This is a genomic window from Streptomyces sp. NPDC002004, assembly GCF_053593975.1.
The window spans coordinates 1-217146 of sequence record NZ_JBSFDP010000011.1 but is presented as its reverse complement, the minus strand read 5'-3'; the positions used below and the strand labels follow the sequence as shown (position 1 = coordinate 217146).

The 217146-nt window shown below is 69.0% G+C and carries 196 protein-coding genes and 20 pseudogenes; 97 read left to right on the top strand and 119 right to left on the bottom strand.

Features of this window, described 5'->3' with window-relative positions; translation table 11 throughout:
- Window positions 1-334: 334 nt before the first annotated feature.
- Together ACWCP6_RS19475 and ACWCP6_RS19470 are read left to right on the top strand one after the other, a co-directional pair.
- Window positions 335-1165, top strand: coding sequence for a helix-turn-helix domain-containing protein (locus tag ACWCP6_RS19475; RefSeq protein WP_450933687.1), 831 nt, complete (start codon window positions 335-337; stop codon window positions 1163-1165).
- A 538-nt stretch (window positions 1166-1703) separates the two neighbouring features.
- Window positions 1704-2288: a DUF6434 domain-containing protein gene (locus ACWCP6_RS19470; protein WP_450933686.1), complete on the top strand. Its 585-nt coding sequence runs from the start codon at window positions 1704-1706 to the stop codon at window positions 2286-2288.
- Window positions 2289-2722: 434 nt separating this feature from the next.
- On the opposite strand, the gene ACWCP6_RS19465 is transcribed toward ACWCP6_RS19470, so the two are convergent.
- The 6 genes and pseudogenes from ACWCP6_RS19465 to ACWCP6_RS19440 all read right to left on the bottom strand — a co-directional run bounded on the left by ACWCP6_RS19465 (window position 2723) and on the right by ACWCP6_RS19440 (window position 5975).
- Window positions 2723-3157 (bottom strand): hypothetical protein, encoded by a 435-nt coding sequence (locus ACWCP6_RS19465; protein ID WP_450933685.1) that lies wholly within the window; start codon window positions 3155-3157, stop codon window positions 2723-2725.
- Between the two features lie 96 nt (window positions 3158-3253).
- Window positions 3254-3499 carry a hypothetical protein gene (locus ACWCP6_RS19460; RefSeq protein ID WP_450933684.1) on the bottom strand — a complete coding sequence of 82 codons (246 nt, stop codon included), beginning with the start codon at window positions 3497-3499 and terminating at the stop codon, window positions 3254-3256.
- Between the two features lie 604 nt (window positions 3500-4103).
- The gene (locus tag ACWCP6_RS19455) at window positions 4104-4544 is read right to left on the bottom strand and encodes a VOC family protein (protein WP_450933683.1); all 441 of its coding nucleotides are present in this window, start codon (window positions 4542-4544) and stop codon (window positions 4104-4106) included.
- A 175-nt stretch (window positions 4545-4719) separates the two neighbouring features.
- Window positions 4720-4874 (bottom strand): annotated as a pseudogene (locus tag ACWCP6_RS19450) (IS630 family transposase); the annotation flags it as partial.
- A gap of 34 nt (window positions 4875-4908) precedes the next feature.
- A pseudogene (locus ACWCP6_RS19445) lies at window positions 4909-5085 on the bottom strand (GNAT family N-acetyltransferase); the annotation flags it as partial.
- Window positions 5086-5306: 221 nt separating this feature from the next.
- Window positions 5307-5975, bottom strand: coding sequence for a type III effector protein (locus ACWCP6_RS19440; RefSeq protein WP_450933682.1), 669 nt, complete (start codon window positions 5973-5975; stop codon window positions 5307-5309).
- Between the two features lie 142 nt (window positions 5976-6117).
- On the opposite strand from ACWCP6_RS19440, the gene ACWCP6_RS19435 reads away from it, so the two are divergent.
- The 3 genes from ACWCP6_RS19435 (at window position 6118) to ACWCP6_RS19425 (ending at window position 7597) form a co-directional block, all read left to right on the top strand.
- A complete protein-coding gene (locus ACWCP6_RS19435; protein ID WP_450933681.1) occupies window positions 6118-6552 on the top strand; it encodes an Hsp20/alpha crystallin family protein in 435 nt (144 codons plus the stop codon).
- A 109-nt stretch (window positions 6553-6661) separates the two neighbouring features.
- Window positions 6662-7057 (top strand): DUF2267 domain-containing protein, encoded by a 396-nt coding sequence (locus tag ACWCP6_RS19430; RefSeq protein ID WP_450933680.1) that lies wholly within the window; start codon window positions 6662-6664, stop codon window positions 7055-7057.
- A gap of 105 nt (window positions 7058-7162) precedes the next feature.
- Complete coding sequence (locus ACWCP6_RS19425) at window positions 7163-7597, top strand: DUF2267 domain-containing protein (RefSeq protein ID WP_450933679.1); 435 nt, start codon at window positions 7163-7165, stop codon at window positions 7595-7597.
- A 667-nt stretch (window positions 7598-8264) separates the two neighbouring features.
- Here ACWCP6_RS19425 and ACWCP6_RS19420 read toward each other — a convergent pair.
- Window positions 8265-8549 (bottom strand): annotated as a pseudogene (locus tag ACWCP6_RS19420) (hypothetical protein); the annotation flags it as partial.
- A 316-nt stretch (window positions 8550-8865) separates the two neighbouring features.
- On the opposite strand from ACWCP6_RS19420, the pseudogene ACWCP6_RS19415 reads away from it, so the two are divergent.
- Window positions 8866-9165, top strand: a pseudogene (locus tag ACWCP6_RS19415) (transposase); the annotation flags it as partial.
- A 32-nt stretch (window positions 9166-9197) separates the two neighbouring features.
- Here ACWCP6_RS19415 and ACWCP6_RS19410 read toward each other — a convergent pair.
- From ACWCP6_RS19410 to ACWCP6_RS19395, 4 genes are all read right to left on the bottom strand, one after another.
- Window positions 9198-9455, bottom strand: coding sequence for a hypothetical protein (locus ACWCP6_RS19410; protein ID WP_450933678.1), 258 nt, complete (start codon window positions 9453-9455; stop codon window positions 9198-9200).
- Between the two features lie 33 nt (window positions 9456-9488).
- Complete coding sequence (locus ACWCP6_RS19405) at window positions 9489-9785, bottom strand: DUF1707 SHOCT-like domain-containing protein (RefSeq protein WP_450933677.1); 297 nt, start codon at window positions 9783-9785, stop codon at window positions 9489-9491.
- 161 nt (window positions 9786-9946) lie between these two features.
- Window positions 9947-10402: a VOC family protein gene (locus ACWCP6_RS19400; protein WP_450933676.1), complete on the bottom strand. Its 456-nt coding sequence runs from the start codon at window positions 10400-10402 to the stop codon at window positions 9947-9949.
- 79 nt (window positions 10403-10481) lie between these two features.
- Window positions 10482-11600 (bottom strand): IS630 family transposase, encoded by a 1119-nt coding sequence (locus ACWCP6_RS19395; RefSeq protein ID WP_450933675.1) that lies wholly within the window; start codon window positions 11598-11600, stop codon window positions 10482-10484.
- Between the two features lie 963 nt (window positions 11601-12563).
- Between ACWCP6_RS19395 and ACWCP6_RS19390 the strand changes: the two genes are divergently transcribed.
- The gene (locus tag ACWCP6_RS19390) at window positions 12564-13025 is read left to right on the top strand and encodes a hypothetical protein (protein ID WP_450933674.1); all 462 of its coding nucleotides are present in this window, start codon (window positions 12564-12566) and stop codon (window positions 13023-13025) included.
- A gap of 68 nt (window positions 13026-13093) precedes the next feature.
- Here ACWCP6_RS19390 and ACWCP6_RS19385 read toward each other — a convergent pair whose 3' ends face one another.
- Entirely contained in the window at window positions 13094-13270 is a 177-nt protein-coding gene (locus tag ACWCP6_RS19385; protein WP_450933673.1) for a hypothetical protein, read from the bottom strand.
- A gap of 345 nt (window positions 13271-13615) precedes the next feature.
- On the opposite strand from ACWCP6_RS19385, the gene ACWCP6_RS19380 reads away from it, so the two are divergent.
- Window positions 13616-14068 carry a hypothetical protein gene (locus ACWCP6_RS19380; RefSeq protein WP_450933672.1) on the top strand — a complete coding sequence of 151 codons (453 nt, stop codon included), beginning with the start codon at window positions 13616-13618 and terminating at the stop codon, window positions 14066-14068.
- 137 nt (window positions 14069-14205) lie between these two features.
- On the opposite strand, the gene ACWCP6_RS19375 is transcribed toward ACWCP6_RS19380, so the two are convergent.
- A complete protein-coding gene (locus ACWCP6_RS19375; RefSeq protein ID WP_450933671.1) occupies window positions 14206-15297 on the bottom strand; it encodes a VWA domain-containing protein in 1092 nt (363 codons plus the stop codon).
- Between the two features lie 580 nt (window positions 15298-15877).
- On the bottom strand, window positions 15878-16096 hold the full coding sequence (locus tag ACWCP6_RS19370) for an aromatic-ring hydroxylase C-terminal domain-containing protein (protein WP_450933670.1): 219 nt from the start codon (window positions 16094-16096) through the stop codon (window positions 15878-15880).
- A 15-nt stretch (window positions 16097-16111) separates the two neighbouring features.
- On the opposite strand from ACWCP6_RS19370, the pseudogene ACWCP6_RS19365 reads away from it, so the two are divergent.
- A pseudogene (locus tag ACWCP6_RS19365) lies at window positions 16112-16442 on the top strand (hypothetical protein); the annotation flags it as partial.
- A 375-nt stretch (window positions 16443-16817) separates the two neighbouring features.
- Here ACWCP6_RS19365 and ACWCP6_RS19360 read toward each other — a convergent pair.
- Window positions 16818-17630: a class I SAM-dependent methyltransferase gene (locus ACWCP6_RS19360; protein WP_450933699.1), complete on the bottom strand. Its 813-nt coding sequence runs from the start codon at window positions 17628-17630 to the stop codon at window positions 16818-16820.
- A gap of 428 nt (window positions 17631-18058) precedes the next feature.
- Here ACWCP6_RS19360 and ACWCP6_RS19355 point away from each other — a divergent pair, with 428 nt between their 5' ends.
- Together ACWCP6_RS19355 and ACWCP6_RS19350 are read left to right on the top strand one after the other, a co-directional pair.
- The gene (locus tag ACWCP6_RS19355; protein ID WP_450933669.1) at window positions 18059-18247 is read left to right on the top strand and encodes a hypothetical protein; all 189 of its coding nucleotides are present in this window, start codon (window positions 18059-18061) and stop codon (window positions 18245-18247) included.
- 671 nt (window positions 18248-18918) lie between these two features.
- Window positions 18919-19098 (top strand): annotated as a pseudogene (locus ACWCP6_RS19350) (NF041680 family putative transposase); the annotation flags it as partial.
- A gap of 283 nt (window positions 19099-19381) precedes the next feature.
- On the opposite strand, the gene ACWCP6_RS19345 reads toward ACWCP6_RS19350, so the two are convergent.
- Entirely contained in the window at window positions 19382-20233 is an 852-nt protein-coding gene (locus ACWCP6_RS19345; RefSeq protein WP_450933668.1) for an oxidoreductase, read from the bottom strand.
- A gap of 204 nt (window positions 20234-20437) precedes the next feature.
- Between ACWCP6_RS19345 and ACWCP6_RS19340 the strand changes: the two genes are divergently transcribed.
- Window positions 20438-21310, top strand: a complete 873-nt coding sequence (locus ACWCP6_RS19340) for a helix-turn-helix transcriptional regulator (protein WP_450933667.1) — start codon at window positions 20438-20440, stop codon at window positions 21308-21310.
- A 245-nt stretch (window positions 21311-21555) separates the two neighbouring features.
- Here ACWCP6_RS19340 and ACWCP6_RS19335 read toward each other — a convergent pair whose 3' ends face one another.
- Both ACWCP6_RS19335 and ACWCP6_RS19330 read right to left on the bottom strand, forming a co-directional pair.
- Window positions 21556-21906, bottom strand: coding sequence for a DoxX family protein (locus tag ACWCP6_RS19335; RefSeq protein WP_450933666.1), 351 nt, complete (start codon window positions 21904-21906; stop codon window positions 21556-21558).
- A gap of 14 nt (window positions 21907-21920) precedes the next feature.
- Window positions 21921-22166 carry a hypothetical protein gene (locus ACWCP6_RS19330; protein WP_450933665.1) on the bottom strand — a complete coding sequence of 82 codons (246 nt, stop codon included), beginning with the start codon at window positions 22164-22166 and terminating at the stop codon, window positions 21921-21923.
- Between the two features lie 115 nt (window positions 22167-22281).
- Here ACWCP6_RS19330 and ACWCP6_RS19325 point away from each other — a divergent pair, with 115 nt between their 5' ends.
- The 13 genes and pseudogenes from ACWCP6_RS19325 (at window position 22282) to ACWCP6_RS19265 (ending at window position 34373) form a co-directional block, all read left to right on the top strand.
- Window positions 22282-23196, top strand: a complete 915-nt coding sequence (locus tag ACWCP6_RS19325) for a LysR family transcriptional regulator (protein ID WP_450933664.1) — start codon at window positions 22282-22284, stop codon at window positions 23194-23196.
- A gap of 444 nt (window positions 23197-23640) precedes the next feature.
- Complete coding sequence (locus ACWCP6_RS19320; protein WP_450933663.1) at window positions 23641-24651, top strand: L,D-transpeptidase; 1011 nt, start codon at window positions 23641-23643, stop codon at window positions 24649-24651.
- A 59-nt stretch (window positions 24652-24710) separates the two neighbouring features.
- A complete protein-coding gene (locus tag ACWCP6_RS19315; protein WP_450933698.1) occupies window positions 24711-25217 on the top strand; it encodes a SigE family RNA polymerase sigma factor in 507 nt (168 codons plus the stop codon).
- 289 nt (window positions 25218-25506) lie between these two features.
- Window positions 25507-25929, top strand: coding sequence for a hypothetical protein (locus ACWCP6_RS19310; RefSeq protein ID WP_450933662.1), 423 nt, complete (start codon window positions 25507-25509; stop codon window positions 25927-25929).
- A gap of 80 nt (window positions 25930-26009) precedes the next feature.
- Window positions 26010-26276 (top strand): annotated as a pseudogene (locus ACWCP6_RS19305) (MerR family DNA-binding protein); the annotation flags it as partial.
- A 580-nt stretch (window positions 26277-26856) separates the two neighbouring features.
- The gene (locus ACWCP6_RS19300) at window positions 26857-27441 is read left to right on the top strand and encodes a hypothetical protein (RefSeq protein WP_450933661.1); all 585 of its coding nucleotides are present in this window, start codon (window positions 26857-26859) and stop codon (window positions 27439-27441) included.
- Window positions 27442-27696: 255 nt separating this feature from the next.
- Window positions 27697-28017 (top strand): hypothetical protein, encoded by a 321-nt coding sequence (locus tag ACWCP6_RS19295; RefSeq protein ID WP_450933660.1) that lies wholly within the window; start codon window positions 27697-27699, stop codon window positions 28015-28017.
- 211 nt (window positions 28018-28228) lie between these two features.
- Window positions 28229-28582 carry a cupredoxin domain-containing protein gene (locus ACWCP6_RS19290; protein WP_450933659.1) on the top strand — a complete coding sequence of 118 codons (354 nt, stop codon included), beginning with the start codon at window positions 28229-28231 and terminating at the stop codon, window positions 28580-28582.
- A gap of 471 nt (window positions 28583-29053) precedes the next feature.
- Window positions 29054-29431: a DoxX family protein gene (locus ACWCP6_RS19285; protein WP_450933658.1), complete on the top strand. Its 378-nt coding sequence runs from the start codon at window positions 29054-29056 to the stop codon at window positions 29429-29431.
- A 264-nt stretch (window positions 29432-29695) separates the two neighbouring features.
- On the top strand, window positions 29696-30304 hold the full coding sequence (locus tag ACWCP6_RS19280) for an ester cyclase (protein WP_450933657.1): 609 nt from the start codon (window positions 29696-29698) through the stop codon (window positions 30302-30304).
- A gap of 469 nt (window positions 30305-30773) precedes the next feature.
- Window positions 30774-32126 carry an MFS transporter gene (locus ACWCP6_RS19275; RefSeq protein WP_450933656.1) on the top strand — a complete coding sequence of 451 codons (1353 nt, stop codon included), beginning with the start codon at window positions 30774-30776 and terminating at the stop codon, window positions 32124-32126.
- Window positions 32127-32244: 118 nt separating this feature from the next.
- Window positions 32245-32931, top strand: coding sequence for a response regulator transcription factor (locus ACWCP6_RS19270; RefSeq protein ID WP_450933655.1), 687 nt, complete (start codon window positions 32245-32247; stop codon window positions 32929-32931).
- Window positions 32928-34373, top strand: a complete 1446-nt coding sequence (locus ACWCP6_RS19265) for an ATP-binding protein (RefSeq protein ID WP_450933654.1) — start codon at window positions 32928-32930, stop codon at window positions 34371-34373. Before ACWCP6_RS19270 ends, ACWCP6_RS19265 begins: the two co-directional genes overlap by 4 nt.
- Here ACWCP6_RS19265 and ACWCP6_RS19260 read toward each other — a convergent pair.
- On the bottom strand, window positions 34352-35221 hold the full coding sequence (locus tag ACWCP6_RS19260) for a TAXI family TRAP transporter solute-binding subunit (protein ID WP_450933653.1): 870 nt from the start codon (window positions 35219-35221) through the stop codon (window positions 34352-34354). The genes ACWCP6_RS19265 and ACWCP6_RS19260 overlap by 22 nt on opposite strands.
- A gap of 382 nt (window positions 35222-35603) precedes the next feature.
- A complete protein-coding gene (locus ACWCP6_RS19255; protein WP_450933652.1) occupies window positions 35604-35969 on the bottom strand; it encodes a winged helix-turn-helix transcriptional regulator in 366 nt (121 codons plus the stop codon).
- Window positions 35970-36065: 96 nt separating this feature from the next.
- On the opposite strand from ACWCP6_RS19255, the gene ACWCP6_RS19250 reads away from it, so the two are divergent.
- Complete coding sequence (locus tag ACWCP6_RS19250) at window positions 36066-36947, top strand: NAD(P)-dependent oxidoreductase (RefSeq protein ID WP_450933651.1); 882 nt, start codon at window positions 36066-36068, stop codon at window positions 36945-36947.
- 340 nt (window positions 36948-37287) lie between these two features.
- Here the strand turns inward: ACWCP6_RS19250 and ACWCP6_RS19245 are convergent, their stop codons facing one another.
- A complete protein-coding gene (locus ACWCP6_RS19245; protein WP_450933650.1) occupies window positions 37288-37500 on the bottom strand; it encodes a DUF4287 domain-containing protein in 213 nt (70 codons plus the stop codon).
- 71 nt (window positions 37501-37571) lie between these two features.
- Window positions 37572-38243 (bottom strand): DUF998 domain-containing protein, encoded by a 672-nt coding sequence (locus ACWCP6_RS19240; RefSeq protein ID WP_450933649.1) that lies wholly within the window; start codon window positions 38241-38243, stop codon window positions 37572-37574.
- A gap of 117 nt (window positions 38244-38360) precedes the next feature.
- On the opposite strand from ACWCP6_RS19240, the gene ACWCP6_RS19235 reads away from it, so the two are divergent.
- The 4 genes from ACWCP6_RS19235 (at window position 38361) to ACWCP6_RS19220 (ending at window position 42498) form a co-directional block, all read left to right on the top strand.
- Complete coding sequence (locus ACWCP6_RS19235; protein ID WP_450933648.1) at window positions 38361-38984, top strand: TetR/AcrR family transcriptional regulator; 624 nt, start codon at window positions 38361-38363, stop codon at window positions 38982-38984.
- A 42-nt stretch (window positions 38985-39026) separates the two neighbouring features.
- Window positions 39027-39848, top strand: coding sequence for an alpha/beta fold hydrolase (locus tag ACWCP6_RS19230; protein ID WP_450933647.1), 822 nt, complete (start codon window positions 39027-39029; stop codon window positions 39846-39848).
- A gap of 245 nt (window positions 39849-40093) precedes the next feature.
- Window positions 40094-41716 (top strand): MFS transporter, encoded by a 1623-nt coding sequence (locus ACWCP6_RS19225; RefSeq protein WP_450933646.1) that lies wholly within the window; start codon window positions 40094-40096, stop codon window positions 41714-41716.
- A gap of 251 nt (window positions 41717-41967) precedes the next feature.
- Window positions 41968-42498: a TetR/AcrR family transcriptional regulator gene (locus ACWCP6_RS19220; protein WP_450933645.1), complete on the top strand. Its 531-nt coding sequence runs from the start codon at window positions 41968-41970 to the stop codon at window positions 42496-42498.
- A 41-nt stretch (window positions 42499-42539) separates the two neighbouring features.
- Here ACWCP6_RS19220 and ACWCP6_RS19215 read toward each other — a convergent pair whose 3' ends face one another.
- Window positions 42540-43457 carry a hypothetical protein gene (locus ACWCP6_RS19215; RefSeq protein WP_450933644.1) on the bottom strand — a complete coding sequence of 306 codons (918 nt, stop codon included), beginning with the start codon at window positions 43455-43457 and terminating at the stop codon, window positions 42540-42542.
- Between the two features lie 302 nt (window positions 43458-43759).
- Window positions 43760-44386, bottom strand: a complete 627-nt coding sequence (locus ACWCP6_RS19210) for an isochorismatase family protein (RefSeq protein ID WP_450933643.1) — start codon at window positions 44384-44386, stop codon at window positions 43760-43762.
- A 222-nt stretch (window positions 44387-44608) separates the two neighbouring features.
- On the opposite strand from ACWCP6_RS19210, the gene ACWCP6_RS19205 reads away from it, so the two are divergent.
- Window positions 44609-45091 carry a MarR family winged helix-turn-helix transcriptional regulator gene (locus ACWCP6_RS19205; protein WP_450933642.1) on the top strand — a complete coding sequence of 161 codons (483 nt, stop codon included), beginning with the start codon at window positions 44609-44611 and terminating at the stop codon, window positions 45089-45091.
- 441 nt (window positions 45092-45532) lie between these two features.
- Here ACWCP6_RS19205 and ACWCP6_RS19200 read toward each other — a convergent pair.
- Window positions 45533-46747 (bottom strand): annotated as a pseudogene (locus ACWCP6_RS19200) (MFS transporter).
- Window positions 46748-46847: 100 nt separating this feature from the next.
- Here ACWCP6_RS19200 and ACWCP6_RS19195 point away from each other — a divergent pair.
- Together ACWCP6_RS19195 and ACWCP6_RS19190 are read left to right on the top strand one after the other, a co-directional pair.
- Window positions 46848-47933 (top strand): DUF5937 family protein, encoded by a 1086-nt coding sequence (locus ACWCP6_RS19195; protein ID WP_450933641.1) that lies wholly within the window; start codon window positions 46848-46850, stop codon window positions 47931-47933.
- 55 nt (window positions 47934-47988) lie between these two features.
- Window positions 47989-48301 (top strand): annotated as a pseudogene (locus ACWCP6_RS19190) (IS5/IS1182 family transposase); the annotation flags it as partial.
- Here ACWCP6_RS19190 and ACWCP6_RS19185 read toward each other — a convergent pair.
- Window positions 48302-49165, bottom strand: coding sequence for an alpha/beta fold hydrolase (locus ACWCP6_RS19185; protein WP_450933640.1), 864 nt, complete (start codon window positions 49163-49165; stop codon window positions 48302-48304).
- A 472-nt stretch (window positions 49166-49637) separates the two neighbouring features.
- On the opposite strand from ACWCP6_RS19185, the pseudogene ACWCP6_RS19180 reads away from it, so the two are divergent.
- Window positions 49638-49942: pseudogene (locus tag ACWCP6_RS19180) on the top strand (transposase); the annotation flags it as partial.
- A gap of 133 nt (window positions 49943-50075) precedes the next feature.
- Here the strand turns inward: ACWCP6_RS19180 and ACWCP6_RS19175 are convergent.
- Window positions 50076-50375 (bottom strand): DUF6506 family protein, encoded by a 300-nt coding sequence (locus tag ACWCP6_RS19175; protein WP_450933639.1) that lies wholly within the window; start codon window positions 50373-50375, stop codon window positions 50076-50078.
- A 432-nt stretch (window positions 50376-50807) separates the two neighbouring features.
- Here ACWCP6_RS19175 and ACWCP6_RS19170 point away from each other — a divergent pair, with 432 nt between their 5' ends.
- Complete coding sequence (locus tag ACWCP6_RS19170) at window positions 50808-51368, top strand: GNAT family N-acetyltransferase (protein WP_450933638.1); 561 nt, start codon at window positions 50808-50810, stop codon at window positions 51366-51368.
- A gap of 215 nt (window positions 51369-51583) precedes the next feature.
- Complete coding sequence (locus ACWCP6_RS19165; RefSeq protein WP_450933637.1) at window positions 51584-52300, top strand: Clp protease N-terminal domain-containing protein; 717 nt, start codon at window positions 51584-51586, stop codon at window positions 52298-52300.
- Window positions 52301-52535: 235 nt separating this feature from the next.
- Here ACWCP6_RS19165 and ACWCP6_RS19160 read toward each other — a convergent pair whose 3' ends face one another.
- Window positions 52536-54557 carry a SpoIIE family protein phosphatase gene (locus ACWCP6_RS19160; protein ID WP_450933636.1) on the bottom strand — a complete coding sequence of 674 codons (2022 nt, stop codon included), beginning with the start codon at window positions 54555-54557 and terminating at the stop codon, window positions 52536-52538.
- Window positions 54558-55803: 1246 nt separating this feature from the next.
- On the opposite strand from ACWCP6_RS19160, the gene ACWCP6_RS19155 reads away from it, so the two are divergent.
- Window positions 55804-57492: a SpoIIE family protein phosphatase gene (locus tag ACWCP6_RS19155; protein WP_450933635.1), complete on the top strand. Its 1689-nt coding sequence runs from the start codon at window positions 55804-55806 to the stop codon at window positions 57490-57492.
- 67 nt (window positions 57493-57559) lie between these two features.
- On the opposite strand, the gene ACWCP6_RS19150 is transcribed toward ACWCP6_RS19155, so the two are convergent.
- From ACWCP6_RS19150 to ACWCP6_RS19070, 17 genes and pseudogenes are all read right to left on the bottom strand, one after another.
- Window positions 57560-58339 carry an Fpg/Nei family DNA glycosylase gene (locus ACWCP6_RS19150; protein WP_450933634.1) on the bottom strand — a complete coding sequence of 260 codons (780 nt, stop codon included), beginning with the start codon at window positions 58337-58339 and terminating at the stop codon, window positions 57560-57562.
- A gap of 25 nt (window positions 58340-58364) precedes the next feature.
- Window positions 58365-59060, bottom strand: a complete 696-nt coding sequence (locus ACWCP6_RS19145) for a UdgX family uracil-DNA binding protein (protein ID WP_450933697.1) — start codon at window positions 59058-59060, stop codon at window positions 58365-58367.
- A gap of 464 nt (window positions 59061-59524) precedes the next feature.
- Entirely contained in the window at window positions 59525-61339 is a 1815-nt protein-coding gene (locus ACWCP6_RS19140) for a complex I subunit 5 family protein (RefSeq protein ID WP_450933633.1), read from the bottom strand.
- 2 nt (window positions 61340-61341) lie between these two features.
- The gene (locus ACWCP6_RS19135; protein WP_450933632.1) at window positions 61342-61689 is read right to left on the bottom strand and encodes an NADH-quinone oxidoreductase subunit K; all 348 of its coding nucleotides are present in this window, start codon (window positions 61687-61689) and stop codon (window positions 61342-61344) included.
- On the bottom strand, window positions 61689-62441 hold the full coding sequence (locus tag ACWCP6_RS19130) for an MnhB domain-containing protein (RefSeq protein WP_450933631.1): 753 nt from the start codon (window positions 62439-62441) through the stop codon (window positions 61689-61691). Before ACWCP6_RS19130 ends, ACWCP6_RS19135 begins: the two co-directional genes overlap by 1 nt.
- A complete protein-coding gene (locus ACWCP6_RS19125) occupies window positions 62438-62701 on the bottom strand; it encodes a Na(+)/H(+) antiporter subunit B (RefSeq protein WP_450933630.1) in 264 nt (87 codons plus the stop codon). The genes ACWCP6_RS19130 and ACWCP6_RS19125 overlap by 4 nt, the downstream gene beginning before the upstream one ends.
- Complete coding sequence (locus tag ACWCP6_RS19120) at window positions 62698-62979, bottom strand: monovalent cation/H(+) antiporter subunit G (RefSeq protein WP_450933629.1); 282 nt, start codon at window positions 62977-62979, stop codon at window positions 62698-62700. Before ACWCP6_RS19120 ends, ACWCP6_RS19125 begins: the two co-directional genes overlap by 4 nt.
- Before the next feature lie 79 nt (window positions 62980-63058).
- The gene (locus ACWCP6_RS19115) at window positions 63059-63355 is read right to left on the bottom strand and encodes a monovalent cation/H+ antiporter complex subunit F (protein ID WP_450933628.1); all 297 of its coding nucleotides are present in this window, start codon (window positions 63353-63355) and stop codon (window positions 63059-63061) included.
- Complete coding sequence (locus ACWCP6_RS19110) at window positions 63352-63807, bottom strand: hypothetical protein (RefSeq protein WP_450933627.1); 456 nt, start codon at window positions 63805-63807, stop codon at window positions 63352-63354. The genes ACWCP6_RS19115 and ACWCP6_RS19110 overlap by 4 nt, the downstream gene beginning before the upstream one ends.
- A gap of 633 nt (window positions 63808-64440) precedes the next feature.
- On the bottom strand, window positions 64441-64653 hold the full coding sequence (locus ACWCP6_RS19105) for a ketopantoate reductase family protein (RefSeq protein ID WP_450933696.1): 213 nt from the start codon (window positions 64651-64653) through the stop codon (window positions 64441-64443).
- Between the two features lie 53 nt (window positions 64654-64706).
- Window positions 64707-64934, bottom strand: a pseudogene (locus ACWCP6_RS19100) (2-dehydropantoate 2-reductase N-terminal domain-containing protein); the annotation flags it as partial.
- Between the two features lie 320 nt (window positions 64935-65254).
- On the bottom strand, window positions 65255-65929 hold the full coding sequence (locus tag ACWCP6_RS19095) for a hypothetical protein (RefSeq protein WP_450933626.1): 675 nt from the start codon (window positions 65927-65929) through the stop codon (window positions 65255-65257).
- Between the two features lie 154 nt (window positions 65930-66083).
- Complete coding sequence (locus ACWCP6_RS19090) at window positions 66084-66296, bottom strand: hypothetical protein (protein WP_450933625.1); 213 nt, start codon at window positions 66294-66296, stop codon at window positions 66084-66086.
- Between the two features lie 322 nt (window positions 66297-66618).
- The gene (locus ACWCP6_RS19085) at window positions 66619-66789 is read right to left on the bottom strand and encodes a hydrophobic protein (RefSeq protein ID WP_450933624.1); all 171 of its coding nucleotides are present in this window, start codon (window positions 66787-66789) and stop codon (window positions 66619-66621) included.
- 344 nt (window positions 66790-67133) lie between these two features.
- Complete coding sequence (locus ACWCP6_RS19080; RefSeq protein ID WP_450933623.1) at window positions 67134-67472, bottom strand: STAS domain-containing protein; 339 nt, start codon at window positions 67470-67472, stop codon at window positions 67134-67136.
- Window positions 67469-68761, bottom strand: coding sequence for a PP2C family protein-serine/threonine phosphatase (locus ACWCP6_RS19075; RefSeq protein WP_450933695.1), 1293 nt, complete (start codon window positions 68759-68761; stop codon window positions 67469-67471). Before ACWCP6_RS19075 ends, ACWCP6_RS19080 begins: the two co-directional genes overlap by 4 nt.
- Before the next feature lie 2 nt (window positions 68762-68763).
- The gene (locus ACWCP6_RS19070) at window positions 68764-69564 is read right to left on the bottom strand and encodes an alpha/beta fold hydrolase (protein WP_450933622.1); all 801 of its coding nucleotides are present in this window, start codon (window positions 69562-69564) and stop codon (window positions 68764-68766) included.
- 541 nt (window positions 69565-70105) lie between these two features.
- Between ACWCP6_RS19070 and ACWCP6_RS19065 the strand changes: the two genes are divergently transcribed.
- Both ACWCP6_RS19065 and ACWCP6_RS19060 read left to right on the top strand, forming a co-directional pair.
- A complete protein-coding gene (locus ACWCP6_RS19065; protein WP_450933621.1) occupies window positions 70106-70690 on the top strand; it encodes a DUF6461 domain-containing protein in 585 nt (194 codons plus the stop codon).
- Window positions 70691-71438: 748 nt separating this feature from the next.
- Window positions 71439-72260, top strand: coding sequence for a glutamate racemase (locus ACWCP6_RS19060; RefSeq protein ID WP_450933620.1), 822 nt, complete (start codon window positions 71439-71441; stop codon window positions 72258-72260).
- Window positions 72261-72761: 501 nt separating this feature from the next.
- On the opposite strand, the gene ACWCP6_RS19055 is transcribed toward ACWCP6_RS19060, so the two are convergent.
- Window positions 72762-73661: an anti-sigma factor antagonist gene (locus tag ACWCP6_RS19055; RefSeq protein WP_450933619.1), complete on the bottom strand. Its 900-nt coding sequence runs from the start codon at window positions 73659-73661 to the stop codon at window positions 72762-72764.
- A 112-nt stretch (window positions 73662-73773) separates the two neighbouring features.
- On the opposite strand from ACWCP6_RS19055, the gene ACWCP6_RS19050 reads away from it, so the two are divergent.
- Window positions 73774-74118 carry a helix-turn-helix transcriptional regulator gene (locus tag ACWCP6_RS19050; RefSeq protein WP_450933618.1) on the top strand — a complete coding sequence of 115 codons (345 nt, stop codon included), beginning with the start codon at window positions 73774-73776 and terminating at the stop codon, window positions 74116-74118.
- A 318-nt stretch (window positions 74119-74436) separates the two neighbouring features.
- Here the strand turns inward: ACWCP6_RS19050 and ACWCP6_RS19045 are convergent, their stop codons facing one another.
- Window positions 74437-75000, bottom strand: coding sequence for a barstar family protein (locus ACWCP6_RS19045; RefSeq protein ID WP_450933617.1), 564 nt, complete (start codon window positions 74998-75000; stop codon window positions 74437-74439).
- A 386-nt stretch (window positions 75001-75386) separates the two neighbouring features.
- On the opposite strand from ACWCP6_RS19045, the pseudogene ACWCP6_RS19040 reads away from it, so the two are divergent.
- Both ACWCP6_RS19040 and ACWCP6_RS19035 read left to right on the top strand, forming a co-directional pair.
- Window positions 75387-75971, top strand: a pseudogene (locus tag ACWCP6_RS19040) (TauD/TfdA dioxygenase family protein); the annotation flags it as partial.
- Entirely contained in the window at window positions 75955-76737 is a 783-nt protein-coding gene (locus ACWCP6_RS19035; RefSeq protein ID WP_450933616.1) for an aldehyde dehydrogenase family protein, read from the top strand. The pseudogene ACWCP6_RS19040 and the gene ACWCP6_RS19035, both read left to right, overlap by 17 nt.
- 519 nt (window positions 76738-77256) lie before the next feature.
- Here the strand turns inward: ACWCP6_RS19035 and ACWCP6_RS19030 are convergent.
- Window positions 77257-78201: a Rieske 2Fe-2S domain-containing protein gene (locus tag ACWCP6_RS19030; protein ID WP_450933615.1), complete on the bottom strand. Its 945-nt coding sequence runs from the start codon at window positions 78199-78201 to the stop codon at window positions 77257-77259.
- An 839-nt stretch (window positions 78202-79040) separates the two neighbouring features.
- Complete coding sequence (locus ACWCP6_RS19025; protein WP_450933694.1) at window positions 79041-79916, bottom strand: SigB/SigF/SigG family RNA polymerase sigma factor; 876 nt, start codon at window positions 79914-79916, stop codon at window positions 79041-79043.
- A 75-nt stretch (window positions 79917-79991) separates the two neighbouring features.
- On the opposite strand from ACWCP6_RS19025, the gene ACWCP6_RS19020 reads away from it, so the two are divergent.
- Window positions 79992-80186, top strand: a complete 195-nt coding sequence (locus ACWCP6_RS19020) for a hypothetical protein (RefSeq protein ID WP_450933614.1) — start codon at window positions 79992-79994, stop codon at window positions 80184-80186.
- 197 nt (window positions 80187-80383) lie between these two features.
- Here ACWCP6_RS19020 and ACWCP6_RS19015 read toward each other — a convergent pair whose 3' ends face one another.
- Window positions 80384-81085 (bottom strand): ATP-binding protein, encoded by a 702-nt coding sequence (locus tag ACWCP6_RS19015; RefSeq protein WP_450933693.1) that lies wholly within the window; start codon window positions 81083-81085, stop codon window positions 80384-80386.
- Window positions 81086-81302: 217 nt separating this feature from the next.
- Between ACWCP6_RS19015 and ACWCP6_RS19010 the strand changes: the two genes are divergently transcribed.
- Window positions 81303-81902, top strand: coding sequence for a TetR/AcrR family transcriptional regulator (locus ACWCP6_RS19010; RefSeq protein WP_450933613.1), 600 nt, complete (start codon window positions 81303-81305; stop codon window positions 81900-81902).
- 505 nt (window positions 81903-82407) lie between these two features.
- Here ACWCP6_RS19010 and ACWCP6_RS19005 read toward each other — a convergent pair.
- Window positions 82408-83997: a phytoene desaturase family protein gene (locus tag ACWCP6_RS19005; RefSeq protein ID WP_450933612.1), complete on the bottom strand. Its 1590-nt coding sequence runs from the start codon at window positions 83995-83997 to the stop codon at window positions 82408-82410.
- A complete protein-coding gene (locus ACWCP6_RS19000; protein WP_450933611.1) occupies window positions 83990-84442 on the bottom strand; it encodes an SRPBCC family protein in 453 nt (150 codons plus the stop codon). Before ACWCP6_RS19000 ends, ACWCP6_RS19005 begins: the two co-directional genes overlap by 8 nt.
- A gap of 425 nt (window positions 84443-84867) precedes the next feature.
- Between ACWCP6_RS19000 and ACWCP6_RS18995 the strand changes: the two genes are divergently transcribed.
- Window positions 84868-85650, top strand: a complete 783-nt coding sequence (locus tag ACWCP6_RS18995; RefSeq protein ID WP_450933692.1) for a ribonuclease BN — start codon at window positions 84868-84870, stop codon at window positions 85648-85650.
- A gap of 216 nt (window positions 85651-85866) precedes the next feature.
- On the opposite strand, the gene ACWCP6_RS18990 is transcribed toward ACWCP6_RS18995, so the two are convergent.
- Window positions 85867-88299 (bottom strand): DUF5994 family protein, encoded by a 2433-nt coding sequence (locus tag ACWCP6_RS18990; RefSeq protein WP_450933610.1) that lies wholly within the window; start codon window positions 88297-88299, stop codon window positions 85867-85869.
- Between the two features lie 910 nt (window positions 88300-89209).
- Between ACWCP6_RS18990 and ACWCP6_RS18985 the strand changes: the two genes are divergently transcribed.
- Entirely contained in the window at window positions 89210-90211 is a 1002-nt protein-coding gene (locus tag ACWCP6_RS18985) for an acyl-CoA desaturase (protein ID WP_450933609.1), read from the top strand.
- Window positions 90212-90491: 280 nt separating this feature from the next.
- On the top strand, window positions 90492-91136 hold the full coding sequence (locus ACWCP6_RS18980) for a dihydrofolate reductase family protein (protein WP_450933608.1): 645 nt from the start codon (window positions 90492-90494) through the stop codon (window positions 91134-91136).
- 753 nt (window positions 91137-91889) lie between these two features.
- Here ACWCP6_RS18980 and ACWCP6_RS18975 read toward each other — a convergent pair.
- The 6 genes from ACWCP6_RS18975 to ACWCP6_RS18950 form a co-directional block, all read right to left on the bottom strand.
- On the bottom strand, window positions 91890-92084 hold the full coding sequence (locus tag ACWCP6_RS18975) for a CsbD family protein (protein WP_450933607.1): 195 nt from the start codon (window positions 92082-92084) through the stop codon (window positions 91890-91892).
- Window positions 92085-92192: 108 nt separating this feature from the next.
- Window positions 92193-92789, bottom strand: a complete 597-nt coding sequence (gene amaP / locus ACWCP6_RS18970; protein WP_450933606.1) for an alkaline shock response membrane anchor protein AmaP — start codon at window positions 92787-92789, stop codon at window positions 92193-92195.
- Window positions 92790-92795: 6 nt separating this feature from the next.
- Complete coding sequence (locus tag ACWCP6_RS18965) at window positions 92796-93317, bottom strand: DUF6286 domain-containing protein (protein ID WP_450933605.1); 522 nt, start codon at window positions 93315-93317, stop codon at window positions 92796-92798.
- A 157-nt stretch (window positions 93318-93474) separates the two neighbouring features.
- Entirely contained in the window at window positions 93475-93633 is a 159-nt protein-coding gene (locus ACWCP6_RS18960) for a hypothetical protein (protein WP_450933604.1), read from the bottom strand.
- Window positions 93634-93870: 237 nt separating this feature from the next.
- On the bottom strand, window positions 93871-94062 hold the full coding sequence (locus tag ACWCP6_RS18955; RefSeq protein ID WP_450933603.1) for a hypothetical protein: 192 nt from the start codon (window positions 94060-94062) through the stop codon (window positions 93871-93873).
- A gap of 30 nt (window positions 94063-94092) precedes the next feature.
- Entirely contained in the window at window positions 94093-94578 is a 486-nt protein-coding gene (locus ACWCP6_RS18950) for an Asp23/Gls24 family envelope stress response protein (protein ID WP_450933602.1), read from the bottom strand.
- Window positions 94579-94771: 193 nt separating this feature from the next.
- On the opposite strand from ACWCP6_RS18950, the gene ACWCP6_RS18945 reads away from it, so the two are divergent.
- Entirely contained in the window at window positions 94772-95617 is an 846-nt protein-coding gene (locus ACWCP6_RS18945; protein ID WP_450933601.1) for a hypothetical protein, read from the top strand.
- A gap of 152 nt (window positions 95618-95769) precedes the next feature.
- On the opposite strand, the gene ACWCP6_RS18940 is transcribed toward ACWCP6_RS18945, so the two are convergent.
- The 5 genes from ACWCP6_RS18940 to ACWCP6_RS18920 form a co-directional block, all read right to left on the bottom strand.
- Window positions 95770-96747: an SRPBCC family protein gene (locus ACWCP6_RS18940; protein WP_450933600.1), complete on the bottom strand. Its 978-nt coding sequence runs from the start codon at window positions 96745-96747 to the stop codon at window positions 95770-95772.
- A 3-nt stretch (window positions 96748-96750) separates the two neighbouring features.
- Window positions 96751-97506 (bottom strand): histone protein, encoded by a 756-nt coding sequence (locus tag ACWCP6_RS18935; protein ID WP_450933599.1) that lies wholly within the window; start codon window positions 97504-97506, stop codon window positions 96751-96753.
- Between the two features lie 349 nt (window positions 97507-97855).
- Complete coding sequence (locus tag ACWCP6_RS18930; RefSeq protein ID WP_450933598.1) at window positions 97856-98011, bottom strand: DUF6131 family protein; 156 nt, start codon at window positions 98009-98011, stop codon at window positions 97856-97858.
- Window positions 98012-98301: 290 nt separating this feature from the next.
- The gene (locus tag ACWCP6_RS18925) at window positions 98302-98853 is read right to left on the bottom strand and encodes a hemerythrin domain-containing protein (RefSeq protein ID WP_450933597.1); all 552 of its coding nucleotides are present in this window, start codon (window positions 98851-98853) and stop codon (window positions 98302-98304) included.
- Between the two features lie 306 nt (window positions 98854-99159).
- Complete coding sequence (locus ACWCP6_RS18920) at window positions 99160-99435, bottom strand: isoamylase early set domain-containing protein (protein ID WP_450933596.1); 276 nt, start codon at window positions 99433-99435, stop codon at window positions 99160-99162.
- Window positions 99436-99960: 525 nt separating this feature from the next.
- Here ACWCP6_RS18920 and ACWCP6_RS18915 point away from each other — a divergent pair.
- The 6 genes from ACWCP6_RS18915 (at window position 99961) to ACWCP6_RS18890 (ending at window position 104374) form a co-directional block, all read left to right on the top strand.
- Entirely contained in the window at window positions 99961-100524 is a 564-nt protein-coding gene (locus ACWCP6_RS18915) for a hypothetical protein (RefSeq protein WP_450933595.1), read from the top strand.
- 244 nt (window positions 100525-100768) lie between these two features.
- Complete coding sequence (locus ACWCP6_RS18910) at window positions 100769-101455, top strand: HemK2/MTQ2 family protein methyltransferase (protein ID WP_450933594.1); 687 nt, start codon at window positions 100769-100771, stop codon at window positions 101453-101455.
- Window positions 101439-101678: a CDGSH iron-sulfur domain-containing protein gene (locus ACWCP6_RS18905; RefSeq protein WP_450933593.1), complete on the top strand. Its 240-nt coding sequence runs from the start codon at window positions 101439-101441 to the stop codon at window positions 101676-101678. Before ACWCP6_RS18910 ends, ACWCP6_RS18905 begins: the two co-directional genes overlap by 17 nt.
- The gene (locus ACWCP6_RS18900; RefSeq protein ID WP_450933592.1) at window positions 101675-102724 is read left to right on the top strand and encodes an iron-containing redox enzyme family protein; all 1050 of its coding nucleotides are present in this window, start codon (window positions 101675-101677) and stop codon (window positions 102722-102724) included. Before ACWCP6_RS18905 ends, ACWCP6_RS18900 begins: the two co-directional genes overlap by 4 nt.
- A 9-nt stretch (window positions 102725-102733) precedes the next feature.
- Window positions 102734-104050 (top strand): preATP grasp domain-containing protein, encoded by a 1317-nt coding sequence (locus tag ACWCP6_RS18895; protein WP_450933591.1) that lies wholly within the window; start codon window positions 102734-102736, stop codon window positions 104048-104050.
- Window positions 104051-104161: 111 nt separating this feature from the next.
- Window positions 104162-104374, top strand: a complete 213-nt coding sequence (locus ACWCP6_RS18890; protein ID WP_450933590.1) for a hypothetical protein — start codon at window positions 104162-104164, stop codon at window positions 104372-104374.
- A gap of 22 nt (window positions 104375-104396) precedes the next feature.
- Here ACWCP6_RS18890 and ACWCP6_RS18885 read toward each other — a convergent pair whose 3' ends face one another.
- Window positions 104397-105059, bottom strand: coding sequence for an HAD family hydrolase (locus ACWCP6_RS18885; RefSeq protein WP_450933589.1), 663 nt, complete (start codon window positions 105057-105059; stop codon window positions 104397-104399).
- Between the two features lie 327 nt (window positions 105060-105386).
- Between ACWCP6_RS18885 and ACWCP6_RS18880 the strand changes: the two genes are divergently transcribed.
- On the top strand, window positions 105387-105704 hold the full coding sequence (locus tag ACWCP6_RS18880; RefSeq protein WP_450933588.1) for a PRC-barrel domain-containing protein: 318 nt from the start codon (window positions 105387-105389) through the stop codon (window positions 105702-105704).
- 29 nt (window positions 105705-105733) lie between these two features.
- A complete protein-coding gene (locus ACWCP6_RS18875) occupies window positions 105734-106702 on the top strand; it encodes an LLM class F420-dependent oxidoreductase (RefSeq protein ID WP_450933587.1) in 969 nt (322 codons plus the stop codon).
- A gap of 407 nt (window positions 106703-107109) precedes the next feature.
- On the opposite strand, the gene ACWCP6_RS18870 is transcribed toward ACWCP6_RS18875, so the two are convergent.
- Together ACWCP6_RS18870 and ACWCP6_RS18865 are read right to left on the bottom strand one after the other, a co-directional pair.
- The gene (locus ACWCP6_RS18870; RefSeq protein ID WP_450933586.1) at window positions 107110-107604 is read right to left on the bottom strand and encodes a DUF6463 family protein; all 495 of its coding nucleotides are present in this window, start codon (window positions 107602-107604) and stop codon (window positions 107110-107112) included.
- Between the two features lie 118 nt (window positions 107605-107722).
- Window positions 107723-108262 (bottom strand): TetR/AcrR family transcriptional regulator, encoded by a 540-nt coding sequence (locus tag ACWCP6_RS18865; protein ID WP_450933585.1) that lies wholly within the window; start codon window positions 108260-108262, stop codon window positions 107723-107725.
- Between the two features lie 309 nt (window positions 108263-108571).
- Here ACWCP6_RS18865 and ACWCP6_RS18860 point away from each other — a divergent pair, with 309 nt between their 5' ends.
- Both ACWCP6_RS18860 and ACWCP6_RS18855 read left to right on the top strand, forming a co-directional pair.
- Complete coding sequence (locus tag ACWCP6_RS18860) at window positions 108572-108733, top strand: hypothetical protein (RefSeq protein WP_450933584.1); 162 nt, start codon at window positions 108572-108574, stop codon at window positions 108731-108733.
- 38 nt (window positions 108734-108771) lie between these two features.
- Window positions 108772-109002, top strand: coding sequence for a hypothetical protein (locus ACWCP6_RS18855; RefSeq protein WP_450933583.1), 231 nt, complete (start codon window positions 108772-108774; stop codon window positions 109000-109002).
- A gap of 362 nt (window positions 109003-109364) precedes the next feature.
- Here ACWCP6_RS18855 and ACWCP6_RS18850 read toward each other — a convergent pair whose 3' ends face one another.
- The 3 genes from ACWCP6_RS18850 to ACWCP6_RS18840 form a co-directional block, all read right to left on the bottom strand.
- Window positions 109365-109991: a hypothetical protein gene (locus ACWCP6_RS18850; protein ID WP_450933582.1), complete on the bottom strand. Its 627-nt coding sequence runs from the start codon at window positions 109989-109991 to the stop codon at window positions 109365-109367.
- Between the two features lie 236 nt (window positions 109992-110227).
- Entirely contained in the window at window positions 110228-110620 is a 393-nt protein-coding gene (locus tag ACWCP6_RS18845) for a MerR family transcriptional regulator (protein ID WP_450933581.1), read from the bottom strand.
- 45 nt (window positions 110621-110665) lie between these two features.
- Window positions 110666-110923 (bottom strand): hypothetical protein, encoded by a 258-nt coding sequence (locus ACWCP6_RS18840; protein WP_450933580.1) that lies wholly within the window; start codon window positions 110921-110923, stop codon window positions 110666-110668.
- 91 nt (window positions 110924-111014) lie between these two features.
- Between ACWCP6_RS18840 and ACWCP6_RS18835 the strand changes: the two genes are divergently transcribed.
- Complete coding sequence (locus tag ACWCP6_RS18835; RefSeq protein ID WP_450933579.1) at window positions 111015-111740, top strand: uridine kinase; 726 nt, start codon at window positions 111015-111017, stop codon at window positions 111738-111740.
- Between the two features lie 656 nt (window positions 111741-112396).
- Here the strand turns inward: ACWCP6_RS18835 and ACWCP6_RS18830 are convergent.
- Together ACWCP6_RS18830 and ACWCP6_RS18825 are read right to left on the bottom strand one after the other, a co-directional pair.
- Window positions 112397-113131: an aggregation-promoting factor C-terminal-like domain-containing protein gene (locus tag ACWCP6_RS18830; RefSeq protein WP_450933578.1), complete on the bottom strand. Its 735-nt coding sequence runs from the start codon at window positions 113129-113131 to the stop codon at window positions 112397-112399.
- A gap of 531 nt (window positions 113132-113662) precedes the next feature.
- Entirely contained in the window at window positions 113663-114793 is a 1131-nt protein-coding gene (locus ACWCP6_RS18825; RefSeq protein ID WP_450933577.1) for an alpha/beta fold hydrolase, read from the bottom strand.
- A 78-nt stretch (window positions 114794-114871) separates the two neighbouring features.
- Here ACWCP6_RS18825 and ACWCP6_RS18820 point away from each other — a divergent pair, with 78 nt between their 5' ends.
- Window positions 114872-115855, top strand: a complete 984-nt coding sequence (locus tag ACWCP6_RS18820; RefSeq protein WP_450933576.1) for an ArsR family transcriptional regulator — start codon at window positions 114872-114874, stop codon at window positions 115853-115855.
- A gap of 407 nt (window positions 115856-116262) precedes the next feature.
- Here the strand turns inward: ACWCP6_RS18820 and ACWCP6_RS18815 are convergent, their stop codons facing one another.
- Complete coding sequence (locus ACWCP6_RS18815) at window positions 116263-116631, bottom strand: nuclear transport factor 2 family protein (protein WP_450933575.1); 369 nt, start codon at window positions 116629-116631, stop codon at window positions 116263-116265.
- Window positions 116632-117079: 448 nt separating this feature from the next.
- On the opposite strand from ACWCP6_RS18815, the gene ACWCP6_RS18810 reads away from it, so the two are divergent.
- From ACWCP6_RS18810 to ACWCP6_RS18795, 4 genes and pseudogenes are all read left to right on the top strand, one after another.
- Window positions 117080-117343, top strand: a complete 264-nt coding sequence (locus ACWCP6_RS18810) for a hypothetical protein (RefSeq protein WP_450933701.1) — start codon at window positions 117080-117082, stop codon at window positions 117341-117343.
- Window positions 117306-117533 (top strand): annotated as a pseudogene (locus ACWCP6_RS18805) (diaminopimelate decarboxylase); the annotation flags it as partial. The gene ACWCP6_RS18810 and the pseudogene ACWCP6_RS18805, both read left to right, overlap by 38 nt.
- A 437-nt stretch (window positions 117534-117970) precedes the next feature.
- On the top strand, window positions 117971-118279 hold the full coding sequence (locus tag ACWCP6_RS18800; RefSeq protein WP_450933574.1) for an aromatic-ring hydroxylase C-terminal domain-containing protein: 309 nt from the start codon (window positions 117971-117973) through the stop codon (window positions 118277-118279).
- A 108-nt stretch (window positions 118280-118387) separates the two neighbouring features.
- Window positions 118388-119890: an IPT/TIG domain-containing protein gene (locus ACWCP6_RS18795; protein WP_450933573.1), complete on the top strand. Its 1503-nt coding sequence runs from the start codon at window positions 118388-118390 to the stop codon at window positions 119888-119890.
- A 564-nt stretch (window positions 119891-120454) separates the two neighbouring features.
- On the opposite strand, the pseudogene ACWCP6_RS18790 reads toward ACWCP6_RS18795, so the two are convergent.
- From ACWCP6_RS18790 to ACWCP6_RS18780, 3 genes and pseudogenes are all read right to left on the bottom strand, one after another.
- Window positions 120455-120695: pseudogene (locus ACWCP6_RS18790) on the bottom strand (transposase); the annotation flags it as partial.
- A 102-nt stretch (window positions 120696-120797) separates the two neighbouring features.
- Window positions 120798-121148: pseudogene (locus ACWCP6_RS18785) on the bottom strand (TIGR02391 family protein); the annotation flags it as partial.
- Between the two features lie 39 nt (window positions 121149-121187).
- Entirely contained in the window at window positions 121188-121979 is a 792-nt protein-coding gene (locus tag ACWCP6_RS18780; protein ID WP_450933572.1) for an NAD(P)-dependent oxidoreductase, read from the bottom strand.
- A gap of 58 nt (window positions 121980-122037) precedes the next feature.
- Here ACWCP6_RS18780 and ACWCP6_RS18775 point away from each other — a divergent pair, with 58 nt between their 5' ends.
- The 4 genes and pseudogenes from ACWCP6_RS18775 to ACWCP6_RS18760 form a co-directional block, all read left to right on the top strand.
- Window positions 122038-123006: a LysR family transcriptional regulator gene (locus tag ACWCP6_RS18775; protein WP_450933571.1), complete on the top strand. Its 969-nt coding sequence runs from the start codon at window positions 122038-122040 to the stop codon at window positions 123004-123006.
- A gap of 345 nt (window positions 123007-123351) precedes the next feature.
- On the top strand, window positions 123352-123840 hold the full coding sequence (locus tag ACWCP6_RS18770; RefSeq protein ID WP_450933570.1) for a carboxymuconolactone decarboxylase family protein: 489 nt from the start codon (window positions 123352-123354) through the stop codon (window positions 123838-123840).
- A gap of 889 nt (window positions 123841-124729) precedes the next feature.
- Window positions 124730-125221: a MarR family winged helix-turn-helix transcriptional regulator gene (locus tag ACWCP6_RS18765; RefSeq protein ID WP_450933569.1), complete on the top strand. Its 492-nt coding sequence runs from the start codon at window positions 124730-124732 to the stop codon at window positions 125219-125221.
- Window positions 125222-125273: 52 nt separating this feature from the next.
- Window positions 125274-125539, top strand: a pseudogene (locus ACWCP6_RS18760) (barstar family protein); the annotation flags it as partial.
- A gap of 71 nt (window positions 125540-125610) precedes the next feature.
- Here ACWCP6_RS18760 and ACWCP6_RS18755 read toward each other — a convergent pair.
- Complete coding sequence (locus tag ACWCP6_RS18755; protein ID WP_450933568.1) at window positions 125611-126267, bottom strand: hypothetical protein; 657 nt, start codon at window positions 126265-126267, stop codon at window positions 125611-125613.
- Entirely contained in the window at window positions 126264-127085 is an 822-nt protein-coding gene (locus tag ACWCP6_RS18750) for an ATP-binding cassette domain-containing protein (RefSeq protein ID WP_450933567.1), read from the bottom strand. Before ACWCP6_RS18750 ends, ACWCP6_RS18755 begins: the two co-directional genes overlap by 4 nt.
- 361 nt (window positions 127086-127446) lie before the next feature.
- Here ACWCP6_RS18750 and ACWCP6_RS18745 point away from each other — a divergent pair, with 361 nt between their 5' ends.
- The 4 genes and pseudogenes from ACWCP6_RS18745 (at window position 127447) to ACWCP6_RS18730 (ending at window position 129368) form a co-directional block, all read left to right on the top strand.
- Window positions 127447-127587 (top strand): hypothetical protein, encoded by a 141-nt coding sequence (locus ACWCP6_RS18745; RefSeq protein WP_450933566.1) that lies wholly within the window; start codon window positions 127447-127449, stop codon window positions 127585-127587.
- An 18-nt stretch (window positions 127588-127605) separates the two neighbouring features.
- Window positions 127606-127764 (top strand): annotated as a pseudogene (locus tag ACWCP6_RS18740) (transposase); the annotation flags it as partial.
- Window positions 127765-127837: 73 nt separating this feature from the next.
- A complete protein-coding gene (locus ACWCP6_RS18735) occupies window positions 127838-128248 on the top strand; it encodes a DUF6234 family protein (protein ID WP_450933565.1) in 411 nt (136 codons plus the stop codon).
- A 319-nt stretch (window positions 128249-128567) separates the two neighbouring features.
- Window positions 128568-129368 (top strand): alpha/beta fold hydrolase, encoded by an 801-nt coding sequence (locus tag ACWCP6_RS18730; protein ID WP_450933564.1) that lies wholly within the window; start codon window positions 128568-128570, stop codon window positions 129366-129368.
- Between the two features lie 284 nt (window positions 129369-129652).
- On the opposite strand, the gene ACWCP6_RS18725 is transcribed toward ACWCP6_RS18730, so the two are convergent.
- Window positions 129653-130474: an NAD(P)H-binding protein gene (locus ACWCP6_RS18725; RefSeq protein WP_450933563.1), complete on the bottom strand. Its 822-nt coding sequence runs from the start codon at window positions 130472-130474 to the stop codon at window positions 129653-129655.
- 87 nt (window positions 130475-130561) lie between these two features.
- On the opposite strand from ACWCP6_RS18725, the gene ACWCP6_RS18720 reads away from it, so the two are divergent.
- On the top strand, window positions 130562-130984 hold the full coding sequence (locus ACWCP6_RS18720; protein WP_450933562.1) for a winged helix-turn-helix transcriptional regulator: 423 nt from the start codon (window positions 130562-130564) through the stop codon (window positions 130982-130984).
- Here the strand turns inward: ACWCP6_RS18720 and ACWCP6_RS18715 are convergent.
- Genes ACWCP6_RS18715 through ACWCP6_RS18700 form a run of 4 tightly spaced genes read right to left on the bottom strand, consistent with a single transcriptional unit; the run spans window position 130981 to window position 134461 of the window.
- Entirely contained in the window at window positions 130981-131256 is a 276-nt protein-coding gene (locus ACWCP6_RS18715; protein ID WP_450933561.1) for a hypothetical protein, read from the bottom strand. The genes ACWCP6_RS18720 and ACWCP6_RS18715 overlap by 4 nt on opposite strands.
- Window positions 131257-131310: 54 nt before the next feature.
- Complete coding sequence (locus tag ACWCP6_RS18710) at window positions 131311-131784, bottom strand: STAS domain-containing protein (protein WP_450933560.1); 474 nt, start codon at window positions 131782-131784, stop codon at window positions 131311-131313.
- Window positions 131781-132866 (bottom strand): cobalamin B12-binding domain-containing protein, encoded by a 1086-nt coding sequence (locus tag ACWCP6_RS18705; RefSeq protein ID WP_450933559.1) that lies wholly within the window; start codon window positions 132864-132866, stop codon window positions 131781-131783. Before ACWCP6_RS18705 ends, ACWCP6_RS18710 begins: the two co-directional genes overlap by 4 nt.
- Window positions 132863-134461 (bottom strand): PP2C family protein-serine/threonine phosphatase, encoded by a 1599-nt coding sequence (locus tag ACWCP6_RS18700; protein WP_450933558.1) that lies wholly within the window; start codon window positions 134459-134461, stop codon window positions 132863-132865. The genes ACWCP6_RS18705 and ACWCP6_RS18700 overlap by 4 nt, the downstream gene beginning before the upstream one ends.
- A gap of 504 nt (window positions 134462-134965) precedes the next feature.
- On the opposite strand from ACWCP6_RS18700, the pseudogene ACWCP6_RS18695 reads away from it, so the two are divergent.
- Window positions 134966-135392, top strand: a pseudogene (locus ACWCP6_RS18695) (transposase); the annotation flags it as partial.
- 13 nt (window positions 135393-135405) lie between these two features.
- Here ACWCP6_RS18695 and ACWCP6_RS18690 read toward each other — a convergent pair.
- Window positions 135406-135993 (bottom strand): histidine phosphatase family protein, encoded by a 588-nt coding sequence (locus tag ACWCP6_RS18690; RefSeq protein WP_450933557.1) that lies wholly within the window; start codon window positions 135991-135993, stop codon window positions 135406-135408.
- Window positions 135994-136157: 164 nt separating this feature from the next.
- Here ACWCP6_RS18690 and ACWCP6_RS18685 point away from each other — a divergent pair, with 164 nt between their 5' ends.
- Window positions 136158-138122 carry a hypothetical protein gene (locus ACWCP6_RS18685; protein ID WP_450933556.1) on the top strand — a complete coding sequence of 655 codons (1965 nt, stop codon included), beginning with the start codon at window positions 136158-136160 and terminating at the stop codon, window positions 138120-138122.
- 270 nt (window positions 138123-138392) lie between these two features.
- Here ACWCP6_RS18685 and ACWCP6_RS18680 read toward each other — a convergent pair whose 3' ends face one another.
- Window positions 138393-139886, bottom strand: a complete 1494-nt coding sequence (locus ACWCP6_RS18680) for an IMP dehydrogenase (protein ID WP_450933555.1) — start codon at window positions 139884-139886, stop codon at window positions 138393-138395.
- Window positions 139887-140527: 641 nt separating this feature from the next.
- Window positions 140528-141709: a CapA family protein gene (locus ACWCP6_RS18675; RefSeq protein ID WP_450933691.1), complete on the bottom strand. Its 1182-nt coding sequence runs from the start codon at window positions 141707-141709 to the stop codon at window positions 140528-140530.
- A 403-nt stretch (window positions 141710-142112) separates the two neighbouring features.
- On the opposite strand from ACWCP6_RS18675, the gene ACWCP6_RS18670 reads away from it, so the two are divergent.
- From ACWCP6_RS18670 to ACWCP6_RS18645, 6 genes are all read left to right on the top strand, one after another.
- Window positions 142113-142454 (top strand): CU044_2847 family protein, encoded by a 342-nt coding sequence (locus ACWCP6_RS18670; RefSeq protein ID WP_450933554.1) that lies wholly within the window; start codon window positions 142113-142115, stop codon window positions 142452-142454.
- A gap of 116 nt (window positions 142455-142570) precedes the next feature.
- A complete protein-coding gene (locus tag ACWCP6_RS18665; RefSeq protein WP_450933553.1) occupies window positions 142571-146773 on the top strand; it encodes an nSTAND1 domain-containing NTPase in 4203 nt (1400 codons plus the stop codon).
- 26 nt (window positions 146774-146799) lie between these two features.
- Complete coding sequence (locus ACWCP6_RS18660; protein ID WP_450933552.1) at window positions 146800-147573, top strand: class I SAM-dependent methyltransferase; 774 nt, start codon at window positions 146800-146802, stop codon at window positions 147571-147573.
- Between the two features lie 1554 nt (window positions 147574-149127).
- Window positions 149128-150570 (top strand): acyltransferase domain-containing protein, encoded by a 1443-nt coding sequence (locus tag ACWCP6_RS18655; protein ID WP_450933551.1) that lies wholly within the window; start codon window positions 149128-149130, stop codon window positions 150568-150570.
- Between the two features lie 244 nt (window positions 150571-150814).
- Window positions 150815-155749: an SDR family NAD(P)-dependent oxidoreductase gene (locus tag ACWCP6_RS18650; protein WP_450933550.1), complete on the top strand. Its 4935-nt coding sequence runs from the start codon at window positions 150815-150817 to the stop codon at window positions 155747-155749.
- Window positions 155746-156762, top strand: a complete 1017-nt coding sequence (locus ACWCP6_RS18645) for a ketoacyl-ACP synthase III family protein (protein ID WP_450933549.1) — start codon at window positions 155746-155748, stop codon at window positions 156760-156762. Before ACWCP6_RS18650 ends, ACWCP6_RS18645 begins: the two co-directional genes overlap by 4 nt.
- A 236-nt stretch (window positions 156763-156998) precedes the next feature.
- On the opposite strand, the gene ACWCP6_RS18640 is transcribed toward ACWCP6_RS18645, so the two are convergent.
- Window positions 156999-157616: a TOPRIM nucleotidyl transferase/hydrolase domain-containing protein gene (locus tag ACWCP6_RS18640; protein ID WP_450933548.1), complete on the bottom strand. Its 618-nt coding sequence runs from the start codon at window positions 157614-157616 to the stop codon at window positions 156999-157001.
- Window positions 157617-157821: 205 nt separating this feature from the next.
- Window positions 157822-158757: a LysR family transcriptional regulator gene (locus ACWCP6_RS18635; RefSeq protein ID WP_450933547.1), complete on the bottom strand. Its 936-nt coding sequence runs from the start codon at window positions 158755-158757 to the stop codon at window positions 157822-157824.
- Between the two features lie 133 nt (window positions 158758-158890).
- Between ACWCP6_RS18635 and ACWCP6_RS18630 the strand changes: the two genes are divergently transcribed.
- Complete coding sequence (locus tag ACWCP6_RS18630) at window positions 158891-160141, top strand: MFS transporter (protein ID WP_450933546.1); 1251 nt, start codon at window positions 158891-158893, stop codon at window positions 160139-160141.
- A 46-nt stretch (window positions 160142-160187) separates the two neighbouring features.
- Here the strand turns inward: ACWCP6_RS18630 and ACWCP6_RS18625 are convergent.
- Window positions 160188-160453: pseudogene (locus ACWCP6_RS18625) on the bottom strand (transposase); the annotation flags it as partial.
- A gap of 147 nt (window positions 160454-160600) precedes the next feature.
- On the opposite strand from ACWCP6_RS18625, the gene ACWCP6_RS18620 reads away from it, so the two are divergent.
- A complete protein-coding gene (locus tag ACWCP6_RS18620) occupies window positions 160601-161344 on the top strand; it encodes an SAM-dependent methyltransferase (RefSeq protein ID WP_450933545.1) in 744 nt (247 codons plus the stop codon).
- Between the two features lie 225 nt (window positions 161345-161569).
- Here ACWCP6_RS18620 and ACWCP6_RS18615 read toward each other — a convergent pair whose 3' ends face one another.
- Window positions 161570-163021, bottom strand: coding sequence for an alpha/beta hydrolase (locus ACWCP6_RS18615; protein WP_450933544.1), 1452 nt, complete (start codon window positions 163019-163021; stop codon window positions 161570-161572).
- Window positions 163022-163229: 208 nt separating this feature from the next.
- Here ACWCP6_RS18615 and ACWCP6_RS18610 point away from each other — a divergent pair, with 208 nt between their 5' ends.
- The 3 genes from ACWCP6_RS18610 to ACWCP6_RS18600 are packed head-to-tail and all read left to right on the top strand — an operon-like array spanning window position 163230 to window position 164633.
- Window positions 163230-163682 (top strand): DUF3995 domain-containing protein, encoded by a 453-nt coding sequence (locus ACWCP6_RS18610; protein ID WP_450933543.1) that lies wholly within the window; start codon window positions 163230-163232, stop codon window positions 163680-163682.
- Window positions 163663-164184 (top strand): RNA polymerase sigma factor, encoded by a 522-nt coding sequence (locus ACWCP6_RS18605; protein WP_450933542.1) that lies wholly within the window; start codon window positions 163663-163665, stop codon window positions 164182-164184. Before ACWCP6_RS18610 ends, ACWCP6_RS18605 begins: the two co-directional genes overlap by 20 nt.
- On the top strand, window positions 164181-164633 hold the full coding sequence (locus ACWCP6_RS18600; protein ID WP_450933541.1) for a hypothetical protein: 453 nt from the start codon (window positions 164181-164183) through the stop codon (window positions 164631-164633). Before ACWCP6_RS18605 ends, ACWCP6_RS18600 begins: the two co-directional genes overlap by 4 nt.
- 801 nt (window positions 164634-165434) lie before the next feature.
- Here ACWCP6_RS18600 and ACWCP6_RS18595 read toward each other — a convergent pair.
- The 17 genes from ACWCP6_RS18595 to ACWCP6_RS18515 all read right to left on the bottom strand — a co-directional run bounded on the left by ACWCP6_RS18595 (window position 165435) and on the right by ACWCP6_RS18515 (window position 185628).
- Window positions 165435-165650, bottom strand: coding sequence for a hypothetical protein (locus ACWCP6_RS18595; protein WP_450933540.1), 216 nt, complete (start codon window positions 165648-165650; stop codon window positions 165435-165437).
- A gap of 639 nt (window positions 165651-166289) precedes the next feature.
- Window positions 166290-167120 carry an ABC transporter ATP-binding protein gene (locus ACWCP6_RS18590; protein ID WP_450933539.1) on the bottom strand — a complete coding sequence of 277 codons (831 nt, stop codon included), beginning with the start codon at window positions 167118-167120 and terminating at the stop codon, window positions 166290-166292.
- Window positions 167121-167123: 3 nt separating this feature from the next.
- Complete coding sequence (locus tag ACWCP6_RS18585; protein WP_450933690.1) at window positions 167124-168089, bottom strand: FecCD family ABC transporter permease; 966 nt, start codon at window positions 168087-168089, stop codon at window positions 167124-167126.
- A gap of 56 nt (window positions 168090-168145) precedes the next feature.
- Window positions 168146-169180, bottom strand: coding sequence for an ABC transporter substrate-binding protein (locus tag ACWCP6_RS18580; protein ID WP_450933538.1), 1035 nt, complete (start codon window positions 169178-169180; stop codon window positions 168146-168148).
- A 92-nt stretch (window positions 169181-169272) separates the two neighbouring features.
- The gene (locus ACWCP6_RS18575; protein WP_450933537.1) at window positions 169273-173553 is read right to left on the bottom strand and encodes an amino acid adenylation domain-containing protein; all 4281 of its coding nucleotides are present in this window, start codon (window positions 173551-173553) and stop codon (window positions 169273-169275) included.
- Window positions 173540-173797, bottom strand: coding sequence for a phosphopantetheine-binding protein (locus ACWCP6_RS18570; RefSeq protein ID WP_450933536.1), 258 nt, complete (start codon window positions 173795-173797; stop codon window positions 173540-173542). Before ACWCP6_RS18570 ends, ACWCP6_RS18575 begins: the two co-directional genes overlap by 14 nt.
- An 85-nt stretch (window positions 173798-173882) precedes the next feature.
- On the bottom strand, window positions 173883-175466 hold the full coding sequence (locus ACWCP6_RS18565; protein WP_450933535.1) for a long-chain-fatty-acid--CoA ligase: 1584 nt from the start codon (window positions 175464-175466) through the stop codon (window positions 173883-173885).
- Between the two features lie 21 nt (window positions 175467-175487).
- Window positions 175488-176036, bottom strand: a complete 549-nt coding sequence (gene scoD / locus ACWCP6_RS18560) for a (2E)-enoyl-ACP glycyltransferase (protein WP_450933534.1) — start codon at window positions 176034-176036, stop codon at window positions 175488-175490.
- Window positions 176033-176923, bottom strand: coding sequence for a (3R)-3-[(carboxymethyl)amino]fatty acid oxygenase/decarboxylase (gene scoE, locus ACWCP6_RS18555; RefSeq protein WP_450933533.1), 891 nt, complete (start codon window positions 176921-176923; stop codon window positions 176033-176035). Before scoE ends, scoD begins: the two co-directional genes overlap by 4 nt.
- A 22-nt stretch (window positions 176924-176945) precedes the next feature.
- Window positions 176946-177185, bottom strand: a complete 240-nt coding sequence (locus ACWCP6_RS18550; RefSeq protein ID WP_450933532.1) for an acyl carrier protein — start codon at window positions 177183-177185, stop codon at window positions 176946-176948.
- Window positions 177182-178231, bottom strand: coding sequence for a beta-ketoacyl-ACP synthase III (locus ACWCP6_RS18545; RefSeq protein WP_450933531.1), 1050 nt, complete (start codon window positions 178229-178231; stop codon window positions 177182-177184). The genes ACWCP6_RS18550 and ACWCP6_RS18545 overlap by 4 nt, the downstream gene beginning before the upstream one ends.
- A gap of 45 nt (window positions 178232-178276) precedes the next feature.
- On the bottom strand, window positions 178277-179650 hold the full coding sequence (locus ACWCP6_RS18540) for an MFS transporter (protein ID WP_450933530.1): 1374 nt from the start codon (window positions 179648-179650) through the stop codon (window positions 178277-178279).
- Between the two features lie 219 nt (window positions 179651-179869).
- Window positions 179870-180625 (bottom strand): aspartyl/asparaginyl beta-hydroxylase domain-containing protein, encoded by a 756-nt coding sequence (locus ACWCP6_RS18535; RefSeq protein ID WP_450933529.1) that lies wholly within the window; start codon window positions 180623-180625, stop codon window positions 179870-179872.
- Between the two features lie 507 nt (window positions 180626-181132).
- Window positions 181133-181735 carry a sigma-70 family RNA polymerase sigma factor gene (locus ACWCP6_RS18530; RefSeq protein WP_450933528.1) on the bottom strand — a complete coding sequence of 201 codons (603 nt, stop codon included), beginning with the start codon at window positions 181733-181735 and terminating at the stop codon, window positions 181133-181135.
- 227 nt (window positions 181736-181962) lie between these two features.
- A complete protein-coding gene (locus tag ACWCP6_RS18525) occupies window positions 181963-182664 on the bottom strand; it encodes a hypothetical protein (protein ID WP_450933527.1) in 702 nt (233 codons plus the stop codon).
- 136 nt (window positions 182665-182800) lie between these two features.
- Entirely contained in the window at window positions 182801-183343 is a 543-nt protein-coding gene (locus ACWCP6_RS18520; RefSeq protein ID WP_450933526.1) for a copper chaperone PCu(A)C, read from the bottom strand.
- Window positions 183340-185628, bottom strand: coding sequence for a heavy metal translocating P-type ATPase (locus ACWCP6_RS18515; RefSeq protein WP_450933525.1), 2289 nt, complete (start codon window positions 185626-185628; stop codon window positions 183340-183342). Before ACWCP6_RS18515 ends, ACWCP6_RS18520 begins: the two co-directional genes overlap by 4 nt.
- A gap of 543 nt (window positions 185629-186171) precedes the next feature.
- Here ACWCP6_RS18515 and ACWCP6_RS18510 point away from each other — a divergent pair.
- Window positions 186172-186420 carry a hypothetical protein gene (locus ACWCP6_RS18510; protein WP_450933524.1) on the top strand — a complete coding sequence of 83 codons (249 nt, stop codon included), beginning with the start codon at window positions 186172-186174 and terminating at the stop codon, window positions 186418-186420.
- A 17-nt stretch (window positions 186421-186437) separates the two neighbouring features.
- Here the strand turns inward: ACWCP6_RS18510 and ACWCP6_RS18505 are convergent, their stop codons facing one another.
- Together ACWCP6_RS18505 and ACWCP6_RS18500 are read right to left on the bottom strand one after the other, a co-directional pair.
- Window positions 186438-187337, bottom strand: a complete 900-nt coding sequence (locus tag ACWCP6_RS18505; protein ID WP_450933523.1) for a ferritin-like domain-containing protein — start codon at window positions 187335-187337, stop codon at window positions 186438-186440.
- 665 nt (window positions 187338-188002) lie between these two features.
- Window positions 188003-188698, bottom strand: a complete 696-nt coding sequence (locus ACWCP6_RS18500; RefSeq protein ID WP_450933522.1) for an SDR family NAD(P)-dependent oxidoreductase — start codon at window positions 188696-188698, stop codon at window positions 188003-188005.
- Window positions 188699-189167: 469 nt separating this feature from the next.
- Between ACWCP6_RS18500 and ACWCP6_RS18495 the strand changes: the two genes are divergently transcribed.
- Entirely contained in the window at window positions 189168-190076 is a 909-nt protein-coding gene (locus ACWCP6_RS18495; RefSeq protein WP_450933521.1) for a LysR family transcriptional regulator, read from the top strand.
- A gap of 1144 nt (window positions 190077-191220) precedes the next feature.
- Here the strand turns inward: ACWCP6_RS18495 and ACWCP6_RS18490 are convergent.
- Both ACWCP6_RS18490 and ACWCP6_RS18485 read right to left on the bottom strand, forming a co-directional pair.
- On the bottom strand, window positions 191221-192171 hold the full coding sequence (locus ACWCP6_RS18490; protein WP_450933520.1) for a hypothetical protein: 951 nt from the start codon (window positions 192169-192171) through the stop codon (window positions 191221-191223).
- A 3-nt stretch (window positions 192172-192174) separates the two neighbouring features.
- The gene (locus ACWCP6_RS18485; RefSeq protein ID WP_450933519.1) at window positions 192175-192477 is read right to left on the bottom strand and encodes a hypothetical protein; all 303 of its coding nucleotides are present in this window, start codon (window positions 192475-192477) and stop codon (window positions 192175-192177) included.
- 255 nt (window positions 192478-192732) lie between these two features.
- Here ACWCP6_RS18485 and ACWCP6_RS18480 point away from each other — a divergent pair, with 255 nt between their 5' ends.
- The 5 genes from ACWCP6_RS18480 to ACWCP6_RS18460 all read left to right on the top strand — a co-directional run bounded on the left by ACWCP6_RS18480 (window position 192733) and on the right by ACWCP6_RS18460 (window position 199625).
- Entirely contained in the window at window positions 192733-196233 is a 3501-nt protein-coding gene (locus tag ACWCP6_RS18480) for a CHAT domain-containing protein (protein ID WP_450933518.1), read from the top strand.
- 313 nt (window positions 196234-196546) lie between these two features.
- Window positions 196547-197488, top strand: a complete 942-nt coding sequence (locus ACWCP6_RS18475; RefSeq protein WP_450933689.1) for a L,D-transpeptidase — start codon at window positions 196547-196549, stop codon at window positions 197486-197488.
- 389 nt (window positions 197489-197877) lie between these two features.
- Window positions 197878-198297 carry a hypothetical protein gene (locus ACWCP6_RS18470; protein ID WP_450933517.1) on the top strand — a complete coding sequence of 140 codons (420 nt, stop codon included), beginning with the start codon at window positions 197878-197880 and terminating at the stop codon, window positions 198295-198297.
- A gap of 117 nt (window positions 198298-198414) precedes the next feature.
- A complete protein-coding gene (locus tag ACWCP6_RS18465) occupies window positions 198415-199374 on the top strand; it encodes a hypothetical protein (protein ID WP_450933516.1) in 960 nt (319 codons plus the stop codon).
- 92 nt (window positions 199375-199466) lie between these two features.
- The gene (locus ACWCP6_RS18460) at window positions 199467-199625 is read left to right on the top strand and encodes a hypothetical protein (RefSeq protein ID WP_450933515.1); all 159 of its coding nucleotides are present in this window, start codon (window positions 199467-199469) and stop codon (window positions 199623-199625) included.
- Between the two features lie 277 nt (window positions 199626-199902).
- Here the strand turns inward: ACWCP6_RS18460 and ACWCP6_RS18455 are convergent, their stop codons facing one another.
- From ACWCP6_RS18455 to ACWCP6_RS18445, 3 genes are all read right to left on the bottom strand, one after another.
- Window positions 199903-202446: a DUF4118 domain-containing protein gene (locus ACWCP6_RS18455; protein WP_450933514.1), complete on the bottom strand. Its 2544-nt coding sequence runs from the start codon at window positions 202444-202446 to the stop codon at window positions 199903-199905.
- Window positions 202447-202448: 2 nt separating this feature from the next.
- Window positions 202449-203132: a response regulator gene (locus ACWCP6_RS18450; RefSeq protein WP_450933513.1), complete on the bottom strand. Its 684-nt coding sequence runs from the start codon at window positions 203130-203132 to the stop codon at window positions 202449-202451.
- 141 nt (window positions 203133-203273) lie between these two features.
- On the bottom strand, window positions 203274-205115 hold the full coding sequence (locus ACWCP6_RS18445; protein ID WP_450933512.1) for an APC family permease: 1842 nt from the start codon (window positions 205113-205115) through the stop codon (window positions 203274-203276).
- Between the two features lie 628 nt (window positions 205116-205743).
- On the opposite strand from ACWCP6_RS18445, the gene ACWCP6_RS18440 reads away from it, so the two are divergent.
- From ACWCP6_RS18440 to ACWCP6_RS18430, 3 genes are all read left to right on the top strand, one after another.
- Window positions 205744-207318: a Na+/H+ antiporter gene (locus tag ACWCP6_RS18440; protein ID WP_450933511.1), complete on the top strand. Its 1575-nt coding sequence runs from the start codon at window positions 205744-205746 to the stop codon at window positions 207316-207318.
- 318 nt (window positions 207319-207636) lie between these two features.
- A complete protein-coding gene (locus ACWCP6_RS18435; protein ID WP_450933510.1) occupies window positions 207637-209592 on the top strand; it encodes an amino acid transporter in 1956 nt (651 codons plus the stop codon).
- Window positions 209593-209696: 104 nt separating this feature from the next.
- A complete protein-coding gene (locus tag ACWCP6_RS18430) occupies window positions 209697-210215 on the top strand; it encodes a hypothetical protein (RefSeq protein ID WP_450933509.1) in 519 nt (172 codons plus the stop codon).
- Between the two features lie 187 nt (window positions 210216-210402).
- On the opposite strand, the gene ACWCP6_RS18425 is transcribed toward ACWCP6_RS18430, so the two are convergent.
- The 4 genes from ACWCP6_RS18425 to ACWCP6_RS18410 all read right to left on the bottom strand — a co-directional run bounded on the left by ACWCP6_RS18425 (window position 210403) and on the right by ACWCP6_RS18410 (window position 214356).
- Window positions 210403-212976: an ATP-binding protein gene (locus ACWCP6_RS18425; protein WP_450933688.1), complete on the bottom strand. Its 2574-nt coding sequence runs from the start codon at window positions 212974-212976 to the stop codon at window positions 210403-210405.
- Window positions 212977-212987: 11 nt separating this feature from the next.
- Window positions 212988-213077, bottom strand: coding sequence for a K(+)-transporting ATPase subunit F (locus ACWCP6_RS18420; RefSeq protein WP_450933508.1), 90 nt, complete (start codon window positions 213075-213077; stop codon window positions 212988-212990).
- 175 nt (window positions 213078-213252) lie between these two features.
- Entirely contained in the window at window positions 213253-213930 is a 678-nt protein-coding gene (locus ACWCP6_RS18415; RefSeq protein WP_450933507.1) for an NAD-binding protein, read from the bottom strand.
- 9 nt (window positions 213931-213939) lie between these two features.
- The gene (locus ACWCP6_RS18410; protein WP_450933700.1) at window positions 213940-214356 is read right to left on the bottom strand and encodes a hypothetical protein; all 417 of its coding nucleotides are present in this window, start codon (window positions 214354-214356) and stop codon (window positions 213940-213942) included.
- Here ACWCP6_RS18410 and ACWCP6_RS18405 point away from each other — a divergent pair.
- A pseudogene (locus ACWCP6_RS18405) lies at window positions 214303-214888 on the top strand (diaminopimelate decarboxylase family protein); the annotation flags it as partial. The gene ACWCP6_RS18410 and the pseudogene ACWCP6_RS18405 sit on opposite strands and share 54 nt — an antisense overlap.
- A 314-nt stretch (window positions 214889-215202) precedes the next feature.
- Here ACWCP6_RS18405 and ACWCP6_RS18400 read toward each other — a convergent pair.
- A complete protein-coding gene (locus ACWCP6_RS18400; protein WP_450933506.1) occupies window positions 215203-216696 on the bottom strand; it encodes a hypothetical protein in 1494 nt (497 codons plus the stop codon).
- Between the last annotated feature and the right edge of the window lie 450 nt (window positions 216697-217146).

Sequence of the window (217146 nt, the reverse complement as noted above, 5' to 3'; positions counted from 1 at the left end):
GGCGGCGATGAACTGGACGCGTCCGGCGGGGATGTCCAGGACGGCGGAGATCGGGGCGGTGGTCTCGAACTTCTGCATCATGCTCTCCCGTACTCGTGCGTTGTTTCTGACACCGGAAACGCTACGTTGCTTTCCACATTCATGCAACGCGATCTTTGCTTAGGAGCAGCATCTATGCAGGTCACAGTGTAAAAATCATTGCAACGCCCTCTCGTTTAACGCAACGACGGAACCGTAGTGCGTTGCAATGCATAGAAGGTGAACGCTAGGGTGGAGGCGTCAGGGAACACCGAGCCGCACCATGGAGCACCCGTGGGGCATGAAGGGGGGCGTCATGCCGGGAGGCAGGCTCACCCAGCAGGAACGCCAGCAGATCGCGCTGGGGCTGGCCGACGGCCTCGCCTACGCCGAGATCGCCCGACGCCTGGACCGTCCGACCTCCACGATCACACGCGAGGTGATGCGCAACGGCGGCCCCACCGCCTACCGCGCCGACCTGGCCCACCGCGCCACCCAGCAGCGCACCCAACGGCGCAGGCAGGCCGCGCCCCAGGGGGCCCAGGCACTCCCGCAACCCTACGGACGCGACGCCGAGGCCGTGCGCGGCTACCAGGAGACCCTCACCACCGTCTTCATGACCTCGGGCCTGCCCAAGATGATGGCCCGGGTGCTGGGCTGCCTCTACACCACTGACACCGGCAGCCTCACCGCCGCCGAACTCGCCCAGCGCCTGACGGTCAGCCCCGCCTCCATCTCCAAAGCGATCACCTTCCTCGAGAGCCTCGACCTCGTCCGCCGCGAACGCGACGAACGCCGCCGCGAGCGCTACGTCGTCGACGACGACCTCTGGTACCAGTCGATGATCCGCAGCGCCCGGGCCAACGACGAGTTCGTCGCAACCGCACGCCAGGGCGTCGGCATCCTCGGCCACGGCACCCCCGCCGCCACCCGCCTCGAAAACGCCGCCCGCTTCCTCGACTTCGTCAGCGAAGCACTCATCCGCGCCGCAGAACAGGGCCGCGAGGTCCTCTACAGCAGAACCGAAACCACCCCCGACCAAGACCCCGCCGCCAAACCGAGCAACGGCACCGCCAACCCGAGTCACGGCACCGCCCCACCGCGTTCCCACGACACACAGACAGCCGCCCCGACAACCACCACATGAGACGAAACCGGCCCAGCCGTCCTCCACCTGCGCCGGCCCAGCAGATCACCCTGCACCCTGCGCCCGCCCCGAAGCAGCCCACCGCCGCGGCCGGACAACCACACACAGCAACACGGCCCCACCCCAACACGACCGCAGAACACACACCAACGCCCCCTCAAACCCCCTCCCCCAGCCCGCTCACCACCACCAACAGAGGCCGGGCACGGGCCAGCCGGGTGAGCGCCCAGGCCTCGCCGCGTGCGTCCCGGGTCCGCCCGTAAAGTTCCAGCGCCCGCACCAGACCCCGGCCGGACAGGAACCCGGGACATACCCGCAGCGCCCGGCCCACCGGCCCCCAGCAACCCAGCCTCCGGCCCAGAGCACTCACCCCGGCAACGGTGCCCGCGACCGGCAGCCACGCCTGCGTCCGATGCCCAGCACCAGCGGCGACCACACCGGACTGACGACGGTCACACGCAAGCAACCAGAATCCGACCGCCGCCGCCCAACAAACCGCGGACGAACCCACAGGGCACAGCCCGGCACAATGACAGCCATGAACGACAACCGGACCACCAGCACGACAACCGCCCAGTCCAGGCCGCCCCTGACGGCCGACCTCACCGGTGCCGAGCTGCTGCGCTGGTACTGGACACTGGACGAACTCTCCGCCCTCGCCCGCACAATGGGCATCGCACGGCACGGCGGCAAGAAAGCGCTCACCGCCCGGCTCGCCGCGGCACTGGACGGCCTGCCCCTGCCGGCCGCCCCGGCCCGCCCCCGCCCGGCAACCGCACAGCTGGCCGAACCCCTCGACGGCGACACCGTCATCCCGGCCGGCCAGCGCTGCAGCCAGGCCCTGCGGAAGTACTTCCTCAAGACCATCGGCCCCGGCTTCCACTTCGACGCCTACATGCGCAGCTTCATCGCCCAGAATCCCGGCCGGACCCTGGCCGACGCAGTAACCCACTGGCACGCCACCCGCCCGGACGCGGCCCGGCCCGGCGAGATCGGGGAGCAGTTCGAATACAACCGCTTCACCAGGACCTGGCACCGCCAGAACCCGGCCGGCACCCGCGCCCAGGCCCTCCAAGCCTGGAACGCCCACCGCACACTGCCCAAACCCCCCAACAGCGACTGACGGCACACACCCGCCGGACGAGGACGGATCCGAACAGCCACAGCCGAAGAGGCCGCGGCGACGCCGCCGTTGGCCGTGTCCCAACTGTTCGCACACCTCAAAGCCCGCCCGCTGAAGCCAAACAGCGCAGTGCCACCAGCAGGACAACAACCCCACCCACAAACCGGACCGACACCCGCCCCACCACACCGAAGACGCCGCCCGCGAACCACTCGACTCCGCCAAGGTGCATACAGATTCCGCCGTAGACCTGATACCACCCGCATAGAGATCTGAGACTCCCGCCGCAGGCCGCCCTTCCGCCTGACCCTCCCCGGGGCCGCCTCCGTCCGTCCGTTCCACTCGCGCGCGTCTTCATCCCCCACGGACGGACGGGTTAATGAGTTCCTGAGGCGGGTTCTCGACAGGGGCGCTCACTGCGGCCCGGCACAACCCTACAGTCGCGTGGCGATCAGCGCCTCGATGTGGATGGCCTCCTCGCCATAGCCCAAGGAGTCCAACTCCACCAAGGCTTCACACAAGTCCCGCCCCAACGCCTCACACCAGGCGCCGAGCCGAGCCGACATGAAGTAGGAGTTGCTCAGTTGCAGCCCGATCGGCTCGTCCAGGCTGCGCACCACCAACTGGTCGAAGGGCACGATCCCGACGGCCGCCAACACTGATCGCTGATCGCTGAACGCTGAACGCTCCAGTGTGCTCCCGTATGTCTCCACCGGCTCCGGGTAGAGGCCGTGTCCGGCCCGGCGCCCCGCGCCCAGGCACGTGGCGCGGACTTCGGCGATGACCGAGGCCCAGCCAGGCAGGAATGTGGCACCCGGCAGCCCGGCCCACAGGATGACGACGCCAACCTGCGAGCCGCGGTCCCACAAAGGCGATCAACAGCCGCCTCGAACACCGTGGACCCGCACTCGAATTCCCCAACACGCCCAACTACATGGCACGATCACCGCCCGAGACCAGCGCATTCAAGCCCCGACTACACCCTCAAACGCCATGAACCACGCTGCCCACAGCCCGACCGGCTCGCACACGATCCGAAGACGGCCGCCATGCATGGCCAACCGCGAAACCTCCCAGACCCACCACTTCGAGCTGACCTGGCGGCTGACCGCCCGCATCACCTGCAGCCACCGCACGCCTTCGTCGACGACCAGGAAGCCGGGCCATTCCAGTACTGGCCACACGTTCACCAATTCGAGCCGCACGGCCAAGGCAGCACCCTGACGACCGACGTCATTGATTTCGCCTCACCACTGGGCCCCCAGCCGACTGGCCGAAGCCACCGTCCTCAACTGGTACATGCCCAGGATCATCCGGCTCGCGCAACGACCGCTGAAAGGCCGGCTGTCAGGGCCGGCGCCTCGTCGCCCGAGCCCGTACGACACGACGAGCGGTACCCCGCGGCTGCGGTGCTGGCCGGCGTCCTGGGCCCGGGCCGTGCGCCCGCTTTGTCGGGCGCCCTCGTCGACGCCGGGGCTGGGGCCACGCTTTGGAGAGCCGGATCGGCGGAAGGACGATGTGCCACCGACCGGGCCCCGGCGGGGAGGCCATCGACGGCCGGCGCCGCGGTGTGCAACGCAGTCGCTTGCCGCGCGAGCCGCTCGTCCAGCTCGCACGGCCGCCGCCGAACCCCCGAACGCCCACTTCCCTCTCCGCACGAGCGGCTGGGCGGCCGGGCGGGCCCGCGAAGTCCTCCCCGCGCCCGACACCGTCCGCCGACGGAATCCCTGGGCTCGTACGGCAGCTGCACCGCCCCTATCGCGGATGCGCCATAGCGGTGCTGACCGTCGACATGGTCCGCGCGGCAGGCCCGCGTCAGCCAATCTGCTCAGCTAGGGCGACGATGATGCCTGCGGGGCCGCGGAGGTAGCAGAGCCGGAAGATGTTCTCGTACTGTGCCACCTCGCCGAGGAGTTCAGCGCCGTGGGCGCGCAGGCGGGCAATGGTGTCATCGATGTCGTCGACGGCGAACATGACGCGATGCAGGCCCAGCGTGTTGGGCGGAGGGTTCCGCGGCTCGGCGTCGGACAGCGCGGGGGTGTGGTACTTGGTCAGCTCCAGCTTGCTGTGGCCGTCCGGGGTCCGCATCATCGCGATGTCGCTCCGGACGCCGTCGAGTCCGACGGTGCGGTCTGCATAAAGACCTTCGATCTGCGCCCTGCCTTCCAGCTCCATGCCGAGCTCGGTGAAGAAGGCGACAGCCGCGTCCAGATCGTCAACGACAATGGCGACGTTGTCCATCCGCTGAATAGTCATGTCTCTGAGCCTAACGACTCGATACGCGGTAGCGCGGGATCGGCCGTGACATGCGACGGCCACGCAGGTCGAGTGGATTGTGACGTCCTTCTCGGCCCGCGCGGCCTTGTCCCATCCTGCCTTCTGCAGCCTTGATCGTGCACATCTCGGCGATCCGGGCCAGCGGCCAGCACTAATCGCTCCAGCCGGAGGCGGCGGGCCAGCATCCAACACCGTCTCCAGAACGCGGAGTTGTCCCGCATCGAGCTTGCAGCGGGCACCGCCGGAGCCCTTGGAGGCCAGGGCCTGCCGGCCGCCCGACGCCAACGCTCGCCGCCAGCGGTTCGCCGAGGAGCATCTCTGCGGAAGATCCGGTACAGCACAAACCTCGCTCGCCGAACTCGGCCTGCATGAGTCCCACCGCAGCATCGCTTTGCTCCCGCGTCAGCAGTTCCCCCAGGTGCTCTCGGACCTCAGGGGCGGCGTTCACAGCCGCCCACGGTTGGAGGTCGGACTCCCGCCACCGGCGGAGCAGAAGACGATCGGTTCGCAGCTCTGGCATGCCACCCAGCCAACACGATCAAGATCAGGGTGTCGCTTGGTCATGTCGAACCCTACGGTACTCGTCCATGCCAGACCCGCTGCGCAGATCCTCACGGCCTACACCACCCGGCGGGACACAGTCCCGTCACGACCCGACGTAACTCGCACCGATAAAGATCTCCAGCAACTCCTGACGCCGCGCCGGGGACGGCTCAGCTCCCCAGGGCAGGGGCGGAGTGCTCAGGTGGCGCGGCGGCGGTCGTTGCTGTCCTGGCGGAGTCGGTCGGTGTGGCGGGTGATGGTGGCGATGCGGGCTGCGAGGTCGGGATGGCCTTCCTTCAGGTGGGTGTGGGTCCCGGCCAGCGGGTCGACCAGGTGGGCTGCGTCGTCGTCGGCGAGGGCGTCGGCGAGGCAGCTCAGCGGTATGTCCGCTTCTGCGGGCAGGTCGGAGAGGGCGGTGATCTGGCCGGCGAGTTGGCGCAGGTCGGCGGCGTTGCGGCGGGCCCAGTCGGTGACGGTGCGGTTGGCGGCGCGGTGGTCTCGGGTGGCTTGGATGCGTTGTTCGCCGGTGGTGCCGTGCGCGCCGGGGCGGATGCGGAGGTAGCGGCGTTCGGCGGCCTGGCGGCTGGCGACGCCCAGGGGGTGGGCGAGGTCGGCCCAGCTGGCGCCCGCGTCGCGGGCTGTTTCGATCAGTCCCGCTTCCCATCCTCCGAGCTGGTCGCGCAGCTGGCGCAACAGCAGAAGTGCCGACAGTGCCTGCTCGGAACTCGTCTGCCCGCGTCCGTCAGCCTGCCCGGGCGGAGAAGTCTCGGCGGCGCGGACGGCCTCGTCGATGGCGTGCAGTGCCGCAACGGCGGCGAGAAAAGACGTCGGGGCCAGGCCTGTGCTGGGCTGGTCGGCTGCGGTCATGACCCCTCCGATGTCACTCTTTCGATGACGTTGAGCATTGTCGCTCTTTCGATGACGACAATACTTGTCATCGTCTGGATGACATGCTACAAGAGAAGACAGCTGAAGCGCATTGGCACTGACTAACTGGAGGTGTTGAACGATGTTGATGCGCACCGATCCGTTCCGCGAGCTCGACAGGCTCACGCGCCAGCTCCTGGGCACCACGGGCACATGGTCCAGCCCCTCGGCGATGCCGATGGACGCCTACCGCGAGGGCGAGGAGTACGTGATCGCGTTCGACCTGCCCGGCGTCACACCGGATGCGATTGACATCGACGTCGAGCGCAACATGCTGACCGTGAAGGCCGAGCGCCGGCCCGTCACCAAGGCGGACGACGTGCAGATGGAGCTGTCCGAACGCCCGCTGGGGGTCTTCTCGCGCCAGCTGGTGCTGGCCGACACACTTGACGCCGAGCGCATCAAGGCCGACTACGAGTCGGGGGTTCTGACCCTGCGCATCCCGATCGCCGAGCGCGCCAAGCCCCGGAAGATCACCATTGGCGGGGAATCCACGCGCAAGCAGATCAGCGGCTGAGCCGGGGCCCCAACCTACCTGCGGCGGAGGACGGGGCACTGTCTCCCCCGCTCCCCCGCTCCCCCGCTCCCCCGTCCTCCGCGCCCACTCCCGGAAGGGAGGCAGAGCGGTGGCCATGCGATGGGAAGCGTTCCTCGACCAGGTGCAGGAACGCGGCGAATACGGCACCCGAGCCGAAGCCGAACGGGCAGCACGCACCGTTCTGGCACTGCTGGGTGCGCACATGGTCGGCGAAGAGCGGGCCGAGCTGGCCGGCCGGCTCCCCGAGACGTTCGCCCTGATCCTGCTCAACCCGCTGCGCGCCCCCGAGCCGCTGTCCGCGGAACGGTTCGTGCGGGCCACCGCGGCATGGATCGAGGGCGCCACGGAACGGACCGCGACCTGGGACGTCGGCGCCGTGCTGAGCGTGACCGCCGATGCGGCGGGGGAAGAACTCACCCGCCGCATCCTGCTCCAGCTCCCGCCCGGCTACGACCTTCTCTTCGGCCACCCCGAACGCACGTAGCCCCAGCAGAGCCGACACACCCCCCTGCATGCCCACTGGATCGGTGCCGCGTGGCCGCAGCAGATACGAAACGGCACCACCACGAGAAAGGTGATCACTGCACCCATGCATCCCGAGGCGGAACAGATCCCCGCTGCACCAGTCATGACGTTCGACCAGATACTGGAAAGGGTCCGTTACGAAGGCGCATACCCCACCCGCGAACGGGCCGACGAGGCTGTACGCGAGGTGCTCGGCGCGCTCGGCCGACAGCTCACCGGCGACGAGCGGGTGGAGCTCGCCGGCCGGCTCCCTCGGAAGGCGGCCGGCATCCTCGCGGCCCAAATCCCCGACACCGTTCGCCGTACCGGCTGGGGCTTCGTCAAGGACCTCGCCAGCCGCACCGGAAGCACCCCTGCAACGGCACGCTGGGACACCGGCGCCGTCCTCGGCGTCATCGCCCGCCTCGCCGGCCCCGGCCTCCTCGACCGCATCATCACCCAGCTCCCCTCTGGCTACGCCCTCCTTTTCGGCCGGGCCGAACTCACCCGGGCCGCATGACATCACCTCGCCGACCGACGGTCTGCCGAGCAGCGGGCACTGGTCCGGGCCGTCCGGCGGGATGCGGCTGAGCGAGGCGTCGACACCCAGCCGCAGGCGCGACCCGCCCACCCGGACGTACGCGTCGGAGGTAGGCACACCCGAATCTCCCAACATCCCAGGGGCGCCGCCTCGCTCTGGAACCCGCTGCGGAGAGGCGTAATCACGGCCGGGGTCACATGGCTCGCACAGGGGCAGAACCCACCGTGGCCGCCGAATTCGGGTAGTCCTCGATGGCCTTCCAGCGGCGGTCAGTGAAACGCCCTGCAGGACGGGCAGACCGGGCGGCGGGTCTCGTGTTCAGGCGCCTTCCGCTCACCGGCACGCCGCAGTTCCGCCCGGTAGGCCTGCTGGCGGGCCCTGGCCTCATCTTGCTCGCGGGCGTCGACAGCCTCACGTCGTGGCTTGCCGATCGCCTCCAGAGTGGGCTGCATGTGGTCGCCGCCGAACCGGAGGACCCACACTCTGCGTCGAGCAATGGGACGAGAGCCCGCCACAGCGCAGAACGCCAGGTCTACCGCGGGCGAATCAGATGGTGACAAATGGCCAAGGTCGGGGGCGGAGGTGCGGCGGGAAGCTGCGTGGGTTCCGTCATACATCGCCGTCCCCACCCCCGACGACGGCGCGCCTACCCCTGTATGCCTTCGGGACGCCTCCGTCGGTCCTCAGGCCTTTGCCACAGCATGCGCGTAGGGCCCGGCGTCATGATCTCGACGGTCTTGCCGCGCACGGCGTACTTGGTCTCGAGGGCGTCGAGGCCGGCGACAGAGGAGACGTCCCAGATGTGGGTGCCGGTGAGGTCGATGACAACCTTGTCGAGGTCGTCGGCGTAGGCGAACTGGGTGACCAGGCCGTTGGACAAGGCGAAGAGGAGCTGCCCGGTCACCCGCCGGACGACCAGGGTGCCGTCGGGGACTGCGGAGCCGGAGGCGCTGGCCGACCGCGGCGGGACGAGCAGGAGTGAGAGCGGCGGCCGTTCGACAACTCGGCTCGCTCCGTCGGCTGCACGTGCACGATCCCCGGGCCGGGCGGCAGCCCCGCATTCAAAGCCTCCGCCATGCCCGCCCTGCCCACCGCAATCGACTCCACCGTCGTCACCCGCGCGGCAGTCCCCGTCGAGGACCCAGCGGCGCGCCGAAAGCCTGCCCATTCAGACCACGGCCAGCGCACTGACACAAGAGCGATCCGAGCAACTCAAGGACACCAACCCGTCACAATCCCCCCATCCGGCCCGCGGCTACGACAACCGCAAGACCCGTGCGCTACTTGACGAGTTGGGTTTCACAGCCAAGATCGCCCACAAGGGCCTGCCCGCACCGGTCCAGGTCGGCAAGCGTTGGGCGGTAGAACGGACGCACTCCTGGATGAACAGCTACGGCAAGCTGCTGCGCTGCACCGAGAAGGACAGCAAGGCCGTGGACCTCTACCTCTATCTCGCCGCCGCTCTCGTCACGCTCCGCATACTGATTCGCCACTCCACCAGCCGTTACCGCTGGGATGGACGACCCACGACCCGCCGCTTGAGGTGATCCATTTGCTGTCGGTCTGCCCACGCCCGAAGTCATCCTCGACGAAGCTGTTTAATCCTGATGCGACCGGACCGTGGATGGCCGATGACGGTCATGGTAGGGGCAGTGGCGTCCGCCTGCTCGGTGGCCTTGTTGATGATGTGAGCGGTGTTGGTGCTTGATGCGTCGACCCGTACAGCCCAACCGCGCGGGACGATCAGCCGGATGTTTCCCGATCCGCATACCGCCTCGACGGTTACCTCCCGGTGCACACAGGTGGCCTCGGTGAAGTCGATCGTGATGTTCAACATCTTGCACTCGGCTACGATCCGCTGAGGAACGGTCTACCTACCGCCCTGCTCGATGTTACTCAGGCGGGTTTTGAGAACGAGGGCATCAGTTCCCGGACGTGCCCCGGAGGGCCGCTCCCCCAGGTCCGCCACCAGGACGTCGAGTTCACGGTACGTCTTCGCACCGTAGGCCCGGTCGAGCCTCTCCTCCAGCTCTGTGAGATCGATGCGGCCATTGCCTGCGGCAATCCGCAACCCCTCGGCCACCGCCTCCCGGTCGGCATCCCCCGCACGGGGTTCCACCACGTACTCCGGTGTCGTCCCCACAACTGACTGTTCCACGTTGGTCATGGAACGACTGTAGGACACGACGGCTTCCAGGCCCCGGGCCATGCGGCTAGTGCGTTGCCCACGAACGTTCACCGCGTGGGGTGACACTCTGTTATGCGTCGGGACGGCTTGTCTGCGGCTGGTTTCACACTCAATCTCGCAGGGTCGGTATTGCGTGGGGGTCAGGCGAACCAGCTGTCGTAGGCGGTGCTCAAGCTGTCCTGGGGCGGGTCCGGGAGCAGCTGATAAAACTTCCATGCGTAGTCGTACGGGTCGAGGCACTCGGCGTATCGCTCGCCCCATGGTGCGTCGAGCGGGCCGGTGGTGACCGTGGCTCCGGCTGAGCGGCAGTAGTCCGCGGTCGCGTCGACGTTGTCCACCTCGATACCGATGACAATACCGAGGCCTCGCGGACCGGTTCTGGTCATGTGTTCGCGGTCGCTGTCAGGAAACGGCATGCCGGTCAAGGCATCGACGAGCAGTTGAAGGTCACCACGTCTCAGGATCGCCATGATCGGCTGGCCGTCGGGACTTGATATCGATCCGGCCTGCTCGAACCCGAGTCCCGCGTAGAAGATGGCCGCTTCGGTCACGTCCTCGACACGAAGTCCTACCCGGAAGGGAGCTTCATCGGTCATTGCGTCTCCGTTCGGCGAACGATCTCGGATAAGCACGATGCATCAGCGCGGGGAGCCGTGGCCAGTGTGTTGGGGTTGGTCACGCGGCTTTGGGTCGGGGGCGGCCCCAGCGTTGCCGGCGTTCGCTGCGGATCTTGGCGCGTTCGCGGCGCTGGGCGGCCAGGACGTCGGGGTGGCGGGCGTTGGCGTTACGCCACCGCAGGTAGTCCTGGAGCTTCCGGGCGAGCACGGTGTGGTTGGGGTGATCGGAGCCGCCCATGACGAAGTTGCGCAACGGACCGAACTGGGCCTCGATCGGATTGGCCCACGACGCGCTCGTCGGCGTCAGGCACAACTCGACCTTGTTCTTCTTCGCCCAGGTCCGGATCGCCAGGGTCTTATTCGCCGATAAGTTGTCCATGATCACGTAAATGGGAGCGCCGTCGGGGCGGGCGGCCCGGATCGACTTCAGCGCCGCCAGGCTGTGGTCGCCGCCTTTGCGGCGGCGGGTCACACCCCACAGGTGGTCGTCGCCCAGGGAGTAGCAACCGTGGAAATACCGGATGCCGTGGGTGCGGTGATAGGTAGCCGGCAGCCGGTCCGGTTTCTTTTTCCCCGCCCAGCTGGAGCCGTGGCAGGGGCGGATCGACAGCGGGCCGAACTGGTCGAAGGCGAAACACCGGTCTGGAAAGTGGCTGGTCACGTACTCGATACGGTCGAGTTTGGCGTCCTTGTCGGGATCTTTGGACTCCTTCCAAGTGCGGGTGCGCTGGAAGGAGATCCCGTGCTCGTGCAGGATCTGCCGCAGCCGTTCCCGGCCGACGTTCACCGTCTGGACCCGGTTGTGTGTGAGGTAGTCGGCGAGTTTGCGGACGCTCCAGTGCCCGAAGGGGCGCCCCAGCTTGGTCGGGCGGGTGCTGGCCGTCGCGACGATGAACTTGCGCTCGTCATCGCTGATCAGGCGGGGACGGCCTCCCGCCCACCGAGGGTCCAGCGCGGTCAGGCCGTTCGCGTTGAACGCATGGATCACGTCCCGGACAGTGTCCTCGTGCGCGGCCACCAACCGGGCGATGGCTGTCACGGTGGCACCCGACGCCGACGCCATGATGATCAATGCCCGGCGGACCCGCACCAACTCATGTCGACCCCGCCGAACCAACTGCTGCAGCTTCTGCCCCTCTTCATCGGTCAACCGCCGCACCCTAACCGGCTCTGCCATCGACGACCTCACCCTCAACAGCAATCATGTTGCCATCGAGGATGAGGCCCAAATACCCAGCACCGCGAGCATCGACCGGCGTGTCACCCCACCCGGTGAACGTTCGTGGTCAACGCACTAGCTCGCCATTTGCCGGTCGGTCTCAGCAGCCGTACCGGGGCGGTTCAAGCGGTCGCGAAAAGGGATGTCCCCAGCGGACGCACGCACCCGATTCAAGCTTGCAGGCACGCAAATTCGCCGAAATTCGCGAGATCTCGCATCGGCAGGAACGGCGGTGCAATCTCCTCCGTGTCAGGGAGGCACCCCGGGCAAGGCGGGCTTGCGGAGCTGACACCGCTCCAGCCCACGGTTCGACCATCCATCACGCGTGGCTCCGTCACGCTCAAGGCAAGGAAGTGTCATGTCTCAAACCACTCAGTGCATCGCAGCAGCAGGAGCTCACGGCCTCGGCCCGCGTGGTCCGGTCGCTGCTGATCCTCCTGGTACTCGTGGTTCGCCTCGTCGGCGCTGGGCTCGCGTAGATAACGTGGCGGCACCCGTCCCTGGGAACCCCTCTGGGGGTGGCGGTCGCCGGTGTCACCCTTCTGGTGACAACCGTCCTCAGGCTGGCCCGTCGGTAGCAGCGGGGCCGGTGGCCTGTTGGGCCCGGTCGTCGTCCGCGCGGATGCCGGCGGCGAGAGAACGCCGCTGGCTCCGGGGCTCCCCGCAGCGGGTTCCAAGAACTCCACGGGCCCGCAACTCGCCGAAATCGGGGAGCCGAACGGAGGGCAGCGCCTCCAGCAGATCAGCCTGGGTGGCGCGGATGCGGTGGGCAGGGGCCTGGGGGCCGGGGCCAAGAGCGCGGCGGGCAGTCACGATGATCATCGTACGGGTCGCGCTCCGCGTCACGGCACCCTCACCGACCGGGCACGATACCGGGCACGGGCCACGATGCCGCGTCGGCCAGCGGGGATACTCGGAACCATGACGGAAGCAGGGCTTGATGCCGCAGCCAACTCCTTACGGTCCTGGCTCAACAGTGAGACGTTCACGGACCTGTCCACGACCGAGGTGACGAACTTCTTCACTGACTCGGCAGCCCGGTGGGCCAGCAGCCTCGGCTACAACGTCCAGCGGGAAGTCTGGCTCCCCGCCGGCATCTCCCGCGCCGACGGGACTCCCGGACGTCTCGATCTGCAGCTCAGACACCACACCGGCAAAGGACGACTCATCAGTATCGAGATAGACCGAGGCAGCAAGCTCTGGTCCCTCGACAAGCTCACCCAAGCCGCCGAACTCGGCGATCTCGCCCTGTGGCTCCGCTGGGGCCGCGAGCCCGTTCGCGTCCGGATCCCGCCGACCGTCCGACTCGTCCGTGCCCATGTGATGCGCCGTCGCAGCGGCAACCAACACCGGTACTCACTCCAAACTGACAACTGCGGGTAAGTGGGTACGCCCCCTTCTGTCCGGTCATCCCTGCCGCGTCAAGCGCACATCGGCTCAATGACGGAAGGTCAGGCGCTGCCGTGCTCGAGGGCACTGGCGACGTCGGCTCCGATGTCGTAGCCAGGGCTGCCGTCGAGTAGTTGCTTGCGCCGGTTGTAGCGCTGGGTGGTACGGGAGTCCTTGCGGTCGGCCCAGCGCTGAACCTTGTCCGGGCGTGCGTCCTTCTTCGCCAGGCCGTGGGTCATGGCGTCGCCTTTGGTGCCGCGCGGGGGTAGTCCGGCGCGTCTGGCCAGGGACTGCAGCAGCCGCCACTCGGCCGGTTCGTCGAGCTGGGCGCCACTGGCCGTGCAGAACAGCCAGCCGGTAGCGCGGCCGTCGAGGCAGTCGTGAAGTGCAGCATCCCACCTGGGAACCTGCAGCCCACCACCCTCCGCATCCGCACCAGGCAACAACGGCCCGGCAACGCCGAGGCATGCCAAAACGCCCTCCACCGCATCGCAGGCATCGCCTGCCGCGCCGGCTGAGGCCGGCGCGGCAGGCCATAGCAAAAGCAAGTGCCGGGTCGTGAGCCGTGCAGGCAGGATGCCCCCATGGCTACCGAAGTCAGCGGGATGATCGAATGCCGACCAGGTGCCCGCCTCTGGGGCCCCGACGACGAGGACTGCATGTGGCACGCCGCCATCGACCTCTTCCTGCTCAACCACGGCAACGCCTACGACGCCCTCGGCTGCCTCTTCGGTATCCGCAACTACGTCGGCTTCCGCCCCTTGGCCGAAGGCCGCGGGTTTCCGAGCGACGCGTCCGAGGGGCTGCGGACCGAATACGCCTCGCACGGCGGATCTCCTGACGTCCACGGCACGACGTGGATCACCTGGGCCGAGCTGGCCGCCGCCGACTGGTGGGAAACAGACAGCTCAGGGTCGCGGAACAGAGAATCGGTCGCCGGAGACGAAACCTGCTGGGGACCGGTCTGGAGCGTGATGCGGACACTCAGCGAACTCCACGGAGCTGACCATGTGCGACTTGTCGCCTGGTTCCACTGATCTGGATTCCGCGGCAAAGCACTACGTGCCCGAGGGGAGGACGACATGGCCGAACGCGACCTGCCGCGGCAACAACGAGAACTCACACGCGTGCACAGAGCGCCCCGTCACATCCGTGGCTGGATCGCAGTCTTCAGCTACAGGATGACGAGCAGCTTGGTGTCCGGCACCAACTTCCGGTTGACGGAGGTCGATTGGACGAACACGGTGTACGACGGGTTGTCGCCCGGCTTCACCGTGACCTCCGACTCCGGCAGGCCGAGGAGCTGGCGGGCCGCCGGGCCCGAGAACACCCTGCCTGTCATCTGGCCGGTGGCCGGGTCCTTCTCCGCCACGGCGAGCTGCTTGTTGCCCTGGATCTTCTCACGCTTGGACAGCTCGTAGAAGGCGCAGCCGGTCTTGTACGGGTGCCCGGCGCGGGTGACGAAGTCGCGGATCTGGATCTGCTGGTCGACCGGTATCAGGATGTACTTGCCGGTGTCCAGGGCGTCGAGATTGGCCTTCACCTCGGCAGTGCTCAAATCCTGGCCCATGGCGAACAGGTTCCTGGTACCGCGCACGCCCTGTTCGCGGCCCCTCAGGAAGCTCGTGGCAGCCGTCTTGACGGTGCCGATGGCTTCCTCGACACCCTTGCTGGAGTCCGCATCCCAGATCGCGATGTTGCCCGCTGGGAAGCCGTACTCCTGGGCGGTGCGCTTGGCCAGGGAGTTCGGGACCAGGATCGCCGAGGTCCAGTGGTCGGGGAGTTTGTCCATGGCGCTCTGGATGCGGCCCATCCACTTGCGCAGGACGGCGGTGCCCTGGCTGCCTTCCATGCGGATGTGCATCTGGCCGGTCTCCGAGCAGCCGGAGGCGTTCTCCTCGCCGTCGGTGACGACGACCTGGAGGAAGGAGTGTTCCCCGTACCCTTCCCAGATGTTCTTCAGGTCGTCGATGGACTTCACGGCCGCCTCGATCAGCGCCGTCGCACCGTTGTTGACCTGGTACAGGCCCCGCAGGGATGGCAGGTGCTTGACGTCCATGTCCCAGACCAGGTTCTTCACCTCGTGATCGAAGGCGTAGAGACTGATGCGGGTCTCGTGACCGAGCCGGTCGGACTCCTCCTGAAGGCCCTTCACGAACTCATCCACCACGCGTACGAGCTGCGCCTCATGCTTGCGCATCGAGCCGGACTTGTCGACGACGAGCGAGACGTGGTTGACCTTGTGCTTGATCCTGTTCGCAGACATGCTTCTACCCCGTTTCCAACGCTCTTCCGACGCCCTTCCGGCGCCCCCTCCAACGTTGATTCCACACTACGGGGAGGCACTGACAATGCATTCTGACCTGGGGTTTCACGGATACCGACCGCCCGTCAGGTGTGACTTGGGCAAGGGGTACTGACGGGTAGCCAGAAGGTGCCGATCAAAAGACCTGCATCAGATGAGACCCTGCTTCTTTCCGCGTTCCGTAGACCGTGAGCGACCCCGTGCGCGACAGCTCACACACCACTTCGGCCTGGTCTTCAGCGGATGACGGTTCGGGACCGCAGCTTTCAGGGGCCATCGGTCGATCTCCAGGGCCTCGCCCGGGTCACAGCGGACCGTCAGTGACACCACGCCCCCTGCCTTCGGAACGAGCCGCGGAGCCGAGACACACGCCGGCACACCCGATCCAACGAGCCAGCCCTGCACCAAGCACTCAAGGCACCGTCCTCGACCACGTGGACACAACCCGGATGGCATGGCCGACCTGCGGGGCGACGGCCGGGAACGCGGTGACTACCTGTTTCTGATCTCCACGCGATCAGGCTGGTGGAAGCTCAATCGGTCATGTTCGGATACGGAACCATCGGATAAGGGTGGTTTCGACTGGCGTGTCGCCTGTGTCGGACCATGCGATGTAGCCGTCGGGCCGGACCAGGACGGCGTCGATGTCCTCGTCGGTCCTGGCTGTGACATGGTCGACCCGGTCGGCCCAGCCCTCGATCGGTCTCTGCCGGCCGTCGAGGGACAACAGTAGGCCTCGGCCGGAGTGCTGCTCGAGCATGCGGTGGCCGTGGCCGCATGGATCATGCACGCCCGCCGTCACGCCCGCGGCCTACGAACGTCTCATCCAGCACTCGGAATCGCTGATCACCTGGGCCGCGATCGCCCTCATAACCCGGCGCATTACCCGCCGGACCTCCCGCCGCAGTGGCCGGCTCGCTTTCCGAGAAGCCGCGCGGGACTGATCCTCCTCACGGACAGCGTCATCTCCTCGCCCCGCACCGGCCGGCACCGCGATGCCGCATCCCGCGTCGTTGAGGACTTCCGAGGTCTCCAGGTCGAGTTCGACGATCAGCTCATCCAGATGCAATTTCTGCTCGATGCTCAGCGCCAGCACTTCGTCCTGAGCGAGAGTCTCCAAGGTCGCGGCGGCAGACGCCCGCGCAACGGCACCCAACGCGTGAGTCATCGCCTCCACGGGCGCGTCAGGGTCGTCGTCCGCATAGTGCAGAGAGATCCCGTATGCCTCTGCCGCCCGGGCGACCAGGTTCGTGAATGCCCTGGTGCGGTGCACGTCCCGGGCGTCATAGCCCAGGACAAGGCGTTCCTCAACTGAGGAGCCGTTCGAACCGGCGATTCGTCGTCAGCCTCTAGATGATCGATTCCAAGGGGTTTAGTGGTCGTAGGCGGTCAGTGCGCGCATGACCGGCAGGCCGCGCATGAACCTGGCTCCACTCATCAGGCCCCCTTGGAATCGATCATCTGGGGAACCAGGAGGCGCTCTACCGGCGGACCGCCGAGATCAGTCCGCCGGGCCGCTCCTCGCGCTGCGGCGGGGTGCTGATCGGGCGACCGTAGGCGGCAGCGCACTCGCGCAGGGTGTGGCTGCCGGCCTCCCAGCCGTGCCCGGCCAGCCAGCCCACCGGGTCGTCGGGCATCTCCGAGAACCACATGGACGCCGCCGATCCCGGCACGGCGTCCGCGCCGAAGCGCTCGATCACGCCGCGCGAGCCCAACGTCAGCCCCATCCGACTGCCTGCCGCCGACTGCGAGCTGATCCGGGCCAGCAGCAGCTCCACCGCGTCCTCGGGCAGATAGATCAGCAGTCCTTCGGCGATCCACACGGTCGGCATGGCCGGGTCGTGCCCTGCGGCGGCCAGCGCGCCTGGCCAGTCATCACGCAGATCCACCGCGACGGTGATCCGCTCGCAGCGTGCGACGGCCCGCTCCTGGCGCAGCACCGAAGCTTTGAAGTCCAGTGGCGCGGCGGTGTCGACCTCGAACAGCCGGGTGCCCTCGGGCCAGTCCATCCGGAAGGCCCGGCTGTCCATGCCGGCGCCGAGCAGCACGACCTGCCGGACCCCGGACGCGGAGGCCTGCTGCAACACGTCGTCGAGGAACTTCGTCCTGATGACGATGGAGAACGACACGGCCAGCCGGCGGCATCGCGCGGCCTCGTCGTCGGGCGGCGGCGAGGAGGGCCACAAGCCGCCGGCGGTGGCGAAGGCCTGTGCCAGTGGGTCGCGGAACAGCGCGTTCTCCCGCTCGGTCTCCAGCGCCCGCACCCTGGCCACCCCCACCGCCGTGGCCCACACTCCCGACGGCTGCACCCGCTCCTGCTCATCAGTCACCGCGCCAGCCTAGATGATCGATTCCAAGGGGCTTGATGAGGGAAGCCAGGTTCATGCGCGGCCGGCCGGTCATGCGCGCACTGACCGCCTACGACCACTAAACCCCTTGGAATCGATTATCCAGATCCGTCACACCATCGATCATGTCGGCTCAACGAGTCGTCCACCAGCTCGTCACCGGTCCCAGATCAGAAACCGGTACTGAGCTTGTTCTTTATCTTCGGGCCGGTCGGCATGCAAGATCATGTACTTGGCTGGGTGCAGGCGGCATGCGCAGAGGCTGCCGCCGCCCTGAAGGGTGGCCTTGCCGGGGCCAGTCAGCAGTCTTGTAGACCCCACACAGGGAACAGGCCATCCCACTTCTATGCGCGGCGTGTGCGACCTCCGTTGATGTGGTCGATCTGCTCAAGGAGAACGGCATTCAGCTGTGCTCGCGCGGCCCTGACCTGCTCCAGGGCATCCAGAACCTCGCGACGTACCGGGACTTCTTGCCGGGCAGGGCTCTGCAGGACTTCGGCACGGACTTCGCGGGTCGCCTCTCGCAACCGGCCCAGGAGCTGGGACAGGGCTGCGGAGGCTGAACCGTCTACATTGGCCGCTTCCGGACGGCCTGGGGGAGCCTGCACCAAAGGGATGCCGTGTGGTGGCGTGTCCTGCGACTCGAGCCAAAGACCACTGTGAGCGAGAGCGTGCCCAGCCTCGGTAGCCTCTGCACTGACTCGGTCGATGCTCTCATCGAATCGGTCGACGTCCACAGGACGGTGGGCCTCCAGATCTTGGACAGTGCGATCCAGCGCATCGACCCACGCTCGACCCGTGGTTCGCATCTTCAGCAGCCGAGTGACCTCTGCTTCCCTTCGACGATTCTGCTCCTCCCTCGTCCTCTGCTCTGACTGGCGCCGATGCAGAAGTGCCGGGCCGTAGACCGTCGCGAGGCCGGCGATTCCAGCTCCCCCCAGCGCCCCGAGCAGTCCATACAGCGCGCCATTGTCACTCATGCCCCGACTCCCTCGGAATCTCCGCCTGTACGCATGCCGTCTCGATCACCGTTGCCCCCTCGGCCAGACGGGGGAAACCTGAACCCTTGCATGAGCATGTGCCCAGCTCTGCAGATGAACCCGTGCCTTGACACGGGCTCGAATAAGTCTCGAACTTGAGGGCCTTTTGCCTGGTTCGTCGAGCACGTAGGGCGGCCTTCACGCGGTCGTGTGCCAAGTCGAGTAGGCATCTGGACCGTGCGAAGGCCGTGGCAATGAGTGTGCTCTTATCCGGGCTCAGGATGGAGGCGTTGGCGCAAGCGTCCCGCTTCCGGGGCGAGTTCTACGCGTGCTTGTCCGCCCCACGGGACGAGCTGTTCGAGCTCACCGACGCGGTGCTGTGCGTGGACGGCCCGGTGGTCTCGCCGGTCGACCTGAGGATGGTGCCCGAACACCATGTCTACGGCCGGGCGAAGTCCGTGCGCCTGCCACCCGCTACGACGTCGGCAAAACCGCCAAACGCCCCGAGACCCTCAAGCCCATCGGCAGACCCGGTAGATCCTCGTAGATAAAGAACAAGCTGAGCTTGAGTTCTAACCTCCACCCGGTTACCAGGAGACGCTGGGTGGCGTGAACGGCTACGAACAGGTCCGGCTGTGGTGGACCAAGAGAAGGCCAGCTTGGTGACGCGACGGCCGCCGTCGAGGCCCCGCGCTGGGGGCCCGACAGCGAGTGACGTTAGGCGGACCGGCTGACGTCGTCGAAGTCGGTGGAGGCCGACAGCTCGGCCCATGCCAGCATGTCGCGCTCGAAGGCGTCGCGTCCGGCCTGGACGAGCCGAAGCGCGTCGGTGCCGAGCAGCAGGCGCGTCGGCGGCTGGTCGGCCGCCACGATCCGCAGCACCGCGGCCGCGGCCTTGTCCGGGTCGCCCGGCTGGTGCCCGCTGCCGTGGATGCGCCGGGCGCGCAGCGGCTCGAACAGCTCGTCGTAGTCGGCGATCACACGGGGTGCGCGGATCATCGAGCGGCCGGACCAGTCGGTCCGGAAACTGCCCGGCTCGACCGCAGTGACACGGATGCCGAAATCGGCGACCTCCTTGCCGAGCGTTTCGAGGATGCCCTCCACGGCGAACTTGCTGCCGTGGTAGAAGCTGAGGCCCGGCATGGTGATCAGCCCGCCCATCGAGGTGACGGCGATGATGTGGCCCGAACGGCGCTCCCGCATGTGCGGCAGCACGGCCTTGATCACCGCCACGGTTCCGTAGACATTCACCTCGAACTGACGGCGAAGGTCATCCATCGACGACTCCTCGAAGAGGCCATCATGGCCGTACCCGGCGTTGGCGACGAGTACGTCGACCGGGCCCAGGTCGCGTTCGGTCTCGTCCACGACCGTGTCCACCGCCTCATGGTCGGTCACGTCCAGGATGCGGGCGTGCGCGTCGCCGGCGAGCGCCTCAAAGGCCCGTGCGTCGGCGGGCGTGCGCACCGTGCCCACCACCCGGTGACCCGCAGCCAACGCCGCGCGAGCGAGCGCGCGGCCCAGGCCGGTGCTGACGCCGGTGATCAGGAATGTCTTGGTGTCCGACACAGGAGTTCCCTTCGTGAGATGCGAACAGAGCCGACCGGGGCGGTGAGGCCCCGGTCGGTCTCGACACGTTCCACTTCAGCACCGGAATCGGCTGCTGATCGACTTCCGGGGGGTCCGCTTCACCCCGGGGACAGCCGGACCGGGGGACTGTCAGTCCCCCCTTCGCGGGCCGTCGGGGCGATCTTGGGCCCTATCGTGAACGGCATGGACCGCAACACAGCTCTCGGCGAGTTCCTCCGCTCTCGGCGGGCACGGATCACCCCGCGCCAGGCGGGCCTGTCCGACGACGGCGGCTCTCGGCGAGTGCCAGGACTGCGCCGCGAAGAGATCGCGCAACTGGCGGGCGTGAGCGTCGACTACTACGTACGCCTGGAACGCGGACGCCGACTGAACGTCTCCGAGACCGTGCTGGACGCCATCTCCCGCGCGCTACGCCTCGATCCCGTCGAACGCACCCATCTGTTCCAGCTCGCCAAGCCCGCCGCAGGCAGGCCCCGTCGCACGGCGACGCGTCCGCAGCCGGTCCGCCCGGGGCTGCGCGACCTGCTCCGGATCCTCGAGCACACCCCCGCCCTTGTGCTGGGGCGGCGACTGGACGTACTTGCGTCCAACCAGATGGCACGTGCGCTGCTCACCGACTTCGACGCGCTGCCGCACCGCGAGCGGAACCTGGTGCGGTTCATGTTCTGCGACGAGACCGCCCGCTCGCTGTATACCCACTGGGACACCCACGCCCAGGACATCGTCGCCTCGCTCCGGCGCGACGCCGGACGCCATCCCCACGATCCACTGCTGGCCGAACTCGTCGGCGAACTCTCGATCAGGGATGAGGACTTCCGCCGCTGGTGGGCCGACCAGAACGTGTATCGGCACACGCATGGCAGCAAACACTTCCACCACCCGATCGTCGGCCCGCTCACCCTCAATTACGAGTCCCTCACCCTGCCCGCCGACCCGGACCAGCGGTTGAGTGTCTACACCGCCGAGGCAGGCTCCAGCTCCGAAGAGGCGCTTCGGCTACTGGCCGCGTGGATGCGGCAGCCCGAGACCTCGCACGGGCCGCACGCAGATCATTAGACGCCCGCCGGTCCGCGAGGAGCGGTCGGCCACAGTGGCTGCGTCCCATGAGCCGGGACGGGCGTTAGGAACACTGGCAGACCTTGCACCCCACCTCCGGTGTCCCGAAACCCTCGTCGAGGGGGAAGAACCAGGATTGAGAGCAGTTCGACCTGCCCATTCGTGCCGCGCAGCAACTCTCAACATGTAGTCAGAGGTTGAATCTCAAGCTGCGTCCGGCCGGCCCGTCTGCGCAGTCCCGACGTTCATTGCGCAGTGGCGAGGACAAGGGATGCGATGGCCAGCGCGAGGAAAGTGCCGGGAAAGGCGATGTTGTAGAACACGCGGGCACGGATGTGGGCAGCCATGGCGCCGACGTAGAAGAGAACAAGCCCGATCGCGGCGGCGGCGCCGACGAGCCGAACGCCCAGGAGTCCGAGGAGGAGACCGGCTGCTCCGGCGGCCTTCAGGGTGCCGAGCAGGGGAAGCCAGGACGGCGGGACGCCCACTTCGGCTGAGTTGGCGAGGACGAACTTGGCCCTCGCCAAGTTTGCGACGGCCTCGAAGCTATTGGCCGCGATGGTGATGACGGTGACGACTGCGTATGCGATGAACATCGGTGTTTCCCCGCTCAGCCGAGCACGTGGTGGGCACCGCGGACTTCGAAGGCCGGCGACGTCGGGGCGTGCCCTACAGCCCACTTGGCCACGGTCGCTTGCGGACAGCGCGCTGCCTCGATGCCGGACGGAGAACTCTCCATGCTCCGGGTGCCGCGGGGCAACTGCGTCTTGCCCGCCGTGAAGGCTGTCCCGACCGCGTCGACGGCATCGCCGCCCCGTTCGTCGGCAACCTGTTGGCGAATCATCGGAACAGACATGGCCTGGCATCCCCTCGTCGATTGCGAATGTTGGCGAGTTGCCGCTCACTTGTTCCATCAACCCTCGCCGTACCTCCGCGTCGGCGTCCAATACCTGCGTCTATAACCTGACGGCATGGATGTCGACACCCGGCTGCTTCGCTACTTCATCGCCGTGGCGGAGGAGGGCAGCCTCACGCGCGCCGCGGAGCGGCTCTTCGTGTCCCAGCCAGCGCTGACCAAGCAGATCAAGCAACTGGAGACCCAGGTCGGAGTGCGGCTGTTCACGCGGTCCCGCGTCGGCATGACCCTCACCGAGCCGGGCGCGACCCTCGCCGAACGGGTCCCCACCCTCTTGGCCGACTGGGACCAAGTCCTTCGGGAGACCAAGGGATCGGCCAGGCAAGCGGCCCGTGTCCTGCGCATCGGTTTCCTGGCCAGCGCCGCCAACGAGGCAACCCAGAGCATCATCACGGAGTTCGCCCGCCGCCGGCCAGGCTGGAGAGCCGACATGCGACAAGCCGCCTGGTCCGACCCCACCGCAGGGCTCGCCAACGGTGACGTCGACGCTGCCCTGCTCCGGCTGCCCTTCCCCGGCCAGGACGCCCTGCGAGTGGAGGTACTGTTCACCGAGCCCCGCTGGATCGCACTGCCCACAGCCCACCCACTCGCCACACGCGAGCAGATCCCCTTCCGGGACCTGTGGGACGAGCCGTTCGTGGCAGCCCCTCCCGAAACAGGCTGGTGGCGTGACTACTGGCTGGCCACCGACGAGCGCGACGGCCACCCCGTCCGCGTCGGCGCCGTCACCGACCAACCAGACGAATGGCTCAGCGCAATCGCCAACGGCTACGGCATCGCCCTCACCCCCGAATCCTCCACCCGCTTCTACGCGCGCCCGGGCGTCACCTACCGGCCCGTCATCGGTGTCAGCGCCAGCCAGGTCGGCGTCGCCTGGGCAGCCTCCGACGACGCCAATCCCGTCATCCAGGACTTCGTACACTGCTGCCTGGACACCAGAACCTCCCGACAGGACGGCGCCGCCAGCTGACCGACACCACCCGATCAGGGCAGATTGCCGCGTACGCATCGGCCTGGGACTTCGCCAACACCTGAACCGTCCCGAAGCAAGCACCCGGGCCGGGACTGTTTTTGGGCGAGCTTGACCACCGTCGCACGGAGACCAACAGTCGGGAAATCGCCCCGTACCGGATCACGGCGACGTCGTCCTCGATCGAGGCGTGCACCACGGCGATGGCCCGCTCGTGCGCAGCCTCGCTCGCCTTCCGCGTCTCTTCCACAGGCGTGTCGTCGCGGGGGCCTTGGCGGTTCGCCGTCTGCGGGGGTCCTCGGCGGGACCGGATGGGTGGGAGAGCGCACACCGCGACGATCCGGTCTTCTTCGATCCCGAGAAAAAAGGGTTCTGATCCGATGCAACCTGCCTGCGAGCCCGTGCGTATAGGAGGCGACAACCGCACTTCACATGGGGGATTTCATGCACGTGGACCGTTCGGCCGGTCGGACCACCCGCAGTCTCGGCGCCGCTGTCGCGTCCTGCATCGCTCTGCTCTCGGCCGTCGGCTGCTCGATGGACTCGGGTACCGGCGTCCGTGTCGCCGACACACCTCAAGCCCGGGCCTCCGCCGCGGATGCGAAGCCCGCGGGCAAGAACGATGGCGGCACGGGCAAGGCGTCCGATGCGCGTCGGGTTCCAACGATGCCGGAGCCTGCGGTGCTCGCGCGGGCGCAGGTGAACATGGGCGACGGGGATACGGTCGGGGTGGGCATGCCGATATCGGTCACCTTCCGCCAGTCGGTGCCCGCGGCCGAGCGTAAGGCTGTGGAGAGCTGGCTGCGGGTGCAGACCTCGTCCGGCACGACCGGCGCGTGGAGCTGGGTGAAGGACGACAGGGTTCCGGGCGGGGAGCGTGTTGACTTCCGCCCCAGCACCACTTACTGGCAGCCCGGCACCAAGGTCACCCTCCGTCGCGGCTCGCACGGCGTCAGCCACTTCACCATCGGCCGGTCACTGGTCGCCACGGTCGACACGAAGACGGACATGATGACGGTCGACACCGGTGGGAAGACGAACCGCATCCCGATCACGGCCGGGAAACCGGGGCTGGACACCTGGAACGGAACGATGGTCGTCATGGACAAGCAGCACAAGGTGTTCATGGACTCCCGCACCGTGGGCATGGGCCCGAACGACACCTACCACGGGAACTACTTCTGGGCCCTGCACCTGACGAAGTCCGGGACGTACGTGCACCAGAACCCGCACGCGGACACAGCGGCCGGGCACAGTAACGTCACCCACGGCTGTGTCGGTCTCGCCACCACCACCGCCAAGGGCTTCTACGACCAGGTCATGGTCGGCGACGTCATCAAGGTCACCGGAGCGAACAAGGACACCGTCGCGGCGGGCAACGGCTACGGCGACTGGAACCTGACGTGGAAGAAGTGGCTCGAGCACAGCGCCGCCGGGCAGACCACCACCGTATGACCTCCGCCGCAGCAGCGGTACACCACGCGCCCCGCGCCGTACGCAGAAAGCACCATCAGGTGACCGAGGACGAGTTCGACCTCTTCTACACCGCTTCCTACCCGCGACTGGTCGGCCAGCTGTACGCCCTGACGGGCGACCACGCCGAAGCCCAGGACGCGGTTCAGGAGGCGTTCATACGCGCCTGGGACCGGCGTTCGTCCGTGCTGGCCGGGGACCGGGATCCGGAGGCGTGGATCCGCACGGTGGCGCACCGTCTGGCAGTGAGCCGCTGGCGGCGGGCGCGCCACTGGTGGGAGCTGGTCCGCGGCGCGCCCCCGCCACGGCCGGCGCCCGAACCGAGCCCGGACCATGTGGCATTGGTCAGCGCTCTGCGGCGCCTGCCCGAAGCCCAGAGGACCGCGATCGTGCTGCATCACCTGTGCGATCTGAGCGTGGAGCAGATAGCCGCCCAGACCGGCGCGGCCGTCGGCACGGTCAAGGCACGCCTGTCACGCGGCCGCACCGCACTCGCCGCTCACCTCGTTAGCGACACACCCCACCCGACGAAGGAAGCCTGTGTCTGACCAGCCGCCACCGCATCCCCTGACCGAGACGGAGCTCTCCGCCCGGCTCCACGGCTTGGCCACACACAGCGCAGCCCCGGCCCCGACCACGGGAGCACAGGTGAGGACCCGGGCGGTACGCCGCCGCCGGACCCGACACGCTGCGCTCTCCGTCACCACACTGGCGGCGGCAGCCCTCATCGCCGTCACCACCGGCGCCCTCGACTCCCCCACCAAGCCGACCACGCCCCCCGCGACATCCGTGCCCCACACCCCCACACCCACCCCGTCCCCGACATCCGTCCAGCAGGTGACCGTCGACCTGAACTCAGAATCACTGATCATCGAGGGCAAGGATTACGGCATGGTGGGGCCGAAGGACATCTGCCCGATCGGCGAGACGTCGGTCACGGTCACCGCCAAGTACCGCACCTTGACAATGCCTTCCAGCACGACTGGCAAGGGCGGGGATGCGAACGTCAGGCGGTGGGCAGTCACCTTCACCGACCGCAATCATCACGAGCGACTGCTGCTGTGGGCGATGGACGATGCTCTCTTCAGCCTGCACCACCACACCAACCCCGGCTCCATCGGCCTCGGACCCGAAACAGGCAAAGAGGTCTACGATGCCATAAGGCTCGGCGCGCGTGTGAAGATCAAGGGCTGGCAGGCCGCGAACGCGCAACCGGACTCCGTGTGCTCCGACCGCCGGCCGATCACCGGCGACCGCTGACGCCGGACCACCCGCGCACCGCACCCACAAGGCCGAACCGGTGACACCAAGTCACCGCCCCAAGGGCAGTCACCCGCGTCGCCGTCATTCTTCGTGCCAAAGGAGCGGGCCTGTCCCTGGACACCATCCGCTCCCTGGTCACCAACACCGAACCCGCTGGCCGGCGGAGCATCCTCGGCGAAGAGGCTGAAGCGTTGCAGCGCCGGATCGCTGCCGCGCAAACCTCCATCGAACTCATCGGGTGCGCTCTGGGCTGCGGCCATGAGGATTTCACCCTCTGCCCGCGCTACCGTCGATTCGTTGCGGAGCGCGTGGGCGTTGAGGCGCTGACCCACATCCCTGATTGATCCCGTGCCGACGAGAGGAAGGCCGACTCACCCGCATTAAAGGTCGGATCGACTTGCTGGAGCCGAAACGCTTGCGACAAAGGCTCGTCCCGCGCCGGCACTCCGGCCCTGGAGCCCGGCTGGTGGACGACGGCCGAAGCAGGGGCCCACCGTCCTGTCGGAGGGGCCGCCCGTTCCCTGCCACAAACCTCATGGGCAGGTGGAGTCTGGCTATGGACACTCGGTGAGCGGCCGGTAGCAGGCCAGATCCGCGAGCCCAGTCCTTCGCTTCGAGGAGGGTGGTACGACCATGGAATGAGCGGCTGGGGCTGGTTCGGCGCCTCCCTCGGAACGATCGTGTTCTGGGGACTGATCATCACCGTCTCTGTGCTCCTGCACCGCGCGTTCACCCGGTCCGACAAGGTCGGCTCCAGCTCGGCCGGGAGTTGGACGCGCCGCCGGCGCAAACCTCCTCGGAGTAGTCGCTCGCCGAGCGGTTCACCCCCAGCGAGATCGACGCGGAGGAGTACCAGCGGCGCCTGCGCGTGCTGCGTTCCCACGGCGCCGACCTCACCAAGCACTAACGCAGCAGGGGGCCGTCATGCGCAGACTTCCGGCCCTCAGGAGATGGCCCGGAGCGTGGACTTCGGCAGCCGCCGTCCTGATCCCCGTCGCCGCGCCCGGATCTGCCTGGGCGGGCCATGGGGAGGAGAGCAACGAGTCGGAGGTGCTCACCGAACAAGCCGTCGCACTGATCGCCAACGGAGCCGCCGAAGACCAGGTCGCCGAACGCATCGAGGATGCCTTGATGGCCCCGCACAAGGAGGGCGCAACCCTGTCCAAGGTGCGTGACGCGCAGGCACTGGTCGAGCGCGCGGGTTACAGCGAGGCCACCAGCCATCAGGTGAAGGTGCTGCTGGCCTCGCTCGGCGGCAAACTGCCCTCCGCTCCCGAAGCGGGGCGTACCGCGACTGCTGATGAGACCAGCACGAGTGTCTTGCTTGACAAGTTCCGGCCGGCCCACGGTGTCTCCGACGGTGGAGACGCCGTGGTCGTGGGCCTCGGAGTCGCGGCCCTCGGCGGCGGCCTGTGGCTCTCGCGCCGCCTGCGCCCGCCCACACCATCCACCGGCTCGAGCACCGCGACCGCGGGCACGGGGAGGCGCCATGACCACGCACCGGCCTGAGCCGACGGCGTCAGCCCTGCCACCACTCCCCAGGCGCTCTGCCCCGGCCGGCACCGACGTGCCGTCGATGCCGTCGACGAACGCATGGGCATGAAGGCTCTGGTCCATCCGGTGCCTGAGCACGCCAGCAACCTCACCTGGAGTCTGGGCTCGGCTGTGGCGCGAAAAGGGTGTCACGGCGGCTGCCGCGGTGTTGCTGCTGGGCCTCATCGCTGTCACGGTCGAGGTGTGGGTGAACAACCCGAAGGGGCACTGATGAACGCCTCCAGCCCTCCCCGTCGCCCGGACGGCCTCGACGTCCGCCGCGCACAGCGCTGGTTCTGGGCCCTGGCCGTCCTCGATGTGGTCGCCATGGGCACGCTCAGCCAGGGGCTGCGCTCGGCGCCCGGGCTCGACACCGGAGTTCTCGTTCTGGTCAGTGCACTGGTCCTGGCCGCCCCAGCCGTCCAGACGGCCCGCATCCTGACCGTGCTCGCGGGGCTCCCTCGACTGCCCCGGCACGTGAGGGTGCGCCCGCCCGGGCGCCGTAGGGACGCAGTTCACACCTCCGAAGCCCACGCACCGAGGGAGCAGTGACCGTGCACAACGACGCAGCGCACCAGGTGTGCTCTGGCCGCGGGGCACCGGTCCAAGACACCACCGCTGCGTCGGCCCTGGCGCCTCGCCCCGCCCTTGTCCCAACCGGCCGACCTCGACACCGGGGACGCCCGGCACACCGCCTGATTCCACGGCAAAGGAACCCACTGCCATGTCCTCCTCTGTTCACCGCCGACGCACCGCCTGCCTGATGCTCGCGGCAGCCGCGGCCCTGCTGCCGGTGACCGCCTGCTCCGGCGGAAACGGCAACTCCCCCTCAGTAACGTCCACGGCCCCCAGTGCCCCCTCGCCCGCAGCACAGATCACGATGAAGAACTTCGCCTTCGATCCGGCTACCGTCACAGTGAAGGCGGGCCAGAAGGTCGCCGTGGTCAACGAGGACTCCGTCACACACACCGTGACGGCGAAGGATGGCAAGGCATTCGACACCGGGAACATCAACGGCGGAAAGTCCGGAACCTTCACTGCCCCCTCCAAGAGCGGCAGCTACCCCTTTGTGTGCACCTACCATGCGAACATGAAAGGGACGCTGATCGTGCGTTGAGGAATCGCTGTCCCACCGGGGGACTGAGCAAGGGCGCGTCCATCCACGCCCCCACGGCCGCCGGCTTCACTACACCCACGAAGGGCCGCCGTCCCCGCCGCCGCGGACTCGAACAAAAGAGCGAACAGGCGTCACGTGCGCCAGTATCTCGTGGGTGCGTCCCGCCCGGCGCCTCGAACCGCGGCAAGAGTCACGTCCATGCAGTCCGTGTGCCGGCGCAGCAACTGAGGCCGCGCTCATCGGCGCCGACAGCAGCGACCGCGCCCTCCTGCGATTCGGACAAGCCGGGCGTTGAGCCGCTCCAGCCGGTTGCAGCCCCTCCAGCCCGCTCTCGCCAAGGAGCAGCGTCGACCCCACGCTCGCCCACATAGCTTCACTCGTGAAGTGATCAACTTGCCGGATGACTTGCATCTTGAAGTGAATTAGCTCTAGTCTTCACTTAATGATTTAAGTCATTGAAAGGAGTTGATCATGATGAACGTTCTGTTGTGGGTCCTCGCGGGCGGCCTCGCGGTGGCGTTCCTGGCGGCCGGGACGATGAAGCTGTCCCAGCCGAAGCAGAAGCTGGCAGCCTCGGGAATGGGCTGGACCGAGGGTGTGAGTGCCGGGACGGTGAAGCTGATCGGAATGCTGGAGGTGCTGGCTGCGATCGGCCTGATCCTGCCGCCCGCGCTCGGCATCGCACCGGTGCTGGCACCCTTGGCGTCCCTTGGTCTGACGCTGGTCATGCTCGGCGCCATGGTCGTTCATGCCCGTCGCAGTGAGGCACAGATGGTCACCGTGAATCTCGTGCTGTTCGCGCTCGCGGCCGTCGTGGCGTGGGGCCGGTTCGGCCCGCACCCCCTCTAGCGCTTCGACAGCGCGGCCTCCCGCCCGTCCAACCGCCACCCCGCGAAGCTAAGTGATCACAGCACCAGCGGTTACATCAGCGGGCCAATCCCATCGTCGCCGGGCTTGCCCGGCGCTCAATGAGGTCGTGATTGCGGTCCGCAATCCACCGCATCACCATGTCCCACCCCCGGCTGCGACACAGCGTCCATGGCTGCGGGCAGCGGCGGCGGGCGCCCACTCCCCAGTTCTCCCCCAGCGTGATCTTGCAGACAAGGAATCGACATGATCGACCGCCGCAACGTCCTCCGAGGCGGAGGCGCCGCTGCCTTGGGCGCTCTCGCGATCACCGCGGTAACCAGCGGAACCGACCTGGCAGCCGCGGCCACGGGCAACCGTGAACTGCTCGGCGACCCGGCTTCCACCCCGCAGACCGAGTCACTCTGGCCGACCAACCTGACTCAAACGGAGCGCAAGCACCTCAAGGTCTTCGACGAGCTGGACTTCGTCGTCTACTCCGGTCAGCAGTGGGACAGGATCGGTGAGAGCCACGCACAGAACATCCGCGTCCACTGGCCCGACGGCCACTACACGGACGGCATCGACCGTCACATCGCAGACATGAAGAGCCAGTTCGTCTGGGCGCCGGACACACGCATCACCGAGCACCCGATCCGCATTGCCAAGGACAACCTCACCTCGGTGACCGGCGTTATGCAGGGCACCTTCACACGTCCCATGCCGGACGGCAAGGGCGGCTTCATCCAGCCTACGAGCAAGAAGTTCTCCATCAACATGGCAACGGTCGGCATCTGGAACAAGCACGGAGTGATGGAGGAGGAGTTCCTCTTCTGGGACAACCTGACCTTCTACCAGCAGATCGGCCTCGCCTGACCCGTGTGTGGCGCGGCGGTACGGGAACCGCTGGGCCACACAGAGGCGCGTGAGGCATCGCCGCCACCGGGCGTGGCAAGCGACGAACTGCTCCCCAAGGTGTCCCAGCGCGCGGCCAGGTGAGGCCGCTTCGCCTCGTCGTCCGCATCGATCAGCAGCCGCTGCAGTTGCAGACGGGCGACCCGGTCCTGGCGGATGCGTCCGGCCGCGGCAAACCATGCCCTGTCCCTTGCGGCGCCGCGACGGTCCGGGACGGTTCCGGCGGCGCCAAGGATCCGAGCCGAGTGTCCAGCCGGACCGTATGCGGGCACGGATCGGGCAGCCGTCCGTGCCCCGTTTTCTTAGCGGCACGTTAGATCTGCGTGTCCGGTCTTGTCCGTACGGGGCAGCACTTCGCATCCTCTGGGCACATCCCCACCTTCCCACCAGGGATTTCTCTCAGGGAGCCGCCATGTCATCGTCAGCCGCCATGCCCAAGACACCCCCAGGAGGCGAACGTGCGAAGCGCCGCTTCGCTCTGATCGGCGGATCGCTCGGCAACCTCGTCGAGTGGTACGACTGGTTCGTCTACACCACGTTCGCCATCTACTTCGCCGACTCGTTCTTCCCCGGCGACAACGCGACGACGCAGCTGATGAACACCGCGGCGATCTTCGCCGTCGGCTTCCTGATGCGTCCGGTCGGCGGCTGGGTCCTCGGACGCGCCGCGGACCGGCACGGCCGCAAGAGCGCGCTCACGCTCACGGTCGCCATGATGTCGATGGCCGCCCTGCTGATCGCCGTCGCCCCCACGTACGGCCAGGCCGGATACGCCGGCGCCGTGGTCCTGGTGCTGGCGCGTCTGCTCCAGGGCATGAGCATCGGAGGCGAGTACGCGGCGAGCGCGACGTACCTGACCGAGGCCTCGGCCCCCGGCAGACGCGGATTCGGGTCGTCGATGCAGTACGTCTCGATGACCTGCGGCCAGCTGCTGGGGCTCGGCGTCCTCATCACCCTGCAGCACACTCTCAGCGGTTCCCAGCTGGAGAACTGGGGCTGGCGTATTCCGTTCGTTCTCGGGGCGCTGTTCGCCGTGGTGGTGTTCTGGCTGCGGCGTCGTCTGCAGGAAACCGACGTGTTCGCCGAGGAGTCCTCCGGCGCCGATCAGGACCGTCGGGCCCGCGGGACACTGAAGGCGCTGTGGGAGCACCGTCGTCAGGCCGGCCTGGTCATGGCACTCACCCTCGGCGGCACGGTGTCCTACTACACCTACACCACTTATCTGACGAAATACCTGATCGGCAGTGCCGGCATGGAGAAGACCACGGCCACGCTGGTCAGTTTCACCTCTCTGACGGTCTTTGCCGTACTGCAGCCCTTCGCCGGGGCGTTGTCGGACCGGATCGGCCGCCGTCCACTGCTGATCACTTTCGCGGTCGGCTGCACCGTGGGCACGTACCCTCTTATGACGGCGTTGCGGTCGGCATCCTCGTACTGGTCGGCACTGAGCCTGTCGCTGCTGGCCCTGGTCATCGTCACGGGCTACACGTCGATCAACGCTGCGGTCAAGGCCGAACTGTTCCCCACGCGGGTGCGGGCCCTCGGTGTCGCGCTGCCCTACGCGATCGCCAACGCGCTGTTCGGTGGCACGGCCGAGTACGTGGCGCTGTGGTTCAAGGACAGCGGCCACGAGACCAGGTTCTTCTGGTACGTGTCCGGGTGCGCGCTGATCTCGCTGGTCGCCTACATCCTCATGCCGGACACCCGTGATGCCGCTCTCAGCCGTGGCGAAGCCGACGAGCACGCGGACGCCCGCACCGCAGCGAAGCCCGTGCTGCGCTGATCCCGTCGGCCTGCGGCGCGGTACCGGCCGCGCCGTGGACCGCGGTCGCCTCTTCCGTCGAGGGCTGCCTGTGGGGTATTCCAGTAGGCACTGTCCCAGGTGACAGGGGAATGTCTCCATGCATGCACTTCTCGTCGAGGACGACGATCGTATGGCCCACGCCCTCGGCACAGCCCTCGCCCAGCGCGGGCACACAGTCCGCCGGGTCGGCCGCGCGCTGGATGCGTTGCAGCACGCGCGCGAGGCCCAGTTCGTCCTGCTGGACCTGGGCCTTCCGGACCTGGACGGACTCGAGCTGCTGCGGCGGCTGCGTGCCGTCTGCCGTGCACCTCTCATCGTGGTCACCGCCCGTTGCGAGGAGCGCGACATCGTGCAGGGCCTGCGCGCGGGCGCTGACGACTACGTGGTCAAGCCGTTCCGGATGACCGAACTGATGGCACGTATCGATGCGGTACGCCGCCGGACCGGGCCGCAGTCCGGCGAGAGGGCCGCCGGGGGTCGTGTGCGCACCGGTGACGTCGAGATCGACCCGGCGGGCCGCACGGTCACGGTGGCCGGAACAGAGGTGCTGCTGACCCGCCGGGAGTTCGATGTACTGGCACATCTGGCCGCACGACCCGGTGAAGTCCATTCCCGTGCGGAGATCCTGGACCGCATCTGGGGGGACGTGCTGCTGACCGCGTCCCGCTCGCTGGATGTTCACGTGGCCGGCATACGCGCCAAAACGGGCAGGCCCGGCCTGGTCCGGACTGTCCGCGGGTTCGGGTACCAGCTCGGTTCCGCGGAACCGGAGGAACCACGATGAGACGCCGCCTCCTGGCCGTGCTGATCGTGCTCATGGGGGCTGCGGTCTTCCTGCTGTCCGTTCCGCTGGCCGATGCCTTCGCCCGGGGCCGGACCGAGGATCTGCTGCTCCAGCGGAGGTCGGACGCAGAGCGGTTCGCCGATCTCGCCGACCGGGCTCGGACTCCGGCCGACCGGCAGGAGCTCTCCGCCGAGATCGGACGGTACGCCACGCTGTACGGAGCGGACGTCCTCGTCGTGGACACAGCGGGGCATACCCTCGCGCATGCCGGAGCAGGGGCAGCGTCGGTCGCCGCTGCCGCCGTGGTGGACGCCCGGAGCCAGGCCCTGACGGGACGCCCCACGGCGACGTTGCCGACGATCCGGCCGTGGGGACCCCCCGTGGTGGTGCTGGCCGAACCGGTGGGGCGGGACGAGAGGGTGAGCGGAGCGGTCCTGCTGGCTGTGCCGACCGCCGCCGCACGCCACGAGATCGTCGTTCGCTGGTCGTTCATAGCTGCTGGTGCACTGGCCGCATTCACCGCCGCCGCCCTGGTCGCCGTAGGGGTGACCCGGTGGCTGATGCAGCCGGTGCGCGACCTGGACCGGGCCGTGGGGAGGCTGGCCGCCGGCAGCCTGCAGGCGCGGGCCGTGTCCGGCGCCGGGCCGCCGGAGCTCCGCCGTCTGAGACTGCACTTCAACAGCATGGCGGAGGCGATGTCCGAGACCGTCAGCCGTCAGCGCGACTTCGTCGCCGATGCCTCCCATCAACTGCGCAACCCCCTCGCCACCCTGGTGCTCCAGCTGGAGAACATCGAGCCGCACCTCGGCCGGGGGCCGGGCCGGGACGAACACACCCGCGCCCTCGACGAGGCCGAACGGCTGGGAGAACTGCTCGACGGTCTGCTCGCGCTGGCCCGGGTCGAGTCCGACACAACCGCTCTGACCGACCAGGACGTGTCGCCGGCCGTTCGTGAGCGGGTGAGAGCCTGGGCCCCCGTCTTCCGCGACAGAGGCGTGGATCTGAAAGCCGTCGTCACCGACGATCTGCGTGCCCGGGCCCTGCCCGACGCGGCCGGACGGGTCCTGGACGCCCTGCTGGACAACGCTGCAAAGTTCGTCCCGTCGGGCGGCCGAGTGGAGGTCCACGCCGCCCGACGGGACGGCGGCGTGGAGGTACGTGTCGTCGACGACGGCCCCGGGGTGTCCGAAGACCAGATGCCCACCCTGCTCCGGCGCTTCTACCGCGGCGCCGAGCACCAGAACGTACCGGGCAGCGGACTGGGGCTCGCCATCGCCGACGAGATCGCACGCATCAGCGGTGGCCTGCTCACCGTCGGCCGCAACACGCCGCACGGACTCACGGTGGCACTGCTGCTGCCTGCCGTGCAGGCGGGCCCCTTGACCGCCGACTCCGGTCGACGGTCTCCGCCACGGTCCGGTCAGCCGTACACGGACCGGTAGTAGGCAACTGCGCCGGGATGCAGCGGCACTCCCCCGGTGAAGATCGCGAACCGGGGTTCCAGCCGCGCCCCGGCCGTGACGTCCCGCAGCAGATTGCGCCACCCGCCGAACACCACCTGCAGCAGCTCGCGCACAGCGCCTGCCGATACGTCCGGGCGTGTGGTCAGGTAGTTGCCGACGCCAATGGTGCCCACCGGCTCCCGCAGCCCGTATGCACCGGCAGGCAGTGTGACCGCCGTGTACACGGAACCGTACTGTTCGCGCAGCGCGCCCACGAAGCCGTCCAGCGGGAGGAAGCGCAAGGGCATCGTCCGGGCAAGCGCGGACAGCGCGGGGGTCGGCACGCCCCCCGACCACACCAGTGCGTCAGCCGTGCCGTCCCGTAGCGCCTTCACCGACCCGGCGAGGTCGAGCCGCAGCTCCCGCACCGCCCTGTCGCCGGTCAGCCCCGCCGCCCGGAACAGGCGCCGTGCCAGCACGTGCACTCCCGCTCCGTCCGCACCGGCCGCCACAGGCCGGCCGGCGAGCGCTCCGACCGACCGCACCGGGCCGCGCGCCGGAACGACGAGATGGGTGTAGTTCACATAGACCCGGGCCAATGCCGTCACCGGAACGGGCCGGGAGAACTCGTCCCGGCCGTGCACCGCATCTTCGGCCACGTCCGCCATGGCCAGCGCCAGCTGCGCCGAGTCCTGGTCGAGCCGATGCAGGTTGTCCACACTCGCCGAGGTCCTCACGGGGACGACTTCAACCCGGTCACCACTCCTGGTGACGGCCTCGGACAGTGCCCGGCCGAAGGCGTGGTACGGCCCACCCATCGGCCCGGTGGCGAGCCGCAGGCGAGGCACGGGCCCGGATTCCCGGGTGCACCCGGCCAGGGCAGCCGTGCACCCGCCGAGGCTCCATGCCAGCACATCCCGGCGATGAGGCCCCCGGGGCGGCTGCTGTCCGGCCGATGGCCGCGTCGCCCGCTCGCCACGGGCTGGGCCCGGCGGTGTCCCGCCTGCCTCAACGCCCTCCGGAACGGGCGCGTCCGCGCTGGTCACAGCCGGAGTGTAACGGCGTGCCGTGTGTCGAGGCCATCCTCGGCGAACCGCCTGTTCTCGCACAGCCGGAATACCACCGCCTTCGCCCGGCCCAAGACGGCCCCTCCCACCGCGGTGGGTGTCTGTGCCCCGCAGACCGCGCCGCACCGGCACTACACCCACCGCCGACTCCGGTGGACGTGGCCTAGTTGACCGCCTTCTCCTCCAGTCCTCGAGCGGTCGGCCGCTCACGTCCCCAGGCAGCCAGCGGCTGGAGTGCGTCGTTGAGACGCATGCCGTCCGCGGTCAGCGAGTACTCGACGCGGGGCGGCACCTCGTCGTAGGCGACGCGGTGCACGACACCGTCCCCTTCCATCTCACGTAGGTGAGAGGCCAGCACCTTCTCGGTGATCCCCGGAAGCAGTCGACGCAGCTCACCGAAGCGGCGGTAGGGATGCTCGTGGAGCGCCCAGAGGATGAGCACCTTCCACTTGCCGCCGATCACCTCCATCGCGGTGTCGATCCCACAAGCGTGTCCGTCTGGTGCGCCCGGCCGGTTCAGCGTCGTCATGCCCTGCCCTTCTGACGTGCTCGCTCACCCCGGGGTAACCACCCACTCCCAAGTGCGTACTTGATCACCTCCGGGCCTGTGACCAGCCTAATCGGCATGACACAGAACACTCTTGAAAAGACCTCCGTCACGATGCTGGGCCTCGGTGCAATGGGCACCGCGCTGGCCCGTACCTGGCTTGCCGCCGGCCACCCGCTCACCGTCTGGAACCGCACCCCGGCCCGCACCGCGGCGCTTGCCGCCGAGGGTGCAAAGGTCGCGGACAGCGTCGCTGAGGCGGTCGCAGCGAACACCCTGGTCATCGTTTGTCTGTTGGACGACACCTCGGTCGACGAGGTGCTGGCCGGCACCGACCTGGTCGGCAGGGACCTGGTCAACCTGACCACCAGCACCCCTGCCCAGGCCCGCACCCGTGCCCAGTGGGCCCGCGAACGCGGCGCCCGTTACCTGGACGGCGGGATCATGGCTGTCCCTCCGATGATCGGCGTCCCGGAAGCCGGCGGCTACGTCTTCTACAGCGGCTCGCGGGAGCTGTTCGAGCGGCACCAGGAGACCCTGGGCGTCCCGGTCGGCACTACCTACGTCGGCGAGGACGCGGGCTTCGCAGCCCTGCACGACGTGGCCCTGCTCAGCGCCATGTACGGGATGTTCGCCGGGGCCGCGCATGCCTTCGCCCTGATCCGCAAGGAGGACATCGACCCCGCGGCGCTCGCCCCGCTGCTCGCCGACTGGCTCGTCGCGATGGCCCCGGCGGTTCACCAGACCGCCGATCAGCTGCGGAGCGGCGACTACACCAAGGGTGTCGTCGCCAACCTCGCCATGCAGGTGGCCGGCACACCTACCTTCCTGAGCACCGCCGAGCAGCAGGGTGTCAGCCCGGAACTGCTCAGCCCATACTTCGAGCTGATGCGCCGCCGCCTGGCCCAGGGCAGCGGCGAGGAAGACCTGACAGGCGTGATCGACCTGCTGGTGCGCTGACCGGCCACTTGCCGGCCCCAGAGACGACCGAGCTGGTCACAGCCCTCAACGAGCAGCTGTGACCAGCACTTTCACAACACGCCCCAGCGGAGGCGGAGACCGGCTGCCCATCGACGTGCGCGAGATCTACCGCGAAGTCGGCGTTCATGGTGGCATGGCCAACAACCTGCAGTTGATCGCTGCGGACTACGTGCATGAGCACTGCCGCGCGTGGCCGCCCGCGCGGCAACGGGGCGGATGCCCAATCTGCTCACGGACGTCTGTGTTCACGAGAACCGGCAGCACCGGCCCGAGCATGGGTTCTGTGGAACACATCAGGTCGTGCAGAAACCGCACCGAGTCACTTGCTGCTGGGTTCGGCGAGGGTGTGGGCGACAAGGGCGTTGGCATGGCCGTGGCCGAGTCCGTGCTCGGCCTTGAGCCAGGTGACGAGTTCCATGTGCTTGGTCAAGGGCGAGGAACGAATCAGGTCCTTCCACTCCTGGATCGGGCGGCCGTACTTCTTCTCGATCGACGGGAAGTAGCTGGCGGGGCCTTTCACCGGTGAGGTCATGTCGTGGGCATCCTGTCTGTCTGAGTGTGGTCTTGTCGGGGTGTTGCTGTGCGGGGCGGGAGCGGGACGCGCTACCGCCGTGGGGTGGGCGACTGGCCGGGCAGTCGGGCGATGACCGCGGTGAGCACGAGCAGGCCGAGGCCCGCTCCGGCGGTGAAGGCTGCCACGGTGGTGGCGGAGCCGGCGAAGCCGGTGAGGATCCCCACCGGCATGATGCGGCAGGCCAGAGCCCAGCGGCGTCGAGCGTGGGCGGCGAAGTGCCGGGCCAGTACGAGGAACGCGGCGCACAGCGCGAGGTAGCCCGCCGTGCCGACGAGCATATGGACGGCTCCGTGCGCGCTCATCGGAGCCGGACCGTCGGGCGTGCCGGCCGGGAAACCCGAGCCGGGGTCTGCGGTGAACGCCCCGGCGAGCAGGAAGGATACGCCGAAGACGCCGATGAGTCGCGGTGCCCAGGTGCCGCCTGTGGTGTGGCCGATTGTCCGTCGGATCCCTACCGCGCCGGCTGTGACCAGCACGCCGGTGAGCAGGAAGTTGATGACCTGGATCCAGCCCATGGGGCCCAGGCTGAGCTGGCTGATGGCGTTTCGGGTGAAGTTGAAGCCGCCGCGGGTGAGGCCTTCGATTACCCCCACGCTCAGGAACAGCGGGCCCGCTGCGGCGCCGCAGGCCAGCAGGGCACGCGTGGTGAGCGAAGCGGAGGCAGAGCGACCCGTGAACGGAGCGCCGATCGTCTGAGTCATGAGAATCCCCTTGCTCGTCAAGTACTGGACCGTCCAGTACTTCGGAACTGGACGGTACGGTACTCATGACGGAACTGGACTGTCCAGTACTGTTAGGTCTCGAGCCAAGGAGGAGACGTGGAAGCGAACGAACCCGGCGTCCGGTCGGCGCACAAGCATCAGGCGATCATGGAGGCTGCGACGGCAGCGTTCTTGGCGAAGGGCTACGCCGGCACGAGCATGGACGACATCGCCAAGCAGGCCTCCGTGTCCAAGCAGACCGTGTACAAGCACTTCGCCGACAAAGAGAAACTCTTCGCCGAGATCGTCCTGGCCACCACCGACCGGATCGAGGCCATGATCGACCTGGTGTCCGACATTCCCGCCGACGCCGATTGCCTGGAGGAGAACCTGCTCCGGCTGGCCAGCCAGTTCCTGACCGCTCTCACCCAGCCTCAGGTCCTCCAGCTGCGGCGGCTCATCATCGCCAACGCCGACACCTTCCCCGACCTGGGCGCCGCCTGGTACGAGCAGGGGTTCGAGCGGGTCCTGGACACCCTGGCGGCCGCCTTCCAGCGCCTGACCGACGGCGGGCTGCTCCGCATGGAGGATCCGCTCCTGGCCGCGAACCACTTCGCCGGCCTGCTGCTGTGGATTCCCGTGAACAAGGCGATGTTCACCGGCTCGCCCCAGCACACCGAGGCCGACCTCGACCACTACGCCAACGCCGGCGTCCGGGCCTTCCTCTCCGCGTACCGCTGAGCATCACACCGAAGCACCCGACCCGCCTCCGAAAGGGACCACATGCCCTGGCTCGAACGCACCGTGCAACGCGACGGCGTCCGTCTCTCCTGCCGTGACTGGGGCGGAACGGGGTCGCCCGTCGTTCTGCTGCACGGGCTGGCCGGACACGCGGGCGAATGGGACGACCTCGCAGGCGCCTTGAGCCGTCACTACCGCGTCGTCGCCGTCGACCAGCGCGGTCACGGCTCCAGCGAACGCCACCCGCGCGACGCGAGCCGCGACGCCTACGTCGCCGATGTCGTGGCCGTAGTCGAACAACTCGACCTGCACCGGCCGACCCTGGTGGGCCAGTCGCTGGGCGGTCACACCGCCATGCTCACTGCCGCCGCGCACCCGGAACTTGTCGGCGCACTCGTCCTCGTCGAGGCAGGCCCCGGTGGCCCGAACCCCAGCGTTCAGGACGAGATCAGCGCACTGCTCGAGGCATGGCCGACACCGTTCCCCTCACGCCGGGCCGCCGCCGATTTCTTCGGCGGCGGCCCGGTCGGCGAGGGCTGGGCAGCCGGACTGGAACAACGCGACGACGGATGGTGGCCGCGCTTCGACCGCGAGGTGATGGTCGCTTCGCTGACCGAAAACGCTCGGCGTTCCTTCTGGGACGAATGGACGAGGATCAGCTGCCCGACCCTGGCCATCTGGGGCCAACGGGGCATCATCCCGCAGCAGGAAGTCGACGGCATGTTCCAGCAGCAACCCGAAATGGTGGCCCTCAGCATCCCCGGGGCAGGGCACGACGTCCACCTCGAACATCCCGACATCCTGCAACAGGCACTCCGGGACTTCCTCGAAGGAGCCACCAAGACCTTCACCCTCAGAGCGTAATGACCTCAATGTGATCAGCTCGATGACCACGCTGGTCCGGCTGCTCGCCACCGTAATGGGCCATGGAGCTCGGCCTGCCCGCCACCGTCCCGTGAGGCGGTGTCACCGGACCACACCCATGGCGGCTTCCCCACGCCCTTGGCTTGAAATGGCCCCGTTGACACTTCCGCAATAACGGCCGGTCTGAACACCAGTGGCCCAACTTTTCTATACGAGACGGTGTCGTACAGAAATACGCTGAGGTCATGTCCACACCGCCGGGCGCACCCCCCACCGCCCCACCTCGTGTTCCGGAAGCCGTTCACCGACGTCGTTGGCTCATTCTTGCCGTACTGATGTTCACCGTGCTCATCATGGTGCTGGACCACTCGGTCCTGAACGTCGCGGTCAAGACCATCGCCTCCCCCGCGCCTGTGGGCATCGGCGCCACGCAGGAGGAGCTGGAGTGGGCCATCAACGCCTACACCCTCGTCTTCGCCGCCCTGCTGTTCACGGCCGGTCTGATCGGTGACCGGGCAGGCCGCAGGAAGACTCTGCTGTTCGGCATGGCCGTCTTCGGCATCGGCTCGGCGCTGGCCGCGTTCTCCGGCTCGTCCGCCGAGCTCATCACGTACCGCGCAGCGATGGGCTTCGGCGCCGCTTTCGTCATGCCGGCGACCCTCGCCGTCCTGATGAACGTCTTCGAACGGGACGAGCAGCCCAAGGCCATCGGCATCTGGGCGGGCGGCGTGGGCATCGCCATCGCCCTCGGCCCACTCACTGGTGGACTCCTGCTCGAACACTTCTGGTGGGGCTCAATCTTCCTGGTCAACGTCCCCGTGGTGATCGTCGCCTTCGTCGCGATGGCTCTGCTGATTCCCGACTCCCGGGACCCCGGCCCCGGCCGGATCGACCCCGTCGGCGTACTGCTGTCCATCGTCGGGCTCGTCCTGTTCGTCTACGGGATCATCCACGGCGGCGAACTCGCCTCACTCTCCAACCGCTCCGTGCTGCTGCCCCTCGTCGGCGGACTGGCCGTGCTGGCGGTATTCGTCGTGTACGAGCGCCGCATCGACCACCCGGCGCTGGACTTCTCGTACTTCAGGAATCCCGCGTTCTCCGCCGCAATCACCGCGACCGCGCTGGCGTTCCTCTCGATGATGGGCGTCGCATTCTTCTCGGTGTTCTATCTCCAGAGCGTTCTCGGCTACAGCCCGCTGCAGGCCGGCCTCCTGGTGCTGCCCCTAGCGGTCGCTCAGTCGCTGTTCGCGCCCCGTGCCCGGCTGGCCGTCGCCCGTTTCGGTGCCAAGGCGACCTGCACGGCCGGGCTGGTGATGGTCACGTCCGGCCTCGCCTGCTTCGCCTTGTTCGACGCCTCCACCCCGGTATGGGCGCTGGAGCTCGCCTTCTTCGTGCAGGGTGCCGGGATGGGGCACGTCATGTCGCCCGTCACCGTCACCGTCATGCAAGCGCTGCCACGAGAGAAGGCCGGGGTGGCCTCCGCGATCAACAACACCTTCCGGCAGGTGGGCGGCGCGTTGGGCGTGGCTGTACTCGGCTCGTTGCTGTCCGCCGCGTACCGAGGAGGGATCAGGAGCACCCTGGATCAGACCCCTGGTGTGCCGGATGAGGCCAAACACACGGCCGGCGAGTCGCTGGAGGCAACGCTCGCCGTGGCCGAACGGCTCGGCCCCACCGGGCAGCGCCTGATCGCGCCCGCGCACGAGGCGTTTCTCGCCGCCATGCACCTCGCGGCGCTGTGCGCGGCAACGGTGACGTTCGTGGGTGCGGTGGTCGTCGCTGCGTACCTCCCGGGACGGCAGAAGCCCGGTACGGACGTATCGCCCGTGCCGGACGAGCGCCCGGCGGCAGGGGTGGCCGGGGGATGACCGCAAGCCCCGAGAATCGGACGATGCGTCAGGGCGCGGACCGAGAGGCTGACCGGAAGCCGAATCGATGCGCGCAACGGGGAGCGCGGGGCGGCGGCGAAGGCACGGTTGTAGTGAGCGGGACCGGAGTGACACGGAGTGCGGGAACGAACAGGCGCTCGGGTGCCGTGGTCGCTTCCCGGACTGCCGGTGGCTTCCCGCGCCGGGGTCGGCCCCGGAGCGAGGCCACCGAGCGGTCGATCCGCCAGGCGGTGGTAACCCTGCTGGAGGAGGGGTTGCCGCTCGGCGAAATCTCCATCGAGCGCATCGCCCGTACCGCCGGGGTCGGCAAGGCCACCGTTTACCGGCGCTGGGCCGGCAAGGAAGAACTGTTCGTCGACGTGCTGCGGGACATCGAACCGCCGGACCCCGCCCTGCCCGGTACCTCCGCCCGTGACGACCTCGTCGTCATGCTGGAGTCGCTGCGCCTCCGCGGTCTCGCCCAGCGCTCGTCCGCGCTGTTGCACAACGTCCGCGCGCAGATGAAGAGCCACCCCAAGCTCTGGGACGCGTACGTCGCGACCGTGCTCCACCCACGCCGGGCAACCGTGCTGGAGATCCTGCGCCGGGGTGTCGTGCGGGGCGATATCCGCGACGACCTGGACATCGACCTGCTCAATGACCTGATTCTCGGGCCGATGCTCGTGCGCGCCGTGATGCGGCCCGACGCCCCGCTGCCCGGTGACCTCGCGGAAAGCATGGTCACGGCGGTGCTGGAAGGACTCCGGCCCGCGGCGACCTAGGGGGTGGTGTACGTGGCGTCGCGGAGGACTTCAGACATGGCTCACTGGATCAGGTCGGTGTGCGGATGATCCGGGGACTCCGGGCAGACGTAGAGCTGCAGGCGGTTACCCCTGGAGATCTGGACCCCGGGCGGGTTCGACACGTCGCGGTCGCGGAGCGCGGCGAGGGCTTGGTCCTCGTACGGCACCCAACCGCGGTAGCTGTCGTCCCATTCGTTCGAGGCCATGGTCAGCAGCGGGCCCATCTCGGCGCCGCAGTCGGTGCAGAACCGGGCGACGGGATCGGTGAGGCCCCACCGGGGCCAGCCACCGACTTTCCAGCCCGGGGCGACGGACAGCTCGTCTAGGTAGAACTCCTCCGGGGCAATCTCATAGGAATCGTCCACCGCGACACCGGCCGCCTGCCACGTGCTCCAGTCCGCCAGCTGCTGCTGCAACTCCTTGCTCAGTGCCAGCAGATTGGGATACTCGGTGATCTGCTCCGGCGCGAGCACGCACGGCTCCGGCAGGTAGCTGTCGTCGTACTGCACCTCGTACGGCTCGGGCGGCGCAGTGAGGATGTCGGTGACCTCTGCGGCGGATCGCCAGAACAGCGCAGTCGGAGGCTTGTACTCCGGCGGGTGTTCGAAGGGACACCACAACACCTGGAGCAGATCGGTCTGTCCGGGCGGCCGAAGCAGGGGTACGTCGCGCACGTACAGCTGGGCGACGGGCAGCATGGCGTTCGGATGCTCGTGCCAGTCGTCGACCATGGCCTCATGCCATTCGTGCGGCGCGGCGCAGTACGGCCACGGCTCGTCGGCGGGCCACAGAAGCGGCCCTCCGACCGAACTGTCATGCGGTGACGGAGACCCGGGGCGGGGATGCAGCCGGATCGCCTTGCGTGCCAGCGGGGCCAGTTGAGGGAAGAGCGCGGTGACGTCGAACGGCCGTGGCGGGGTGGTGCGGATGACGTTCATAGCGGCGATGTTGCCAGCAGCCTCTGACAAAGGGCATACCGATCCACGTACCGCTGGCACCAGGCAGCTTCCCCGGGTCAGTAGGCGGACCAAAGGTGCGACCGCACAGCGGCATCATCCGCCGGCATGTCCACGCCGCAAGCTGATGCGGGGCCCGGTGCGGTCGCGGCTCCGGCCCCGGCCGGGCGCCCGAGCAGTCGTCCGGAGAACGGTCGTGGTCGCCCCTCGTCGGAGGGAGGTCCTCGTCGCGCAGGGCCTCACCGGCATCGCCCGGGCGGTGCTGCAGATCCCGCAATGCGGGTCTAGGCCTGGTAGGCCTCGGAGATCTGGCCCACCAGCACGGCGAACGGCATGTCGAGGGCGGCATAGAGGGCGCCGGACTCGGGAGCGGCGTTGTCGGCCAGTGCCTCGACCAGGAGGGTGGAGTAGTCGCTTACGATGACGCCCGCCTGCTGCATGCGCAGGAGTCCGGCTTCACGCTTGGTCTGGCTGAAGGTGCCGGAGGCGTCCACGGCGACGTATGCGTCGTACCCGGCGGCCGTCGCGGAGATCGCGGGCAGAGCCGCGCACACCTCGAGCGACACCCCTGCGAAGATCAGCTTCCGCCGGCCGGTGGCCTCGATGGCTTCACGGACCCGGTCGTCGTGCCAGGCGTTGACCGTGCTCCGGTCGAGGATCTTCTGGCCGGCCGGCAGCGCCTCGACGAGCTCGGGGGCGGTCGGCCCCCACATGCTGTCGGCCGCGGTGGTGGTGACGACCAGCGGGATGCCCAACACCGTCGCCGCCCGTGCCAGCGCCACCACGTTGTGCTTCAGCTCGCCGACCGGGATGTCCCGGACGCCGGACAGAAGGCCCACCTGGTGGTCGACCAGCACCACGGCAGCGTTCTCCCGGGTGATCATCTCAAGGAACCTGCTGCGCTCGCTCATCATCCGCTCCTTCGGGGTTGAGCCACAGCCTGTATTGGTCACTAAATTTGATAGTCACTTTTCATGACATTTCGAAGCTATATCCAGGCCCCTCGGAGTGCAAGCGTCGGCCCTGGTGGATCACCCTGCATCGCGGTGACGCCACCCGAGCCCGCACGGCGGGCGAATAGAATCGCTGATAACCCAGCACAGCGGCGGACAACCGCCGAGACGGGAGAGGCGTTGGCCGGGGACCGAACCGCGGAACCGGACCTCGGCGTGCTCGCCGCCCGGGTCCTCTTCGCGGTTCAGCGCGAACTGTTCACCGCACTCGCCGAGCAGGGTTTCGACGACATCCAGCCCCGCGCCGGCGCCGTCCTCGCCTACCTGCGCACCGACGGCATCCGGGCCAGCGAACTCGCCCGCGCCTCCGGACAGCACAAGCAGGTCATCGGCACCCTGATCGACGACCTCGAACGCTTGGGCTACGTCGAACGCAAGCCAGATCCCGCGGACCGCCGCGCCAAACTGATCTACCCCACCGGACGTGGCCTGCTCCAGATGGAAGCCGCCACCTCCATCATGCGTACGATCGAGGAACGCCACGCGAAGGCGCTGGGCGCACATGAGTACGCCACCTTCAAGGCGGCCCTCCATCGTGTGGCCGCGCTCCAGCGAAAGGCCGAGCGCGACAGCCAGGCACCAGGGAGCAGCCAGGGCAACTGATCGACCAGCGAGACCGGTTGATCCTCAGCGCTCCCCAACGAAGGCAGCCGCCGCGCACCCGGCGCAGAGCGCACCCCAAAAGCCCTGCAGGGTGGTCCACATACGTTCGAGCGAGCCGTTGCGGCCTTGACCAGCACAAGGCGCGTACGGGCTCCGTAGGGCCGATCAGCCGATCCCAGGTGGAAGTCCTGCCGGACGGAACCGAGGTCCGGCTGGGCGTACGGCGCAGCGATATGCACTGCCGGAGAGATTCGCTGCCGGATGCGCAGCGCCAGCAGCCGGCGGATCTCCGCCTGTTCGACTGATGGAGCCGGTCTTGGCGGACTGTGCCGCGTCCTGCTCACCTCGATGACGCGCCAGCCCTTTCGCCGGACCGGATTCGGCGAAAGGTGGCAGTACTCGTGCAGGTCCCGGCCGGGCCGGAGAACACCCGCCGCTACTTCAGACCGTCGCCAGAGGTGACTGCCGAGCATTCTCGGTGGCAACGGCGGAGGCGGAGAGGAGCGTCGCAGCGGCGAGGCTGCCCCAGAGTGCAGCCGAGCCGTGGGGTGCGAGAGCGGTGATGACCGCCGGGGAGACGGCGAGGCCGAAGCCCGTGGAGAGCTGGAAGCGGGCGAGGGCGCGTCCCAGAACATGGGCCGGGGCGAGGGCGGTGACGAGTGCGGTGGCGCTGCCGGCATAGATGATCTCGCCGATGGTGCAGACCACGGACACCGTGGCGACGGCCGGGGCGCCCCAGCCCTGTCCCAGTGAGGTGGCCGCGAGGAAGCCGAGGTAGGACGCGGCGAGTACCACGCCGGCGAGAGCCAGTACGGTCCGCCGGGAGAAGCGGGACATCAGGACGGTGACCGGAACCTGCAGGGTGACCACCAGCGCCGTGTTGGCGACGAAGATGCCGGCCGACCACACCGGGGACGCGTGCAACTGTGTCACCAGGACCAGAGGGAGCGCGATTTCGGGAACGTTGAGGCAGAAGACGTAGACCACGTTGGCGGCCAGCAGCGCGCGCATTCGGGGTGCGGGCCTGTCGTCCCTGTCCTTGGGCGCAGCACCGGCCGGATGCGCCTGCAGGTGAACCGACCACGCCAAGGCCGCCGCAGCGAGATAGGCGATCCCTGTGACGGCTGCCAGCGCCTGCAACGCGGTGGTTCCGCCCGCCAGGCAGGCGGTGGCGAGGAGTGCGCCCACGCCCAGGCCGGCGTTGCGCAGTGCGCGGCCTCCCGCGAGGGCGGCGTCCCGTTCCCAGCCGTGGGCGACCGTGGCCACGACAGCCGCGTGGGCGGCCGGCCATGCCTGGTTGCCGACGCCGAGGAAGAGCACCGCCGTCGCGAACGGCCAGACGTGCCCCGCCGGGGTGGCCAGCAGCAGTGCCACACCCAGCACCCTCACCAGCATCGACGCTGCCACGACCGTGCTGCGTGCACCCCGGTCCAGCCATCGGCCCACCGCGGGCATGCACACCAGACCCACGACGACGCCAGCCGTCAGGGCGATGCCGGTGGCCGGCGCGGACAACCTCAGCACGGTCACCCCGTAGAGCAGCAGAAAGGGCCGCAGCAGGCCGGTGCCGAGGGCGTCCACGGCCAGGGCGACGGCTTAGCGGGGGCCTCCGGAGGCACGGACGAGGGCGCGGGGCCGGATCTTTGGGGTGGTCATGAGGTCAAACGGTGCGTTCGGCCGCTCGGCCGGGCACGTCGGTTGACCGATACCGTCAACCGACGCCGTCGCCGGACATCCGGTCGGTGATGCTGAGGGGATGACGTTGAGGATCGGCATCAGCGGCCTGCCGTCCGAGCGACTGCGGTTCGCAGCCTCCCCGCTGGCCGAGCTCACCGCGATGCTGCACGTGTTGGCCGAACCCGGGCATCATCCGCAGTTCGCCGGCTGGGCCGGGAACGTATGGGCCGGGCTCCGGCCGGAGCTGGCCGAGCGGTTGCGGGAGGCGGAATTCCTCTGGCGTTCCTCACGAGCCGACTTTCTGCTCCCCTCACGGCCTCGGCCGACCCTCGCCGAGGAGTTGGACGACGTGGACCGGATCGACGACGAAACGTATGTGACCGCCGCGCTCGTCACCACGTGCGGCAGCAACCGGGTCCACTTCGGCGCGCCGTCGCCGCTCACCGACGCGACCGCGCGCGAGCGGGCCCTGGACCTGGCCCAGGCTCGCGGTACGCGGCAAGAGGCCTTCGCAGAACGGCTGCTCGCGGAGCCGGCCGCCGTGCGGGCTCGGGTGCGCCACACTCTCGAACAGTGCGCCGAGGCGTTCTTCGACGCCGCCTGGACGGACGTCGCCGTGCAACTGGCCACCGACCTGCGCCTGAAGAACGACCTGCTGAGGCACCAGGGCATCGGGGCGGCACTCGCGTCGGTCTCCGGCGCGGTCACCCTGGCGTCGGACGGCGACTGCATCATCGTGGACAAACTGCAGGACACAACCACCGCCGCCCACAGCACCGCGGTCACCTTCGTCCCCAGTGTCTTCGGCAGTCCTCACCTGGTCGCGGTCCACGCGCCCGGGTGGCAGCCGGTGGTGCAGTACCCCGTGGCCGAGCCGAGTCCATCAGAGCCGGTATCGCTGGAAACGGTCACACTACGGCTGGAGGCACTCGCCCATCCGGTACGGCTGCGGCTGCTGCGCACCCTGGCCCGCGGCGCGCACACCAACGGTGAGCTGGCCCACGCCTGGGAACTCTCACCCCCGGAAGTTTCCCGCCACCTCGCTGTCCTGCGCCGCGCGGGTCTGCTCACCGCCCAGCGTCACGGCCGATACGTCCGTTACGCCCTCAACCTGACCGATCTGACGGCGCTGGGCGACGACCTGCTGGCGGCCGTACTGCGCTGAGCGGCTTCGATCCGCCGAACCGCGGGCGACCGCTGCCTTCGCAGCATCGTCCGCGGGGCTCGGACGTCCCCGCCGCGCTCGGGACAGCGTGGGCGCCGACAAGGCGTACAGCAATCCGCAAGATCCGCACCTACCTCCGCAAGCGCGGCATCCGACACGTCATGCCGGAGAAGAAGGACCGCAGGGCCGCCCGCCTGCGCCGGGGTTCACGCGGCGGACGGCCTGCGGGCTTCGACAAGGACCGCAACACGGCGGAGAGAGTCATCGGCAAGCTCAAGCAGTTCAGAGCCATCGCCACCCGACATGACAAGCGAGGGCACGTCTACCTCGGCACTGTCACCGCCGCCGCTCTCCCCATCTGGCTCCGATCAGGATTCGGCAGGCAAGAGCGCGGCGATCTCACCCAGAACTCGGGCCGCCGGTGCCGGGTCGACCAGCCACTTCAGGTGGCTGCTGGTGAGCGTACGGACGTCGTAGGGGTTCTCCGGCGTCAGCGCGTCGCCCTCGCGGATCATCCGGTCCTGCATGGCGAGCGGCACGCTGGTGTCCTCAGTCAGCCGGACGTACGTCTTGGGGATCCGCCCCCAGCTTTCGGGCCGCGCCCGGTCATCGGGCGTGCCGACGTCGAGGTTCTCGTCGGGCTGGAAGGTGTTGAGGAAAACCATGAACTCCTCGTCCGTCCCGTCGGCGAGGAAAGCCGCCTTGAAGGCTGCGAGGACGCCAGGGTCGGCGGTGCGGAAGTTGGAGCGCAGCAGCCCGAGTTCGGCAGGGTTCCCGACCATCGCCGATGCCAGCCCCGTGGCGTCGACCGTGGCCATCTCGGGCTCGGCGTAGTAGGCGCTGACGTCGAGGTCGACGGGGCACCAGGCGGAGACGTAGACGATGCGGTCGATCAGGTCGGGCCGCTGGTTGGCTGCGACGGTGGCCGTCATGCCGCCGCGGCTGTGTGAGACGAGGATGACGGGCCCGTTCCGCCTGGCCCGCTCCAGTATCCCGATGAGGTGCGCGGCGTTGTCGGCGAGCGTGACGCCCTTGATGGCACCGGGCTCGGTGGCGAGACCTCCGAGATCCTGCGGCGCCTGATAGGCGCGCGGATACGTCGCGGCGAACCCGTGCCCCGGAAGATCGACGGCGACCGAACGGTGTCCGAGGAGGCCGAGTTCAGCCTGGAGTGGTGCGAAGGAGAAGGAGTTCGCGAAAGCTCCGTGAACCAGTACGAACGTCGGTTGCATCTGTCTACACTCACTTTCTGGTCCTCTGCGGCGTCGGCGGCACGCTCATCGCTCTTACCGACGCCGCGAACCACCTCGCGGCCGGGGAAAGACACGTCGTCCTGCTGCGCACCAAGGCCAGCCGCGGAGACGTCTTCATGCATGGCAAGCGTCAGCGGTCAAGCGCGGAGTCACGAGGGCAGCGCGCGAACGGCTGCCCACTGTCCGGTGATTCACATTACTCAGTGAAAGATCATCCGCACTACCCGGACGAGCCCTTCCACTTGTGCACTTCGCCACCCATCAGCGCACGGCCTCGGCTTCGACGGACGGGCCTTCTCATCACCGCTATTGCGGGGGACCCCTCCCACCCTGGCCAGGGTTGCAGGCAATCCGGCGTGAAACCGGTGGAACTCAGGCCACGGCGAACGGGAAGCCTTACCACAGCCTCTGGGGAGCCTCGCTGCCGAAGATCGAAGAGAACGCCCCCTAGTTGTGGGTACTGTTCCGTCGGGTGGGACCGCCAGTGGAGGTGAAGCGTCCGCAGGGCGGAGGCCGTCGACGCGCGCGGACCGCGAAGCCCTCGCCGCGTTCGTCTTGGTGGCCACCTCGGGCTGTACTGACGGCAGTTGCCGTCGGCGTTCGGGCCGGCTCGGCCCACGGCCTGCCGGCAATTTCCCCAGTGGAGCCGGGACCGGGTCTGGGCCAGGCTCCCCCGCGTCGTCCTGGACGAACTCGGCAGCCGGGGTGAGCTGCGCTGGGCCGCGGTGCGCGATCGACTCCGTTCCCACGGCAGCGGAAGCGCTTCCGCCACTCATCCGTGGTCACACTCGTGCTCCGCGGAAGCCCACCTTCCCCTGCGTGCATCAGACCTACACGGGTCGGGCCGCCGAAGGAATGTGCCCCAGCAAGATGGAGGGTGGCATTCGGGTCAGGAGAAGATCGCGTGCACCTGATCAATCGCTTCGGGACCGTAGCCAACCGTACCAACGGGGACCGCAGCGTCAATCGCCTCGATGACGCGACCGGCCCACACCGGTCCGAACCCCCCGCACAGCTCGATCAGTTGCACGCCTTCGCCCACCAGACGGCGTGCGACCTCGATCCCCTCCTCGGGCTTCTCAACTCCCACAAGGACGGTGCGGCAATTACCGGTGTCCACGACACTGACATCGCCGCCTGCGGCACTGCCGGCCGCCGTGTAGATGAATCCCCAGTGTGAGAGCGCCATGTGCATGGACCTCCTCTGATCGCCGAAGCCACCAGCCAAGCAGAACCAGGACGGGGTGTCTCCGGATCGGAGGTGACACCGTGAGTGATCCCCGCCTCACTCCGAAACGCCGGGCGTGGCACCAACACCCCCCTGAATCCGCCGGATGCGTGAAACGATCGCCCGCGTGGGGGGTGAGTCCGAATGCATCGTTTTCCTGGCGAGCCACTGTGGGTGCCCAGAACGCGCGGGTGACTCGAATTCACGATGGCCGGACAGCCAGTCAAATGGCTTACAAGGCCGTGAGCCGGGGCGGCGGGCAGCGCTTCACGTGCGATCTGCCGACACGGCCTCCGGCAGTGACGGCTACGCCATGCCGGCCTCATCAGGCATACCTGGGTCTCCCGAACTTACGAATGTCCCGGATCAACCACGAAGAAAGGTATAGACACCGTGCCGCTGCCCGCGTCACCCGTACTGCTCACCGGGGACGACCTGGTCCTGCGCGAATGGGAGGAGGCGGATCTGCCCACCATGGTGGAGCTGTTCGACGAGCCGGACATCGCGGACCGGGCTCCCCTGCGCTCCCCCATGCAGAGGTTCGGACCGGTCGAGGCGAGCGAACACCTGGAGATGATCCACCACGCGCGGGCTGCAGGGCAACGGCTGCATCTCGCCATCACGGCCGACGGCCACAGACCCCTGGGCGAGGTGTCGCTTCACATCACCCGCGCCACCATCGGTTACGCCATCGGCACCGCACACCGTGGACAGCGGCTGGCTCAGCGCGCCACACGTCTGCTGACCGGCTACGCACACCAGAGCCTGGAACTTCCACGGGTACTGCTGGAGATCGAGGCCGACAACGCCCCGAGCATCACCATCGCCCGCGGCCTGGGCTTCCGGCCGACGGGTGAGGAGCCGCGGCGGGTGGAGGGCGTATACCGGGCCTTCGTCCTGCACCTGTGGGCACATGACGCCCCCTCAGGTCCCGGACATCACGCCGCTTCCTAGCGGGTCGTCGGCCCCATACTCCGGCAGAAGCACTGACTCGGCGACGGACCCACCCAGGTCGATGAATCCTCGCCGCTGGCTGTCCTGTGTAACGACTGACGGCACCCAGCTGTCCGCCACCGCCGCATCCTCCGTGCCGGAAAGTGCGCACCCTGGCATCCGACGCGACGCAAGTACGCCTTGACAATTTGAAACTGTCAAGGCGTACTTGCATCATGCCCCTTCCGGACCTGGACGATCTCATCGCGGAAGTCGACCGGAGATGCGACACCGCACACCGCTCCGACGGACAAGAGCAGCCCGACTGGCTCGCCCTCCTCACGGTCGCAGCCCAACTCTCAGGCCAGCTACAGGCACTGGCAGACGACCTGGTCGAGGACTACGTCGAGCACTGCCGAATGCACGGCTCCTCATGGACAGACGTCGGCGCCGCCCTGGGCGTCACCCGACAAGCAGTCCAGCAACGCTTCCACGCCCCGCACAAGCGCTACAGCCCCGACACGATGACCGACGAGCTCCGCCAGGCCATGGTCCACGTCAAGCAAGCGGCGGTGCAGCACCGTAACAACTACATCGGCACTGAGCACCTGCTCTATGGACTGACTGCGGAGGACAACGGCGCCACCCGGCTCCTCCAGACCGCCGGTGTCCCGCCGGAGACGGTCCACCGGTCCGTCGGAGCCCGGCTGAGCATGGGCGCCTCCCAGGCAGCCGAGCGAATCGCTTGGACTCCCTACTCCCGCAAGGCCATCGCCATCGCGGAGGCACGATCCGAGCAGAACGGCTCCGACCGCATCGGCTGTGACGACCTGCTGATCGGCCTTGCCCAGGTCGGCCGCGGAGTAGCTGCCAACGTCCTGATCGAGGCCGGCATCGACCCGGCGGCCCTCGACACCACACCTGCCGGCGCCCACTCTTCCCAGCACGGGTGATCACAATTCATTGAACTGTTTTCCAGGGGCCCGCCGACCTCACCGTCGGCGGTGCCCCGCACCGCTCCCCACTCCCTCACTCTTCAACTGTGGGAAAGGTGCAGCTCCGGCCGAGTCCAGAGGGAAGACGCCGACGAGCTCCCTACGGCCGACTTTTTGTCCCGGGGGTTGACTCCAGCAGGGCGGACCTTGCCCCCGCCGTCATCCCTTGCGCAGGAGAAGAACTGCTTGAGTATCAGGTGGCGTTGACGCGGGCGATGAGCAACGCCACGTCGTCACAGCCTTCCGGCTCGCGTAGGGCTTTGACCAGGTGTCGGCACCGCTCTTCCGCTGATGCGCATGCCGTGATGAGCTCCTGAAGTAGCGCCTCGAGACGCTCGTCGACTGTGAGACGGCGACTTCCGATCAGCCCGTCGGTGTACATCAACAACTGGTCTCCGGGTGCCAGATGGATAAGGACAGCCTCTTCCGGCGTGCTGCCGAGACTGCCGGCTCCAAGTGGCACGCCCGTCGGAAACCCGAGCAGTTCGGGCGGTTGATCGCGCCGCATGAGGACGGGGGGTGGGTGGCCTGCGCTGGCAATCTCACAGATGCGATGTCTCGGGTCGTAGACGGCGTAGGCCACGGTGGCGATGTAGTGCTCCAACGCACTGGTCGTTCTGTCGAGATGGTGCAGGACTTCGACGGGGCTGAGGCCGAGGCCTGCCAGCGTTGATGTTGCGGTGCGCAGCTGGCCCATCGTGGCGGCCGCTTCAATGCCGTTGCCCATCACATCGCCCACCACGAGCGCCGTTTTGTCCCCGGCCAGCGCAATGACGTCGTACCAATCGCCTCCCACGTCGCCGGCAGCGCCGGCGGGAAAGTACTCCGCTGTGATGTCGAGCCCGGGACGCTGCTGGCTCGGCCGCCCTGGCAACAGGCCGCGTTGGAGGGTGGAGGCTATGGTGCGGGCGTTCTGGTACCAACGCGCGTTGTCGATGCCGATCGCGGCACGTGAAGCCAGTTCGTAGGCCAGCGCGCCGTCTTCCTCACTGAACGGCAGGGGATTGCGGGTTCGGACCAAGCTTGCGACGCCGAGGATTTCACTGCGGGCAATGAGCGGCACGGCCAGGTAGGAATGTGCTCTTCCATCGATGGGAGCCGCGTCCTCTGCTGCGTCGCCGGCAATGAGCCGGCTGTCTTGATCAGCGAGGCGCGGGACAAGCTGTCGTCGCCTGGTGCGCATGCACTGGGTGATCACATGCTGGGATTCATAGCCCGCGATGCGACAGGGACCAGTCGCCTCCGGGGCGCCTTCTGACGGAAACCTGGCCTTCACTGCCAGGACCCGGAGCGGCGCCGCGGCAAGGTCGCGGTCCGTGAGCGGCGTGTCATCCGTCATGATCGAGTCGAGAACAACCACGGCTATGACATCGGCGAGCTCGGGCACCGAAACCTCCGCCAGTTCCTGGGCTGTCTGCTCCATATTCAGGGCCGCCCCGATGCGCTCAGCCGCATCGGCGATCATGGCAAGGCGCTGCCGCGCACGGACAGTATCCGCGGCCGCCCGGTGACGATCGGTTACGTCTATGACGGAGCCAGCCACTCCCAGTACCCCGCCGCGCGCGTCCTCCAGTCGGTAGAACGACCACGACCATGCATGGTCCTCATCGGGATCGGCGGGTGTGCGAACCGTGACGTACTGGTCGACCAGCGGCATGCCGGATGCAAGCACCTCGCGCAGATTCGCTTCGATCAGAGCGAACGACGAGTCAGGGAGCACTTCGCCCAGCGTCCGGCCGAGATGATCTTTTGCCGAGACGCCGTCCATCCTTTCCAGGGCTGGATTGACGGTCAAGAAGCGCAGCCCGGTGTCCAAGATGTGCATGCCGACGGGGGACTGATCAGTCAAGATCGTGGACAGGGCCAAGTCTCGTTCCATGCGGTGCAGCTTTGCCTCGTCCGTTGCGAGCCCCAGCGCATACACGTCGCCGCAGTCGTCGGTGAGGCGCATGTTGCGAAACTCCACCACACGTCTACTTCCGTCTTTGCAGATGACGGGGACCAACCCCACCCACGTCTGGCCTGTCGCCATGACATCGCCGAACTGCCGGATCACCGCGTCAAGGTCCTGGCTGCTGGCCAGAAGCCTGGCCGCGTACCGTCCCACGGCCTCGTCGCCGCGGTATCCGAACAATTGCGTGGCCTGCGGGCTCCAGAGCACGATCCGCCCCTCCGCGTCCACGACGACAGCAGCGACGCCGAGCAGATCCAGCAATCTGCTCGCTCCCGAGATTCTCACGAGAGGCCCGTTATCCCCGATCCGGGACATGCCCCATTCCGTCATCCGGGACACCCCCTTTGGTTCGCGCCGATCGACTCGCGGTGCGACAGCGGCAATGCTCGGACGATGTCCGATATCCATGGTCCAGCTTCACGCCGGCATATGCCTACCTTGCGGAGGCCCCGTGACGGCGCCGACAGACTGGGTGACGTACCGAATGATCTGGCCCCCGACCGGACAACGACCCCGCACGGAACTGGCTGCGCGCCGCCCGCCGCACCGTGACAGCCGGCTCTTGCCGGCCGACCCGGTGGATGCCCACCCAGTGCAGTCGAACAGACAGTACTGCGCAGTAGCACGCGGCGGCCCGGGTCGGGAGCGCGAGGCATATTCCGGACTTCGTCCGGGCCGCTGCCGCTGCTGAGCAGAGGATCCGCAGTGGCCGACGGGTGGCCCTCACCGCCGTCAAGGACGTGGAGCCGGTCACCGGCCGGCGTCCCCGACACGGGCGTGGACGCTACATCGGGGGATCGATGTCCTCGCTCCCGGCACCGCCAGCCTTCTCGCTCTGTTCCTTCAGCTGCCGAGCCTCGTCCAGCAGCCTGCATCCGTCATGATCGCTCCTTCGATTTCGTTGAAAGCGGTGCCATCCCAGCGAAGCAGCCTCCCCCGTCCCGTCCCGCATCTCCGTGCGCCCCGGGCCGGAGACTGTGCTGGGGCCACGTGCGCGGCCCTGCCGGACGGACGCCCCACAGGCATGCCACCAGGCACCTCGGGTACCCGCGAAAGGGTGGCGCTCACGGCCGCACAGGTCCATCGGAAGGGAGCCAGGTATGAACAAGCACCGCCGCGAGACACACGGCGAACCCGTGCCGAGGGACACACCGGACCGGCAGGCGTCGGATGCCGAGGACCGTTGGGAGCCGCGGACGGCCGACCGCGGTCCGCGCCGCTCCGGGGATGTTCCCGATGTCGACGAAGCTGGAGCAGGACCGCGCGGTGGCCCGCCCCGGTCGGGCGGTGTGCGAGCGGATCAGCCCGTGCCGGACGAGCCGTCCGGCTGATCAGGAACGGCGCGTCTGCCCCGGTTCAGGGCGATGGGCTCGGCAGTCCGTTCTCTTCGGCGCTTCCGCGCCGCCACGAGCCGTGCGGCATGCGCCGGTCAGCTCCGTCCAGGAGGCGCGACTTCTGGGAGGTGAGGACGGCGGAAAGTTCAGCAGAGGGTGACCGCGGGGCGGCCATGCCGTTGGGGCCGCGCCTGGAAGCTGCGTTCGCCGGGCTTGAGGCCGGCATGGTGCTGACCGACCCCGGCGGCAGAATCACGATGGTCAATCCGGCGGCCGAGCGCATCCTCGCACGAGCGGCCCGTGCACTGGTCGGCACCGACGCGCACGACCTGCTGCACCGATCGGCAGAGGGGTCGCTGCTCCCCCGTGCGGAATGCGAGATCCTCGCCGTCATGAGCAGCGGCCGCCCCCGGCGCGGTGGATTCGGGATGTTCCTCGACGGCAACGGCCATCTCGTGCCGGTGGACTGGTCTGCCGCACCGGTCCTGCAGGACGGCAGTACCAGTGGTGCCGCCGTTCTCTTCACGGATGCCACGGAACGCCTCGCGGTCGAGCAGCGACAGGCTCACCATCTGGCCGCGCTGGAAGAGCTCACCGAACGGCTCACCCTGCTCACCGAGATCAGCACCGCCCTCACCCGCCCGATGGACGCGGAGGAAGCAGCAAGACAGCTCGGCGCCCTGCTGGTGCCGCACATCGCCGAGTGGGCCGCGGTGGACCTGCGGGGCCGTTACGACGCATTGCACCGCATCGTGGTCCTCGCTCCCGAGGGCATGGCCGCCGACGATACCTGGCAGGGGCCACTACCTCCTGTGCCCGAGGCCTCGCGGTCCCACCTTGCCCGGGTGCTGCGCCGGGGTGATTCCGCGCTGCTCGGGCCCGACGAGATCGGGGGGCCTACCGACTGTGCGTTGGCGTCCGTGCAGTCCACGATGTTCAGGTCGTTCGCGACCACGTCGGCGATCATCGCTCCTCTGCGGTCGCCGAGGGAAGTCCTCGGAGCGCTGACCGTGGGACGCTCGGATGTGGCACATCCCTTCGACACGGCGGAGCTGATGCTGATAACGGACATCGGCCGGCGCGCAGGGTTGATCATGGACAACGCCCGATTGTTCGGGCAACAGCGGGACATCGCAGCCACCTTGCAGCGTCACATGCTTTCCTCGCTGCCCCGGCTGGAGAACCTGCAGCTGGCGGCACGGTATCTCCCGGCTCCCGCCGGGGCACAGGTGGGCGGCGACTGGTACGACGCCTTCTCGCTCGCCGACGGGGTGACTGCACTGGTCATCGGAGATGTCTCCGGGCACGACCTGCCTGCCGCCGCGGGCATGGCCCAGCTGCGGAACATGCTGCGGTCACTCGCGTGGGACCGGGTGGAGCCTCCCAGCCTCATCGTCGATCGCCTCGACCGGGCACTCCCGGCGATCGCAGACGTGCCCATGGCCTCCCTGGTTCTCGCCCGTATCGAAGGGCCCGTGGACGGCGCGTGGCGACTGAGGTTCTGCAATGCCGGCCACCCGCCGCCTCTCCTGATCGGTCACGACGGCGACGCCCGGTACCTGAACAGCACCGAGAACCTGCTGCTCGGCACTCGACTGCCGGGCGTCCCTGCGCGCGCGGACAGCAGTTCGCCCCTTCCGTCCGGTTGTACGCTCCTGCTCTACACGGACGGACTCGTGGAATCCCCGGATGAGGACCTGGATACGGGACTGGAGCGGCTGAGGCGCCACGGCGCGGCCTTGGCACACCATCCGTTGGAAGACTTCTGCGACGAGGTCCTCAGCCGCATGGGCCATACCGGGCACGACGACACCGCCCTTCTTGCCCTGCGTCTGCCTCGAACGGGGGCGGACGCGGTATGAGGCAGTCCCGGTGACCCGGCACTGTGATGCCACGTCCACCACTGCCGAACCCGCGGTCTCCCCTCGTTCAGCGCTGGCACTCCGGGCACCAGACGGTCCGCCGTCCGGCAATCCGAGTCGAGCACAGGGACCGGCCGCAGCGGGGACACCGCGGCTCGCTGTCATCCCTGCGCCCGGTGAGCCATGAACGCCGCGGCGGCACGCAACCAGCACGCACGGATGCTTCGAGCACCCGCCCCATTGCAGCATGAACCTGCCGCAACTCCCTCTCGCTCAGGTCCCGCGCCGGCCTACGAGGGTCAGCACGAGCCCGCCAAAGAATCTCGTCGCACAGGAGATTCCCGAGACCCGCGATCACCGACTGGTCCATCAGCGCGCTCTTGACCCCGCCACGTCGCTCCCACAGCAGTTCTTGGAATTCCGCCCGGCCCACGGTCAGGGCATCGGGGCCCAACCCCTCCAGAACTCGGGCGACAGCGTTCTCGTCGGCCAACTGCACACCCTGGAGCTTGCGTTGATCGCGATAGCGTAGATCCCGGGTCCCGTCGAGCGTCAGCACGATGCGGTCGTGCGGTTCGATCGGCTCGACCGAAGAGCAGCACCGCAGTGACCCCGTCATGCCGAAGTGCCAAAGGAGCGTGGGGCCGTCAACCGTCGGCACGAACAACCACTTGCCGTGGCGCCACGCCTTCCCGAAGCGTCTTCCCTTCAATTCCCTCCCCAGCCGTCTCTCGGTGACACCATGCAGAACCCCGGTGTCCCGGACCTCGACACATGTGACACAGCGGCGGCGGCTGCAGGTCATCAACACCTGGCGAAACGCCTCGACATCCGGTAGTTCGGGCATGAATACACCCCGTCCTTCCGTGCGCTTACGCTGCGTCGAGCACGTTCGCAGCGATGCGGAGGTCCGAGACCAGGCCCGCGTACACGGCATCGCGGTCGTCGTCGGCGCGCAGCACTGCGGCCGGGTGAATCGTCGCCACCCACCCACGGATGCCCCCACCTCCGGCATCCTGCTCGTTGCCGAGGTGGTCAGGCCACGGCAGGAGCGCGCCGCGCTGCTCGGACACCCGGAACGACGATCCGAGCAGCGCCTTGCCCGCGGTCGAGCCGAGCGCAATCACCAGCTCGGGGGAAACGAGCCGCAGCTCCGCCTCCAGCCACGGCCGGCACGCCGTCATCTCCCGCAGGTTCGGCGCCTTGTGGATACGCCGCTTGCGACCCTCCGGGATCGTGAACTTGAAGTGCTTGACGGCGTTCGTGACATATGTGCCGTCCGGGTCGATGCCCGCGTCGGCGAGCGCTCGCTCCAGGACTCTCCCCGCGGGCCCGACGAACGGCTTGCCCAGCCGGTCCTCCTGGTCTCCCGGCTGTTCACCGAGCAGCAGGACGCGCGCCGAAGTGTCGCCCTCGCCGAAGACCGTTTGCGTCGCGTCCTGGTACAGCGGGCAGCCACGACACTCGGCCGCCGCCTTCCGCAGTCCGGGCAGACCCGCGCGGCGCCCGGGCAGAAAGGGTGTGGCGTCGTATTCCTGTGCCGCTCGTGTGTCGGAGGTGGGTGCCATGTCCATCACCGCCTTCCTTCCGGTCCGGCCGGGCGAACGGGGCTCCGTGAGGCGCCAAGGATCGAGGAAAAGGCTGATCACAGCCGAATCACTGCCGAGGTACCCACAATGACACCTCGGAAGCGCGAACCCCGTCGCCGAAGTGTCGCTCGGTCACCTGTCGACACCCCGGTGGGGGACCCGTGGGCGAGCCTTCGCGCTGCGATATCGCGTGTTCAGCGCACGCGCATCCCGTCCGGCATGCATTCCTCGTGGCACGGTGACCTTAAGTGGCAACGTGACCACGACTGCGCCCCGAACGCAGTGGCCGCGGCTCACGCCTCCACCGCCGAACCCGGGTGAAACCGGTCCGAGGAGGCTCGCGGTCATGCGCAACGAGGAACGTCTGAAACGGCACAAGAAGCAAGGCGGCACCACGCTCGACGGCACGGCACACCGTGATGGCACCGGGTACGTAGCGTTGGTCAGGCCTGGGCGGCCAGCGCGGCGCACAGCACCGCGACGCCGACTGCGAGCCAGGCGAGGTAGTCACCGAGGTGGCCGGAGTGCAAGCGGCGAAGTGCCCGGATGGCACGGGCGACCGGGTGCCGCTCGGCCAGCTGGGGCCTACGGCGGTGGACGGCTGCGGCGGCGAGTGCGCAGGCGATCCCCACCGAGAGCACACCGAGTGCAACGCCCGTGCCGGTCCAGGCTTCCGCCGTGTGGGCGGTGGGTGGGGCCGGCTTTCCTGCCAGCACCGCGGCCGCATAGCCGGCAGGGTCGGTAAAGGTGGCTGCGCCACCCGCGAGCGCCGTAGCTGCGGCGGGAACGCATCCGAGAGCGGCAGCGAGGGCCAGCAGTACTGCCGGTACGACGGTCATCGCGGGTGGCAGGCTGCGCTGCGGTGAACGGACTTCGGGCTCCTCGCCCTCCCCGCTGGTCTCCTCATCACCTGGACGGCTCTGCGGCACCGGCCCTGCGCCCCAGAAGATCCTGAGGGCGGCACGCAGTACGGCGCCGCCGGTGACGGCCGAGGCGGCGATGAACACCGCCACCAGCCAGGGCTGCCAATGGGCGGCCGCGTCCTCGGCCAGGGCCTTGCCCTGGCCGGTTCCCAGTGGGGGAAGGCCGGCAAGCGCCAGGGCGCCGACGACGAACAGGACTCCGACGAGCCGCAACGAGCGGGCTCTGCCGTGCAGACCGTGTTCGTCGACGGAGCCGAAGCGGTCGAGCAGAACGCCGGTGAGCCCGAAGAGGGCGGCCTTGGCCAGCCCATGGCTGACGACGTAGACAACGGTTCCGGCCACGCCGTCGGGGGTGAGCAGAGCAATGCCGATCAGGAACAGGCCGACATGGCTGACCGTGGAGAAGGCCAGCATTCTTTTGAGATGGCGCTGTTGCCAGCACATCACGGCGCCCAGCAGCGCGGTCAGGATCCCCAGGGCCGTGAAGGTGGCGCGGAACGCCCCGTGCGGGATGCCGCCGGGGCCGGCGAAGACGATCCAGTACAGGCGGCCCGTGCCGTAGACACCGAGTTCGACCATGACGCCGGACATCAGCATGCACACGGGGGTGGGCGCGACGGCGTGGGCGTCGGGCAGCCAGAAGTGGAAGGGGACGGCTGCGGCCTTGACCAGGAACGCGGTGACGACGAAGACGAACGCCACGACGGTCAGCAGGTCCGTCTGCCGGCCGGCAAGCTGCTCGCCGAGCCGGGCGAGGTTGAGCTCCCCGGTGCGGGCGTAGAGCAGTCCGATGCCGAGCAGAGAGCAGTAAGCGGCGAAGGAGGTGACGATGCCGAAGGTGATGGCGCCCTGGAGCGGGCGGGGATCCTCGATGCGGTAGCCGGTGAGGGCGTAGGCAGCAGCGCCCATGAGTTCGAAGAAGACGAAGGCGTTGAACAGGTCACCTGTAAGCGCGAAGCCGATCATGCCGGCCTCGAAGAGCAGCAGCAGGGCGGGGAAGATACCGGCGCGCTCGCCTTCGGGTTCGTCGAAGTAGCGCCAGGAGTAGACGACGACGGCGAGCACCAGAACGGCGACCAACAGGGCCAGCGTGGCACCGATCGGATCTGCGGCCATGACGATGCCCAGTCGGGCGGGCCAGCCGCCGAGGTGTGCGGTCGCGATGCGGTCGCTGTGTGTCCACAGCGCGGTCAGGCAGGCCAGTTCCACAGCGGCGGCCGTTGTGGCGACCACGTCGCAACCGAGGCGGTGCAGCCAACGGCCCGCGACGGCAAGGAGAGCGGAACCGAGCAGGGGGATGGCCACGGCGAGCGGGAGCAGTTCCTGGCTCGTCATGCTCAGCCCTTGAGGCCGGTGAGGGCCTGGGGGTCGACGGTGTGATGGCGTTTGCGCAGCTGGATGATCAGGGCGAGCAACAGCGCGGTGACCGTCGCGCCGACCACCACATCTGTCAGGGCCAGCGCCTGCACGACGGGGTCGACGACCGGCCTCGTGCCTGGAGTGAGGTCGGAGTAGACCGGGGCGGTCGCGCCACGTCGGTAGCCGACGGCCAAGAGCAGCAGATAGGTGGAGGACTGGGCGACGGCCAGACAGCCGGTGGCGTGGATCAGGTTGCGGCTGGTGACCAGGCCGTAGAGGGCGATGAGGAGGACCCAGCCGGCGGCGAGGTAGGGCCAGATTCCCACTAGCGGACCCCCTCTCTCTGTTCCTCGGGGTCGGTGAGTTCGACGGCCTGGTCGAGGAAGTGAGCCAGCAGGACGATCAGTCCGGAGGCGACTTCGATGCCGACCGCGGCGTTGAGGACGGGCACGGTGCCGCCTGAGGTGATCTGGTTGAACGTGCCCAGCGGCAGCACGTTTTGCAGAAACGCCGCGCCCGCCACCATGGCAGCCAGGCCGACGAGGGTGAAGGACGCGGCGGCCAGTGAGTCCGCGACGTCCAGGACGGTCAGCGGCCGGATGCGCTGCAGCACGCGATAGTCGGCGGCGACATAGGCCAGGTGCAGGGCGGTGGCCAGGACGACGCCGCCCTGGAAGCCGCCTCCGGGGCTGAGCTGGCCGTGCGCCACGATGTACACCCCCACGACCAGCGTGATCGGCAGCAGCAGCACTCCGAAGAGTCGCGTGGTGGGCAGTACTCGCCCCGCTTCCGCACGACGATGGCGTTCGCCACGGGCCCGGCGTAGCAGCAGCGTCGCCCCCAGCACGGTGCCGAACAGGATGGACTCCTCCCCCAGCGTGTCGTACGCGCGGATGTCGAAGTTGACGGAAGAGACGACGTTGGCCGTCCGGTGGGCCAGGGCGGCCGCCACGGCCCGCTCGCCGTACGGGTGGGCGGCTGAGCCGAAGGGCGGCAGTTGGAGGCAGGCAGCGGTGAAGCAACCCGCGATCACCGTGGCCGCGGCCAGGAACATGACCAGCCGGAAGCGGGCGCTCACTGTTGCTCCTCGCCGTCACCGCCGGCGCGGCGGGCGACCTTGCGGACCGTGAGGAGGATCAGCAGCGGGGTCAGAGCAGTGCCGACCGCCAGCTGGGACAGTGCGACGTCGGGGGCCTGCAGCACCGCGAACAGCACCGCCAGACCCAGGCCCAGGGCGGCGAGGACGACGGCCTGTCGCGCCGGATTGCGGGTGAGCACTGCCATGGTCGCCGCAATGACCACGAACGCGAGCGCTGCGCCGATCAGCCAGTCGTTCACGACCCACTCCCCTCCTCTGCCTGCCTCGAAGCTTGGGCGATGGCGATAGTGGTGACCGTTCCCCCGATTGCGAACAGCAGACCGATGAAGAGCGTTTTCATCGCAGCCCGCCCCGCTCCCTGGTCGGTGGCAACCGCCACGGCGATCAGCGGCATCCCGGCACAGGACGCCAGAGCGAGGGCGTGCAGCCGCATCACAGTCCCCCGCAGGCGAACCAGCGCGGCCGCGGAGAGGAAGAGGAATCCCACGCCCGTCCACACCAGCGCGAGCACGACCATGTGACCTACCGTCATATCGCCTCTCATACCCATATTTCCTGCCTGGCGTCCAGCCGACCGCGCCGCACGGAGCGGTCGGTCATCCGTCGCTGCGGACGTCGTGCCGGGCCGGCCCCTCCTCGTGGCCCTGCCCGGCGACGAAGCGGGTGAAGACCAACGTGCCGGCGGGGGCCAGCACAGCCAGCATCAGCGCGAGATCCTGATACGACGGCCGCTGGTATGCCCCGGGCAGCAGGAGGAACACGGCACCGACCACGGTGGACAGAAGGGATAGGCCCGCGAGGCGACGCACCGTGCTGCCGCGTGCCACCACCCAGAGGCACACCGGCACCGGACCGACCAGCAGGACCAGGACGGCAACCGACCAGATGTTCACTGCGACCGGTCCAGTCGTCGCACGGCCATTTCCACCGGACCCGCACCGGAGCTCAGGGCGTGCACCAGCACCTCGTCATCGCGAGGAATGTCGATGACGCATGTGTCCGGCGAGGCGGCCAGCATCACGCCGGCCCAGCCCGCGTCCACACCCCGGCGCAGGGCGATGCGTCGAAGCACGGCACCCTCAGGGTTTCGCACCATCATGGTCAGCAGCGCGGCACAGCCGCGCAGAACCGCGCCCGGCAGCAGGGCCGTGGCCCGTGCCGCGTGGCGGGCGCCCTGCCACCCGAGGCCGGTTGCCAGGCGCATCCGTCGTGCCGCAAACGCCGCGCCCAGTGCGGAGAGGCCTGCCACGATGAGCTCGACCGGCGAGAGCGAACTGATCGACACCACCACGATCGCCGTCAGCACCCCGCACCACACCGCGATCTCCACGAGTCCTGCGCGCACTGTCTCTCCCTGTCGGCCGTTGCCGGGGTCCGATCTGGTTCACGCAGCCGGCGCGCGGCCGGCTCCACCTGGTGCCGGCCACGCAGCAGCCGTCCGGAGCTCCATCCCTCTCGGCGGAGCGGCAGGCGACGGGCTGGGAACCGGCTTGGCAGGCACGTTCCTTTCGCCCTTCGTGTTCCGAGCAAGCACCCACTTCTCGATGTGCCCGTTTTGGCGTTCGCGCTGTGGGCTGGATCCGAGAGGCATGGTCACTGACTCCAGACTGGTGCCTGCGGGACGCGTGTACCCCGCATCCCAGATGCCAACCCGGGCCCGCCGGCAGGTAAACCGGGGATCACCCGCCCGGCCCTCGGCGGGCGCGGCGAGCACGCGCAATCCATCGCCGGCGGTGCCCGGGTGTTCCGTGGCTCCGGACGTGGCGAACGGGCCGGCTATCCGCTGATGTGTGTGCGAGTCGCCGGATCGCTCAGCTCGGCCGGCCGGCGCCCCGGGGAGGTCGTACTGCTCGGGCGGCCCATCGCCGAACTCTTGGTCGGTCCCAGGCACGACCTCGGCGAGCGAGGCACCGCTCCCTTCGCGGGCAGCCCGGCATCGGCTACCGCACCCATGCCCGGGAACGCCATGCAGCGGACGCTACATCACATCCCCCGACTCACTGATGGCTTCCAGCAGCGCGGTTGCGGTCTCATTGTGCGGGGTGGGGATGCCCAGTCGGGCACCCGCGCGCACCACCGCGCCGTTACGTGCATCGTATTCCAGTGGGCGGCCTGCCAGGCGGTCCCACAGCATGCTGCTGCCGGACTCGGCCGGCATCGTCCGCAGCCTGGCAATGACCTGGTCGGCCAGGTCGCGACGCGCTCACGGTGCTCGACACCGTTCAGCAGCACCGCGACACGGGTACCCGCATCGCACAGCCGCTCCAGCCAGGGCGCAGCCCCCGCCGTCTGATGCGCCTTGGTCGCCAGCACCAACCACTCGACCGTAGACATCTGAGCAGGGTCGAGAACTTCCGGAATCGATGTGCTCTCGACCGCCCCGTCGGACCGCACGATCCGCGGCCTGCCCAGCGGCGAGCGCACGCAGGCAGTCACCTCCATGCGCCCCGTCGAGGCCAGGCCCGCGGCCATCACGCCGCCCACCGCGCCCACACCCACCACCGCAACACGCGTCATGACCACCGACCCTACCCGCGAGTAGGGAGAAGCGTGATTGCTGGTTTCGAGAGGCCGTGCCGGCACAACATGCGCCCCTTGCCTATCGCCACCTGCCCGGCATCTCGAGCCTGGCCCGCGGACTTGTCTCCAGCCACTCGGCAGTACCTGCGGCGCTCTCCAGAGCCCTTGGTCCTCGCCAGCGACGGCCAGGCCCCGTGTCGCTCATCGATGAACTGCGCAACCGGCCCCCGCACTGGCGCGGCGGTCGCGGGCGTCGAAGTCAGTGGTGCGGATCAGCGGTGAATCCCGGCCGACTCGTAGTCGAGCTTTGCAAGGAGACGGAACCAGACTTCCGCGCGCACCCTGTCCAGCGGCGACCGGTCTGGGCGGAAACCGGCCCAGGGAGCCGGTGACGACGACGCGGAGTCAGAACTGTTGTTGCCATACAGGTGATTGAGTACCAGGTCTTCGATCATCTGCCGGTGCGTTCTGTCCGCACGGAGTCGCTGAGCCGGGAGCCCGTCCCCCCATTCGGTGAACACGCGCAATTCAGGAGTGAGCGATTCCGCATGGTGCCATGTGTCGTCGCTCCACTGACCGGCCCCGAGGGTGCTGTCGAGGACACCTCTCATCCATTGTCCGGATGCCGTGTTGATCGCCTGCGTGAAGGCGTTCCACTTCCTCGTCTTCTGCTTGCCCCGGCCTCGATGGGGATTACGGCCGATCGGAACGGAGAACCGGATGGTCGGTGCCTCGGTGAGGTAGAGGTCGAACTGTCGTCTTTCCCCTTCGCCGCCCAACCGGACGAACTCCGCACCCAGTATCCGACGCATCGCGTAGGTCGCAGGCGGGCGCCATTGAAGGCCCCTCATGAGCCTGCGCTGAACTGTGACACCCGTGCCGTCAAAGCTGACACGGGCACGGGAGGTTGCCACGTGCAGGACCGACGAGTCGAACTGTGCTGGCATGCTTTCTCCAGGGACGGTGGTGCAGGGAAGTCACTTCCGCGAGCGTGGGCGGCTGAACGTGGTGGTGAGTGGCACCGTCGAGCCAGCCCGCTGTTCCAAAGGCAGGAGCACTCGGGTCCAGTGGGTGCGACGGGGAATGCGGCGTCCGGCCCGGTCATGTCGTACGGGATGCACTCGGGCCGAGCAGTTCGTCGGCGATGGCTGCCGCTGCCGCCGAAGAGACCACGGCCGGCGCTTCGAGCCCCCACAGGCCGGCCAGCTCAGCCGCAAGCCGCAGTTCCGCCTGGCGCGCACTGGCCTCCTCTCGCTCGCGGGCGTTGACAGCCTCGCGTCGTGGGTTGCCGATCTTCTCCAGAAGGGACTGCATGTGGTCACGGCCGAAGCGGGGGAGCATCCGCCCTCAGCGTCGGGTGATGGGGCGTCAGGCCGCACGGTGCGGAACATCAGGTCTACCGTAGGCAGAACCAATGGTGCCAGATGACTGAGGCCGGGGGCGGAGATGCGGCAGGAGGCTGCGTGGGTTCCGTCACGCATCGCCGTCCCCGCCCCCGACGACGGCGCGCCTACCCCTGTTTCCCTTCGGGACGCCTCCGTCCTGTCCGTAGGTCGTTGCCACAGCATGCGCGTAGGGCCCGGCCATCGGGGGAGACGGCCGGGCCCTACGCAAGGGGTACATGTGCGGCGTCAGGTCACCATCGGTACCAGCGGCCGCGGCCACCGCCCGCACTGGTGGAACGCATGACAAAACCGAGCAGCCACAGCACGAGAACGACTAGAGCCACCCACCACAGAATCTTGACGGCGAAACCGGCACCGAAAAGAACCAGAGCGAGCAGCAGAACAAGAAGCAGGGGAACCATAGTTATCAACCTCCTGACCCGCCATGTGCCCTGTCAATTCAACTCTATTCACCGAGCGCAGCCTTGTTTGTGAAGGAAACGCCGGGGCAACAGTGGAGGGTTACCGCGACAGCGGCACCCTGGCAATGAGGAGGCACATTCCATGAGTACCAGCGAGTAGGCACAGTCGAAGACCTAGCAGGTCCAGGGCCAGGCCACAGACGCCGTACTCGTCGAGGACCTCCCCGGAATGGATCAGGGGAGGCCCTCGACTTGCATGCTCGGCGTCGCCCGGCTCGGCATCTGGCCGTACCTACGGCTTACGCCCCATACGGAACAGCCTCCAGGTCGGAGAATCACCGGAATCAGGGCCGAATGGCGGAGTGGCTGTCCGGATGGAGAGGGAAGATCTGGTCGAGGCCGACGATGCGCAGTACGCGCAGTGTGTGGGGAGGGACAGCTGCGAGCGCGATGTCCGCCTGGGCGGCCTGGGCATGGTTGCGGGCCGCGATCAGGGCGGTGATGCCGCTGGAGTCACAGAACCCTATGCCGGCCAGGTCCAGGATGAGGCGCTGGCCCGGCTTGAGGGTGATCGTAGTGAGCAGTTCGCGCAGCTCGGGTGCGTTGTCGTAGTCGAGTTCACCGGTGATCTCCAGCACGGGACCGGTGGGGGCGTCTCGGAGGGTGGTCTTCAGCGGGCTCATCGTGAATTCGTCGTCTGGGGGTCGGGGGCGGGAACGCCGAGGGCGAGCAGGGCGGTGTCGTCGTCGAGGCCGTCGCCGAAGCTGCGGAGCAGGCCGGTCAGGGCCTGGATGACGGCGTGCGGGGGTGTGCCGGCGTAGCCGGCGATGAAGGCGAGCAGGGCCTCGTCTCCGAACAAGGTGGTGCGGTCCTTGCCGGTGCGGGCTTCGGTGATGCCGTCGGTGTAGAGGAGCAGAGTGTCGCCGAGGGAAAGGATGGTGGTGGCGGTGGCGAAGTGCGCGGTGGGCAGGATGCCGACGAGGAGTCCGCCGGGGGTGGGCAGGAAGTCGGCTGTGCCGTCGGCGCGCAGGACGAGGGCCGGAGGGTGGCCGCCTGAGGCAAGGCGGACGGCGACGTTCCCGGTTGCGGCGTCCGGTTCGAGTGTGCCGAAGATGGTGGTGCAGTACCGCGGGTCGCCGCTGCCGGCGTAACGCTCGTGGAGCACCCTGTTGAGGGTCGACAGGGCGGAGACGGGATCGGGGTCGTGCAGGGCGGCGGCACGCAGGGTGTAGCGGGTCAGTGAGGTGACCGCGGCGGCCTGGGGGCCTTTGCCGCACACGTCGCCGAGGAAGAAGGCGAAGCGCTTGCCGTCGACGGGGAAGACGTCGTAGAAGTCGCCGCCGAGCCGGTCGGGATGGGCGGTGTGGTAGTAGGCGGCCGTCTCCACCCCTGGGACCGGCGGCAGGGTGTCGGGCAGCAGCGACTGCTGGAGCACGGCGAGGGCGTCCTGGAGCCGGGCCCGGTCGGCCTCCGCCTGCTTGCGTGCCTCTTCGGCCGCCTTTCGGCCGCGCAGGAGTTCCTCCTCGTACGCACGGCGGTCCCGGGCGTCGAAGACCGTGGTGCGGATGAGCAACGGCTCGCCGGTACTGCCCTGCTTGACCACGGAGGAGACCAATACCGGCATGCGTCCGCTGTCGGCCCGCTTGATCTCCAGGGCTATGCCGCTGATCTCTCCCTGCATCCGCAGCAGCGGCGCGAAGTGCGTCTCGTGGTACAGCTTGCCGCCCACGGTCAGCAGGTCGGTAAACCGCATCCGTCCCACCACCCTCTCCCGCTGCAGGCCAAGCCAGTCCAGCAGGGTGGTGTTGATCTTCGCGATGGTGCCGTCCATCAGGGTGGACAGGTATCCGCACGGCGCGTTCTCGTAGAGTTCCTCGGCGCTGTCCTCCAGCAGCGCCGCGAACGCCGCCGCCTGCGATGTCTCATCGCCGTCGGCGTCCTGCGGGTCGGGCTCCTGCCCGGTGCGGCACATCATCACAAGCCCGCCAGGAAGCTGCGGATCGCCTCATTGGTGGCTTCGGGCGCGGACAGGTGCGGGCAGTGCCCGGTCGCATCGAGAGTGACCAGGATCGACCCGGGGATCGCCTGGTGGACGAAGGCGCCGACTTCCCGGGGAGCGATGACATCCTCGGTGCATTCCAGCACCAGCGTCGGCACCTGCACGGTTTTCAAATCGTCCCTCGAGTCGGACAGGAACGTGGTGCGGGCGAAGACGCGCGCCATGCCCGGGTCGGTGGCGCAGAAGCTGTTCGTCAGTTCCTCACCGAGCTCGGGCCGCTCCGCGTTCCCCATGATCACCGGAGCCATTGCCGCCGACCAGCCCAGATAGTTCGACTCCAGGGACGCCAGCAGTTCGTCGATGTCGTCGGCGCTGAATCCGCCACGGTAGCCATCGTCGTCGATGTAACGGGGCGACGGAGCGACCATCGCCAGGGCCCCGATGCGCTCCGGAGCCATGCCGGCGGCCAGCACCCCGATCATCGCGCTGACGGAATGGCCCACGAACACCGCATCGTGCAGGTCATAGGTTTCGCACAGCTCCACCACGTCGCGGGCGTACCCGTCCAGCGAGGCGTAACGATCCTCCGAGAAGGCAGACGGGTCCGCGCGGCCCGAACCCACGTAGTCGAACAGCACCACCTGGTATTCCTCGACCAGAGCCGGCACCGTCAGCCGCCACATGTTCTGATCACAGCCGAAGCCGTGAGCCAGCACCACCGTGCGCCCCTGTGGGTTACCGATGACGTTGACGTTGTTCCTGCGGCCGGTATCCATGCGGCAAGTCTCGCAGGTCCCGCTCACCCTTTCGCCCCGGCCACGAACCCACCCCCCACCCCACACAAGGACCCCCGATGGCACTCCCCCGCTCCGATCGCAGAGCTCGACCCGTCCGCGCTGATTTGCGCCGGTGAAGGGTCGGCTTGTGTGCCCTGTGCCAGCGCATGACCCACACATGCGGCTCCGGCGGCTCGCCGCTGTGCCAGTAGTGCACAGCACCGGTCTTGGAGTGGTGGGGCTCGAGCGTGCGCTACGTCAGCACGCGAGCCTGACCAGACACCCCACGACGAGTAGCCGCTGCGCAGGTCCCCCCACGGGAGGTGGGACTAGGACCCCAGGGCTCGGGCCCCGAAGACCCGGCCTTGCGCAGGGCTCGCTGTCATCCGCCGGCGGGAGGCGTGTTCGATCCGAGACGCGCCGTGTCGGCGACGAGGTCCGCATAGGTCGCGCCTTGTGGTACTCCGGCAGTTCGGCGAAGCGCAATCGGGCGGCGGCGATCATACGCAGGTGACAAGGCAGCTGTGACACGATCCTGGGCATGAAGAACATCGGCAGAGCCCGTGGCCTGGACTTCTTCCGCGGAGATGTCCCCATCTACACGTTGACCTTCGCCAAGGGCATATCGGCAGTGGAGCTCCTCTCCCGCATGCGGGCAGATCACGACACGCTGGCGCTGCGCGATGCCGCTTCTCTGAACGACGAGTACGGCGACACCTTCTTCGACGAGGACGAGCCGGTGGTGACGACCGGAACCGACGGCGCGTGGACCTGGGCCTGGGAGCAAGGCGGAATGCACGGCCTTAACGAGCAGATCCTGTCAGCGGCCTCGCAGGGCACAGAGGCTGTTGCCCTGCACTACAACGACAAGCCGATGCACTGGTTCAAATACGCGGTCAACGGTGACATCCTCGTCGACTTCCACACGCTCGAGGCGATCAGGCCGACCGGTCTGGAGCCGCAGCGCCTCGACACCGTGATGCGCCCGCTCGGACTACTGCCCGGGCAGCCCGCCCCGCCCCACAGCGTGCTGGCGCTTGCCGAGAACGCATTCGACCTGCAGGCGACACCAGCCGAAGACGGCGAAGAACGCTGGACCGGCAACCTCCTCGCCCTCCCGGAGTGAGCCTCGCTGCCCATCTCGATTGCGAGCCCACAGCGCTCACGCGCGCCGCTGCGCTCGTCCCAGGCTGAGCGCATGAAGATCACGGTGCCGTCGGCAGTCGACGGACGTGCCAGCGCGGCTGGCCCGCTAGGGCGCATGGACCCGGCCGCTGCCCCATCTCCAACACCGTGCCTCGGCGAGGTCCTCGATCCGGGGTCGTCGGGGTCCCAGCCTCCGGCACTCCTGGTGAGCTTGATCATGGCGACGTGCCGGGATCGTCGCGGCCGTGCTCGATCTGGGAGAGGTAGTCGTCGAAACCCTCCGGCATCAGGGCCCTGACCAGGATCAGGCCCTCTCGTGCCGTCGTCACGTCGTCCCCGGTGAATCCGAGCCCGGGCATCCGGTCCAGCAACGCGAGGACACGGCCGGGCAGCAGGACCGGTCGCCGTGGGCGAGTTGGCGCAGCGTCTCTCCGCCGCGCGCGATCATCTCGTCGTGCAGGCGCCGTGTCCTCCACCGGCACCACCCCCGTCCAGGTCCAGGTCCAGTTCGGGGATCGCGTTCGTCATGCATCATGCGTTCAGCGCGAGGCCTGACGTTAGGTCAAGGTCAACTCCGAATATCCCGCGGTTAGCCATCCGAGCAGGTGCCTGTGGCGAGCCGACAGGTCACTCGCATTTCGCCACCACCTCTGGCTGTCCCACATGCCGTGCCGCCATGGCGCGTACCAGTCAAGCCAGGCGGCAAGACTGGCTGATAACTTGGCCCCATGATGGTGGCATTGATCGACTCAGGACTTGGCCTCCTTTCCACTACAGGCTGGCTTCGCCACCTTGCCCCGGAACTCGATCTGCTACTGCTTCTGGACCCCGACGGCGCCCCCTGGGGATCGAGAACTGCCTCCTTCGTCACAGACCGTCTGTTCAGCGCCGCTCAATTGGCCGTCCAGCAGGGCGCGGAGGCCATCGTGGTCCCCTGCAACACCGCCACCGTCACCGCGATCGACGCTCTGCGCGAGAGGTTCGAACCGCGAGTACCCGTGATCGGAACCGTGCCCGCGGTGAAATCGGCCGCAGCAACCGGAAAAGGCATGGCCGTGTGGGCAACGGTCCGGACCACGTCGAGTGACTACCAGGATCGCCTGATCGCGGACTACGCGAACGGCATGCCTGTCGCGCGTGTCGCATGCCCCGGTCTGGCCGAGGCGATCGACCACGGCGACACGGCCGCAGCAGCGGAAGCCATCGCCGACGCGGCCGAGCGAACCCCCCGTTGCGACTCCGTGGTGCTGGGTTGCACGCACTACCCCCTGGTGGCGCCAGAGATTCTGCAGAGCCTGCCCGCGGGAACCACCCTGTACGACAGCGCGGAGGCAGTCGCTCGCCAAACACTGCGGCGACTGGACCGAACCAGGGAATCGCACAGCACCATGGGCTCCATCGACGTGGTACTCAGCGGTCGCCGCGGAAACCTCCCGGCAGGCGCCCACGCCTACCCAGTGGGCCGCGCCCTTGCCGCAGCAGGGCGGGTACCCCGCGAAAATCTCATCTCCGCCGCAACTCGCTCCCCGATGGCTGCACCGGCGATCTGAGCAAGCCCCAGATCCTCTGCGGCCTCTCGGCCAGGCGTACGGCTGCTCCGTTCGAGGCGCCGCCCGGTGATCACAGAGCGTGGCAACTACGTGATTGCCCAGAGCCTGCGCCTGTCTCGTGACAGGGCTCCACGCGCGCCTATCTGCGCGACCTCGAACATGGCCCGGGCGCAGCCACGGCCTCGACACCCCATACTCAAGCGGCCAACATGAGCGCTCCCCGGCCAACCGATTCCTAGTGCCGTCTGCCCAGCGGCGAGACCGGTGGGCGTCGTGACTTCGGGCGCCGTCCGTCGCGCAGAAGAGCCCAGAGGACGTTGACGCGGCGGCGGGCGAGAGCGAGCGCGGCCTGAGTGGCCGCCATGTCACGGCCGGTGGCGGCCTTGCCCTCGCCGCGGTAGCCCTCGAGGCGCGGTGGATGGCTCGGCCGGAGAGGTAGAGCACCGACTGGTCGTGTTTGAGAGCGGCACCCTCTTCCTCCGCGCTGCCCGATGACTCCGGTCATGCTCGATTCTCCCGTATGACCGGAGCGGCGGCCTCAGGAGGCTTGGGTGTGCTGGCCTCTGCTGCGCGCGGGGTGACCTGTGCTTGTACCGCCGCGGCCACGTGGTCGGCGAGGGGTTCGGGCAGGGCCCGGCCGCCAACGGTCCGCAGGAGTGCGTCGGCGATCAGGTGGAGTTTGATGTTGCTGTGCTGGGAGGCGGTCACCAGCACCTGCCAGGACTGCTGGTCGGTCAGATGGAACGATGCCATGAGGATGCCGCGGGCCATGTCGATCGCCGGGCGGGTCTGCATTGCCCGACGCAACTGGGCGTTCTCGGCCGCTTGGTCGCCGCCGGACGGGGCTGCTGGCCGGGGCAGCCGTTCCGAGGACGGCGTATGACGTCCGGCCGTGGCGGCCTCGGCCGCTTTTCCGCCGCCGGAATCCGCCGACTCAGCCACCTCGGCGTACGCGAGATTGGACGGGGCGGCCAGATGCTTACGCGTCCCATCCAGTCCGGTGATGAACAGCGGAAGGGTGCGGGTCAGGCCGAGCAGCCGCTTCATGGCCGGGCTGGTGGCACCCAGGCTGAGACTCTTGGATGTCTGGAGGGCGCGGCGGCGCACTCGCAGCAGAACGTTGAGGGCGGAGCAGTCACAGAATTCGACCCCTGCGAGATCCAGTTCCAGGCCGCCCGCAGCGCGGTCCAATGCTTCGCTCAGCGCCCGCTGCAGTTCCTGGTCATTGCTCAGGTCGAGCTCACCGGACACTGTCACGACGAGCCGGTCGCCGACCGTGTCGACCCTCAATGTCACAGGCACCGGGGTCTGCGATTGCTTGAAAGCGGTGCCGCACTCGGTGCAGGGCTCTTCATCCCCGGGAAGAGGCGCGTGATGAGACATCGGGAGCTCCCAGCGCATACCAGCTTCTCTGCGCTCCCAGCATCACCCCCCGATGCCTTTCACGTCAACCGTTACACGAAATGCAGTTCATGCTTTTGAATGCGTGAACCGGACGCCCTATCGTGGAGGCATGGACCGAGTGCCGGAACCACATGCAGGCTGGACGTTCTTGACCAACCATGCCCGAGTGCTGGCCGCGATCTCCGAAGATCACACCACCCGGGTCCGTGACATCGCCGTCCGCTGCCAGCTCACCGAACGCGCCGTGCAGAAGATCATCGCCGACCTCGAAGAGGGCGGATACCTCACCCACGTCCGGCGCGGTCGGTCGAACGTCTACCGCATCCCACCCGGCACATTTCTCCGCCACCCGGCAGATGCCGGCGCCACTGTCGCAGAGCTGCTGACAGTCCTTGCCCGCCAGGAGGCCACGCACGCAACCGTCCCCGCCGCCGAGTCGCACGAGGAGCGCTGACCCGACATCCCCAGCCACGACGCTGACGGTGGGCCGCGCTGCCGGCTGATCTGTACGCTGGGGCCCAGTGGCTGCCCACACGAGAGGTTTCTTCGTCCACTGGGCTGATGCGCTGCCGCTGCCCACGGTCCGCGCTAGGTCGGCCCCTACGCCCTGCCCGAGTTCACCCTCAAGCACCTCAGGCTCTGGCCTGCGCACCTCCCGCCGGGGCACGCACGCGCAGCACCCTCCCTGGGGTGGGGTGGATCTTTCCGCGTCCGCCACAGCCGGGCACTGTGCGGGCTGGGGTGCGGTCATGTCGAGCAGGATAGACCTCTTCTACGGCTCACTGACCGGATCGGCGATGCCGGGCCAGTCAGCACCGGTCAGGGTGGCCGTCAGGCACCCATGTTCGAGGGCCACAGCCACGTCCACGCCGTTCGAAGCAGCTTCTTCGAAAGCGGCCGGCGGGGTGTGGGCCAGCAGGAATACGAAGTGCAGGGCGAACGGCGCCCGGTCTTCGTGCGGGATGCCGTCGGCGTCGAGCTGAAGGTTCGCTTTCCAGGCCGCTTGGCAGAGCACAGATACCAACAGTCCGAGGAACTCCGCGCCGAGCAGTTCATCAGCGTCATCGATGAAGATTGCGGCGCTCTGTTGGCCGTGCCAGTCGTGCAAACAGTCAACGAGTGCGTCCCAGTTGTGGCCGAAGTACTCAGGGAAGGCCAGCTCCCGCGCGAAGGCACGGAATAGTGAGACGGGTTCGAGCAAGTCTCGGCCGTCCAGCCGGAAAACGAGCCCACCTCGCTCGTGGAGCGCCGCTGTTTCGGCGGTCACCCAAGGGTCGTTTCGAGAGGTGAAGACGACCCAGGGAGATTCGAGCTGGGTAAGGCTTGGGGCGGTCACGCTTGAAATCCTCGCACGCACTCCCGATACCGGTTCATGGACGTCATCAGCCCATTGGTCTGGTGTGTCGGCGGCTGACGTGCAACCGTCCGCCTTCGGCAACAGGTACGCCGCCGGGCGTGAGGACGACCTCGACGGAGCCGGGGCGGGCCGCCCCGTTCACCGCCCGGCCACGACCTCGTACACCAGCTGGTGCAGGCGTTCGCCGGTCGAGTGCGGCCTGATGAACCTGTTCTGCCGTACGCGCCCCATGCAGACTGCGTCCTTGACCGACCCAGGGCAGTCGTGTGTCCGGCCGCCGAGCGCGGCGGGTGTGCTGCCGGGACTGCGGGGTGCGGTGCACCTCTGGCCGGGCGGGTTTGGTGGGGGCTCGTAGGCTCTGGTGTATGGCAGGTACACAGGCGCGTGCTCGAGCGCACCGCGCCGGGTGTGCCCCGTCGGACTACCGCCGACTGGACATCCACCCGCTCACCCCGCACATCGGTGCGGAGACCGGCGGCGTCGACCTCTCGGCCCCGGTCGACGAAGAACTCGCCGAGGAACTGAAGCGGGCCCTGCTGGAGTGGAAGGTGATCTTCTTCCGGGACCAGCACACGTTCGACGTCGAATCCCAGCTGGCGCGCGCCCGCGTGTGGGGTGAGCCGGAGCCGAACCCCTTCTTCCCGCAGACCGGGACCGTCGGTGTCTCCGGGCTGGCCAAGGACGCCAACGCCGCGGGCAACAGGAACATCTGGCACAGCGACCACTCCTTCATGGCCGCACCCGCCCTCGGTTCGTTGCTGCGCGCCGTCGACATCCCGCCCGCCGGCGGCGGCGACACCATGTGGGTCGACATGGCAGCCGGCTACGACAATCTGTCCGCCGAGGTGCGCGAGCGCATCGACGGACTCACCGCCGAACACGACTGGGTGCACAGCTGGGGCGCGAGTCGAGGGCGAGGTCGTCGTCGCCAAGATGAACCCCGTCAACGCCTACCTGCGCCCGCACTTCGAGCAAGTCTTCGCCGAGTTCGTCGCGCGCGACTGGGTCCGCTTCGTCGACGGCGGCGCGGCCGAAGGCGCTCACCTCACCCGTCACGAGGGCGTCGACAGCATTCACGTCACCGGCAGCGGCCGCACCCACGACGCCATCGTCTGGGACACCGGCGAGGACGCCGTCCGGCGGCGGAACGAGGACCGGCCCCTGGTCGGCAAACCCTTCAGCAGCGAACTGGGCGGCGTCAGCTCGTGCATCGTGACGCCCGGGCCGTGGAGCGACGCCGACTTCCGGTTCCAGGCCGAGCACATCGTCAGCAGCAAGATGAACAACTCCGGGCACAACTGCATCGCCAGTCAGGTCCTCGTCGTATCCCGCGACTGGGACGGCACGGTGCGGCTCCTGGACGAGATCCGGCGAGTGCTCCAGGCACTGCCGCCGCGCACCGAATACTACCCCGGCGCCGACCGGCGCCTCGCCGCCGTCCGCGCCGCACCCCCGGCGGCGGAGACCTACGGCGACGGCTGCCGTCTCCTCGTCCCCGACGTCACCGGCGACGTCCTGATCACAGATGAGGTCTTCGCCAGTGCCCTGGGCGTCGTCCGGCTCCCCGGGACGACCACTCCACCACGCCGTCGACTTCACCAGCGACGTCCTCGCCGACGGCATCGGCGCCACGCTGATCGTGCACCCCAGGACCGAGCGCACCGAACCGGCGACGCTCAAGACGGCAGATCGCCGCTCTGCGCTACGGCACTGTAGGCGTCAACTGCTGGTCATCAGTCGGCTTCCTGCTCGGCTACACCCCCTGGGGTGCCTTTCCGGGAACTCGCGCCAAGCCATCGGCAGCGGCATCGGTTTCGTACACAACGCGTTCATGCTCGAGCACGTCGAGAAGACCGTACTGCGCGCTCCCTTCGCCCCGGCGCCGCGCGGCCTGGTCACCGGGGAGCCGTCCCTGCCCCCCGTCCGACGTACTTCGTCACCAACCGCACGGCGCCGACCACCGTGGAACGCCTCATCCGCTTCACCGCCGCGCCGAGCCCGCTGAAACTGCCGGGCCTCTTCGCCTCCGCACTGCGCGGCTGACCACCGGAAGAGGACCGGGAGCGCCCCACCCCGACCGCGAGGGCCCTGACACGGTCGGCGAGATCGCCATCCGCGGGCTCAACGTGTCCTACCGCCGACCTGTCGCTACGACCATTCCAATGGGTGGGTCGACGACCAGGACCGACACAGCCACTCCACCTCGGCGGAGCGGCCTGGGGGGCTTGGATCGCGTCAAGGCCGAAGGGGCTCGTCCCCGGCGTCCGGCAGCCGCACATGGAGGATTCCGTCGTCGTCCAGGCGTGTCTCGAACCGGGGTTGAGGGGCGGTGGCCGGACCGTCCACGTTCCAGCCGTCGGACAGCCGGAAGACGCTGCCATGCCAGGGACAGGTGATGCAACCGTCGGTCACCGTGCCCTCGGAGAGCGGGCCGGAGAAGTGGCTGCACCGATCGGCGAGTACATGGAGTTCGTCCTCGGCGTCCCTGACGACCAGAACAGGCACCTCTCCGACCATGCGGCGTGCGGGCTCGCAAGTAGCGAACCGGTTGGCCGGGCCGAGCGAGCGCCAGGTCGGCCCGACCAGGCGCGGTACGGGTTCCGCCTTGTTCGTGCCGGCGGCCTGACGGTAGGCGATGTGGCCACCCAACGTCGCCCCGCAGCCGGCCACCATGAGTCCGGCAAAGCCCAGGGCACGTCCCAATGTGTGGCGGCCGCAGGCGCGAGCAGCCCACGACCCCCCGTACAGACCGACGGACATTGTCATGGACACGGCATGAATGAGACCCGTCCTCATCTGCTGTTCATGCTGTTCCGCCCAGTCAACCCAGCCCGAGAGGGCTGCCGGTGCCGCACAGACGACCCCCACCGCCACGAGGTTCCGGGCGGGCCGCTCGGCGCAGGATGTGAGGTCGAGAACCGCGGCGGACAGCCAGGTCCCGAGCGGGACCTGGACGAGGGCCGGGTGCAGCGGGTGACCCAAGGCGCGTCCGTGCAGCACACCGCGCAGGCGCCCCAGGGGCAAGCCCTGAATGAGGCCTTTCACCGACTCGACGACCGGGTCGAGCTCCGGGGCACCTGCCATTGCATCGACGGTCTTCAGCACACGGATCCCGGCAGTGTCGGCGTCGTCACCGTCCGCGAGAGCCGCATGCCGGAAACGCGAGAAAAGGCTCACCATGGACGACACGCTGCCCCACCCCGTCGTGGCGGGCATCCCGCACTGGGCCACATGGCCGGAGTCAAAGGACAGGCGGCCTCGGATCCCACGCTACGCGCCGCCACCCGAAGCGCGACAAGGGCCACGTGGAGACCGGTCTGCGGGAGGTCTGCTGTCACCGCTCGCGGCAGGGTGTCCAGCGGGTGCGACGGCAGCCGCCGGGCTCGCACCGCGACCACACAGCCCCTTTTGCCTGGGCGCGACCGCGCCCTCCGCCCGGCGGCGAGTCCGCGTCACCCGTCGAGCCGCACTTGCCGGAACCGGAGTTGCCCGGGCTTCCCCCCGGGTACGCCTCGCCTCGGCGTACTCGGCGAGGGCGCCCCCACTGACGCCTGCCTCGCAAGGGCGACGGTCCGACTGGGGTCCGGCACCGCCCCCGGGCCAATGCCGGCGTTGGTCCACCTCGCCGAGGTGCTCGTCCACGAGGCGGACCTGGACAGCCGTCGGCCTGACCGACCTCGTCGACCAGCGAGTGTGCGGGGATCTGCTCGCGCACATGCGGGATATGGGCATGGACGCGCTCCGCCGGCCCGGCATGCTCGGGCCGGAGAACCCGGCCCCGGAGGGCGTGACGGCACATGTGCGGCTGCTGGCGTTCCTCGGGCGGCAGGTCCGAGCCGGCGACGGGGGCGTCGTCACAGGCGGCGCGCCCGCATGTACGCGTGGTCTGCGTCTTCTTCCGCTCGCAGGGCTGATTCGCAGGTAAGTCGGCAGGACCAGCCGCCCGCGGACCGCTCCTACTGCGCCGCCAACCGAGCCGCCCGATACCGCGCGCCCCGGGCCGAATTCGGCAGTGAGCTTCAGGCCGCGAGCAGTCCGGCGCGGAGCTTCCCGAGGATGCGCGTGAGCAGGCGGGAGATGTGCATCTGGGACAGGTTCAGCTTCCGGCCGATGTCCGTCTGGGTCATCTCCTGTCCGAAGCGCATTTCGACTATGGTCCGTTCCCGGTCGTCAAGCTGCCGAAGCAGGGGGCCGAGTGTGTGCAGGTCTTCGAACAAGCCCATCTCGGGGTCGACGGCACCCATGATGTCCGAGTATTTCATGCCGCCGTCGCTGGAACCGCCTTCGCTGGCTCCGCCGTCGCTGACCGGAGTCTCGATTGAACCGGCGACATAGCCGTTGGCGGCCACGAGGCCCTCGGTGATCTCTTCTTCAGTCAGGTCCAGATGGGCAGCGAGCTCCTTCACCGTAGGTGGGTGCCCCAGAGCGGCGACGAGTGTTTCCTTGCTCTTGGCCAGGGCGACGCGCAGTTCCTGCAAGCGCCGCGGGACGTGCACGGCCCAAGTGGTGTCGCGGAAGAAGCGCTTGATCTCGCCGACTATGCAGGGCACCGCGAACGAAGTGAACTCGACCCCGCGTGACAAGTCGAACCTGTCGATGGCCTTGATCAGGCCGATGGCGCCCACCTGGATGACATCCTCCATGTCACCGTAGCCCCGATTGCGGAACCGGCGAGCAGCGAAGCGCACGAGGGAGAGGTTCATCTCGATCAGCGTGTTGCGGGCGTACTGGTACTCGTGGCCTCCCTCCTCAAGGAACTGCAGCCGTTCGAGGAAGAGCCTGGACAGCACACGCGCATCCTTGGGCGCGACCTTGCCCCCGTCTTCGATCCACGGCAGATCACCACTGATCCCGGATGCTCCGGTGGCACAGGTAGTCGCGTTGCAGGCGTTCACGGAATAATTCACGGTGCCGCCTTAGCTGGAAAGCAGGTCGAGTGTCACCTGCCCGCGTTGACTACAGACATGTCCATGCGGACCTACCAGTCCACCAGCCGCATAAAATGGCCTATTTGCCTGCCGTTCTGCGATGTACTCCCCGACAGCATCCTCGCTGGACGGTTTTCCGAACAACTGCGACTTCGACTACTGGACGGTGGCCGCCTCGCTCCGGCAGGGGCGGCGGCCGACATGATTCAGGGCGAGGGCGTCATGAGCGGGCTGTGAGGAGCGGAGGCACCAACAGCCCCTGTGCCGGGCAGCCGATCGCTTCCCGGTCTCGCAACCACAGCCCGACGTTGGGCCGACCGCTGCCGCGAACGTGCGGGTCCCCGGCCGCGGACCGCTGCATGCGGCTGGTGAACGGTCGGCCGGACCCCGGCGTGCGGCGACGCGCCGCCCCGCAGTGGCCGTGGGTCACTCCGTCAGGCTCTCGGAACACCCGCTGGTCCGAACGCAGGGGCATGAACGTCATGGCCGGATCGGCTCATCCCTTGCGCGCGAGCCGTACGAGTCGCGGGAACGGTCAGTTCGAACCATGTGGTCTTGCCGGCGCCCGTCCGGGAACTGTCCCAAGCCTCGGCCAGCAGGTCGAGGAGTTCGGTACCACGCCCGCCCTCCGCGTCGGGGTCTGCGGTGCGGCGTACCGGACAGGCGGGGCTGGTGTCCTCGACCTCGCACCGCAGACGCGCGCTGCTCATACGCATATTGAGCCGCAGCGGGCCGCGGGTGTGGCGCAGGGCGTTGGTGACCAACTCACTGGCCAGCAGCTCGACGGTATCGGCCACCTCGCTCATGTCCCAGTCACTCAGACGCGCAGTCACCAGTCTCCGGGCCCGGCGAACCGATATCGGATCGCGCCGCAGCGGCCAGGACGCGTCCCAGGCGGATGTGCGAGCCACAGGAACATCCAGCGGCCGCAGAGGTTCCATGATGCGCGACCACAAAGCCAGCTGCCGGGTCAACCACGACGTCCGGGCAATCTCCGAATTCGTCTCAGCCCCCGGCGTCCGGGCCGGTCCGGAGGGCTTCCTCAGCCATAGCCGCCCGAGGCGAGGGCAAAGCCCGGCGAACCACCGAAGGCCTTTGGGAGGGGTCTTGGTGAGGCCATTGGCCACGCAGGCCATGAGGATCAGTCCCTTCTGCACCGCAGACATCCCTGATCAGTCAGAGGGCGGGCGATGGCGAACGGTCCGACGACGACATCCGGACCCTCCCGTTCATGTAGCAGGCGCTACATGAACAATATACATGTAGCAGACGCTACAGTAAATAGCAGAACAAAAGGTAATAAAGGGACACTCAGGGATTCTTCTGCTCTGCAGACTGCAGCTAGGAGCCTTCATGCCGCGCCCGACCGACCCGTCCAAACGACAAGACCTCCTGGACCGTGTCCGCGAGTACGTGATCCACAACGGCCTCTCAGACCTCTCCCTGCGTCCGCTGGCCCGGGCGCTGGGCACCAGCGATCGCATGCTTCTCTACTACTTCGGCACCAAGGAACGTCTGGTCGCCGAGGCACTCGCCCTCGACGAGAGTCGACCGCTCCTGCACGTCCGTGGCTTGCTCGAAACTGTCGGCCCCCCGAAGGACTCAGCAGGACTGCGCCGTTTCATGGACGAGCTGTGGCAACAGGCCACCACCCCTGAGCGGCGCGCCGCGCTCCCCCTCTTCCTGGAGATCATGACTGCCAGCGTGCTCCACCCAGACAGATACGGTCCGGTCATGCACGACGTGCTCACCGAGTGGACGGACGTGCTCACATCCGTCTTCCTCGGCGTGGGGATGTCGGAAGCGCAAGCCCGGAACGAGGCCACCCTCTTGGTGGACGCCTCCTTCGGCCTGCTCTTCGCGCCACTGGCCGACGGCGACTGGGGCCGGGCCGACGCAGCCTGGCACTCCCTTCTCGGCCGCCTCGAACCCGGCTGGCGCGCCGCGCAGTGAGCCCCCCGGCGCGATCGCGACGACCCGAAGGGAAGCGTGCGGACGCTCCCCGTCAGCGCGGGTGACGCCGAGGGTCTCGCCATGCAGCCACCCGTCCGGGCGTCGGTCAAGGAAACCGTGAGGACTGTCAGCGCGGCCTCCACCACACGCTACGGATAGACCCGCACCCGTCGACCGCCGTCGGCAACTGTGGGTGGCGATCACGGGTGCGGGCATCTCCCATGCTCGCCCGGATTACTCAGGTGCACCCTCGGACGAGGTCCCTGGTGCGCCCGGATGGAGCAGACGTCCGCCCCGGGCACAGCGAGGTATCCCGTGCCACCAGCACAATCGGGTGCCGCCTCTCGCCCGACGAGGCGGGCGGCCTCGAGTCGAGCGCTGCGGCAGGTGACACCGGAGCGGTGGACTCCGGCGCCTGGAGCCGGGTGGGCCGGTGTGACGCCGGCGTCGGCTTGATCGACCGACAGAGGGTGGGCTCGGCCGGGAACACCTTGTGCGGCGCGGTTCAGATGCGTTGGGCGCGATGGAGGAGGGCGTGCAGTCCGTAGGGCCGTAGCGCGGCTCGGGCGGCGTTCGCCCCGGGCGCACCGTGGACTCCTCCGCCGGGGTGGGCGGCGGCGGAGGCGAGGTAGAGACCCTTGATGGGGGTCTCGGGCCGGCCTGTGCCGGGGGTGGGACGGAAGATCGCCTGTTGGTGCAGGGCGGTGGTGCCGTTGTTGATGGCGCCGTTGCGGAGGTTCTCGTTCATGGCCTGAAGGGTGGTGGGGGCCAGGATCCGGCGGGCGAGGATCCGTGCGCGGAAGCCGGGTGCGAACCGTTCCACTTGGGCCTCGATGCGGTCGGCCATGGCTTCTTGTTCCCGGGCGTTCCAGCGGCCGGTGATGCGGTCGGGGCCGGCGTCGGAGGTGATGTGCTGCGGGAGGTGGGTGTAGGCCCACGCGGATTCCGTGCCGGCGGGTGAGCGGCTGGGATCGGCCGTGGTCATCTGGCCGAACAGAGCGAAGGGCTCGTCGGGGACCTGTCCCATGGCAACCTGGGAAGCGAACCGGGTCAGGCCGTCGACGCCGTCGGCCACGTGGACCGTCCCCGCCCCGGCGGCTTGCTGCGCCGTCCACGGAACCGGGCCCGTCAGCGCCCAGTCGACCTTGAAGGTCGCGAAGTCCCACTGGAAGCGTTCCAGGTCCCGCCGGAGGCGGGGCGGAAGGTGCTCCTCGCCCACGAGCTCCCGGTACAGGCTCGTCGCCGACGTGTCGGCGAGCACGGCGCGCCGCGCGCCGACGACGTCACCGCCCGCCGTCTCGACGCCCACGGCCCTGCCGCCCCGCACTGCCACGGACACGACGCGCTCCCCGCAGCGCAGGACACCGCCGCGGCGCCGGAGGCGGCTCACAAGGGCCGCTGCCAGGGCGCCGGACCCGCCCACGGGGACCGGAAAGCCATGGCTCTGTCCGAGCATCGACATCAGCCAGCCGAAGCCGCCGCTGCCCGCCGCCTCGGGGGCCAGGTCGGCATGCAGGGCGTTGCCGGCCAGCAGGAGCCGGCCGGCTTCCCCGGCGAACTCCTCCTCGCCCAAGCGGCGCACGGGCAGAGCCAGGTTCCGGGCCAGTCGGAGACCGCCTGCAGCCCGGAGCTTCACAGCCAGGCGGAGCCCGGCCCGGACCGGCGGGAAGGGGGTGAAAAGGGCCTGGACCAGATCCGGTCCGACCCGGCTCCAGACGTCGTACATGTCCCGCCAGGCATCGCCGTCGGCCGACGCGAACTCGGCCAGCCCAGCTGCGGTCTCCTGCACACGGCGCTCCAGCACGGCGCACCTCCCGTCCCTCAGCGGGTGGGCCAGCACACGCGGGGCGTGGCTCCATCGCAGGCCCTCCGCGGCGAGATCCAGGCGGGCGAGCACCGGGGAGGCCGCGGCGAGAGGGTAGAAGGCGCTGAAGAGGTCCGAGACGTAGTCGGGGTGGACGCCGCGGTCGCTGCGCACGGCGCCTCCCGGCTCCTGCTGTGCCTCCAGGACTTCCACGCTCCACCCGACGTCCGCCAGCAGGTTCGCCGCCACCAGCCCGTTGGGACCGGATCCGATCACTACCGCGTCAGGCACGCGAGGCTCCGGCGGGCTCCTGTTCCACGACCCTGGCCAGGCGGGCCAACATGCCCCGGTGCCGGAGCTGGAGCACCACTTCACTCGCAGGGTTGTGGAGGGTGCCTCCCAGACCGCGGAGGGGGTGCTCGTCACAGATGACGAGAGTTTCCTCGCCCCACGGCCTGAGCTGGAGGAAGATCCTCGCTGTGCCGAGGGACTTGAACGAAGCTTCCAGTTCCAGCTCTCTTCCGGGTTCCCGGTGGCGTACGGTCGTCATCCCGTCGGCCGACCAGGGGCCCAGCCGCACGGTGTAGCGAAGCCGGGATCCGACCTCGGGCCAGGCCTGATCCAGTGGGGTGGACGTGGAGGGCCCCACTACCCACTCCCCGTACCGGGCCGGATCGGCGAGTACGGTCCACACCGCGTGCGGAGGACGACGGATCAGCTGATGACGGACAGCCACGGAAGAATTCCTCCTTCTGGCTGAACGGACGGTGCGTGGCCGGCCCCGTGTGCGCGGAGTCGGAGCCGTTACTCCCTCCGCTGCCGAGCCTGCGGGCCTGCCTGACGAGAGCCATCTCCTCGGTCATGGTGCGCGTACTCGCATGACCTCGCATCTCACCCGCGCCAGGCTGTCGGAGCGTCGCCGGCAAGATCCGGAAGCACGCCGGCCCGCGGCGCGCACCGGTGGAGTACCCCACCGGGAAGTCCTACCGTGGGAAAAACAGCAGCTGGAGCGGCCCATGCCTGTCACGTCACGTTCGGAGCCCGCGTTCCCATCGCCACATCCGTCAACGAGAGCGCTGCGGTCGGTACCGGGGCGACCGAGTGTGCCCCACCCCGATGCCCGAACCTGAGGGGACCGGACGACTGTCGCCCGTCGGCCGGATGCGCAGCGCGATCCGCCGTGCGCAGACCGGACGCTGCTGGGGGCGCGTTCGGGAAGTGGATCTGTGGCAACGCTCGTTGGGGTTCGCCGCGCTCGGGTTCCTGACACTGGTACCGCTGCTGATCGTCGTGTCCGCAGCGGACGCCGCGAGCGGGCAGGGATTCGCGCAGTGGCTCGGGGACGGGCTCGGCGTGTCGGCGACCGCCAGAGTGAAGATCGAACGGCTCTTCGCCCTGCCCGGCCAGGCGTGGCGGACCACGACGGCGTTCGGCTTGGCCCTCCTCGCCGTGTTCGGCGTGTCTTTCGCAACCATGCTGCAGAGTGGCTACGAAAGGATCTGGGACCTGCCCGCGGCGCGCTGGTGGGCACGGTGGCGGCAAGTGCTCTGGCTCGGCGTGCTGATCGGCGTCCTCTATCTGTCGGCATTCGCGCCGCCCTGGCGCGAATCGCCGTCCCGCGGCTTCGGGACGGTCGTGATCGGCACGCTGTTCTTCTGGTGGTCCCAGCGGTTGCTCCTCGGCGGCCGCGTCCACTGGATCGCCCTGCTCCCCGGGGCGGGGGCCACCATGCTCGGACTGCTGGGGCTCCGGTTCTTCTCCCGGTTCGTGTTCTCACCGCTCATCGCGTCGAACGCCGTCACATACGGGCCCTTCGGAACCGTCCTTGTCATCCAGTCCTGGCTCATAGGCATCGGCGTCGTCGTTTTCGGCGGCGCGCTCACCGGCCGACTGCTCCACGACGAACTGCTGCGTCGCGCGAACCTGACGAACCGGGGCCGCTGAGTTGTCCCGGTCGACCGTGCAGAGCCGCTCGCGGACGCCGATCCGAGTCCGGCACTGTCCCGACCAGACCGCACCTGGCCAGTGGCCGGGCGAGTCGTACCGAGGTCTACCGCACGGCAACGGCAAGGCCCGCGGGCTGGAACCGTTCCCGCCGCCCGGCCCCCTCAGCGTGTCGGCGCCGGCCCCGGTGGCCTGAGTGCAGCTGCCGTCGCCCGGTTACGGTACGGGCAGGCGCAGGGCGAGGAGGGCGATGTCGTCGGTGCTGCCTCGGGACATCCGGGCCGACAGCTGGTCGCACAGCGTTTCCAGTGGTTCGTGGGCGAGCGCGAGGGCGTGGCGGCGCAGCCGGCGGAGGCCGGTGTCGAGGTCACTGCCGGGGATCTCGATCAGGCCGTCGGTGTAGAGCAGGAGCGTGGACCCCGGCGGGAGCGCCTGGCTGGCGCTCGGCCGGTGGTGCCCGGCGCTCGGGTGGGCACCGAGGAGGATCCCCTGCCCGGCTTCCAGGTACTGCGCGTCCCCGTCGGGGGTCAGAAGCAGGGGCGGCGGGTGCCCGGCGCTGGTCCACCGCAGCGTCCAGGGGCCCGTGTCCGGGCCTTCCACCCGTGCCAGGACGAGGGTGGCCATCGGCACGGTGGTGATGGCGGGCATGGCGTCGTCGAGACGCTCCACGACGGCACCGGGAGGTCCCGTGTGGTCCCAGGCGAGGGAACGCAGGATGCCGTGCAGTTGCGCCATGCCGGCGGCGGCGGTCAGATCGTGGCCCATGACGTCCCCGATGACCAGCGCGAGCGTGCCGTCCTTCAGAGCGAACGCGTCGTACCAGTCGCCACCGACCTGGGAACCGGCCGGGGCCGGCTGGTAGCGGGCGGCCAGCCGCAGCCGTCCGGGCTGGGGCAGTGGGGGCAGGAGGTTGCGCTGCATGGCTTCGGCGACGGCACGCTGGCGACCGAACCTTCGGGCGTTTTCGATGACCAGGCCGACCCGGTGGCCGATGTCACCCACCACCTCCAGGTCGCCGGTGTCGAAGGGGTGCGCCGGATCGGTGCGTGCCAGCGTCAGGGCACCGGTGACCTCACGCGCGGCGCCCAGGGGCACCGTGATGGCGGATGTCGCGCCGGTTGCCCTGAGGAAGCCACTGTGGACGGCGGCCAGGGGGGAGTCGGGCGGTGCGGCTGTGTCCGCGGGCTCCTCCAGGACGGGATCGCCCCCGTTCAGAACCCGGACCAGTGGCGAGTGGGTCGCCTCCCCGGCGGGCGGGAGGTGACCGCGCCAGTCCTCCTGTCCGGCGTCACGGCCCCCGGGGCCGGTGACAGCCACCCGGTGGACCTGCCGGGAACCGACCCGCAGGTCCACCGCCGCCCAGTCGGCCAGGCGGGGAACCAGAAGACGGCTCAAACGGGCGAGGGCCTCGTCGACCTCCAGGGTCTGACCGAGCACGTCGGTGATCTCCGCGACGAGTGTCAGCCGCTCGGTGAGACTCTCCAGAGCACGCGTACGGGCCGCTCGTTCCGCACGTTCCGCACGCTCCGCACGTTCCCAAGGCGCATCGCGGTTCGCGGCGGTCTCGGTGAGCAGCACGACCATGCCCTGCAAGGCGCCGTCGTCCGCCAGTGGCGAAGCCGACCAGGAGACGGAGACCAGACGACCGTCACCCCGCAGACACCTGTCGTCCTCCCCACGCGCCGAACGCCCTCCGGCCAGTGCCCGGAGCAGCGGGCAAAGCTCCCGTGGGATCCTGGCGCCCCCCGGGTCACGGTGGAGCAGGTCGTGGACGTCCTGCCCGTGCATAGCCGCCGCTGCGCGCCCCAGCAGCCGCTCGGCGGCCGGATTGACCGCGACGATCTGCCCCGCCGGTGCCACCACGATCACGGCGGTGCCCAGTTGCTCGACGACCTGCTGCCACAGCCCCGGTCCCGCCGTCCACGGTCGCGCGTCATCCCCGCCGGGCGTCACACCCGCCACCACGCCGCCCTTCCCCGAACGGAACGCTCCCACCGCAACCGCGGTCTCCCCCTGCCACGGATACCGCTGCCCCGATGGTCTCGTGTGAGAACCCGGCCGCACGGCCGACATGACGGCCCGCTCCCTCCGTCTCCGGGGGACGGCGAAGGGTGAGATGTGCTCATGCGTTCGATCGCCGGCCGTAGGTTGGTGCAGGCTCCGCTGCCGGTGCTCAACGCGCAGGTGCGCGTGTCGTAGAGACGCATTGCCCGACGTTACACGGCCGGGCCGGTGGGGCGAGCCCGATCCGTACCGGTGTCGACCAGAATCTGGTCGGCCTGCGGGGTTGCCGGTGCGGACCGCGTCGGCCATCGCGACCCTCGCCCCGGGCAGCGGCGTGTCCGGTGGGACCACGAGCAGGGTGAAGTGGTCCTGGTCGCCGCGGGTCACGAGCGCGGTGTCGTCAGCCACGGCGAAAGCATCGATGTGCACCACTTGGTCGCCGATGGTCATCCGTGTTGGCAGGGCATCCCAGGCGCCGCAGTCCAGGCCGATCCGGGTGATGGGCCCGAGCCGTTCGATCAGCGCCGTGATCAGGTCGCGCAGCTCGGAGTCGGCGTCCCCGGAACGCGGCCACCATGCACCGTCGAGGATGCCCCGGCGGTCGTGGGTGGTCGTCAGCCGCAGGAGCGCGGTTCCAGGGCGCACGGATTCGTACACTCCGTCCGCCAGGAGTCCTGCCGGGGAGAGGGAATCGGAGACGGCCATGGGGCTCACCGGCCTGTCGGGTTCCGGCAGGCCGCCGGGCGCCGGTGGCGATGATGGAGCGGCTGTCGGCGAGAGCAACCTGATTCACCCGATTCGGCGTCGCCCTCTCCCTCAGGTCACTCTCCGCCCACCTGCCCGGTCGGCGACCGAGTGCGAGATCACCGGCCCGGTGCAGGGGACGTACTCCCGTTCATCGTCCGCGGCACGCAGTACGCGCGCGGCCGGCCCCTGCTCCCACGGATCGGTGCCGAGTCACACGATCGGCAGGAGCTCCCACGGTCCCGTCGTGATCCATCTTCCACGCGCCTTCCATGCGTCAAGGTCGCAGCAATGTGAGGCCATCGGGACTCACCGGCTTTTCTGCCCCGGATGCAGGGCCGCCCTGACAAGCCGCGCAAGGATGCCGCGTCGTCTCGGGACCCGCCGGAGTACGGTGGGGTAGCGAGGGTTCTTCGTACGCCGGTGATCAGGCCGGTCTCATCCTCGTGGTTCCACCTCACCGGGCGCTGCGCGCTCGAGGCAGGTTCCGCCCCATGGCCGCCGAAGCGGCTCGCTCCGAGCATTCCTCGGCTGTGCCCAAGATGTCGTCGGACCCGGTAGTCGCCCGGCAAGTCGCCGACGCGCTCCACTGGTTCTTCGCCTGTGAACGAACCGGCAGCTGCCGGCCGGGCACCCCCAGGCGGCGGCTCGCGTCGGCAGCTGAGGACCTCGGACTGCTCGTTTTTGACCGGGAGCAGCTCACGGCCGGCAGCCCCGCAGCACACCCGTTGCCCACGCCGGGGCGGCGCGTGACCTGGCCGCGCCCTCACCGGCGCGGTCCCCCACCGAGACCTGACCAAGGGATCCCTGCATGTCGCTCTCTTCCTCCACCACCCCGACGGGGCGCCCGTCGAACACTGCCTCCTCGCCCCAGGATTACGACGGGACGTCCCCCTTCCCGCCGGACGGTCCGGCTCCTGTACGCAATGGCGGCGAACGGCTGTACGTCACGGTGACGGCGGTGATAGTCGTGCTGCCGTTCGTGGCGATCGGCCTGGCCGGCTGGTTGCTGTGGGGCAGTTTCATCCACCCGGCCGACATCGTCCTCGCGGCCATCCTGTACACCGTCACGGGCCTCGGCGTGACGGTCGGCTTCCACCGGGGTCTCACCCACGGCAGCTACCAGGCCACACGTCCGGTGCGCATTGCACTCGCGGTGGCCGGGTCCATGAGCTTCCAGGGTGACGTCATCAGCTGGGTTGCCACCCACCGCCGTCACCACGCCTTCACCGACCGGCCCGGGGACCCGCACTCCCCGTACCGCTACGGCACCCACCTGCGCGGCCAGTTGCGCGGACTGCTGCACGCGCATGTCGGCTGGCTGTTCCGCAGCGACCGCACGCCCGCCGACCGGTATGCGCCCGACCTGCTGGCCGACCGCGACATCCGCACCATCGCCCGCGCCTTCCCCGGCCTGTCCGTCCTCACCCTCGCCCTGCCGTTCGCGGTGGGCTGGGCCATCGGCGGGACCTGGGTGTACGGCATCACCGCCCTGCTGTGGGCGGGACTTGTCCGTATCGCGCTGCTCCACCACGTCACCTGGAGTGTGAACTCCCTGTGCCACGTGATCGGCGACCGCCCGTTCCGTACGCGCCGCCACGACCGGGCCACCAACCTGTGGCCGCTGGCCCTGCTCTCGTTCGGCGAGAGCTGGCACAACCTCCACCACGCCGACCCCACCTGTGCCCGACATGGTGTCGACCGAGGCCAGATCGACCTCTCCGCCGCGGTCATCCGCTGCCTCGAACGCCTCGGCTGGGTGTACGACGTGCGCTGGCCTGCTCCGGCCCGCATCGCTGCCCGCCGCGTCTGACCGTACCCGAAACGCATCATGGCCTGGGTTGCCGACTGCATGACCTCCGTCTGGCCTTTGTCCAGCAGTAGGACGCCGCTACAGAACTTGACTGGGTGATGCAGGACGGGCGGGCTGTCGGGGACCGCGAGGAATGCGCTGGCCTGCCGCTGCCTGGCCCTGACCACCGCCCCCGGCGACGCCGGTCGACGGCCTGCTTTCTGACCGGTCATGGACACAGCGATGAGTTTTCGTAGCCCGGAGAGTCTCACCACCGTCACCGACAACACAGGAGGAAAACGTGGCTCGGCTACTGAGGGTCCAGAACTTCAATGTCTCGAGTGACGGCATCGGTGCCGGTGAGGACCAGAGCATGGAGAGTCCGTTCGGCCATGCCAATCCCGAGAGGCTGTTCGCCTGGGCCGGCGCCACGGCGAGCTGGCCCATGCGCACCGATCCCGGGGGGAGTCAGGGCCTTGACGACTATTTCACGCGGGATTACTCGCGCAACATCGGTGCCGAGATCATGGGCCGCAACAAGTTCGGGCCCTTTCGCGGGCCCTGGAACGACCATGAGTGGCACGGCTGGTGGGGGAACGAGCCCCCGTTCCGCACCCCGGTGTTCGTCATGACCCACCACAAGCGTCCTTCGTTCACGCTCGCCGACACCACGTTCCACTTCGTCGACGGCGACCCGGCGACAGTCCTCGAGCAGGCGCGCGAGGCAGCGCAGGGGAAGGACGTCAGACTCGGCGGTGGGGTGACCACCATCCGGCAGTTCCTCCACGCCGACCTCGTCGACACCATGCATGTGGCGGTCTCTCCGGTGAAACTCGGGTCCGGAGTACGACTCTGGGAGTCGCCCGATGAGCTGCGCGACCGGTTCCACCTGGAGGTCGTACCCAGCCCGAGCGGTGTGACGCACCACTTGTTCTGGCGCAAGTGACCGGGCCTCAGGCAGCCCCGGCTACCTGTTCTGCCTCCCGGGGCTGCCCTGATGGAAGCCGTCGAGTCGCGCTGCGGGTGGTCAACCGGCTGTCGTGCAACGACGTCACGGTCGCCGACGGCCCTCCCGGATCCGCCGTCAGCGAGGCAATGGCCGACCCGTGAGCGGGAACACCCGGCAGTCGAAATCTCCAACCCATCGGCGGATCAATCGAGCACGATGTACCCGCCAAACGAAGTCGCCGGACATGAACAGAGCGTCCGTCTTTCACACAAGGTCACTGCCGTCGCCCGAAGGTCGTCAGGGGCCTTCGGGAGGGCGGCTGTTGGGGGTCATCGGTCTGGGTTACCTGGACCCCGAGTTGATGTGGTCCCATCCGTCCCTCATCACGCGGCACCTCCCGCCGTTCCACAGGACGTTGCTCTTCCCGCACAGCCCCGGCGATGCCGCCGATGAAGGCCGCAGCCGTTGCGGCCGCCGGGGCCGCAACTGTCAGATCCATGGATTGAGGGGGTCATGCGGGCCCCGAGTACCCGCTGTCGAAGAGCCGACTCCCGGCTCATCCGAGGGAACGCTCGAGCAGGCCGGCTCGCAGACGGCTCTGCCCGGCCGCGCATTGCGTTGCAGGCTCCCCGGATCCCTCACTGGGGGTCCCGCATCCGCCGCCGATGATCAGCCCGGCCGCAAACGGAGAACCTGTGCATGCAGGAATGCACGTAGAGCGATCCTGTGGCTGCGGCGGATAATCGTCAATTACGGTTTGAAGGCGTCCTTCACCTTGCGTGCGCCACCCTTCACTTTCTCCTTGGCTTCGCGTAGGTCCCCCTTGGATTTCTCGGCGTGCCCCTTCGCCGTCATCTCCTCACTTCCGATTGCGCGCCCAGTGCTCTCCTTGACCTTCCCCTTGGCCTGCTCTGCCTTGGCCTTGATCCTCTTGTTCGTACTCATCCCAGATTCGCCTCATCCGCAGAATCACAGAGACCGGATGCTCTCTATTATCTCTCGCGGCTACGGAGCGGGTGACGCCGACGGACGTCGAGGGTGAGAAGGAATTCGTCATGTCACGCGGCGGGCCCGGTGGCGGACCGCGCGGAGTCGGACCGTGGCCGGAAGGCTGCTCAGTCCGGCGGACTCTCGGGCGTGGCGCAGCGCCTCCTGGTTCAGTTGCGCCAGGGCTTGAGTCGGTTCGGCATGCGCTTCGAGCTGGAGATCCACTCGCGCGACCGGCGCCGTGGGCGTGCCCGTCAGCCGTACGTGTGCATGCGCGACACCGCCCATGCCTTCCGCCTCGTCGGCCAGGACGGACTCCAGTGCACCTCCCAGCAGCCGCGCTCCGTGCCCGTCGCCGCTGTCGACGAGGGCCGCAGCCAGGCGGTGCCTGCGCAGTTGGGTGAGCAGCCACCAGAGCAGGAGGATCAGCAGCACGCTCAGTACGCCGATGACGACGGGCCACCACCACAGGTGGTCGCGGAAGCGAGTGCGCCCCGCGTCTCCCAGCACCACATCATGCGGCCCCCGGAAGGGCCACCAGGTGGGCACCACGAAATCCCACCGTCGCTGGAGGTCGAGCCCGCCGAGCAGCACCGCAGCGCCGAGCGCGAACAGACCGGCCCCGATCAGCCCCAGCAGCACCCGGTTGACCGTCCTGACCATGTCCGCTCACCCCTTCTTCGCGCGTCGGACGTAGAGGGACAGGGCCGGCGGACGGGCGAGCCCGAGTTGCCGTGCGCCGTTCGTCAAGGTCGATTCCAGGTCTGAGCGGACCTCTTCGAGATCGCGGAAATGGGACCGCACCCTTGCTCTGATCCTTCGGCGGCCCACGTCGATCCGGGCCGACTGCACGCCCGCCACCTCCATGGCCCGGTCGCGCAGCACGAGTGCCACAGCGGAACGGTCGAGCCCGGCGCGAAGGTCGGCGGCGTGCGCATCAGCGGGGGGCTGCATCGGCAGCAGCCGACGTAGCCCAGGGGTCAGGGCGAGGAGCAGCAGCCACAGGCCGATGGCCATCGCGAGCACGGCGCCGCCGATCATCCAGCCGTCGTCGAGGGGGCGGGTCGCCAGTTCCTCGGCGAGACTGCGCCGCCAGCTCATCGCGGACCGACCGGCCCGGACGGCGGCCACGTCGTACAGGAAGAGACCGGTGGCCGCGGCGGCGATCAGGGCCACGATCGCGGCGGGCACGCGACGCGTGGACCAGAACCGGCGCACTCGTCGCCCACCGGACGCGGGTGCGCCCGGTCCGGACCCGCCCGGCTCGGTGGAACGAGGCCGCTGGGTGTCATTGGTCGTCACGCCCCGACTCGCAGACTCCGGCTCCTGTTCGCTCACCTCGTCCTCCTCACGCCACGCGCCGCGCGGGTGCCGAATGCAGCTGATCGACCGTCACGGCGACTTCCTGCACCGTCATGCCTGCCAGGCGGCTCACTTTCTCCCTGACTTCGCGACGGACCGCGCCGCACTGGGCGCCGATGTCGGACGGGTAACCCAGTTCCAGCACGATGTGCACCCGTGCCCGGCCAAACGCGTCTCCCCGCTCGGATGCATGTTGCACCGTGACGGTCGCATGCGGCTTCGAACGGCCGGGAGGGACGGAAGGGGTGGACTCGCCTGATCGGTTCAACGCCTCACGCGCCGCCTGGGAGGCGATCTTCGCAACGACGCGGTCGGCGACTCGGGTCGCACCGCGAGCGCCTCTGGGCACCGCCGGGGAGGCGGTCTGTGACGGCGTCACCGTTCACCGTCGCCGGTCGACGCGATCACGGGTCCGGAAGAAGTGTCCGGGCTCCAGGTCCCCGTCCAGGAACCGTCCGGCGACGAATCCGACGGCGCCCAGCGCCGCCACCAGGAGAAAAGCCCCGAAGCCGCCGAAGTACCCGGCGAAGCCGAGTCCCATTCCGGCGACCAGGCCCACCACGGCCATGCTCATCGCGCCCTCCTTCATGCTGCACCAGGCCGACTACCGCAGCCTTGGTTGCTCTTCCTCTTCTTCCTCTTCGTCGGGAAGCTTCACGTCGCTGACCGCGATGTTGACTTCCACGACTTCCAGGCCCGTCATCCACTCGACGGCGGAGATCACGCTCTCCCGCACGCCGCCCGCCACGTCCGCGACGGACACGCCGTAGTCGATGACGATCTCCAGATCGATCGCCGTCTGCGTCTCGCCGACTTCGGCCTTGACGCCGCGAGAGACGGACTTGGTGGTGCCGGGCATGCGTTCCCGCGCGGCACCAAAGGCCCGGGAGATGCCGCTGCCCATCGCGTGCACACCCGCCACATCGCGGGCCGCTATTCCGGCAATCTTCTCGACAACGCCGTCGGCGATGGTGGTCCTGCCCCGCGTGCCAGCGTCGCCGCGCCCCGCCGCGGCGTTCTTCCTCGTGGTTGTCCCCGCGAAATCCGTGCCGAACGGCCCGGGCTGGTTCTGCTGTCCCGTCTCGGTCATAGCAGTCGCCCCTTCTCAGACGAAGCACCTTTTGTACGAGTTCCCACGTTATGCTCGGTTAGTCGGTAATGCTCGAACTCCAGGGGGCAGCGGCATCCTGCCCCTGCTCGACGAACGGCGTGAGGGATCCGGATCGCGACCCGGTTGGCGGCGGTCCGGGCACAGAGCGATACGGAATGGGGAGTGATCGCCGATGACGTCCGACGCGTGGGCGCCGACAATGCGACAGCAGATCGGCCTGGGCCGTCTCCTCCCGCTCGGCGGGCCCGAGGACGGAGCCTGGATCACCGAGGTCGCAGTGGGCGGGGTCCTGCGCCGCGCGGCCTCCGGAGTACTCGGGATCCGGCTGGGCGGGCTGCGCGTCCGTCTGGACGACCCGGAAGCAGCGCCTGAGCCCTCTGTGCCGGCGCCCCGGACCGCGCTGCCGCCGGGACCACTGCGCATCGAAACGGAGTTCTCGGCACCGGCCCGACAGCCTCTGACAGACTCCGCCGACCAATTGCGCCAAGCGCTCCTCACAGCAGCCCACGAGCGCCTCGGGCTGGTGACCGCCGGGATCGACCTGCACGTGACAGACCTGATGGAGGATCCGACGCCGATGGCCGTGGAGGATCCGGCGACGACAGCCGACGCTGCAGCGGAGCGCCCGACGCCCATCACAGGTGCCGGAACCGCCGAGTCCGAGGACACAGCTCTCGGACCCCTGCACCCCACTCCGGGCCAAGCGCCCGTGCGCAAGCCAACCGCGCTGCTGGCCAATACGGCGGCGGCCGTACCCGGTGTGACCCGCCTGGCCCCCGCTTCAGGACTGCCGCTGCCCCACACGCGCGGAAGGCCGGCTCATCCCGTCCGCATCAAGGACAGCGACGACCCGCCAGGCAGACACGTCCAGATCGAGTTGGCGACGGCCGAGGCTCATCGAGCACTCGATGTCGCCCTCGCCGTCCGAGCCGCCGTGGCCGCGGAGGCGATGGCCGACGCCCCTGGCCCAGTGACAGTCGCCGTCCTCGTCACGGCAGTGGATCCGGCCAACGGCTGAGCACCCGTCCCCCACAGAGACGGCGGCGTCGGACGCACCGCGGACCGTCACCCTTTTCTCTGACCTGCATCGGGATGGGGGAGCCGCCCGAGGTCGGCGCAAGGGGGCAGCTGCATTTCGTGCGCGCACGACCACTTCACACCAATTAGCCGTCAACGGCGCTTCCCTTGATCTTCCTCGTCTTCCCAGTCTTCGTCTTCCTCTTCGTCCTCCTCTTCGCCTTCCTCTTCCTCTTCGTCTTCGGGGTATTCGTCCTCTGCGTCTTCCTCATCGGCGTACTCGTCGTCTTCGGAGGATTCGTCGGCCTCTTCCTCCTCCACGACTTCCTCGTGGGTGCGGACCACTTCACCGTCGCGGACTTCGCCGCGCCAGCCTTCCGGTTCCTCGTCGGTCAGGGTGACATAGCGCTGGAAGTGCTTGAAGTCCAGCCGGAGGCGCCGCCCTTGAGCGCGCCAGATGTTGCCGGTCTTTTCGAAGAAGCCCGAGGGGTAGTACTCGACCACGAGTACGATGCGCGTCAGCGTCGGGGTCAGCTCGTGGAAGCTGACGCAGCCGCGCGTGGTGCCCTTGGCGCCCTCGGAGGTCCACGCGATGCGTTCGTCCGGCACCTGTTCCTGGACCGTGGCTTTCCAACCGCGGGTCGACGGACCAACCTTGACCTTCCAGTCGCTGTCGGTGTCCTTACCTCTTGACACGCTGCGGACGCCCTTGGTGAAGCTGCTGAACTTCTCGTACTGAGTCCAGTGGTCGTAGGCGAAACGAAGAGGCACGCCAACGTCGGCTACTTCGATGATGTTCATGACCTTGGAGGTGCCGGAGCCGCGGCCTTTCTTTCCCCCGCCGAACGCCTCCTTGACCTTGCCGAACACGTTGTCCTTGACGCTTTTCGCCTTCTCACCGATCAGAGCCTTGAACGGGGAGTCGCCTTGAAGCATCCTCAGACCTGCTTTGGGGAGCACGCCGCCGTTCTCCACGACACCCTTGAGCCCCTCGGTGACCTCACCCAGCTTGTCCCCCGCCTTTTCGGCCAGGTTCTCCACCTGGGCTCCCAGGAAGCTCGTGAAGGCTCCGCGCAGTTGGTCCAGCCCCGAGCCCTGGTCGCTTCCGGTGTCACGTTCCGTGCGGGTCATGGTCTACCTCCGCCGTCTGGTTGCCTTCCTCGGCGCCGTCTTCTTGGCAACGGTCTTTCGTGCGGAAGTCTTCTTCGCCGGGGCCGAAGACCGCTTCGCGGGGGCCGACTTTCTCGCTTCGGACCTACTCGCGGAAGTCTTCTTCGCCGGGGCCGAGGACCGCTTCGCGGGGGCCGACTTCCTCGCATCGGACTCACTCGCGGCAGCCTTCTTCGCCGGGGCCTTCCGGGGAGCGGCTTCAGCAGGACGGTGCCTGCGCGGCCTTCTAGCAGCACGGCGGTGCCGGGGCGCGGGCTCTTCCCGCTCTTCCTCCTCCGGCTCTTCTTCCTCCTCGGGCTCTTCTTCCTCGCCCTCTTCGTACTCGTCCTCAGGCTCGCCCTCCTCCTCCTCAGGCTCTTCCTCTTCCTCGCCCTCTTCGTACTCCTCCTCGGGCTCGCCCTCTTCCTCTCCGCCTATGCGTGCGGTGCGCTCGTGGAGCGAGTCAGCCAACTCGGCGAGTTTGCGGTCGGCCACCGCACTCATAGCCTTGCGTCCGACATCCAGGACCTCACCGCGCAACTGCTCGTTGAGCTCGGCGAACTGAGGAAGTTCACGCAGCCTCTTGACCCCCTCCGCCAGCAGTTGCTGTGGCTCCAGACCGAACCGCCGCCCGGCCACGTAGGTCGCCGCAGCGAAGGCGACCCGCGCCTTCTTCGTCCGGCCGAGGACATACCCCACGACAACCGCGGCGCCAAGAGCAAGCTTGGGTACATCGTTCATCAGCTTTCCCTTCACAGGGCTGCCGAACAGATGTTCCGCCTGGCGAGTGCCGGCCGTCCAAGGGCTCCGCACTGCGCGGGCGGAGGATCCGAATGAAGCAGCGGGCGTTGCCGCGCTGATCATTCCGCCCTTCCAGTCTGGGCTGCGATTCCAGCAGCCGCACGCGGAGAGCGGAACGTCACGGGACGGACCAGGCCCGCCGATGCGACGCTGAGGCGGACAGCCTGCCTGAAGCGCCGAAACGGCGGGCCATGGCCCGGCACCTTGTGGCCCCCGTCGGCATCGGGCGCAGGCAAAAGCACACGCATACCGCCCCACACAGCGCGCGGGCCAATGGGGCTGACCGCGGTTACCAGTAGTGACGTCGTCCCGCGACAGCGTGACCGGTTGCGCCCAGAATCCACAGGATGGCGCCGATGACCAGCAGGATGATTCCGATGGTCCACAGGATCGAAAGGCCGGTCAAGAACCCGACGACCAGCAAGATCACTCCAAGAACAATCATGACGTCCTCCTGGTTCTGCAGAGCACTATCTCAACTGTGGACCTCTGAAACCCGATGTGAAAGCGGGACGGTCATGGCACCGTGAGGGGCCGCATGTCACGACAGTGGCAGCGCCTGCCCACGTCTCATCAACGACGCCGTTCCGGCCAGCGGGAGTCGCCCAACTCAGCAGTGTCTACGAGGTCCTCGGTCTCAGGCAGCGACACATACTCTGCACGGCCCGTAACGCCCGAGGCGCTGCTGGCCTTCTCTCAGCCGCTGTTGTGAGACAACAGGTCCGGCAGCTGGGGTCAGTCGTGGTGACCGCGGCCGGAGATCATGTCACGGGCGCGATCGACGAGGCCGATGCCTCGGGTGAGGATTTTGCTGTCGGGCGCGGCAGGATGGGGGCGGGTGGGAGCAGTCTGCTTGGCCTGGCGCACCTTCTCCCCCAGGTCTTCGAGCATCTGCGGTGTGCATGCCTGCTCCATCATGGGGAACAGTCGGCCCTCTTCGTCGCGGACGTGGTCGGCCACTTCGAACTTGATTTTGGCTACGAAGTGATCGAATTCGGGGTTGTCGGCCTCGCGGCCTTCGAGCTGTTTCAGCAGCTCCTCCACTTTCTCGTGGTCGGCGACTTCCTTGTCGGCGAGTTCGTCGCCACCCTCCAGGTGCTCGCGCACTGCCGGGTAGAGGTACTGCTCTTCGGCAACGGAATGCCGCACGAGTTCCATCGTCAGCTCGTCCGCCAGTTCACGACGCCGCTCGTCACCGACGGGCAGCGCTTCGATCTTCGCAAACAGGGCTTCCACCTCCCGATGGTCGGTGGTCAGCTCGGCGATGACGTTCCCGCCATGTCCCATAGCGTGCTCCTCCTGTCAGGGTGATGCGCGCAATGGCCGATGAGCCACCACGCAGTGCACCTCCGGCCGGGGGAACGGGACGGTCCGCGGCAGGAGGCCATGCCCACGGCGCTGAGGCAAAATGACCGTCGGCACCGGGCACCGGCGTGTGGACGAGCCACCGGCACCGCGATCACAGGCCGGGGTGCTCCGAGGCAACAGTTCGATCTGTTCCTGTGCACGAAACTCTTTCGCCCGGGGCGTCACCGGGCAACGCAGCGGCCGGTGCCCCCACACCTCATCGTACGTACGTGCGATGGATGTGGCTCAGGTGCACAGCAAACTGTTGCGACCGTCGTGGCCGTCCGCGCCCTCTTCGTCGAACCAGTTGCCGCCCTCGCCAAGGTAGCGGAAGCCCATGTGGCGGTTGACGGGCAGCGAAACCGTCACCGCGCGCATGCCGTCGGAGCGTCGGGCGAGCGTGTGGACGCCGGGCTCCCAGTCATTGAAATCGCCGACCACACTCACCGTGCCGCTCGGCTGGTCGGCGGGCAGCACGAATGTCACGTCGAAGGACTTCTTCCTACGGGCGCGCTCCAGCATCGGAGATCAGCTCCTTGACAACGAGGCCGCGGGTCAATGAGGCGATCGTGACCCACGCGACCGCTCCCCCGCGACTTGGACTGAGCCGACCAGGCCGTACGGCCGTACCTGCTCCGCCCCTTTCCGGCCGGCGCGTCAGCGTCCTCGCCTGAACGGTTCACCCGTGCTCCCTGGCCCCTGGCGTCGTCACGGCCCGCGCACGTGGGCCGCATCCACACCCCACCGCGCCTCGTTCCGTGGAGGGCGCAGGCAAGGATCACGAGCCCCGCACACTGGGAGCGGGGACTTTCGAACAGGCCCGGCTGCCGCTGCCCGCGGAGTCGCCATGCCGTGTCGCACAGGGGCACAGCGCGCCCTCCTTCCGAGCCGCCGACAGACGGAGTGTCCCCAAGGCCGGGCCCGGCAACGTGGGCAACTTCGCCCGTCCAGGGTGATTTGCACCATATTCGCCGTGCGTATCGATAGGTAGCTTTGCCAGCGTTGCGCACACGCGTGATTTCGCCCTGGACTGTGGACGGCTCAGAAGTGCTCACGGATCTTTCACCGCTCATTGCGGCCACCACCGAGTGGCTGATGCGCGCCTATCCCTCCGGGGGCGGTGCACTGGACCGCGCATTGGCCGACACCCAGGCACGGCAGGCCGTCACCGTAGCCGCACAGCTTCGCTATCCGACGCCCGTGGATGCGGCGCTCGTCACCATGGCAGGGCCAGGCGGCTCCGGCACCCTCGACTGGATCACGGGCGCCGACGTCGGCGGGTGCAGTGGGCCACCGACGTCGCCCACAGAGACGGCCATGGACACCGAGGGCGATCACGACTGGCGGACGTGGGTGGACGAGGTGGTGGCCAGCTGGGCCGCTGCCCTGCTCTGCACCCCCGAGCTGGCCGAGAGCGCGGTGGCCGAGCTCACCACGAGTGAACACACGGTCCCCACCCTCGGAGCCTTCAGGCGCCTGCTCTCTCCCGGCGTGCGGGATCGACATGCCGCCGTGCTGCTGCGCCATCCGGACCTTGTCGCGCCCGTAGCGGAGCTGCACCGCGACCAACTCGTAGATCGCCTGCAAAACAGCCCGACACCGTACGGCTGAGATCCACCCCTCCGCCCGCAACCTCCATGATCAGTCCTGGGTGATCAGGCGAGGCACGCCCCACTCCCCGCAAGACCGCGAAGAGGCCACCGAGAACCCCCTCACCGATCACAGACCGTGTCGGGCAAGGCGCTCCAGGTGCACGGATTGCGCCTGCGCAGGGCGACGTCGCAGGGTGGAGATCTGAGCCTTGTGGGCGAACGCACGTGGTGCTGCCCCCGGGCCCGGGGACGGGAGGTCCTCGATGGTGGTAACCGTCGCGCCGCCGTGGCTGCCGTCGCTCGCGACTCCGCCAGGCGTGTACACGCCGCAAGCCGACACCTTCTTCCTGGCACGTGCCCTTCGCCGGGAGAGACCCGGTCCGGGGATGGACGTCCTCGACCTGGGAACCGGCAACGGAACACTGGCCGTCTACGCGGCCCAGCAGGGTGCTCGTGTCACCGCCACGGACATCGCCCGGCGCGCCGTGGTCACCGCGCGCCTGAACGCGCTGCGAGCTGGACAGAGCCTGCACGTGCGCCGTGGAGACCTGCTGTCACCGGTGCGGGGACAGACATTCGACCTGGTGGTGAGCAACCCGCCGTATGTCCCCAGTCCTCACGCTCCAGGTCATGGCCGTCGCGTCAAGGTTGGTGAGGCGTGGAACGCCGGTCACGACGGGCGCGCAATCCTGGACCGCATCTGTGAGGAAGTACCGCGAGCGTTGCGTCCCGGCGGCGTCCTGCTCATGGTGCAGTCCGCGCTGAGCGGCACCGACACGACCCTGATGAGGCTGTCCAGCTCAGGGCTGCGAGCCACCGTGGCCGACCGGATGCACATACCCTTCGGGCCGGTCCTGCGATCACGGCTTGCGTGGCTTCGCGACCATCAGCTGGTCCCGCCCCATGAAGAGCTTGAAGAGCTGGTGATCATTCGTGCCCAGCAAGCCTGATCGACCGTGTCGCGTTGCGCTGACCGGCGACGGCCCGCTGCTCGTGCCGGGCCCGGTGGAGGTGACGCTCCCTGATGGCACAGTGACCGTGTCCACTCGATTCGTCGTGGCCATATGTACATGTCGGCGCAGCGCCATCTACCCGTGGTGCGACACCAGCCACCGTCGCAGGACAGCCGGACCTCCCGGGACACGCATGAAGGAGGAGGGCGGAGCGTCATGACCGCACCCGTTCCCTCGCCCGCGAACGCGGGGCCGGCGCCCCCGTACCCCCGGGGTGCCTTGTCGTCCGCAGTCGTTGCGGCACTGACGGGAGGCAGCACGGCACGGCTGCCGGCATACGAGGACGTCGCCCGGACGGACCCGTACGGCGATGACCTACAGCTCGCTCTCTACAGTCTGTACGAGCTGCACTACTGGGGATTCCGCGGTGTCGACCCACGTTGCGAATGGGATCCCCGCCTGCTGGAACTGCGCGCCTCCCTGGAGGACCACTTCCTGGGTGCGCTACGCCGTGACGTCGGCGCGGAGAGCGGATCCGTGTACGAGGCGCTTGAGACACTCCTGGTGGAGCCCGCCCGGGACGACGGAACCAGCGTCAGCCACTACCTCCAACACCAAGGAGAGCTCTGGCAGTTGCGCGAGTACGCGGCCGTCCGGTCCCTCTACCACCTGAAGGAAGCCGACCCTCATGCATGGGTCATCCCAAGGCTGCGAGGCAAGGCGAAGGCCGGCATGGTGGCCGTGGAGTACGACGAGTTCGGGGCCGGCCGCGCCGAAGACATTCACGCGGTGCTCTTCGCGCATCTCATGGCCGATCTGGGGCTGAACAACGCCTACGGCCACTACCTGGACGCCGCACCCGCCGAGGCCTTGGCAACGGTCAACCTGATGTCGCTCTTCGGACTGCACCGGGTCTGGCGTGGTGCGCTGGTCGGGCATTTCGCCTCAGTCGAGGTGACCTCGTCTCCTGGTTCGAGACGCCTGGCCCAGGCGATGCGTCGGACCGGCGCGGGCTCCGCTGCCGAGCGCTTCTACACCGAACACGTGGAGGCCGACGCTGTGCACGAGCAGGTCGTCCGCCGTGAAGTCATCGGCGGACTGCTGGCCGACGAACCAGGCCTCGAGCCCGACCTCGTCTTCGGCATTGACGCGACCGGGGAACTGGACCGGCGACTGGCCACGGCCCTGCTCGCAGCATGGCGCCATGGCGAAAGCGCCCTGAGAACCCCTCCGGGGACGCCCCAGTACTCACGATCGCCGGTGTGAGAGTCGACCATGCCCACTCGAGAACAGCCCGCCGCAGGCGTGGCTGCACCGGTGATCCTGGAACACCGGGGCAGCCCGTCCCTGGTCATCTTCGTGAACTTCGCCTCTGATGTTGCCGTGGGTCTCCGGCAAGAGGAAGTGGTGCGCGGATGGTCAGCGCGAGCACCTCGGGAACTCTGGCTCGCCCGGCCGGGTGACATCCTGGTCACACCGGTTCCCTTGACGGATTCCTTCATTCGGTACGTCTGTTCGCTCCTGGTGGTGCCCCGCGGATCCGTCCACGTGCTCACCGTCCCTTTCGTTCCCGGAACATCCACGGCGGACGCGGTGCGCCGGACGGGGATGCTGGGCCGGCTGCGTGATCTCGTGGTGCGCCGTCCGGGAATCGGGCTGCTCCCTCTCGCTTTGGACTCCCCCACCGCACGCCTCGCCGCCGACCTGGGTATCCGCGTCGTGCCCTACGCGGCGAACACGGACCTGACGGCATCAGGTGCCGTCGGGACCGTCGCAGCTCTCAACACCAAGACGGGCTTCCGCGCCGTTGCCAAGCAGATCGGAATGCGTCTGCCCCGGGCAAGGGTCTGCACCGACGCGGCCTTGCAGCGAACTGTCTGCGACCTGCTCGATTCCCATCTCCGCGTCGTCGTCAAGCCGGATCGCTCGGCCGGCGGCGAGGGCCTGCGCTTTGTCTGCCGCGAGGATCCGCCGATGCTTCCCCCTCCTCATGGGGGCGGCCTGTGGGTCGTCGAGGAGTATGTGGGGCCCGGCGCGTCCATAAGCGCGCAGTTCGCAGTGGAGCCCCAAGGCACCCGGACGTTGTACGCCGGCACAATGCGCGTTCGGGATGGAGCCTTCACCGGCTATGTGTCACCGCCGCCCGGTGTCGGCGACGCCGTGCTGGCGGAATTGGAGGACTGGGGACTCGCCCTGGGACGCCGGCTCCGGGCGGCCGGGTACCTCGGTTCCTTTGCTGTGGACGCCGTCCTGGCACACGACGGAAGGCTGTACGCAACCGAATGCAATGTTCGGCGTACGGCAACCACCACTCCCCATGCCATGGTCACGCGCCTCGGGGGCCAGGCCTCGGACCGCTTCGTCGGGGCCTGGCTCATCGCCCATCGGCACTCCGTGAAGTACAGCGACTTCGACAGGGCCCTCCGACTGCTGAGGTCGACACATCTGGCCTACGACCCGAAACGAGGCGAGGGCATCGTGCTGTACTCCGATATGCCCAGCGGTGGAGCGCCCCTGTGCTACGCCGTGATCGCTCCGGAGCACGAACGCCTCTTCGCCCTGGAGGCCGACTTGGTGGATGCATTGGGCTGAAACGGGCCGCGGAGGAGGTACCGCAGTCCGTCTCCACGGCGACCCAACATCCGTGGCCACTCGGTGCCCGCTCCCCTGAATGGCCCGTCGGGCAAGGGGCACTCGGGAGACATGCCATACGTGCCGATAGTGGTCCACCAGCCGTCGCCATCGGGCGGTCGCCGGGTGACGGTCCGCGGGGAGATCCTCGGTCTTGCGCACTCCGATGACGACGTCCTCGACTTCCTGCGCCGCGCCGGTCTGCCGGATGCGCGGGCACTGCTCGACGACGCCGCATGGGTGACGTGGCGCGGAGGTCGTGCGCACCGCTACGAGGCCGCGTGACCGTTCAGGCACAGGTGGTGAGTCAGACGCTCCCGAACGGGCTCCCCGACAGTGAGTGCAGCAGATGGGAGGGATCACGGAAGACCGCCGCCGCACCCGCCCCTTCCAGATCAGCCTGCGGGATTCCCCCGCACAGGAGCCCCACACAGGTGACCCCGGCTCGTGTTCCCGCACGCATGTCCCACACCGTGTCGCCGACGAATACGGCCCGCTCCGCGGGGACGCCGGCGATTTCCAGAGCCCGTTCGACGGGCTCAGGCGCGGGCTTCCCGGCATCGACGTCGTCTGCACTCGCGGTGCCGCTGATCACATCGTCTGCGTCGATGGCGCGACGCAGCGCCGCGAGTTCCGCTCCATCGGCCGACGTGGCGAGAACAACCTTCCAGTCTCCCTCGGCCAATGCCCGAAGGAGGAGCCCTGCATCTTCGAATGAAGGCAAACGGTCGAAGTAGGTGGCGTAGAGCACCTTGTGTGCGGTCGCGAGGGTGTCGTCCTGACGCGGATCCCGATCTTCCCCGAGCAGGTGTGCGATCAGATCGTCGGATCCCAGACCGATGGCCCTGTGAATGGAATGCATGGAGACGTTGTGGCCCACCTGCCGGAACGCCTCCCACCAGGCCGTTACGTGCAAGTGGTTCGTGTCGACGAGAGTGCCGTCGACATCGAACACGGCCGCTCCGGGCATGCGTCTTCCTCTCTGATGCCGGGCAGAACCCGCCTCACACGGCGTTCCTCTACCCGGTCGTCGGTCTGCTGCACCTTCCATCGCACAGCTGGACCGATCTGATCGCATCTGCACTACGGCGTTCGCGAGCGGCACGGCCGGGCACCGACGGCTTGGTCATGGGCGGCAGGCCGGGGTGAAGACTCCGGCTTCCCGCGGTACCGATACGCCACCGGGGTGTCCCGAGCAGCTGAGCTGGGGCGACCGCGTCGATCACCAGGTGTTTCGGGTGCACGACGCTGGTCACCCGCACAGCAAACGCCACGACGATTCCGCTAGGAGCCTCACGTGATCACTCAGGAACAGGTCCCAGAAGTCCTCGGCCACGCTGTCTGCGACACCGAGAGCCACAAGATCGGCAACGCCAAGTGCATCTTCCTTGACGACGCCAGCGGGCGCCCGGAGTGGGTCAGTGTGAAGACGGGCCTGCTCAGCGTGCGGAAGACCTTCGTTCCCCTGCGCGATGCCACGATCAACGGGGATCACCTCGAAGTCCCGTACAGCAAGTCCCTGGTCAAGGACGCCCCGAAGGTCGATCTGGACGCGGGTGGCCACATGTCGTCCGCAGACGTGCACCGCCTGTACGCGTACTACGGCATCGAGTAGGCGAGGAAAGCCGAGAGGAGCCGCTGGCCATGGTGCAGATCGGCTACACGATGATGACCGAGCAGGCGGGCCCGCGCGAGCTGGTGGAACACGTCGTCCGGGCCGAAGACGTGGGCTTCGATTTCTCGGTGACGTCGGACCACTACTTCCCCTGGCTGCGCTCGCAAGGCCACTCCCCCTACGCATGGAGCGTCCTGGGGGCAGCCGCTCAGGCGACATCCCGCATCCCCCTCATGACGTATGTGACGTGCCCGACGTTCCGCTATCACCCCGCCGTCGTGGCGCAGAAGGCGTCGACCCTTCAACTGCTGTCGGAGGGGAGGTTCCGTCTCGGGCTCGGGTCCGGGGAGAACCTCAACGAGCATGTCATCGGCGGCGCTTGGCCGCCCATCAGCATCCGGCACGAGATGTTGGAGGAAGCGGTCACCATCATCCGAGCGTTGTTCGAACGGGACCACGTCACACACCACGGCACCCACTTCGACGTCGATTCCGCACGCCTGTGGGATCTACCCGACGAACTTCCATCCATAGGAATCGCGGTTTCGGGCGAGCAGTCCTGCGACATGGCCGGCCGTCTGGCCGACTTCCTGATCGCCGTGGAACCCGAACCGGAACTTCTGTCCGCCTTCGAGCGGCGCGGGGGTAAGGGCAAGCCCCGCGTCGGACAGCTTCCGGTGTGCTACGACACCAACCGGGACGCAGCAGTGCGGCGCGCCCACGACCAGTTCCGCTGGTTCGGCGGAGGCTGGAAGGTGAACGCGGAATTGCCGCACCCGGACTCCTTCGCCTCGGCGCCCCGGTTCGTGCGTCCCGAGGATGTCGCCCGGGCCATCCCCTGCGGTGACGATCCGGACGACTTCGTCGAAGCCGTCCGTCCCTTCACCGATGCCGGCTTCACCGACATCGCACTCGTGCAGATCGGCGGCGACAGCCAGCCTGAATTCCTGGACTGGTCCGCGAAAACGCTTCTGCCGGCTCTCAAGGGCGCCTTGTAGGGCATCGCCACGCAGGTGTCACCCTCCTGGGTAACCCCTGGCCTCGCCCTGCCGGCCGCTAGCTGGCGGAGGCTCGAGGCTCGTTGAGCTCGATCATTGTTCGCGCGGGCGCCAGCTGCGAGGGTGCACCGCTGGCCCCCAGAGGCTCGAGTCGCTCCTGGGGTCCGGTGCCACCCTGAGCTTGTGGCTCCCTCTGCAGCCTCGGAGATACCGCAGGCGGTCGCCGTGCCTCTCCTGCACGGTCGATCAGCCGGGATACTGCCCGCCGTGTCAGAGCCACTGCCACCGGTACGGCGAGGCGACGGCCCGGAGTTCACCGCCCTGCAGGTGCAAGTCCGGGCGGCCCTGAAGCCGGAGCCGCGCAAGGAACCCGACCTTGCACGCCGCGACCATTCCGGTACAGGAACTTATTCAGAAGGTGCGGTGTTTCGTGCTGAGTCTGACAGGCCGGGCTCTCCCGCTCGTCGAGCGGATGATCGGCCGAAGCCCGTCGCGCCACCGTCGCTCCGCGACGTGACCAGTGCCAGCACGCCAATAACGACCAGCGACCAGCCTCCCGAGACCGGCTCCAGCACTGCCACGGCGATTCCGAGTGCCAGCAGGATCCATCCGGTCTCCTTGGGCACCGTACCCGTGGCGATCACGGACCTCCTGGCCAGAAGCCCGAGACCGAAGAAGGCAACTCCGCTGATCATGAACCAAAGGGTCGTCATGCGGGCGTAGTCATCGTTGCGGACGGCATTCCACAGTCCGTCAGAGACCATGCCGCTCCAGTGCGCGTACGAGACGATTCCACCCACGGTCATGTGCACCACGGCGGCGGCGAGCATCAGGCGGGGGACCCAGAGGCGGAGACCCCTGGCATTGGGCTTACGGAATTTAGGGTATGCCATCGCGTTCATGACGCTGTGTTCCTTCCAGGAATGCCGAGTGTTGAGCGTGCGCCTGACGGTGGACCGGGAACTCGAGATCGCGCAGTGCAGGAGCCTGGCCACGAGCACCCCGTCGTCCGCGGAGTCATCAGGGCGACCTGTCCAGAAGCGGCATCAGCAGCTCGTACATGCCGCGCAGTTCTGATTTCGGGAGCGGGGGCATGAGGTGCTCCGCGCCGACCAACATCAGATAGAGCATCTTGGCCACTTGATCCGGTCTGTCGTGACCGGCCTGTTCGCACAGATCCCGCAGATATCCGATGCGGGTTGCGTCAACACGCTCCTGCACCTGCGCCGCTTCGGGATCCTGTTTTGCCCACGCCCGCATCGCGATCTCCAGCGGTGGGCCGGCGTCCCTGGTCACTTCCGTCAGGAGGCTGGCCAGCCTCTCCCGGGCCGGGAGCATGTCGGACGCCTCGACCCCATTGATGATCGCCGTGGTGCACTTGGCCTCGAAGTGGTCGAGCAATTGGGTTCGATACTTCGGCATCGATCCGAAGTGGTGGTAGAAGGCACCCTTCGACATGCCCATCTGCTCACACAGCCGATCCAGCGTCACCGCACGGGCCCCTTGCTCCGCCAGCAGAATCAAACCGTGGTCCAGCCATGCCGACCTCTCCGCGCCCACTCTACCCCTCCTCCATACCAAAAGGTTTGGTATGGAGGAGGTTAGCGAACGTGTCCGGGGAGGAGAATGAGCAGGGGCCCCGGATTCGACGGACAGTCAGGCGCCGCACACGCCGGTGGAATTGAGCCAGCCGCCACGGGTCCGGGGGGACAACCACCGGGGACCCGCCGTGTCTGTTGCGGTGAGCGTCGACCGCCTTGGCGTGTCCGTCAGCGATGTCCCGCCAGGGAGGCGGTTCCTCCAGAAGGTAACGGCGGACCGCGCGTCCACCGAAAACCCGACGGGTTCCCCACCGATGCCGAAGAGGCGGTGGCGCTCCTCGACGACCTGCTGCGCACCGAGGGACTGACCCCGGCGGGCGGCGCGGCGCGCCACCTCCTGAACGACGACACCGCGGACGAAGCGGGCGCCACCGCACGGCGGTTGCTGCGTCATCTGCTCGAGGATCCCGACACCGCCGTGATGACGTGAAAGGTAGTGCCAGGCCCCCCGAGGACACGCAGCTCAGTGTGGAAGCGGCCGCAGCGGGAGTCGTGGTAGTCGCCGTGCTCGTGACCTGGCTGCAGACCAAGGTGGACCTGCGCATCCGGCGCCGGAACGGCAGCACAGACTTCGACTTCCACCTCACGAAGCAGGCAGCCGAGACCGGCACCCTGCGCGAGATGGCCTCGATTCTCGCCGAGCGCTCACCGGTCCACCTCCGCCGCCGTAATCCCGCCGGCCGCACGGCACAGACGTAGATACGCGCCAGAACATGCTCGGTAGCGCCAGGCCTGGGCACCGACTGGCAGGACAGCCCGCCCCAACGAGGCCCCCACACCGCACCGGGCCCTCGACGGGGCGCATGTGCGGTTCAGGCACGAGGCCGTCGACGCTGTCACCGCCGGGCTGACCCCACCGGGGAATTCCGGAGTGATTCAAGGCCACGTAAGTAGGGTGAGAACACTCAAGCGAGTCATGTGCGGCCGTGCCTCGTTGGAACTTCTCCGAGCCCGTATCCTCACCCAGCGTGACCTTCACGGAACTGCAGCCAGGGTTTATTGACATGACCGTGCATCAGCACAGTGCATGTCGAGGTTGAGCGTTGGCGTCCGCCGGCAGATCAGTCGTGCGGCGATTCGCCGGCAGCCGAGCGACGACCCCCGATGGATTCGACCAATGCGTCTGCCACGAGCGCCGCATCTGCCTCTGCAACATCTGCTGGGTATTCCGGCAGCAGATCATCCCAGACGGGCATCCATGATCCGTACAGCTGGGCCTGTCCCTCGGGCCGGGCGAAGAACCAGATGTGCAGGTGTGCGCCTCCATCTCCGATGCGGTAGACGTGGGCTCGCGAAATGTGTGGCAGGGCCTGCACGTGGCGGACGATGTGAGTGGACAGGACCCCCAGCTCGGCTGCCAGCTCATCGGGCAGGTCGGCCATGTCATAGTGCTCACGCGGATGCAGCATGAGCACCAGCGGCACACCGACTCCCGTGATCCGGGTGAGCCGCCAACTGTCGTTGAACCAGATCCCTTCGTCTCGGGTACGGCACGCCTCGCAGTTCGACGGATCCTCGCCGTGTCGCGGAGGCTCGGGCAGAACCGGAGGGCGCAGCGGCGCGACGCGCAATCCGTCCGGTTCGAACGGGCTGATATCCCACCCTGTCATGCGCGCGAGCGGGAGCCGACGCTCACCATCCGCAGCGGCAAGCGCGTGGTCGTAGAACTCGTCAGGTCGCAAGGCCATGGTCCGAAGATTAGTTCGGCATCGACACCCAGTCAGGACCGGGGTGACCTGACTCCTCCCCGGTGGGGACAGACCGTGATCCTGCTTGTGGACGACCCGCCGATTCACGAAATCGCGGCCATTGCCTTGGATTTCCCACTCCTCGCTCAGCGGACGGACAGCCACGCTCACCTTGATTCCCCGAGTGCAGGGCGACCGCTCTGCTTCAGCTCGGGAGCGGTTACGGGATGTCGGAATCAAGCGGCCCGTTCCTGCGGGACATCGCTGGACGTCGCCAACCAGGGCATCCGATGGACGAGGATGTCGCGCAGCCGTGTCAGGGCTGCGATCTTCTCTTCCAGATCGGCCACCCGTCGTGCGCCGACGTCGTAGCCGTCGGCGCAGGTGGGCGAGTACTCGAAGACCTCGGGCAGATCGGTGTCCAGGTAGCGCACGAAGGACTTGACGTTCTCGACGGTGAAACCGGAAGCCAGCAGGTCGCGGACGTTGCTGACCCGGGTCACTGCATGCGGGCCGTAGACGCGATAGCCCGACGGCCTCCGGTCGGATTCCAACAGGCCCTGCTCCTCGTAGTAGCGCAGGGCTCGGGCCGTCGACCCGGTCTTTGCAGCCAGTTCACCGATCAGCACGCAGCCACCTCTCAGCTGTTCTCAGGATTGACGTATACATTGCGGTCAACTCCGCAGCCGCACCACGGTCTTCCCGGTGTACCGGCCGCGGACGAGGTCGAGGAGTGCCTGAGGCGCGTTCGCCAGCCCGTCGATCACCGTCTCGTCGTAGACGATGACTCCCTTGCGCAGCCAGTCGCGGAACTGCTCGCCGAACTCCGCAGCCCGGTCCAGGTGGTCCCACAGGGTGAAGCCGCGGATGGTCAGGCGTTTCCCCAGGACGCCGAGCAGGTCGCCGGGGCCGTCGTCGGGGCCGGCGGGCAAGCCTCAATGCCGACCCGAGATCGACCTTCTCCGTGGCCCGGTCGGGCAGGGCGAACTTTCTCGTCGTTTGGCGAGCCGATAGGTTCGCCTCATGGGAATGCGACGGGCGGGCGTGCATCATTCGGTTTCGACGTGGCAACAGCCGTATCCTGCGACGACCTCCCTCGAACGCACTGCGCTGGTCGAACGGATCGCGAAGCGGATCCTGACCCTCGGCCAAGGGCGTCTGATGGTAGGGATCGATGGTCTCACCGCTGCGGGCAAGACGAGTTTCGGGCACGAACTGGCTGAGCGGATCAGTACGGCGGGACGGCCCGTGCTCCGGGCGACCCTTGATGACTTCAAGAAGCCGTGGAAAGACCGGCATCTGTATGACCGGGAGTCAGGTGAAGGGTATTACCGCAACGCGTACGACTATGACGCGGTCAAGCGGCTGCTACTTGGGCCCTGCCGGTCGCCGGAGGCAACGTTGTGCGCGCTGTGCAGCATCGACCCGCTGACGCAGCAGGATCACTCCTCGGATGCGACGTCCCTTGCTTCGGATTCGGTGCTGATCGTGGATGGCGTCTTCGCCTTCCGGCCGGAGATCAACGAGTACTGGGACTTCCGTGTCTGGCTGCAGGTGGATGCGGAACTGTCCGTTCAACGAGGTGCTGACCGTGATCAGGACTGGGCCGGCAGCGAGGCGGAGTCGATCCATCGCAACCGGTATCTGGTGGCTGAGCGCATCTATCTTCAGGAAGTCGACCCGATCCCGATGATGGACGTCGTCATCGACAACTCGGCGTTCGCCAGCCCGCGGGTCGTGGAGTCGTGACCTCTTGAGGGATCTGCGGCTGCTGGTACCGAGCTCGGATCAAGGTGCCTGCCGGTCGCCTTTCTCCGCGGCGGGGTTGATGTGGCGACAGACCGTTCCGCGTAGATTCTGAGGGTTCGGGCGAGGTTTTGCTGTCGATGTCCTGTTCGACGGCGTGGAGCCGGATGCCGCGGTCGCGCAAGTCGGTGCCCAGGAGGATGAGGTTGTGGACGGAGTAGAAGAGCCGGTCGAGCCGTTGATCGTCAGGGTGTCGCCAGGATGGAAGCGGGACAGCAGCAGGTCGCGCTTTGGGCCAGGCGGATTTGCGGCCGTTCGCGCGGTCGATACAGGCAGGCGCCAAGGGCACTTGCGCTGGGTCGACGTCGACGCCGTAGCCGGTGGCTAAGCCTGCCAGGCCGAGGCGTCCCTGCCCGACAGCGTCGAGCCTTTCGCCCATGTGGGTCGATCCGGCGCCGAGCCGGGACAGCCGGCCTGGCACTTGCGACATGGTCCGTCCCCTTCCCCCGTGTCCCCGGATGCCCACACCACTCCCCCTTGGAGTCGTCGGTTCCGACCGTTCGTGGCAGGACCGCGGCCACGAAGCATCGGAGCCCCTCACCGAAAGGACTGTGCGGGGCTCCGAGAGGTAAGCGCTCACGCTCCAACAGACGTGCGGCTTAGTACGAGTGGTGGACCTGCCAGTACGACCAGGCCTGGCAGGGACTGCCGTACCTCTGGTTCATGTAGTTGAGGCCCCACTTGATCTGCGTGGCCGGATTGGTCCGCCAGTCGGCGCCCACACTCGACATCTTGGAGCCGGGGTATGCCTGGACGAGACCGTAGGCACCGGAGCCCGCGTTGACCGCCTGATAGTTCCAGGTGGACTCGTGGCCCACGATGTTGCTGAAGCACTGGAACCGGCCCGCGCCCACGATCTGACGCGCAATCATCTGGATCTGCGCGATCGTGTAGGAGCTCCGGACCGGGAAGATGGAGGCACCGCGTGTGCCGGAGCGGCTGGCCGTCACCTGGGCCGCCTTGCGCTCCTTGGCTTCCTTTTCGGCCTTCTGCGCGGCCTGCTGGTCGGCCTTCTGCTTGGCCTGCTGCGCCGCCTGCTGCTTGGCAACCGCATCCGCGGCGGCCTGCATGCGGGCAGACTGCTCGGCGACCTTCCTGGCACCCTCGTCGGCGGCGATGGCCTGTGCGTCGGCCTGCTGCGTCAAGGACGCGGTCTGCACCTGGGCCTGCTGACCCACCGGAATGTCAGCGAGAAGCGTCGTGTCGCTTGCCGTCGCCTCGGCGTCGCTTCCGGGCCGGCCGGTGCTGCTTGAGGCAACACCAGTAACGGCGCCTACAGCGGTGACCGCCGTGGCCGAAGCCACGGCGAATCCCCGGACCGAAATTCGGCTCACGCCGGCCTCCCAACTCCGAGGTCACGGGCGACACAGGCCGCGACAGCTACGCCGAGACGGTCAGCAGTGCGACCAACCGAACGGTCCACGTACATGAGATCCCCTGCCCATGTGAAGCGGGTTATCGCCTCCTATACGCAGGGGCCCGGCGCCAGGTTGCATCGGATCGGAACCTATGTTCGAGTTCGAAGGCGATCGGATCGTCGGGGTGTGCGGTCCCCCACCATCCTGCACCGCCGAGGCTCCGCAAACGGCGACCGCCAAGCTCCACGGCTCAGGGCGAGCGCCCGACCAACAGCACACCTACGGACGCCACAAAGGCATCGAAGCACGCCTTGGGTCCCTCCTTCGGCGAAGCCCGCGCCCGCTTTGTTCACCACAAACGACGGAGTGTGTCCACGGGTTCGGAAGACGGCCGCCGGTCGGCCGCACCGCGAATGTGCACGGAAAATGAGGTCACCGCGTGGGATGGTCCGGAACTGTCAAGGCGGCGGACCATCGGGATCCGAAACTGTCAGGGCGGAAGGGCACTCACCTCGACAGGTGCTGGGCGAAGAAGGCTCGGACCAGAGCACGAACGGCGGGCACGGTGACGCACGGGTCTGCCCGGCCGACCATGGCGGCGCGCCCGGCGGCAGTCGTCAGGCCGGCATGCTGGAGCTGGGGGACGAGGGTCGCGTAGTCGGTGAAGACCCAGTGCTGGGTGTCGTCGAGCTGCCGCCGGGTGACGGGGCCCCCGTGAGCGAGGAGCGCTGCCCAGGACCGGTCCAGCCGGACGTTGCGGAAGCCGTCGGTGCCGGCCAGGAGCATCGGACGGTCCGTCCCCTGGCGGGCCACTGGCAGGAGTTCGCCGTCCACCTGGTCGAGGTAGCCCTCCAGGTTCACGGCGGCGGCGATCCGCCGGTCTTCGTACAGCGCCTGTGCCACCGCCGTGCCGCCGGCGGAGTGCCCATAGACCCCGACGCGCTCCAGACCGAGTGCGTCGAGGACGAAGCGGAGGTCGGCGACCCGGGTGTCGATCATGGTGCGGAAGGTGGCCGCGTCGGGCGGGCCCAGCAGCTCGGTGGTCCGGACGCGTTTGCGGCCCGGTCGCTCGTGAGGGAATGCGACCTCGCTCGCGTCCCCGGGGTGGTCGACAGTGACTACCGTCCAGCCGTGTGACGCGAGGTCCACCGCGAGGGCGCTCCCCATCGTGCGGGCGTCGCCCCCACCGGGGCTGTACAGCAGCACGGGACGTCGGCCGGGCAGGGGTGGGGCGCCGACCCTGGCATGGGTGAGGGTGGCGGCCCAGTCGACTCCGGACACGGGGAGTTCCGGGTGGATCAGAGGACCGTAGTGGGTGAATTCCGTGGCGGCGCCCGGGGTCAGTTGGGGGGCGCGTGGGAAGCCGCGTCCGGGGACGGCCGGTTGCAGGACGGTGACCATGAGTTCGCGTACGCCGATTCGGGGCTCCCACGGATCGTTGCGGGAGGAGTCGACGAGGTAGCGCGGCTTGGCACTGACGGGGTAGGGCCCGCTGGGCGTTGGCAGATGCAGACGCAGGAGCGTCGCGGCGTCGCGGGTGGCGGCGGAGGCCGGGGCGGTGCCGAGCAGCAGGGCGGCTGCTCCAGCGAGGGCGCCCTTGGCCAGGGAACGGCGACCGGGTGAGAAGGAAGAGATCATGGAGGGCATCCTGGGGTCGGGTGCTGTACCGAGGCGAAGCCTTCGGCCAGATCCGAAAGGCTGGCGCGGAGCGGGGGGATGTGCGTGATCCGGATCCATTTCACGGCGGACGATTTCGCCCGGGTGCGGTTCGCTCCGCGGCCCTCGCCCGTGCCCGAGCTGCATGCAGCCCTGATGATGCTGGCTGCCCCGCACGAGGAGTTGCTGTTCGGGCGCTGGCGGCACCGACTGCTGCGCATACTCCCTGACGCGGTCGACCCGCTCGCGGACCTGATGCCGGACGGGGTGGCCCCCGCCTTCCTCGACGTTCTCGGGGACACACCGGATGAGGGGTTCGCCCTGATCAGGGGAACCGGCCCGGAGCTGGTACGGGCCGGGATCGAGCAGGTCTACGCGCGACGGCCGGCCCCGCCATGGATCCGAGCCCTGCACGGCGGGGACGCCGAGGCCTGGCGGATCCTCGGCAGGGCCCAGCGAGCGGCCCACGAGACGGTGCTCGCACCGGTGTGGCCCCGGGTGCAGGACCTGCATCGGGAGGAATTCACTCGCTATGCCTTGGCCGTCGCCGAACGGGGCCTGAGCGGGGCCCTGGCTCACCTGGTCCCCGGGGCACAGCTGCGCGACGGGGTCTGGGAGTGGCCCCGGCCGGGTGGGTCCGGGGTGCGGGAGGTTCGGCTCGGTGGGCGTGGGCTGATCCTGCGGCCGACCTTCCACTGGCGGTGCGGACCGCTCGTCCAGGACGTGCCCGACCGTCCGGTGGCGCTCGCCTACCACGTCGCCTCGGGGCTGCCGCTCGTCCCGGACGGGGGCGGTGTACGGGGCGAGGCCCTGGCGGGAGTTCTTGGGAGCACCCGGCTCGCCATCCTGTGTTCCTTGGACATGGCTCGGACGACCACGGAGCTGGCACGCCGTGTCGGCGTCAGCAGCGCGACTGCCTCCGCCCACGCCTCGGCCCTGCGCGCCGCTGGTCTCCTCACCACCACCCGCACGGGCCGCTCCGTGCACCACCTACGCACAGCCCTGGCCGAGCTGCTGCTGAACGGCGGTGCGGCTGATGGCTAGGAACTCCCAACAGAATTGGTCGCCCTCCGATCCGCGCGCGGTGAGGCAAGGCGAGCGCGCGGAAAGATCGCTGCTCTGCATGAGCGTTGTCCTACGACGACCGTCCCGGTCACCGGTTGAGGCCGCGCAGCACCGGGACGCCGGGACCGGCGGCGGTCAGGCCGGCGAGGACGGCTCCGGCGAAGCGGCGCCGCGCAGGCACGCACGTTCTCAGATGCGGCAGGCATGGCCGGGACCTCCTGGGCCTGCCCACCGCATCGGCCGGCTCCCCCACCGATGCGTTTGGTCTTCGCAGGCTCGGGCCGCCATGTGCGATCAGGCGGCGGCTCCCTACTCGCGGTGCAGCGGCCTGACGCCCCGCAGGGGATATCGGGCAGGGCCGTACCGGTCCTCCCCCGGGCCAAGACTCATGCCTCGGGGAGCCGGTCGAGGAAGCCGAGGACGGAGGTGATCCGGCCGTCCTCGCCCAGAGTGACCACGTCCGAGCCGGCGACCGGCGCCGAGCCGTCAGCGGTCGACACCAGCTCCCAGCTGAAGCGGGCGATGTGATGGTTACCGTCCACGCCACCGACCAACCTGAACTCAAAGCCGGGGAACTGCTCGTGCGCGGCCCCGATCACCGCGGCGATCTGCCCGTGGCCGCGCACGTCTGCCAGCGGATCGGTGTACGTGCCGTCCTGCGACCACGCCGCGGCAACCGCCTTGGCGATCGCCTCGGCGCCAGTGGCGTTCCACGCCTCGAAGTAACGGGCAACGGCGGCAGCATAGTTCGACATGACAGGACTCCCGATTTCGGTGAAGTGACCTGGCCATCAGGTCGGTTGGCTTGGGCTTCGAGCTGGAGTGCGCCGGCCCGGAACCCGATGGCTCCACCCTGCCGCGCCCCGCCCGCCCACGCGATTACCGCTCAGGTAATGAGGTCCGGGCTCGCTGAAGCAGCTGCCAGCCTCACGTCCTGATCCAGGGCATCCGTCCCCCAACTGGCCGACGCCCGCGCACTGGCACCCCACCTCTCAGTCACAGCTCGCGCCGCGGGGGCGGCTCCTGGGCCGGTGTTGCTCCCGGCAGTCGGCCCAGCCGGCCGTTTGACTGTCGTTGGCGGATCGGCCAACCTCGCGGGCGTCGGACGGGTGGCTTCCCCGTTGTTCCGGCTGCCATGCGCCCGCATACTCCCCCCCGGAACCCTCCGATCAGCGGGACCGCAGGGATCCTGAAGGAGGAGCCATGGGCTCGATGACCGACGAGTTGCGTCGGCGCAAACCACTGGACCGGTTGATGGCGGAGGCCGAGGGCGACGGCTCGGGGGCTCCGCTGCGGCGCACCCTGGGCCTGTGGCAGCTGACGCTGCTCGGCATCAGCTCGGTCGTCGGCACCGGCATCTTCTTCGTGCTCGGTACGACCGTGCCCAAGGCCGGTCCCGGTGTGGTGGTCTCGTTCGCGATCGCCGCGGTCGGGCGACGTCCAACTCCAGGATCCGCGGGTGGGTGACGTGATCGCGCTCCCGGTGACCGGTGCGTACTGCTACTCGCTCTCGAACAACTACAACGGAGCCCACCGCCCGCCCGTCGTGTTCTGCCGTGACGGTGAGGCGCGCGAGGTGGTGCGCCGTGAGACGTACGAGGACCTGCTGCGCCGCGACGTGGACCGCATGTCCGTCGCCACGCCGGACGGGACATGAACGGGACACCGCAGGGGAACCACACCGACCAAGCGCAGTGGCACTGAGGGCCGCCTGGAACCGGGCTCGGCCGCCGTGTCGCTCGAGCAGCGCGAGCCGCCGGCGTTGCCGTTTGTGTCCGTGCGCAGGAGACAGGCATGGGGCAGGGCGCGACGCTGGCCGATGTGGGGCAGGTCGACGGGGCCTTGCGGATAATTGCGAAACCGCAGGTCAGAGCGTCGCCTCAGTGAGGCGCTGGAACGCCTCTTCTTGAATTCGGGAACGCTTGAGGCATCTCCGCAGGTCAACGCAGTAGCTGGGCGCGCCTGACGACGTAGCATTTTCTGGCCTCCCCACTGAGGCGTGCCTGTCAGGCTGGGGCGCGTACGGAACCTTGTGTAAGAGGTCGCGCGGATAGGCGCGGTTGGGCGTCGGCAACAGTACGGGCGCAGGTTCCGGTGATCATGGAAGTTCGCTGGGGAGACCAGTGCTCGCGCTTCGAGGATGCGGCCGGATGGTGTGACCGCCTGTCGACCGTGGCGGCCGCCCCTGCCGATCGCGGTGATCTGTCGGCCGCGCTCATCCGCCCCGACGGCCTCGTCGCCTGGGCTGCCGCCTCGGGCCCGTCCGCCGACACCGCAGCTCGGGCGACCGCGCTGCGCACCTGGATCGGTGAACCACGCACATGCATGGCGAACGGCCAGAAAGGTGAACCTGCCCAGCCTGAAGGCAGGAAAAGCACCGGGCAACGCATAGGGAAGGTCTGATGGTGTGCGATCCACTCCGGCGGTCGGTTCGGCACAGATCTGCCCTGATGCTGCCGAACGGCCGTCCCGCCTCCGCACCGGCAAAACATCCGAGGAGCAGGAACGACGATGGCACCCGACCCGACAATCTCCCAGGTGAACATGACCCTGGCTGCCCTTGCAGCCACCGGGGCCACCCCGCGTCCGTCCGGGGAAACCCTGGAGCAGCAGACCAAACGAATCATCACCGGCATCGACGCGCAACTGAGCGATCCCACCCTTGCGACGCAGGACGAGTGGGAGCTGGTGTGGCTGGCCCTGAGCGAGGCCAACGCCAATATGGCCTACCTCGCACGGAGCACCAACGGCTCGAACGAGTTCGCCGTGGTCGCTCGCGGAACGGACGCCGATTGGACCGACATCCTCGAAGATCTCGAGGTCGGCACGGTCGTCCCGTTCCCCGAAAGCGGATCGCCGAAGCCCATCTACGTTTCCAAGGGGGCAAAGGACGCGTTCACACGAGTGGTCACCGCCCGCTCGATCGCCTCTCCCTCCCCGAACGCCACGCTCGCTCAGGCGCTCGCCGTCGCGCTCAAGGCAGCGCCCTCCTCGCCGCAGCCGACCGTCTATCTGACCGGCCACAGCCTGGGCGGTTGCATCGCCAGCATGCTCGCGCCGTACCTGCAGGCACAGACCTGGCCGAAACAGCCGAAGTTCGCGGTGATGACCTACGCCGCTCCCACCGCCGGCGTGCAGAGCTTCGTCGACTACTTCGACTCCATTCCGTGGGTCATCGACGAGCGCCAGAACAACGCCTACGACCTGGTACCGCACGCGTGGGCCGATCTCGACACCACCGCCGACTGGTACCCGAGCCCGGGACCGCAGGCGACCGAAGAAGTGAAGCTGCTCATCGGGAAGATCGCCAGGCGCACCAACGGCAACGTCTACGTCCAGCCCGGCACGCTCTGCCTGATGAACACCGGATACACGAGCTTTTCCGAGAAGCTGATCCACAAGACCACCCAGGACTTCCTCGGCCAGATCGCCTACCAGCACGCCAACTCCACCTACCTGGACCTGGTGGGGGCGCCTGACGTGCCTTCCCCGCCGGTGGTGACCGACCTGAGTCCCACCTTCGGCGCAGCAGGCGACACGGTGACCATCAACGGCACGGGTTTCAGTAAGGACAGCATGGTCGACTTCGGCCGCTTCGCCTGCACCGAGCCGCCCACCATCGACTCCTCCGGTCTCAAGATCACCGCCAAGGTCCCCAACGGAACAGGCGTCGTCCACGTCCGCGTCACCAACACCCTCGGCACCTCCCCGGCCATCGCGATGTCGCAGTTCGCCTATGGCGGACCCGCACCTGTAGTGGTCAGTTCGGTCAGCCCGACCAGTGGAAAGGTCGGCACCCCGGTCACCATCAACGGCGAGGGCTTCGCCCAGGGCGCCACCGTGCACTTCAAGGACACGGCATCCGACTCGGTCAAGTTCGTCTCCACCGGCCAGCTCACCGCAACAGCGCCCGGTCTGCTCGACGTCCAACAGACGGTGAACATCACCGTGACGGTCGGCAAGGCCACCTCTCCCACCAGCCCGGACGACGAGTTCACCTACACCGGACGGTAGCGCCCGCACGCCCCGTTGCTGGGGTGGCCCTTCGAGCAGCCCCGGGCCCTTGCCGCCGACCGGTCGAAGCGTGCCTGGGCGAGGGATCGCCGAAGGACCTTTCGCCCTGCGGCGAGCAAGCCACGGAGCTGTGCGGCACGGCAGAGCAGCTGCCGGGCGACCAGGTGTCCGTAACCCCCGATAGACCGGGGCCGGGACAAGTCGAGGCACCGATGTGCCAGAGTCCGGGTACCGCGGTGCGGTGGCGGCTCGACGACAGCCCCGGCCGCCAGGTCAGGTTCTGGTCGAGCTCGGCGGAGCCGCCGTAGGGGTCGCCGGGGACGGCGTTGCGGTTGCCGCGCGGCCCGGCGGGACCCGTGAGGGGGCCAGTACGTGCTACTGGCCCACCACGACCGGCCGTCGTCTGCAACAAGCTCCTCAACGGCGGTGCCATAGCCAGCTATACGAGGTGTACGGCGGCTTGGCCTCCGGCCCCTTCTGTTGGAGGTGGCGCGGATAGGGGTGCGGTCATGGTCGGCGGTTGGGGCGTTCGTCCCAGCGGTGAGTTGTCCATGCCCGCCCCGGCACCGTCTTCGGCGATGTGCCGTTGCGGCTGTTGCCCGAGCCACGGTCCGCCCGATCGCGCTTCTCGTATCCGAGGTGGTCGGTCATCTTCGCGTCCAGGACCCGCTCCAGCACGGCCCGGGTCACCTCCGTCAGCAGCCCGCTTCCCCCAGCAGGGCAGCACCCAAAGCGTCGGCGCGGTCCATCAGCGCTCGACCACCTCATCCCCGAGCTTGTCCTCGACCGATTCGACGACAGGGATCTCGTTGTCGTTCGTGCCCGTCCGTCCCTGCTGGTCAAACCCCAGGTCAGGGCCCGGCCAGCCTGCCACATCACGGACTTACGCGATCTATCAGATGCCCCCTCAGGCTGTGCTGAGCGTTGCACCGTCCACCCAGCGGGCCAGGACGCTGAAGGCGGCCAGCTGTTCCAGCGCCTCGTGCTCACGCAGTTCGGACAAGCCGCCCTCATGGCTGTTGGGGTTGCGGATGCCGGCGTAGCAGCCCTCAGCGAAGGCCATCGCGCCGCGGTGAATGCTCTTGAAGGTGTCGCTGTTGCCGTCAGCCATGAGGCGTAGCCGAGGCTGGCCGAGCTTGGGTGGATCCTTGGAGAACACGCTCTGGAAGAGAGCGGTCTCGCTCGCGTCGCGACGCGAGACTCTGTTCTGTGTCTCGGCGTTGACCTTCTTGGCCGCTGCGGTGACAGCCTCACGGAAGTGGCCGCTTAGCCCCGGTCGCCCGGCGGCCGCCGCGTCTCAGCCCCGCGGCCGCATCGCCGATAGGTCCTCCTCCGCGACCGCGGGGTCCGCCGTGAGAGCCGCGTGGACCGCGCGCAGCACCGGCAGATCGGTGACCGCGGTGGCCAGGGCCACGTCCTTCGCGGCCAGCGCGAGGGGGAAGTGCGCCTCGGTGGCGTAGACCCGGTCCGTCGCCCCCGCCATCGGGCTGCGCGCCAGGGCGCCCCGGGTGAGCTGCTCGGGCAGCCCGAACTCGCGTGCCAGCGCCAGAGCCTCGGCCACGACGGCGACGCCGCCGATCGCGGCATTGATGAGAACGAGCTTGAGTGCCGCGCCGCTGCCGAGGGCACCGCACCGGGTGACGGTGCCCAGTTCGGCGAGCACCTTGTCAACGGGCGTCGGGTCGCCGCCCGCCAGGATGAGCAGTTCGCCCGCGGCCGCGCGGTCGACGCTGCCCATGACCGGGGCGTCAAGCAGGGTGACGCCGTCGGGCAGGCGGCCGGCCAGGTCTGACACGGTGTCCGGGCCGACCGTCGAGGTGTCGATCCAGACGGTGCCGGGGCGGAGTGCGGGAATCATCGCGTCGGCGACGGACGTGGCCGCCTCCGGGTCCGCGAGCATCGTGAAGACGATGTCGGCGTCGGCAACGGCTTCGGCCGGAGTCGCCACGACGTCGGCACCCGCGGCGCGGAAGGGTTCGGTCCGAGCCGGCGTCCGGTTCCAGACGGTCAGCCGGTGGCCGGCGGCGAGCAGGCGGCGCGCCATCGGGGTACCCATAGAGCCGAGTCCGAGAAATGCGATCTTTTCCATGCGGACGACGGTAGGACGCCTCTATCCACGCAACAAGCGAATGTCTAGCATGGAATCCATGCCCAAAACGCATGGCGAAGGCGCTGGCGCCTTTGGCGCCCCGGCCGGCCTCCCCGGCTTCAGCAGCCTGTACGAGGTGTTCCTGACCGTCGCCGATGAGGGGTCGTTCACGGCGGCGGCGCGACGGCTGGGCTACACACAGTCGGCCGTCTCACGCCAGGTCCAGGCGCTGGAGGACCACGTGAGGTCGGTGCTCTTCGACCGGATGCCGCGCGGTGTCCGGCTCACGGAGGCGGGACGGGTCCTGCGCCCGCACGCCGAGGCCGTCCTCGACCGCATCGCGCTCGCGCGTTCCGAGCTGGAGGCGCTGCGGACGGTCGACGGCGGCCGGTTGCGGGTCGGCGCATTCGCGACGGCTGATGCCGCCCTGATGCCACGGGCGCTGGCCGCCTTCCGGGAGCGGCATCCACGCGTCCTGGTGACCCGTACGGAGGGCCTCTCGTCCATGCTGCTCGCACGGCTGGAGGCGGGCGACCTGGACCTGGCCGTGATCAGTACGACGGGTGGACCCCGCCTCGACGGATGCGTCCTGCACCATCTGCTCGACGAGCCCATGAACGTCCTGCTGCCCGCGGGACATCCTCTGGCGGAGCAACGCAGTGTGCGGCTCGCCGAGCTGGCCGACGAGGAGTGGATCACGGGCGGCGAACGCTCGGCGGACACCTTGCTGCACCCCGCGCTGACCGCCGACTTCCAGCCTCGCCGGGGCTACGCTGTCCGCGAGTGGATCGCCAAGCAGGGGTTCGTCGCGGCGGGCCTCGGTGTGACACTGCTTCCGGCCCTGGCCCGGGACTCCGTACGGGCCGGCGTCGTAGCGGTCCCCTTGCATCCGGACGATCTGCCGCCGCGGAAGGTGTACGCGGCGACACCGCACGGCCTCGCACCGCCGCCCGCCGTCGAGGCGTTCCTGACGACGTTGCGGGAGGCGGTGCCGGAACCGGACCGTGCCACGCGGCCGTGTCGCTGACGGACACCGAAGGCGGACTCCCGGCCACCGGGCAGCACTGGCCCTCCAGCACGGCATCGTCGATGCGGCCCCGGGCCGCAACGGCATGAGGCACGGCACGCTGATCGTGGCCGCCCGGTATCTGCACCACGCCCCTCACCGCACCCGCGTGTGCCGTCGGCCAACCGGCATTGGCGAAGGCATCTCTGCCTGAAGGCGAGCACCGATGCCAAAGCTGAGCGAAGGACAGGGTTGTCACCAGGTGAGCAGCCCAAAAGAATGTTTCCGGATTCCTGTCACATCCGCGTGCGCCGATCCGTCAGTGTTGTGAAGACGCCAACCAGGCGGACGCGAAGGAGAGCAGCCATGACGAACACCTCCATCTCCCGGATGCCCAACCCCGCCGAGTTCGTGCCCGAGCTGAACGACATCAGCGCGGCCCTCTTCCGGGCCACAGGCAACCGCTCGGTGCCGCGCACCACGATGAGCCTCGTCCACCTGCGCGCCGGGCAGATCGTCGGCAACACCTATCTGACGATCCTCAACACCGGCTTCCTGCGCAAGGCCGGGGAGTCCGAGGAGCGCATCACCGCCGTCTCCTCCTGGCAGGACGCCCCCTACTTCACCGACGCCGAGCGCGCCGCTCTCGCCTTGGTGGAGGCCACCCTTCAGCCCGCACCCCACGGCAAGGAGCGCGTCTCCGACGAGCTGTACACCGAGGTGGCCAAGCACTACGACGAGAAGGCGCTGGCCACCCTGACCATCGCGATCGGCCAGATCAACTTCTTCATCGCCCTCGCCGTCATCGGCAAGCCCCAGCCGGTCAGCTCCCTCGCCGACGAACAGTGGGACTGACCTGACCTTGCCGAGAGCCTCCATAAGAGCCGTGACATGGTGGCGCAGCGGGATTGCCTCGCCCCTGAGGTAGATGGTGTCCCGCCGCGCGATCTTCCAGCGCTGGGAGTTGTCTCGCGTGCAGTTCGCCGCCGAGACCAGCTGGTTGGCCAGCTGCGCGAGGCAGTAGTTGGTGTCCTTGGTTGCGAAGTTGTGGAAGTCGGCGACCACTTGGCGGTCAAAACCTGCCACTCGTCGTGGAGTTCGGCCAGACCGCGGCCGCGAGCCGGTCGAGGGCGGCGGGGTTGTGGAACACCTGAGCGTCTGGTCCCGCAAACTCACAAGGGGGTAACAGTCGCCGATGACTGTTACCCCCTGCTGGCCTCGCCGGGACAGCGGGGCCCACTACGGTCAACCCGAACCACGGAACTCCGTCGCGAGCCAGCTTCACCAACGACGGCGACACCGTCGACTGTGCGCCGAAGGTACTGCACGTCGCCCAGGCGAAACCGGGTACCGCGAACAAGAACCCCCATGCCGCAGCGGCGTATCCAGGCCACTTGTTCAGGTGGAGACGCACTGCCCGGCGCGGGACGGGACGCACTGCGTCGTCCCAGGAATGCATGATCGGCATGACTCGACCATGGTCCCGAACCGCGACGAGGTGCGTCGTTCGCACGGAGTATCCGGCTCCCCCACGAGAGCTACCTCTCGGCGCCCGAGCCGCGAGCAGTCCCGACCGGCACTCCAACGAGCTTTGGGGCCTGTCGCTTTGGTCAGGGTTGAGTCCGGATGAGGGTGGCGGCGAGGTGGGGTGCGGCTTCGTGGGCGATGGCGAGTTGGAGACGGTTGACACAGGATCGAGGTGCTCACGTGCGCTGGGGGAATATGGGGATATAGCGTCGCGATCATGAAATCGCAGACTGACATCATCACCGACCAGGCGCCGGCCGATCCGGCCGCCGGCGACGATGTGCTCGCCACTCAGCCCATCGGCTACTGGAGCGGCCTCGCCCACACGACCGTCACCCGGCATCTGCGTGATGCCATGGCCAGAATCGACGTCACGCAGCCGCAGTACTGGGTGTTGAACCGCGTGAACGGCGGGTCCGCGGCGCCGAGCCGCGAGGAGGTCGTCATCCAGTTGACGCCCCTCGCGGACGGGCAGCACGAGATTGCCCGGGTCGTCGACCAACTGCTCCACCGCGGATGGCTGCGGATCGACGCCGCGCAGCGCCTGCACCTCACCGATGCCGGGCAGGCTGCCAGGATGGGACTGCGCGAGCTGGTGACCGAGCTGCGCGCCGTGGTCCACGAGGGCATCAGCGATGAGGAGTACGTGGTCGCGCTCAAGGTGCTGCGCAGGATGGTTGCGAACGTTGAGCGTGGCGGCAGCTCCTAGGGTCTGTGTCTTGTGCCGTTTGCGGGTCCGGACGAGGATGACGGGGGGGGCGCTTCACCCCGTCCCGGAATACGCCCGGCCCGTCTGGGAGCGGTGGCTTGCCGGGCCGCCGGACACCCCGGTTCCTGGGCCGGTCTCGGCACCCGGCAGCGCGGGGTCCGGCTCGATCTCGTCAGGGGACGGGCCTGTCGGCGCGCGTGCCCGGACCGGTCGTCCGCTCACGAGTGTGAGCCCGACGGCCGGCACATCACCGACATCCCCAGCCTCTATCTGGCACTCGGCGAGGCGGTGAAGGGGCCGGGCGGCTGCATCGGCGGACTCCAACGCGCATGCGTCCTGCTGCACGGCGCCGCTCCGCCTGCGCCGATGCGCGCACACCGCCGCCGGGCTCATGCCCTTCTGAGGCTGATCGCCTGTGTGATGGCCACTCCGGCCGCCAGGAAGGCCGTGGCGACGGCGAGCAGGACGCCCGTGGACACCAGGACGTCCGCCGAGTCCGACGCACTCTGCAGGTGGGTGAGCATGATGTTGACCGGGGAAACGCCCTTGCCGATCAGCACGGCCAGTACGAGCACCAGGGCGAGGACAAGCGCGTAGCCCTGCCGTCGGAACACCAACCGTGAGCAGACGAGCCCGATGGCCATACCGCTGAAGGCACAGGTGAGCTGGGCCTCGGTCCCCAGCGCCAGGTCCGCGAGGCCGAATGTGTGGGTGCCGAACATCAGCGGCAACACCAGACCGGCCGCCGTCAGCAGCAGGCACCACACGGCGGCCGTGCCCACCGTGCCGAGCAGGACGCGAAGATGGCTGCCGGCACTGACGACAACGATCGAGCGGTGCGGCTGGTCCTCAAGGCCGATCAATGCCATGGTCAGCCAGACCGAGCACAGCAACATGGCACCGGCCACAGAGGCGTAGGTCGCGGCGAGCGGACCAGTGTCGCTGCTGGTCAGCACGGCCACCAGGCCGAGGAACAGCAGCAACGGCGCGAGGTAGCGCTGGGAGAGCAGCAGCACCGTCAACATGTAGCGGGCCAGGGCGATCACAGGGCGGTCCTCCTCGCATCCGCCCGGGAACCGCGTTCGTCCGCGGCCCAGGCCAGGCCCTCCACCGACCACCGGTGTTGTAGCGCTGTGAGCAGCACGGCGTCCGAGTGCTCCCGCGACACTCGCAGGACGACCGCCTCGCCGCGTCGGGCGGTGCACACCACGCCCGGCAGCGCGTTCCAGTTCACCTCGCCCGGAATGGCGTCGGTGAGCGGCACGGACAGGACCAGCTCGACCATCGAGGCGCGGCCTCCGCCGTGCGGGCCGCCGCGCCAGGCGACCCGAGCGTCGCTGATGGTGTAGGCGCCGCTGGCATGCGTTTCGGTGATCGCCTCACGGTGGTCGGTGAAGACCACCGCCCCGCCCTGCGCGGCCACTTCGTCGATGAACTCGGCGAGGACACCGTGGGCCGAGGCGTCCAGGCCTGACCAGGGTTCGTCGAGGACCAGCAGGTCGGGCTGGACGAGCAGCGCCTGGGCGAGCGCCACCTTCTGCGCGTTGCCCTTCGACAGCGTGCGCAGGGACGCGTTCCGCCCACCCATCAGGGACAGCCGCTCCAGCAGGTAGTTGCCTCGCGCACGGGCGGCAGAGGTCGACATACCACGGATACGCCCCATGTGGGCGAGGTAGGCGATCGCCGAGATCCGGTCGTGGGCGGTGAAGCGGTCCGGTACGTAGCCGATGTGCGGCGGTCGGCCCGACACGGCCCCCGAGGTGGGCTGTGACAGTCCGACGAGGATCCTCAGCAAGGTCGACTTCCCCGAACCGTTGCTGCCTACCACCGCGATGACGTCGCCGGTCGAGACCTCCATGTCCACGTCCCTGAGGATCCACCGTCCCCCACCGTAACGTTTACCGACCGCCTCGCAACGTAACAACACGACTCCTCACTGCGGCTTGGGCGGTGGCCCCATCCAACCTGGCGGGCGCACTTGACAGTTGGCCTGACGGTCAAGTGAAGCCCTCGTCCATGGATTTCGACCGGGAAACCGCCTCCATCAGAGGCTTCGTGTGCTTGCATACCCGTCGGCCGTCGGCGTGTCCAGCTCGGCCTGGACGTGCCGCCCGCGCTCTCGGCATCCGATGGCCGCGCCTGAGCGCCGGCCGACAGGCCTCTGCTCGCCCTCGCCTCGCCCACCTCCGCAGGAGGCCAGGAGGGCGGGCACAACCGTCGCCCCGGTGACCGAGACCCTGCCTGACGGAAAGGATTACCTCGGCTGGATGGCCGCCTCCCTGGACACGCTGGGCGCACGAGGCGGCCGACCACGGCCCGGGTGCCCCACCCCGGGCGACGGCTTCGACGGGACGAAGACCTGTTGACCGGGGAGGCCAGGCAGCAAGCACCACCTGACCACGGACGGGACCGGGATCACGCTCTCAGTCACCTGCACCAGCGGCAACCGCAACGACCTCACCCAGATCGGCCCGCTGCTGGAAGCTGTGCCACCCCATGTCCAGGACGGCGCGCGGCCGCGAGGAGATCCTCCTGTCCGATGAACCGCCGTACACGGCCTGACCTGAGTACCGGTACTCATGCGCCCGCCTCGCCCGCCCAGGCAGGCTGGCGGGCATGAACCTTCCTGTCGCCCCGCCGGCCTTCGACGCCACCACCGGCCCCCAGCAGCGTCAGCGTGCCGACCTGGGTGCCGACATCGGAGCCGGGTGTGGTCTGGTGGTCCTGGAACTGATCGCCATGGTGGTGATCTTCGGGCTCTGGTTCCTGTCCGGGTTCAATCTCGACTCCGCCAAGACCGTACACACCGACTCGTTGTGGGGGTATCTGGCCGCCGCCGGTGGAATCGGACTCCTGGCCGTCGTGGCAACCGCCATCGCCGCTCGGGCCGGGGCCGTAGTGACGGTCGTCAGCCAGGCCGTGATGGCTACCCTGATCTGCGTCATTGTCTTCGGTGGGGCTACGGCGCAGTCCCACCAGGACAGGTTGTGCCGTGACATGCCGTCAGCGGCCGGGTGCAACGGCTGAAGAGCGACCTGAGACCGACCGGCCACATAGCGGCTGAGGAACGGCGGACCTGCCCGGCCGATTGGGACTGTCTGTTGTTGTTCGGGTAGCGCACCCATGCGGCCGCCTCACGGGGATCACCCGGTTTCGGATGTCCGTCGGTGCTGAGGAGTTTCGCAATCGGCACGCCATCGCCCAATGCTTCGACGAAGTCCGGGCCCATGCCCGAGCGGACGCTGCCTTGAGGCATCGCTCCTGCGGATGCGCGCATCACCGTAGCCGTGGCGAGAGCAACCTCCGGCTTGACCCTCTCACCGATGTGAACGTTTCAGACTGCGGCATGACCACGCAACTGCTTCATCACGTTGAATTCGGCGCCGGCACACCCGTCGTCATGGTGCACGGCTACACCGTCGACCATCGGCTGCTTCTCCCGCTCGAGTCCTCGTTCGCCGAGCGGGACGGCTGGCACCGCCTCTACGTCGATCTTCCGGGCCACGGCCGGTCGCACCGGATCAGTGGTCGGGTGACGGCCGACGCCATGGCGTCGGAACTGCTCGCCTTCATCGACAAGACACTCGGATCGGAACCCTTCGCGATCGTCGGAATGTCCTTCGGCGGGCAGCTGGCCCGGCAGGTCGTCGCCGACCGCGGCGAGCAGGTCCTCGGCATGTGCCTGTTCGCACCCGTGGTGAAGCCGAGCGGTCGGCGAGACCTCCCCGAGCGCCGGGTGCTCAACCGCGACGAGACCCTGCTCTGCGCACTCACTCCGGAGGACCGCGAGGTGTTCTCGGGCATCGCCGTCCACCAGAACGAGGAGGGATGGGCCGCGTTCCGCGACCATGTGCTGCCGGGCATCCGGTTGCATCACCGCGGCGACGCCGCCGAGCTGCTCGAGGCCTACATGCTCTCCGAGACGCCCGAGAGCCGCTTTTCCACGCACGAAGGCCGGCACCTGCTGGTCACCGGACGGCAGGACCACTGGGTCGGCTGGCGCGACCAGCTCTCCCTGCTGGACAGCTATCCCCGGATGACCTGCGTGGCCGTCGACGGAGCCGGCCACAACGTCCACCTCGACCGGCCCCGGCTCGTCGGCGGGCTGTTCGACCGCTGGCTCGATGCATTGGAGACCCGCCCCTGAGGTCCGCTCCCGGACCGCCACACGCCCGGATGTGCGGGTCGGGGCAGCACACGCACATGCCATTGCTGTGCTGCCCCGGTGTTCAGAGGCTTGACCTGCCGTTGGCAGGATGCATCGCTCGTCCGTGCTGCTGACGGACATGTGCCGATCGGCCGATCCCCCGCCCACACCCCGTACGGCTACTCCAGTCCGTTCTCCTTGGAGGGGATTCGAAGCTCCCGTCCGGGCCCCTTGAGGTGAGCCTCATACGGACGCCGGCCACGCCTGGTGCTGTGACCGGGGCACTAGACGTTCGCTACCGGTCTCGCGATGGACGCGGCTGCAACGGCCGCAGTCAGTGGATCGCGGGCCGGGCGGCCAAGAAGGTCCGCGAGGTCGGGGGTGGTCCTCTCCAGAAAGCCGTGCCGGATACCCGTGGCGATCGAGGCGAGCATCGGAGGCTGGAACGGCAGCAACCCTGGTGTCTCGTCGAGGAGCCTGCGCCGGTACTCGGCCAGGCTGATGGTTCGGTGCGGCACCCGGAGTCGATCGGCCACATGCTCTGCAGTGATCGGCGTGCCGACGAGGTCGTAGACGCGCCCGATGTGCCGTGCCGGATTCGCAGCGACGATCGCCGCGGCCTCGGCGAGATCCTCTCGCGCGACCGCAGCCAGGGCGCCACCGCCGAACGGGGACTCCACACCATCGTCAGCCCATATCAGGAGACCGCCGAAGAGCTCGGCGTAGAGGCCGTTGCGCAGGATCGTCCACGGCAACCCGCCGGCCCGTACACGGTGTTCGGTCGCACGGTGTGCCAGCGCGAACCCGAGATGGTCGCCAGCACCGGTCAGACTCGTGTAGACGACGTGGTGCACGCCATCACGCACGGCGGCGTCCAGGACCGCCGCGTGCCGCCCGACGACCTGGTCGTCCTCGGCATAGCCGGCCGAGATCAGCACCAGGGTCGACACACCGGCGAGATCGAGGCCCACAGGGTCGTCGAAGTCGAGATACCGCATTCCCTCGTTCGGCGTGCGGCTGCCGCCCGTCGCCTCGACGCCGCGAGTGCGCAGCGCCGCAAGAGTGGCCGAGCCGAGGTTCCCGTTCGCTCCAGTAACCAAGATCATGTCAATCGCAGTCTTCCGTCGTGGTTCTCATCGGTAACTACGCTTGATCCTCGACCGCACGTCCACCGGCCACAAGAAGGCAGTTTGATGTCACTCACGCACACCGAGGTAACCACCACCCCCGCCAACCTCGACCCCTGCGGACGCGACGACCACCCCGACTGCGGCATCCGTGACGTCCTCGACCGCATCGGGGACAAGTGGTCGGTGCTCGTGATCGTCGAACTCGCGGGCGGGCCTCGCCGCTTCCGCGAACTCCAGCGCGCCATCGACGGCATCTCTCAGCGGATGCTCACCCTCACCGTACGGAGGCTCGAGCGCGACGGCCTCGTGCTGCGCACCGTGTACCCGACCGTCCCGGCCAAGGTCGACTACCGACTGACGGAGACAGGGGCAGGCCTGACCCACTTGGTCAAGGCACTCGCCGACTGGTCCCTTGCCCACCGTGCCGTCATCGCCGAGGCACGGCGCACGTACGACCGAACCCACCTCGACCACGACATCCGCTAACCAGAATCGCCGTCACTGCATCCCTGGAGGCGGTCGACCAGACGGCAGACCGAGGGCGGCGCGGCACCCAGGAGCCGGGTGAGGGCGCGCATACGGATCCCGTTCTCACGGTCGACGATGTACATCACGCGGAGCTGGGAGACGGGGACATACGGTGGCGGGGCCTCATTGCGGTCGTGTTCCCACATGACGTCGAGGAGTTCGACGATGCTGCAGGCCTGGCGGGCCTCGGCGCGGATGGGGTCGGGGGTAGGTCGGGTGCGCTCGGTCATGCGTTTCCCATCCGAGGGGCCTGGTCCCTGCTGCTGGTGTGCGCGTGTCGGACGTCAGCCGCCGGCGTCCGGTCCGGAGGGGCGGTGCCCTCGGCCGGCGTGGTCGACGGGTATGCCGTCCTCCGGCGTATGACGATATGCCATGCGCTGGGGCTCGGTGTGACCGCTGGTTCCGGTCGCGTGGTGGGGGACGAGGTAGTCCAAGGTGCCGGTGATGTCGAGCATCCGGTCGAGGACCGGGGGGCGGTCGTCCAGGTGTAGAGCGGCGTGCGCGGCGGTAGTGCGGCGGTGGAGCATCAAGAGCATGGCCAGGCCCATGGAGTCGATGCCGTCCAGGCCACCGCAATTCAGGTGCAGGTGGCGCAGGCCGGGGGTGTCGGCGAGGTGCTGCGTTGCGGCGGCCAGGAAGTGCTCGGCGCTGTCGTAGTCGAGGCACCCGTGCACCTCCAGGTGCACGACGTGGTCGTCGGAGCTCGGTGCGGTGATCAGGCGCAGGTGGGTGGGTTCGAACCCGGTGGGCGGCGTCATGCGGTGTTCCCGAAGTCGGAGGCGATCACTGGCTCGGCCCCGGTGAGGCGGCCGACGGCCCGGTTGAGCATGAGAGAGGCCCGGGGGAAATCCCTGAGCTCCTCGCTCAGGATGTCCAGGGCCGGATTGAGGGACCGGGCGGGGACGCCGCGGGCGGTGAGGATGCCGGCCGTCCAGGTGAGGAAGCCGGTGAAGAGTTCCGGATCGCCGGTGTAAAGGGCGGTGGCCAGGAATTCCACGATGTGCGCGATGTCCTCGGCCGTGCGCTCACGCTGTGGGTCGGTGTAAGCGCGCATGGCGGGGAAACGCTCTTCCAGTCCGCCCATGACCGTGCGCACCAGGCGGGTGCCGGTGCGGACGACCATCGTGTATTCCTGGTCGGCCAGGTGCGGCAGGTCATCAATGGGCTGGTGCGCCGGCGAGGGGCGCGGCAGCGGTCCCTGGTCGAGCCGATCTGCGGCGGCCCCCGCGTCGGGGGCCCAGGCGTCGGCGCCGAGCAGGCGGGCGTACTGGCCATGAGGGCCGAAGGCGGCCCCACCAACCAGGACTGGGGTGCCGGTGGCCTGGACCGCGGTGATCGTGGCGTGCGCCGTCGGCAGGCGGGTGGCTATCGAGCTGGAGAGCGCCACCAGTTCGGGTCCGGTCTGGTGGATGTGGGCAATCAGGTGGCTGGTGGGGACCTGTGCACCGAGGAAATCGACCGTCCAGCCGCGCAGTTTGAGTACTTCGGCCAGGAGGCGGGCGGGCAGGCCGTGCCATTCCCCGTCCACGCAGGCCACCATCACCCTGCCCCGCCCGATTGCGGTGTGGGCCGAGTAGTGGTGGGAGAGGGCTGCGATGGCGCGGTCGTTGATGGCTGTGGCGGCGTGTTCCTGGGCGACTGTGATGCGGTTGGCGGCCCACTCCTCGCCGACCTTGCGCTGTACGGGGGCGATCAGATTGAGGAGCACGCTCTCGGCGGGTGCGCCGTCCTCCAGTGCCCCGAAGACCGCGCTGGTGGCTGCCTGCTCATTGCTGGTGGAGACCGCCTCCCACAGTTGGTCTCTCCGGTGCTCCTGCGGGACGGTTGCGGTGGTGGTCATGCAGTGAACCTTCCCCGTGTGTGCCCGTCCACCGCGCTGAGGTGGTGGGAACGAGGTGCAGCGATGACCATGACGGCCATGTCGTCGTGCACAGCGGAGCCCACCCACTGGGAGGCGAGCATCTGTACGTGTTCCACGATCGCCTCCGCCGGCATCCCCGCACACTTGGCCAGCGCGCCTTGCAACCGACGCTCGCCGAACATTTCGTCGCCGAGCGGGCCCCCCTTGGCCTCGGTGATGCCGTCGGTGAACAGCACGCAGAACTCACCGGGCGCGAGCGTCTCCCGAATGGTCGTCGCGCGGGCCTCGGGGAAAACCCCGACCAGGGTGCCGCGGGACCTGCCTTCCTCGACCGTGCCGTCGCATCGCACGATCAGGGCCGGAGGATGCCCGGCGCTGGTCAACCGAAGCCTCACGGAACCCGCCTCGCGCACAGCGGAGGCCATGACGAGGGTGGCGAAGCGGGTGTGGTGAGAGTTGATGAGCGCACCGTTGAGCAGGTCGATCATCCGCTGGTGGTCACCGGCCATCGGCAGCAGTGCATGAAGCGTGTTGCGGATCTTTCCCGTGAGAACAGCGGCCTCCAGGCCCTTACCGCATACGTCACCCAGCACTGCGAAGGATTCCTCACCCTCGGCGGCAGCGGGATGGACGTCATAGAAGTCACCGCCGATGCGCTCGTGGTCCTTCGAGGGGCGATAGCCGCCGGCGAAGTCCACACCTGAGATCTGGTGCAGAGTCGGCGGGAGCAGGTCCCGCATGAGCGTTTGGGAGAGAGAGGACTGTTCCGCATAAAGACGGGCCGCGGACATCGCGGCACCGGCACGGGCGGCGAACAGGCGGCCGAAGACCTCCTCCGCCTCGCTGAACGCGGCCTCCCCGTTGCGGCGCAGCAGGACCAGGGCTCCGGCGGGCACACCGTGCCCGGGCAGCGGCGTAACGACGATCGAACCGACTGTGCCGAACCCGTCGGGGACCAGCCAGGCCGGGGCCAAGGCTGGATCGATCCACCGCGACGGCACCGGTGGGAATCCCTGAAGGGCCTCCCCCAGACCGGGGACTTCGTCGGGATCGACGTCCCGCTGGAAACGCTGCGGCGCGCCGCCACGCACGCAGACCACGATCGGCAGCCGGCGAGCGCTGCGCGGCGCGATGATCAGCGCAGCGTCCGCGAGATGCTCGGCTGCGAGTTGCGCGGTCACGTCCATGCACCGCTCGAGGTTCAGCGACGAAAGCAAGGTGTTGGAGGCTTCGGCGAGGAAAGCGGCCCGCTCGCGCTCCATCCGCAGGGCCTCACGGGTCAGCCGGTGGTCGGTGTCGTCCACGAACCACCACACGACGTCCCCGTTGCCCTGCACGGTGGCATGAGCCTCGAAGCTCCGCTCCCCCACCGGACCCGACACCAAGACGTCCTCGCCCTGGCTGCCTGCCACCCGGCACGCATGCCCGTCCGTGAGCCAGTCCGGCACGCTTCCGGCCAGGACAGCGCCGGAGCAGATCCCAGGGAAAAGAGCAGTGGCCTGCGCGTTGGCGTGGCGCACCGTACCGGCGGGATCCACGATCAGGACCGGGTACGGCACGGATTTCCATGCCATATGAGCCGGAGCGTCCACACTCACGGCATGTTCCTGTTGAGTGGAAGTCACAGCCACGAAGGCTCGCTACGCGAACCCCTCACCTCATCCGGTCGAAAACATTGCCCTGCGGCAACCATCCCCTACTGGCCCCTTCCAGGCAACCCGCCCACCGGACCGCGCCGAGCCCGGCAGCGCCTTGACAAACCTGCGGCGCGAAACAGCTGGAACGACGCTCCTGCTCTCGCCGGAGAGCACCACCCCGCCCGACAAGAAGCACAGGTCAGCGCCCTATCAGGACACTCCGTCGCGCCAAAGCGACGGGTCCGCGCCACGACCCCGCCGAGAGGAGTGAAGAAATTGGGGAGGGAGAGTGAAAAGACTCGCAACGACAGCAGCTAAGCAGAGGGAGCGGCAATAGCCGATCTTCTCAACCTGTTCGGTTCACCGTCGAGAAACAGGGGTACCCCTGCTCGCCCCGATTACTATGGCACGAATAACAGCGAGCCCTGACGACAATACGACTCGAAGATCCATCTGATCACTGACCGGAACGGTCTGCCCTTGTCCGTCGGAATCTCCGGGGCCAACCTCCACGAAAGCCGGGCACTTGTGCCGCCAGTGCAGAGCATCCCGCCCGTTCGATTCCGCTGTGGCCCTCGGCGACGCAAGCCGGCCACGCTGCATGCCGACAAGGACTACGACTACGCCCATCTGCAGCGGTATTTACCGGCGCGAGGCATCCGTCACCGGATCGCCCGTAAGGGAATCCACAACTCCCAGGGGCAGGGGCGGGGCCGCCGCCACTGGACCATCGAACGCATCCTGGCCTGGCTCGCCGGCTGCCGCCACCTCCACCGCCGCTACGAACGCAAGGCCAGCCACATTCCTTGCCTTCGCCGACATCGCCGCGGAGCTCATTTGCTTCCGGCGCCTCTCGCGGCAGGCGTGAGACAGCGGGCCGGCTACGGGACGTTCCAGGCAGAGATGAACGGCTGCCCGTCTTCGGTGGCCAGGAAGCTGAGAGTGCCTGGATGCGGGTGGCCGAGCAGTCGGCTGTCGGACGCGTCGAGGCCAAGCCATCGCACGGTGAGCACCCGCGCCAGGTGGCCGTGGGTGACGACGGCGACGTCGCCGTCGCCCAACAGCGGGCGGATCCGGTCCAGCGCCGCATCCGTTCGCGCGGCCACCTGCTGGAGCTGCTCGCCAGGATGGTCGGCGTCGCCGGGAACGACGCCGTCTCGCCACAGGTCCCAGCCCGGTCGCCTCTCGCGGATCTGCGTGGCGGTCAGGCCCTCGTAGCCGCCGTAGTCCCACTCGATGAGGTCGGGATCGGGTGTGACTCCGGTCAGACCGGCCAGCTCGGCCGTCCGCATGGCTCGGCTCAGCGGACTGCTGAACACGGCAGCCGGCCGACGCGGAGCCAGTCTCGGAGCGAGAGCCCTGGCCGCGGCCTCACCCGCATCAGTCAGCGGCACATCGGTGCGACCGGCGTGCCGGCCCGACAGGCTCCACTCGGTCTGGCCGTGCCTGATCAATATCAGCTCACCCATGGCTGCCGACGCTATCTGATCATGCGGCGTCGAGCGACGGGCTCCTCGCATCGCCTCCATCGCCCTCCGCCCCTCTGCTGCCACGGATCCACCCAATGACATCGCCGAGTCCCCCGGAACGATGGTCGCGGCGATGTCGGTGCCGGCCGATAGTGTCGCCGCTCATGAACCTCAAAGGCCGTGTTGTCGCGCTCTCCGGTAGTTTCGACGCCCTCGGGCCGGGCGAGGCCGAACGGCGTATGGAAGCCGCGGGCGTACACGTGACGGACGACCTCACACCTTCCACCGCCGCGATCTTCACAGGACGGGAGACGTCGAGAGACAAGGGCAACAAGGCTTACATCCAGGGCATCCCGAATTACGACGAGGCGGCACTCCTCGCGGTGCTTGCTGAGCTCGAGAGCCCCAAGAACGGGGAAGGTTCCCGGCCCGCTCCCGTACCGGGCCCTTTCGCGGACCCCGTCTCCGTCGCCACGGCCGGCCCCGCCGAGCTGGAGAACCTGCTCACGGACGCGGACTGGACTGCCTTCGTACCCGCGCGCGACCTGCCCCCGTTGCGGGCCCGGCTCGCCGCGATCGAACGCAACCACGGCCTCACCCCGGCGCACCGGCTCGCCACGGACAGGATCCGCATGCGGGGCACGATGTTCAGCCGACCGCACGGGCACCGTTCGGAGATCACCGCGCTGGCACTCAGCCCTTCCGGCAGCCATTTAGCCACCGGTGACTGGGGTGAGGGCGACAACGGCACCCTGCAGATCTGGGAGGTCGCAACCGGGCGGTGCGTCAACGTCCTCAACTACATCGACGGTGGCGTCGGTTGGCACAACACACCGGCTACCGTGCAGTGGTCGGCCGACGGCTTGCACGTGGGCATGGCCTTCCGGACCAACGCGGTCGGTGTGTGGGACCCGTTCGGCGAATCGCGGGAGCCGCGCGCGGAGGCCCAGGTGACCAACGGCGCGTCCAGCCCGCCCGCCTGGGCGCTGCATCCCGACGGGCGCAGCGCCTACATCTCGACGGGCACGAAGCACCGGATCGGTGTACATGGGTGTATTCCCCCGCTGGAGCACGGCGTCCTCCAATGGCTGGCCGAGGAGGCCGAGCTGTCGCACGAGCACGTCCTGGCCAAGGGGCCTCTGCCGACGGAAATCCAGGAAGCCTGCGGGGAGGAACTGGAGATCGACCAGTCGCCCACCTGGTCCTCCGACGGAACCCGGCTGTACGTCGCCAACCGCTCCGAGGCCTCTGTCGTCGACGTCCCCACGGGCACACCGCTCTGGCACACCAGGATCTCTTGGCCGGCCGAGTGGAGCCCGGACGGACGCCACCTCGCCCATGTCCACCGCGGGAAACTGCACTTCTGTGACGCGACCACCGGCCGCCCGACCGTGGAGCCCCAGCCGACCGCCGGATCGCGCGGGGATCTTTCGCTGCACTGGGGCATGCGGGGATCCGTCGCCCGGCTCGCCGCCGTGCATAGCGAGGAGGCCGCAGACCCCGGCGTCGACCTCTTCGACGACGGGCAGCTCTGCTACCGACTGGCCGTCACCCCCGCGAAGTCCTCCCTGCGTGAGGACTTCACGACATGGGCCTGGGCGCCGTCCGGGGACCGGGGAGCCGTCCTCACAGCGGCGGGGCACATCGAGGTCTGGTCGATGAGCGACGGCGAGCCACAATGGCTGCGCACGCTCTCCGCCCCGACCGGGACCGCAGGCGTACTGTGGGGCGCCGACGACATCGTCGTTGCGGTGGGCAGGAAAGCCCTCCGGTTCCTACGGGTGCGTACCGGTGAAACTGTGGGCGACTACACGTTTCTACGGCAACCGGACACTGAGCTGCCGCTCCACGAGGACTATGTCTACGACCACTTCGACGGCAGAGTCCTCGCACTCGACGAGCACACCTGGTGCCTGCCCATCGAACCGGATACGGCGATCGCACCGCCCGAGCGCCGCGCCGACGTCGAAGCGCACCTGGCCTGGATCGTCGACCGGCGCTTCGCCTGGCCACTCCACTGGGGCCGGTTCGACATCTGGCCGGACGCACAGACCGCACTCGCCCATCTCCGGACGACGTCACCGGACGCCGGGAAACTGCGGCGGGCCGTCAGGGCGACAGCCGGATAGACGAATACCACCCGGCCAGGCAGCGGCACATCACCAGCAGTCGCAGCGCTGTCCGGTGTTCCCCGCTGCTCCCTCTGACGTGCCTCTCGAACCGGGCACGCCAGAGGCACGATGGACAGCTAACGGCCCGCCCCTCATGGGGCCAAGTAGATCCTGACGCCGCGGGAGACGACGAAGATCACGGCTCATGCCGATCGCCGCGCCCGTCGACCCTCACCAGGGTCGGGGCACGGGACCGCTCCGGCCGGGCCGCAACCCGGGCCGGTCGGATCACTCTCCGGAGTCGATGGTGGGCCGGCGCAGCTGCACCTCGGCGCCGGTCTGCTTGAACGACTCTGCGGACACCGGAACGAGCACCGCATCACGGTGGAAGTCCCGCAGGTTCGTCGACCCGCAACTGATCATCGTTGAGCTGAGCTTCGCCCGGGTCCGCTCCACGTTGTCATACAGGCTGCCGGCATAGGGCACGTAGCCGTCGACGCCCTCTTCGAAGACCATCTGGCCGCGCTGACCGTAGCGGGCCGCGTTCTGCGCGCGCCGCGAGCCCTCACCCCAGTACTCCTTGTACCACTGGCCGCCGATCTGCAGCTTGCGCGAGGGGCTCTCGTCGAGCCGGGCGAAGTAGCGGCCGAGCATGATGACGTCCGCCCCCATCGCCAGCGCCATCGCCATGTGCGAGTCGTTGAGCAGGCCACCGTCGCAGCACAGCGGCACGTACTCCCCGGTCTCCTGGGCGTAGGCGTCGCGCGCCTGGACCACATCGAGCAGTGCGGAGGCCTGCCCGCGGCCGATGCCCTTCTGCGCCCGGGTGGTGCAGATGGCCCCGCCGCCGATCCCGACCTTCACGAACGCCGCGCCTGCATCGGCCAGGTACCGAAAGGCCCGGCCGTCGACGACGTTCCCCGCACCGACGAAAGCGTCGTCCCCGTACGTCTCCCGGGCGAATTCGAGGGTCTTCGCCTGGTATACGGAATAGCCGTCGGAGGAGTCCAGGCACAGCACGTCCGCACCGGCCTCCACCAGAGCGGGAATACGGTCCTTGAAGTCACGGGAATTGATGCCGGCGCCCACCCGCAGACGCTTTTCGCTGTCCACGGTCGCACGGTGATACGTCTTGTGGGCCTGATAGTCCCTCTTGAGGACCAAGGAGACGACCCGGCCGTCCTCGAGCACCGGCAGTACGTCCAGGTGGTGCTGCCAGATCAGCTCGTTCGCCTCGGACAGCGAAACCGAGGCCGGCGCGGTGACCAGACTGCTCCGGCCCCGCATCCGGTTGCGGGCGGCCTCGGAAGCTCCGTGACGCTCCAGGTGGAAGTCGTCGAGGCTGATGATCCCCAGGAACTCGCCGTCCGCCTCCCCGCTCTCCGTGACCACGGCCACGCCCTGCTCGGTGTCGGCCAACTGCCGGGCGACCTCACCAAGAGGCGTCTCCGGCGCTACCGTGACGTCGCTGGTCCGGAAACCGGCCTTGTGCCGCTTCACCGTCAGCACTTCCGCGGCCTGGTCCTCGATCTGCTGGTTCTGGTGGATGAACGACAGCCCGCCGACCTGCGCCAGCGCCACCGCCAGCGTAGGTGACGACACCGCCTGCATGATGGCGCTCACCATGGGGGTGGCGACCCGGATTCCCGGCTCCTCGCCGACCCGGTGACGCACCAAGGGCGCCCCGAGATCCACATTGTCCGGCGTGCAGTCTTCTGTGGTCAGGCCCGGAATGAGGAGGTACTCACTCAGCGTGCGAGAAATCTCGGGGAGGATTTTCACGTCGTCTCCAGATAGGAGCCTGCGCACCGATCAACGACAGATGGGCGAGGCTCGTACGGGCAGTGCGGATCGACGCCGGCCGGTGGCGCACTATCGGAAGACTGCGCTCTGGACATCCTGAGAGCGGGCGCACCCGGCGGGGCAGTGCTCGCACGCGCAGCCGAATCGGCAGCGAAGGCACAACAGACCCGAATCCGCACGGTGCTGCACAGGCGCTGACTTCCATTACGCCATACGGGATCTTACCGCACCGCCCGTGTTCACCCTGTTGGCGTACAGCGCGCGGAGAGAGGCATTGTCGAAGTCGCCGGCCACTCCAACTTGGCGGCCACGCCCCGTTCGTATGTCCCGGCCGAGAGCCCGGCATCACCGGCTTACGAAGCCAGGACAACCCGCTCGCGCACGAGTTGGAATCCTGCGCGGCGGAACTTCCGGCGCTTGGGCGAACGCGAACACGATGTGGTCGCTCTCGGGCATCCGGCCTGCCAACCGCGCTTCGGGTTCAGGACCTTCGCCGTGGCTGGAGACGACGACCATCGCTCCGGCAAGAGGGCCGCCGGCCGCGCCCGCTCCTCCGCGATGACGTCAGTCTCCACATGCCGCGATGACCGTTGTGCACCGAGCGGCGCCGGGCGCCCGGGCTACGGGCGCCGGATCGTTCCGTCCGACGCGATCTGGGCGGCGTGCGAGCCGAAGTCCTCCTCCGACACGCTGGAGACGAGGTCGATTCCCTCGCCGCCCGGTTCCGGCGTGCCGGGCTCCACGATCCGGGTCGGGCGCAGGCGCCCGGACACATAGGTGCCGTCGGCGCGGAGGGTGGCTTGCAGCACGCCGCTGGTGGAGAGTGCGCCGCCGAGGCTGAACACCTTGTAGCCGGCGAAATTGCCCAGGCTGTAGGCGATCAGCCGGCCCTTGTAGAACTCCATTCCCCGCATCACGTGCGGGCCGCTGCCCACGACGAGGTCGGCGCCTGCGTCGATCACCGCACGGCTGAAGCGGTAGCTGTCACCGCGGTTCTCGCCGAGGAAGTACTCGGTACCGGGCTCCACATGGGTGCGGTCCGAGCCCTCCGCGCCGGCGTGCATCGTGACGATCACGATGTCCGCCATCGTCGCGGCGCGGGCGGTGATTCGCTTTGCGGCGGCGATGTTCGTCAGGTCGTTCGCCCCTGAGTAGGGAGAGAACCCGATCAGTGCGACCCGGATGCCGCGTACCCGCTGGACGGTGATCTGGCCCAGGCCACCGGTGAACGGCAGGTTCACGGAGCGCAGGGCGGCGATCGTCTCGCGCCGCCCCTCCTCCCCGAAGTCATCGACGTGATTGTTCGCCATGTTCATAACCGTAAATCCGGCCTTTTTGAACCAGCGGCTGTAGGACGGCGGGGTGTGGAACGCGAAGCAGTTCGGGCTGTCGATGCCGTCGCACTTGCTTGAGCCGCCGGTGGCGAGTGTGCCCTCCAGGTTCCCGAGCACCACATCGCCGGCGAGCAGGTCGTCGACGGGGTCGAAGAATGAGGCGCCGTCATCCGGCGGCAGGTCGTCCGGCAGCGAGCCCATCACGATGTCTCCCACGGCGGCGATCTGCACGTTGCCGATGGGGCGCGGCGCCCCCGGTGCACCGGACATCGTGGTTCCGGTCGTCCGCAGGGGGGACTGGACGGCGCCGATGGAGGCTGCGTCCTCGGAGCCGGAGCCGGAGCGGAACGCGAACGCCGCCGCAACGACCACCACACCGGTCCCGACCAGGCCGAGGGCGAACGGGCGGTGACGGCGCACCGCCTTCCGCCAGGCGCGCCGCTGCTGGGAGCGCTGTTCGTCAGACATGATCACCAGCTCATGCTACGAAGCAGGCGTCCATCCATCGCGGAAGGTCATCCACTGGCGTGTTCCCGACGCCGTTCCCGTTCACGCTCCAAGCGGATTCCGTCCGCACAATCCTGACCCCTCCGCGTGGCCGGGCGTTGGGCTCTCGACACTGGGCCGAGGTGGGGACGCTTCCTCGCGCTTGCCCCGGGCCCGCGCTCGGCCCATGCCGCACAGGTGTCCTCCGGCACCTCGCAGGTGACTGGATGTATCGATCACGAGGGTTGCCAACGCCGGCGGATCTGCGGAGCCGTCCGGTCCGTATGTGGTGGTCCTCGGGGAGGCGGTGAAACCAGGGGTCGACGGGAACTGCTTTCCGGTTGAGTAGCTGAGATCGATTCTGGGTTTCCGAGGAGGCGTCCCGATGCCGGGTCTTGCGCGGATGCCGCTGGAAGGCGGCGGGGAGATTCTGCTGGAAGAGGTGGGAGACGCGCCGGAGTTCGACGGTCCGGTGAAGGCGGGCCGGGTCGGCGACGCGGTGCGTGAACTGCCTCGGACACTGCAGCAGTCGCTGGTTCCGGTGCGAGAGACGGCGCGGGCGGTGCTGGACCAGCTGCGACAGGCGGGTTCGCGGGAGGTGGAGGTGGAGTTCGGGGTGAATCTGTCGGCGAAGGCCGGAGCTGTCATCACCATCGGCGAGACAGCCGTCCATCTGAAGGTCCGCGTGGTGTGGAAGAGCGGGGGCTCCGGGCAGGACACCCCGTGACGAATACGGGGTCGATGGCGGGGGACGAGTCTGCGGCAGGCTCCGGCGGTGGACCGACGCCAGGTTTCCCGGACAACGAGAGCAGCCTTGCCGGGGCGGGTGAAGCGTCGGTGCCCGTGTCGGTCTTCCAGGTCCTCGCGTCGGACGGTGATGTTGCCGGGGCGGGTTTCCTCTCCGGGGAGGACAGTGGCTTCACCTGTGCGCATGTCGTACGTGCCGCGGGGCAGTCCCCGGGAGGCCGGGTGGATGTGCTCTTCCCGCATCTGCCCGACACGCCGCGGGTGATGGCCGACGTGGTGGCTGAGGGGTGGCGAGCACCGGAAGAGGAGGACGTCGCTGTTCTCCGCCTTGACTCGGTTCCGGCGGGAGCCCTGGGCATGGCCGTGGGGACGAGCGCGGGATGCCGGGGGCACGGAGTCTTCTCGTTCGGGTTTCCCACCCAGGCACCGCAGGGCGGCCATTTCGGGTACGGCGAGGCCGGCGGCCTGCTGCCCGGGGACAACGGTGCGGGAAGACTGCTCCAGCTATCGAAAGCCAACGACCTGACCACCGGGTTCAGCGGCGGGCCGGTGGTGGACGAGCTGACCGGGCTGGTGATCGGCATGGTCACCTCCATCGCCTCCCCCGACGCCCACCTGAAAGGGCTGGGCATCGCCTACGCCACCCCGGCCGAGGTCTTGCGGGAGATCCGGCCCCGGTTGGCCGAGCACCAGGCGTGCCCGTATCTGGGGCTGGAGCCGTTCACCGCCCGGCACGCGGAGTGGTTCCACGGCCGTGAGGCCGCCGTGGAGCGGGTGCTGGCGGCGCTGGGTGGGGACCGGCGGATGCTGATGCTGCTGGGCCCCTCCGGAGCGGGGAAAACGTCGCTGATCAACGCGGGTGTCCTGCCCGCCCTGGCCGAGGGAGAGATACCGGGCAGCGACCGTTGGCTGGCCCTGTGCGCCCGGCCCGGCCAGGACCTTCTCACAGAGCTGGAGGGCGTGGGTCTGCCCGGTGCGGCCACGGACGGCCTGTTGGCCGCGGCGGAGGCCCGCCTTGCTGCCGAGCCCGACCACGACCGTCTGCTGCTGGTCATCGACCAGTTCGAGGAACTCCTCACCCAGCCGGCCCCCGCCTCGCACCAACGTGCCGACGACTGGCGTCTCCGGGCCGTGGCCCAGCTCATGGAACTGGGCGGGTCCCACGCCGCCGTCACAGTGCTCCTGGTCATGCGCAACGACTTCTACGCCCCGCTCGACGCACTCGCCCCCGACTTGATGAACGCCGTTCTTCCCGGACTGTGCAACGTCCCCGCGACCCTGAGCCGCCAGGACCTGCAAGCGATCATCACCCGCCCCGCCGCGGCCGTGGGCCTGCCTCTCGAGCGCGGCTTGGCGGACCGGATCGTCGACGACGTCCTGGACACCGACCCAGTGGCCCGGCAAGCGCCGGTCACCCTGCTCCCGCCGCTGGAGCTGGCCCTACGTCAGTTATGGGTACGCCGCCGCCGCGAGGACGGGCGCCTCACCCACGCGGCCTACGAGAAGATCGGCAAGGTGACCGGCAGTCTGACGGCCTGGTGCAACCGTGCCCTCAGCCAACTGCCCGCCGCCCAGCGCCCCGTCGCGCAACGGATCCTCACCGCACTGGTCCAGCCGGCCGACGAGGCCAACGGCATCCCTGCCACCCGCCGGCCCGTTCCTCTCACCCGCCTGCGCGCTCTGGCAACCGACCACGGGTTCACCGGCCCTGCCGCCGACGCCGACTTCGATGCCGTACTGGCGGCCCTGACCCGCTACCGCATCGTCATCACCGGCACCACCACACTTTCCGGCGCGTCTCCTGACGAACCGGCAGCGGAGCTCATCCACGACGCTCTCATCCGTGGCTGGGCCGACCTGCGTGACTGGGTCGCCCAGGACCACCAGTTCCAGGTCTGGCTCCGCCGCGCCACCGAACAGCAGGACCGCCACGCACACAGCGGCCTGCCCGGCGACCTGCTGGACGGCTCCCTCCTCGCAGAAGGAGAGGAATGGGCAGGCCGACGCTCCCTCCCGGCCGACATCACCGCGCTCGTGGAAGCCAGCCGACAGCATCAGCAGTCGGCCCTGCGCCGCACCCGGCGCATCAACACCAGTCTGGTCGTCATGCTGGTACTCGCCCTGATCGCCACCGGCGTCGCATTCGACCAGCGGCAGACCGTCATCGGCCAGCGTGACCGTGCCGCCTCCGCCCAGGTGGCCGGCGTCGCGCAGTCGGTTCGCCGCACCGATCCCGAGCTCGCCCGGCGGCTGGCGGTGGCTTCGGCGCGCCTGGCCGACACCCCCGAGTCGTGGTCGGCCCTGCTTGCCCTGCACAACCAGCAGGAGGACGATGCGCTCAAGCTGCCCGGCTTCGTCGCGACGGAGTCCGATCTGGACGCCACCGGGCAAACCCTCGTGGCCGCCGGGGGCACCCGTGTGGAGTTCTGGAACGTCCGGACCCGCAGGAAGACCGGTTCCTACACCGCGCCGGCCAGGGTCCACCGGGTGGACCTTTCCGACGACGGCAAGACGGCCGCCGTGAGCACCTACGACGGATACACCCGCCTCCTCGACGTCGCCGGCGCGCGCCTGCGCAATGCGCACGCCTACCGCACCGCCAGGGAGAGCAGCGGATACTGGCCGGGCATGGCGATCAGCCCCCGGGGCACCTACCTGATGGTCGAGACAACCGGCTCGGACCGGATGTCCACACTGGCGGTCTGGGACACTCGCACCGCCCGCAGGATCATTGCTTTGAGCGCCCGTGCGACAGTCACTCTCTTGCAGGATTCCTCGTTCTCTCCGGATGAACGAGTGCTCTCACTGCCCGGCAGCCATGGAAAGCCGTTCACCTGGATCGACCTGCGCACCAAGAAGAAGCTGCCTGTCCCCCTCCCGTACTACGGGCTCAAGGCAGGCGACATCGAGGGTCCTGTGGTGTTCGGCCCGGACGGCAAACTCGCGGCTGTGAGGGCCAAGGGCGGCAGAATCAGCGTGTTCGACCGCGCCAAGAGATCGATCGGCATCGAACTCATAGGTGCTAAGGACGCCACGGACCACTCGTCCCTGTATTTCAGTCACGACGGTCGGTACATCGTGCACAACTCCGTCGTCTGGAGGGCGTCGGTGACGAGTTCGGGACCGGTCGTGCGCTACTCGACCACTGAGAGCGAGTGCTTCCCCCCGACGGCCCTGCGTTTCACCGCCGACGACTCGAAGCTCCGGTGCGTCGGGACCGACGGCGTGGTCCGGTCGCTCGACGTGAGCGCCTTCACCAAACCCCCCAAGGAGAACGGCTATTACTACAGGGAGGGGGCGGTGAGCGCCGACGGGCGCACCCTTGCGCTGCGCGCCGACAACGACTTCGACGTCGAAATCTGGTCCCCGCTGTCGCGGACCAAGCGATTCACCCTGACCTCGCGCAGGGAAGACACGGGGCGGCCCGTGGATGAGATGCAGCTCAGCCGTGATGGACGTCGGCTCGGCATCCTCAGCGGTACCACGATCGAGATCTGGGACACGGGCAGGAAGAAGGGATCGATGCTCGGCAGCCTGTCCATCCTCAGGCAGGACCAGACCGACGGAGCGACGACGGCGTTCGCGTTCTCACCGGACGACAAGTCGCTCGCCGTTCAGGTCGTGACGAAAGACGAGACCAATGTGCTCACCTTCTGGAATCTGACCACGATGCGCCGGATCCATGAGGTGCGCGCCAACCTCGGTTACCCGGACAACGGAGGGGCCGTCCTCTTCCAGCCCGACGGCAAGAGCGTGATCGCCGCCCCGAATTTCGGAAGAGTCGCCTTCCCTTCCGGCAGGGTAGTCACCAAAGGCTCCCCGAACCTGGAAGTGAACTCCGCCAGCGCGGACGGCGCGACGCTCTACACCTACCCCCGTGGATTCCGGCCCTACGTCCGGTTCTGGGATGCTCGGACACTCCAGCCCGACGGAGAGGATCTGCGCACCGGCCCCGCGTACACACCCGGTCTGCCGGAAAGGGCCACCGCCACCTCGCCCGACGGACGGTTGTTCGCCACCCTGTACCAATCCAGACCCGGCTACGAGATCAAGGTATGGGACAGCCGCACCCGGTCCCAGCTCGGCGTCTCGCTCACGGGGCCCCTCGACGAGATCGTCGCGCTCGCGTTCACTCCTGACGGGTCGGCGCTGACCGGCGTTGACCGGCACGGCAGGTTCTTCGCCTACACCATCGCCCCTGCGCAGCTGATCCGAGACCTGTGCGCCAAGTCAGGCCCCCTGACCGAACGAGAATGGAAAGCTCACATCCCCGACATCCCGTACCGCAAGTCATGCTGACCTGCCGGAAGGAACAGAAGCTGCAGATGGACGAACGGACGCTTCACAGCTCCTCGTTCGGCACGGCGGCGGGTGCCTACGCCGAGCACCGCCCGGACTACGCACAGGCTGCGGTGCGCTGGGCACTTGAACCCGCGCCCGGCCCGCGGGTGCTCGACCTCGGCGCCGGGACCGGCAAGCTCACCGGCACGCTGGGCGCGCTGGGCTTCGACGTCGTCGCGGTCGAGCCCGACCCGGCGATGCTGGCCGAATTGCGCCGTGGCCTCCCATCCGTGCGCGCCCTGCCGGGCAGCGCCGAGGCGATACCGCTCCCGGACGCGTCCATCGACGCCGTGCTCTCCGGCAACGCCATGCATTGGTTCGATATGGACGTCGCGGGCCCCGAGATCGCCAGGGTCCTCGCACCCGGCGGGGTTCTGGCGGGCCTGTGGAACATTTTCGACGACCGGGTCGACTGGGTGGCCGGGCTCGCGCGGGTCAGCGGGAGCGCGGCCATCGGTCCGCGCGACGTGCCCTCCAGTTGGCGTACCCAGACGGCCGGCATGCACCTTTCCAAGACGGGCGGGGACGCCCTGTTCGAGGCCTCGGAACAAGCGGAGTTCCCACACGGGCAGCGCCGGACCGCCGACTCCCTCGTCGCGACCCTCGCGACGAAGGCGGGAATGCTGGTCATGCCGGAACGGGAACGGGAGGCCGCGCTGGGCCGGACCCGCTCCTATCTCGCGAGCCGGCCGGAGACCACCAACGGCGAGTTCACCCTCCCGATGTTGACCGGCGTGCTGCGCGTCCGGCGGCTGTGAAGTCGCAGCGTTCCCCGAGCAGTTCCGTCACCAGTTGCGTCATGAGCGGCACGTGAATGGCCCGTTGCTCCGCCGCACGTAGCAGGGCTCCTCCGATCGCATCGGTTCCAGCGGGTGGCCCGCCCCCGCATCGCGTTGCATCGACGACTTGCTGTCGTAGAGAAATCCGTCGCAGCGCGCCAGGACCCTGGCGGCGTCGCCCGGCCCGCTGCAGGCCCGGCTCACGCCCGTGGTCTCCTCGACCAGAACTGCCGGCTCGAGACGCCGCTCGGTCCGGACGTTTCCGATGGTCAGGCGGTAACGGGTGGCGAGGAGGGCAAAGGGGGCCAGGAAAGCCGACTTGGCCCACAGGACGGCGTTCCCGTTCCGGACTGACGCGGGTGTTCGTGCCGGCGGTTGTGAGCAATGCGACGAGCGGCCCGAGGTGCTCCTGCCGGCCGGCCAGGTCGATCTAGACGGGCTGCCGTGCTCGACGACGCCCGGCGCGGTGCGGGGTCGACTCGGCGCGGATCACGGCCGGCACGATCCTCCGCACGCCGTAGCGTGCCCGCAGGGCGTCCACATGCTCGATGCCGCGGATGAAACCGCCACAGCCCGACCAACACAAAAATCCCGTCCGCCAAACAGGACAACCGCTGGCCGATGCCCTTCGCGCGCGTGCTGATTTCCGCACCCTGGGGAAATCCCACCGTGTGACAGGTGGCTTGGAGCCGTCCCTTGCGACTGGCGTGATGGTTTCGGTCCGTAAGAAAGGAAAAAGAAAGGGAGTTGATAATCCATGGGGCACATGTAGTGTTCATCTGTCTGTTCCGAATGCCTTTGGCCGAGCACCGGCCGGGCACATGAAGACAAGGAGGAGTCAATTCTATGCGTACGTCCACACGGGTCGTCGCAGTGGCCGTCGTGGGCACATTCCTCACTGCCGCACTGTCAGGCACCGCAACGGCCGCCGAGGTTTCGACCAAGCTGAGCAGGGTCGCGGACAATCCCTCCGGAAAGGTTCTCCGGGCGGCGGACTGAACCCCACCCGCGGGATACGTCGCTCATTCCTCGTACGCGACTTCCGCGAGATGCGAGACGCAGGGACAGAAGGGAATCACCGATGACTCCTGGAGCACCTATCTGTGCCACCAGGAGTCCTGGGGAGTGGAAATTCCCCTCCATTTCTATGCGCTGTACGTGAAGAATTAAGGATTCCATTTCCGGCGGCCCGGGTGTGATCGTCCGGATCGCCGGGCCATGAATATCCACGACCGTGGGGCGGAGAACCGGGACCGTGGAGTCTGCCGAGATGTCCCGCGATCCGTGCCCACCGTGCGTCAGTTGGTGCCGGTGCCGGACCCGTACTCATGCAGCACGCTCGCCCTGGGCTGAATCAGAGGGTGCGACCCCGTTCAGCGGCTGAGCAACGCGTCCGTCCTGACAGTCGCCCTCTCGGCTGGGCGAGGACTCGTCGAGGGCATTGCGCCGGCACGCGCCGGTGCGTCCGGCGGGGAGCCGGACACCCGGGGCGGCGGCAAGATCACAATCGACTGGAGAAGAGGGAGTTCTGCGATGGATGGACGGGTTGTCCTGCTGATACCGGGAACCGTTCCGCGACCGAGCAGCGGCGTCTTGGGCGAGCTGGCCCGGGAGTTCGTCTCCGTCGGGGACGTGCTGGCGCGGATCGACGAAGTCGCGGTGGAGCTGGGCATGGAGAAGGTGTCTCCCCGGTTGGTCGGCGAGAACGCCCCGCCGCCCGGTGCGGCTGATCCGGACGCGCAGTACCTGGAGATCTTCGCGGTCTCCGCGGCGGTGTGCGCGGCAGCCGCCGAATGCGGCCTGGAGCCCTTTGCCGTGGCGGGGCAGAGCATCGGCGAGTTGTGGGCGCTGGCCGCCGGTGGGCATCTGACGGTCGAGGACGCGGCCCGCCTCGCTGTGGCCCGTTCCCGAGCCCTGTCCGGGCAGAACTGGCCGGGAGCGATGCTGGCGGTGGGAACCCGGGAGGCCGACGCGCGTAGTCTCGCGGCGCTGGTCGGGGACCCGGATCTGGTGGTGGCTTGCGTGAACGCGCCCCGCCAGTCCGTGCTGAGCGGGCCGGCTGCCGCGATCGCGCGCGCCCGCGAGATCGCCGAGTTCCTGGGCTGGCCGACCGCCGAACTCGATGTCCCGCATGCCTCCCACTCACCGGCCCTCGGCCCGGCGGCACGCGCGCTGAGGGCGCAGCAACCCTCGGTGCCGTACGGGGGCAGGCACTGGCGGATCTGGTCCACGAACCTGGGGCATGAGGTGGGGGACGAGGACCCGCTGGAGATGACCATCGACGCGTTGACCGGCCCCGTTCGGCTCCTGGACACCCTCAGGGATCTCCACGGGCACGGCGCGAGTGTCTTCGTGGACTGCGGAGCCCGCCCGGTCGCCGGCCCCCTCGCGGAGTCTTCGTTGCCGGGCATTCGCGTGTACGTCCCGCTGGCTGATCCGGCCGGTCCGGCCGCCGTGCTGCGGAGCCTGGCGTCCGGTGCTCCGGCCTCGGCCCTGGTTGGCCCTGCGCGGTCCGGGGAGAGCCACGGAAAGAAGGCCAAGGGCAAGGGCAAGCGCAAGGGCAAGGGCAAGTTGAAGGACACCCGGCCCTCCCCGACGGACGCTCCCACCTGCGCAGCTCCGACCACGCCGGTTCACGAAGCCGTGACCGCCGCCACCGAGACCTTCCAGACCCCTGGCGCCACGCCGTCCGAGCCCTCCGTGTCGGCCGTGCCCGCGGTACCCGATCGGCAGGAGATCCTGGCCCGCCTGCGCACCATGTACGCGGAAGCCCTCGAATATCCCGAAGAGGTACTGGAGGACGACGCCGACCTCGAGGCGGCCCTCGGCGTCGAATCCCTCCAGCAGCTGGCCCTCCTGCGACGCACCGAAGACCTCTACGGCGTCGAGGGCCTGCGGCACAACCCCCGCCTTCTCCAACTGGCCACCCTGGGGAGGATCGCCGACGCCGTCATCGAGGCCCGAGCGGCGGCGTAGCGCGGGTGCTTCCCCAAAGGGAAGCACCGGGAACTCACCAGCGGTGACCGTACCGGTCACTGCCGGGCCCAGGCCGTGAACAGCCATCAGCCGGCGCGGCCTGGCCACGGCCCTGACGACGGCCGTTCCGTGGGGATGTCCGAACACCCGTAGCCCACCGCGTAGATCCCCGGCACCGCACCGCACCGGCTCGACGGACACCGGTGCCGCTCCTGACCGATCAGACGCATCCGGAGAGAAGACAATGAGCAACCGACCCGTCGCGATAGTAGGGTACGGCGCGGTCCTGGCCGGTGCCGACAGCCCGCAGAAGGTGTGGGAGGTCCTGGAGGCCGGCCGACACCGGTTCCGGGCGCCCCTCCTGTGGAGCGCCGAGCACGTCATGCCATCCGAGCTGCGCAACGCGGCCACGGGCGGCTTCATCGACCGGCTCACACCGCACCCTCGCCTTGCCGACGAGATCGGCGCCGGAGACTGGCCCGCCGACGCACCGCCCGTCATGACGTTCCTGCGGCACACCGCCCTCCAGGCACTCGACGGGCTCCGCACCCGCGACACCGACCGCTGGCTGTGCGCGGCCGCCACCTCGGGCGAACACGAATATCCCCATCTCTACAACGACGTGCTCGCCCGCACCTACACGCACCATCTTGCCCGGGCCACCGATGGCAGGCCCGGGGCGCGTTGGTTCAACGAGAACAGCGGCGACATCCTGGCGGCCCACTACCAGCGCGACAGCTTCCCCCCGGCGCTGTCCACGGCTCCCTTCTACCTCCACCGCGCTCTGGAAGGCCTCATTCCGGCCGACACGGAGAGCGTGGTCGCCGAATCCGCCTGCGCGAGCAGCCTCTATGCCCTCGACGCGGCCGTCCGCGCGCTCCAACAGGACGCCTGCGACGTCGCCCTGTGCACCTCCAGCGTCATGATCAGCCCGACCCTGTGCCGGCTGTTCGGGACCACCGGCACGCTGGCAACCGGGGACGACATCCGTCCCTTTGACGAGGCATCCGCCGGAACCCGCATCGGCGAGGGAAGCATCACCCTCGTCCTCAAGCACCTGGACCGGGCCCGATCCGACGGGGACACCGTGCACGCGGTGATCCGCGGCATCGGTCTGTCAGCCGACGGACGTGCCGCCTCCATTCACGCCCCCGCCGCCCGCGGCCAGTCCCTCGCACTGCGCCGCGCCTGGCGGGAAGCCGGTATCGCATCCGGCGACCTCGACTGGATCATCGCCCACGGCACCGGCACCTCCAAGGGGGACCCGCTCGAGCTCGACATGCTCCGCGACGCGCTGGCCGGCCGGACCAGCCCCTGCCCGGTCACCTCGGCCAAAGCGGTCTTCGGGCACACCATCGCCAACTCCGGTCTGGTCTCCGTCCTGCACGCCGTGCTCGGCCTGCGTCACGACCGGATCCTGCGCCAGCCCTACTTCGAGCGCCTTCCCGCCACCGGAGCCGGACGACCCGTCGATCCCGTTGCCGTCCCGGTGCGACACATCGACTGGCCGGCCGGTACACGCCCCCGCACCGTCGCCGTCTGCTCGGCCGGCCTGGGAGGGGCCAACGGTCACGTCGTCCTCACCGACGACCACCCGAGCCTGCGGACCCGCAAGCCCGCCCGGGTCGTCTCCGACCGGGACGACATCGTCATCGTCGCCCGCACCGCGCTGTTCCCCGGAGCCGCCACCGGCACGGTCAACGCCTGGCTGCGCGGCGAAGGGCCGCCACCCGAGCCCGGCTTCGGTGATCGCTACCCCCATCCGACCGATCCTCCTCTGCGCATCCCGCCGCCCACTCTCCGCCAGATCGACCGCACCCAGATCATGTCCGTCCAGGCCGTCCACGATCTCGCCCCCGCCCTCGGGGCGGCCTGGGACGAGCTGCGCCCGACCACCGGCGTTGTCGCCGCCGCCGGAACGCTGACGCGGCGCATGGTCGAAGCCATGGCCCACATCCACCTCGCCGACGCCACGGCACCGGTCGCCGCGCTCCACGGCCCCGAAGCCGCCGAGGAACTCCGTTCGCTCCTGGCCGCCGCCGTGACCGAGGGGTCCGCTGCGCCGCACGCCCACGCCTTCACCGGCGTCGAGACGGGCCTGGTGGCCGGCCGTGTGGCCAACTACCATGACCTCCAAGGCCCCATCACCACCTGCCACGCCGACACCGACAGCACCCTCGCCGCACTTCGCCAAGCTCAGCGGTGGCTGCACAACGACTCCTGCGATCTCGTGCTCCTCTGCGCCGCTGACGGCAACACGCTGCCGCAGTGCGACACACCGGCCGGCACCCTCGAAGTTCCCAGCGACCGCGCACCGGGTGAGGGGGCAGTCGTTCTCGCTCTCACCCGGGCGCGGACCGCGGCCCGCCACGGCCTGCCCGTCCTGGCGACCGTACGAACCCGCATGCCCCACCCGGACGACCCGCCGGCCCCCAAGGACGGTCAGCACCTCGCCGACGGCCCCCGCTACCGCGCCGCGGCCGGGGCCCTGGCGGTGCTGGAGGCCCTGACGACCGGTGCCGACACCCTCATCACCCCCCGCACTCCGGGTGCCCCCACGGTCCACATCACCCCCTCCGGGACAGCCGGTGCCGCATCCGATCGGGCCCAACACGCCCTCCAGGAGCCGCCGGACGCCCAGCAGAGCCAACCGATGGCATACGGCCTGCACGAGCTTCCCCCGCCACAGCCCCACCCCGGTACACCGCCCGACCCGTTCGCCCCCGGGACACTGGTGCTGTGCGATGACCCGCTCCTGGCCGACCTCGTGCCCGACGCCCCTGACATCCACCTCTGGTGCCCCGCCGCCACCCCGGCACCCCATGCCACGCCCGTTCGCGCCGAGGACGTGGCCGCCGCCCTGGCCGAGCTGGACACACCCCCGCGACACGTGCGGATCCTCACCCGTCTTCCCGCCACCACATCGCCGGCCGCCACCGCCCGCGTCCTGGCCCTGCACGACCTCACCTTCGCCATCGCCGGCGCCCTCGTCGGCTCTCTCGCGACGGGCAGCATCACGGCGCTGCTCACCCACGCCCTCCCTGACGCCGACCCGCACCCCTTCAGCGGCCTGTTCACCGGAACACTCCGTTCCTTCGCGACGGAACTGCCCGGCTGTACTGCCCTTACGGTGCTCACCGACGACCTGCCGCCGCGGCAGGCCCTCGACCTCCTCGCGGCCGAATCGTCACAACGCGTCCCGGGTGCCGCCGTCGCCCACCTGAACGGCAAACGCCTCGGTTACCGGATGGTTCCCGCCACTCCCACCACCCCGGCAGCCCCGTTCACGCTGGACGGGAATTCGGTGATCCTCGCGGCCGGCGGCGCTCGTGGCATCACCCCGTCACTCCTCCTCGCCCTCACCGCCGACCAGGCCCCTCACCTCTACATCCTGGGCCGGACCCCGCTGCCCGACCCGGACGACGGACCCGTACCTTCCCTGGCCGACCACATCCGCCGGACCCGCACCCAGGACCCCTCCCTCCCCGTCAAGGACATCAAGGCCTCACACGCACGACTTGTCCGCGCCCAGGAGACCGCCCGGACCCTTGCCCAGCTCAGACAGCAGTGCGGCGCCGACCGCGTTCACTACCTCACCTGCGATCTCACCGACGCCGAGCTGGTGGCGCGGACGGTCCGGCACGTCCTGGACCGCCACGGCCGCATCGACCTGCTGCTCAACACCGCCACCGAGATCCGATCCCGCGCCCTCGGCTCCAAACCCCTCGGCGACTTCCGCACCGTCCGGGACATCAAGGTCCTCGGCTACCTCAACCTGAAGAACGCCCTGCGCGACAACCCGCCGCGCCTGTGGTGCAACTTCAGCTCGATGTCCGTCGTCTTCGGCAACGCCGGGGACGCCGACTACGTCGCCGCCAACGACTTCCTCACCTGCGCCGCCCGCCACCACGCCACACCCGAAGCCAAGGAATTGAGCCTCATGTGGGCCGTGTGGTCCGACCAGGGGGCGGGAGCCGATCCTCTCCTGGCCGAGCAGATCGCCAGCACCGGCCGCTACGAGGTCATCACCGCCCGCCAAGGCGCCCGACAACTCCTCCAGGCACTCACCCACCACACCCACGTACCGGCTCTGGCCTTTCTCGGCACCCAAGGCCCCACGACCGCACCCCACCCTCCACACACCACCTCCGCCCCGCAACCCCCCTCAACGTCCTCACCGCTTCTGGGGCGCCGCCTGGCAGACGACGACGGTCACAGCGTCTTCGAACGCCGCATGTCCCACCCCCTCGACGCCGACGATCCGGATGCCTGGATCACCCATCACACCGTCAAGGGCGTCTCCGTCGTCCCCGGCACCTTCGCCCTCGAAATCGCCGCCGAAGCCGCCCTGGCCCTCGCACCCCACCTGCACGTCATCGGCTTCCGCGATCTGCGCTGCCACAGCGCCCTGACCGTCCTGCCCCACCATCCCCCGCTGCTCGTCCGAACCCGCGCACACCTGCTGCCCGCCGCCCCCGACGGCAGCCGGCGGGTCCGCGTCCGCATCCTCACCGACCGCACCAGCCCCAACGGCACGGTCCTGGTCCGTAACCGCCTCTGCCACAGCGTCGACGTACTCCTCTCCCCCGACCAGCACCCGATCCCCACGGACGATCACCCCCGGCCCAGCCGTCCGTCACCCGGCATCGCCCTGCACCACCCCAACCCGCTGGTCCACCTCACCGGACCCTTCGCCTCCACCACCGGCCACCGCGTGGACCACCACGGGGCCAGCGCCGTCTTCGCGCTCCCCCCGCGCTGGCACCACGCCTTCGCGACCTTCCGCATCCCCGCACTCACCCTCGACGCCATGATCCAGACCACAGCGCTCGCCACAGCCCCCGACAACGCCCCCTTCCCCCTGTCGGCGCTCGCCGGAATCGACGCGATCGACCTCGCCACCCCCCACAACGACACCGCCCTCACCCGCGCACACCCCGCCCCCGGGGTCCTCCTCCACGCCCCGACCTCCACGGCCCCCGGCCGCGTCCACGCCCTCGTCGACACCACCACCGTCGTGCGCATGCACGGCATCCACGGCGCAGTACTGGGCACCCTCGAGCGCACCACCGGTCGCGTCCACCTCGCCGCCGGCCCGGCACAACCCCTCACCCTCGGCATCCCCGGCACGGCGACGCCCGCCCCGTCCGAAACCACCGAAACGGCGGCCCGCTCATGAAATGGGACGACATCCTCATCCGCTCCACGGGCCGATGGCTGCCGACAGCCACCGCGACATCCGACGCCGTCGCCCTCGGCCTGGTCAAACAGCGCCGCGCCGACCAGCTCGGCTCCTCCTTCACCACCACCAGCACCGAGCAACTCGCCGTCCGCATGGCGGTCCGGGCCGCCATCGACGCACTCACCAACGCCGCGGCCGGCCCACAGGACCTCTCCCTCCTTCTCTACACGACCGTCGGCCTCCAAGCCCACAGCACCCCCGCCCAATACCTCCAACGCGCCCTCGCCGCCCCCGACGCCGAGTGCTACGAACTGCGAGCTGCCAGCAACGGCGGCATGACCGGCCTGCTCGCCGCCGCCGGCCACCTCGCCGCCCGCCCCCACGGCGAAGCGCTGGTCACCGCCGCTGCGATCTTCCCGCCCCACCACCTGGACCGCTGGCAGGGCAGCCCAGGAATGATCATGGCGGACGGAGGCAGCGCACTCCTGATGTCCCGCCGCTCCGGCTTCGCCCGACTCTGCGCCACCTCCCACACCGCGGTACCCGAACTCGAGGAGATCAGCAGGGAATTGACCCAGACCGACGATGAACAATGGAACGCCAAACGACGGAAGTTCCTCGCGGACACCGGCCTGCCACCCTATGAGCACCTCATCTGGAAGGCTTTGGACCGCAGCCTCAAAGCCCTTCTGGCCGAAGAGGACATCGATCCCAAAGACGTGAAGCACACCATCGTCCCCTCGTCCGCCTGGGAAATGGCCGACTCCTACTTCGCCGAACCCCTCGGCCTCACCCGCGAACGCACCACCTGGTACTACGCCCGCCAGACCGGTCACATCGGCCCCGCCGACCAGTTCCTCGGCCTCGACCACCTCATCCGCGAACGCCGCCTGCACCCCGGCGACTACGTACTCATGGTCGGCCTCGGCGGCGGCTACTGCATGACCCACGCCCTGATCCAGCTCGTCGAACCACCGGTTCCACGCAACCGCATCCACCTGAACCGCTGACCAGTGCCGGGGCCGCCGCGGAAGCGAGGTGCCCTTCTCCCAGGTGGTGCCGATGCATTTCGGTGCTCAGAAGGGTCTTCCTCGTCCCGGTGCGGCAGAGGCAGCAGCTGGGTGATGCCGTTGCGGTCCCCGCCGGTCAGCGACACCGCGAGCGGGCCCTGGGCGTCGACGAGCTTTCCTGCGGAACTTCGGCGGGGCCACTCGGCCCCGGCGTGCCTGCCTGCGGGGACAGACCATCACAGGCCGGCGAGGAGGTCGTCCAGCGGGGCGGGCACCTGGTCGGGGGCGAGGGCTTCGACCAACAGGCGGCCGTAGCGGATCTTGCGGCCCTTCTTCGTGCCGATGAAGCGCCGCAGCTGCTGGTGCCGGGGCCGGCCGTGCTGGGCGGGCTGCTTTACGAAGGTCTGCCAGGCACGCAGTTCGTCCTCTGCCTCGACGATCTGCTCGACCCGCGCCGGGCCCAGTGCACGGATGAGCTCGTCCTCCAGGTCCGCCGTGCAGACGAAGACTCCCGGGAGCGGCGCCGAGGCCGGGTTCAGGCCCCGGTCGAAGAAGGGCTTCTCGCGCTCGTCGCACAGACCGATCAGGCGCAGGCCGAGACCGGACGGCCCGAGGAGCCCTGCGTAGCGGCCGACACTCATCGCCCCGCCCATCGGCACCACGCACACACCCTCGGCCGCCAGGTCACGGCCCCGCCCCGCGGCCAGCGCCTCGACAGCCGCGAGGTCACTCAGCCCTTCCAGCAGGACCGCCGTGTGCACCCCCAGGAGCTCCGCCAGCTCCTTCGCCGGCCCGCCGGAGCCACCGCCCGCCCAGCCCGTGACCTCGTCCCGGAACATGCGCATGTCGACCATGCCGGGGAGTCTCCTACGGCCTCCAACGGCAGCGCACCCGATATTCGGCTGTGCGAGCGCGCAGGCTCGGGGGTCGGGCGCGCTACCGGAGTCCTTGACCTTCACCTCGGTGGCGCCGCGTCCCTCGGGGGACGCTGCGCGCCAGCCGCCGCCTTCGAGCCACCGTCCGTCGATCCGGCAACGATGCCCGCAGACGCGGCGGCGTTCAACGCGGAATCACCCAGCCCGGCACCCAAGTCCCCGCGGCGTCGTGGCCGGCCCCTGTGGCGGCGAGGTGGGCGCGGAGGGTGGCAAGCGCTGGGTGGGGGTTGTCGCGGTGCCAGAGGAGCGAGTGCGGGTAAACGGGCGTCGGGTCGGTCACCGGGATGCGGCGCAGGCCGTGGTCCGCGGGCCAGACGAGGCGGGTCTGCTCGCCCATGAAGGTGGCCAGGGCCGGGGTGTCGGCGACGGTGTCGAGGAGCGCGTCGGAGCCGAAGTTGGGACCGGTCGCCTCGATGGTGAGGCCGAACTCGGCGACCAGGTCGTCGTAGTAGGCGGCCCACTCGGTACCGGGGACGATGCCGGGCATCCAGATCCGGTGCCCGGCGAGCTGGGCGACGGTCACCGACCGGGCGCCCGCCAGCGCGTGGGCGGGGCCGGTGAGGAGCTGGAGCGGCTCGTCGAGCACCCGGACCGACTCGATGTCCTCGGGAAGGGGCCGGCCGGGCACGGCGACGGCGCGGAAGGATGCGTCGATCGCACCGGACCGGATGGCGGCGACGGCCGTCTCGACGTCGAACAGCATCACCACATCGAGCTCGATCTCGGGGTGCGCGCGGTGGAAGCCGCGCATCAGGCCCGACGGCGCGACGCGCGAGGCGATCACATCGACGCGCAGCGGACGGCGGCCGGTCCGCACGGACGCGACCGCGCGCTCGGCGACGCGCAGCAGCTCGCGCGCATGGGGAAAGAACGCCTGCCCGTCGATGGTGAGCTCGGCGCCGCGCGCGGTGCGGGTGAACAGCCGCACACCGAGCTTGCGCTCCAGCGCAGCGATGCGCTTGGACACAGCCTGCTGGGTGACCGCCAGCTCGGCGGCGGCCTCCTGGAACTGCCCCGCGTCGGCGACGGCGACGAAGGTCCGGACGGTATCGAGGTCCATCCCTATACCCTACGGGCACAACCGATGGTTGTGGCCGACGCCGCTGTGGTTGTTTGATCCCCAGGTATGGTCCTCGCTTTGATGCTTCCGTACGCGGATCGGTTGTGCAGACGAGTGGCGAGGGGCGTCGGGCATGAGGAGCGGGCACCGGCTGGGGCGACGGTTCGGGTGGCTCTGGGGGGCGTACGGGACCAGCGCGCTCGGCACATGGCTCGCCTTCGGCGCGTTCCCGCTGATCGCCGTCCGGGTGCTGCACGCCGGCCCGGCCGAGGTCGCCGCGCTCTCGTCCGTGGGCGCTGCGGTGGGCGCGGCCGTGGCGGTGCCGCTCGGCCCGTGGGTGGAGTTCCGCCGCAAGCGGCCCGTGCTGATCGCGATGGACCTGGTGCGGTGCGCGGCGCTGCTGACGATCCCCATCGCGTTCGCGCTCGGCGTCCTCACCTTCCTTCAGCTCCTGCTGGTCTCGGTCGTCGTCGCGGCGGCCGACATCACCTTCCGTGCCGCCTCAGGCGCGTACCTGAAGACGCTGCTGCCGGCCGAGGACCTGCTCGTCGCCAACGCCCGATTCGAGTCCACGACCTGGACGACCACGATCATCGGACCGCCGCTCGGCGGCGCGGCGATCGGGCTCCTCGGTCCGGTGGCGACGGTGGTGGCCGACGCGGTCAGCTACCTGCTCTCGGCCCTGGGCATCCGCGCGACGGGCGGGCACGAGCCTCGGCCCGAGCGCCGGGAGGCCGCGCGCATGCGGGCCCGGGACCTGCTCGACGGCTGGCGGTACATCCTCGCCGACGTGACGCTGCGTCCGCTGTTCTTCAACACCGCCTTGTTCAACGGCCTGGTGATGGCCACCCAGCCCCTGCTGGCCGTCCTGATGCTCGGCCGACTCGGCTTCACACCGTGGCAGTACGGCCTCGCCTTCGCAGCACCCTCGATCGGCGGGCTGCTCGGTTCGCGGCTGGCCCGCCCGCTCGTCACCCGGTTCGGTCAGCACCAGGTCCTGGTCGTGGTCGGGGCACTGCGTGCGCTCTGGCCCGTCGGCCTGGCCTTCCTGGGGCCGGGCACCGAAGGACTGCTGCTGGTGATGGGTGTCGAGCTCGGGCTCATCTTCTGCTGCGGGGTCTTCAACCCCGTCTACGCCACCTACCGCCTCGAACGCACCGCGACCGACCGAGTCACCCGCACGCTGTCCGCCTGGGCGGTGACGACCAGGACTTCGACCGCGCTCCTGACGGCCGGCTGGGGTGTGCTGGGCAGCCTGCTCGGCCCGCGTACGGCCATCGGCCTGGCCGGCGTGCTCCTGCTGGCGACCCCGCTGCTGCTCCCCCGCCGCGCGGCGGCGCCTCTCGCCGAGCCGGAGCCTGAGCCGACACCGAACCGCGCCTGACGGACCGCCACCGCCGTCGGCGCGATCTGACTGCACCACCCTTCTTCGGGCCGACATGGTCCCCACTTTGAGAGCCCTGATGTGCGAGCCGTCCACAGCGCCGTCGTCCAGGTCCAGAAGTCCCGTGCGGCGCAACTCGGTCGGCAGGACAGTGTGAAGGCGAGGCCGGACGTCGGCTTCGGTCCAGTCTCGCAGTCGACGCCAGGCCGTCGCCCCGGAACACCCCCCGGTCCCGGCGGGAACGTCGCGCCAGGCGACACCCGTCCGCAGCACGTACATGACGCCCATCACGGCCCGGTCCGGAACACGCCGCGGTCTCGTCGATTGTCCGGGTCATCGGCCCGCCGCGTGACGGGCGATCAATCGTCGAAGGCCATGGACAGCGATCGCCTCGCCAGGCAGCGGCACGACGGCGAAAACGAGGTGCGCCCTGCCTCTGCCAGTTGACACGCTGCACTGATGAATCGTGAACAGATCTCCAGGATCGCTCATACGGAGCACCCCATCAGGTCTCCACTCGACGACGACTCAGTCCATCGGCTGCTGGAACGCGGGCTCCCAAGGGGCGACGAGCGTGTACTCGACCTCGGTTGCGGCACAGGGGAATGGCTCCTCCGTGCCCTGGCCACACGCCCACACCTCCATGCCGAGGGCGTGGACATCTCCGAGGACGCCCTGGCCCAGGCCACCGCCGCCGCAACAGGTCTCGGCGTCCAGGAGCGCCTCGTCCTGCACCACCAGAAGGCCGAAGACTTCCTCCCCTCGGCCCCGTTCGACGTGGTCCTCAGCTTCGGGGCCACACATGCCTTCGGCGGCCTCCTCCCCACCCTCGCCGCGGCCCGCAGACACCTGGCTCCCGGCGGTCGTGTCCTTGTCGGTGAGGGATTCTGGGAGCGCCCGCCGTCACCGGAGGCCATCGAGATGCTCGGGGACCTCACCGACCTGGCGACCACAGTGGACCGTGTCGTTGCCGACGGATGGACGCCTGTCGACGGGCACGTCAGCACGCGTCGTGAATTGGACGACTACGAGTGGGCCTGCTGGGGTTCGCTGGCCGCATGGGCCCTGGACCACCCCGCCGATGCCGACAGCTCGCACGTGCTCGAGACGGCCACAACCCGCCGCTCCGAATGGCTGCGCGTCTACCGGGACACCTGGGGCTTCGTCTCCCTGGTCCTGCGCCGGACACCCGACCCTGCCTGAACCAGCAGCACTGCCCCAACCGTTCATTCGTGGCTGGTGTGTTCTCCTCGGGACCGAGCAGGGACCAGCGAGCGAAGAGCGACTGTTGTCAGCGGGGGCTGCTGATGGGCGGTCGCCGCAAGTCCGTCCATGCCGTGGTCCCGCGACCGCCGGACGTGGGCTCTCGGCCTGCTCGCTCAGCGCGTCCCGGCCCTGCCGCCATTCGAGAGAACTGCGCGTCTCCCCTCAGCGTTGCCCTCGTGGCTGGACGACGTTGAGATGGCCGTGGCTCGACAGCGCGCCGGCCAGGTCTCCGGGTCTCTCTCGTAGCACGTGGTCCAGGAAGGCGACACAGGCGCCGGCGGTGACCCGCAGGCCCCCCGTGCGGCCCAGTGAGCCGACGATCGAGGGAACCGGCGGCAGGTAGAGGGGAGCATCCGTGAAGGTGAGATGTGCGGCGCCGGGGACGGTGAGCCGGTAGCTGGTCCGGGTGCTGAGGCCGAGGACCTTGGTGAGACGGGGGATGTAGTCCGGGCTGGTTTTCCCGATGGTCTCGGTGAGGGCGAGCACCGGCTGGTGGTAGGGGCGCGGGGTGGGGTCGTGGGGATAACCGTCCAGATCGATGACAGCTGCGAACCGGGGGTCCTGGCGTGCTGCCTGCAGTGCGGCGCTGCCACCGAGGGAATGGCCCGTCACCGCTGCCCGTGCGGTGTCGAGGCGTCCGGTCAGCGGGCCGGGGATCCGCCCGTGTTCCATGCGGCCCAGCTGGGTGAGGACGAAGCTGAGGTCGGCGGCCCGGATCGCGGTTGCGTCGGCCGCTTGCTTTTCGGCCTCTGCCTGGTTGGCGGTGGCGGTGAGCGCGGTACGGATCGTGCGGCCGTCGGTGAGCACCACGGCGGCGGAGTCGTAGGGATGGTCGAGGGATGCGACGACGTAGCCGTGGCCGGCCAGCTCCTGTGCCCAGGCCGTGTTCTGGGTGCGCACTCCTCCTGCTCCGGGCGAGAACAGCACGATGGGGAACTGTTCGTGTCCGGGGATCGGCGGGGCGTCGGGCACCGCCTGCGTGCGTGCCTGCGGAAGGCCGTCGAGGAGGAAGCCGGGGACACCGGCATAGCGCGCCAGGGCGTCGGAGACGGTACGCGCCTCACCGTGCGTGCGTCCCAGGTACGGGGCGCGCCGTGCGCCTGCGGGGCTCTGCCGCGCGGGGTACCAGAGCTGGACCACGACCGTGCGCCGGTCGTGGGGGGCGGCCGTAGCAGTCTCGGGGCGCGCCGGGTCCGTCCACTGCACCACGCTCGTGCCGACCCCGAAACGGCCCGACGGCTCGGGGAACACCGGTCTGGGCAGTGCCCAGACCGCCGCAGGGCCTGAAACAATCAAGCCGAGGCACACCGCCGATCCCGGCAGCGCGATCCACCACCGCGCCCTGGGCTGCGGACGGCCACTGCGCAGGCGCAGCAGCGGTACGACGGCGAACGGGAGGGCTGCGGCCGCACCGACGAGTACGGGCACCAGCTGCCAGCGCAGCCCGACCACGCTCAGCACCACTCCGCAGAGCGCCACAGCCGCCACGGCACCGGCAGTCAGCGGCCACCGGACAGCCGGAGGCAGCCAACGTGCCAGCACAAGGGCGACAGCGCCCAGCACCAAAAGGATCTCCCCCAGGGACATCTGCAGTCCCTCAACAACCTCGGTCACAGACACGATGGTCGATCCACACGCCCGTCACCGCGTCCGCCCTCAGGCTGAACGCATGTGCTACTCGGGTCTGACCGAACAACGCGGCAGACACCATCACAGGAAGCCCGCTCGCCGGCCGAAGAATTCACGTACTCCGAGGGAACGTTTCGCGCGGACGGCTCCTCAACAGGGCGACGGAACCCAACTCGCCAGCGGAGGAGAACACATGCCCCACCAGCCCCACACACCCACCCGGATCCGAGCTGCCGCGCTCGTCGCCTCGGTGCTCACCGTGGACGCTGCACTCCACCTGTACTGGACGACGGGAGCCACATGGCCCGCGTCCAATGACAGGAGCCTGTCCCAGGCGGTTCTGGGTACGGACGTGCCGTTCACACCGCCGATCCTGCTTCCGCTGGTCGCCCTGCTGCTCACCGCCGCCGCCTTCGTCCTCGCCCACTCTCGCCGGCCCGGCCACCTGCTCCTCCGCGTCGGCACCCTGACCGTGGCCGCGGGCCTCTCGCTGCGCGCTTCGGCGGGTATCTACTGGCTGTTCGCCAAGGAGACCCGCACCGCCTTCTACTGGCTCAACCTCATGCTCTACACCCCGCTGTGCGCCGTCCTGGCCGTCGCCGCCCTGCGCGTGGCGCGGTGGAAGGATGCGGCCCGTGCCCGATGAACGACTTGATGACCGGACCGTCCGGCTGGTGCGAGCCGCCCAGCGTGGCGACACCCTCGCCATGGCCGAACTCCTCGACGTCCTCACGCCGTACGTGGGCCGCGTCTGCGCGCCCATAGCCGTCGGCCAGTGCGCGGACGCTGCGCAGGAGGCCCTGGTGGTGGTCTTCAAGTCGCTGCGCACCCTGAGGGATCCGGCCGCACTGCACGGCTGGGTCCGTGCCATCGCGGTGCGGGAGGCGATCCGCACCGTGCACCGTGCCGCCCGCACGGTACCGGCCGATCTGAACGCGCTTCCCGCCCGCGGCGACCCCCAACTCTCCGCCGACATCCTTGACGTACTGGACCGGCTCTCCCCCGAGCACCGCGCGGTACTGATGCTGCGTGACGTCGAGGGTTTGGACGAGCGCACCGCAGCCGCCCTGCTCGGTGTGCGCACGGGCACCGTCAAGTCGCGGCTGCACCGGGCCCGCGACACCTTCCGGAAGGCGTGGACGTCATGAACGAGCCCTGGCCCATCACCGACCTCGACCCCGTACGCCGCCTCCACGCCTTGGCCGGCGGCATTCGCGGCGCCCACGTGACCGAGGCGCACATCGACGCGCCGTTCGAACGAGTCTGGGACCTGCTGGGCGACCTCGAGGGCGCCTTCGGGCAGGTAGTGCCCGACATGGAGCGGCTGCGCGTCGTCCGTCGGCAGGGCGAGCGCGTAGAGGCACTGGCGCGCAGCAAGTACGGGATGCGGGCACGACTGCGCGGGGTGCAGCGGCCCGGCTGGTGCTGGCTGCAGAGCCGGTTCCTGCTGCTCGGCGTAGCGGCGGCGCCGGAAGGCCCAGGCACTCGGGTCGCGTTCACCGGGGGCGTGCGCCTGCCGGCCCGCGCTGCCCTGATCCCCCTGGGCGTACGCCGTGAGGGCAGCCGCAGCGTCGAACGCCTGACGGCTCTGCTGTGACCGGGAATCCGCCGACTCCGGGTGCCCGGAGCCGGCGGCCCACTCGAAGCGACATCGTCCGGGCGGCCCGCAGGGGTCCAAACCTGGTACCGGGCGCCGCAGAAACGCCGTCCGGGTGGCGTCCGGACCGAGCGGCGGATCCCGCGTTCACACGTAGTCGACACGGAGAGCGCGTCGGTTCCCCGACGTCACAGGGACGATCCTCACGGGCCCAGTGCCGCGTCGGCTCTCCCGTGCCCGTCCGGGCCGTGCCACGATGACGGCACCGGGCCACGATGGAATTCGCCTTCCCGAGCGTGGTCCGGGCCTGTGCCTGCCGACCGCCACGTCGCCACGTCCCGCCGGGTGCGGGCGGTGGTCGGCGGGCCCGGCCGGGCGGACGCCGACATCGCGGCGACGGCTCCGGGCCGCGCCGTGGGCCGGTCACCGCTCGGCCTCACAGGGCTGGGCGCCCCTCGGCCGCACCGCCTGAGAGGCCCCGGGCTCTCACGTCGGCCACGGAAGCCCGACGCCACATCACTCGCTGCCTCTCCTTTCCGGGTCCTGCGTCGCTGCAGGGTGCGCGCCGTGAAAAGTCCGCCGCCCGCCGCCACGGCGACCGCTCCGCAAGTGCGACGGTCACAATCGTGCAGCCGAGGCCCAAGACCCTGTGCGAGCCGCCGGTGTGCGGGGCGGGAGCGGCGCCTGCGGCAGGCTCGGGTCAGCAGGCGGCGGATCCGCCCGAGGGATGCGAATCGTTCATCCGCGACGGTTCACGTGACTCGTCGGCCGGGGCGCGCTCTTCCGCTCGTGCGCCTTCGGTCAGGCGGTGGCGATGCCGTCCAGCTTTCCGGTCTTCGCGTCGGCCACCAGGGAGGCGAACTGGTCGACGCTCATTTGGACGCGCTGTCCGAAGTCGTCGGTGAGCAGGACGCGGCGGTCCGCGGGGGCCTTGGGGTCGACGAAAAGCTGAGGACAACCGCAGTTGCAGCTGCCGCAGAAGGTGGCCAGCGGCTCAAGACCGGTGGTCTCGTTCATCATGCACTTCCTTTCCGGGGACGCGGGGCGACGATGTCCGCCGTCACCTGACGTCCGGTAACGGCCAGGACATACCCCTGGGGGCGCCGCGGCACGCGCTCGCGTACGGGACGGCCGAGGCACGGTCCGGCGCACCGTGCGCCGTGGCCCCTCCCGATGCTTCGCGTGGCCGTGCCCCTGCGGGAACCAGGCGGGATTCGTCAACGACTACGTGAAGGGGTGCTGATTTCGGCACCTCGGAGCGGCGTCGGGAAGCCCGTGCCCCTCCGCAGAACCCGCACGCTACGGTGGGGCCCACACAGGGGTGGTACGCGGCTCGAAGGGCCTCGGTCTGGTCGTCGACCGCACGGTGGAGGCGCCGCCGTTCGACCTGCTCGTCCATCCCGGTGGCAACGGCACCCGTGAGCTCGCCGAGAATGCGGCGCGAATGTCGACTCCTCGGTCGGCCTACGGCCGGGGCAGCGTTACGTCGACGACGGGGACATCGTCACCAGTGCGGGTGTGTCCGCCGGGATCGACATGGCGCTGCACCTGGCGGCCCGTTTCGGAGGGGCAGACGCGGCGGAACTGACCCGGTCCGGGGATTCAATACGAAGCCCCGGAGCCCGCCGCAAGCCAGGGATCCTGACGCCGGTCGGTCTACAGATCAGCCGAGGCGGTCTCGGCGTTTCGGGGTTGCTCCTCCCTGGTGCACGAGTCCGCGAGCGGCTGGGCCTCGTACGTGATCCGGACGACGCCGTCGGCGTGCCGTTCGGTGCAGGCGCGAACACCGAAGACGTCCGCGAGGACCGTCGGGGTCAGCACCTCCTGCACCGGCCCCGCCGCCACCACGGCCCCCTCGTGCAGGACGACCAGGTGGTCGCAGAGCCGGGCGGCCAGGTCGAGGTCGTGCAGCACGGCGAGTGTGGTGATCCCGGTGGCGCGGATCAGGTCCAGGAGCTCGAACCGGGCCCGGATGTCCAGGTGGTTGGTGAGTTCGTCCAGCACAAGGAGCTGCGGGCGCTGTGCCAACGCACGGGCCAGCAGAACGCGTTGGCGCTCCCCACCGGACAGGGAGGCGTAGTCGCGGTCGGCGAAGGGCAGTACGCCGCAACGGTCGACGGCGTCGGCCACGGCCAGATGGTCCTCTGCCCCGTCGCGGCCCAGCAGGCCATGGTGAGGGGACCGGCCGAGAGCCACGATCTCGGTGACCGTCAGGCCGGTGGTGTTGCCCCCGGCGTCCTGGAGAACGGCCGCTGTGCGGCGGGCAGCTGCACGGGGGGACAGCTCCCAGACGTCGTCCTCACCCACCTTGACCGCCCCGTCCGCCGGGCGCAGCGAGCGGTAGACGGCACGCAGCAGGGTGGACTTGCCGCTGCCGTTGGGGCCGACGAGGCCGACGATGTCGCCCTTGCGGGCCTCAAGGCTCACGCCACGCAGGATCGGAGTGCGGTCCAGGGTGATGTGGAGGCGGTCGACAGTGAGTCTCATGTGTCAGTCCAGACCCTTGTTGCGGCGCAGCAGCCACAGGAAGAAGGGGGCGCCGAGTAGGGCGGTGAGAATGCCCAGGGGCAGTTCGTTGGGTCGGTTGAGGATGCGGGAGAGCAGGTCGACGAGGACCAGGTAGACAGCTCCCAGCAGAGCCGTCAGCGGAAGCAGCCGACGGTGGTCGGCACCGATGGTCAGTCGCACCAGGTGCGGGATCATGAGGCCGACGAAGCCGATGCTGCCCGCGACGGCGATGACCGTCCCGGTCAGCAGTGCGCTCAGGACCAGCAGAACGGCACGCAAGCGACTGACGTCGATGCCGAGCGCGGTGGCGGACTCGTCTCCGGCCAGCAGCACGTTGAGCCGGCGGCCGAACAGGGACAGCAGCACGGTGGTGACGAGCACCACGACGGTGACCGCGGGGAGTTGGTCCCACTGGGCGCCCGCGACGCTGCCCAGCATCCAGAACATGACCGTTCGCAGCTCGGTGGGGGTCGCCTGGAGCTGGACGAAGCTGGTCGCGGAGAGGAAGACGTACCCGACGGCCACGCCCGCGAGGACCAACCGGGTTGGGGCCAGCCGTCCCCGCCGCTGTCCGAGCGCAAAGACCAAGGCGCCGGCGGCCACTGCCCCGAGGAAGGCCGCCGCCGACACCCCGAGCCCGGCGAGGGCCACACCGCCGCCCAGAGTGATGACGAGGACCGCGCCGAGCGTGGCGCCGTAGGAGAAGCCCAGCACGATGGGGTCGGCCAGCGGGTTGGAGACCACGGTCTGCAGTACCGCGCCGGACACGGCCAGGCCCGCGCCGACCAGGGCCGCCAGCACCACCCGCGGGGTGCGGAAGTTCCAGACGATCTGGTCGAGCGCGGGATCGGAGGGCGCCGCCCCGGCGCCGGTGACGTGATGGAGGACGATCTGCCACACGTCACCGACCGGGACGTCGACCGCGCCGATGCTGATCGCCACGATCATGGTGGCGGCCAGCGCCACGGGCAGGAGCGTGAACGCCAGCGGGTCCCTGAACCGGCTCAGAGGGCGTCGGGGTGCAGCATCTTCGCGATCTTCTGCACCGCCACGTCGTTGCTGGGGCCCAGGTACATCGAGTCGGACAGCGTCACGTACGCGTTGTTCTTGGCGGCCGGCCACTGGGGGAACTCCTTGAGCAGCTTCTTGGCGTAGGCCGCCGGGTTGCGGTCGTTGTAGCCGATGACGACGAGGGCGTCGACGTCGGTGGCGGCCACCTTCTCCTTGCTCAGGTCGGCGAAGGACGTCTTGGAGGCGTTCTCGAAGGCGTTGGAGCCGCCGGCCTTGGCAAGGATGTCGTTGTAGATGCCCTTGGCGACGACCGAGCTGAAGTCGTTGCCGCCCATGGACATGTTGGAGAAGAGCGCCATGACCTTCGGCGTCTTCTTTTCCTTCACCTTGTCCGAGACGGCAGCGATGTTCTTCACGGAGGCGGCGATCAGCTTCTCGGCTCTGTCGCTCACGTTGAAGACCTTGCCCATGTCGCGCAGCAGCTGGTAGCTGTCGGCGATGGTCATCCTGGAGGTGTCCTGGTCGCAGCCCTGGGGACTGACATAGCTGTTGGCGCCGACCTGCTTCAGCTGGTCGCGGGTGGCGAAGCCGTTCTTCTCGTCGAAGCCGTACGAGGTCGTGGACAGCACAAGGTCGGGACGAAGGCCGAGCATGGCCTCCCGGGGAACGTCGTAGGCGTCGTTGAGTTTGACCTTCCCGTTGGGCAGGGCCTTGATCGCCGCGGCCCGGCCCGGCACCTCGGACATGCCGTAGGTCTGCTCGTTGGCGACGATCTTGTCGCCGAGGCCGAGGGCAAGGAGAGTGGAGACCTCGGCGACGGAGGCTCCGTTCATCACGACGACCCGGCTGGGGGCCTTCGAGAAGGTCTCCTTCTGGCCACAGTTGTCAAGTGTCACCGGATAGCCGGCCTTCGAGGCCGCGGCCCCGGTGCCCTTGTCGCTCGCCTTCTCGTCGGACGAGGAGCCGCACCCTGCCGTGAGTAGACAGAGGGCTGCGGCCAGGGCGGCAGCCGGCCGGTTCATCGACATGCGGGCTCCTTGCGTGAAGGACGTGCTCATGGTCTGAAGGTTCCGTTGCAGTAGTCGGGCCGAAGTGGCTGTGAGTTCCCGGCAGTTGCGGACTATTTCGCCGGCACCCCGGGTGGGGGCCCGTGCCGCTCGGCAGGCGCGGGCAGCAGGCCCGCGGTCACACAGTGGTCCAGGTAGCGGAAGAACAGGTCACGGTCGACAGGCGGGCAGGCGATGCCGCTGCCCCCCAGTCCGGCACGGACGTGGTCGGCGCGGACGTGGCCGAGGCGCAGGTCGGTCGCGGCGGCCTGATCGACGGAGTCGAAGAAGGCGAGCATCGTGGCCGCCGCGTCGGCCGAGCGGGGCAGCTGCTCCCGCCAGCGGGCGAGCGGCAGGGTCCGTACCGGGTAGCCGTACTCCCGCACCCAGCCGTAGACATCGGCGAGCCGCACGCGGGGCAGGGTGGCGTGGTTGAAGACCAGGCCACCGGCCGTCAGGGGACGGTGGAGACACAGGTGGACGAGGGCGCGCGCGACGAAGTCCACCGGAGTCCAGATCTCGTCTTCGAAGAGTTCCGGGACGATCCCCTCGGGTATGCCCGCCCGCAACACGTTCCACAGGAAGTCCCGCTCGTTGACAAACCCCGTGGCGGCCGGGCCGAGCACCCGGCCCAGGCGGTGGACGGTGACGGGCAGACCGCGCTCCGCCGCCTGTTCCAGCAGCCTTTCAGAAGCCCACTTGGACTGCTGGTAGCCGTATCCCAGCGACTCGTGGGCATGCAGAAACGCTTCCGGCACCTCGGCGCTGTGGCTCGCCGGCGGCGCCACGGACAGTGTGGAGACATAGTGCAGGGGCGTCGTGTTCACGGCCGCGAGACGCAGCAGTTGTCGGGTGGACTCGGTGTTGGCGGCGCGCAGGGTGGCGTAGTCGCGCATGATGCTGACGGTCGCGGCGTTGTGGAAGATCGCGTCACAGCTCGCGGCGAGGTCGGACAGGGTCTCCCGGAGCAGGCCGAGGCCGGGGCGGGCGAGGTCGGCGGGCAGGGCAGTCAGGCGGGCCGACGCCCTTGCGTCGAGCGTGATGCCGTGGTGCCTGAGCGCCGCCCGGACGCGGGCAGCGGCTTCGGGCACACCGGGTGCCCGTACCGTGCAGACGATCTCGGCCTCGGTGTCGGCCAGGAGTCGCGCCAGCAGATGGGTACCGACGAAGCCCGTGGCGCCGGTGAGCAGGACGCGCCTCGGGGCCGCGGGAAGTGCGCGGCCGACGCCAGGCCGGATGTCCGGATCGAGCTCGGCGTCCGTCAGGAGGGCGGGCGGGAGTGCGGCAGGGGCGGCGGTCGGCTGCTCCGCGTCGGCGAGGAAGCGGGCCAGTGTGGCGGCGGTGGGGTGCTGGAAGATCCAGGCGACCTTGACGTCCCGGCCGAGTTCCACACCGATCCGGTTGGCGACCTGGATGGCCTGGAGCGACTGGGCGCCCAGGTCGAACACATCGTCGTCCACCGCGACGGTGTCGGTGCCGAGGATCTGCCGCCAGGTACGGGTGATGGCTTGTTCCAAGGGATTCCCTGCGGTGGGCGCCCGCTTCGCGGACGGCTCGCTGAGCGCGGCCCGGTCGATCTTGCCGGAACTGGTGCGCGGCAGCCGCCCGACGAGTTCGACAGCGGACGGAACCATCGCCGCGGGAAGCCTCGCCCGCAGGTGTTCTCTGACCTCGGAGGCGGACGGCGCCGGGTCCTCGGCCACGAGGTGGGCCACCAGGCGCCGGGTGCCGTCCGGCAGGATCTGTCCGGCGACGGCCGCCTCCCGGATCCGGGGGTGGCCGAGCAGGGCACTCTCGACCTCTGCAGGCTGCACTCGATGGCCGCTGATCTTGAACTCGGTGTCGGCCCGGCCGAGGTAGCGCAGTTGTCCGTCCTCACCGATACGGACCAGGTCCCCGGTGCGGTAGGCGCGGGGGTCTTCCGGAAGTGCGGTGAGCGGGGCGAAGCGCCCGCCGTCCGGTGCGTCTGTCCGGTATCCGTCGGCGAGGGTGTGGCCCAGCAGGTAGAGCTCACCGTCGACCACGGCGGCCCGGGTACCCGGCAGGGGCAGGCCGATGGGTACGTCGTCGGCGGCGAGGCCTGGGTCGTTCAGGTCGGCGACGGTGGCGACCACGGTGGCCTCGGTCGGACCGTAGGTGTTCAGCAGCGCGACCGAGGTGCCGACCGCCTTGCGCCAGCGCTCCACGCGCTCGGGGAGCGCTGCCTCACCGCCGATGACGACGGTCCGCACTCCCTCGGGAAGGACCGCGGCACCGGTCGAGACCGCGTAGGCGACCTCGTGCCAGTAGGCGGTGGGCAGGTCCAGCACGCTCACCCGAAGCCGCGCGCACTCGTCGAGGAAGCGCGGCACCGACTCCGTCATGTCGTCGGTCCGCATCACGAGGGTGCCGCCCGTGCACAGGGTGAGGAAGATTTCCTCCACGCTGGCGTCGAAGTGCAGGGGGGCGAACTGCAGGACGCGGTCCGCACGGCGTAGCCCGTAGCGGTGCGTGGCAGCGGCGACGAAGTGCGCCAGCGCGGCATGGCCGATCTCCACGCCCTTGGGCAGGCCGGTTGAACCCGAGGTGTGCAGCACGTAGGCGAGGTCGGTGAGCTGCGGCGCGGTGGGCGTGCCGGTGGGGGCGGCCCCGGAGTCCGGCTGGTCCGGAGCGAATACGACGTGGTCGGGGAAGCCGGCCGCGCGGTCGCCGGTGGTCAGGACGAGCGCCGGAGCGGCGTTGGCCAGCAGCAGGGACGTGCGCTCGGCGGGGGCTTGCGGGTCCAGGGGGCAGTACGCGGCGCCCGACAGCAGCACGCCGAGGATGGCGGCGACGGCGTCGGTTCCCCGGGGCAGCGCGACGGCCACCAGGTCGCCCCTGCCGACGCCACGGGATGTGAGCCGACGGGCGATGTGCTGTGCAGCGCCGAAGAGTTCGGCGTAGGACAGGGTCGCCCCGGCGCATTCGACGGCGACGGCTCCGCCCCGGCGGGCGGCGTGGTCGGCGATCAGGCCCAGTACCGGACGGACGGGTGCGGGCAGCGGGCCGCCGTCCAGGACGGGAACGGCCTGGTGCTCCCGCGGCCCGCCGAGCGGCCGGTCGGGGTCGGCGAGAGCCTCCTCCAGCAGGGCGAGCAGACCCCCGTGGAGGGCGGCCGTCTCGTCCTTCGTGTACAGGTCGGGGTTGGCGTCGACGGTGACGCGCAGACCAGTGCCGTCGCCGCGGTCGTAGATGTTGACCGCCAGGTCGTCGACGGGGCCCGCGGACACGTTGTGGACGGTGCTCGGATGTCCGGCGAACCGCAGGTCGTACTCGAAGGGCATGATGTTCACCCCGGCGCCGGACAGTCGGCGCTGGCCTCCCACCAGTTTCAGGTCGCGGCGCAACTGCTCGTAGCGGTAGCGCTGGTGCGGCAGTCCGGCGCGCAGTTCCCGCGAGACGCGGGAGGCGAGGACGCGGAGGCTGTCGTCCGAGGTGACGGGCACCCGCAGGGGCAGGATGTTGCGCACCATGGCGGGCACCCGCAGGGAGACCGAGCCGAGGCGGCCCATCACCGGCAGGCTCAGGACGATCTCCGGCGCCCGGGTGAGCCGGTGCTGGTGTGCGACGGTCACCGCGAGCAGCACCTCCGACCAGGTCACCGACAGTTCGCGGGCGACGGTGCGCAGGGTGTCGGCTCCCGCTGTGTCGAGGTCGCTGACGTGGCGGTGGAAGGTGCGGGCGGGCAGTGCGGATCGGCCCGCGGGGGTGGCGACCGGCGGACGGTCGGCGTAGCGGTCGGTCCAGTAGGCGCGGTCCTTGGCGTGGCGGGCTGATTCGCGATAGGCGTGTTCCTCGGCGCTGACGGACTCCAGGGTGCCGAAGCCGCTCTCCGGTACGGGTTCGCCGGCCATGAGGGCGGTGTAGACCTGGGCGACGCGCCGGGCCACGAGGGAGAGTCCGAAGCCGTCGAGGGCGATGTGGTGGACACGGTGGTACCAGAGGAACTCCTCCGGTGCGGTCCTCAGCAGGGCGTGGCCGAAGACCGGGTCGTGGGTGAGGTCGACCGGGCGGGCCATGTCCTGGTCCATCCAGGCCAGTGCGGCGGCGTGCGGGGCGGGTTCGGCGGTCAGGTCGGCGATGTGGGTGCGCCAGTCGGCGGCCGGCGTGTCGATCTGCCGGGGGTGGCCGTCGCCGTCGATGTCGAAGGTGACGTTCAGCGCTTCGGTCTCGGCGACCACGTGGTGCAGGGCCTGGTCGAAGACGGCGGGGTCGATCGGACCGGCGATGCGCACGTATTCGGCGGTGTTGTAGGCCGGGCTGTCCGCGTCGAGCTGCTGACCGGCCCAGATGCCCTCCTGGGCGGCCAGGAGGGGACGGTGCTCAGGCATCGGCATGGTCCGCTCCCGGTCGGCGCTCGGTGAGCAGCTGCCACCACTGGGCGAAGGAGGTGCGCTCGGCGAGTTCGATGAAGGTCACCTCGGCGCCCGCTGCCTGCCAGCGCTCCAGCAGGGTGACGATGCGCAGCGAGTCCAGCCCCGCGTCCAGCGGGCTCTCCTGCAGGTCGACCTCGTCGGGCTTCAGGAACAGGCACTCCGCCAGGTCCGCGCGGAAGCTGTCCAGGGTGAGGGTTTCAGGCATGGATTCTCTCTCGGGGGCTCGTCCGGTCGTGTGCCAGCGTTGTCGGTCCGCCCGCGCCGGGGTGGTGACGGCGCGGGCGAACCGGTCAGTTGACCTTGCGGGCGGAGTCGCTCCAGAAGCGGTCGCGCAGCTCGCGGCGCAGGATCTTGCCGCTCGGATTGCGCGGGACGTGGTCCGTGAACTCATAGCTCGCGGGCAGTTTGAACGCGGCCAGCCGCGGGACGAGGAAGGTGTGCAGGTCGCGTGGGCTGGGCCGGTTGCCCGCCGCGGGGACGACGAAGGCGTGCACCCTCTCACCCCAGCGCTCGTCGGGTATCCCGACCACGACGGCTTCACCCACTCCTGGGTGGTGTTCCAGGACGTTTTCGACCTCGGCGGGGTAGACGTTCTCGCCGGCCACGAGGATGGCGTCCTTGATGCGGTCGCGGATGAACACGTAGCCGTCCTCGTCGAGGTAGCCGGCGTCACCGGTGTGGATCCAGCCGCCGACGAGCGTCTCCGCGGTCTTGTCGGGCAGCCCCCAGTACTCGACCATCCGGGCGGGGGTGTGCAGGCAGACCTCGCCCACCGCGCCCGGTGGCAGTTCACGGCCCTGGCCGTCGATCACCTTGGCGTGGACACCGGGGTAGGGATGGCCGGCGGCCTGCATGAGGGGGCCACCGGCTACATGTGCGGCCGGTGGCAGGCAGACCGCGGTGTTCCCGGTCTCGGTGAGCCCGTAGATCTGGGCGAACTCGCAGTCGAGGATGGCGAGACTCTCCTCCAACAGCGCCTCCGAGATCGGGGAACCGCCGTACACCGTCTTACGCAAGGTAGTGAAGTCCTCGCGGGTCACTCCGGGTTCGGTGAGCATCATGCGCAGCATGGCGGGGACCACGCAGGCGGTGGTGATGCCGAGGTCGCGGATGAGGTCAACGGCCTGCCTCGCGGCGAAGGCGCGCATCGCGACGACTGTCGTGCCGGCGTTGAAGTTCTGGGTCGCCCACCACAGACCGCCGACGTGGAATCCCGGGATGCCGACCAGGGCGATGTCGCCCTCCCGCCAGTCGATCCAGTCCAGTGCTTCGCTCGCGAGGCCGTCTCGAATCGCGAAGAAGCTGCGGTGGGCGAGCACGACCCCCTTGGGCAGTCCGGTGGTGCCGCTGGTGTAGAGCTGGGCGACCGGGGTGTCGGGCGTGGCCGTGAACTCCGTTTCCCCGTCCGGGTGTCCGGCCCGCCACGTGTCGATGTCGCGCACGGAAACGATGATCTCGGGCGGCTCGGTGGGCATGCCTTCGACGATCGGGGTGAACTCTTCCTCCAGGAACAGCAGCCGCGTGCCTGAGTCCTGGAGGATGTGGCTCACCTCGGGCGCGGTGAGCCTCCAGTTGACCGGGACCAGCACGGTGCCGGTCTTGGCGCAGGCGAAGAGGACCTCGTAGTAGTGCTCGGACTCCTTGCCCAGATAGGCCACCCGGTCGCCGTCGGCGAGTCCGGCGGCCAGCAGGGCGTGCGCGAGGCGGTTGCTGCTGCGGTGCAGACCCGCGTACGTCAGGGTGCGGCCCTCGCAGATCACCGCAGGGGCTTCGGGCTGACGGAGGGCGTGGAAGTGGGTGGTCTGGACGAGGGTGCTCAGTTCGGGGTGGTGGAGCCGGGCGCCGTTGTGCTGCGGTGCTGTGGGTGTCTCCATGAGCGGTCTCCCTTCGGTGGGTCAGGGGACGTTGACGAACGCCAGGGTCGCCTCACCGTCGCACCGGCCGCCGTGGGCGTCCTGGTAGCGGAACACGGTCTGGGCGTGGAGGAAGGGGCTGCCGCCGCCGGGGGTACGCCGGGTGACTGAGCGGAGTTCCATCTCCCCGATGAAGTCACGGGGGTTGATGGGACGTCTGAAGTTGGACGCGAAGCGGGCGATGAGGATGTCGGGGAGCTGGTGGCGCCAGAAGTCGTCCAGGGTCCAGTTCTCGAACCCGGCCAGCAGACCTTCCTTCACGGACTTGGCGACCAGGTAGTACATCATCTGGTTGTAGGCGATGTTGACTTCGACCGAGTTCAGATGGCCGGTGTCGTCGATGTAACAGGACTCCGGGATCTCGAACGCGCAGCGTGCCGAAGAGAGCCCGTCGGCGGCCGTGACCTGGGCGGACTTCAGGTACTTGCAGTGCTGCTTGTAGGGCGACAGAACCCGGGCCAGCAGCTCCTCGTCGGTGGGGTACGACTGCCGCGGCGCGGCACCGGCGGTGTCGGTGACGGGCGCGGTCACGCCGCCCGCATCCCGTCGTACAGCTTGCGCTCGTCGTGGACGGTGACGCGGTAGGAGACGGTCGGCTCCGCAGTAGTGGTGTGACGGGCCCGGTGGATGAGGCTGCGGTTGTCCCAGACCAGCAGGTCGCCCTTCTCGAAGCTCTGCAGGTGGATGTTTCCGTGCTCGAAGCTGTCGTCGAGCTGGCCGGTGGCTTCGAAAAGACGTTTCAGCACTTCCTCGTCGAGCGGGTCGCCGTCCTGGTTCTCGATCCCGACGGTGAAGCCCTCGCTGATGTAGAGAACCGTTTCGCCGGTCATCGGGTGGGTGAAGGTGGTGGGCTGGAGAACCGGTGGGGTCTTGGTCTCGACCTCCTCGATGATCTCGGAGATCGGCCGGTAGACGTCGTGCGGACGGATCTTGAAGTACTTCCGTACGGAGTGCCGGCAACGCGTTCCGGCGGCCTCCTTCTTCAGCTCTTCGGGCAGCCGTTCGTATGCCCTGCCCATGTCGATGAAGTACGTCCCACGGTTCTTCTCCGGGATGACCCGGGGGTAGATCAGGGTGATGCCGAAGGGGTCGGGCATGAACTGATAGTCGGCGTGCCAGAACTTGCCGGTCTTCGGCACGCCTACCTGCTTGCCGTTCTCCGGGACGTTGGAGGACACGAAGATCTCGGGGACCTCCGGGTGCTTGTACATCTCCTCGTAGTAGGTCTCGGGGCGGCCAAGTCGCTTGCCGAGGGCGAGAAACGACTGCGGGGAGAGGTCCTGCCCCTTCAGCACGGCGATCTTCTTGGCGTAGACGGCTTGCTTGAGGACCCGGATGTCCGCCTCCGAGGCCGTGGTGTGGTCGAAGTCCTCGACGATGACGCCGAGCGCGGCGCCGGGCTGATCCTTTATCTGCATGACTGTCGGCCCTTCCGTGGGTTCAGGCGGCTGTGGCGCGGCGGGACTCGACGAGGTGGGCTATCTCGCCGAGGGTGAGGTCGGGCTGGAGCTCGTCATCACCGACGGCGACGCCGAGGTCGCGTTCGATGTGGATGCTGATCTCGACCGTGGTCAGGGAATCGACGTCCAGTTCGCCGAGGGTCGCCTCGGGACGGGCGAGGTCGGAGGGGACGTCGTGCAACTTCGCGATGATCCCGAAGATCTGCTCGTAGGTGGTCATGGTGTGATCCGTTCCGGTTGAGGGTTTTCGGCGAGCTCGGGCCAGGTCATGACGCACGAGCCCCAGGTGAGGCCGCCACCGAAGGCGGTGAGCAGCAGGCGGTCGCCGGTGCTGATCCGCTGCCGGGCCACTGCGTCGGCCAGGGCGAGCGGGATCGAGGCGGCTCCGGTGTTGCCGACGGCGTCCACGTTGGCCACGCAGCGTTCCCGGGGCAGGCCGAGGTCGTCGGCGACGGAGTGCAGGATGCGCATGTTGGCCTGGTGGGGCACGAAGTGGTCGATGTCTTCGGTCTTCCAGCCGGCCCCGGACAGCGCGGTCCGCGCCGAGGCGGCCATGCGGGTCACCGCGTGCCGGTAGACCTCCTTGCCGCGCATCGCGAAGTGCCTTTCGGCGCGGGTGGGTTCCCTGCCGGCCGATCGTTGGCGGGAGCCGCCGGCGGCGACCGTGATCAGGTCCTCGTGGGCTCCGTCGCTGCCGAGGTCGAAGTGGTCGACCACGCCCGGCTCGTCCGGGTGTCCCGCACGCAGGACGACCGCTCCGGCGCCGTCACCGAAGATGATCGCGTTGGACCGGTCCATCGGGTCGACGATGGTCGAGTAGGTGTCCGCGCCGATCAGCAGGACCCGTTCGACCACACGGGAGGCGATCAGTCCGGCAGCGACGGCGAGGCCGTACACGAAGCCGGTGCACACTGCGCCGACGTCGAAGGCGGCGGCTCCCTGCAGGCCGAGGCGCGTGGCGACCGCCGGCGCGGTGGCGGGGCAGGGTCGGTCCGGGGTGGTCGTGGTGACGATCACCGCGTCGGCGTGCGCGTCGCCGGCCGAGCGCAGCGCGAGCCGGCCGGCCTCGACCGCGAGGTCCGACGTCGCCTGGCCGGGCTCGGCGAAGTGCCGTCGTCGGATCCCGGTGCGGGTACGGATCCAGGTGTCGTCGGTGTCCAGCCGTTCGGCGAGTTCGTCATTGGTGACCACCCGAGTCGGTACCCATCCGGCCAGTCCGCACAGGACGGCCGCCGGACCCGGCGGGCTGGGGGCGTTGCTGGGCACAGCTGTTCTCCTCGTCGGGTGAAAAGGGGAGCGGGCGTGGCCGTCCTACGGGGCGGTGGTCGCGGTCCTGCGCAGTGCCAGGGTGAGCGGCACTCCGAAGCCGAGGCCCGCCGCGACGGCGAACACGGCGGCGCGGATTCCGGTCAGCAGAGCGTCGCCGGCCGGTCCGTGACCGACGCCCCCGGACAGGGCGACCAACAGGGCAAGGCCGACCGCGCCGCCCACCTGGAGCGTGGTGGAGGCCATGCCGGAGGCCACGCCCTGGTCCTCGGGGGCCACTCCGGAAGCGGCGACGATCCACATGCCAGTCCAGGCGGCGCCCTGGCCGAGTCCCAGCAGCACGATCCCGGGCAGCAAAAGGGAGTACGAGCCGTCCGCGGTGAGCCCGAGACCGAGGGCGGCAGCTCCCGCCGCGCCCAGCAGCATGCCGCCGACCAGCATGCTCCGCACTCCGACCCGGCCGATGGCCCGTTCTCCGACCTGGGTGCCCAGGGCGGTCACCATCGCAGGGACGAGAAACGCCAGGCCCGTCGCGAACGCGCTGTAGCCGCGCACGTTCTGGAAGTAGAGGGTCATGAAGTAGGGAAGCGAACTGAACGTAGCGCTGTAGAGCGCGGTGACCGCCATCGCGGCGGTCAGCCCTCGGTGGGCGAACAGTCGCGCCGGCACAAGCGGGTCCCGCGAACGGGTCTCGACGACTGCGAAGACGGTCAGCAGGAGGAAGGCGAGTACGGCGCTGAGCAGTACGGACGGGCTGTGCCAGCCGACCGCAGGGGCGTGCACCAGGAGAAACACCAGAAGCATGATCCCAGCGGTGGCGGCCAGCGCCCCGGCCACGTCGAACCGTCGGGTGCCTGCGCGCGGACCATCCTGCGGGAAGAGTCGTCGGCCCGCCCACGCCAGGGCCACCGCGACAGGAACGTTGACGAAGAACACAGACGGCCAGCCGAACGCCTCGACCAGCACGCCGCCCAGCAGCGACCCGAAGCACAGGCCCCCGGCCCCCGCGGCGCCCCACACCGCCAGGGCCCGGTTCCGGGCGGGTCCCTCCGTGTAGATCGTGTTGATGAGGGCGAGGGTGGACGGGAACAGCAACGAGCCCCCGATACCCTGCACCGCGCGGACGGCGACCAGCACCCCGGCGGACTGGGACAGTCCGCCCACCAGCGAGGACCCCGCGTACACGAGCGCAGCGGCGACGAAGGTCCGGCGTCGGCCCAGCAGATCGGCCGTACGGCCGCCCAGCAGGAGGAAGCCGCCCGTCGTCACGACATAGGCACTCACCACCCACTGCAGATCGTGCGGGGAGAAGCCGAGTGCGGTGCCTATGCCGGGAAGGGCGACGTAGACGATGTTGTAGTCGAGCGCGATGACCAGCTGGGCCAACGCCAGAACGAGAAGAGACAGCCGTGCCCGCACCGGTCGACCTCCTCCTCACCCATTCAACGAAAATGACGAAAATTCAGATCGAATAGCCGAGCAGGTCGATCATTTTTAGTCACCATAACACCCGGAAGAAGGATTGAGAACGCCCCCTCAGGGAAACTCCCACCCCAGGCTTCAATTCTATTTTTGGGCAGCACTGATATCCGGCAGTACGCAATTGCCGGATGGTTAGTCGTTGCAGAATTCAGACGGTCAGACATCCCCCACGAGTCGCCTGACCTCCGCGATGAGAAAGGTGAGCGCCAGCCGTTCCGGAATGGTCGTTTCCGGGTGCCACAGATCTACGAGCAGGCAGGTCCGCGGGCGGTCACCGGCATTACGCGCCTCATGCTCGAAGGAGTAGTCGAAAAGCAGACACTTCCCCTCCTCCCAGGAACGGGTTTCTCCCGCCACCGTGATGCTGCATCCCTTCGGAATGTCCACGGCAAGATGCAGATTGATACTGAAGTTCCAGAGGTCGCAATGCGGGGCGATGGTCGCACCTGGCAGGAGGGTGGAGAAATGACATTCCAGGAGGGAACATATTTTGCCCGTCTCGACGGCACACTCCTTGAGCACCTCGTACGCCGTCGGCACGGTACCCGCCGATTCCTCGACCAGCCCCCCTCCCCGATACAGATAGAGGGCCTGCCAGTCGTCCTGGCGGGTCAGATAGTGCTCGTAGTCGGAGAACGCCTCCCGGCGCGCCGCCCAGGCAGTGGTCAGCTGCTCCTTGATCATGGGATGAGCGGCTTCGAAAGCGTCGACGACCGGCGTCAGCTCGGGATGACCACGAGGATCGTGCCAGGGGGTCCGGGACAGCCCCGGCAGGATCCACTTGGCCCCCTTCTGCAGCGGGTGACGCGGCTCCCCTGCCCCGGGCTCCAGCATCCGTTCCACACGCCTGATGGAGTCCGCGCCGTGCTCGCCTCTGATCGCCGCGAAGGCGTCGTCTATCTCGGGTGTCATGCAGGCTCCCTCCTGGCCACTGCCGCCATGGCCGACTGCAGAGTCGGTTATCGCACTAGTAGTCGAGGGAAGGAGCCCGGGAGTTCCCGCGATGACTCGTCATTTCTTGGGAGACTCAACGGACTTGTTCCTTCATGACGTCGCCACAGGTGAACCCGCTCCCGGGGAGCGCCCCGGAGCGGTCCGCCGCCGTGCGTCCCCGCCGGTCGCACAGCGCGGTGAGCACCGTGTCGGCGGTCGAAACCAGGAGGGTCACCTGCAGTTCGGCGAGCAACCGTACGAGAACGTCCCGGTGCGCAGGTCACGGCCCGCAGCCGTACGTCCAGCGCCGGCGGATCGGCTGCAAGCGGCGACAACGACGGTGCCCGGCGACGGAATCGCCTGCTGTTGACCCCCACATCCCAGTAGTCGCCCGCCCCTGCCGTCGAGTTCCCGGCGGCACGGCCCTTTCCGCAGACCGTGCCGCCGGGACGGCCGACCCGTACTCCCGTCGTGGGGAGTCCGGTGTCAGGCCGTCAGCGTGCTCTGTGCCTCGTCCTCCTGAACCAGCTGTTCCAGGGTGGCGCGGGCGCGGGACACCCGGGAGCGGACCGTGCCGACGGGACAGCCGACGAAGCCGGCCGCCTCCTCGTACGACAGTCCGACCAGCTGGGTCAGCACGAACGCCTCACGGCGTTCTTCGGTCAGGGCGTACAGCAGGTCGAGTAGGGCCACACCGTCGTCGAAGCCCGGCAGGCCGCGCGGCTGAGCGCGTTCCACCGCCGCCTGCCAGTCGACCGCGTCCACGATCCGGGGGCGGACGGCGGCGCTGCGCAAGCTGTCGGCGACCGCGCGGCGGGCGATCGACAGCAGCCAGGTACGGGCCGAGGCGCGGCCTTCGTAGCGGTGCAGGCTGCCGAACGCCCGCGCGAAGGTGTCCTGGGTCAGGTCGTGGGCGGTCTGGGGATCGCCGCTGAGACGGGCGACGTAGCGCAGCACGTCACCGTGCAAGGCACGGACGAAGTGGTCGGCCGCGTCGGGGTCTCCGCCGCGTGCGGCCAGCGCCCAGGCGGTCGCCGAGGCGTCTGCGACTGCGCGATCCGCCTGGGGGGCGGGCAGGACAGAGATCATCACGTGGTGTCCTTCCGGAGTCTTCCGGGGCCGAGGCCCGCGCGAGGCATGGCTCACCGGCACATGGGGTGCGGCCGTACGGGGAGGTACGGCGATGCCCGGAGCCCGTCAGGAAGTGCCCGACCGCGTCGGCGCGTGGACGCGTGGAGGCTGGGAGCCTGTTGGCAGACCTGCGCGCGAACGGTGCAGGGCCAGAGGCGAAGTGGGCCCCGGTGGATCCAGCTGTCTCAGATGACAGCGGCACCCACGGGCGGCCCCCGGAAGGTGAGGGAGGAGCACAGAAGAAGCAGCCGCGCCGGTGCCGGAGCGGCGGTACCGCGGCACCTGTCCACGGACGGGCGAAAGGGCGGTGTGGGCCGGGCCAGCAGCAGACGCAAGGGTGCGGCCAGCCATGCCGCCGCCGCCCGCAGGACGCGGAAAACGGCTCGCTCGCCATAGGCGAGCCACAGCCCGCAAAGGATCGCTGCCAGGAGGTGCGCGGCGAACATGCCGGCCGAGGCCGCACCGCTCATGCCGACCATGTCGCGCATGTGTCCAAGGCCGACCATGCCGTGCACCGTGTGCGCGGTCGAGCCCATGTCCATCGAGGTCATGGACCCCGTGCCCACGACGTTCGTGCCCGTCGAGCCGGCGGCGTGGGACATGGTGGTCGGGTCGGGCGGCGACGCGGGCATGAGTGTCTGCGCCAGAGAGAACGTCTCGTGGAGCACCGCTTGCGCCGCTGTCACGGCCGCGACGATCAGTGTGCGGCCGCGTTCCCGGCCGGCCAGCAGCCAGCCGGCCATCCCGGTTCCCGTCGCACCGGCGGCCATGGCCCACCAGGGGACGGGGGTCCCCGACATGGTCGCGTGAGCGAGGGCAGCGAGCAGCACGCAGGCGGCGGCGAACACGCCGGCCCGCAGCACGCGGCACCACCCTGGGACAGTCATATCCCGCCCATCCTCGCAGCCGACGTCCGGTCGTCATCAGGGCGTACGCACAAGCACCGGACCCCGACTTACCGACCAAAGGATGACACAACTCACATCGGATACAAGGGGACTCGAGGGCCGCCGGGAACGACTACTACTGCAAAGACACCGAACCGGGCCTCACCACGACGGCCAGGACCTTCACCCGGCCGCTGCGCCGGAACTCCAGGGTGAACGGCACCAGGTCACCCGAACGCCATGCGTGTGAGGGCACGGGCACCGTCAGGTCGACCCCACTTGGGGACATCGCGAGGCTGCTTCCCCCGGCGACGGAAACGGAGTCGATCACCGACCGGTAGGCCGCGTGTCCCGGCGTCATACGGTGCTGGGAGAGCGTCACATCGCCGGGGACGTCACCCGCCGTGACCCGGAGCAGTGTGTCGGCCGAGCCTCCCTTGTTGGCGATGGTGAAGAAGGCCGCTGTCTGTGGCACTCCGGCGGTCGGCAGAAGGACTCGCCCCTCGGTGACACGGATGAGCGCCGGGCGACCGGCCCGCCCCGTGCCGACCCAGGCGGTCAGACCGGCCAAGGCAACGCTGCACGCGGCCACGGGCACGAGGGCGGCGACCGCCCCGTCCCACAGCCGCCGGCGGCCGAGGCTCCTCGGCAGGGACGCACGGTCTGTGATCCGCTTCACCGGGCACCGGCCTTCCCGCCGCGCTTACCGCGCCCCTGGCCCGGGGTGGGAGACGGCTGCCAGTGGCGCAGCCTCAGGCTGTTGGCCACCACCAGCACGGAACTCGCCGACATCGCCGCGGCGGCGACCATGGGGTCGAGCAGGCCGACCATGGCGAGTGGCAGGGTGACCACGTTGTATCCGAATGCCCATGCCAGGTTGGCCCGGATTGTGCCCAGTGTGCGCCGAGCCAGCCGGACGGCGTCGACGAGCGCCTCGATGTCCCCACGTGCCAGGGTCAGGTCTGCTGCGCCGATGGCCACGTCGGTGCCGCTGCCCATGGCGATGCCGAGGTCGGCGGCCGCGAGCGCGGCCGCGTCGTTGACCCCGTCGCCGACCACCGCGACCCGTGCGCCCTCCTGCTTCAGCTCCCGTACAAGGTCGGCCTTGTCCTCGGGGGTGCAACGAGCGTGCACCTCATCGATGCCGAGCGTCTCGGCGACGGCCTCGGCGGGAGACTTGCGGTCACCGGTGGCGAGCACCGGGCGGATACCGAGCCGGCGCAGTTGGTCCACGGCCCGGTAGCTGCCCGGCCGTACGAGATCTCCGACGGCGATCAGCGCTTTGGCCCGGCCGTCCACCCGCACCAGAACCGATGTGTGGGCGCCGTCCTCCGACGCGGCCAGCGCCTTGGCCAGCACGCGCGGCACCTTGCCGTCCGGCGCGCCCACCTCGACCGTACGGCCGTCCACTCGGCCGCTGACCCCGCGGCCCGGGACCGCGACGAAGTCGGTCACGGCCGGCAGTGGTTCGGCCGCCCCAGTGCGGCGTGCGTACGCGCTGATCGCCCGCCCGATCGGATGCTCGGAGCCCTGCTCCACCGCCCCGGCCAGCCGCACCGCCGCGTCCTGCCCGAGCGCGCCCGCCACGGCGGTGACCTGCGTCACCGTCATGTGACCGGTGGTCAGTGTGCCGGTCTTGTCCAGGACGGCCGTGTCCACGTGCTGAAGGGCCTCCAGCGTCTGCGGCCCGCTCACCAGCACACCCAGTTGGGCTCCCCGCCCGGTGGCAGCCATCAGCGCGGTCGGGGTCGCAAGCCCCAGCGCGCAGGGGCAAGCCACGACGAGGACGGCGACGCAGGCGGTGAGCGCCGCCTGGGGGTCGGCCCCGGCCCCGAGCCAGAACCCGAGGACGGTCACCGCGATGGCCAGGACGACGGGCACGAACACCCCGGCGACGGCATCGGCGAGCCGCTGCGCCCTCGCCTTGCCGGCCTGCGCTTCGGTGACGAGGCGGGTGATCCGGGCCAGCTGGGTGTCCGCGCCGACCGCCGTGGCCCGGACGAGGAGCAGCCCGCCGGAGTTGACAGCCCCGCCGACCAGGGCCGATCCGGGACTCACTTCCACGGGTCCGCTCTCGCCGGTCACCAGCGACAGGTCCACGGCGGAACCGCCCTCCGTCACCTGCCCGTCGGTGGCGACCCGCTCACCGGGGCGCACCACGAAGACCTGTCCCACCCTCAGTTGCTCGATGGGAATCGACCGTTCGCCCCGCTCGTCCCGCACGGAGACCTTCTTCGCCGCCAGCTCGGCCAGCGACCGCAGCGCCGCCCCGGTTCCCCGCCGGGCCCGCCCTTCCAGGAACCGCCCGGTCAACACGAACAGCGGGACGCTGACGGCGGCTTCGAGGTACACGTGTGCCATGCCCTCCGAAGCGGTGGGCACCAGGCTGAACGACATCCGCATGCCGGGCGCGCCCGCTCCCCCCCAGAACAGCGCGTACACCGACCAGGAGAACGACGCCACGACCCCGAGAGAGACGAGGGTGTCCATGATGGCCGTGGAGTGACGCAGCGCCCGTAGCGCCCTGATGTGGAAGGGCCAGGCGCTCCACACCGCCACGGGGGCCGCGAGCATGAAGCACAGCCACTGCCAGTTGCGGAACTGAAGAGCCGGCGCCATCGACAGCACCAGTACGGGCAAAGCCAGCAGCGCGGTGACCGCGAGCCGTTCCACCTCGCGACGGGCCTCGGCCCCGGCACCGTCCGGGTCCTCGGCGGCATCGTCGTCCTCACGCACAGGCAGAGCGGCCTGATAACCGGCCTGCTCGACCGCGGTCACGAGGTCCTGGGGTGCGACACCCGCCGGATGACTGACCCTCGCCAGCCCCGTGGCCAGGTTGACCGTGGCTGTGACGCCTTCCAGCTTGGCGAGCTTCTTCTCCACCCGTCGGACACAGGCCGCGCACGTCATCCCGCCCACGTTGATGTCCGTCACCACAAGGCTCGCCATGGGTTCAGCCGTCATCACTCACCGTTCCCGTGGCCCATCCCCGACATGTCCTCCGTGCTCTCGTCCATCCCTGGCATGTCGTCCGTGCCGCCGCCGCTCCCGCTTCTCCCCGTGCCGTGCATGCCCGGCGCTACCGGGCCCTGCGCCGAGCCAACGGCAAAGGACACCGAGAACAGCAGCACGAGCAGGAGCAGGAAGCCGCAGAGCGCAGGGGGAGGCAGCAGTCTGCGGGGACTTGCACCAGCGGTACGGGGAGAGTGCGGGATATCGGCCATGCCCGACCTTCCTGGTCGCATCGAACCGTCGTACAAAAGCAGGCAGTTGAAGCCATGCCGTTCGAGTAGTCGAGTCGACAGTCCGTCGAGTTCCGACGCTCAATCGTGACGTGCATCACACATACACAAAGGGGCTGTGCGTCACGCCACCCCGGGCGCGATCCCCACGACACGGCGGTGCCGTCTCAGGACGCCGCCAAACACGTCGAAACGCCCTGCCTGCACAGCTGCGCAGTCACGCAGGTATCCCAGGTCACATCGGCCCACCTGCGAGGTGTCCCCCATGCCCCTCGATCCCCACCTGGACTGCCGCGATGTCGCTCTGGCCACCCGCCGAGTCCTCACCCGGGCCACGGGTACGGGCAACGCACTGATCGCAGCTGAACCGGCAGCGTGTCTGATCGCCTGTCAGCGCAGCCACGAAACGCGCAGTCAACATGCTTCCTTCAACGAGCACTGCCGCATGTGCGCGGAAGTCACCGGAGAGACCGCCGACGCATGCCGTCAGGCACTGGCTGACTTGCGTGCGTGAACATCCAGGACGTCAAATCATCCCGGCGGGAGGAAGTGAGGGCCGTAGGTCTCCTTTGTGCCGGTGATCGGGATCTCCATCAGCTCCACAGCAGGAGTCCTCAGCCTGCGCATGCACCGCACAGCGGTCTTCAGGCTGTGCCGGTCACCGTCTCCCCACGCGGTGTCGAGCGCTTCCAGAACCTTGGCGTAGGTGTCGTCGAAGTCGTGCAGGAGGCGCTGGGCGTCGGCGGGCGGTCGCTTCCAGCCGCCCGCCGGGACCCTGGCCATGGGCCGCACGTCGGGGAAGGGCACTGGCGCCCCGGTGTACCGCCATTCTCCCCCGACATCACGCAACTGGCGGCCGTGGTAGATCTCGGCGAAGGCGTAGTAATGGGCCATGTGACCGTCATCGAGACCGTCGGCCGGAGAAACCGCGGTGCCTTCACCCTGGTCCTTGATGACCTCGATCGAGCGCTCGACGTCTTCGAGGGTCTTCACCGGCCTGAGCGTGTCTTCTCCGATGCGCTCGTGCATCTGCCGGTGCACCGACAGATCAGGTGCCACGGCCCGGAACGATTTCCGTAGTTCCTCGTAGAAGAGGCCGATGCTGAGCGGGGCGTGCGCGCTCTCGGTGAGTGGTTCGGCGGGGGCCTCGATGGCCATCATCACGTCATGGACGAGGGACTTGGTCAACCCGGACAGGTATACGTTGACTCCTGGGTGCACCCCGCCCGGCAAGGGACCTGGATAGGTGGGCGCCGACGCCTTGATCCGAGGCCGTCCCCCCAAGCCGACCAGTAGATTGCAGACGATGCCGAGGTGATACATCTCGTCGGAGATGATCCGACGGATCAACCGAGCGGCATCACTCTTGCGGTCCCTGATGGACCACCAGCCGCACAGGTACGGCGGAATGGTGGAGAACTCGATCTCCACGGCGACCTGAAGAGCCGATCTGAGCCAGTCGACGTCGCGGTTCTCCGCCGGGACGGCGACGAGGCGCACCGCCTTCCCGTTCGGTGACGTGCCATGCCGTTCAGGTGCCGGCCGTCCAGGGGGATCAGCGCACGCGGCCATTGAGACCGGTGTGCCCGCCGCCAAGGCAGCCGACGCCAGGAGGGTACGCCGCCGGAAGGGGGATCCGGTCGGTTCCTCAGGAGATCGTCTCGCATTCGCCATCGCAACCTCCGCACGCGCCCGCGAACCGGGCCTGAGCCTCGAACCAGGTGCGTGAAGGTAGCAATCCGGCCCCCTTCCACCGGGGGGCCTGCGCCGCACGACTCGCCTTTCCACGCAATCGGTCCACGATCGGGAACTCATCGCCCGCCGGGCTCGACTACATACTGATGAGGTGGCTGAGATCTGCTTCTCATGTCAGGCACCACGACATCGGCTTCGAGCGGCTGTGCTTCGCGCCGACCCACGCTGACGGCCGCTGGAGGGGATCTCCGGCAGCACGGAGCACACCGTGTCGCCGCAGTCCCCGGAGACGGCATCGCCCGGCCCCGCCCGCTGCCATCGGGGAGACGTGACGTCAGGGGAGCCGGCCGGCGCCCCCGCATCCGCCGGGGAGTGATCCCGGCGGTATCCGGTCGCAGCCGCTACCAGGGCACAACCCTCCCCTGGCGATCCAGAAAGTGGAGCCCCGGCTCTCCCCCTTGGGCCTCGATGGTCTTCACCACCCCGGGAATGCTCTCCTCCACACTGAGATCCGCGTCGGGGCCGCCGAGTTCGGTGCGCACCCAGCCCGGGTCCATGAGCAGCAAGGTCCGCGTGTCCCCGGCATGGCGGGCGGCGTAGCTGCGCATCAGCTGGTTCAGCGCCGATTTGCTGGCTCGATACAGGTCCTGCCCGCCCCTGGTGTTCCGCGTGATGCTCCCTTGGTCGGAGGACATCACCCCGATGGTCCCGGCCGGGGCGACCAGCGGGCTGAGCCATTCCACGACGCGCATCGGGCTGAGCGCATTGGTGATCATGACTTCCGCGAACATGTCGGTGGGGACTTCGCCGATCGGAAGATCCCCGCGAGTGATGGCGGCATTGATGAAGAGCAGGTCGAGGGTGCGGTGCGCCAGTCGGTCACGCAGGCCGGTGATCTGCTCCGGCTCGGTCATCTCCAGAGACTCGACGGTCAGTCGACCTCCGGACGCGTCGGCCAGTTCATGGAGGCCGGTGCCTTGGCCGCCACGGACCGTGCCAATGACGTCCCAGCCGCGGGCCAGGTACTCGGCAGCGAGCCCGAGGCCCAGGCCCCGGGAGGAGCCGACGACGAGGGCGGTCTTGCGGGTGTCGGTCATGTGATTCCTGTCGTGGGTCGGGACCGCTTCGGAGCATCGTTCGCGGTCGTTTCCTTGGAGATCGATCACCGAGGACGGTCGTGCCGGGCGGTGAGTGCGGCTGCGGGTTCGGTGGGCGGCCCAGTCCAGGGTTGTGGGGCCGATGTGCGTTCCCGCTCACAGCAGTTGGCAAAAGGTGGTCGAGCTCGTGGCCTATGTGGTGCAGGGATCGCCCGTTTCCACGGATTCGTCCAGAGCACACTGCGTGGCGGCCACCGCTTGTGCGCACGATCCGCCGCGGCCGCCGGTGAGTGCGACGGCCTTGCCGTCCGGCAACTGCCGTCCGCAGCACGTCGCGTGGTTCAGCTGCGGCGACGGGTCGTGCGACAACTGGAGCCGTCCGCAGGGGTGATGGCGATCATGAGTCCAGTCTCCGAGTCGTCCGGCCGCGCGTCCAATACCCTTCCGAATGCATTGATACCGTCAGGGCATGGACCTGGATCTGCGCAAGCTCCGCTATTTCGTCGCGGTAGCCGAACACCGGCACTTCGGCCGGGCGGCGCAGGCGCTGTTCATCGCGCAGCCGGTCCTCAGTCGTCAGATCCGCGCCTTCGAGCAGGAGCTTGGATGCCTGCTGCTCACGAGGACCACGCGCAGCGTCGAGCTGACTTCGGCGGGACAGCAGCTGTACGACGAAGCGCGACGGATCACCACGGTGGTGGACGGAGCGCTGCGCCGCGTACGCGAGGCCGAGTCGGGAGAGCAGCGACTCGTGGTTGCCTTCTCCCCCGGCCTGCACGTGTCGGAGGCGATCCGGGCGTTCGCAGCGAGCCGCCCCGAGGTCGAGATCGATGTCTTTCCCCTGCGCTGGTGGGAACAGGACGCCCCGCTTCGCGACGGCCGCGCACACGTCGGATTCCTTCGGCGCCCTTTCGACGACTCGGGGCTGCGTACCGTCCCCATCGGTCACGAGACGAAGGTCGCCTGCCTTCCTGCGACACATCCGCTGGCCGGCCGTCGCTCCCTCACGTCGGCCGATCTCGACGGTGAGCCGATTCTCGATGCCAGGACGCGGCGCACGTCCTCACTGGAGGAGAAGTTCGAGCTCATCGCCTCCGGGCAGGGAATTGCACTCGTCCCCCTCAGTGTCGCGAGCTTGTACTCGCGCCGCCCGGGCCTCGTCTACCTGTCGGTCAGCGATGCCCTGCCCGCCGAGACCTGCCTGGCGGCGCCCGAGGGCAACTGCGCAGGGCTCGTCGTGGACTTCCTGGACATCGCCACCGTGACCCTGCGCCGGAGCTCCGGCACTGCGGAGAAGGAGGAGACCCGGGCCGCGAGCCCGGCGCCCACGTCACCACCACGGCTCCAGCGGTGGGCAACGGCGCCGGTTTCAGAGTGAGCCCGCGATGACCGCATTGGGCCAGGGCATCCGCTGCCCATGAAGTCGCTCTCCGGTTCCTTGTGGGGCAGGCCGCAGCGAGCTGCGTTCGCCACAGGCGCCGTGAACGAGATCGCCTGCGACATCACGCAGACCGTCTCCTGATCCCGGTCGACGTCCTGCTCGTCGAACTGCTCGCCCCCGGCGACGTCTCCGGCTGCCTGCGCTCGCGAACTCCTGGACGCGATCGATCTCGATCGGATCACCCCATCCACGAGCTCCGTCTGGCATGTGACTCGTCCAGTGGCCTTCTGCTCCGGTCGCCGCGGGGGCCGCCAGGGCGGCCTGCATCGCCACACCGTCCACGTAGGAATGCTTTTCCTTCACGGCGCCGTTCTCCGCCAGGACAAAGTCCACCAGGTCCACCTCGACAGCGGCACCGGAAACCGATGGGGTCGGCCGACGCAGGCCATGTGCTGGACTCCACGTCCGGCCGGGCGCCAGGACCAGTTCCCGCCTGTGTCGGGATCGCTCACAGCGTGACCGCCCGGCTAGGCAGGGATGAAACTCGGCCACCAGGACGGGACATGTCCCGGGCATCGAGGGGCAGGGTAGGAGTCCACCAGGCCAAGCCACGTCACCAGGAACCAGGTGACGCACACGGTGAAGACGAGACCTGCGGTCAGTGCTGCGCTTCGGTGACGCCTTCCCAGGGTGCCGTACAGGACGACCCAGGAAGCGGCTACGGCGATCCATATGAGAGGGGCGAGAAACAGCAAGGTCATGCTGCTGGCCGCTGCGTTGACGCCGACGTCACACGCCGCCCACACCCTCCCGATAGTGGCGACGGAGACCACCGAGGCCAGACCCCCGAAGAGAACGCCGCACAGAATCCCTCTGGACCAGGGTCTCGGAGGTCTCGTCGGCCCAGCTTCCACCATCGCCCATCTCCCATCATCGGAAGGGCGGAGACTACCGAAGTGCTGGAAGCGGTCCTCCTGCGCCCTGCTTCCGGCGCCGTCGTCGGCAGGTGATTCCGTGGCCGGCGAACTCGACCACGACCAGGCTGCCGCGCTGCGGCGACAGACCGCATGGCTCGCCCTGAAGCCCAGTCAATGTCCGGGAGGCTGCCGCCCGTTCACCCAGGTCGGAGCCGTATCGGCCGTCAGGGAGAAAGATGGTCGAGTGCGGACGCCGGCGGCCGGGTGTGCAGCAGGTGAGTGAGGGTGTCGCCGAGTTGGGGGGTGAGGGGGCCGGTGTGGTCGATGCCCAAGTGGCGTGCGAGCTCAGCCGCATGGAGGCGCGTCGCGGCCTCGCGCAGCAGCGCGTCCACGGCGATGGCGGCACGAATCCGGTACCGGGCGGTGAGCACGAGTGCTGCGGCAACGGGTGCCGCAGGCCACCACCAGCAGGTGAGTGGGGCGTAGAGCAGGGCCCAACCGCCAAGCGCGGTGGCGCGCGACAGGTCCTGACGCGCCATGCTGATCTCGGCGCGCACGGCATCGGGCAAGTGGAGCCACAGATGCGGCCAGAGGGTTCCCAGGTCGAGATGGTGGTCGCGATCGAGGCGGACGGCCGTGGCATGGGCGCGGTCCCCGCTCCAGGTCGGCCGGTCCGGCCGTTCGGGAGCGATCCGGGCACGGGCCCGATGGGCGGTGCGCCACTGGACGGAGGCGGAGGGCCCGCCTCCGTCGTACGCGCGACGAGCTCTCACAAGGCCTGTCCGGTAGGCCAGGTCGGCGGTGTCCCAGCGCTGCCGGCGGCTGCGTACGCACGTGTCGGCGATCCGGCGGAAGGGAGCAGGCCAGTCGCGCCAGCCGGCGGCGAGTGCGATGCGTTCCACGAGGGAACCCAGTGCCTGGGCGACGATGCCCACCATCGCCGCCCCCGCGAGCACGGCGGCCAAAAGCACCACCTGGCCGCCGACGGTGGATGCGGCTGGTGCCTTCGCCCAGTCCCCGATGCGGTCGGCCAGTGCCCTGGCGTCCAGCGCGTCGGACTGCCCGAGCGTGAACGCCGCCGTGGCGACGGCGAGGTACAGGGCTCCGGGCAGGACGAGCAAGGACAGCCAGCGCTCGGCAAGTTTCTTGCCGAGCTCTCCCAGCAGGTCGCCCACGGGTCACAGCCTCGTGCGGATCATTTCGTGCCCGCTCATGTCGCAGCGGAGCAGCCGCCCGGGCTGCGGCCACGGGCGACCGGAACAGAGGCGTATCGGGCACACGTACCAGAGCTCGAGCGGTTCCTCGCCGTGCCCGGGCGGTATCAGCCCTCGTCGCTGCTTCCCGTACAGGCCCAACGCGTCACCGGCGTTCAGTAACGCGTCGTGCAGGCGGTCCAGCGCGGCGGCCAGGTCCCCGTCGCCGGTCACGGCGCTCACCACCGACCCCAGCGGTGCGTCGTCCCCGTCATTGGCATCCTGCAAGGCCTCACAGATGGCCTCCCGGTTCGCGCAGGCGACCGCAAGGCCATCGGCAGCACGCCGTGGCAGAGCCCTCATGATGTCCCCCTCCCCCTGAAGTGCACGGACGCCCACGCCCCCGGCCCGGGCACTGCCGGGACAGGCCCTGCGAACCGCTCCAGATGGCGAATCATCCGATCACATCTGCTCAAGTCATCCAATCCTAGGACAGACTCGGCTAGCGTCACTGCCACATGACGAAAGCGCCGGGGGGGGCTCGTGGACGAGCGGGAACACTGGACCGAGCGACTCGAGTCCCGGCTTGCACGGGTGACGGCGCAGCACGGCCTGGCCGCAGTGCTGGATCCGGCCGCTGCAGAGGCAGCCCGGCAACTGTCCGCATTCCTGCGCGATGACGACCACGACGTCCGGGCCCGGTACGCGCTGGGCTGGTTCCACTGGTACCGCTCGGTCGCCCTCCCCGAAGAGCGGGCTCACGGACATCACGATGCGGCAGTCACCCTGTTCGCGCTGTGCTTCGTATCGGGGGTGCACGACATTCCCGGTCCACTGCTGCCCGCCGTCGCGGACGCCGTGCGGCCTTCGGCCTGCGCCCTGCTGCAACAAGCGGTCGACACACAGCACCTCGGTCTCCTCACCGCTGCCGTGACACTCTGGCAGTCCATCGTGGCAGTCACCCAAGCGGACCACCCCGATCTGCCGGAGCGGCTGTCGTACCTGGGGGTCGCCCTCGGCGACCGATACCGAAGGACGGGTGAGCCGGGCGACCTGGCGGCAGCGGTCGAGGCAGGGCGCGCCGCCGTGGAGGCGACGGCAGCCGGCCATCCGAGGGCGTCCGGACGACTGGTCAACCTTGGCAGCGCCCTCATGGCTCAGTACGAACGGACGGACGCGCTCGAGGACTTCGACGCGGCGATCGCCGTGGCGCGCGCCGGGGTGAGGGCCGCCCCGCCCGGCCATCCCGACCGCGCCGGGAACCTCTCCCATCTGAGCCTTGCACTCGAAGCACGGTTCAAGCGCACCGGGAAAATGGAAGACCTGAATACCGCCATCGAGTCCGGCCGCGAGGCCCTTCTGATCACACCCGACGGACACCCGCACCGGCCGGCGCTGCTCTCCAACCTCGGTGGGGCCCTCAGGGCGAGATTCGAAGTGACCGGGGATCCGGCCGACCTCGACGCCACGTTGGAGGCGGACCAGGCGGCCTTGGACTCCACCCCCGCTGACCATCCTGACAGGGCCACCCGGCTGCTCAACCTGGGGACCACGTTGCGGGTCCGATCGGAGGCCATGGGCGACCCGGCCACCCTGGACGCCGCAGTCGAGGCGCAGCGGGCAGGGCTCTCGGACATCCCGGATCACCATCCCGGCCGGGCCGGATGGCTGTCGAACCTCGCCGTGGCGCTGGAACGGCGATACCGCCTGAACGGAGCTCTGGCAGACCTCGACGGCGCGGTCGAGGCCGCACGCGCTGCGATCGCCGTGACGCCGGCCGACAACGCCGAATGGGCGGGCAGGCAGTCCAACCTCGCCGTGACCCTCAAGGCGCGGTTCGCACGACTCGGCCATCGGACGGACATCGACGAGGCTATCGAGGCCGCGCGGAAAGCCGTCGACGCCACCCCGCGAGACGACCCCCGCCGCGCCGGACGCCTGTCGAACCTCGCCGTGGCCCTGGAAAGCCGGTTCACGCGATTCGGGGACCGGGCAGACATCGACGAGGCCGTCGAGGCAGCCCGTGGCGCTGTCGACGACACCCCGTCCGGTCACCCCGATCAGGTGAAGTGGCTGGCCAACCTCGCCGGGACGCTGCGGGAGCGCGCAGTTCGGACCGGCGCGGGCCCGGATGTGGAAGAGGCCGTCGACACGGCCCGGGCCGCACTGGCCGCCGCGACCCGCGAGCACGACCACCCGCACCGGGATGAAGCACAGTTCAACTTCGGCATCGCCCTGAGCCTTCGACACGCGGCGACCCGGGCGGAAGCCGATCGGGACGGCGCGTCGACCGCCCTCGCGGACGTACTCGAACACGCCACCGCCGTACCGCGCCTGCGCGTGTTCAGCGGCATCGCCGCGGCGCAGCTGATCGCCCCATCCGACCTGGGGCGGGCGTCCGACCTGCTGGAGCACGCCATCGCACTGCTCCCTCGGCTGGCGCCCCGACACCTCCAACGGGGGGACCAGCAGCACGCTCTCGCGATGTTCACCGGGCTTTCCGCGGAATCCGCGGCGCACGCCCTGTCCGACGGGCGGCTGCCCGGGGACCGGCGGGCTGCCCGGGCCCTGCACCTGTTGGAGACGAGCAGAGCCGTTCTCCTGGGCCAGTCACTGGACACGCGTAGCGACCTCAGTGCACTCCGCCGGGAGCACCCGGAACTCGCGGCGCGGTTCGTGGAACTACGTGACCTGCTGGACAACGTCCCCACCAGCGTGCCCACCGGGACCGAGGGCACCTCCCCCTGGCTCCACCGCGCTGCAGACCAACGGCGCCGTCTCACCGACGAGTTCGAGACGATGCTGACCCGAATCCGCGACCTCGACGGCTTCGCCGACTTCGCACTCCCCCTGAGCGAAGAAGAACTGATCGCCCAGGCCAAGGACGGACCCGTCGTCGCCCTCAACGTCAGTACGTACCGCAGCGACGCCCTGCTCCTGACGGCAGACGGCATCACGTCCCTGGAGCTTCCCGGCCTGCGGCACTCCGAGGTGATGCAGCGGATCACCGCCTTCCGTCAGGCACTGGGCGCCTCGACCGACGGAGCGACCCCGATCAGCAGACGACACGCGCAGGCCGACATCGCGGACACGCTCGCCTGGCTCTGGGACGCCGCGGCAGAACCGGTGCTCCGGGCCCTGGGCCATCATGGGCCACCCCCACCCGGAGCGGAGTGGCCACGCATCTGGTGGGCACCCGGCGGTCTGCTGAGCGTCCTGCCCCTGCATGCCGCGGGCCATCACGCCGATCCACCGGACGACCCGCGGTGCCGGACAGTGATGGACCGGGTCGTGTCCTCCTACACCCCGACCGTCCGCTCTCTGCGGCACGCCCGCCGGACCGCCGGCACCCCGCCGGAGCACGTACAGGACCGCGCGCTCATCGTCGCCATGCCCGATACCCCGGGCGTCCCCGGACGCCTGGAACACGTCCCGGCCGAAGTCTCCATCGTGTGCCGCCTTCTCCCCGACCACGTGCTGTTAATGGAAGCGGAGCACGGCACGTGTACCGACAGCGACAGCGACACGGTACGAGGCGTGCGCACAGCGGCCCCGGATCCCTGCCCCACGAGCGAGAACGCGCTGTCGCAGCTCCCCCACTGTTCCGTCGCCCACTTCGCCTGCCACGGCGACGACCACCCCAGTGACCCGTCGCTCAGCCGACTGCTCCTCCTCGACCACGCCACCAGCCCGCTCACCGTGGCCCGACTCGCGCAGCTGAAGCTCGAACATGCCCGTCTGGCGTACCTGTCGGCCTGCGGAACGGCGCTCTCCGCCGTGCCCGAACTGTGGGAGGAAGCGATTCACCTCACCAGCGCCTTCCACTTGGCGGGCTTCGCGCATGTGGTCGGCACGCTCTGGGAGATCAACGACGCCTACGCCTGCACCTTCGCTGAGCGCTTCTACAGGAACCTCGTCACCGACGGTCAGGCGCTCACGACCGAGCACTCGGCGTTCGCCCTGCATCACGCCGTGCGTGCCGCACGGAAGGAACGGCGCCGTCTGCCCTCCCACTGGGCCGGATATCTCCACGTCGGCGCCTGACCAGCCATGGAGCAGCAGGAGCTCACCGCCGTGCTGTCCGCTGCCCGCACCACGTGCTGGGCCCGCCGGGCCAGCGCCAGGGCCTCGGCGAGAGGCGGGTGAGCACGGGCGACGATGTCGCGCCCCTCATCGTCCCCGATCCGGCGAAATGCGCACCGAGATTTGACACACGCTTTACGTAACGCACGCAACTGCGGCGCCGGCCCGGCTGTCTGTCAGGGAGTCGGGCCCGTCAGGGCCGAAGAGCGAGAGAGCGGGGCGGGTCGTGGGACGGCGCAAGGGCAGCATAGGGATCGCACTGGTCACAGGTGCGATGCTGGTGGGCGTGAGTGCCTGCAGCGGAGGCGACAGCGACAAGGCGAGCGGGGACGACGCAAAGGCGTCGGGCAAGTCGAGTGCGAGCGCCTCTCCGTCACCGACGAAGCCCGCGGGCCCGCCGATGCTGCTGGACACGATCACCCCGCAGACGGGAACCACGGTCGGCGTGGCCATGCCGGTCTCGGTCGTCTTCACGAACCCCGTGGCGGCAAAGGCACGGGCCACGGTGGAGAAGCACATGAAGGTGAGTGCCTCGCAGCAGGTGGCCGGCGCCTGGCACTGGTTCGCCGACGGCAAGCGCGCCGACTGGCGGCCGAAGATGTACTGGCCCTCCGGCACGAAGGTGAAGATCGACGCCGACATGAAGGGCGTCAGCAACGGCAACGGACGTTACGGCGTGCGTAACTACACGCACTCCTTCACGATCGGCGACGACGTGCGCGCGGATGCTTCGGTGACCGGCCACACCATGAAGGTGACCCGGAACGGCAAGGCGGTGCGCACCCTGTCGATCAATGCGGGCAGCGCTCAGTTCCCGACGTGGAACGGCACGATGGCCGTCATCGACAAGGAGGAGAAGGTCCACATGACCTCCTGCAGCGTCGGCATCAGCTGCCAGAAGGGCAGCCCCAACTACTACGACCTGACGCTGCCCTGGGACGTCCACCTGACCCAGACCGGCACGTACGTGCACTATTCGGACGCCGATCCCACTCCGGGCGGCGGCAGCGCACGCGGCTCGCACGGCTGCATCCACCTGTCCAAGTCGGACGCCCAGTGGTTCTACGGCCAGGTCAAGCAGGGCGACCCCGTCACCATCACCGGCTCGTCCCGTGCCAAGGCCCCGGCCGACAACGGCTACGCCGACTTCAACCTGACCTGGGACGAGTGGCTCGCGGGCAGCGCGTCCGGGGAGGGGACGACCGCGACGCTGTGACGCGCTGCGGTAACGACACCAGTGAGTGATCGACAAGGCACCGGACAATGTCCGCGGAAAGTTCCACACGATCCACTCCTACGCCTGACAGCAAAGGAAGAGCCCCGAGCCCGGCACCTGCCGGGTGCGGGGCTCTTCCCCGTCCGGCGGTGAGCCGGCACAGGCGGACTGCCAACGGCGTGCGGTTCCCGCCTTCGCCCGCGCCCCAGCTGCTGGCACCAACTCACCAAATGAGATGGCCTCTTAACGCCCTTCTATCGCTGCCGGCAATCCCCGTGCGTTTGTTCAGGGATAGCCTTGCTTGATCAACGATGACGGGGGCCGGAAAGCATGTCGTTCGATCAAGAGTGGGCGGAGCTGAAGGCAAAGCCCGGATGAGGCTGAACAGCGTGCCCAGCGATCCCGGCGGGCCGTCGCCCGGCGGCGCGGATCTGATCGTCGAGTACGACGACATGGGGAGGATCGGGCACGCCGCCTTCCTGCTGCACCAGCACCTGTCGAGCGCCGGCAAGCACGCGCAGTCGCACACCGAGTCCGCCGCGAAGAGCCTGGACAACGACGGGTTCGGCATGGGCTCCGCACTCACCAAAGCCAGTGAGGGCTGGCAGGGACAGCTTCAGGTGCTGCTCGACGCCTACGCTCAGATCTCCAACCATCTCGATTACTCGGCGAAGTCGACGAAGCAGGAAGACCACTACATCGCCACGCAGATACAGGTCTCCAAGATCTCCGAGTATCTGGACGTGCCGCCGCCCACGCCGGATTCCCACACGCCACATGTTCCGAAAGCGGAAGGTCCCATCATGTGACGGCTGACCAGGGCGTGCGGAATTGGGAGCCCGTAGCGACGGGGATTTCTCCGGAAAATGACGGCGGCGACGCCGGGAAGACAGGGGGCAGTGCCGAATTTCGAAGAACTACTCCACGTGGATCTCTCAGCGCTGCAGTCGGCGGCCGACGACTGGACCGACATGGCGGTCCTACTGAAGAAGGTCGCCACAGAGGCCGGGAACATGCGCAGCCTGGCTCAGGGCACGGAGTGGAAGGGCGAGAACGCCTCCGTCACCAAGCCGTTCGTCGTCCGGGTGTCGGACGAGTTCACCGATGCCGTCGCCGAAGCGGAGAGCATCGGAAACCTGCTGGGCTCCGCTCACGACAAGATCAAGGCAGCCAGGCAGGACCTGAAGGATCTCTGCGAGAATCCGCCCGACGGCATCACGATCCACGCCGACGGTACTCTGAGCCGTAGCGTCCAGCCCCAGCGCATGTCCCACGGGGATCCCGAGTACGTGGTGACTCAGGACGACTTCGACGCTCTGCAGCGGCGCATCGACGCGATCACCGGTCGCGCGGCGGAAGCGGACTCGACCTGTTCCTGGGGCCTGTGGCAACTCACCAAGGACAAAAACCAGTTCGACAGCATGTACTACGGCTCCCTCAAGGATGCGCGAACCGACGCCCGACAGGCGCAACAGACCCAGACGGACTCGGAGGAGTACACGCCACCCTCGAAGTGGGGCAGCGGCACCATCAAGCCCATCGCTGAGTTCCTCAGTTACCGCTCCTGGATGGACGGCGGCGAAGCGGCACTGCACGGAGACGTCAACGGCGCGATACAAGGCGCAATCGGCGGCGCCCCCTCCGCGGCCGGCGGCGAGGCCAGCAAGCACCTCGCCAAGGGCGCGCTCCTGAGCGACGTACGCGGCAAACACCATCGCCCCACGTTCATCAACTCGATCGGCAAGTTCGGGGAGAAGATATTCGGCGTGCCGGTCGCCGTGGTCGCGACGGGGATCGACTTCTACTACACGCCCAACCAGCCCAGGACCCCGGGCGACACCCATGTGGACGTCCCGGCGGAACCGGGGAATGTGAGGTACCAATGACGCACTCCGCCGGCCGACCCTCGCCCCGTCGCCGTCGCCCGGACCTACGGCACTGGCTGAGACCCCAGAGTTCACGGACAGTCGTCCTCGGCGTGATCATGTCTGTCGGCGGACTCGCCGGCGGGGTGCGCTCTGCGTTGGACGGCAAGGGGATCGGGACGATCCTCGGCACCTTCGCCCTGGGGATTTTCGGCTTGCTCATTGTTGTGAGCTACTTCGTCAACTACGAGGACCGACGAGGCCGCCGCTGAGCCCCTTGAATGTTCGATGCAGCCGACGCGTCACGGCCCGGGGCGGACGAGGGAAGTGGTGCACCACTTCTTCTCGGCCCTCGGCCCCCAGGCGGACGGTCCGTTCACCACTGCGCGCCGGGCGGGTTGGATCACCTCATGTGCTCGCCCGGGGGCCGACCGGGCGTCGAAGACGCAGGCCTCGGTGGCCATTTGGTTGCGGCTGGGTCTTTCACCCGGTGCGAGTCTGCCGCGGTCAGGCAGGGCGGCGGCCTTAAGGGCCACCTTGAGGGTCGCCTCAGGTGGCCGCGGCGGTCACGTGCGATTCCGATGGCGGCGGATGGCTCGCCACCATCGGCAGGCTCAGCACCAGCGTGAGTCCACCGCCTGGTGTGTCCTCGGCGTGCAGCGTGCCGCCGATCGCCTCTGCGAAGCCGCGCGCGACCGCGAGACCGAGGCCGACGCCTGCACCGCGTGGGGAGTCACCGTAGCGCTGGAATGGTTCGAAAATGCGGTCCTTGGCCTCGTCGGGGACGCCCGGGCCGCGGTCCACGACCCGTACCTCCACCCGGTCCGCGATGGCGCTCGCCGAAACCAGGACGGGCGCGTCGGCGGGACTGTACTTGACCGCGTTCTCGACGACGTTGGCAACGGACCGCTCCAGCAGCCCTCTGTCCACATGGACCATCGGCAGTGTCTCAGGGATGTCCAGCTCCACGCTGTCCCCCGGGATGCCGCCGAGCGCCATCGGGATGACCTCGTCGACGTCGGTCTCGCGGATGATCGGGGTGACGGTGCCGGTCTGCAGGCGGGACATGTCGAGGAGGTTGCCGACGAGGTGGTCGAGGCGGTCGGCTCCCTCCTCGATCGCCTCCAACAGATCCGCCTGGTCCCGCTCCGACCACTCGACGTCGTCCGAGCGCAGGGAGGTGACCGCGGCCTTGATGCCGGCGAGTGGGGTGCGCAGATCGTGGCTGACGGCGGCGAGCAAGGCCGTGCGGATGCGGTTGCCCTCGGCCAGTTCCTTGGCCTTGTCGGCCTTCTGCTGCAGGCGCCGGCGGTCCAGGACGACGACGGCCTGGGCGGCGAAGGCGGCCAGGACCCGCCGGTCCTCGGCGGGCAGTACCCGTCCCGTCAGCGCCAGTGCCGTGTGATCGCCGACTGACACGTCGACGTCCGCTTCATCAGGGGTGGCGCAGGGCTGCGGGCCCACGCTGCCGGCGCAGGTCCAGGGCGCCACGTCGCTCGCGCGCTCCAGCAGCGCCGCCGACTCCATGCCGAACGTTTCACGGACCCGGTCGAGCAGTGCCTCCAGGCTGGTCTCACCGCGCAGGACGTTGCCGGCCAGGAAGGAAAGGATCTCCGACTCCGCCCTCAGGCGCGCGGCCTGATGGGTGCGGCGAGCGGCCAGGTCGACGACGGAGGCGACGGACACCGCGACACCCACGAAGATTGCTATGGCGACGATGTTCTTCGGGTCCGCGATCGTCAGGGTGTGGACAGGCGGAGTGAAGTACCAGTTCAGGAGCAGCGAACCGGCGGCCGCCGAGGCCAGCGCGGGGAAGAGGCCGCCCAGCAGGGCCGCCGCCACCGTCATCGCCAGGAAGAGCAGCATGTCGTTGGCGAGCCCGACGTCCGGGAAGACACTGCCCAGCAGCCAGGTCAGCAGCACGGGGCCGCAAAGGCCGACCAGCCAGCCCCAGATCAGGCGGGGTCGGCCGAGGCGTGCGCCCCGGGCGACCGGCAGTCCTCGGCCCTTGCCCGCCTCGTCGTGGGTGATGAGGTGGACGTCGAGGTCGGGACCGGAGTCCCGGGCTACCGTGGCGCCGACGCCGGGTCCGAAGACGTACTGCCATCCCTTGCGGCGGGAAACGCCCAGCACGATCTGGGTGGCATTGACCCCACGGGCGAAGTCCAGCAACGCGACCGGTACGTCGTCGCCGACTACGTGGTGGAAGGTGCCGCCGAGGTCCTCGACGAGGGTGCGCTGGACGGCCAGCTCCTTCGGCGAGGCGGCGGTCAGGCCGTCGCTGCGGGAGATGTAGACGGCCAGGACCTCGCCGCCGGCGCCCTTCTCGGCCAGCCGGGCCGCGCGGCGGATCAGCGTGCGGCCCTCGGGGCCTCCCGTCAGACCGACCACGATCCGCTCCCGCGAACCCCAGATCGTGGAGACCTGGTGCTCGCTGCGGTACTCGGTCAGGTAGGCGTCGACGCGGTCGGCCACCCACAGCAGCGCCAGCTCGCGCAGGGCCGTCAGGTTGCCGGGCCGGAAGTAGTTCGACAGGGCCGCGTCGACCTTGTCCGACTTGTAGATGTTGCCGTGCGCCATACGGCGCCGCAGCGCCTCGGGCGACATGTCGACCAGCTCGATCTGGTCGGCCCGACGCACGACCTCGTCCGGCAAGGTTTCCCGCTGCCGCACTCCCGTGATCGATTCCACGACGTCGCCCAGCGACTCAAGATGCTGGATGTTCACCGTGGAGATGACGTTGATCCCGGCTGCCAGCAACTCCTCCACGTCCTGCCAGCGCTTTTCGTTGCGCGAGCCGGGGACGTTGGTGTGGGCGAGTTCGTCCACGAGCGCCACCTCGGGACGGCGCGCGAGAACCGCGTCCACGTCCATCTCCGTGAAGGTGCTGTCCCGGTAGATCAGCTCGTTGCGTGCGATCTGCTCCAGGCCGTGCAGCATCACCTCGGTACGCGGCCGGCCGTGGTGCTCGACGAAGGCGACCACGCAGTCCGTGCCCCGTTCGACTCGGCGGTGCGCCTCGGAGAGCATGGCGTAGGTCTTGCCGACGCCGGGGGCGGCGCCGAGGTAGATCCGGAGCTTGCCGCGTGCCATGTTCACCCTTCGAAGCGGTAGCCCATGCCGGGCTCGGTGATGAGATAGCGGGGGTGCGAGGGGTCTGATTCCAATTTCCGTCGCAGTTGGGCCATGTAGACCCGCAGGTAGTTGGTCTTGTTGCTCTGGGAGACGCCCCAGACCTGCTGAAGCAGGTGCTTCTGCGTGATCAGTCGCCCCGGGTTGGTGACCAGGATCTCCAGCAGCTGCCACTCGGTGGGTGTCAACCGAATGTCGTGGCCGCCCCTCAGGACCTTCTTGGCCAACAGGTCGATGGTGAACTCGTCCGTCTTGACGAGCGTCGTTCCGGGCTCGAGCGGCGCCTCTTCTGCGCGGCGGACGGCCGCGCGCAGCCGGGCGAGCAGTTCGTCCATGCTGAACGGTTTGGTGATGTAGTCGTCGGCGCCCGCGTCCAGCGCGGTGACCTTCTCGTCGGACGCCTGCCGGGCGGACAGCACCAGGATCGGCACGCGGGACCAGCCCCTCAGCCCCTTGATGATGTCGATGCCGTCCATGTCGGGCAGGCCGAGGTCGAGCAGCACGATGTCGGGCTGGCGTGCGGCAGCGAGCCGGAGCGCGGTGGCGCCGTCGGGGGCAGCGTCGACTCCGTACCGGCGTGCCTGGAAATTGATGACGAGGGCCCGTACGAGCTGCGGATCGTCCTCGACCACCAGCACCCGAGTCATGAGCGTGCGCCTTTCCTCTCGTACGTCGCGCCATGGGCACCGGGAGCGCGGCAACCGGCTTCATGACAGAAGGAGTTGACGGAACCAGGATTTCTCCCGGACCGCCAACTCCCGGCAGACCTTGTCCCGGACAGGACACAGTCACAGCACGCGGAAGCGCAGCCGGCAGATGACCGCGTCGGTCTCACGCCGCACAGCGTGGGCGACGACGGCGCCCCGCTGGTTCTGCAGCAGACGCTGCCACAGTCGCTCCGGCTCCGTCTCCGGGATCAGGACGGTGACCCGGGTGGCCGGTTCCGCCGCGGCGACCTCACGGACGTATGCAGCGATGGGACGGCCGAGTGCACGGCGCACGCTGCTCAGCCGGATCAGCGGCGCCCCCGGGTCCCACTCGGCCCAGGCAGCCTCCAGAGCACGAAGCTGGGCCCGGTCCTCGGGTTCGGGGTAGCAGACGGTGACCGCCCGGACCTCGTCCCCCAGCGAGGCCGCCGCGGTCAGCGCCTCGGACGTCAGGCGGGAGAGGGACGACACGGGCACGATCACCAGCGAGCGCTCGCGGTGCGGGGCCTCGGGTATACCGCCCAGGCCCAGACGCTCCCCGATGCGGGCATAGGCGCGGTGCACGGCCACGAACGCCGCCACCAGCAGCGGCAACGTCACCACGACCAGCCAGGCGCCCTCCGCGAACTTGCTCGCCGTGACGACGACCGTCGCGACACCGGTCAGCAGCGCCCCGAAGCCGTTCAGCAGCGCCTTGCCCCGCCAGCCGGGCCCGCGTTCGAGACCCCAGTGCCGGACCATCCCCACCTGGGCGATCGTGAAGCCGACGAACACACCGATCGCGAACAGCGGTACCAGGGTGTTGGTGTCACCACCCGAGAACACCAGCAGAGCCGCCGAGACCACGGCCAGGGCGAGCACACCGTGCCTGTGCACCTGCCGGTCGGCCTTCAGAGCGAACACGTGCGGCAGGTAGTTGTCACGGGCGAGCAGCTTCAGCAGCACGGGGAGGCCGCCGAAGGAGGTGTTCGCGGACAGCGCCAGCAGGATCACCGTGGCGAACTGGATCACGTAGAAGGCCCAGTTGTGGCCGAGTGAGGCGTCCGCGAGCTGGGCGAGGACGGTGACGCCCTCGACCGGCTGGAGATGGAAACGGGAGATCAGCACCGACAGGCCGATGAGCATCGCGCCGAGCACGGCGCCGAGGGCGACTTCCGCGCGCTGGGCCCGCTTGGCCCGCGGTACCCGGAACGAGGGCACGGCGTTGGCGATCGCCTCGACGCCCGTCAGCGCTGAACAACCGGAGGCGAAGGCTTTCAGGAGGAGCAGGGCGCCCACGGTGGTCGCGTTCTCGGCGAGGACCGACGCGTGCCCGGACGCGGTGGCCGTGCTGACCGGGGCGGACCGGAAGAGCCCGACGACGATCAAGACGAAGATCGACCCGACGAACACGACGGTCGGCACGATGAACGCCTTCGCCGACTCCACGATGCCCCGCAGGTTGACCGCCGTGATCAGCACCAGCACCGCCAGGCACAGCCCCAGCCGGTCGCCGTACAGCGCCGGGAAGGCGGAGGTCAGCGCGGCCACGCCCGCCGTGACCGCGACAGCGACGTTCAGGACGTAGTCCAGGACCAGCGACGCGCCCGCCACCAGGCTTGTGCGCGCACCCAGATGAGTCTTGGCGACGGCGTACGAACCGCCGCCGTCCGGGAACGCGGCGATCACCTGACGATACGAGGCGACCAGCACCGCCAGCAGACCCGCAATCGCCAGCGTCACCGGGAGCGTGAACCCGAGGCCGTGGGCACCGGCCCCAGCCAGCACGAGGACGATCGCCTCAGGGCCGTAGGCCACCGACGCCATCGCGTCCAGGGAGAGTCCGGCAAGGCCGGTGACGGCGGTCAGACGATGGCGCTCGCCGGTATCGGGCGGCTCCTCGTCAGCGGGGTTCGCGCACGGCTCGGTGGTCATGACGGACATGGGTGCGTGCTCCTCCTTCCGGAGCCGCGCACGAGGGCTGAGGTGTGCGCGGCGCACTCAGGCTGTGTCCGTTTCCCGCCGCGACCGGACGCTCCTTGCGGCTTCTTCGCGCCGAAACAGCCGACTTTGACGGAGCCTTGACGGACGTGTGACCCAGGTGACAGCTGCGAGTGCCACGGGCGCGTGGCGCAGCGGCAGTGTGAAGCAGCACCGGACACCATCGGAGTCCTGTCAAGACGGGCCCGGCTCGCGGGATCTCTGGATCTCCACGGTCGCCGCTTCGCGGCGCCGTGACGGCACGGCCGTCGCTCACGCCCACGGACCTGGCGACGGGCTGGCGACGCGTCTCGACCGCGTGACCGTCCAGGCCCTCCTCAGAGCCTCCGGACCGGAACAACGGGCTCGGTTCCGCTGTGCCTCGGGATCAGCCCTCCATGACCGGCCCCGCGGTTTCTACAAAAACGCTTCCGGGGTCGGCCGGGGCCGCTGTCAGCGCTTCCCCGGCGGCGGCCACCCGGACCTTGACACTGCCTTGACGCTTCTTGACGGGATAGGGTGAAGGCGGTGTGCCGGGAAGTCTGGTCGGCGGGGAGCCAGAGAGGCTCCTTCGAAGCCCCAGGGGGACGGCATGCGCAGCGTAGGCACGGTTCTGGCACTGGTCATACTGGCCACTGTCGTCGCGACCTTCGCACGCCGGTGGCGCATTCCCGCGCCGTCCCTGCTCGTCGTGGCGGGCCTGGTCGTGGCGCTGCTGCCGGGCACCCCGGAGATCGGGATCAGCCCTGAGGCCATAGGCCTCGTCGTATTGCCGCCGCTGCTGTACGCCAGCGCCGAGGAGCTGTCCTGGCGCGAGCTGCGCGCGGTCTGGAAGCCGGTCGGGATCCTCGCGATCGGGCTGGTGCTCGCCTCGGCCGCGGCTGTCGGCTGGGTGGCGTCGCTGGTGACTCCTCTGTCGTGGCAGATGGCGTTCGTGCTGGGTGCGGTCCTGGCCAGCACCGACCCGGTGGCCGTGACCGCGCTGGGCAGACGGCTCGCCCTGCCGCCCAAGGTCCAGGTCCTGGTCCAGGCGGAAAGCCTGTTCAACGACGCGACATCGCTGGTGCTGTTCCGGGTGGCGGTCAGCGTCGCCGTGGCCACAGCTGCGGGGAACTGGGGCGCCGCAGGAGGCGAGTTCCTGATGCTGGCGGGCGGTGGCACGCTCATCGGTGCCGCGGTCGCCGGGGTGGTCACGCTGATCCGGCGGCGCACCGAGGACCCGGTCCTGGAGACCGTGATCTCGCTGGTCACGCCGTACGCCGCGTACGTCCTCGCGGAGGCGGCCCACACCTCCGGCGTCACCTCCGTCGTGGTCGCCGGTGTGGTGCTCGGTGGCCGGGGCGACCGGCTCACCAATGCCCGTATACGGCTCCAACTGCACGCCGTCTACGGCACCGTGGTGTTCCTGCTGGAGAGCGTGGTCTTCAGCCTCATCGGCCTGGCTCTGCCCGCACAGGTGCAGGCGCTGTCCGACGGTGACCGGGCGTGGCCGCTGTACGCCCTCGCCGTCGCCGGCACCCTGATCGCCGTACGGCTGCTGTGGCTGGCGCCTCTGTCGGCCGTGGTCCAGCGCAAGGGCGGCATCCAGCGGATGAACTGGCGGATACCGATGGTGCTGACCTGGGCGGGCACCCGTGGGGTCGTGCCGCTGGCGGCCGCCCTGTCCATCCCGCAGACCACGAAGAACGGTGCCGCCCTGGCGGACCGACCGCTGGTCCTTGTGCTGACCACCTCGGTCGTCGTCGTCACCCTCGTCGTCCAGGGCTTCACCCTGGCCCCCGTCGTGCGCCGCTCCGGAATCGCCCTGGAGCCCGACCACACCGAGCGCGAGGAAGCCTCTGCCCGCTGCCGCCTGGCCGACGCGGGCATCCGCCGTCTCGAGGAACTCTCCGAGCTGGAAGCCGTACCCGAGGTCGTCCTCGACCGTCTGCGCCGTGGCCTCAACGCCCGCCTCGACGACGCCCGCGACCGCCTCGACGACGGCAGCGGAGCCGCTGCCCCGGTCGAATCCGCCGACCTGATCTACCGCCAGCTGCGCCGCGACATGATCGCCGTCGAAGCAGTGGAACTGCAACGCCTCTACGACGAGCAGGCCATCAGCGACACCACCCGGCGCCGCCTCCTGCGCTCCCTCGACCTGGAGGAAGCACGGCTGGCGGACACCTGAGCGCCCCTCGGCGGAACTCCGCGTCCACCTGTGCATCACGTTCACACCGGGCAGCGGGAAGCGGAGCGCGAGATGACGCTCGATGCCTGCCCCTGGGCCACCGCGATCGGCCCGTTTACGCCCCATTCTTCGCGCGCACAACTGAAACGCCATGGTCTTGATGTGCCGCTGGCGTCCACACGACCGGTCTTAACGGAAGCTTGACGCCGGGGTGTGACCCATTCGTGGGCCCTTGCATCACGCTCTGCATACGCTGGTGCCGCCGTCCGCGTGATGGCCACAACCCGACGCTGAGCCGCACATCAGGAGAGCACGCCGATGGCCACCACCGAACACCCGCCGCCGAGCCGACTGCGGGCGTGGATGCTGGAGGGCCTGTCCGACATGGGCAAGGGCGTCGGCCGCACTGGCCCGCAGGCCGAACCCGAGCCCCCGCACCAGGGCCAGCGCTGGTGGCGGGTGATGTGCCTGACCGGCGTCGACTACTTCTCGACCCTCGGCTACCAACCGGGTATCGCGGCACTCGCGGCCGGCCTGCTGTCGCCCGTCGCGACCATCGTGCTCGTCATAGTCACCCTGGCGGGCGCCCTGCCCGTGTACCGGCGAGTGGCCGAGGAGAGCCCCCGCGGCGAGGGTTCCATTGCCATGCTGGAACGACTGCTGTCCTTCTGGAAGGGCAAACTGTTCGTCCTGACACTGCTGGGCTTCGCGGCCACGGATTTCCTGATCACCATCACACTCTCCGCTGCCGATGCCTCCACCCACCTTGTCGAGAACCCGCACCTGACCAGCGCCCTGCACGGCCGCCAGATGCTGATCACCCTGCTCCTGGTGGCGCTGCTCGGCGCGGTGTTCCTCAAGGGCTTCCTGGAGGCGATCGGCGTCGCGGTGGCACTGGTGGGCGTGTACCTCGCGCTGAACGTCGTGGTCGTCATCGTCGGCCTGTGGCACGTCGCCACCGCGGGCCATGTGGTCACCGACTGGACCAGCGCGCTGACGGCCCAGCACGGAAACGTCTTCGCCATGGTCGGCGTGGCGCTGATCGTCTTCCCCAAGCTCGCGCTCGGTCTCTCCGGTTTCGAGACCGGCGTCGCCGTCATGCCGCACGTCAAGGGCGACGACAGCGACACGGAGGAAACCCCCACGGGCCGTATCCGCGACACCAAGAAGCTGTTGACCGCCGCCGCGCTGATCATGAGCGTCTTCCTGATCGCGACCAGCTTCATCACCACGGTGCTGATCCCGGAGAAGGAGTTCCAGTCCGGCGGCCAGGCGAATGGACGTGCACTGGCCTACCTGGCGCACGAGTACCTGGGCGGCACCTTCGGCACCGTCTACGACGTCTCGACGATCGCGATCCTGTGGTTCGCGGGTGCTTCGGCCATGGCCGGCCTGCTGAACCTGATGCCTCGCTACCTGCCCCGCTACGGCATGGCCCCTCACTGGGCACGGGCCGTCCGCCCCATGGTCATCGTCTTCACCCTGATCAGCTTCCTGGTCACCTGGATCTTCGACGCGGACGTCGACGCCCAGGGCGGCGCCTACGCCACCGGGGTCCTGGTTCTGATCAGCTCGGCGGCGATCGCGGTGACCATCGCCGCGCGCAAGGCCGGCCAGCGCAACTGGATGATCACATTCGCGGTCATCTCGGCGGTGTTCCTCTACACGACCGTCGTGAACGTCATCGAACGCCCGGACGGTGTGAAGATCGGCGCCTGTTTCATTGCGGGCATCATTCTGGTCTCCCTGCTTTCCCGGCTGGCCCGGGCGTTCGAGCTCCGTGTCACCCATGTCGAGCTGGACGACATGGCGAAGCGATTCGTCCGGGACATGGCCAGCCGGAAGATACGGTTCATCGCCAACGAGCCCGACCAGCGCGACAAGGCCGAGTACCGAGACAAGATCGAGCAGATCCGGGCGGACAACGACATCCCCGGCCAGGAGGACTTTGTCTTCGTCGAAGTGACGGTCACCGACCCTTCGGAGTTCGAGGCCGGTCTCACCGTCCGCGGTGAGGTCCTGCACAACCGCTACCGCGTGCTGACCCTCGAGTCCTCCTCCATCCCCAACGCCCTCGCCGCGCTCCTCCTCCACGTCCGCGACTCCACGGGCCGCACCCCGCACATCTACTTCGAGTGGACCGAGGGCAACCCCCTCGCCAACTTTCTGCGCTTCTTCCTCTTCGGCCAGGGCGAGGTCGCCCCGGTCACCCGTGAGGTCCTGCGCGTGGCGGAGCCGGACCGCCGACGGAGGCCCCGCGTCCACACCGGCTGAAAACAGGCACACGCGTCAGGATCCCGTCAAGATTGGCCCGCGCGGCGTCAGGGCCCCGTCAGCGGCGCGCTTCGGACGCCGCGCGGCTGCCTAGCGTCAGCGGCATGCAACGAAGCCGACCGCTGGGCCCGGCCGGCGACCGCCACTGGCGCGGCAGCGCCCGGCTGGCTGTGAGCTGTGCCCTGCTCTTCTGCGTCATGTCCCTGCTGGTCGACTGGGACGCAGCAAGCCTGACACCTCTCCGCGCCCTGCTGTGGCTCACCCTGTCCGCCGTGGTCCTCGCCGTCCTGCTGCCTCACCGGGTGAGTGCGGGCCCCGGCTGGCTGGCGGTCCGCAGCCCTTGGCGCAGGCGCATCGTGCGTACGGATTCACTGGTGGCCGTCCGGCAGTACGGCGGCCTCTCCTCGCACCTGGTGCTGCGGGACACCCACGGCCGACGTCTGGAACTCGACCCCCGCGTCCTCGCCGCGAACCCGCTGATCTGGCATGAGCTCGACACGGGCGTACGCCGCTCCATCGAGCGCGGCACGCTGCGACACGGAGCGGACGTGCTGAGGCAACTCGCTCACCAGATCGACGACGAGACCGCGCAGGCGGTTCTCAGGGCTTCCGGGCTTTCCTGATCAAGGACCCCACCGGGTACGAGACTGATGATGCCCGGCCGTCGCGGGCGAGTCCGGTCTCTTCGCCCTGTGGCCCGGGCCGGGTCGCGGCCGTTTCTGTGGATGCGGGCGGGACAGTCCACGTCCGGCACACCCTGATCATTTCCGGAAGTCGGGCAGCGTGCGGCGGGTCTGCTCGAAGTCGGGCTCATGCGTTCGCCGCCCCTGTGCTCAACACGTGCTCACGTGCTGTCAGTTCGGCGACGGGGAGGGACACCACCATGGTCAGGCCCCCGCCGGGGGTGTCTTCCGGTGTGAGTGTGCCGTCCATCGCCTCGGCGAGCCCCCTGGACAGCGCCAGGCCGAGGCCGAGGCCGGAGGTGTTGTCGGTGTCACCAAGGCGTTGGAAGGGCTCGAAGAGCCGGTCCCGGCCTTCCGGCGGCAGGCCGGGGCCCCGATCGACGACGCGCAGTTCCACCCGCCCCTCCAGCGCGCTCGCGGTCAGCAGCACGGTGCAGCCCGGCGGGGTGTGTCGGGCCGCGTTGCCGACCAGGTTGGCGATCACTCGCTCCAGAAGAGGAGGGTCGGCGAGCACGGCCGGGATCTCGTCCAGGTCCCCCATCTCGACCTCGGGTCCCCCGGGCGGGAGCGATTCCAGCGCGGCGGGGAGCACTTCCTCCAAGGCGGTGGGCCGCAGGTCCAGGGTGAGCGCACCGGCCTGGAGTCGGCTGAGGTCCAGCAGGTTCTCCACCAGCCGGTTCAGCTTGGCCAGGGACTCGTCGGCGGTGGCCAGCAGTTCGTCCCGGTCCTCGTCCGAGAAGTGCACCTCACGGCTGCGCAGCGAGGTCACGGCCGCCCAGCCGGCGGCGAGCGGGGTGCGCAGATCATGCCCGACCGCCCGGAGCAGGGCGGTGCGCATCCGGTCGGCGGCCTTCACCGGCTCCACCTCGGCGGCGGCTTCTGCGAGCCGGGCACGCTCGACGGCGGCGCCGACGTGCGCAGCGAACGCGGCCAGCACGCGCCGGTCGGGAGCCGGAAGGGTCCGGCCGCGCAGTACGAGGTACGCGCCGGGTCCCGCGGGCACGGCGGTCACGGCGGTCACGGGATTACCGGCGTCGGCGCCGGTTTCGGGCAGCACTTCGACCAGCTCGGCCGACTCCATGCCGAACGTCTCACGGGTGCGTTCCACAAGGGCCGGGATCGTCGCGTCGCCGCGGACGATGGCCCCCGCGAGCGAGGACATGGTCTCCGCTTCGGCGGTGGCTCGCGCCGAGCGCCGCGACAGCCGCAGAGAGCGGTCGACGACGGCGGCCACGGTAGCAGCGACGATCGCGAAGACCCCGAGCGCCAGCATGCTGTTCGTATCGCCCAGGGTGAACTGCCCCACGGGCGGGATGAACCAGTAGTTGAGCAACAGGGATGCCGTGAGCGAGGCGATCACGGCCGAGGCGACCCCGCCTATGCAGGCCACACCCACCACCGCCAGGAGGAACAGCAACGCCTCACTGGTGAGGTTCAGAGGGCCGCGGACCTGGTCCAGCACAAGGGTGAGCAGCACGGGCAGGACAAGCCCGGTGACCGGTCCCGCGATCCGGCGCGAGCGCGGCAGCGTACGCCGCCGTGACGGCAACAGGGTGCCCCGTCCCGCCCTCTCGTGCGTGACCATGTGCACGTCGATATCCGCGGAGAGGGCGACCGTTGTCTCGCCGGTGCCACGGCCCGTGACGAAGCGCTCCAGGCGGCCGCGGCGACTGGTGCCCAGGACGAGCTGAGTGGCGTTCTCGGCGCGCGCGAACTCCACGAGGGTGCTGGGTACGTCGTCTCCGACGACCGAGTGGTAGCTGCCGCCGAGGTCCTCCACGAGTCGCCGCTGGCGGGCGAGGGAAGCGTGCGATGTCCCGGCGGCAAGGCCGTCGCTGCGGGCCACGTGCACGGCGAGCAGGTCGCCGCCGGCGGAGCGGTCGGCGATACGTGCGGCCCTGCGGATCAGCGTGTCGCCCTCGGGGCCACCGGTGAGGGCGACGACCACGCGTTCGCGGGTCTCCCACACTCGGCCGATGCCGTGCTCGGAGCGATAGGACTGCAGGGCCTCGTCGACCCGGTCGGCCACCCAGAGCAGGGCGAGCTCGCGCAGGGCCGTCAGATTGCCGGGCCGGAAGTAGTTGGCGAGTGCGGCGTCGACCTTCTCGGGCGCGTAGATGTTGCCGTGCGCCATTCTGCGGCGCAGCCCTTCGGGCGGGATGTCGACGAGTTCGATCTGATCGGCGCGGCGCACGATCTCGTCGGGCACCGTCTCGTGCTGGGGCACCTTGGTGATCTTCTCGACGACATCGTTGAGGGACTCCAGGTGCTGTATGTTCACCGCCGTCACGACGTCGATCCCGGCGGCCAGCAACACCTCGATGTCCTGCCAGCGCTTGGCGTGGCGGCCCTCTCCGGGGACGTTGGTGTGCGCGAACTCGTCGACCAGCGCCACTTGAGGGTGTCGCGCCAGCACCGCGTCGAGATCCATCTCCATGAATTCACCGCTCCGGTAGGAGCAGCGGGCTCGCGGCAGGACCTCCAGTCCGTCCAGCATGGACTCCGTGTGCGGGCGCCCGTGACACTCCACGAAGCCCACGACGACATCGGTGCCGCGTGCGGCCCGGCGACGCCCCTCGTCCAGCATCCGGTAGGTCTTGCCAACCCCCGGAGCGGCACCGAGGTAGACCTTCAGCCGTCCGACGAGTCGAGAGGCGCCGAGCCCTGTGCCGCCCGTTGCCGGGCGCGGCACCTTGTCCATCGCGACCGGCATCAGAACCTGTTCGGGAAGATCCGTGCGAGGACGAGATACCCGACCAGGCTGACCGCGATGACAGTTCCGACGACATGCTCCGCACTCACCGGTGCCTCACTTCTCCAACGGTTCGCGAGGCTTCGCTCCTGCCTCGCTGAAGAGCTTGCCCTCACTGAAGACCATCCGCTCGCCGAAGGGCACGTCGTTGACGCATCCCTGGCGCTCGTCGGCGGCACGTTGACACCGTCTTGACAGGCCTGGCGACAGGTCAAGCCACCGCCTTCACCCTCGCCGGTCGGCCGGGTGGGGCTGCACCCCTGTCATCAGAATGTCCAGGCCGCGCCGCGTCGTCGCCAGGACCACGCGGTCGCCCGCACGCAGCACCCGGCTGTGCGGCGGCCGCCAGTCGAAGCCGGGCCGGACGAGACGGATCCTGGCGAGAGTGTCCATGGAGGAGGCCGTCGGAGTCGGGACGGAGCAGCCGACGGCCAGGACCCGCCACTCGTTCTCCCGGAACGCCTCGTGGACCGATCGCTCTTCGAGCTCGGGGTGCCCGGCGACGTCCACCATGGTGAACAGCAGGGAGCCTCGCTCGACCGGCATCACGCCCAGCACGTGGCGGCGCATCATCGCGGCGGCGAACGGCGGCGCGGCAAGAGCCGAGACGCTGCGACTGCGGGTGAGTGCGTCGGGGTAGGAGGCACGCAGGGTGCGCTGGACCGTCGCCGCGAAGTCGTCGTCGTAGAGCCGCATCACCACCCGCACTCCTGGGTTGGACTCGCGCGCTGCCATTGCGATGTCGAGGTTCTCGCCGTCGTCGCGGGTGAGCACCAGCAGCGACCTGCTGTGCCGGATGCGCGCCCGGTCGAGGACGCCGGGAGCGCCGGCGTCCTCCAACAGCAGGGGGACGCCGAGTTCGCGTGCGAGAACGCCACCGCGAGCGTGCAGGTCCCGTTCCACAACGACGACCTAGTGGTCGGTGGTGTGCAGCTGCGCCGGCACACGGGTGCAGATCTTCCCGAGGCCGACCAGGATGACGTGGTCGGAGAGCCCCTCCTCAGGGGGGTGGCCGACGGATGCGGTGCGGAACGCCTCTGTGGCGTTCATGGTGGGGGCCACGACGAGCGGGAGGGTGGCCAGGCCCACGAAGCCCGCGATCAGCTGCAGCATCCGACGGGCCACGGGTTCGCCAGTGGCCGGGTCGCCCATCGTGAAGATGTCCAACAGCGGCAAGTAGACGTTCTTCCACCAGGGGTGCTCGTCCGCGAACAGCGCGGTGGCGGCAGCGAGCGCGAGTACGATCGCGGCCAGCGCGCCGAAGACCGCGGTGAGCTCGCCCGGAACCTCGGCCAGCCGCATCTGGAGCTGGTCGGCCTGCACTGCCACCTCGGCTCGCAGGTCACCTCCGTCAAGCCCTACGTGGCGACCGTGCGGCGCATGGTCGGCCTGATGGCCCGGATCCGGGACCAGCACGGCATCACCCTGGAGCCGGGCCGGGCGATCGTCGGTCCCGCCGGCGTCGCCGTCTACCGGGTCCTCGCCGTCAAGCGCACCGGGCAGCGCGTTTTCGTCGCCGTCGACGGCGGCATGAGCGACAACCCCAGGCCCGCCCTGTACGGGGTGCGGTACGTGCCCCGGCTGATCGGCCGCCCGTAGTCGGCGCTGCCCGGCATGGTGACCGTCGTGGGCCGGCACTGCGAGGCGGGCGACGTCCTCGCGGACGACGTGTCGCTGCCCGGCGACGTACGCCCCGGCGACCTCCTCGCCGTCCCCGCAGCCGGCGCCTACCACCTGTCCATGGCCTCCGGTTACAACCGGGTCGGCCGTCCGCCCGTCGTCGCGGGCGGGCGGCATCGCCCGCACGCTCGTACGCCGTGAATCGCTGGACGACATGAGCCGCCGCGACATCGGCCTGTAAGCCCCGTCCCCTTCCACAGCCCTTCGCCGTGCCCCCCCACGGCGGAGGGCTGTTCCCGGCATGCCGCGAGCAACCCGAAACACCCCTGAACACCTGTTGCTTCGGACTCCGGATCCCAGACACGGCTGTCTTTCTCAACAGGGGCAAGCGGACTGCCCCATTGGCCGTGCGCGCCGATGCCGAGCACAACGTCGCTCGACACGACCAGGTCGTGATCCTCTCCCTCAGACCGAACCCGCGCCCCCGCCGCTACGACGCACACCGCATCAGCGACACCGCCCGCAGGACCTGGAGGAGGCCCGGCTGACCGACGCCTAGCGGAACTCGGCCAGCCTGGGCCGTAGCCCGAGCGAGGAGAGCAGGGCGGCTCCCGCCAACAACCCTGCTGCCCACGGAAGCAAACCGTCGACCGCCGAGCGGCCGTCCCGTACCGAGGATGCGAAGTGGGCGCGGTTGATGTCCGTCACCTTGTCCAGGGCAGCCATCCACGCGCCGAAGTGCGCGTTGGAGGTGCCCGGCTCCCAGCCCATGCAGTACTCGACCGCCTCCCTTTCCTTGCCGGACGCCAGCAGTGCGCGGACCTTCCGGTCGTCGCCTTGATAGACGGCGTACGCGTCCACCGTCTTCTCCGCCGCCGCTCGTTCGCCGGCGAAGGTGACGTTGTCGAGCTCGCGGCGGAACTCGCCGGTGAAGCGGAGGTCGTGGTGGTCGGTCTCGTACGCCTGCCAGGTGGTGGCCAGTTCCGAGTCGTACGTCGAGAGGGTGGCACCCTTCAGGCCGTAGAGCTGCTGGGATTTGGCGAGGAACGAGTCCTCGTACTGCGCGCGGCGCTGCGGGTCGAGCAGGTAGCGGCTCTCGTCGGCGTTGGCGTCGTAGGCGATGGCGCGGGAGCGGGAGAGTGCGACGACGGAGTCGAAGGCATCGTGCCGAGCCACGCGCAGGTGATCGGCGGAGGCGGACAGCATCTGAGATCCGAGGACCACCGCGAGAAGCGCAGAGACGGTGGCGGCCAGCACGCCGGGGTTCAGGATCCGGCGGAAGTTACGCGCGAGGGACCACTGCAGCACGCCGAGCACGGCCAGCAGCAGCACGCCGAGGGCGAGGACGGCGGCGAGCTGCGCGGAGAAAGCCGCGTGGGCCGAGGCGTACTCGGCGTCGAAGGCCGTGTTGTTCGACGCCACCAAGGTGCGTGCGGCGGGCAGGAGCCGGTTGCGCAGCAGGTCCGTGGCGCGGCGGTAGTCGGCAAGGGCGGCCGGTTTGCCGTCGCGGTGGCCGTCGTTCTCCAGGGCGCGCCCGATCAGCTCCTGGTATTCGGCGAAGTCGTCGGTCAGCGATTCCACTGTCTTCTCGTCCGCACGGCTGCCCTGCGCGGCCACGGCCAGGGCGCGCAGGTCGTGTCCGATCTCGCGTCGGGCGTCGCCGTAGAAGCCGACGGCCTTCGTGTACGGCGTCTGCAGGCGCCCCTTCCCGGCATCGCCGCTCGACAACAGAACGTTGGCGGCCTGCGCGTCCATGTCGTTCAGAGCCAGGTTGAGGGCGGCGGCGCTGGTGGTGCGGGGCGCGTCACGTTGGGCAACGCTGTTCCACGTGCCGAGGGCGGCGAGCCCGGCCACCAGCAGGAGTGCAGCGAGGGCGGCGGCGAGCAGGACCGTGGCAGCCCGCAGAAGACGCAGCCGCGCGGGCACGGTGGCCCAGTAGCGGCGGCGCAGAGCGGCCCGCGCGGCCTGGGCCTGCCCCCCATGGCTCAGCCCCGAACCCGGTCCGGCCGTCCGCGAACCCTCTCGCTGCCGCGGTCGGGGGCTGCCCACGGCCGGGGCGACCACCCCTCTTCGTGGCGGTGCGTCTCCCTCGGTCCGAGATTCCTGCGCCGACCCGGCCGTGAGAGTCACGGTCCCTCCAACGTCACGCCACGGACGGTCGCCCGTCCCCCGTTGGTGATCAGTCTGCGACCGTATTCGGCCACCAACGGCTCGCATTGATGAGTTCCTGATGGTTTCTCAGGCTTGATTGACGGCCCTTTGACGGAGTCGACGACCGGGCTGTATGAGTGCCGCAAATTTCCTGGCGGGCAGGACATCCACCCCGAGGAACGGGGCTAGATTCGCCGTAGGCCGTCGGCGGGGGCCGCGGACGTCGGCCCCCAGGACTGAGCAGTCGTCACTCCGAAGCCGCGCGAAGGCGGTCCGGTGCGTGCCGAAAAGCAGGCACCCGCGCACAGCACCGTGCGGTGCCGGGGCCCCGCGCCCCCCCCGGCCCCG

Bases quoted from the DNA above. Each gene is read 5' to 3' on its own strand.
- ACWCP6_RS19240 (WP_450933649.1), bottom strand. From the start codon at position 38,243: ATGACTCAGACGATCGGCGCTCCGTTCACGGGTCGCTCTGCCTCCGCT.
- ACWCP6_RS19390 (WP_450933674.1), top strand. From the start codon at position 12,564: ATGACGGAAGCAGGGCTTGATGCCGCAGCCAACTCCTTACGGTCCTGG.
- ACWCP6_RS19210 (WP_450933643.1), bottom strand. From the start codon at position 44,386: ATGAGCGAGCGCAGCAGGTTCCTTGAGATGATCACCCGGGAGAACGCT.
- ACWCP6_RS18940 (WP_450933600.1), bottom strand. From the start codon at position 96,747: ATGACCCGCACGGAACGTGACACCGGAAGCGACCAGGGCTCGGGGCTG.
- ACWCP6_RS18730 (WP_450933564.1), top strand. From the start codon at position 128,568: ATGACCACGCAACTGCTTCATCACGTTGAATTCGGCGCCGGCACACCC.
- ACWCP6_RS19065 (WP_450933621.1), top strand. From the start codon at position 70,106: ATGAAGAACATCGGCAGAGCCCGTGGCCTGGACTTCTTCCGCGGAGAT.
- ACWCP6_RS19120 (WP_450933629.1), bottom strand. From the start codon at position 62,979: ATGGTCGTGCTCGCGCTGGTGTGGACGGGCGTGGGATTCCTCTTCCTC.
- ACWCP6_RS18900 (WP_450933592.1), top strand. From the start codon at position 101,675: ATGACCGCACCCGTTCCCTCGCCCGCGAACGCGGGGCCGGCGCCCCCG.
- ACWCP6_RS18655 (WP_450933551.1), top strand. From the start codon at position 149,128: ATGGATGGACGGGTTGTCCTGCTGATACCGGGAACCGTTCCGCGACCG.
- ACWCP6_RS18650 (WP_450933550.1), top strand. From the start codon at position 150,815: ATGAGCAACCGACCCGTCGCGATAGTAGGGTACGGCGCGGTCCTGGCC.
- ACWCP6_RS18660 (WP_450933552.1), top strand. From the start codon at position 146,800: ATGGACGAACGGACGCTTCACAGCTCCTCGTTCGGCACGGCGGCGGGT.
- ACWCP6_RS19380 (WP_450933672.1), top strand. From the start codon at position 13,616: ATGGCTACCGAAGTCAGCGGGATGATCGAATGCCGACCAGGTGCCCGC.
- ACWCP6_RS19030 (WP_450933615.1), bottom strand. From the start codon at position 78,201: ATGGTGAGCCTTTTCTCGCGTTTCCGGCATGCGGCTCTCGCGGACGGT.
- ACWCP6_RS18925 (WP_450933597.1), bottom strand. From the start codon at position 98,853: ATGGGACATGGCGGGAACGTCATCGCCGAGCTGACCACCGACCATCGG.
- ACWCP6_RS19435 (WP_450933681.1), top strand. From the start codon at position 6,118: ATGTTGATGCGCACCGATCCGTTCCGCGAGCTCGACAGGCTCACGCGC.
- ACWCP6_RS19195 (WP_450933641.1), top strand. From the start codon at position 46,848: ATGACGTTGAGGATCGGCATCAGCGGCCTGCCGTCCGAGCGACTGCGG.
- ACWCP6_RS19140 (WP_450933633.1), bottom strand. From the start codon at position 61,339: ATGACGAGCCAGGAACTGCTCCCGCTCGCCGTGGCCATCCCCCTGCTC.
- ACWCP6_RS18780 (WP_450933572.1), bottom strand. From the start codon at position 121,979: ATGGAAAAGATCGCATTTCTCGGACTCGGCTCTATGGGTACCCCGATG.
- ACWCP6_RS18610 (WP_450933543.1), top strand. From the start codon at position 163,230: ATGCCCCACCAGCCCCACACACCCACCCGGATCCGAGCTGCCGCGCTC.
- ACWCP6_RS18720 (WP_450933562.1), top strand. From the start codon at position 130,562: ATGTCACTCACGCACACCGAGGTAACCACCACCCCCGCCAACCTCGAC.
- ACWCP6_RS19385 (WP_450933673.1), bottom strand. From the start codon at position 13,270: ATGACCCACGGCCTGGCGAAGAAGGACGCACGCCCGGACAAGGTTCAG.
- ACWCP6_RS18770 (WP_450933570.1), top strand. From the start codon at position 123,352: ATGACGAACACCTCCATCTCCCGGATGCCCAACCCCGCCGAGTTCGTG.
- ACWCP6_RS19375 (WP_450933671.1), bottom strand. From the start codon at position 15,297: ATGTCTGCGAACAGGATCAAGCACAAGGTCAACCACGTCTCGCTCGTC.
- ACWCP6_RS19225 (WP_450933646.1), top strand. From the start codon at position 40,094: ATGTCCACACCGCCGGGCGCACCCCCCACCGCCCCACCTCGTGTTCCG.
- ACWCP6_RS18645 (WP_450933549.1), top strand. From the start codon at position 155,746: ATGAAATGGGACGACATCCTCATCCGCTCCACGGGCCGATGGCTGCCG.
- ACWCP6_RS18820 (WP_450933576.1), top strand. From the start codon at position 114,872: ATGTGCGTGATCCGGATCCATTTCACGGCGGACGATTTCGCCCGGGTG.
- ACWCP6_RS18575 (WP_450933537.1), bottom strand. From the start codon at position 173,553: ATGCCGATGCCTGAGCACCGTCCCCTCCTGGCCGCCCAGGAGGGCATC.
- ACWCP6_RS18595 (WP_450933540.1), bottom strand. From the start codon at position 165,650: ATGAACGAGACCACCGGTCTTGAGCCGCTGGCCACCTTCTGCGGCAGC.
- ACWCP6_RS18825 (WP_450933577.1), bottom strand. From the start codon at position 114,793: ATGATCTCTTCCTTCTCACCCGGTCGCCGTTCCCTGGCCAAGGGCGCC.
- ACWCP6_RS18640 (WP_450933548.1), bottom strand. From the start codon at position 157,616: ATGGTCGACATGCGCATGTTCCGGGACGAGGTCACGGGCTGGGCGGGC.
- ACWCP6_RS18530 (WP_450933528.1), bottom strand. From the start codon at position 181,735: ATGATCTCTGTCCTGCCCGCCCCCCAGGCGGATCGCGCAGTCGCAGAC.
- ACWCP6_RS19090 (WP_450933625.1), bottom strand. From the start codon at position 66,296: ATGCAGTCCCTTCTGGAGAAGATCGGCAACCCACGACGCGAGGCTGTC.
- ACWCP6_RS18885 (WP_450933589.1), bottom strand. From the start codon at position 105,059: ATGCCCGGAGCGGCCGTGTTCGATGTCGACGGCACTCTCGTCGACACG.
- amaP (WP_450933606.1), bottom strand. From the start codon at position 92,789: ATGGTCAGGACGGTCAACCGGGTGCTGCTGGGGCTGATCGGGGCCGGT.
- ACWCP6_RS18425 (WP_450933688.1), bottom strand. From the start codon at position 212,976: ATGGACAAGGTGCCGCGCCCGGCAACGGGCGGCACAGGGCTCGGCGCC.
- ACWCP6_RS18430 (WP_450933509.1), top strand. From the start codon at position 209,697: ATGCAACGAAGCCGACCGCTGGGCCCGGCCGGCGACCGCCACTGGCGC.
- ACWCP6_RS19155 (WP_450933635.1), top strand. From the start codon at position 55,804: ATGCCGTTGGGGCCGCGCCTGGAAGCTGCGTTCGCCGGGCTTGAGGCC.
- ACWCP6_RS18985 (WP_450933609.1), top strand. From the start codon at position 89,210: ATGTCGCTCTCTTCCTCCACCACCCCGACGGGGCGCCCGTCGAACACT.
- ACWCP6_RS18815 (WP_450933575.1), bottom strand. From the start codon at position 116,631: ATGTCGAACTATGCTGCCGCCGTTGCCCGTTACTTCGAGGCGTGGAAC.
- ACWCP6_RS19400 (WP_450933676.1), bottom strand. From the start codon at position 10,402: ATGACCGATGAAGCTCCCTTCCGGGTAGGACTTCGTGTCGAGGACGTG.
- ACWCP6_RS19285 (WP_450933658.1), top strand. From the start codon at position 29,054: ATGATGAACGTTCTGTTGTGGGTCCTCGCGGGCGGCCTCGCGGTGGCG.
- ACWCP6_RS19325 (WP_450933664.1), top strand. From the start codon at position 22,282: ATGGATGTCGACACCCGGCTGCTTCGCTACTTCATCGCCGTGGCGGAG.
- ACWCP6_RS19150 (WP_450933634.1), bottom strand. From the start codon at position 58,339: ATGCCCGAACTACCGGATGTCGAGGCGTTTCGCCAGGTGTTGATGACC.
- ACWCP6_RS19405 (WP_450933677.1), bottom strand. From the start codon at position 9,785: ATGACCAACGTGGAACAGTCAGTTGTGGGGACGACACCGGAGTACGTG.
- ACWCP6_RS19230 (WP_450933647.1), top strand. From the start codon at position 39,027: ATGCCCTGGCTCGAACGCACCGTGCAACGCGACGGCGTCCGTCTCTCC.
- ACWCP6_RS18945 (WP_450933601.1), top strand. From the start codon at position 94,772: ATGACGTCCGACGCGTGGGCGCCGACAATGCGACAGCAGATCGGCCTG.
- ACWCP6_RS19410 (WP_450933678.1), bottom strand. From the start codon at position 9,455: ATGTTGAACATCACGATCGACTTCACCGAGGCCACCTGTGTGCACCGG.
- ACWCP6_RS19070 (WP_450933622.1), bottom strand. From the start codon at position 69,564: ATGGATACCGGCCGCAGGAACAACGTCAACGTCATCGGTAACCCACAG.
- ACWCP6_RS18765 (WP_450933569.1), top strand. From the start codon at position 124,730: ATGAAATCGCAGACTGACATCATCACCGACCAGGCGCCGGCCGATCCG.
- ACWCP6_RS18700 (WP_450933558.1), bottom strand. From the start codon at position 134,461: ATGGCATGGAAATCCGTGCCGTACCCGGTCCTGATCGTGGATCCCGCC.
- ACWCP6_RS19370 (WP_450933670.1), bottom strand. From the start codon at position 16,096: ATGCTCGAGCAGCACTCCGGCCGAGGCCTACTGTTGTCCCTCGACGGC.
- ACWCP6_RS18500 (WP_450933522.1), bottom strand. From the start codon at position 188,698: ATGACCGACACCCGCAAGACCGCCCTCGTCGTCGGCTCCTCCCGGGGC.
- ACWCP6_RS18435 (WP_450933510.1), top strand. From the start codon at position 207,637: ATGGCCACCACCGAACACCCGCCGCCGAGCCGACTGCGGGCGTGGATG.
- ACWCP6_RS18995 (WP_450933692.1), top strand. From the start codon at position 84,868: ATGCGCAGCGCGATCCGCCGTGCGCAGACCGGACGCTGCTGGGGGCGC.
- ACWCP6_RS18585 (WP_450933690.1), bottom strand. From the start codon at position 168,089: ATGATCGTGGCGATCAGCATCGGCGCGGTCGACGTCCCGGTCGGTGAC.
- ACWCP6_RS19255 (WP_450933652.1), bottom strand. From the start codon at position 35,969: ATGACGACGCTGAACCGGCCGGGCGCACCAGACGGACACGCTTGTGGG.
- ACWCP6_RS19455 (WP_450933683.1), bottom strand. From the start codon at position 4,544: ATGACTATTCAGCGGATGGACAACGTCGCCATTGTCGTTGACGATCTG.
- ACWCP6_RS19215 (WP_450933644.1), bottom strand. From the start codon at position 43,457: ATGAACGTCATCCGCACCACCCCGCCACGGCCGTTCGACGTCACCGCG.
- ACWCP6_RS18590 (WP_450933539.1), bottom strand. From the start codon at position 167,120: ATGAGACTCACTGTCGACCGCCTCCACATCACCCTGGACCGCACTCCG.
- ACWCP6_RS19015 (WP_450933693.1), bottom strand. From the start codon at position 81,085: ATGGCCTGCGTGGCCAATGGCCTCACCAAGACCCCTCCCAAAGGCCTT.
- ACWCP6_RS18600 (WP_450933541.1), top strand. From the start codon at position 164,181: ATGAACGAGCCCTGGCCCATCACCGACCTCGACCCCGTACGCCGCCTC.
- ACWCP6_RS19035 (WP_450933616.1), top strand. From the start codon at position 75,955: ATGAACCCCGTCAACGCCTACCTGCGCCCGCACTTCGAGCAAGTCTTC.
- ACWCP6_RS18725 (WP_450933563.1), bottom strand. From the start codon at position 130,474: ATGATCTTGGTTACTGGAGCGAACGGGAACCTCGGCTCGGCCACTCTT.
- ACWCP6_RS19060 (WP_450933620.1), top strand. From the start codon at position 71,439: ATGATGGTGGCATTGATCGACTCAGGACTTGGCCTCCTTTCCACTACA.
- ACWCP6_RS18685 (WP_450933556.1), top strand. From the start codon at position 136,158: ATGAACCTCAAAGGCCGTGTTGTCGCGCTCTCCGGTAGTTTCGACGCC.
- ACWCP6_RS18445 (WP_450933512.1), bottom strand. From the start codon at position 205,115: ATGTCCGTCATGACCACCGAGCCGTGCGCGAACCCCGCTGACGAGGAG.
- ACWCP6_RS19010 (WP_450933613.1), top strand. From the start codon at position 81,303: ATGCCGCGCCCGACCGACCCGTCCAAACGACAAGACCTCCTGGACCGT.
- ACWCP6_RS19330 (WP_450933665.1), bottom strand. From the start codon at position 22,166: ATGTCTGTTCCGATGATTCGCCAACAGGTTGCCGACGAACGGGGCGGC.
- ACWCP6_RS18535 (WP_450933529.1), bottom strand. From the start codon at position 180,625: ATGACACCCGAGATAGACGACGCCTTCGCGGCGATCAGAGGCGAGCAC.
- ACWCP6_RS18605 (WP_450933542.1), top strand. From the start codon at position 163,663: ATGCGGCCCGTGCCCGATGAACGACTTGATGACCGGACCGTCCGGCTG.
- ACWCP6_RS19245 (WP_450933650.1), bottom strand. From the start codon at position 37,500: ATGACCTCACCGGTGAAAGGCCCCGCCAGCTACTTCCCGTCGATCGAG.
- ACWCP6_RS19265 (WP_450933654.1), top strand. From the start codon at position 32,928: ATGAGACGCCGCCTCCTGGCCGTGCTGATCGTGCTCATGGGGGCTGCG.
- ACWCP6_RS18955 (WP_450933603.1), bottom strand. From the start codon at position 94,062: ATGAGCATGGCCGTGGTGGGCCTGGTCGCCGGAATGGGACTCGGCTTC.
- ACWCP6_RS19335 (WP_450933666.1), bottom strand. From the start codon at position 21,906: ATGTTCATCGCATACGCAGTCGTCACCGTCATCACCATCGCGGCCAAT.
- ACWCP6_RS18565 (WP_450933535.1), bottom strand. From the start codon at position 175,466: ATGGAGACACCCACAGCACCGCAGCACAACGGCGCCCGGCTCCACCAC.
- ACWCP6_RS18795 (WP_450933573.1), top strand. From the start codon at position 118,388: ATGGCACCCGACCCGACAATCTCCCAGGTGAACATGACCCTGGCTGCC.
- ACWCP6_RS19085 (WP_450933624.1), bottom strand. From the start codon at position 66,789: ATGGTTCCCCTGCTTCTTGTTCTGCTGCTCGCTCTGGTTCTTTTCGGT.
- ACWCP6_RS19075 (WP_450933695.1), bottom strand. From the start codon at position 68,761: ATGTGCCGCACCGGGCAGGAGCCCGACCCGCAGGACGCCGACGGCGAT.
- ACWCP6_RS18580 (WP_450933538.1), bottom strand. From the start codon at position 169,180: ATGTCGATGAACCGGCCGGCTGCCGCCCTGGCCGCAGCCCTCTGTCTA.
- ACWCP6_RS19185 (WP_450933640.1), bottom strand. From the start codon at position 49,165: ATGCAACCGACGTTCGTACTGGTTCACGGAGCTTTCGCGAACTCCTTC.
- ACWCP6_RS18890 (WP_450933590.1), top strand. From the start codon at position 104,162: ATGCCATACGTGCCGATAGTGGTCCACCAGCCGTCGCCATCGGGCGGT.
- scoE (WP_450933533.1), bottom strand. From the start codon at position 176,923: ATGCAGATAAAGGATCAGCCCGGCGCCGCGCTCGGCGTCATCGTCGAG.
- ACWCP6_RS18525 (WP_450933527.1), bottom strand. From the start codon at position 182,664: ATGACTGTCCCAGGGTGGTGCCGCGTGCTGCGGGCCGGCGTGTTCGCC.
- ACWCP6_RS18735 (WP_450933565.1), top strand. From the start codon at position 127,838: ATGAACCTTCCTGTCGCCCCGCCGGCCTTCGACGCCACCACCGGCCCC.
- ACWCP6_RS19295 (WP_450933660.1), top strand. From the start codon at position 27,697: ATGAACGCCTCCAGCCCTCCCCGTCGCCCGGACGGCCTCGACGTCCGC.
- ACWCP6_RS18930 (WP_450933598.1), bottom strand. From the start codon at position 98,011: ATGATTGTTCTTGGAGTGATCTTGCTGGTCGTCGGGTTCTTGACCGGC.
- ACWCP6_RS19020 (WP_450933614.1), top strand. From the start codon at position 79,992: ATGCGGACCTACCAGTCCACCAGCCGCATAAAATGGCCTATTTGCCTG.
- ACWCP6_RS18630 (WP_450933546.1), top strand. From the start codon at position 158,891: ATGAGGAGCGGGCACCGGCTGGGGCGACGGTTCGGGTGGCTCTGGGGG.
- ACWCP6_RS19165 (WP_450933637.1), top strand. From the start codon at position 51,584: ATGCCCCTTCCGGACCTGGACGATCTCATCGCGGAAGTCGACCGGAGA.
- ACWCP6_RS18835 (WP_450933579.1), top strand. From the start codon at position 111,015: ATGGGAATGCGACGGGCGGGCGTGCATCATTCGGTTTCGACGTGGCAA.
- ACWCP6_RS18675 (WP_450933691.1), bottom strand. From the start codon at position 141,709: ATGTCTGACGAACAGCGCTCCCAGCAGCGGCGCGCCTGGCGGAAGGCG.
- ACWCP6_RS18810 (WP_450933701.1), top strand. From the start codon at position 117,080: ATGGGCTCGATGACCGACGAGTTGCGTCGGCGCAAACCACTGGACCGG.
- ACWCP6_RS18635 (WP_450933547.1), bottom strand. From the start codon at position 158,757: ATGGACCTCGATACCGTCCGGACCTTCGTCGCCGTCGCCGACGCGGGG.
- ACWCP6_RS19050 (WP_450933618.1), top strand. From the start codon at position 73,774: ATGGACCGAGTGCCGGAACCACATGCAGGCTGGACGTTCTTGACCAAC.
- ACWCP6_RS18910 (WP_450933594.1), top strand. From the start codon at position 100,769: ATGGTGGTAACCGTCGCGCCGCCGTGGCTGCCGTCGCTCGCGACTCCG.
- ACWCP6_RS18570 (WP_450933536.1), bottom strand. From the start codon at position 173,797: ATGCCTGAAACCCTCACCCTGGACAGCTTCCGCGCGGACCTGGCGGAG.
- ACWCP6_RS18775 (WP_450933571.1), top strand. From the start codon at position 122,038: ATGCCCAAAACGCATGGCGAAGGCGCTGGCGCCTTTGGCGCCCCGGCC.
- ACWCP6_RS19300 (WP_450933661.1), top strand. From the start codon at position 26,857: ATGCGCAGACTTCCGGCCCTCAGGAGATGGCCCGGAGCGTGGACTTCG.
- ACWCP6_RS18455 (WP_450933514.1), bottom strand. From the start codon at position 202,446: ATGGCACGCGGCAAGCTCCGGATCTACCTCGGCGCCGCCCCCGGCGTC.
- ACWCP6_RS18920 (WP_450933596.1), bottom strand. From the start codon at position 99,435: ATGCTGGAGCGCGCCCGTAGGAAGAAGTCCTTCGACGTGACATTCGTG.
- ACWCP6_RS18690 (WP_450933557.1), bottom strand. From the start codon at position 135,993: ATGGGTGAGCTGATATTGATCAGGCACGGCCAGACCGAGTGGAGCCTG.
- ACWCP6_RS18515 (WP_450933525.1), bottom strand. From the start codon at position 185,628: ATGACGGCTGAACCCATGGCGAGCCTTGTGGTGACGGACATCAACGTG.
- ACWCP6_RS19280 (WP_450933657.1), top strand. From the start codon at position 29,696: ATGATCGACCGCCGCAACGTCCTCCGAGGCGGAGGCGCCGCTGCCTTG.
- ACWCP6_RS18870 (WP_450933586.1), bottom strand. From the start codon at position 107,604: ATGAACGCGATGGCATACCCTAAATTCCGTAAGCCCAATGCCAGGGGT.
- ACWCP6_RS19055 (WP_450933619.1), bottom strand. From the start codon at position 73,661: ATGCGCTGGGAGCTCCCGATGTCTCATCACGCGCCTCTTCCCGGGGAT.
- ACWCP6_RS19175 (WP_450933639.1), bottom strand. From the start codon at position 50,375: ATGGCGCTCTCACACTGGGGATTCATCTACACGGCGGCCGGCAGTGCC.
- ACWCP6_RS18715 (WP_450933561.1), bottom strand. From the start codon at position 131,256: ATGACCGAGCGCACCCGACCTACCCCCGACCCCATCCGCGCCGAGGCC.
- ACWCP6_RS19145 (WP_450933697.1), bottom strand. From the start codon at position 59,060: ATGGCACCCACCTCCGACACACGAGCGGCACAGGAATACGACGCCACA.
- ACWCP6_RS19475 (WP_450933687.1), top strand. From the start codon at position 335: ATGCCGGGAGGCAGGCTCACCCAGCAGGAACGCCAGCAGATCGCGCTG.
- ACWCP6_RS18875 (WP_450933587.1), top strand. From the start codon at position 105,734: ATGGTGCAGATCGGCTACACGATGATGACCGAGCAGGCGGGCCCGCGC.
- ACWCP6_RS19440 (WP_450933682.1), bottom strand. From the start codon at position 5,975: ATGACCGCAGCCGACCAGCCCAGCACAGGCCTGGCCCCGACGTCTTTT.
- ACWCP6_RS18705 (WP_450933559.1), bottom strand. From the start codon at position 132,866: ATGACCACCACCGCAACCGTCCCGCAGGAGCACCGGAGAGACCAACTG.
- ACWCP6_RS19080 (WP_450933623.1), bottom strand. From the start codon at position 67,472: ATGAGCCCGCTGAAGACCACCCTCCGAGACGCCCCCACCGGTCCCGTG.
- ACWCP6_RS19395 (WP_450933675.1), bottom strand. From the start codon at position 11,600: ATGGCAGAGCCGGTTAGGGTGCGGCGGTTGACCGATGAAGAGGGGCAG.
- ACWCP6_RS18935 (WP_450933599.1), bottom strand. From the start codon at position 97,506: ATGAACGATGTACCCAAGCTTGCTCTTGGCGCCGCGGTTGTCGTGGGG.
- ACWCP6_RS18950 (WP_450933602.1), bottom strand. From the start codon at position 94,578: ATGACCGAGACGGGACAGCAGAACCAGCCCGGGCCGTTCGGCACGGAT.
- ACWCP6_RS18670 (WP_450933554.1), top strand. From the start codon at position 142,113: ATGCCGGGTCTTGCGCGGATGCCGCTGGAAGGCGGCGGGGAGATTCTG.
- ACWCP6_RS19250 (WP_450933651.1), top strand. From the start codon at position 36,066: ATGACACAGAACACTCTTGAAAAGACCTCCGTCACGATGCTGGGCCTC.
- ACWCP6_RS19270 (WP_450933655.1), top strand. From the start codon at position 32,245: ATGCATGCACTTCTCGTCGAGGACGACGATCGTATGGCCCACGCCCTC.
- ACWCP6_RS19340 (WP_450933667.1), top strand. From the start codon at position 20,438: ATGGACCGCAACACAGCTCTCGGCGAGTTCCTCCGCTCTCGGCGGGCA.
- ACWCP6_RS18510 (WP_450933524.1), top strand. From the start codon at position 186,172: ATGCCCCTCGATCCCCACCTGGACTGCCGCGATGTCGCTCTGGCCACC.
- ACWCP6_RS18475 (WP_450933689.1), top strand. From the start codon at position 196,547: ATGCTGGTGGGCGTGAGTGCCTGCAGCGGAGGCGACAGCGACAAGGCG.
- ACWCP6_RS18710 (WP_450933560.1), bottom strand. From the start codon at position 131,784: ATGACGCCGCCCACCGGGTTCGAACCCACCCACCTGCGCCTGATCACC.
- ACWCP6_RS19095 (WP_450933626.1), bottom strand. From the start codon at position 65,929: ATGCCAGCACAGTTCGACTCGTCGGTCCTGCACGTGGCAACCTCCCGT.
- ACWCP6_RS18895 (WP_450933591.1), top strand. From the start codon at position 102,734: ATGCCCACTCGAGAACAGCCCGCCGCAGGCGTGGCTGCACCGGTGATC.
- ACWCP6_RS18440 (WP_450933511.1), top strand. From the start codon at position 205,744: ATGCGCAGCGTAGGCACGGTTCTGGCACTGGTCATACTGGCCACTGTC.
- ACWCP6_RS18975 (WP_450933607.1), bottom strand. From the start codon at position 92,084: ATGAGTACGAACAAGAGGATCAAGGCCAAGGCAGAGCAGGCCAAGGGG.
- ACWCP6_RS18620 (WP_450933545.1), top strand. From the start codon at position 160,601: ATGAATCGTGAACAGATCTCCAGGATCGCTCATACGGAGCACCCCATC.
- ACWCP6_RS18550 (WP_450933532.1), bottom strand. From the start codon at position 177,185: ATGACCACCTACGAGCAGATCTTCGGGATCATCGCGAAGTTGCACGAC.
- ACWCP6_RS18850 (WP_450933582.1), bottom strand. From the start codon at position 109,991: ATGGCCTTGCGACCTGACGAGTTCTACGACCACGCGCTTGCCGCTGCG.
- ACWCP6_RS18495 (WP_450933521.1), top strand. From the start codon at position 189,168: ATGGACCTGGATCTGCGCAAGCTCCGCTATTTCGTCGCGGTAGCCGAA.
- ACWCP6_RS19470 (WP_450933686.1), top strand. From the start codon at position 1,704: ATGAACGACAACCGGACCACCAGCACGACAACCGCCCAGTCCAGGCCG.
- ACWCP6_RS19275 (WP_450933656.1), top strand. From the start codon at position 30,774: ATGCCCAAGACACCCCCAGGAGGCGAACGTGCGAAGCGCCGCTTCGCT.
- ACWCP6_RS18450 (WP_450933513.1), bottom strand. From the start codon at position 203,132: ATGACTCGGGTGCTGGTGGTCGAGGACGATCCGCAGCTCGTACGGGCC.
- ACWCP6_RS19320 (WP_450933663.1), top strand. From the start codon at position 23,641: ATGCACGTGGACCGTTCGGCCGGTCGGACCACCCGCAGTCTCGGCGCC.
- ACWCP6_RS19290 (WP_450933659.1), top strand. From the start codon at position 28,229: ATGCTCGCGGCAGCCGCGGCCCTGCTGCCGGTGACCGCCTGCTCCGGC.
- ACWCP6_RS19425 (WP_450933679.1), top strand. From the start codon at position 7,163: ATGCATCCCGAGGCGGAACAGATCCCCGCTGCACCAGTCATGACGTTC.